Consider the following 230,686-nt stretch of genomic DNA (forward strand, 5'->3'; position numbering starts at 1 on the left):
CCTCGCCGGGCGGGGTCGTCTTGATCATCGTCTCGGCGGAGGCGATGCGCGGGTTCGAGCCGCGCAGGTGGTTCTTGATCAGTGACAGCCGGTCGCCCATCGCGGGCAGCGCGGCGGCCTCCGCCTCGTCCAGGCCGAGCGCGGCCCCCAGATGCTGGTTGATGTCCGCGTCGACCGCGATGACCGGCGCACCGGTGGCCGCGAGATGGCGGATGAACAGGGAGGACACGGTCGTCTTGCCGCTGCCGCCCTTCCCGACGAAAGCAATTTTCATGTTCACCAAGGGTAGTGAGTTGATAGCTGTATGTGACATCAGGAGTGAAGAAGACCACTCAAACGTGGGGCACGCGCCCGAGGTGGCTAGGGTCGTACTCATGAGTACGACAGGCGCGTCCGCTGATCCGCTCGCGGCCCTGGGCTCGCTGCCCGGTGTGACCGAGTCCGTGGAGTCCGTGCGCAAGGCCGTGGACCGGGTCTACGGACACCGGGTCATGCGGCGCCGCAGCAACGAGATCACCTCCGAGGCGGCGCTGCGTGGCGCCCGCGGGTCCGCGGCGCTGTCCGGTGCCGACTGGGCCCTCGAAGAGGTGCGCCGGCGCACCGACTTCAGCGGTGACGACGACGCGCGCGTGGTGGGAGCGGCCCTGAGGCTGACCGCCGAGGCGGGCCAACTACTCTCCATCTGGCGACAGTCGCCGCTGAGGGTGCTGGCGCGACTGCACCTGGTGGCCGCGGCGGGCACCGAGGACGAGGTGGGACGGCCGCGACAGGCGGGCGAGCCGGTCGACGAGCCGCTCATCGAACTGCCGCTGCCGGGCGCCGACGAGGTGCACGGCCGGTTGGAGGGCCTGTCCGAGCTGGTCATCACGGGCAGTTCGGCGCCCGCCCTGGTGACGGCCGCGGTCGTCCACGGCGAACTCCTCGCGCTGCGCCCCTTCACGTCCCGCAACGGCCTCGTCGCGCGCACCGCCGAACGCATCGTCCTGGTGGGCAGCGGCCTCGACCCGAAGTCCGTGTGCGCCGCCGAGGTCGGCCACGCCGAGCTGGGGCGCGCGGCCTATCTGGCGGCGCTGGACGGATACGTCTCCGGTACTCCGGAGGGCATGTCCGCCTGGATCGCCCACTGCGGCAGGGCGGTCGAGCTGGGCGCTCGGGAGTCGACGGCCGTGTGCGAGGCGCTGCAGCGCGGGGCGGCGTAAGAGGCCGGGGAAAAGGGTTGCGGCGGTACGAGGATTCGTACCGCCGCTGGCATGTTCACCGGGTTACCAAGCGTCCTCGATGTATTGCCCATCAGGCCGGGAACGTTGCCCGTCACCTGGTGCGGCTGGCCCGTAATCGACGGGTCGACGTCGCGTGGGTGCTCGATGTCCATGCTCGGTCCGTGGGCCAAATGCGTTATTAAGGTGATCCTTTCGGATGTCCTTGGTCTCGCGGGCCGTTAACCCCTTTGTACTCCAGGACCGAAGCAAGCGGAACCCCTGGCTGTGCTTCTTTACTTTTAGTCTCAAATAGGTTACAAACGGGCGCCGGTATATCGAACGAGGTCGGACAGTCGGTGAACCGGCAGTTCAGGCGACCGCCGACCGGCGTCGACTCGTGTACCAGACCAGACCCGCGGTGGCGGCCGCGGCGCCTATTGCGGCGGCCGCGACGAGTGCCGGACGGGGCGGTACGGAGAATGTCGGGATCCGCTGCTTGAGCCGGACCGGCCGGTGGAAATCGAGAATCGGCCACCCGCGCGCGAGTGCCTCGCGGCGCAGCGTGCGGTCCGGGTTCACGGCGTGCGGATGACCGACCTCCTGCAGCATCGGCAGATCGGTCGCCGAGTCGCTGTAGGCGTAGCAGCGGTCGAGGTCGTATCCCTCGGACCGGGCCAGTTCCTTGACCGCCTCCGCCTTCGTCGGGCCGTACGCGTAGTACGCCACCTCGCCGGTGAAGCAGCCGTCCTCGCCGACGACCATGCGCGTCGCCACCACGCGGTCCGCGCCGAGCAGCTCGCCGATCGGCTCCACGACCTCGGCGCCCGACGTCGACACGATGACGACGTCGCGGCCGGCGGTGTGGTGCTCCTCGATGAGGGAGGCGGCCTCGTCGTAGATGATCGGGTCGATCAGGTCGTGCAGGGTCTCGGCGACGATCTCCTTGACCTGCTGGACGTTCCAGCCACGGACGAGCTGCGAGAGGTACTTGCGCGTCCGCTCCATCTGGTCGTGGTCCATGCCGCCGACGAGGAAGACGAACTGGGCATATGCGGTACGCAAGGCGGCGCGGCGGTTGATCAGCCCGCCTTGGTAGAACGACTTGCTGAACGTGAGCGTGCTCGACTTCGCAATGACCGTCTTGTCCAGGTCAAAGAAGGCAGCTGTGCGGGGCGAGGAGTGGTTTTCCACGACCCCGAGCATAGGCGCAGCCCATTCGGCGTAAGGTGTGGCGCGTGGGTTTGCCTGAGAAGGCTCTCGGGTACACCATGGAAGTCACGGATCGTTCGCGACCGTGCTAACGCGGTCCGGCTCCTCCCCCCCCGAGTCGGCCGTGAAGGCGACCCCCACTCTCCCCCCCGGTGGGGGTCGTCGCATGTCCGGGTGGGTTTTTCTTTTTTTCATGCGGCTGTACGGCCGTTGCGAGGCGGCTGCGGCCGCCTCTTCGGCATGCCCGTGATCCGTCACTGTGCGTAGCCGCCGGGGTGCTCTGGGGAAGCCACGCCGAGGTCCTCGAGGGCGTCACCGGTGTGGGTGACGGCGATATTCACAACCGCCGAGTTGTCCACAGTTATCGACCAAGATCCACACGATTTCCGGGATCGCTGCACCGTGATTCAAACGCGTCCCGCTCGCGCCGAGTTCATGACCGGTTCCGGTTTGTCGGGCGGGTCGGCCGGTTCGTATCGGCCGTTCATATGGAGACCGCTTGCCGGTTCTTCACACGTTTGGGAATCGCGTGGCCGCAGGGGCTGCGCGAGAGATGCAGCGATGGGGGATGGAACCCGTGACCGGAGCCGTCACACACGAACCACCACCCGCCGCCTCGGGGCGGCAGGCCGGACCACTGATCGTCACGGAGGACGTCGAGTTGCTCGACGACCTGTTGCGCCTGTGCGCCGCGGCGGGCGCGACGCCCGAGGTCCACCACTCGGTTCCGCAGCGTGCGGGAGGCTGGGAGGCTGCACCGCTCGTCCTGGTCGGCGACGACGCGGCACGGCGCGTGCGCGGGGCCGCACGCAGACGAGGAGTGGTGCTGGTCGGCCGCGACCAGGATGACTCCGGGGTCTGGCGCCGGGCCGTCGAGATCGGCGCCGACCACGTGCTGATGCTGCCCGACGGCGAACAGTGGCTGGTCGACCGGATCGCGGACGTGGCCGAGGGCGTGGGCCGGCCCGCCCTCACCGTGGGCGTCATCGGGGGCCGCGGCGGGGCCGGAGCGTCCACACTCGCCTGCGCCCTCGCCGTCACCTCCGCGCGCGAGGGACTGCGCACCCTGCTCGTGGACGCCGATCCACTGGGCGGCGGACTGGATGTACTCCTCGGCGGCGAGAGCGCCGAGGGGCTGCGCTGGCCCGCCTTCGCCGCCTCCCGCGGGCGGGTCGGCGGCGGCGCCCTGGAGGAGTCGCTGCCGCAGCTCCACTCACTGCGGGTGCTCAGCTGGGACCGGGGTGACCGCATCGCCGTCCCGGCTCAGGCCGTACGGGCGGTGCTCGCCGCGGCCCGGCGACGCGGCGGCACCGTGGTCGTCGACCTGCCGCGCCGTGTCGACGACGGGGTCGCCGAGGCCCTTGCCCAGCTCGACGTCGGGCTCCTGGTGGTCCCCGGCGAACTGCGCGCCGTGGCCGCGGCCGGGCGGGTGGCGTCCGCCGTCGGCATGGTCCTGCGCGACCTGCGGGTCGCGGTACGGGGTCCGTACGCGCCCGGGCTCGACGACCGCGAGGTGGCCCGGCTGCTCGGACTGCCGCTGGCCGGCGAACTGCCCGTGGAGACGGGGCTGCTGCGCCCGGGGGAGAGCAAGGCACCGCCCGCTGCCGGCGGCCGCGGGCCCCTGGCGCGCTTCTGCAAGGAGTTCTGGGAGCGGGCGCTGGTCGAAACGGGTGGCGCATGAGCGGCGGTTCGGGCGCATCGCCGGCGCCGTGGAGGTCGAGTGGCATCGCGGCCACCGCGACGGCCGGTCCGGGCCCGTCGCAGGGGCTCCTGGACGGCGTACGGCAGTGGCTCGTCGAGAGCGGGGCCGAGCCGACACCCGCGCGCGTGGCGCAGGCGCTGAGGGAGCAGGGGCGGGTCCTGGGGGACGCCGAAGTCCTCGGTGCGGCCGAGCAGTTGCGGTCCGAACTGGTCGGCAGCGGTCCACTGGAACCGCTGCTCGCCGATCCGTCGGTCACCGACGTGCTGGTGACGGCCCCGGACCGGGTCTGGGTGGACCGGGGCGGCGGACTGGAGCTGACCTCGGTCTCCTTCCCGGACGCCGCTGCCGTACGACGTCTCGCGCAGCGCCTGGCCGCGGTGGCCGGACGGCGGCTCGACGACGCGCGGCCGTGGGCCGACGCCCGGCTGCCCGACGGGACGCGACTTCATGCGGTGCTGCCCCCGGTGGCCGTGGCCTGCACATGTCTGTCGCTGCGCGTCGTACGTCCCCGGGCGTTCACCCTCGACGAACTGGTCGCGGCGGGCACGGTGCCGCCGGGCGGGGACCGCGTGCTGCGCGCGCTGCTGGACGCGCGGCTGTCGTTTCTCATCAGCGGCGGGACGGGCAGCGGCAAGACGACGTTGTTGAGCGCGTTGCTGGGACTGGTCGGACGCGGCGAGCGGATCGTGCTCGCCGAGGACTCGGCGGAGCTGCGGCCGGACCATCCGCACGTCGTCCGCCTCGAGACCAGACCCGCCAACCAGGAGGGCGCCGGACTCGTCACGCTGCAGGACCTCGTGCGGCAGGCACTGCGGATGCGGCCCGACCGGCTGGTCGTGGGCGAGGTGCGCGGGCCCGAAGTGGTGCATCTGCTGGCCGCGTTGAACACCGGCCACGAGGGGGGCTGCGGCACCGTGCACGCCAATGCCGCCGCCGACGTACCGGCCCGGCTGGAGGCGCTCGGCACGGCGGCCGGGCTTGACCGGGCCGCGCTGCACAGCCAGTTGGCGGCGGCGCTGTCGGTGGTTCTGCATCTCGTGCGGGACCGGACCGGGCGGCGCCGGATCGCCGAGGTGCACGTCCTGGAGCGGGATCAGTCGGGGCTGGTGCGGACGGTGCCTGCGCTGCGGTGGGGCGCGGAGGCGTTCGCGTACGAGCGGGGGTGGGAGCGGCTGCGGGGGCTGCTTCGGAGCGAGAGCAGTAGCGGGACCAGAAGCGGGGCCGGGAGCGAGAGGGAGCGGTGACGGGGATGGGTGAGACGGCGATGGGGGCGGCCGTGGTGTGTGCCGGTGCGGCGGCCCTGCTGACGGGCGGGTGGCATTCCGGGGCGCGCCGGGCACAGCTGTTGCTCGCGGGCGGCGGGGTGGTCGGCACCGGACCGCCGTCCTGGCGGGATGTGGCCGGGAAGCTGCGGCGCATCCGCGGGCGGCTGCGGTCCGAGTGGTGGGCGCTGTTCGCCGGCGTGGTGCTGGCGATGCTGGGTGCGTCGGTGCTGCCGGTCGTCGCGGGGGCGGCCGGGTTGCCCTTGCTGCGGCGGGTCCGGCTGGCCGGTGAGGCCCGGCGGGCCCGGGAGAGCCGCGGGGAAGCGGTGATCGCGCTGTGCGGGGCGCTCACCGGGGAGGTGCGCGCCGGGCGGCAGCCGGGAGAGGCGCTGCTGCGTGCCGCGCGGGATTCCGGTGGGCTCGGGAGCGGGCAGGCCGTGGTGCTGGCGGCGGCGCGGTTCGGCGGCGATGTGCCGGGCGCGCTGGCGGTGGCGGCGCGCCAACCGGGCGCCGAGGGACTCCTGGGCCTCGCGGCGTGCTGGCGGGTGGCCGTGGACCAGGGCGCGGGCCTCGCGGCCGGACTCGACCGGCTCGAAGAGGCGTTGCGCGCGGAGCGGGATCAACGCGCCGATCTGCGCGCCCAGTTGGCGGGGGCACGGTCCACGGCGGTGATGCTCGCGGGGCTGCCGGCGCTGGGCCTCGGCCTCGGTACGGCCCTCGGGGCCCACCCGCTCCATGTGCTGCTGCACACCGGGGCGGGACTCGGCTGCCTGTTGGCCGGCGGGTTGTTGGAGGGCCTGGGGATGTGGTGGGCGATGCGGATCGTGCGGGGAGCGGAGGCGGTGTGAGCGCGGAAGTTGTCCACAGGCTGGGGGTGACCGTGGGGGCGTTGCTCGTCCTCGGGTGGCTGCTGCGCCGGCTGGAGGCGGTACGGCGTGAGCGGAGGGTGATCAAGCGGCTGGCCGGGCTTGTGGCGGGCGTCGAGGTGACGCGGACCGCGCCACGCTTCGAGGTGAGGGATGCCGCGCGCCGGTGGCTGCCCGCCGCCGGGGTCGTGTGCGCCGGCTGGGTTCTGGTCGGCGGCCTCGCCGGCGTCCTGGTGGGGCTGGTCGTCGCGGGCGGGCTGTGGCGGTGGCGTGCGCGGCAAGCGGCGGCCGGCGGCGCGGAGATCGACGATGCGAGTGAGGCGGCCCGTCAACTCCCGCTCTCCGCCGACCTGGTGGCCGCCTGCATCGCCGCCGGTGCGGGGGCCGTCGTCGCGGCTCGGGCCGTCGGCGAGGCGCTGGGCGGTCCCGTCGGGGACGCGTTGGCGCGCGGCGCGGCAGAGGTGCGGCTGGGCGGCGAACCGGCCGAGGCCTGGCGGAGGCTCGCCGCTCTGCCGGGCGCAGGACCTCTGGCGCGGCTGCTGGAACGGGCCGACGTGTCCGGGCTGCCCGCCGCCACACCGGTCGCGCGCCTCGCGGCGGACGTCCGCGCCGACTGGGCCCGGGCCGCGACGGCACGAGCCCGGCGGGCGGCCGTCATGGTCACCGCACCGGTGGGCCTGTGTTTCCTGCCCGCGTTCATCGCGGTCGGCGTGCTGCCAGTGGTGATCGGGCTCGCGGGCGGAGTGCTGGGAGGAGGTGGTGGATGACGGGAGTGGTGCGGACCGACGGCACCAGGAGGGTGCCCGAGCAGCAGGCAGACGATGTCGAGCGGCAAGGAGCCGACCTCGACGCGAGTGGTCAACGGAACTGAGCCTTACGGGGGTTGAGATGTGCAAGACGGTATGGGCGCGGTTGCGTGCCCTGGTGTGCGGGGCGCGAGCGGCGCAGGGCGACGCGGGGATGGTCACCTCGGAGTACGCGATGGGGATCGTGGCGGCGGTGGCGTTCGCGGTGGTCCTCTACAAGGTGGTGACGAGCGGGCAGGTCAGCGCGGAGCTGCAAGGCATCGTGAAGCAGGCGCTCGATGCGCGGATGTGACAGCGGATGTGAGAGGGGCACGGACCGGGGGTTCGTGACGGCGGAGTCGGCCGTGGTGCTGCCCGTGCTGGCGATGTTCGCGATGGCGCTGGTGTGGGGGCTGCTGGTCGTGGCCGCGCAGATCCAGTGTGTGGACGCGGCACGGACGGGGGCGCGTGCGGCGGCCCGCCAGGACCCGGCCGACTCGGTGGTCGCGGTGACCCGCGAGGCTGCCCCGCGCGGTGCGGAGGTCACGGTCGACCGGGAGGGGGATCAGGTCCGAGTGGTCGTCGCGGCGAAGCCTCCCGTCCTCCACGGTCTGCCCTTCGAGGTGCGGGAGCAGGCCGTGGCTGCCACGGAGGAGACAGTGGGGGCGGGGCCGTGACAGGCCGGTTCACAACCGGGTTCCCGGGGCGCCGGTGGGCCCCCGGCCGGGACGGCGACCGCGGTTCCGCCACCGTCTGGAACGTCGGTGCGATCGCCGTGCTGTGCGTGGTGTTCGGCGTCGTGCTCGCCCTGGGGCAGGCCGTCGTGGTCCGGCACCGTGCGGCCGGCGGTGCGGACCTCGCGGCGCTGGCGGCGGCCGATCACTGGGCGGACGGGGCTGCGGGGGCCTGTGCCCGGGCCGACCGGGTCGCCCGGGCACAGGGCGCGCGGCTGGTGCGGTGCGCGGTCGTCGGCGAGATCTCGGACGTGACGGCGGCGTCGGGACGGGGTCCGTTCGCGGCGGAGGTCAGGGCACGGGCGGGGCCTGCGGGGCCGGAGACGGCACCTCCGCCACAGGCTCCACCCGGGTCTGTTCCTCCGGAGTCCCCGCCACAGGCTCCGTCCCTGCCTTCTCCTGCGGAGCCGCCCGCAACAGCACCGTGAGCAGCCGCACCGCCCCCCTCTTGTGCAGCGGTTCGTTGCCGTTGCCGCACTTGGGGGACTGGATGCAGGACGGGCAGCCGGCGTCGCACTCGCAGGAGGCGATGGCCTGACGGGTGGCGGTGAGCCAGGCGCGGGCGGTGTGGAAGGCGCGCTCGGCGAATCCCGCGCCGCCCGGGTGGCCGTCGTAGACGAAGACCGTCGGCAGGAGGGTGTCGGGGTGCAGCGGGACCGACACCCCGCCGATGTCCCAGCGGTCGCAGGTCGCGAAGAGGGGCAGCATGCCGATCGAGGCGTGCTCGGCGGCGTGCAGGGCACCGCCGAGGATCTCCGGGTTGATCCGGGCCTCGTTCAACTGGTCCTCGGTGACCGTCCACCACACCGCGCGGGTGCGCAGCGTACGAGGAGGGAGGTCGAGTTTTGTCTCGCCGAGCACTTCACCGGTGATGAGCCGACGACGCAGGAAGGAGACCACCTGGTTGGTGACCTCGACGGAGCCGTAGCACAGGCGGCCATCGCCCCAGGGGATCTCGGTGTCGGTCTCCAGGACGGAGATGGACGTCGTGTCGCGGGCGACCGTCGAGTACGAGGGACTCGCCTGTTCGACCAGGGCCACCGAGTCCTCCAGGTCCAGGGAGCGCACGACGTACGTACGGCCCTGGTGGAGGTGGACCGCGCCCTCGTGGACGGTCGTGTGTGCGGCGCCCTCGTCGACCGTGCCGAGCAGGCGGCCCGTGCCGGACTCGACGATCTGCACCGGCCGGCCGCCCCCGCCGCGGATGTCGGTCAGGTCGGCGGCCCGCTCCCGGCGCGTCCAGTGCCAGGCCGTCGTCCGGCGGCGCAGCAGCTTCGCGGCCTCCAGCTGGGGGAGCAGTTCCTCACAGGCGGGGCCGAACAGGTCCAGGTCCTCGTCCGTCAAGGGCAGTTCCGCGGCGGCCGCGCACAGGTGCGGGGCCAGGACGTACGGGTTGTCGGGGTCGAGGACCGTGGACTCCACGGGCTGGTCGAACAGCGCCTCGGGGTGGTGGACCAGGAAGGTGTCCAGGGGGTCGTCACGGGCGACCAGGACGGCCAGCGCGCCCTGCCCGGAGCGTCCGGCGCGGCCCGCCTGCTGCCACAGGGACGCGCGTGTGCCCGGATACCCGGCGATCACCACGGCGTCCAACCCGGAGATGTCGATGCCGAGTTCGAGGGCGGTGGTGGCGGCGAGGCCGAGGAGTTCCCCGGAGTGCAGGGCCTGTTCGAGGGCGCGGCGCTCCTCGGGGAGGTAGCCGCCGCGATAGGCCGCGACGCGCCGGGCGAGGGAGCGGTCGACCTCGGCGAGGCGTTCCTGGGCGATCACCGAGATCAGCTCGGCGCCGCGCCGCGAGCGGACGAAGGCGACCGACCGGACTCCCTGCACGGTGAGGTCGGTCAGCAGGTCGGCCGTCTCGGCGGTGGCGGTACGGCGGACGGGGGCGCCCTTCTCGCCCTGCAGCTCGGTCAGCGGGGGCTCCCAGAGGGCGAAGACCAGTTCACCGCGCGGGGAGGCGTCGTCGGCGACCTCGACCACCGGGAGGCCGGTCAGGCGACGTGCGGCGACAGAGGGCTCGGCGGCCGTGGCGGAGGCGAGGAGGAAGACCGGGGAGGCGCCGTAGCGCGCGCACAGGCGGCGCAGACGGCGCAGCACCTGAGCGACGTGGGAGCCGAAGACGCCGCGGTAGGTGTGGCACTCGTCGATGACGACGTACTTCAGCGACTTCAGGAAGGAGGACCAGCGGGAGTGGGACGGGAGTATGCCGCGGTGCAGCATGTCCGGGTTGGTCAGGACGTAGTTGGCGTACTGGCGGACCCACTCGCGCTCCTCGAACGGAGTGTCCCCGTCGTACACCGCAGGACGGACGGCATTTCCCAGAGATTGTGAAAGTTCCTTCACAGAACGGCACTGATCGGCCGCAAGAGCTTTCGTGGGGGCCAGGTAGAGAGCGGTGGCGCCGCGGCCGTTCGGGGCCTCGGAGCCGTCCAGGAGCTTCGAGAAGACCGGAACCAGGTAGGCCAGGGACTTGCCGGACGCCGTGCCCGTGGCGACGATCACCGATTCGCCGTCCAGGGCGTGCTCCGCGGCGCGCGCCTGGTGGGTCCAGGGATGCTCGACGCCTGCGGCCTGCACCGCGGCGACGACCTCCGAACGAATCCGGTCCGGCCACACGGCATGGCGACCCTCACGCGGGGGCAAGTGCTCCGTATGAGTGATGCGCGAAGCCCGGCTCGGCCCGGAGGCGAGCCGGCCCAGGATCGTGCCTGGTTCGGGCCGGGAAGCGGGGTCCGCCGGGGGTCGATCGGTTCGGTGATTCTTGGCCATCGGCACCGAGTGTGTCACTGGCGTGACGGACAATGGGACCAAGGCGTCGTGCACGCCTGCCGTAAGTGATTGAATGCCATCGCGGCTGGCGAACCGTTCCGGGGGCTCTGCCGAGGTGTCCCGAGGGACGACCGCTCGATTAGCAAGGTGCTGGAGGATCCGTGGACCTGTCCCTGTCGACCCGTACCGTCGGCGATCGTACGGTCGTCGAGGTCGGTGGAGAAATCGACGTATATACCGCGCCCAAGCTGCGCGAGCAGTTGGTCGAGCTGGTGAACGACGGGAGTTTCCACCTCGTCGTCGACATGGAGGGCGTGGACTTCCTCGACTCCACCGGGCTCGGCGTGCTGGTCGGCGGCCTGAAGCGGGTGCGTGCCCATGAGGGCTCGCTGCGCCTGGTCTGCAACCAGGAGCGCATTCTGAAGATCTTCCGTATCACCGGCCTCACCAAGGTGTTCCCGATCCACACCTCGGTCGAGGAAGCGGTGGCGGCCACCGACTGATCACCGTCCCCGGGAGCGGCCTGACCGCTCCCGGGACGGAAGAAGTTCCATGTGGGGGTCCGGGGCTTTCGGCCGCCCGGTCCCCCGACGGCACGCCCGTAGTTCAGAGGGGGATGCATGGCCACCGTTGAACTCCGCTTCAGCGCGCTGCCCGAGCACGTCAGGACCGCCCGGCTGGTGGCGGCAGCGGTGGCGCGCAGGGCCGGAGTGGACGAGGCCGTTCTCGACGAGGTGAGACTCGCCGTCGGCGAGGCCTGTACCCGTGCCGTCGGACTGCACCAGAGCGCCGGCATCACGGCGCCGGTGAAGGTGCAGCTGGTCGAGGAGGAGAAGCAGTTCTCCATCGAGGTCGGTGACGAGGCACCCCGTTCGGCCCCCGGAGACCGGGCGCCGGGCTCGGCGGGCGAGGACATCGAGACCGAGGAGGACGAGATGGGCCTCGCGGTCATCAGCGGGCTCGTCGACGACGTCGAGGTCACCGCCGGGGAGCACGGCGGGCAGATCCGTATGACCTGGCCGACCACGCCACCCACCGCGGTGCTCACCTGACCGCACCCTCGTACGACATCCCGGGGCCCTGCTGAGCAGGGCCCCTTGGTGTTTTTCCGGATGTTCCCGCGAATTCGTGAATGAATTCACGATCAGTGTTTGATAATTTGATCAAGCATCAATGCGGCGTCAATGCCTTTGAGGCGTTACCTCTTTCGGGTTCTGTAGCGTGACGTCGATCATTTGCTGAAGAGCATGTGAAGGCTAATTCCGTTTACCGGGCTCTGTTTTGATCAGGTGCGGGGTACCTAGAATCCGTCCACATCTTGAGCTCAGCCCAAGCGTCAAGGAGGACGAATGGCGGGGCTTTCTACCCCTCATCAGTTGGATCACCCCACAACCCTCGCAGCGGCAGTACTCACGGACGACAACCGGATCATCGTGATGGTCATCGGCGTCGTCGCACTGGCCGCACTCGTGGTCGCAGGCATCCTGGTGCGCCAGGTGCTCGCGGCGGGCGAGGGCACCGACAGCATGAAGGAGATCGCGGCAGCGGTCCAGGAAGGAGCGAACGCCTACCTGGCCCGGCAGCTGCGCACGCTCGGCGTGTTCGCCGTGGTCGTGTTCTTCCTGCTCATGTTGCTGCCAGCGGACGACTGGAATCAGCGCGCCGGACGATCGATCTTCTTTTTGATCGGTGCGGCGTTCTCGGCGGCCACCGGCTATATCGGCATGTGGCTCGCCGTGCGCAGTAATGTCCGTGTCGCCGCGGCGGCCCGGGAAGCGACTCCCGCGGAGGGTGAGCCTGAAAAGGATCTCACCGCCGTTTCGCACAAAGCCATGAAGATCGCTTTCCGTACGGGCGGCGTCGTCGGCATGTTCACAGTGGGGCTCGGTCTGCTGGGCGCCTCCTGTGTGGTGCTGGTGTACGCGGCCGATGCGCCGAAAGTGCTCGAAGGCTTCGGCCTCGGGGCCGCCCTGATCGCGATGTTCATGCGTGTCGGCGGCGGAATCTTCACCAAGGCCGCCGACGTCGGCGCCGACCTGGTCGGCAAGGTCGAGCAGGGCATTCCGGAGGACGATCCGCGCAATGCCGCGACCATCGCCGACAACGTGGGCGACAACGTGGGCGACTGCGCGGGCATGGCGGCCGACCTCTTCGAGTCGTACGCCGTGACGCTGGTCGCCGCGCTGATCCTCGGCAAGGCGGCCTTCGGTGACGCCGGACTCGCCTTCCCGCTGCTCGTGCCCGCGATCGGCGTGCTCACCGCCATGATCGGCATCTTCGCGGTTGCTCCGCGCCGGTCCGACCGCAGTGGCATGTCCGCGATCAACCGTGGCTTCTTCATCTCCGCGGTGATCTCGCTCGTACTGGTCGCGGCGGCCGTCTTCGTCTATCTGCCGGCGAAGTACTCGGACCTCGACGGCGTCACCGATGCCGCCATCAAGGCCAAGGACGGCGACCCGCGGATTCTCGCGGTCGTCGCGGTGGCGATCGGCATCCTGCTGGCCGCCGTCATCCAGCAGCTGACCGGCTACTTCACCGAGACCAACCGGCGTCCCGTCATGGACATCGGCAAGAGCTCGCTGACCGGCCCGGCCACCGTCGTCCTCGCCGGTATCTCGGTCGGTCTGGAGTCCGCGGTCTACACCGCGCTGCTGATCGGCCTCGGTGTCTACGGGGCGTTCCTGCTCGGCGGCACGTCGATCATGCTCGCGCTGTTCGCGGTGGCGCTGGCCGGTACCGGCCTGCTCACCACCGTCGGCGTGATCGTCGCGATGGACACCTTCGGACCGGTCTCCGACAACGCGCAGGGCATCGCCGAGATGTCCGGCGACGTCGAGGGGGCGGGCGCGCAGGTGCTCACCAACCTGGACGCGGTCGGCAACACCACCAAGGCGATCACGAAGGGCATCGCCATCGCCACCGCCGTCCTGGCGGCGTCGGCGCTGTTCGGGTCGTACCGTGACGCGATCACCACCGGCGCGCACGACGTGGGCGAGAAGCTGTCCGGAGCAGGCGCGCCGTTGAACCTGATGATGGACATCTCGCAGCCCAACAACCTCGTCGGCCTCATTGCGGGCGCGGCGGTCGTCTTCCTCTTCTCGGGGCTGGCGATCAACGCGGTGTCGCGGTCGGCGGGTGCCGTGGTCTACGAGGTGCGGCGGCAGTTCCGTGAGCACCCCGGGATCATGAACTACACCGAGAAGCCCGAGTACGGGCGCGTCGTCGACATCTGTACCAAGGACGCGCTGCGGGAGCTCACGACGCCAGGTCTGCTGGCGGTCCTGGCTCCCATCGCCATCGGGTTCACGCTCGGTGTCGGCGCGCTCGGAGCGTTCCTGGCCGGCGCGATCGGCACGGGCACGCTGATGGCGGTGTTCCTCGCCAACTCCGGTGGTGCCTGGGACAACGCCAAGAAGCTGGTCGAGGACGGTCACCACGGAGGCAAGGGCAGTGAGGCCCATGCCGCCACGGTGATCGGCGACACGGTCGGCGATCCCTTCAAGGACACCGCCGGTCCCGCGATCAACCCGCTGCTGAAGGTGATGAACCTGGTGTCGCTGCTCATCGCGCCCGCGATCATCAAGTTCAGCTACGGCGACGACAAGAACCTCGGGGTGCGGATCACGATCGCGGTCCTCGCCCTGCTCGTCATCGCCGGGGCGGTCTACGTCTCCAAGCGGCGAGGGATCGCCGTGGGCGACGAAGGCAACGCCGATCGGGTGGCCAAGTCGACGGATCCCGCGGTGGTTTCGTAGGCGGTCTTACGAGGCTCGGCTCAAGAGACGGGCGGGCGGCGCGTATTGACGCGTCGCCCGCCCGCGTCGTGCGGTCACAGCCGCATCGTGAGGCTTCTCTCGCCTGGTGCAAATGGTTCTAAAAGGTCTCTTAGCGAACCTTCCGAATGCGGTTGTCGCCCGGTTGGCGTGTATGTTCCGGGGCCGAGAGCCATGGAAGGGACCAATCCGGTGAACAAGAAGCTCGCGGCCGCACTGTCCGGCGGTGCGGTACTGGTACTGGCGCTGTCGGGATGCAGCAGCGACAACGGCAACGACAAGCTGGACGCCTGGGCCAAGCAGGTCTGCGACGCGGTGCAGCCGCAGGCCAAGAAGATCGAGGCCGCCAATGCCGCGATCCAGAAGGAGACCTCGGACAACAGCACGCCGGAAGAGGTCCGCAAGACCGATGCGCAGGCCTTCCAGGACATGTCCGACGCCTACAAGGCGATCGGCGGCGCCGTGCAGAAGGCCGGGGCGCCCAATGTCGACAACGGTGAGAAGAAGCAGACGGACGCGGTCAAGGAGCTCAACGACATCGCCGCCTCGTACGCCTCGCTGAAGACGCAGGTCGACAAGCTCGACACCAAGGACCAGGCGAAGTTCGCCGACGGTCTCAAGGACATCGCGACCTCGCTGGACAAGCTGAGCACGAGCGGCAACGACGCCCTGAAGAACCTTGAGGAGGGCGACGTCGGCAAGGCGATGGCCAAGCAGGACAGCTGCAAGTCGGCGTCCGCCCCGGCGTCCTCCGGCGCGACGGCGAGCTGAGCCGGAGCTGCAGCGGACCCCTCGTCCCCGCCACAATGGGGGTGTGAGTACCTCCAGCCTGCCTGCCCTGCCCGCCACTCCCGCTTCCGGCCGTACCGGCGTCACCGCCCGGCTGCGGGACGCCCTGCTCGGGGCGTCCTTCACCGCCGACGGGCTGCTCGACCTGCTCGGCGCCCCCGCGTACGCGGCACTGGCCCGCAGCGAGACCGTGCCCGCACTCAGGGCGACCCGCGGGGACACGCCGCTGGAGGTGCTCGTTCGGCTGTTCCTGTTGCAGCAGCCGGTGCCGCACGCGCGCGTGGCGGGTGTTCTGCCGGTCGACGCGTGCCTGGAGAGCGGCTGGCTGGTGCGGGCCGGCGGGGACGAGGTCGCGGCGACCGTGGATGTACGGCCGTACGGCGGACCCGGCGGCGAGGACTGGTTCATCGTGTCCGACCTGGGCTGTGCGGTCGGCGGGGCCGGCGGGATCGGCAGCAATGAGGAGGGCGTGGTCCTCGGCGTCGGCGGCGCGTCCACGACCCTTGCGGGCATCACCGTCCGGGGGCCCGTCTCCGCCGCCCTCGACCTCGGCACCGGCTCCGGCATCCAGGCACTGCACGCCGCGCAGCACGCCACACGCGTGACGGCGACGGATCTCAACCCGCGCGCGTTGCACATCACCGGGCTGACGCTGGCCCTGTCCGGCGCCCCCGCGGCCGACCTGCGCGAGGGCTCCCTCTTCGAGCCGGTGCGCGAGGACGAGAAGTACGACCTGATCGTGTCCAACCCGCCCTTCGTGATCTCGCCGGGCGCGCGGCTGACGTACCGCGACGGCGGGATGGGCGGGGACGATCTGTGCCGCTCGATCGTTCAGGGGGCGGGGGAGCGGCTGAACGAGGGCGGGTTCGCGCAGTTCCTCGCCAACTGGCAGCACGTCGAGGGGGAGGACTGGCAGGACAGGCTCCGGTCGTGGGTGCCGCGCGGGTGCGACGCCTGGATCGTGCAGCGCGAGGTGCAGGACGTCACGCAGTACGCCGAGCTGTGGCTCAGGGACGCCGGCGACCACCGCGGGGACCCGGCCGAGTACCAGGCACGGTACGACGCGTGGCTGGACGAGTTCGAGGCACGCAAGGTGAGGGCCGTCGGGTTCGGCTGGATCACCCTGCGCAGGACGGGTGCCGCGGTGCCCTCGATCACCGTGGAGGAGTGGCCGCACCCGGTCGAGCAGCCGCTGGGCGACACGGTGCGGGCGCACTTCGGCCGTCTCGACTATCTGCGGGCGCACGACGACGCGGCGCTGCTGGAAGCGCACTTCAGGCTCGCCGACGAGGTCGTGCAGGAGCAGGTCGGGCTGCCAGGCGCCGAGGACCCGGAGCACGTCGTGCTGCGCCAGCACCGCGGCATGCGGCGGGCCACCCAGGTGGACACGGTCGGCGCGGGTTTCGCGGGCGTCTGCGACGGTTCGCTGAGCGCGGGCCGCATCCTGGACGCGATCGCCCAACTGGTGCGCGAAGACCCGGTGTTGCTGCGCGACCGCACACCGGCGCAGATCAGGCTGCTGGTGGAGCAGGGGTTCATCGAGCCGGCCTGAGAGCCCCGACGGGGGCCGCGCTGGCGGCCCGCGCCGGCCTCGGCGTCCTCGACGTGCTCACCGCCGGACACCGCATCGGCATCCTGCACAGGGATGTGAAACCGGCCAACATCCCTCTGGCGTCGGACGCTTCGGGCGACCCCTACGCGCGTGCTGCTCACCGGCTACGGCATCGCGCTCATGCCGGAGTCGCGCGAGCCACGCCCCACCGCCACCGCCGGGATCCTCGGCACGCCCGGCTGTCTCGCCCCCGAGCGCGCGCGTGGCGAACCGCCCACGCCGGCCGCAGGCCTGTTCTCACTGGGCGCCACCCCGTACGCCGAAGTCGAGGGCAGCGGCCCCTTCGACACGCCCACCGACCACGCCGACGCGCGTGCCCAGGGTGCGAAGCGCTGCGGAAGCCGGACCAGGGCGGTCGTCGACGCACTGCCGGACGCGGAGGGCTAGGCCGTGCTGCCGGCCAAGGACGGGTTCGCCGCGGCCGACAGCGGTACGGCATGTCTCGTACTCGGACGGCATACCGCGACAGGCGGCGAGATGGGCCGATTCCGGGACGAGGGCTCGAATTCGTGGGTCGGCCAGATGACCGTCGGTGACTGCTGGGGCCCCTGGGATCCCTGGGAGTGCAAGGTAGTCGACGACCCTTACAAGGCACCGCTCACAAGTGTGCCAACGCCCACACCGAGCAGGTCATAGGGGCCGTTCAGACCCCTCACAAAATGAGCTACAAGAAGGGCAGGCATCGACAACGCGAACAAGCTGTGCGGCAACAAATTCGAGTCGGCCTGGGCGCCGGGGTCCGAACGCGTCGTGTACGGCTGGGCGGTCGACCAGAGCGACTGGGACCACGGCTTCAGCAAGGCGGCGTGCACGGTGAGCCGGACCGACAACAAGAGGACGACCGGAAAGAACCCGTGCCCGGTCCGGTCTGAGCCGGGCGCCGGGGACGGGTGAGTCCGCAGGCCCGTCGGCTCCGCGTTCACCCCGGGTTCGCCTGTGCGCCGTCCGCGCGTGTCAGTCTCCCGGGACTGGACACCCGCGAAGGGGAGAAAAGGGGCACGGCAAGCCATGGAGAGCGGATCGGCGATCTTCGCCGGAGTGGTGTTCGGCCTGTTCGGAGGGGCGCTGCTGATGTGGGTCGTGGCCCGGGTGCGGCAGGGCCGGCCCGTCGCCCATGGTGTGAACCCCGTCGCATCGGCGACCTTCGCGAGCCTTGCCTCGGTGATCGCGCTCGGCATCGGAACCTGGTGCTTCACAAGGGTCTGAAAGCGGCCCCGGAGCTGCGGCTCAGTTAATTGAGAGGTGATCCTCCGGACAGGTTCGAAAAGGCTGGTGGGCACTCCGGGCGGCAGGAATGGCGGTAGTCGGGTTACCGTTCGAGTGGCCGTTGCGGGCTTTTCCCGTTTGACACGGGGGCGGGATGTACCGTCACACTCCGCAGCGTCACCATGACCCGACCCCGGGACGAAGATCCTGGGGAGGCCCCCAGCCTCGACCGGAGAGAAGAGCGAAGTTGTCCCCGACCAGCGAGACCGCACACGGCGGCCGCCGACTCGTCATCGTCGAGTCGCCTGCCAAGGCGAAGACGATCAAGGGCTACCTCGGCCCCGGCTATATCGTCGAGGCGAGCGTCGGGCACATCCGCGACCTTCCCAACGGTGCCGCGGAGGTACCCGAGAAGTACACCGGCGAGGTCCGCCGCCTCGGCGTGGACGTCGAGCACGACTTCCAGCCCATCTACGTGGTCAACGCCGACAAGCGGGCCCAGGTCAAGAAGCTCAAGGACCTGCTGAAGGACTCCGACGAACTCTTCCTCGCCACCGATGAGGACCGCGAGGGCGAGGCCATCGCATGGCACCTCCTGGAGGTGCTCAAGCCCAAGGTCCCGGTCAAGCGCATGGTGTTCCACGAGATCACCAAGGACGCGATCCGGGAGGCCGTCGCCAACCCGCGCGACCTCAACAAGCGCATGGTCGACGCCCAGGAGACCCGCCGCATCCTCGACCGCCTCTACGGGTACGAGGTCTCGCCGGTCCTGTGGAAGAAGGTCATGCCGCGCCTGTCGGCCGGCCGTGTCCAGTCCGTCGCGACCCGGCTCGTGGTCGAGCGGGAACGCGAGCGCATCGCGTTCCGTTCCGCCGAGTACTGGGACCTGACGGGCACCTTCGCGACCGGCCGCGCGGGAGATGCGTCGGACCCGTCGTCGCTGGTCGCCCGCCTGCAGACCGTCGACGGCAGGCGCGTCGCGCAGGGCCGCGACTTCGACTCCGTGGGACAGCTGAAGAGCGCGAACACGCTCCACCTCGACGAGGCGAACGCCCGCGCACTGGCGGCCGCCCTGGAGCAGACGCGGTTCTCCGTCCGCTCCGTCGAGTCGAAGCCGTACCGCCGCTCGCCGTACGCCCCGTTCCGTACGACGACGCTGCAGCAGGAGGCGAGCCGCAAGCTCGGCTTCGGCGCGAAGGCCACCATGCAGGTCGCGCAGAAGCTGTACGAGAACGGCTACATCACCTACATGCGTACGGACTCCACGACGCTGAGCGACACCGCCGTGACCGCCGCCCGCGCCCAGGTGACGCAGCTGTACGGGGCCGACTACCTGCCGCCCCAGCCGCGCACGTACGCCGGCAAGGTCAAGAACGCGCAGGAGGCGCACGAGGCGATCCGTCCCTCGGGTGATCGTTTCCGCACGCCCGCCGAGACCGGACTGACCGGCGACCAGTTCAAGCTCTACGAGCTGATCTGGAAGCGGACCGTCGCCTCCCAGATGAAGGACGCGACCGGCAACTCGGTCACGGTGAAGATCGGTGGCACCGCCGCCGACGGCCGGGACGTCGAGTTCAGCGCCTCCGGCAAGACGATCACCTTCCACGGCTTCCTGAAGGCGTACGTCGAGGGTGCCGACGACCCGAACGCCGAGCTGGACGACCGCGAGCGCCGGCTGCCCCAGGTGGGCGAGGGCGATCCGCTGTCCGCCGAGGAGATCACGGTCGACGGGCACGCCACCAAGCCGCCGGCCCGTTACACCGAGGCCAGCCTGGTCAAGGAGCTCGAAGAGCGCGAGATCGGCCGCCCGTCGACGTACGCGTCGATCATCGGCACCATCCTCGACCGCGGCTATGTCTTCAAGAAGGGCACGGCACTCGTCCCGTCCTTCCTGTCCTTCGCCGTGGTCAACCTCCTGGAGAAGCACTTCGGGCGGCTCGTCGACTACGACTTCACCGCGAAGATGGAGGACGACCTCGACCGCATCGCACGCGGCGAGGCGCAGTCCGTACCGTGGCTGAAGCGGTTCTACTTCGGCGAGGGCACCAACAACGGCAACGCGGCCGAGGCGGGCAACGGCGACGGGGACCACCTCGGTGGTCTCAAGGAGCTGGTGACCGACCTGGGCGCGATCGACGCCCGCGAGGTGTCGTCGTTCCCGGTGGGCAGCGGCATCGTGCTCAGGGTCGGGCGCTACGGCCCGTACATCGAGCGCGGCGAGAAGGACTCCGAGAACCACCAGCGGGCGGACGTGCCCGAGGACCTGGCTCCGGACGAGCTGACGGTCGAACTCGCCGAGGAGCTGCTCGCCAAGCCGAGCGGCGACTTCGAGCTCGGCGCCGACCCGGTGTCGGGGCACCAGATCATCGCCCGGGACGGCCGCTACGGCCCGTACGTCACCGAGGTGCTCCCCGAGGGCACCCCGAAGACCGGCAAGAACGCCGTCAAGCCGCGTACCGCTTCGCTGTTCAAGTCGATGGCCCTCGACACGGTGACGCTTCAGGACGCGCTCAAGCTGATGTCGCTGCCGCGCGTCGTCGGTGCCGACGCCGAAGGCCAGGAGATCACCGCGCAGAACGGCCGCTACGGTCCGTACCTGAAGAAGGGCACGGACTCGCGCTCGCTGCAGACCGAGGACCAGCTCTTCACGATCACCCTCGAAGAGGCCCTGGAGATCTACTCCCAGCCCAAGCAGCGCGGACGCGCGGCCGCCAAGCCGCCGCTGAAGGAGCTGGGCGTGGACCCGGTCAGCGAGAAGCCGGTCGTCGTCAAGGACGGTCGCTTCGGGCCGTACGTCACCGACGGGGAGACCAACGCGACCCTGCGCTCCGGCGACAGCGTCGAGGAGATCACCCCGGAGCGCGGCTTCGAGCTGCTCGCCGAGAAGCGCGCGAAGGCGCCCGCCAAGAAGACGGCGAAGAAGGCCCCCGCGAAGAAGGCTCCGGCCAAGAAGGCGACGGCTGCCAAGAAGACGGCGGCGAAGAAGACGACGACGGCCGCGAAGAAGACGGCCGCCAAGAAGACCGCCGCGAAGACGGCGACGGCTTCGAAGACGGCGACGGACGAGTGAGCCGAGGCGGAAGCGTCAGCCGAGGCGGAAGCGTCAGCCGAGGCGGAAGCGTCAGCCGAGGCGACTGAGCCGAGGCGGCGTCTTCCGTCACGGAGACTTCGCAAAACGAACGCCCCGATATCGCTTTGGTGTCGGGGCGTGCGCACGTTCGGACGCGCGCCGCAGGCTGTCAGTCGGTCCCGATAGGCTGAAAGCATGACGCGAGCCGAGCAACCAACGGCCCACCACCCGGCCCCCGACGACGCCCTTGTCGCGGACTCCCGCGAGCGGGCAGTCCGCGCCCTGCTGCGCCGGCCGCAGCTGAGGCGGTTGTCGAGCGCCCAGCTCGTGGGATCGGTCGGCGACACCCTCGCCCTTCTCGTGCTGGTGCTCCTCGCCCTTCAAGCGGCGATCAGCGAGGGCTCGTTCGGCGGTGGCTATCGCGGCGTGGCGTTCGCAGTGGCGACCGTTTTCGGGGTGCGCATCCTGGCGACGCTGCTCTTCGGAGCCGTCCTGCTCGGCCCGTTGACCTCGCTCACCTCGCAGGAGGGGCCGCTCGACCGCCGCTGGACCATGGTCGGCGCAGACGCCGTAAGGGTCCTCGCGCTGATCGTCGCCCCCCTGTGGATCGACTGGACGCCGGACGACGCGCTGGCCGTCCTCCTGGTGACCGCCTTCGTGACCGGAGTCGCCGAGCGCTTCTGGACGGTGTGCCGTGAGAGCGCGGCGCCCGCGCTGCTGCCCGCACCGCCCCTGGAGGGCGCGACGGTACGGCCGCTGCCGGACCACATGGACGCCCTGCGCCGCCTGTCGCTGCGTACGTCCTTCGTGGCGATCCCCCTCGCGGCGGCCACCCTGGTCGTCGCGGGGCTCCTCAACAACCTGCTGGGCGCCGGAATGGACTGGTTCGACCAGCACCAGGCGGCGCTCGCCTCGTATGTGGCGGCCGGACTGTTCGCCGCGTCCCTGTCCGTGGTGACGTTCCTGGAGTTGCCCGACACGCGCACCCCGCGCGCGCGTTCGCCGCTGGAGGGGCTGCGCCGCCCCAAGACGGGCACGGGAGTGGACAAGGGCCGTACGGGGGCCATTCCGCTGCTGGTGCTCGCGTGCGCCGCCGTCGCGGGTGCCATCTCCGCGGCCGTCGCCGTCTGCGTGCTGCACGCCAAGGACCTGGGCGGCGGCCCCGTGATGTTCGGGCTGCTGGTCCTCGCGCTGACGGGCGGAGTCGTCGTCGGCATCCGTACGGCACCCTCCGTGCTGCCCACCCTCTCGCGCCGCAGGCTGCTCGCGCTGGCGATCGCCTTCACCGGCGTCGCACTGCTCGCGGCCGGCCTCGTCCCGGACGTCACCACGGTCCTGCTGATCGTCGCGCTGGCCGGCATCGGTGCGGGCGTGGCCGCCAACACCGGGCACACGCTGCTGGACCAGGAGGCCGAGGACCACCGCCGGGCGCGCACGACGGAGCACCTGCACGCGGTGGTACGGGTCTGTGTGGCGCTCGGCGCGGTGATCGCGCCCGTGGTGGCGGCGGGGATCGGCCCGCACCGGCTGGAAAACGGCAAGTTCGTGTTCACGCACGGCGGCGCCGCGTTCACGCTGATGCTGGTCGGAGCGCTGCTGCTGCCCGTGGCCGCGCTGGTCCTGGCGAAGGTCGACGACCGCTCGGGAGTGCCCCTGCGGCACGATCTGCGGGACGCGCTGCTGGGCGGCGACGACCCGGTCGAGACGCCCACGATCTCCGGTTTCTTCATCGCCCTGGAGGGCGGCGACGGAGCCGGCAAGTCCACGCAGGCCGAGGCGCTCGCCGAGTGGATCCGGGCCAAGGGCCACGAGGTCGTGCTGACGCGCGAGCCGGGCGCGACGCCGGTGGGCAAGCGGCTGCGGTCGATCCTGCTGGACGTGTCGAGCGCGGGGCTGTCCCACCGCGCGGAGGCGCTGCTGTACGCGGCGGACCGCGCCGAACACGTCGACACGGTGGTCAGGCCCGCACTGGAGCGGGGTGCCGTGGTCGTCTCCGACCGCTACATCGACTCCTCGGTGGCTTACCAGGGGGCGGGCCGCGATCTGTCCCCGACCGAGATCGCCCGCATCAACCGCTGGGCGACCAACGGCCTCGTACCGCATCTGACCGTGCTGCTCGACGTGTCGCCGGAGATCGCGCGCGAGCGGTTCACGGAGGCGCCGGACCGGCTGGAGTCGGAGCCGGCCGAGTTCCACGCGCGCGTGCGGTCCGGTTTCCTCACGCTGGCCGCGGCAGACCCCGGGCGGTACCTCGTCGTGGACGCCGGCCAGGAGGCCGAGGCCGTCACCACCGTCGTACGGCACCGGCTCGACCAGATGCTGCCGCTGTCCGAGGCCGAGGTGAAGGCCCAGGAGGAGGCGCGGAAGAAGGCCGAGGAGGAAGCCCGCCGCAAGGCCGAGGAAGAGGCCGCGCGGAAGGCCGAGGAAGAGCGTCTGGAGCGCGAGCGCCAGGAACAGCTCGACCGGCTGCGCGCCGAGGAGGAGGAGCGCAAGCGGCGCGAGCTGGAGGAGGCGCAACGGCGCGAGGCCGAGCGACAGGCGGAGGAGGCCCGGCTGCGGGCCGAGGAAGCGCGCCGCCGTGCCGAGGAGGAGCAGGCAAGACTCCTCGCGGAGGAGAAGGCACGCGCCGAGGAGGAGGCCCGCCGCAAGGTCGAGGAGGAGCGGCGGCGCAAGCAGGCCGAGGAAGAGGCCCGGCTGCATGCCGAGGCCGAGGCGCTGCGCCTGGAGAAGCAGCGCAAGGCCGAGGAGGCGCTGCTGCGGGCCGAGGAGGCCAGGCGGCTCGCCGAGCAGGCCGCAGCCGCCGCGGAGGCGGGGCCCAGGCGGCCGACGGCACCCGTGGCTCCGCCGGAGGCGTCCACGGTGCCGACGCCTGTGGTGACGCCGACCAACGCGTCGGGCGGGCCGGTGGAGGAGACCGCGGTGCTGCGCCCGGTACGGGACGAGCGGCAGCGCGGAGCGCGCAGCGACCGTCCGGCCGGCGAGTCCGAGTCGGAGGTGACGGCGAAGCTGCCGCAGCCGCCGGCACCTGCGGGGGCCGCGGACGAGACGGCCGTGCTGCCGCCGGTCGTGCCGGGTGCGGCGGACGAGACAGCGGTACTGCCGCCGGTCGTGCCGGGTGCGGCCGACGAGACGGCCGTGTTGCCGCCGGTGCCTTCCGCGGCCGCGGACGAGACCGCCGTGCTGCCTCCCGTGCGCGGCGACGATCCCGCGCATCGGGTTCCGCCCGGGTTCTTCCGGGACGAGCAGCAGGCGGCACCGCCGGACGGGACCGAGGACCGTACGCGCGAGATGCCGCAGATCGGGGCCGGAGGAGAGCCCCGGCGCCGGGCGCGCTCGGACTGGGCCGAGGAGACTCCGCTGGACGATCTGCCGACGCTCGCGGACGAACTGCTCGGCCCGCGCGAGGACGAGGCCGACGACGATGCGGGCCGGGGACGCCGGGGCCGCGGGCGCCGCGGCTGAGGGCACCAGGGTTCAGGGCGTCGCGACTGGGAGCACTACGGTTCTGGGCGTCGCGGCTGGGAGCACTACGGTTCAGGGCGTCGCGTCAGGGAGCACGATGGCTCAGGGTGTCGCGGCTGAGGCCCGGTCGCCCGACCGTCGTTGTCAGTGCCACCCCGCACAATGGATCCCGCAACGTGAGACATGACGAAGGGGCGGGGTGAGCTCATGACCGTCTGGGACGACCTCGTCGGCCAGGAGAAGGTGGCCGGGCAGCTCGACGCCGCTGCCCGGGACGCCGATGCGCTGGTCACCGCGACCGCCACCGGTGCGCCGCCGCCCGAGGCGTCGAAGATGACGCACGCATGGTTGTTCACGGGGCCGCCGGGCGCCGGCCGGGCCCGGGCGGCGCGGGCGTTCGCCGCCGCGCTGCAGTGCGTCAGCCCCGACCGCGCGCTCGGCGGGACCCCCGGCTGCGGGTTCTGCGACGGCTGCCACACCGCCCTCGTCGGCACGCACGCGGACGTCACCACCGTCGCCGCCGTCGGCGCACAGATCCTCGCCGACGACATGCGTGACACCGTCCGCAAGTCGTTCACGTCACCGGCGAACGGCCGCTGGCAGGTCATCCTCGTCGAGGACGCCGAGCGGCTGAACGAGAAATCGGCCAACGCCGTGCTGAAGGCGGTGGAGGAGCCCGCGCCGCGCACGGTCTGGATGCTGTGCGCGCCCTCCGTCGAGGACGTGCTCCCCACCATCCGCTCCCGCTGCCGCCACCTCAGCCTGCTGACGCCCTCGGTGGACGCGGTCGCCGACATGCTCGTCCGGCGGGAGGGCATCGAACCGCCCGTCGCCGCCATCGCGGCCCGCGCCACGCAGGGGCACGTCGACCGGGCCCGCCGCCTGGCCACCGACCCGGCCGCCCGCGAGCGGCGCGCCGCCGTGCTGAAGCTGCCGCTGCGGGTCGCGGAGATCGGCAGCGCGCTCAGGGCCGCCCAGGAACTCGTCGACGCGGCCGCCGAGGACGCCAGACAACTCGCCGAGGAACGGGACGGCAGGGAGACCGAGGAGCTGAAGGCGGCCATGGGCGCGTCCCAGGGCGGCCGGATGCCGCGCGGCACGGCGGGCGTGATGAAGGACCTGGAGGACAAGCAGAAGCGCCGCAGGACGCGTACGCAGCGCGACAGCCTCGACCTCGCCCTGACCGACCTCACCGGCTTCTACCGCGACATCCTCGCCCTCCAGCTCGGCTCCCGCGTGGCGATCGCCAACGTGGACGCCGAGGACGCCCTGGAGCGCCTCGCCCGCGAGACCTCTCCCGAGTCCACCCTCCGCCGCATCGAGGCGATCGCCGCCTGCAGCGACGCCCTCGACCGCAATGTCGCCCCGCTGCTCGCGGTCGAGGCGATGGCGATGGCCCTGAGAGCGGGCTGACGGGCGCACGGGGCCCCGCTCCGTCCAGTGATCAACCGGAAGTTGACGGTGTAATTCGTACGAGCCATGGTGGGCACGGAAGGCATTCAGATGACTGCGGAGAGTTACGCTCGCCAGATGTACATCTGGCGCAGCTCACGTCCCTGCCGGCCCCGAACCGCCGCCACCCTCCTGGCCGCGGCCGCGCTGCTCGTCTCCGCCTGTTCCTCCGGCGGCACGGCGAGCACCAGTGGCAACGCGGCCGACGCGGCCCTGGCCGCACTGCCGCAGTCGACGCCGTCCACCCTCTCGTCGTACTACGGGCAGAAGCTGAGCTGGCGCACCTGCGGAGTCCCCGGTTTCCAGTGCGCCACGATGAGGGCGCCGCTCGACTACGCCAGGCCGGGCGACGGGGACATGCGGCTCGCCGTCGCCCGCAAGAAGGCGACGGGCAAGGGCAAGCCGCTCGGTTCGCTGCTGGTCAACCCGGGCGGGCCGGGAGGCTCGGCGATCGGGTACCTGCAGCAGTACGCCGCTGTCGGCTACCCGGCGAAGGTCCGTGCCCGCTACGACATGGTCGCGATCGATCCGCGCGGCGTCGCCCGCAGCGAGCCCGTGGAATGCCTCAACGGCCGGCAGATGGACACGTACACACAGACGGACGCCACGCCCGACGACCGGAACGAGACGGACCAACTCGTGGGCGCGTACCAGAAGTTCGCGCAGAGCTGCGGGAAGCACTCGGCGAAGCTGCTGCGGCATGTCTCCACCGTCGAGGCGGCTCGAGACATGGACATCCTGCGGGCGGCGCTCGGGGACTCGAAACTGACGTATGTGGGGGCGTCGTACGGGACGTTCCTAGGGGCGACGTACGCCGGACTGTTCCCCGGCCGGGTGGGCCGGCTGGTGCTGGACGGCGCGATGGACCCCTCGCTGACCGCGCGCCGCATGAACCTGGACCAGACGGCGGGATTCGAGACGGCGTTCCAGTCCTTCGCCAAGGACTGCGTGCAGCAGACGGACTGCCCGCTCGGCCGCAAGGGCACCACGCCGGCCCAGGTCGGCGACAACCTCAGCGCCTTCTTCAAGAAGCTGGACGCGCACCCCGTGCCCACCGGAGACGCCGACGGCCGCAAGCTCGGCGAGGCCCTCGCCACCACCGGCGTGATCGCGGCGATGTACGACGAGGGCGCGTGGGCGCAGCTGCGTGAGGCGTTGACGTCGGCGATGAAGGAGAACGACGGCGCCGGCCTGCTCGTCCTCTCCGACAGCTACTACGAGCGGGACGCCGACGGCCGCTACTCGAACCTGATGTCCGCCAACGCCGCCGTCAACTGTCTCGACCTCCCGGGCGCCTTCTCCGGCCCCGACCAGGTGGAGAAGGCGCTCCCGTCCTTCGAGAAGGCCTCCCCGGTCTTCGGCGAGGGCCTCGCGTGGGCCTCCCTGAACTGCGCTTACTGGCCGGTGAGGCCCACGGGCGCACCGCACCACATCAAGGCGAAGGGCGCCGCGCCCATCGTCGTGGTCGGCACCACCCGCGACCCGGCGACCCCGTACCGCTGGGCCCAGTCCCTGTCCCGTCAGCTCTCCTCCGCCCGCCTCCTCACCTACGAGGGCGACGGTCACACCGCCTACGGCCGCGGCAGCACCTGCATCGACTCCACGATCGACGCGTACCTGCTCCGCGGAACCCCTCCGACCAAGGGAAAGCGCTGCTCCTAGCCCGGTGGCCGGCCCCGCGGTTCCCCACCCGGGGCTGGTACGGAGCACCCTTCGAAACTGTGTAGACTTACCGACGTTGCTGATCGCACCATAGTGCCGACAGCGCGCCGCCTTAGCTCAGATGGCCAGAGCAACGCACTCGTAATGCGTAGGTCTCGGGTTCGAATCCCGAAGGCGGCTCCGAGGTGAACCCCAGGTCGTGCCTCTGACCTGGGGTTTCTTGTCTTAGGTGACCTTGGAATGCGGGCTAATCGGGCACCTGTGGTCTACGCATCGCAATGCGTAGGTCGGAGATCGACTGGTAGTGGGCGTTTCGGTTCACATGCCTGTGACCTGGCTTTTTGTTCGGTGCTGCCGGGCAGCTCGCTGTCGGGTTCGGTGTGGTGGCCATGTGGTGGCCAAGCGTGCAGAGATCGTGCAACGGCCTCCCCAGCCACCGTGAGGTTACAGGCGTGCTTGGGGTCGCACGGTTGTGCTATCCGGACAATCCCACGATCGACGCGCTGCACCTGGGGCACGATCGACAACCTGCTCGTAGAGCGACTCCTGCGCCTGCAACAGTTGGCGCTCAATAGCTGTGGTCACAACAGCCTCAGTCAGGTTCGGGTTGTCGATGAGGACGCACCGGAACCTGGTAGAGCCGCAGTTGTGAACTGAAGCCACGCCGTACGCCTTGGGCAGGGACGCGTAGTCGATGACCACCCGCACCCGGACACTGCCGGACTTCGCGCCGGCGCGGGTGAAGGCGAGCATGCCGTCAGCACTTGCCAGCAGCGCCTGATTGTGGACGCGGCCGGCGGCGATGTGACGGCCGCGGTGAAGGGCTGGCTGGTCGTGTCCCGCGTGATGGTGTAGCCGATCAACTGGTGGGCGCGTTTGGTGTGTTGGTCAGCGCCGGGGCGCTTTCGGGGAGTTCTGGGTAGAGGTCATCCATGCTGCTTTCAGGGAGGTAGCGGCGGGGGAAGGCGATCCATTCGTCGTGCATCTCGAAGAGCACGGCGCTGACCAGCCGCAACAGGGCGTCGTCGTTGGGGAAGACCTGGACGACGTCGGTGCGGCGCTTGATCTCCCGGTTGACCCGCTCCAGCGGGTTGGTCGACTGGATCTTCTTCCAGTGCCGCTCCGGGAAGACGGCGAACGCGGTCAGATCGTCCTTGGCCTCCAGCAGCATCTTCTTCACCTTGGGGAACTGCCCGCCGAGCATGTCGGCGACGGTGTCGACCTGGGCCCTGACCGAGCTGTGGCCGGACTGGGCAAAGATCGTACGGATCGTCGCGGCCACCATCTCAGTGGCGTGCTTGTCGATCACGCCGAAGACGTTGCGCAGGAAGTGGACCCGGCATCTTTGGTAGGGCGGCGCCGAGCATCACCTTGCCGATCGCGGCGACCAGGCCGCTGTGATGGTCACCGATGACCAGACGGACCCCGGACCGGCCGCGTTCGCGCAGGTGACGCAGGAACTCGGTCCAAAACGCCTCGGTCTCGCTGTCGCCGACCATCACGCCGAGGACTTCGCGGCCGCCGTCCTCGGTGACGCCGGTGGCGATGACCACGGCCCGCGAGGCGATCTGGTGGTTGACCCTCGCCTTGCAGTAGGTGGCGTCGAGGTAGATGTAGGGGAAGCGGGTGTGGTCCAGCGGCCGGGTGCGAAACGCGGTCAACGGCTCGTCCAGGGCGGCGCAGATCCTGGAGACCTCGCTCTTGGAGATTCCGGTGTCCGCCCCCAGGGCCTTGACCAGGTCGTCGACCGACCGGGTGGAGACGCCCTCGACGTACGCCTCCATGATGACGGCGTAGAGAGCCTGGTCGATGCGGCGCCGACGCTCCAGCAGGCAGGGGAAGAAACTGCCGGACCGCAGTTTGGGGATGGCCAGGTCGAGGTCGCCGGCCTGGGTGGTGAGCGTCTTGTCGCGGTGCCCGTTGCGGTAGTTGGTGCGGGTGTCGGTGTGCTCGTTCCACTCGGCGCCGATCTTCGCCGCGGCCTCGGCCTCGATCAGTTCTTGCAGCATCCGCTCGGCGACACTGCGGACGAGTTCGAGTCCCTCGGTCGAATGTAGTGACTGAAGCAGGCGTGTGAGTTCAGACTGGGACAGGGCCACTGTGCGTCTCCTCCCCTCGGTGAACTGGGCGTTCATCAGGGAGAGTTGCACGGCGGCCCGTCCGCTGCGCAGGGAGCGGACACCACCAGCCGGAGCACACCGGCGCACTACTCAACGTCGATCGGCTACACCGTTACGCGGGACGCCATCGGCTGGCTCATCGACACCGGCCGCATGCACCCCGAAGATGTGATCGTCTACCCGGAGATCCACGCCTGGAAGCCCGCAAGCTCGACGAGGCCACCGCCTGCCTCGGTCTGCTCAACAGCATCGCGCCGACACGCCGCACCCGCCCCGGCCGCGGTAACTGACCTCAGCGGGTGTCATGTTCAGGGCCTACTGCTGGGTGCGCCCGTGGAACCCGGCGCACCCGCGGCGTCACGCGACGGCCTGCCCTTCACCAGCAGAGGTAATTACGGGCGAACCGTCGGATCGATCAACGACCGAGCCCCCTGAAGAATCAAGGTGTACGCCCAGCAGCTCGGACATTCGAGCAGACCGAAGGAGGTTTTTGAGGATGTAACCGGGCGTCAAGCTCAGGGCAGCCAGCCGGTGCGAGTCCGGTCCGGGGAGACGCCGGGGTCCCAAGTAGCTGACTCCCGGCGTCGTTCGAGAGGGCGGCGTCGAAGTGGAGCGACAAGCGTCCTTCGGGGCTGCGCGACCGACCGGTCCGCAACATGAAGTGAAGTCTGCAGCGCCGAAATATTCACCCCGCCCGATGGGCGGGCCAAGGGGGAGCCGAGCCCGTGCTTTGAAGGCGAAGGCCATGGAAGGCGTCCGGGAACCTGGAGCGGGCGCTGAAGCCCCCCCGGCGTAAGGGGCGTGGAACGGTCGGAAGGGATGTCCTGGGAACTGGAGAGGGCCTACTCCGTCCCGGGTATGCGGCCGGGAGCGTGGCCCGCTCATAACCGGTGGACCGGGAAGTGGCGGGTTGACGGACGGCCGGTGGCGTGCCCTGCGGCACCGGGTGCTCGCGCCCAGCGAGATCGCGCCAGATGAGGAACTCGTCTCCCTGGTCTACTTCTTCGAGACCGCCACCGACGCCGAGATCGTGCCGCTGCTCGCGCCGGTGGGCGGAGGCGAGGGGCTGTCACCGGTCATCGCAGGTGAGTGAGGACATGCGGGCCGCACCCGATGAGCCCGCCCCGCTGGGGTGCCTCGCGCCGGCCGCCCGCGACTGACCGGATCCCGGGTCAGGCCGAGCCGCGCACCACAAGGCGGGTCGGCCTGACCACCGGGGAGGCGAGGGCGTCGCCGACGGCCGGTCCGCCGCTCTCGCCGAAGGAGCGGGTGAGCAGCAGGCGTGCCATCAGCCGCCCCATCTCCTCGATGTCCTGGTGCACAGTGGTCAGCGGCGGATCGGTGGTCGGTGCGATGGCGGGGAGGTCGTCGAAACCCACGACGGCCACGTCCTCGGGCACCCGCCGTCCGCGTGTTTGCAGAACGCGCAGTGCTCCGGCCGCCATGAGGTCCGAGGCGACGAACACGGCGTCCAGACTGGGGCACCCGTCCAGCAGCCGGCCCATCGACTCGGCACCTCCCTCCTGGGTGAAGTCGCCCTCGACGACCAGCTGCGGCGCGGCGTTTGGGAGCACGTCGCGATAGCCGTCCAGCCGGTCCACCGCGGCGGCCTGGTTCAGTGGGCCGGTGACCGTCCCGATGCACTCACGGCCCAGTCCGACGAGATGGCGCACCGCTTCACGGGCACCGCCTCGGTTGTCCGCGTCCACGTAGAGATAGCCGCGGGACCGTTCGGCCGGTCCGGCCACCGGTCGGCCCCCGAAGACGGCGGGCAGCCCGAGTCGGTCCGTCATCGCGGGCAGGGGGTCGTCCGCGTGCAGCGAGAACAACAGCGCCCCGTCAACGTGAGCGCCGCCGAGGAAGTCGCCGACGCGCGCGTAGTCGTCGGGCTCCTCGATGAAGAGCAGCACCGGCTGGGAGCCCTGCTCGACGAGCTCCCGCCGTATGCCATTCAGTTGCAGGCCGAAGAACGGATCGACGAAGAGCCGGTTCTGCGGTTCGGTGATCACGACGGCGACTGCGTTGTTGCGCCGGGTGACCAGGCGTCGGGCGATCTGGTTGGGCACGTAGCCGAGCTCGGTCACCACTTCCCGGACCTTCTCGACGACTTCGGCACGCACCTTCGGCTGGCCGTTGATCACCCTGGAGACGGTGGACCGCGACACTCCCGCTCTGCGCGCCACGGCCTCCAGCGTGGGGCGCTGTGCACCGGTCCGGCCGGTCACCTGACCTCTCCCTTGCGCAGTAGTTCATCCAGGACCTGTTGGGCCCGGTGCCCGTCGTCGAAGCCCGCCAGGGCCCCGAGGCGTCCGGCACCGGCAACAGTTGCCGTCCAGTCGTGGAGCTGGGCCACGAACGAGTCGGCCCAGCCGGGGATCTCGCCGGGCGGGTCCTCAAGGCGCAGGGGACCGAGGACCTTCACGGGCTCCCACTCGACACCGGTGCGCACATTCAGGACGGGGCCGTCCTGCGAACGGTAGAGGAGTTCGCCGTGGCTGCCGGTGACAGAGACACGGAAGCCGACGTCGTCGGGCGTGGCCGACTTGGACGCGGTCAGCGTGAAGTGCGGGCCGCTCGCCAGCCGACCGCTCACGAAGGCGTGGTCGTCCACCCGCACCCGGCGCCCCTCCTTGGCGGCCACCTTGGTGCGGAGCCCGACCTTGCAGCCGGCGGTGTCGACCTGACCGTCAAAGAGGTGGTGCAGCAGGTCGATGAGATGCACGCCCAGGTCACCGAGCGCGCCGCTGGTGAACCGTTCCCCGGCGTTGTCCCGCCAGGTGAAGGTCTTGCGGGTCAGCGCGCTTCCACGCCTGAAGGCGAGGTCGACGTGGAGCACACGGCCCAGCACGCCATCGTCGAGCTGTCGGCGGATCTCCTGCACCACCCCAAGATAGCGGTAGTTGAAGCCCACGCAGCAGACCACGGGCGCGCCCGCCGCGCGGTCCCGCATGGCCATGGTCTCCTCGACGGAGACGGCCATCGGCTTCTCGCACAGCACGTGCCGCCCACGGTCGACGGCCTCGAAGGCGTACGTGGCGTGAGTGCGGTTGGGGGAGGCGACGACGACCGCGTCGACCCCTTCGTAGAACTCGTCCAGGGAGGTGAAGGCGGGTACGCCCAGGTCGTCGCCGACGGATGCAGCCCTGGGCCTGTCCACGTCGTACACACCGGCCAGCGTGGTGCCCTCGCCGACCAGCACCGCGTGTGCGTGCGTCCGGCCGATACCCCCGGCACCAATGATTCCCACCCGCATCGGTAAAAGCCCTCCTGTGATCGCTGTGGCAGTAGTTGTCACCGTCTGGCTCGCAGCCCCATGAGCAGCGTGGTGAGGACGGCGTCCGAATGGCACCGGTCGGACACACGCGGATGGCGGCCGCGGGCCTCCTCCGTGCAGTTTCCGACCATCACTCCGTGGCCCACGGCGGCCAGCATCTCCAGATCGTTGCCGCTGTCGCCGAAGGCGAACGTGTCCGCGGGGTCGATGCCGTACTTCTGGCAGACGTACCGAACGACCTGTCTCTTTCCGCAGGTGGGCGGAAGGAGATCGACGTCGTAGCAGTCCGCTGGGTCCCCGGCCGAGGGATTACAGCGGCTCACGCTCACCCCCAGTGCAGCGCGTCCGGCCGCTTCCCTGACCGCGGACAGGTTCCGCGCGTCGATCTCGGGGTGACGAGAGCGGTAGTAGTAACTCTTCACCAGACTGTCCGGGGCACGGCCGGGCTGCGGCTCCAGGTCCACCCCGTTGGCCGACAGTTCTCGCACAACGGTCCCGGCGCTGCGTCCGAGGCTCTCGGCGTCCGGCATCAGCCGCAGCCAGCCTGGGTCCGGGCGGAGTTCTCCTGACTCGGACACCAGCAGTTCGGTACCGAGCGAGCAGGCGACGAAGTGGGGCAGCGTACGCAGCCCGTGCGCGCGGGCCTTGCGCAGCACGGAGAGCAGCGAGCTGCCCGTTACCCAGCCGAACAGCAGGCCGTGCCGTTCGCCCGCCTCCACGAGGTAGTCCTCCAGGGCCTCCCGGCAGGCCCTCTCGTGCTCGGTCGGGGAGTGCGCCAGATAGGTCTCGTCGAAGTCGCAGAAGGCCACGGCCCGTACCGGAAAGGGCAACGGCAGAGCGGAGGCCTCAGAGCGCGGTGGCATGGACGGCCGCATGCAGTGCCTCGATCACTCTGTCCTGCTCGGCGACGGACAGTCCGTTGTGCAGCGGAAGGTGGAACACGGTCGCGTTCAACTCCTCGGTGCAGGGCAGGGACACGCCCGCAAAGAGCTTCTCGCGCAACGGAGTTCGCTGGTGGTGGGTGAGCACGGGGTAGTAGATGTCCGTCTCCACGCCGGCTGCATGCAGGCGGGTCCGGAGCGCGTCCCGGGCAGCTTCTCCGGCCGTCGCCCGCACGGGAAAGAGATGCCAGGCGTGATCCTCCGTGAAGGCGGGCAGGACCAGCTCTCCGGCTGTGTCGAGCTCCGCCAGGGCGTCGATGTAGCGGTGGGCGAGGAAGGCCCGGCGGTAGTTGTTCAGCGTTAGCCCCGGCAGCAGCCCAGTCGCCACGGTGGCCGTCGAGTTGTCGATCTTCGCGTTGAGGCCCCAGACATCGGTCTTGACGTTCTTGTGTCCCGGGGCGAAGCCGTGGTAGGCGAGTCTCTCCATACGTGAATGGAGTTCGCCGTCGCCGGTGAGGACGGCACCCGCCTTCCCGGTCAGCCCGAAGTTCTTGTACGGGTTGAAGCTCAGGACGGTCGCGTCCGAGTACCGGCCGACGCCTGTGACTCCGATCGCTTGGCAGGCGTCCTCCACCACGAGCAGCCCAAGTTCTCGAGCGACCCGGTGCACACCGGCGACATCGGCGAGCCGGCCGTGCAGATGGACGGGCAGAACCGCCCGGGTCCTGGGGGTTACGGCCGCCTCGATCAACGTGGGATCCAGGGTGTGCCGTTCGGGGTCCACGTCGACGAGTACCGGGACGGCTCCGCACGCGAACACGGCGTTCTCGGTCGCCGCGAAACTGTTCGCGGGCATGATCACCTCGTCGTCCGGACCCACTCCGACCGCGTGCAGAGCGATAATCAGGGCATCCGTGCCGCTGCTCGTGGCGATGGCGTGGGGCAGCCCGAGAAACTCGGCGAGAGCCTGCTCGAACTCGGCTACGGCGGGCCCGCTCGTCAGCTCACCTGCCGCCAACGCACGGGCGAAGCACTCAACGACTGTCCGTTGCTCCTCCGACGTCAGCAGACGTGTCCTGGGCAGGAAGGGAACCGTCGGTCGGCCCTGACCGGCCAGCAGTGGTTCCCGGGCGAAGACGGAGTCCGCCGCGGACGGAAACAGACGCGGGCTCCGCGCGTCGAGCAGTCCGGCCAAGGCACGGTGGGCGATGGCCGGGGTCGAGGCGTAGGCCGGGATCTCGCCACGCAACACGTCCAGCACCAGCTGGTGGATGCTGTGGCTGCCTCCGGTGAACGCCTGTGCTGCGGGACTCGCGGGGCGAACCGTCACGGTGGTCACACCTGCCCCGCACGGTCGGCGAGCGCGGGGCACCCGTAGGTCTTCGCCGCCCGCTCCAGGACGTGTCGGCCCGGCTGCTTGAAGTACAGCAGTTCCCGTCCGGTGTGCAGCGTTTGCACGGCGAGTGGCAGATCTCTGTCGGCGGTCAGGTCGACCACGATCAGATCGGCCGCCGCACCGGCCTCGGCGATCCGCCGCTCGGCTCCGGGCAGGTCGCCGTCGTCGACCACCAGCACCTCGTACGGCTCCCCCAGGGGCAGTCGGCCCGCCAATGCGCGGCAGGCGAACTCAAGGCGGAGGTAGGCATCGAACCAGCTGGGACCGTCGCCGCGCGCGGGGTCGAAGTAACCGTCGAGGATCCACTGGAGCCGGACGTCGAGATCCGGGTGCTTCGCCGTGAAGTAGGCGAAGTTCTCCTGCCAGTCGGCATGACGCTCGCGCTGGGACTCCGCGTGGTGCTGGTGGTGGACACGGGCGAACGGGGTGTGGACGAACGTGAGGCCGTACCGGTGGAGGCGGTAGCCCAGCTCGACGTCCTCGAAGCTCCATTTCTTGATGTTCACATCGAACGCGCCGACGGCCAGCAGATCTTCCTTGCGCACCGAGACGTTGCAGCCATAGAGGAAGTGCCAGCAGGTCGCCAGATTGGCCAGGTTCTCCGAGAGCAGGTCCGTGACCTCCGCCCGTTCATCCGGTAAGGCGAATGGGGGGAAGGACTCCGGGTCGAAGGAGGACTGCAGCCGCTCCAGGTCCACCGGACCGGGGGCGAGGTAGTCGCGGAACCCGACGGCCACGAGCCCGGGCCGGTCACGGTGGCACCGGATGTGCTCCCGCAGGAAGAGTGGGTCGATGATCTGGTCACCGTCCGCGAAGACGATCAGTTCGCCTTCCGCCACCCGGATTCCGGCGTTCCGCGCCGCCGAACGGCAGGATTCCTCAGTGCGCGGAAGATGGAGAAAGCGCACCGGATACTTGAGGGGGAGTGCGTTTACCATGTCCGCTGTGCCGTCGGTCGACCCGTCGTCGACCAGGACTACCTCGAATTCGTCGGACGGGTCGAGGCGCTGGTGGTTCAGCGAGATCAGACATGGAGCTAGGAGCTCCCTGGAATTGTAGGTGGGAACGACCAGGCTTGCTTTCACGTTGAGCTCCGGAGAATTTGACGTTCAGTCTTGCTCGCGGTATGACGCCGCATCAGAAATCGGATACAGGAAATTTTTCCGGCTGTCTGACGATGAGGTGGGCCCGCTCCGGCGCGGAGAGATAACGCCAGCGGACGCTGAGCAGCAAGGCTCGGAGATTCTCGTCCACGGCCATGGCGATCATGACCCCGAGAATCGCCAGCCCGAGCGGCAGGGAGAGCAGATAGGCCAAGGGCACGAAGACGCCCCACAAGACGAGAATCCCGACCGCGGCCGGATAAGTGACATGGCCGACGGCACGCAGGGTGCTCGCCGTGGTCATGATCAGAGCAGAGCCGGGAAGGTAGAGCAGACCGCACCACAGCAGCAGCTTCCCGGTGTCGATCACCTGCGGATCGTCGGTGAACCGGCCCATGATCCAGTCACTGCAGAGCGCCGTGACCAGCGCCAGGACGAGTGCGATCGCCGATCCGGCCAGGCGGGATCCGCGGGCGCGGCGCCGGATTCCGTCGAGGTCACCGGCGCCAGCGAGATGCCCGAGGGAGATCTGCAGGCCCTGGGAGAGCGCGGACGAGAACATTCCGATCATGTTGGTGATGCTCAGGGTGTACATCCGGGCGGCGAGTTCGTCGGTACCCACGGCCGCGATGATCCTGGTGGTGGCGATCTGCGCCGCCTGCCACAAGGCCGGCTCCAGGATGGTGGGCAGCGTGAAGGCCACGAGCAGTGCACCGTGGGCGCGCAGATCGCGCGTGCTCGCCGGCCGGCGGAACTTGATCCCGATCCGGAAGAACACGAGCCAGACGCTGTAGAGCAGGCCTGCGGCCGTGGCGAGCACGGTGGAGAGCGCGACGCCCTGAATGCCCCAGCGCGGCCCGGAGTCCGACAGCACCAAGACGTAGATCAGCACGATGTTGACGATGTTTGCGAGGGCCGTGGCGAACATGGCCTGGAGTGTGAACCCGTTGGCCGCCATCACCCCGCCGAGCATCGCCATGATCGAGTGCAGAACTGCCCCCGCGGCGACGACTTCCAGGAAGACCGTTCCGTAGGAGAGCAGTCGCCCATCCAATCCCATCAGTCGAGCCGCGTCCTCCGCGAAAACGTAGAGCGTGACGCCGACGACGGCACCCAGGGCGACGTGCAATAGCAGGGCGACGAAGTAGTACTCCTGAACCTTCGTGGTCTCGCCCTGGCCGAGCGAGCGGGCGTATACGAGACTGCCGCCCTGTCCCATGAAGGAGAACATCATTAGGACGAACGTTACCAACGTACTGACGGAGCCCACCGCTCCCGCAGCATCATCGGAAATGCGGCCCAATGTCCATACGTCGACGAGCCCCATGAAATACGTGCAGGTCAGCTGAAGGAAGATCGGCCAGCTGAGAGAAAATACCCCCAGACTTCTTTTTTGTGGCACGACCACGCCTCCCCGTTCCCTCTCGGCCTGCCGGGCCAAAATAGTCTGTTCGCAGTTTCGAACACTGCCGAAAGCGTGGGGCGTGAGAAAAGCAGAGATGCCGATCCCCCGTTCGAACACCGTGATGCTAGCCGGGGTATCGATCTTGGAAAAGAGATGGCCGAATCAGGAGAGTTAAATTGAGCCACTGGATACGCACGCTGCACGGTCGCCGTCGGAAGCGAGAAACGACGGAGAGTGAGATGCGACGCAGATCGCCATCGTCAATGTCGGGATTGGGGCGCATGTGCCGGGACGTTGGTAGCGGAAGGTGACGCGCGTCGTTGGCGCTGGCGCGATGCCCGCGAGCGCCTTCGCGGCGGGCTGCAGGGCCCTTCTTCCACATGCTGCCGCGCCGGGATTCGGCAGGATCCTTGACGAAGTCATCGTGGATCAGAGCCACCCGCGACAGCGAACGCGTCCACCCCGGTCAGCTCAGCCGACAAGGCCCAGAGCCGAGCGGCCTGTTCACGATCCGCTGGCTGGTCGAACTGACGGGCCACGACACAGTGCTGAAGATAGGAGCCCCCTGCCTCGGCGAACTCCGGCGAGGTCGCCGCCCACACCTGGGTGGCGGCGCCCTGCTCGGGCGACCGGAACTCGGGCAGGAGAGGTTTCCCAGCGTCGTCGATCCAGCCCGCGGCGACCATCTCCTCATTGGTCAGGTGCCGCTGCAGCGGGGTGAGGATGTATCCGGGGTTCACCGAGTACGCGTGCACGCCCACCGAACGGCCCAGCAGATCGAGCTCGGCCGCGAACAGCGCATTAGCGAGTTTCGACTGCGCGTAGGCCGCCCACCTGTCGTAGCCCTGCTCGAAGTGCACATCGTCCCACTGGATGGTTCCGGTCGGGCTGACGCCCGACGAGACGGCGACTACACGTCCGCCCTCGGCGATCGCCGGAAAGAGCCGGTTGACCAGCGCGTAATGGCCGAGGTGATTGACCGCGAAGTGCGCTTCCCAGCCCGGCCCGACACGTGTCTCTGGTACAGCCATGACGCCGGCGCTGTTGATGACGATGTCAATGGTGCGGCCCGAGCTCAGCAGGCGATCCGCGAAGTCGGCCACGCTCTTCAGGTCGGCGAGATCCAGCTCGTCGACTTCGGCGGCCAAGCCGAGGAGCGCCTCCTGCGCAAGGTCCGGGCGACGGGCCGGGACCACGACATGTGCGCCGGCGTTCACCAGTGCCCGGGTCGTGGCCAGGCCCAGACCGGAGTAGCCTCCGGTCACCACTGCCAGCTTCCCGTGCAGGTCGATGCCGGCCAGCACGTCCGCAGCGGAACTGTCGATGGTAAATGTCATGCTTTCCTCAGCGTCGTGGGATGGTCATGCGGGGGTGTTCACGCCATAGAGGCGACGTACCGAGCGGGGAAACAGCACCCCTTGCAGGATTCCGATACCGGCGGCGATCGCAGACGTCAGCGTCACCAACAGGTGGAGCACCGTGAACTGGAGCCCGAACAGGATCCCATGGTGCCGAAACGCGTACGCGTAAGTCCGCCAGTCGAGTGCTATGCCCACAGCGAGAGTGACGGCCGTCGCGAGCAGGGCCAGCGGTCCGAACAGCAGCACGCCGAGGAGGCTGAGTGTCGCAGCCAGTACGAAACCGCTGCCGAGCGCGCGATAGCTTGTGCCGGCACCACCGGGCAGAGACCGCAGGCGTACCCAGTTGGGGGCGCCGATCCGGGTGCGCTGGAACACCTTCGTTAACATGACGCGCAGCGTGCCGTCGTGGTCGTGACGGCCGCGGATGGCCGCGGTCGCCCACACGGCATAGCGCGCATTGAGCCGGAAACCGTAATCCTGCTCCTCGGTCCAGCGCAACTGGTCGTTGAACGGGCCGATTTCGCGGAAGACGGAAGCCCGGATCGCAAAGAGGGCCGAGTGCAGGCCCGGGATCGGACCATCTATCTCGGTGAACCATACGTACTGTTGGATCGCTCGGTACTTCTTGACGAGACTGTCCGGGAACAGCGACTCCGCCTGGTACATGCCACAGACGGCACCGAGGCTTGGATCGGTCTCAAGGAACTCGACCGCCTTGGCCACCGCGTCGGGCGCCAGGGCGACATCGGAGTCGACGAAGAAGAGCACCTCGCCGCCGGCAGCTTCCGCGCCAAGGTTGCGAGCCGTGGAGACACCGCGATTGACGGGGCTCTCCAGCACCGTCACACCCAGGCGACGCGCGATGGCGACGGAGTCGTCGGTGCTGCAGTCGTCCGCCACGATGACTTCGATCGCGGGGTACGTCTGCCCCTGGGCGGCTTCGATGCAGGCCGCGAGGGTCCGGGCATAGTTGTAGTTCGGGATGACTATCGAAACCAGCGGTGCCTCAGCCATTACTCCTCCGAGATCATCTCTTCAGCCGTCAACGACTTGCGATGCAACGGTGGCGACCCTAGCCATCCGACGCTTGGCCGTACCTTGTCCCCACTTCGTGCTGCCTGAAGGAATGCGCCGCCCTGGGGCTCGCCCTTCGCCGCAGCACCTCAGTCACTGCCAAACCCACGCCACCGGTGATGAGTTCGCTCATCGCCACGACCAGTCGACTGATGACCGCCACCACACTCGCCGCCGGTAGCGGAAGGACCGCGCCGAGTGCGCTCAGCAAGATCACCTCGCGCACGCCCAGCCCATCGGGTGTGAAAACCGCGAAGACACCGGCGGCCGCACCCAGGGCGAACGCGCCGACGCACAGTGGCAACGAACGGGCCGGTGCGGCGCCCAGCGCTATGGCCAGGCACCACAGCTGAATTCCGCCGAACAGCCAGGAAAGCGTCTGCACCAGCACGTTGCGGCGAATGACCCCTGCCGGCAAAGTCACCGAAGGCGGGGGGCGCCTACGCAGCCGGGCCACCACGGTGGCGGCCTCGTTGACGAATTGAGGTCGCACCAGGAGCACCGCCAGCGGCACGGCCGAGGCCGCCACCAGCCAGACCTGCGATCCGCCGAGCACCTGGGGCCCGGCCACCAGCCCGGCCGAGGCTGCGGTCAACAGCCCGATCACCAGCGTCAGCAGCCACGCTGTGGCCGTCCGGGCAGGCGGTATTCCCATCGCCTGCCCCATCTTCACGCTCAGTACGAAGCCGAAGACCTTACCGGGCACGTACTTGGCGAATTGGCCTACGAAAAATATCCGGGAGGCACCCACCGCTGTGAGCCCACCGCCTTCAGCCGTGGGCGCGATATCCGAGCTGGCGGCTGACAGCATCGACCACCAGGCGAGCAGAGCCGCCAGCACCGCGACAGCGTTCGCGAGCAGCGCCAGCCCGACCCACATCGCAAAGGACCCTGGCGGCCGACTGCGCATAGTGGTGGCCAGGACGGACCAGTCCTGGCCGCGCACGAACAGCACCACTGCTATTGTCATGCCCACGAGTAACACAGCCGTCAACGCCCGCTGGAGCACTCCGATCGGACGGGAGCCGCCAACCTGGAGATCCTGAGTGTCCGCCACGTTTCATCGAGCCGTACAGTTCGACTGGATCATGGAACTGACTGTAGAGCAGCGGTTCTTGGCGAGTCCTTGTCCCGTCGCGCTCCGAGGCTGAACCGCGAGTCGGAGCTGAACAGTCGACGCACTGATACGGTTTTGACCTTTCGTCGACTAGGACGCAGCCCCTTCAGGGAGCCGCCGCCCGCATGCTTGCTGACAAGTGGCCGTCCGTAGCCCGCTGAACGTCTCCGCCCACAGCAGCTCAGCCTTCAACACCGACAGGAACCTGGCCCCGTGCATACACGTGCCAGTGCGCACGCGGGGTCAGGACGACTCGCGTACTACCAGGTGAAGCTGGAAGATGACGACCGCCTGCGGCACCGGTTCACCGCTGATGCGGGCCATCAACAGACGGGCCATCTCCTGGCCCATCTCTTACGGTGGCTGCTTGACCGAGCTGAGCGGCGGGTCGGTTTGGAGGGCGATGGGACCGGGCCAATGTGGCCGGCGTGGTCTGCTTCCGGCCCGGGACGAGGTCGCGCTTCTTCTACCGGCTGTACGTCTACCACGGCCGCAAGGGCGGGCCCAAGAGCTTCGCCTGGCACGAGCACCGCGACCTGATGATTGCGGCTCACCAGCAACTGGGCGCTCCGCTGGTGTGGCGCTGGGCATCCTGAACGTGCACCTGTGTCCGCAGATGATCGGAGTTCCTCGATGAGCACGACGAGTCGCTGCGGGTGTTCCAAATTCGTATGCACCCGAGTTGAGTCCGGCCGAGGGCGTGTGGTCGCTCCTCAAGCGGTCCATCGTGAACTTCGTCGCCACCGACCTCGGCGGTCTCGTCCGGATGGTGAAGCGCAGGCTGAAGAAGATCCAGTTCCGCCCCCACTTGCTCGACGGCTGCCTCGTGGAGACCGGCCTAATCGACGAACCCCCGTGATCGACCAACCGATGTCTACGAGTTCAACCTGAGTACGAGCGCGGTCTAGGACGTGGTGGGTCAAACCATGGGCCGCGCACACGCCGGGCCTGCTCCGGCGACGTGAGCTGACCGATGCTCAGTGGCAGCTGATCGCTCCGTGGTTGCCCGCCGACGGCCGACTCGCCGCGGCAGTGCAGTGGTCCGAGCACCGGACGATGGCCAACGGGCTGCTGTTCAGCGCGCCCACACCGGGGCACCCTGGACTGATCCGTTGAAGCGGTACGGGCCCTGACAGACCGTCTACGAGCGGCCTGGCGGTACCCGGCAACGGAGCCTGGCCGGGCGGAGGACTGAGGCCGCTGCCACCGATCCCGAGGGTGCCCTGGCCCGCCAGGCGGGGCGCCAAGGCGACGCCATCGCCGAGCCGGACGGCCGGCGGGACAACCACCGGCGCACACCAAGGGCCTCAGGACCGGCGGGCGGAGAGGTCGTCGAGCATGGTGGCGGTGGCGCCGAACCTCACGGAACCGGCTTCGAACATGCTGAACAGTACGTCGAGCGTGCGCACGCCGCTAACGGCCTTGACCCGCACTCGCTCAGAGCCGGTGGCCCGCATGAGACGTACGGCTTCCAGCGTGGCGCCCCGGAGCGAACCCCGTAGACGTCTTCACGTCATGCTCGCTGAGGACGGGGGCAGTGCTTGCCGCCACCGCAGGAGAGCGACTCGCGGGTTGTCTATACAGCTGAGCAAGTTCGCCGCCTGGCAAGGTTGCCTTGTCATATCGCACCTCACATGGCAAGTGGGGCAGGCCACACTGGGCCGAGGGTCGGCCTGGCCCGCTATGAGGCCAAACGCCAAGAACGTTACCAATTGAACTAGTTGACTAGACAGCTAGATGGCTGATTATCTCCAGGAAGGGGTGCAATGGGCGGGAACTTTGCCCCCAAGTACTACCAAATCGAGCAAACCCTTCGTGAGCGTATCGAACACCAGCGAGCGCACGACCCGCTGCCTTCGGAAACCGAATTATGTGCTGAATTCGGGGTCAGTCGGATGACTGCACGCGCTGCTCTGCAGAATCTAGTAACAGAACGCCTGGTCTACCGAGTGTCCGGTCGAGGGACGTTCGTCGCGGAACCGCCCACTCGACGTCGGGCGGATAACTTCGCCCGTTTCAGTGAAGAGATGCGTCGACGAGGACGCGTTCCTTCATCGAGGCTCATCCTCTCCGAGGTGCGGAAGGCGAATTCGAATGAGGTTCATCGGCTACAGCTCCCCAAATCGTCGGACGCGGTAGCCATCACGCGTGTCCGCCTGGCGGACGATGTCCCCGTCGCGCTGGAAAGGGCGGTCTTCCCAGGAGATCTCACTGCGCTCCTGCAGGTGGACGTGACCACTCACTCGCTGCACGAGTCCTTGATCGAACTAGGGAGGTATCCACGGCGTGGCTATTCGTCCATTGAAGCAGACGTCGCCGGAGACCTCGAGTCCCAGCTGCTGGAGGTCTCCGCCGGCACCCCCCTCCTCATCGAAACGCGCCTCATACTGGACCAGGACGATCGCCCTATCGAGCTCACTGAGACCCGCTATGTGGGCCATCGGTACGTTCTGGATGTTGCGTTCCAAGTCGATACTTCACATGGACCGTGACCCGGGCAGGCATTTGAAATTCCATAGACACATCCGCCACATATAATCTGGCGCACAGCCGGCCATCGGCGAGCCCTCAGAAATGTCATCAAGTTGCCCTTACAGTAGAGGCATCTGCCTCATTCCCGTGGAGCGAACGTGACTGGGTCTGAACGCGCACTCGTGTCAGTGATCGTCCCCTGCTACAACAGCACGAAGACCATCGCGCTGTGCTTGGAGTCCGTGTTTACGCAAACATACTCACCTATTGAACTGATCGTCGTGGACGACTCCAGCACCGACGAGACAGCTTCGATGGCCGACGCGTATGAGTGCACCGTTGTCCGGCTGGCCGAGAACTCCGGGGCGGGAATCGCGCGGAACCGCGGCATCGCCGCCAGCCACGGCGATGTCCTGTTCTTCCTCGATTCCGATGTCGCGCTGGCGCCGGACGCCGTGGCAAATGCCGTCCGTGCCTTCGAGGAGAAGCCTGCGTGCGGCGCGGTATGGGGTGTCTACGGCGACCGGCCGCTTGTGAACGACGGCGTCGTCGAGCAAGTGCAGGTCCTACATGGCCACTTTCGTCAGATCCAACCCCGCCCCGTGCTCACGGGGCACTTCGCGGTCGGGGCGATCCGCCGCCGGGTCGTCGACGAGCTCGGCGGCTTCGATGAACGGCTCACGGGACAGTGGGCCAACGAGGACCACGAGTACGGCCTGCGGATCGCCGAGCACTTCCCGGTGGCCCGTGCGCTCGATGTCGTTGGTTACCACGACGACGACGACCGGATGTCCTCGGTGCTCCGCAAGCGCTTCGGACGCGCCGTGTCGCTGATGCCCTTGATCTTCCTGCAGCGCGATCTAAAGCCTGAGCGGGAGGCGCTGCACCGGCCGCCCGAGATCTTCGCGATCACTCTCACCACGGCGACCGTGTTACTGCCGTTTTTCACGCCTGCGTTTGCGGTCTTTCCCGCAGCCGGTCTCGCCTGGTTCCTCTGGGTGAACCTCCCGCTGCTCAGCTACGTCCGACGTGCCGCCGGCTGGCGCGTGGTCCTGGTGACAACAGCTCTGAACTACCTCTACGGCCTCGCCGTCTCGGCAGGCGGCTTGACCGGGGCGCTGCGCTACCTCGTCGACCCGCGTTTCCGGCGGCGTTACCGCACGGGCCTCGCGGCCGCATAATCCTGGCCGCTTCTTCCATTTCCAGCAGGACGCAGCACCGCATTGGGAGCGCCACCAGTTCAGTTGCATTTAGGGGGAGACTGATGAAAATTAGACTGCTTGGATTGATGGATGTTGAAGCAGCTGGTCGTTCGCTGGATGTGGGGCCGCAACAACGGCGTTTAGTGCTTGCGGCGTTGGCGGTCGACGCGGGTAACCCCGTTTCCATCGACGTCCTGACCAACCGGGTCTGGGGTCAGGACACACCCGACGCGCCGCACAGTGCCCTCTACTCCCATATAACCCGGCTGCGGAAGTTCCTGACCGAGGCAGCACGAACCGAAGACCCAGCAGCAAGACCGGTGGCCCTTACCAAGGGTGCGCAAGGTTACATCCTGCAGATCGACCGACAGGACGTGGACTTGCACCGTATCGGCTCCCTCGCGGAAGGCGCGCACGCCGCACACGGAGAGCGCCGCGTGCTCGCCCTGCGTGAGGCGATGGCCCTCTGGCGTGGGCAGCCACTGGCGAATCTGATGGGTTACTGGGCCAGCACGATACGCCGGAACGCCGAATCACAGTTCATAGGCGTCGCGAGTGCATGGGCCGCTGACGAGCTGCGATTAGGCAACGCCCAGGCCGTCGCCGACCGACTGGCCAAGGTCCTGGATTCCTATCCGCTCGCTGAACCGCTGGCGGAGTGGTATATGCGTGCGCTGTGCGCGCTCGGGCGCACCTCGGAGGCGCTGCAATGTTACGCCACCGTGCGTCGGCAGATCGCCGAGCAACTGGGGCATGAGCCCGGCCCGCATCTGCATGATCTGCATATGGCCGTGTTACGTGGCGAGCTCGACACCCATCACCAAGGCATCACCATCAGTTCCGCGCCGCTGCCCCGACAACTGCCCAGCAACGTGGCTCACTTTGTGGGCCGAACTGACGAATTAACCTGGATCCGGGATGCGCTCACCACACCGAGACCGCAGGCAGCGGCGCCGCTGGTGAGTATCCACGGAGCCGCCGGCGTCGGTAAGTCGACTCTAGCGATCCACGCCGCACATCAACTCCTCCACCACTATCCCGAGGGCCAGGTTTATCTGGAGCTCGGCGGGAGCAGCACCGGAGTGCCACCGCTCAGCCCGTCAGAGGCGCTGGCCCGCTTGTTCCGTACACTCGGCGCGGAGTCGCCGCCGCCGACCGTGCAGGCTGATGAGGCGGCCGCCCAACTTCGCTCTGTGGTGGCTGGGCGGAAGATGCTCCTGGTACTCGACAACGCCTCCGACTCGGACCAGATAAAGCCGTTGCTGTTGAACGGGGCCGGCTGCGGTGTGATCGTGACGAGCAGGCAGCCGCTGGCCGCCTTGGGTGGGGTCGGCCAATTGCCCGTCAGGCCACTCGCGGTGGACGAGGCTGTCGCTCTCTTCGGCCAGCTGACGGGCGCGGAGCGGGTCGCCGCGGAACCCACCGCGGCCGTCGCGATCGTAAAGCTGTGCCAATGCCTGCCACTCGCCGTGACCACTGCGGCAGCCCGCCTCGCAGCCCGGCCGAGTTGGCCCCTCGCCGAGCTGCACTCCCGCCTGGCCGACGAGGCTCGGCGACTCGACAACCTCGAGATCGAAGGCATGGGAATGCGAGCCAGCTTATCCGGCTCCTACCAGCGACTCACTGAAAACGCCGACCCGGCCATGCGTGCCGCAGCACAGGCTTTCAAGCTACTCAGTGGGTACGGCCGGCCGGTGGTCACCCTCTCGGACGCCGCGCAACTGCTTTCCGAGTCCAGAACGCGCGCTGAACTGTTCCTGGAGCGGCTTGTCGACGCCCAGCTCCTGGAGAGCATCGCCCCGGGCCTCTACCAGATGAACGATCTCCTGCGGCTGTTCGCCCAGGAGTGCTGAACAGCCGCAGGGGCTTCTCCAGCACCGGGTCTGGTGTCTGGTGGGCTGTCGAGGCGGGCCGAGTTGGGTCCGCCTCGACTGGCGGCGCTGTGGGTGAGGTCCAGCCCCGCAACGGCTCAACTACTCGGCGTTGTTGCTGAAACTCACTGGATACTTCTGCAGTCGCTCAGGATCAAGGGTTCACTCAACTCACCGTCAGGCATTGCTGCTTTCCACCGACACAATCAGGCCCCGGTCCAGCGGCGAGACCGTCCACGGCAAGCGGCTGACGCGTTCCTTACACGCCGGAATGATCGTCCTGCTTGACCGGGCTTCTCCACCGGGACCACGCCGGGGCGGACCCGGACCGGTGCAGTTTCAGCGTCGCGCTCCGATGCGCCCGCGATCAGATCGTCCAAGCCGCGGGCATCATCGCCGACACTGTGATCGGCCCCGTCGGAACGATCGGCCGAGCCGTCCTGGAACAGCTCATGCCAGCCCGCGGCCTCCGCATCAGCCTCCGCGCAGTGAAACGGCGTCCGTCCCGATACACGTATCAAAGCCGACCGACGCACCTACGCAGCCACCCTCAGCATCAACATCTTGACACCACCAATCAGCCCGTAACTTCACGGCCTTGACTTTTGGGGCACGCAGTTCACAGCGGAAGTCATCCGTGTCGCCGTAGGCCGTGGGCCACCGCGGTCCTCCACTCGAAGCCGGACGTCTGAGCCCGCGGGGGCGGGGCGGCGGCGATGCGTCACTTGGTCCCGGAGCGGTTCGCTCTCTTCATGGCATCTCCTGCTGAACATAGCTGCGCAGCCAGGCCCTGAAGTCCGGTCCCAGGTCCTCGCGCTCGGACGCGAGGCGGACGGTGGCACGCAGATAGTCGGCGCGGTCACCGGTGTCGTAGCGGCGGCCGTCGAAGACGACACCGTGTACGGGGCCGCCCAGAGACGGGTCAGCAGCCAAGGCCTGCAAGGCGTCGGTGAGCTGGATCTCGCCGCCGCGGCCGGGTTCGGCCTTGCGCAGCACCTCGAAGATTCCCGGGTCCAGTATGTAGCGGCCGATGATCGCGAGGTTGCTGGGGGCGTCTGCCCGTTCGGGCTTCTCCACCAGGCCACTGACGGTGACGACATGGTCGTCATCGCTCGGGGCGGCCGCAACGCTGCCATAGAGGTGGATCTGGGAGGGGTCGACCTCCATCAGTGCTATGACACTGCCGCCGTGGCGGTGCTGCACCTCGATCATGCTGCTGAGCAACGGGTCGCGCGGGTCGACCATGTCGTCGCCGAGGAGCACCGCGAAGGGCTGGCCACCCACGTGCTCCTCCGCGCACAGCACGGCGTGGCCCAGCCCCTTGGGGTCGCCCTGGCGGACGTAGTGGATGTCGGCCAGCTCACTCGAAGCCCGCACCTCGTCGAGCCTGGCGGCGTCGCCCTTCCGGCGCAGGACCTCCTCCAGCTCGTAATTGCGGTCGAAGTGGTCCTCGAGAGAGCGCTTGTTCCGTCCGGTGATCATGAGGACGTCAGACAGGCCCGCTGTGACGGCCTCCTCGATGACGTACTGGATCGCGGGCTTGTCGACCACCGGCAGCATTTCCTTGGGGGTAGCCTTCGTGGCGGGTAGGAAGCGGGTGCCGAGGCCGGCCGCCGGGATGACCGCCTTGGTGATCCGGGGTCCTCGCCCGGATGCGGTGCTCATGCCTGCACTCCCTTCAGAACGGCAGCGTATCGATCAAGGCAGCTCTCCAGGCCGAACAGGTCTCTGGCGCGTTCGGCCCCGCGCTTTCGCACGGACGCATCCCATCCGAGCGTCTCCAGGAGAGCGTCGCGCAGCGCCACCGGGTCACGAGGCGGGACGACCGCGCCCAGGCCGGTGGCGGTCACGGGGTAACGTCCTCCCGGCAGATCGGTCGTGACCGAGGGGACGCCACACATCATCGCTTCGGCCTGGGCGATCCCGAACGACTCCGCGATCGAAGGCAGCGCGAAGACGTCGATTGACGCGTAGAAGTCAGCGATCTCCTGTCCCCGCAGCAGGCCCAGGATGCTGATGCGCGGGTCACGCTGGGCGGCCTGGCGGATCTCGTCTATGACACTGCCTCCCGCCACGGTCAGGTAGTCGCCACCTATGAGCAGCCGGGCGTTAGGGTCGGTGATCTCGCGGAACGCGGCAAGGAGGTAGGGCAACCCCTTGTCGGGCACGATACGACCGAGGAAACCGATGTGCGGCCCGGACGTCTGCCGGTACCCCGGTGACCCTCCTCGCCGGTCCAGGCATGGAGCCGCTATCGGGAAACGCCTCGCATCGCGCAGCGACGGCCACATCCGGGAGTGCTCGGCCTGGTCGTCGCTGTTGACCACGACGGCCGCGGACCGGCGCAGCGTGATCGCCGAGGAGACACTCACCGCTGCTGTCGCGGCTCGGGCCACCAGGCCGGGCGGAAGCCAGAGGTCGATGTGATAGGTCGATACAACGGGGACCTTCAGCCGCAGCCCCGTGATGAGCCCAGCCTCCAGCATCGGCAGGTGCAGGTGCAGCACACGCGACCGTCTGCTCAGTCGACGTACCGTACTGGCGAACGAGGGGCTGACCAGGCCACGACCGATCGTGGCGACAACCGGGCACCGATAGACGTCCACGCCGTCTAAGCGCTCGCGCAACGGCAGTGCCGGATCGTGACAGGTGGCGACGACGGCGACCTGCCAACCACGGGCGGCGAGTCCCTCGGCGACGATCCGAGCGGCCTCGGTCAGGCCGCTCACGTAAGGCGCGTAGTAGTTGACCGCGATGCAGACGTCATAGGTCACAGGGAGCTCGCCAGGAAGGTCGAGGCCAGGACCGCAGTCCACAGGCCGAGGTTGAGTCGCATCTGCCGGTCGCGCATGAGGTCCTCGACCGGGTCGCCTCCGGACCGTTCCACGATGAGCATCTGCAGGTAGCGGGTGACATGGAACGCCGCGAACGGGAAGCTGAGCGCAGCTCCCACCTTTCCGTACGGCGCATTCAGCTGCCACATCGTGGCCACGTAGCAAATCAGGGCCGCGACGAGATTCAAGACCACCATGTGATCCAGGAATGGCACTGTGTACGCCGACAGCGCCGGTCTGTGCTTCTCCCCGGTCACCTTCAAGCCGGCCAGTTCGTGTCGGCGTTTTCCCAACGACAGCGCCACAGAAGCGCAGTAGACACAAATGAGCAGAAGCGGCTGGATAGTCAGACCGGCAGCAAGCGCTCCGGCCAGCACCCGCAGGACGAAGCCGGCGGCAACCACTGAGACGTCGACGAGCGGTTGGTGTTTGAGGGCCAGGGTGTACCAGATGTTCATGACGACGTAGCCCCCGAGGACCAGTGCCCCCAGGGGAGGGACCGCTATGAGCAGTCCGACCGTGGCGAGCAGTAGCGCGGTGAGCACGGCCAGGGCACCTCGGACACTCACGCGGCCACTCGCGAGCGGCCGCAGCCGCTTGACCGGGTGCAGCCGATCGGCTTCACAGTCACGGAGGTCATTCAGGACGTACACGGCAGAGGAGGCGGAAAGGAAGGCCAGCAGGGTCAGGCCGATCGTGGCGAGGTGCGGGATCGCCGCCCGCGGCCCGGCTGTTATCGGCACCACCAGCACCAGGACGCTCTTGATCCAGTGGCGGGGCCGCAAGAGCGCCACGTAGGCCCGTAATGGTCTCGCCCGTCCGGCAGCGATCGGTCCTTCCACGGCATCGAGCGCGAGCCTGTCTGGATCCACGTAGTGAACCATGAGCGCCTCCCATTTCGTGACGGTTGGTCAGAACAACGCTTTGGCGATGTGCAAGGCCCCCTGGCGCCACGGGTCGCGGTGCGTCCGGCCGCTGGCGCCCCGCCGCGCGTGGCCCGTGCTCTGCCACCACTCGTACGTCCGCAACAGCGACTGTTCGTTGCTGAGTTGGGGAGCGAAGCCCAGCCGTTCACGTGCCTTGTCTATCGACACGTAGGAATCACGGGTCAGCTTGTGCACCAGCCGCCTGTACACCGGGGAGAGACGCAGGGCTGCGAGGGCTCGCAGCATCACGACCGCCGGCCCGACCGGAACGGTGACAACCCGCCGTCCGTGCCCTGCGGCGTCGAGCACCGCCTGGAAGTCATCGCGGAGCGACGTGAACTCGGCGGCGCCGATGTTGAAGGTGTCGTTCACGGCTCCGTCCGTCCCCTCGCATGTCTGCCGGATTGCATCGCAGAGGTCGTCGACGTCCAGCATCTGCGCGGCGGCGTAGCCGCCACCCAGCAGGGGGAAGTTGCGCCCCTCGTCGGCCCATTCGAACAACATCGCAAACAGCCCCAGCCGTTCCGGGCCGAGAAACGTCTTGGGTCGCAGTATCGGGGCGCAGAGGCCCTGCTTCCGCGCGCGCAATACGACCTTTTCCGCGGCGAGCTTGGCGGCGGAATACGTATCCACCGGCTCACACGGATAGTCCTCGGGTGTGGGGCAGTGGCGGGGCAGGCCGTAGACAGCAGTCGACGATATGTGCACGAGTCGCTGAACGCCGACGCGTCGGGCAGCCGCCACGACCGCGGCGGTGCCGTCCACGTCGACCGACCGGATGTCGCTGGCGCGGTGGCTCGGCAGGGCGGCGGCTGAATGGACAATGACGTCGGCGCCGCGAAATGCCTTGATCAGCGCCACGGTGTCTCGGACATCCGCCTGGACATACTCGGCACGATCACGGGCACGGGATACAAGGGGGCGGATATCGACGCCCGTCCACTCGACGCCGGGCCAAGGACGAGTCAGCAGGGCAGTGCCGAGCATTCCGGCCGCGCCGGTGACGACAATGTTCATTTCACGTCCCTTTCGTTAAAAAAGCACCGCACACGGAGGCAACCGTCGAAGAGAACTTGTCATCTACCGTGGCGTCGACCGGGCGTGACAAGTCGCCGACTCCATCGGCTCATTCGCAAGGCCAGGACGGACCTTACCGGCCGGTGATTGCGCCGGTCTTGGCGATGACCCCAAGACCGAGGCAAGGTCTCGGTGCGAAACTCTGCAGTCTGATAGCACCAACCGCCTGGGAGAAGTGTGAATCTGTGAGCGAGACTACGAACGTCGAAACATCCACCGTCGAAGGTGAGAAGTCGGACCAGGCGGCGCCGACCAGTCGACTCCGGCGCTGGCGCATACGCCTCTCTTCCGTTATCCAGGGACAACAGTCGGACCAGGCGGCGCCGGCCGGCTGGCTCGGGCGCTGGCGTGTACGCCTCGCGATCTTCGCCTGCACCTCGTGGCTGATCTTCGTCGCGCTGCACCACCTTCTCAGTAACCGGTTCTACTGGTGGGGCCCCTTCGACCTCGTTCCGCCGCTGGCCTTCGCTCTCGTTCCGCTGGCGCTGATAGCCGTGGCACAGCTGGCACCGCGCGTGCGGTGGCGCCTCACCGCCGCGCCGGTGCTCGCCCTACTGCTCGGCATGAGTTACTCCGGGCTCAATTTCAGCTCCCTTTGGTACACCCCTCCGTCGGCACCGCCCAACGCGATAAAGTTGGTCACCTGGAACACTCAGTATTGGGACCAGGATCTTCAACCCGGCGGTCCTCACACCACCGACGACTTCTACGCGTTTCTTCGTGGTCTTAACGCCGATGTCTACATGCTGCAGGAATACGCGCATGTGGACATGACGCGCGCTCTCTGGGCGCAGGCTCGCTCCATCAACCAGGTGGACCGACTGCGAAAGGAGTTTCCCGGCTATCAGATCGTGATCGAGGGACGCAACATCACATTGTCCCGCCTCCCAGTCGTGGGTCACAGCTGGCTGGACACGAGCAAGTGGCTGCCAGACGACCTCAAAGCCGTCCCGTCGGGGTTGCGGGACCGGCCGCTTTTCTACACGTCGCAGACACAGCGAACCGATATTCAAGTGAATGGCAAGGTCGTATCTTTCTACAACTCTCATCTGTTCCAGCCGCCGCAGCGGATTCTCCGACTCCAGAACAGCCCCGAAGGAAGTATGTTCCAGGTCGACCGGCTAAACTACGAGATGCGGCGTGCCAGTCTCCGGGCTATCCAGACGGACGTCGCGCGGAACCCCAACCGGATCGTTCTGGGCGGCGACCTGAACACATCGCCCTCGATGGGAATCAGGTCGATGATCCCCGATCGGTTTGTCGACCAGTCACGCGCGCTCTCGTCGCTCTATCCGGCCTCCTGGCCGGCCGGGAATCCTATCTGGCGGCTCGATTGGCTCTTCACGACCTCGAACGTCGCCGTGTCACGCTACGACCTGCTCGACCCGCATGGCCTTTCCGATCACCGCGCTCAGAGCATCACTCTGTGGCCCCGCTGACGTGCGGCCCCGGCGTTGTTCCGGTTTGATGTACTTCGGCTGCCTTCACGCCGGTGAGCCGGGCCGGTTTGCCAGAAGTGCGTGAAGAACGGCTTGACGTTTTTACGAAACGTGCCGGGCATGCGACCGTCGACCGGATGCAGTGGCTGCTCAACGGATCGGCGCGGGACGCTGACCGGCTGCGTGGCGCGGTCCGCGACTATGTCATCACGCACCTGGGTGACCCGGACGCCTCACTCGTCACTGATTGCGTCAGCGCCGCACTGCCCACGGCGGGCGCTGGCGGTGCGCGGCGGCTGCCGCGGTTTCGACGAGGTTCCGCTGGCCCGGCGTGGCCTGGCGGGTCCGCGCCTGGTCCGCGAAACGGCCCAGTTCTGCCCGGATGGTGGCGGAGTCCAGATTCCTGCCGATGTGAAATCGGCGGGGCTCTCACGCCCTTTGACGGCAACGTCAGCGGATGACGGCTGCGGCGGGTGGGTCGTCGGGGTCGTTGTCCCTCGGGCTAAAGAGCAAGGCCGTGAAGTTATGGGCTGATGGGCCCTGTCAACAGGATGTCGATGCTGATGGTGGCCTTGTAGGTGCGTCGGTCCACTCGCAGGCTCTTGTACGCGTATCGGGACAGTGGTCGCTTGACGGCGCGGGGGCTGACGCGCAGGCGGCGGGCTGTCATCGGGTGGTTCAGGACGGCTCGTCCGATGGTTCCGACGAGGTCGATGGTGGTGTCGGCGATGATGCCTGCGGCTTGGACGACCTGGTCGCGGGCGGTGTGGAGGGCGATGCTGAAGCTGGCCCGGTCGGGGTCCGCGTGGGGGAGGGTCGCGGTGGCGTCGGCGATGGCAATCCTGATCAGCTGGTAGGCGGTCAGCAGGGCGTAGACCTCCTGGGCGATACCGGACATGGTCCGGGCGCGCAGGACCCGGCGCCCGAGGATGGACTTCTTGATCGCGAAGAAGGCGGACTCCACTTCCCACCGCTCGTGATACTGCTTGACCAGCTCGAATGCCGGGTAGCGGCGGTGGTCGAGCAGGGTGGTGGCCAGCCGGTAGACACCGGTGGTGCGCCCGGCGGTGGTGGCGATGGTGATCTCGCACTCGATGACGCGGACCTCCAGCCGGCCGATCCTGGACAGGAACGAGCCGTCCTCGTAGCGGTGCAGGATGGGTGGTTTGCGGGTGGCGGACAGCCGGGCGAGGAACGCGGCGCCGGTGTCCGCGACCGTGGTCAGGAAGGCATTGGAGGACAAGCCGCGGTCCAGCAGGACGAGCATGCCCTCGTGCAAGGAGCGGGCCAGGCGCTTGCCATGGGTGGTCTCGCCGCTGGTGCGCGGGCCGAAGACCGCGTCGATCACGGCCCGGGTGCCGCAGGCGACCAGGGTGACCAGGCAGATCTGGGGATAGCCTGAAGTGGCGTACTGGTTGGAGCCTTTGCCCAGGTGGGCCCGGGTGGCGGGAGCGTCGGGGACGTCGAGGTAGGTGCCGTCGACGGCGACGACCAGCAGACCCGCCCAGCGGGCCCCGGTGGTGCGGATCGCGCTCGCCGGGCCGCGCAGCAGGTCGAACAGGGCCCGCATGGGGCGGACACCGAGCCGGGCGCGGGCGTGCCACAGTGCCGTTGCGGTGACCTTCGGGACCGGCAGGCAGTGCAGTGCGGAGGTCAGCCTGGCCCACACCGCCGGATAGCCGCACTCCTCGAACAGAGCAGCGGCCAGGAGGAGGTAGACGACCACCCGGGCGGGGAGTTTCCGCAATCGCTGCTGGACGGCCCCGCACTCAGCCAGGGCGGCGTCGACCATCTCGAACGGGACGATCTGCGTCAACTCACCCAAGTGACCCGGAGCGAAAAGACCGTCGGCTACCGCGATCTCGCGGCTGATGACACACTGACCCGACAGCGGAGCCTCCGGTGCTGTGAACGGCTTGTCTTGGCGGACCAGCCAGTTCTACCGGGGCTCCGCTTCTCGCGTCCGGTGTTCCTCCAGATCAGACCCCACTTGCAGCCACGGACCCGCCCCGTAACTTCATGGCCTTGGGCTAAAGAGCGTCGCCGAGGGTGTCGATAGCTTGGCGCTGGAGGCGGAGCCGGACGTGGGCGTAGACGCCGATGTGCGCGTGGCCGAGGAGTTCCTTGATCACGACGAGGTCGCCACCCTGTTCCAGGAGCAGGGTGGCGATGGTGTGCCGGAGGTCGTGGAAGCGGATGGTCCGGAGTCCAGCGCTGTGGAGAAGGCGACGGAAGTGGCGGGTGAGGTTGCCGGGGTCGAGCGGCCTGCCGGTGGGGGTGGTGAAGGCGAGGCCGTTGTCCGTCCAGCCCGTTCGGCGGCCGTATTCTGGGAGGCGACGGGAAGGAGCCGCTGATGAGCGTTGACGCGATCATGCACACCGAGTTCCCCGAGGGACACACGGTCTTCTTCGGTGCCGACGGGAAGGTGATCATGACTCCGCAGAGCGAGGAGCATTCCAGCACCATCAGGTCGATGCAGATCGACTCTCTCGCTCTGGGCCGTCACGCGAAGATCACTTCCGACGTGTACCTCGACTTCCCTGCCGACGAGAACTCCGCCCCGGACCTGGCGATCCTGCGCGAGGATGCACAGAAGCAGGGCAAGCGCTACAGCTTCGAGGACGTCCTGCTGATCGCGGAGGTGGTGTCGGTCTCCTCCGCGCGCAAGGACTACGACGACTGCACCGCCAAGTACGGCCGCTACGGCATCCCGGTCTACCTGGTCGTGGACCCGTACGCCGGAGAGGTTGTCGTGCACACCCAGCCCACCGGGGACGGCTACATCGCGGCACACACGCACAAGTACGGCACGGGCAAGCTCCCCATCGAGCTGGCCGACGGCCGTACTTTCACCCTCGACCTGGACGAGCTGCCCCGTCCCCAACCGGAGACCGGCACCCGCTGAGCGCGCCGGTCCATGGGTGGTCTCGACCAGGACTTGCTGCAAATCACCTTCCAAGCTGGTGGGAAGGTGTCCTGAGCAGGAAATTTCGTACCGTCGGTTCACCGAATGCAAACGTCGACGGGTGCATGCGCGCGCGTGCGCACCGGACCGGGGTCGAGCAGGATCGAGTAGGAGGCAGCCTACCGCTGGGGTGGCTGGTTCAGCTGTTGGAGGACTACGGCTTCGAGCCGCATCTGGTGCAGCCGCTGCGATGCAAGGAAATCGCCCCTGCGCGGCTGAAGACGACAAGGTGGACACGGCCAATCCTGGCCCGGCTGCTGCGCGTGGAGCTGCTGTCGGAGGCACTATGGGAAGCACACAACCCGGGTAGCCTTGCTACTTGTCATCAGCGGTGCCCCTGCCGGTGGCCAGCCGGTGGCCGGACGCCTTTGGACGACGCAATACGAGGTAGTACAGACCAACCAGCCGCACCTGCTCTGATCAGGAAAAAGGTCACCACAGAGCACGACAAGGCACCAGGCAACACGATCGCTCATGGTCTCGTAATGCGTAGGTCTCGGGTTCGAATCCCGAAGGCGGCTCTGTGGAAGCCTCAGGACTCACTCGCCGTGACCTGGGGCTTTTGCTTTTTTCGGGGCGGGTTAGGGCGTGGCGAGAGGCGCGGCTGGGACGCCGTCGAGGGGCTTCCGTGAGCGATGCGTGAGCGGAGCGGCTCGGTGGGCTAGTTCTGGGGCTTCTTCCGCGCGCTCTTCTCCTTCACCTTCGTCTGGGTTCTCGCCTTCCTGGCGGTCTTGCGGGCCTACTCGACCTCGGCCCTGTGCTGGAGTGGGACCAACGCGGTGGCGGATTCCCGAAGAGGATCAGTCACTTTCTCGAGGTGCGGTCAGGAGCCGTCGTACGCTCGGCGGCCTGCTCCGGTGCTGCTGCCCTGGCCTTGAAGGGCTGAGGCTCCCTCCTGCACATATTCGTGGCAGCTCTCCCCGAGGCACCGTTTTCCGCGGTGAGTTGGGCGATGGGTTGCTGTCCAGCAGTGAGCGCAGCGCGAGCACGGGTTGTCGAGCGAAGTCCCGCACGAAGCAAGCGTTTGGTTACCTTGCAGGGTCTCGGCAGACCTGTCCCCACCATGGCCTCACGCCAGCCCCGCTACAGAGTGCAACCGCAGCGTTACTGTGAATAGCTCATTTACGACGAGAAAAACTGAGACGGGTGTGTCGGGCTATCAGTACTGAGATAATTCGTGCATGCCCAGTTCGCGATGGTCCGGAGCCGCGCAGCGTGACAGCAGTGGTCCTGCCGGTGGCAGCGATCCTGCTCTTAATCGGTTGAAGACTGTGCTGGACGACTGGTGCAACTCCCTGCTCGACCTCGGCGGACGCAACCGTCTGCTGAATTTCCGCCATACGAGGACCGCGACTCTGGAGATCACGGCTCCTGGAGTCCCTGCGGTGTTGGCCGGGCTCGCTCGCGGTTGGACTTTTGCTTCCGTCGAGGACACCGAACACGTTGACGGAGATGTGCCAAAGGGTGCTGCTCCGGCCGGCGGGGTGTTCTACGAGTACGACACCACCTCCGCGATTGGCGGCGCCGATCGCGCTTCCGGCCTGGTGACACAGAAGAACACGCAGTCGGGACTGGACGCGTCGCTCTACCAACTGCGCCAAAAGTCGGGCCAGATGTACAACGACTACGGCCTGTGGGTGCTCTGGCTGGGTGTCGGCATGGTGGATTGGCGGGAGGAGGGTGCAGAGGAGACGAGTTCGGCTCCGCTGCTGCTCGTACCCGTGGAGCTTCGTCGCGACGGCCGGCGCCAGACGCGTCTGCATCTCGCGGAGGGCCAGGACCGGATCCATAATCCCGCGCTTGCGGTCAAGCTGGAACGACTGGGTGTCGACTGGAGTTCGGTCGCCGACTGCGATGTCGCCGATCCTGCCGCGGTTCTTGCCGCCGCCAGGCAGGTTGTGCGTGCACAGGACGGCTGGTCGGTGGACGAGCGCCTCGTGCTCGGCCTCTTCGCCTCACACAAAGAGGCCATGTACCAGGACCTCCAACAGAACGAGGAGCGCATCCTCACTCATCCGCTGATCCGGGCCGTCGGTCTCGGACCCGATGCGGGACTGCCCGATGATCTGATCGGCTTCGAACCACCCGAACTCGACCGCATCGACGAAATCCAGATGCCCGAACGGACTCCGCTTGTGCTGGACGCGGACTCCTCGCAACGGCAGTGCATCGCGGCCGCGCTGGACGGCCGTTCCTTCGTGATGAGTGGGCCGCCGGGTACGGGCAAGAGCCAGACGATCACCAACATGATCGCTGCGCTCATGCACGCCGGCCGTTCCGTTCTCTTCGTCAGTGAGAAGGCCGCAGCGCTCGACGTGGTCCGCAACAGGCTGCGAGGCGTCGGCCTCGGGGACTTCGTGATGGCACTGCACAGCGGTGACACCAGCAAGAAGGCTGTGGCGACGGAGCTCGAACGGGTATTGACCACCAAGGTGCCGATCACCGGCGCAGCCGAGCACGAACTCGACCGTGCCCGCCGGCTGCGCGAGGAACTGTCTGCCTACGCGGCGGCGATGAACCAGATCCGCGAACCGCTCGGCCGTTGCCTTCACGATGTCCTGGGCCGCTTGGTCCTCCTGGAGCGGGCAGACACTCCACAACTCACCCTCGGTGCCAGGAGCACTGGCACGGTCCGGCAGCTTGGCGCCGGGGAGCTTCAGGCGCTGCTGGAAGCGGCTGGCACCGTCAGTCGTTCCTGGCGCCCAGCAGCGGAAGGTGACGCGTTTGTCTGGCGTGGGCTGAAGGGAGCCTCTGCTCCAACCGCGGTTCTCACTGAGGCTGCTGACGCGCTGGGAGATCTACGCACGGCAGCCGAACGCCGCCCGTTCGCGCTCACGACCCCCGAACCGCATACCGTGCACGATGTACGGCAGACCGTACGGCTTCTGGAAGCGGGACTGCCCGACCGGAACCTGGCCACGGTCAGTGGCGGGCTGTCGGACGACCTCTCCGGAAGCCTTGCCCAACTGGCCGACCTGTTCGGACTGCCCAAGCCGGAAGCCTCTCAGGCGGCATTCGACCTGCTGGAACTTGCTGATCTGGCCTCTGCGGCGACACGGCCGCCCGCGCGATGGTTCGGCGAGGAAGGGCTGCGCGAGGCACATAAAGCGGCTGAGGAGTTGCGGGACGCGCTAGCTGCGCGCGCGGCGGCTCGCGCAGTAGCGGGAGACATCTTCGGTGAACAGGTGCTGCAGGCCCAAGAGTTGCCAGCCCTGGTCGCGAGATTCACTGGACAGCACCGGGGTGTTTTCGCGCGTCTGTCCGGGCAGTACAAGGCTGACCGCGAGGCAGTGGCCGGGCTCACGCGCAACGGTGCCTGGGACAAGACGCTGCCCCAGCGCCTGAACGACGCCCTGGCCTGGCAGAACACCGCGGCCGAGGTCGCTCGACTGGCGATACATCACGAGGACGCGCTGGGCGGCTATGTTCCCCACGACGAGGACGAACTGCCCGCCTTGGACGCCGTGCTGACCGTGGCAGATCGCATCGCCGAACTCACTCACGTGAGCACTCACCGAGACGTCCTCACAGCCCGACTGGCTGACGGCACCGAGCCCGACTCGCTGCCGGGGCTGTTGGCCCGTGGCATTCGTGGCGTGTTGGTCGGCTGGTGCGTCGAGGCGACGCGTCGTGCCGAGCGCTGGTCAGAGTCCTCGACCGCACTGCACGACCTCTTCGAGGAGTCCCGCCAGGTTCAGTTGGCTTTCGCCCTGTTCGGTACTTTCGATCAAGCCCAGCAGGCCGTTGACGAACTCCGGGCTGACCCGCGCGGTCCGGAGGAATGGCAGGCGTACCGCTCCGGACTGGACGTTCTGGCCCAATACGGAGTCGACGAGCTCGTTTCGCGTGCTGTCGAACGAGGCATCCTGCCCGAGCAGTTGCCTGCGGTAGTGGAGCAGGCGGTGCTGAAGTGCTGGGCCGACGACCTCTTGGTCACGGACACCAGGCTCGCCACCACTCGCTCCGCAGACCTGGACGTCCGGGTGGCGGACTTCCAGAAGGCCGACCGTCGGCTGGTCGCTGCAGCCAGTGGAGCCGTGGTCGAGGCGTGCAACGAGCGCCGACCGCGCCGGCTCAGCGGCGGGCCGGCCGCGGTGATCAAACGCCAGGCGGAACTGAAGCGACGACATATGCCGGTGCGGGAACTACTCGGCCAAACCCGTGAAGTCGTCCGGCTCATCAAGCCGTGCTTCATGATGAGCCCGCTCACGGTGAGTCAGTTCCTGCCCTCTGACTACCACTTTGACGTGGTCATCTTCGACGAGGCGTCACAGGTTCGCCCCGCCGACGCGGTTAACTGCGTATACAGGGCAGACTCTCTGATCGTGGCGGGCGACGAGAAGCAGCTGCCACCCACCTCTTTCTTCGACGCGACGGTCGAGGATGACTCCGACGAGTACGACGAAGACGTACCCGACACCTTCGAGTCGCTGTTGCATGCCTGCAAGGCGGGTGCCCTCAGAGAGCTGTCCTTGCGCTGGCACTACCGCAGCCGTCACGAGGACCTGATCACGTTCAGCAACAAGTCCTTCTACGGCAACTCCATGGTGACGTTCCCGGGAGCCCTGGACCACGGCAACGACATCGGCGTTGAGTTCTTCCCCACGCAGGGCGTGTACGACCGGGGCGGCAGACGAGACAACCGCGCGGAGGCGGAGTTCGTCGCTCGGCGGGTCATCCATCACTTCGACACACGCCCCAGCCGCACCCTGGGCGTCGTCGCCCTCTCGCAGGCCCAGGCGGCGGCCATCGACCAGGCTGTCCAGCAGGCCAGGCTGCTCCGCCCCGACCTGGACCACTGCTTCACCGAGGATCGGCTCGACGGGTTCTTCGTCAAGAACCTCGAATCCGTCCAGGGCGACGAGCGCGACGTCATGATCATGTCGATCGGGTACGGCCCCGACGAGCACGGCAAGTTCGGCACGAACTTCGGGCCGATCAACAAAGGGGGAGGTTGGCGGCGCCTCAACGTCGCTGTCACCCGGGCGCGCTTCCGCATGGAGGTCGTCGCGTCCTTCCGGAGCAGCGGCCTGGCCGACAGCGCGAACGAGAGTGTTCAGCACCTCAAGCGGTATCTCGAATATGCGGAGAACGGCCACGCAGTCCTCGCGCAGGACGTGACGCAGGCCGACGCCGAGCCGGACAGTCCTTTCGAGGAGTCGGTCCTGGAGGTGCTGCGCGACTGGGGCTATCGGGTGCAGCCGCAGGTCGGCGTAGCGGGATATCGCATCGACATCGGCGTGCGCCATCCGCAGTTCCCCGGCACCTACGCGCTCGGCATCGAATGCGACGGCGCGATGTACCACTCGTCCAGGACGGCTCGGGATCGCGACCGACTGCGGGAAGAGGTGCTTGCCGGTTTGGGCTGGCGACTGCACCGCATCTGGGGCACCGACTGGTATCGGGGCAGGGCCGCAGCCGAGCTGAGACTGCGCGAGGCAGTCGAGCTGGCGGTCGAACGGGGACCGATGTCGGGGGCCGCCTCGACGGATCCACGACCAGGTCCGACAGCGGCCTCTGAGCGCGACAACGTGGGGGTCACCTCGGGCACCGGGGAGGTTGCCCCGCTCTCCGCCATTTCGGCCGCGCCCGATACCCAGGAACCGGGGAACTACACCTATCCGACAGACGCCGCAGACCATGAGCGCGTTCCGGTCGCCACCGAGCCCGACCGCCCATGGAGCTCCCTGTACGAGGCATGCGAGATGACGGTGCCCTCACCGTACGAACTGCACATGCCGGAGGCCCGCCCCGCGCTCCGCACGCTTCTGAACAGAATCATCGGCATCGAGGGCCCAATCCACGAGGAGCTGTTGGTGCAGCGAGCTAGGGAAGCGTGGGGTGTGGCCCGGGCGGGCAACAGGATCCGCGACAACGTACGGGAAGTGGTGCGCGGTCTCGTCCGCTCGGGGCAGGTCGCCGTCGACGGCTCCTTCTTGGATGTGGCAGGCCGGGAAGAGCTGGATGCTCGTGTTCCAGGGGAAGGTGACACTCCGCGCAAGGCCGCGCACATTGCTCCGGTTGAACGGCAGCTGGCGCTGTACGAACTTGCTGCGGAGTGCCCAGGCACGTCCCGCGACGAACTGGTCCGGCACGCGGGCGAGTTCTTCGGCTGGCGCCGCATGGGCCGGGATATCCGCAGCTTCCTGGACTCCGACATCGACGAACTGCTTCGGAGAGGCAGACTGAGAGAGACGAACGGTCAGATCACAGCGGTTGGGTGACGGAGACCGAGGCGGCCTGGAAGGGCTGCCACTTCATGGCCGGGACGGCTGCTGGAGGATCCCGGCATACGTAGTCTTCGGGCTCGCAGGGCTCCGAGATCCCAGGCCGGACGCCTATGGAACTGGAATTTTCGGGACATGGTGAGTCACCGGGCCAGGGTGCCGTGGGATGGCTCGCGTGAGCGGAAGGCCCTGGGCACTACAAGGTCGGCTTGCTCCTCTTGGCCTTCTTCTTCGCCTTGGCCCGGGCTTTCGCCTTTTCCTTGGCCTTCTTGGCGGCCTTGCGGGCGGCCTTCTCTTCCTCGGCCCTGCGCTGAAGGGGGACCAGCTTGGCCGTGGCCTCGGCGGCGTTCTTGCCGCCTTGGGGCAGCACGCTCTGGTAGATGTCTCGCGTGATGCGAGTGTCGCTGTGACCGAGGGTGTCCGACACGATCTTGATGTCGATGTCGGCGGCCAGCATTAGGGTGGCCGCGCCGTGGCGGAGGTCGTGTAGCCGGATCGGCGGGAGGCCGGAGGCAGCGACGAGCCGCTCGAAGAGGTCGGTCACCTTGCCGGGGTGGAGCCAGGAGCCATCCTCCTGGGTGAAGACGTGGCCAGTGTCCACCCAGGCTGAGCCCCATTCCTCGCGGGCTGTCTCCTGGCGTTCGCGGTGCCGCTTGAGGACGTTGACGGTGTCGTCGTCGAGCGCAACCACGCGGTAGCCGCTGTCCGTCTTGGGGTCGGATGCCTCGACCTCCCAGCCGTCTTGGACGAGCTGCGAGGAGACCGTGAGGGAGTGGGTATCGAGGTTCGTCTCCGACCACGGTTGCCCGCATGCCTCGCCACGGCGCAGGCCGCGGAACGCGATCAGGTGCCACATCGCGTACAGCCGGTCTTCGGCAACGAAGTCGAGGAAGGCGCCGGTTTGTTGGGGCGTCCAGACCATCACGGGTGACGGCTTCTCGCCGGTCTGCTCCCACTTGGCGACCCGCTCGTCCGTCCACACCAGGGCTTTCGGCTTGCGCACGGGGTCGATCTCGACGTGAGCGGCCGGGTTGAACGTGAGGATCTGCTGCCCGATCGCGTCGTTCAGGGACGCGCGGAGCGTCGCCTTGACGTGCAGACGTGTGGCGGGGCCGGTGATGCGACGGAAGGGAGGCATCTCGTCGATCGCTGCCTTCATGGCCTTGCGGCGGGCGCGGTTCTCCGCGCCTTTCCAGGGCACCGTTGCCAACTCGTCGATCGCAGATCGCCGTTGGGCGTTGTCCTCCAGGGTCTGGGCGTTGGCATCGCGGATGTCCGTGAACATCTCGCTGAGGTGGCTGACGCGGAGGCGGTCGAGGCGCCGGTGTCCGATGTTTGGCTTCAGGTGCACGCGGACATCGGTCTCGTAGCGGTTCAGACCGGACTTGCGTATGCGCTTGCCCGCCAGCCACCGGTCGAGCCACTCGCTCACGGTCAGGCTGCCGATCAGGTCTTGGCCGGCGCTGAGGCGCCGCCTCGTTTCCTCGACATCGGGTAGGGGAGCCTTCTCGCGGCTGACTTCCGCCAGCATGACGGCGATTAGCTCCGTGCCCTCGGGGTCGTCCGCCTCGGCCAGCCCCAGCAGGGCGCGTACGTGGTCGAGGTCAGCCTGGGCGGCCTTGCGGCTGTCGTAGCCGCCACGGGCGAAGGACCTGCGACTGCCGTCCTCACGGGGCGGCAGCTCCTGGCGTACGGAGTAGGTGCAGTGGTTCCTGCTGTTGCGCTTGGGGCAGGACGTGCCGAACTCCTTGCCGGTCTTCGGGTCGCGGCAGGAACAGCGGCGGTAGGTGGAGCCCTTCAAAAATCATTCTCCTCGGTGGTGTCGGTATCCGGTGGATCGATGTCGGCGAGCGGCGAGGGCAGGTGGGGTGGAGTACCGCCGCCTTCGCGGATGGCGTCGCGGTGGCGGCGCAGCTCTTGCTTAGCGTTGGCGGCCTGGTCGGCGTACCGGGCCAAGGCGCGCTCGGCCGCTTCCCGCTGGACGCGGTTGGCGGCGGTCTTCACCTTCCAGCGCTCGTAGTCCTCGCTTTCCACGGCTGCCAGGGCCGAGCGGAGTTCGAGGTCGTGGGCCAGGAAGTGGTCGAGCATGTAGTCGGTGGCGTCATGAGCAGCCGAGCTGCCGGTGAACCACTGCAGGGCGTCCCAGGTCGGTCGCGGGTCCTCGTAGGGGAGTTGGCGGACTTGCGCGGCGTAGCCGACGGGGTAGATCAGGCTGATCGGGGACATACGCAGGGCCTTCGCAAGGACCATGACCTCGACCAGGGGCAGGCTGGCGCGGCGGCCGGACTCCATGTTGGCGATCACGTTGCGGGGGATCGGGTAGCCGTTCTCCTCGCACTTGTCGGCGAGATCCTGTGCGCTCCACCCCAGTTCCTTCCGTCGTCTGCGGACCTCGCTGGCCACCGTGGCCATGACGTGGTCCTCCCATTCGAGGTCGTCGGCCTCGGTGTCTTCCTCGTATCCATGGTCGGAACGGCGTTGTGTCATGAAGACACATTAACTTGCCTAGCGTTGATTCCATGGCCTGGAGACGAGCTCGACCGTCGTGTTCGCCGAGGGCTCAGTCATGGATGGAGCGCGTATGCGCGAGAACGAACTCGCGGGCCGGGTGAAGGGCATGAGCCGCGAGGAGCTGCTGGAGCTTCCCGCTGCCGTTGACCTGGAGACGGGTAATCGGGCGTTGGGGCTGGGGCGGAGCAAGGGGTACGAGCTGGCCAAGCGGGGGCAGTACCCGTGCAAGGTGCTGCGGCTGGGCAACGCCTACCGGGTGGTGACCGCCGACCTGCTGGCCCTGCTTGGCCTGGCCGCGTGAGAGCGGGGAGCCCTAGCAGACCGTTCTGCGCTGAGCTGACACAGAAACGCTGGACTGTGACGGGGCGTGGACGTACTGTCCGTGTTCCCTCGCGGTGCCCGAGCGCCCACGAGAAGGGGGAGAGCCTCCGGCGGTGCAACGCCGGAGGCCCGATGACTCCCCATCAATCCGATGCGAACCAACCCGGCGGACAGGGTATGAAACCCCGCCACCGCCAGAGGAGCCGCCCAGTGCAACCTGAGAACCCCGAGCCCTATTCCACCCCCGCCAAGGCGACCTGGCCCACCACCGCCATACCCGGCCAGCCCGGCGCCCACCTGCGTGCCACGGAGGCTAACGACACCGATCCGGACCTGAGCGATGATGAGCGCACCCGCAGCGCCGACGAGGCGGAGACGCCGAGCGGCCTGGAGGCGATACCCGATGCGGAGCCGACCCACGGCTCGAAGCTGCTGGACGAACTGCGCGGGCAGATCGCTCAGTTCGTGATCCCGCCCTCGCCCGAGGCCCTCGTCGCGATCACCCTGTGGGTGGTGGCGACGCACCTGCAGCCCGCGTGGCAGCACGCCCCGCGCCTGGCGGTAGTGGGCCCGGCTAAGCGGTGCGGCAAGTCGCGTCTCCTCGACGTGCTGACCGAGACGGTCCACGAGCCGATGCTCACCATCAACACCACACCGGCGGCGATCTTCCGGTCGATCACCGAGGAGAACCCGCCCACGCTTCTGGTGGACGAGGCGGACACCATCTTCGGCACCCCGAAGATGGCCGAGAAGAATGAGGAGATGCGTGGCCTGCTCAATGCAGGCCACCAGCGAGGGCGGTACGTGACCCGGGTCGTCGGCAACGACCACACCCCGCACCGCTTCGCGACCTTCGCCATGGCGGCCATCGCGGGAATCGGCGACCTGCCCGACACGGTCATGGACCGTTCGGTCGTGATCCGCATGCGGCGCCGGGCTCAGGGCGAGAAGGTCAAGCCCTTCCGCTCCCGCCGCGACATCCCAGCCCTGCACGATCTACGCGACCGCATCGCTGCCTGGGCCAGGCCGCTACTGGACGAGGCCGCAACCCTGGAGCCGGAGATGCCAGTGGAAGACCGTGCCGCGGACACCTGGGAGCCCCTGGTCATCGTCGCCGACCTGGCCGGCGGGCGCTGGCCCCGGCTGGCGCGGGTCGCGTGTGCGCGGATGGTCGCCGCCGAAGTGGCGGCCGAGGAGGACCACCCGAGCGGGGCGCGGATCCTCGCCGACATCCGGCGGGTCTTCTACGCCCAGCGCGAGGTGGACAGCCTGTCCACCGAGGAACTCCTCCACCACCTGCGTCAGGACCCCGAGGCTCCGTGGGCGGAGTGGGGACGCGGCGGGCTGACCGCCCGTGAACTGGGCAGGATGCTCCGCGAGTTCGAGATCGCGCCTGGCAACGTGCGGATGGCCGACCGGACCCAGCGCAAGGGCTACATGCGTAACAAGTTCCTTGATGCCTGGCGCCGGTACTGCCCCACCGTCCACTCAGTGGACACTCAGGCGGCCCGCCCGGTGACCCACTTGCCGTTCACTGAGTGAACGCTCCGCCCGGCGATCTCGACGCGGGCTGAACCCCGCCCCCTTGTTGCCGTACTTGCCGTCCCTGCCGTGATCTCGCAGGTCAAACGGCATGCAGCCAAGACGGGAACCGGGGCCAAGACGGAAAAGCGATCCGCAATCGCAGCCTGCCGCCGAGACGCGGCCCGCATCCGTCTTGCGCCGTCCCCCGCCGTCCTGCCGTATCAATGCAGGTCACAGCACCGCCCACTGGGACGGAAGGCGCAACGCCTCCGTCCCGCCTCGGGGCACCGCCCACCCGGAACCAGGCCCGCCAGGATGCGCCGACGTCTTGTTCCGACTCGGAACAAGACGTCGGCGGCACCCGCCAGGACGGAGAGCCGAGGCGGTTGCCGTACCTGCTCTGACCTGCGCTTGCAACGGCCAAGACGGCAAAGACGCACCACGCCACTACCCCAGGAGTACCCCGCTTGAGGATCTCTCTCATATCCCGTCGCCGAGACCGCCTGCCGCTGGACGACCAGACCGGTCAGGAGCAACCAGCGAAGACGAAGCTCACTGCGGAGCAGTACGTGCTCCGCACGGCCGGCATCGTCATCGTGGCCCTTACCGCCGGTGCGTTCTGGCTCTCCTACGCCCACCTGGCCGACGTCGCCGCCCAGCACGGACTCCGCGACTCGCCGACCCGCCGATGGGCGTGGCCCGCGACGCTGGACGCGTTCATCGTCGCGGGCGAGCTGCTCATGCTCCGCGCGGGACTGCGCCGCGTCACCGACCCATGGGCCATCGGCGTCACCGCCATCGGATCATTCGGCTCCATCGGGCTCAACGTGGCCGGGGTGACCGGCACTCGCGAAGTCAGCAGTGTCCCGTTGCTCGACTACGTGGTTGCCGCGGTTCCCCCGGCCGCCGCGATGGTGGCCTTCGGCGTGCTGATGCGGCAGATTCACGAGCTCGTCGCGGAGCCTGTCGACTACTCGGGCCCTGATTCAGCGCAGGTGCCGGAACCACCGGCCACCACATCCGTCCAGCCCGCCGAAACATCGGCCCTCGCGGTCGGCCAGTCTGCCGGGGCTCCGGCCGGGCGGGTCCGGTCTGCCGGTCTGCTGGTTGCGCACGGCCAGAGCACTGGGCTGCCGGTCGCCGTATCCGTCCAGTCGCCAGAATCGCCCGCCTCTGCTGCCGCGGGCAAGTTGCGCGGCGGTCGTCCGCCCGGCGCCCCACTCCGGGTACTCGTGGAGATCGGCCGGGCTGCTGCCGCTGAGCAGGGCAAGCTCACCCGGGCCGTCGTCCGAACGGCGATTGAGGACAAGGGACTGACGGTTGGCAGCAAGCGGCTGACCGAAGTGATGGACACCCTCCGGGCCGAGCCCGAAGCCCCCGCCGAGACCGATCGGTCTGGCGGCTGACCGGAACCGCTGCCGGGTGACCGGAACCCTTCCGTTCACCGGGCCCGCCGGTCACCGCCCCGCGTAACGCGCCATCGTCCACACCTGTGGATAAGGCGGTGTCTGCCTGAACTGTGTCTGACCTTGCTGTTGGCACGCACACCTTCCCTGCCCCTCTCTGGAGAACCCCCGATGAGGCACGATCCTCTCCACCCCGAGAACGCTTCCGACGAGCCGCTACTGCTGACGAAGTCCCCTACGCTGATGGATCGTTGGCGCCGCGCGTTCGGACGACCTGCCCCTGGCGGAGCCAGTAGTACCCCGAGTCCGACTGAAGGCCGGTCTTGGGGGAGCTCCGCCCCGGGGGTGGCGGAGGAGGCCGAGCGCCAGGGGGCGCCGGACCGGGAGGTCGGGGCCGAGTGCGGCCCCGACCCGGACACGCTTCACGTCGTACAGCGCGAGATTCTCCGCCCTGTACGTGAAGATGTTGCCGCCGCCGCCGCCGCCGCCGCCGCCGCCGCCGCCGCCGCCGCCGCCGCCGCCGCCGCCGCCGCTGCCGCTGGCGAGCCAGCCGTGAAGAGCGTGCAGCCCACGATCCGCCGCTTCACCGGCGAAAAGCGCGACGCACGCGTCGGCCCTCTACGGTTCCTCGACGAGGAGCGTGCCCGCCTCCAGGGCGTCGCCGCCGAGCATGGCTACAAGGGCGACTCCGGCTTCGCCGCCGACGTCGTCCTCGCCTTCATCACTGGACGGTTCACTGCGAATCTGCCGCTGTCCGAGGACCGCCGCCGCACCCACCACTTCCGCTCACAGGTGCTGCGTCAGCTAAACCGCATCGGCGTCAACGTCAACCAGATTGCCCGCGCTCTCAATAGCGACTACACGCCAACCGACATCCGCCAGCGCCTGACCGAGCTCCAACAGCTCCTGGAGCTGATCGCAGAGGCCCTGCGCCAGCCTGCCGAGCCGGAAGAAGAGGAGGTGTCCGCATGATCGCTGCCATCAAACCGGCCGGATCTAACACCCGTGGCCTGCTCGCCTACCTCTATGGCCCCGGCCGCCAGGACGAGCACCTCGACCCGCACATCGTGGCGGGCTTCGCGATGCTCGGCATGCCCGACCCCGGCCGCGGCGAGAACGCCACCCTCACTGAACTCGCCGGCTACCTCGACGAGCCCGTACGGCTGCGCAACAGCGAGTTCGGACGCGAGGTCACCGACCACGTGTGGCACTGCCCCGTGCGCGCCGCACCCGAAGACCACTACCTCTCCGACGCCGAATGGGGCGAGATAGCCCAGCGCATCGTCGAGGCCGCCGACATCGCTCCGGCTGGTGACGACCTGGGCTGCCGCTGGATTGCCGTACGCCATGCCGACGACCACATCCACATCCTGGCCACCACCGTTCGCGAAGACGGCCGCCGTCCCAAGCTCCACGACAGCGGCCTGCGCGTCGGTGATGCCTGCCGCGAGATCGAAAAGGACTACGGGCTCAGGCAGTTGAAGAAGGGTGACCGCACCGGAACCCGCCGCCCCAGCCAAGCTGAGATGCACAAGGCAGAGCGCCTCGGTTGGGAGCAGACCAGCCCGCAGTGGCTCGAAGATCGCATCCGAGCAGCCATCCCCCACGCTCGCACGGCCGAAGAACTCCTCGCCTACCTCGAAGCCGACGGCGTCGCGATCAAGCCCAGGCGCGGGCCCTCTGGAGATCTCCTCGGCTACGCCGCCGGACGCCCCGGCGACCTCAACGAGATGGGGCAACAGATCTTCCATCCGGGCAAGAGGATCGCTCCGGACCTCACCCTGCCCAAACTGCGGGCCCGTCTGGAAGCCGTCGTACCCGAAGAACACCCCACCGCCCGCCGCAACAAGCCCGCCACCCCCTGGCAGCAGGCCACCGACGCCCTCGACATGCTCCACGCCCAACTCACCGACACCACCGGCGCCGACAGCGGCGACGAACGCTCCCAGGCCCACATCGCGGCCCTCGGTGAACTCATTGAAGCCACCGCCCAGCAGGCGCCGGTCCTCTTGCGCGCCGAACTCGACGCCGCAGCAAGGGAGTTCGCCCGCGCTCAGCGCTCCCAGATCCGGGCCGAAGACCGTGCCGCCGACGCAGTACGCATCGCCGCCCGCGACATCGTCCACACTGCTACAGGCCCGGACGGCAGCGCCCTCGCCGCTTTGGTCGCTGCCCTCGTCTGGTCCGTGGTCCTCTCCCGGCGCTGGCACGAGGCCAAGCAGCATGCCCACCAGGCCGATGCCGCGCGTCAGGCCCTTCACCACCTACAGGCCGCCGCCGACCACGCCATGAGCCCCATGCTCGCCGAACTGGGGCATCGCCACCCCAAGGAACAGCTCCGTCTCACCCTGGCCAGCGACGTGCGCGCCGCTGTCCCCGACCACGCCGCCCGCATCCTCGCCGACCCCAGCTGGCCCGCCCTGGCCACCGTCCTCACCGACGCCGAAGCGCGCGGTCATCAACCCCACCAGCTCCTCAAAGAGGCGGCTGCACAACGCGAACTGGACACCGCTCGCCAGCCCGCCCGCGTACTGATCAGCCGTATCCAGCACACCGGCCGAAATCCGGTACTCAACCGCCGGGCTGAAGCCGCTCGTCGACGCTCCACCGTCGCAGGTTCGGTTTCCACCCAGCAGAGCCGTAACGCCCAGTTCGCAGTGGTGGCGACGGTGCCTGCCGACCAGCACCGCCGCCGGTAGGTGAGAGACGCTTCCTTTGCCCGCCCTAGGCGGCTTCCGCTTCGGATGAGGTGTCGGAGGCAGCAGCCGGCGCGATGGGCACCAGCGCGGCCCACCCCAGAACCTCGACCAGGTGCTCGGCCAGGAGGCCGACATGGGGGTCGGGCTGAATCAGTGCGGTTGCCCGGCCGTGGGCGGTGCGTTCGGCGGCCCATTCGTGGTCGACGTTGGTGAAGTCGTCGTCGATCCAGATGGCGGGTGCGTCGCCGAGCCAGGCGTCGACGTGGTCGCGTTTCCAGAGGCAGCCGTGGGGGTGGCTGGTGGTGATCTGGGGACGCGGTAGGTCGATGTAGGGGAGGGGCGGCAGGCCGAGGAGCGGGCCGATGAGCGTGGTGGCGTCCTGGCGCCAGCTGGTGCACCAGACGGGGATGACCAGGCCAGTTCGGATCACGTGCATGAGCAGGGGGCCATGCGCGGGGTTGAGCCAGACGGTGACCGGGTCGTCGGCGTTGCGGCTGGTGGGAACGACATCGTGGCGGCGGTGGGTGGCCGGGGTGGTCACATCGGCGTTCGGGAAGGGTATGAGGACGCCGTCGACGTCGAGGAGCAGGTAGGGCGGGCGCATCGGTTTCTCCCAGGGGTGCCGGGGCTGAGGGTCAGAGCTTGCGTGCGGTGATCAGCAGGGTGGTGGGCCAGCAGGCGCCGTGGCGGGCGTCGTGGAACTCCTGGGCCGAGGTGAGCCAGAGGCCGGAGTGGTCGAGATGTTTCTCCCAGCGGTCGGCATCGAAGTCCCAGCGGGCGATGGGTAGTCGGGTGAGGTCGGGGAGGGTGACGTAGTCACGGCGTGGACGGTCGTCGGTAGTGGGGCGCAAACCGCCGCGCTGGGGGTGGGGGACGGAGAAGGCGAGGGTCCGCCCGGGTTTGAGGTGCTGGGCGATGGCGGGCAGTAGGAGCTCGGGGGCTACCAGTCCGATGGCTCCGAAGACGGAATAGATGGCGTCGAAGTGCTCGGCGGAGGCTTGCAGGTAGTGCAGGGCGTGGCCGGCGACGACGGCCAGGTTGTTCAGTCGGCCGTAGTGGGAGCGGGCTCGGCGGACCTGGAGGCCGACAAGGTCGACGGCGGTGACCTGGGCGCCGTACCGAGTGGCTAGTGCTCTGACCGCATACCTTCGCCGGGTTGAGCGGGTGTGTGGCCATTGATGCCGGCTACCTGGCCGTGGCATCCGCCTATGCTCGGCTCGTGCAGCCGCTTTCCGACAGCAGCAATCCGTTGGTCACGGCGTTCCCAGCCGAGCTTGCAAGCGATGCCGAGGCAGTCCTGGCGGTGATGCCTGATTCTCGGTTCCCGCCGCATGCCTCGTTCTCGGTCGCTGTAGAGGGCCAGCAGGTTTTGATCCCCGGCCGCCTCTACAACGGCGAGCCGCCAACTGACGCGGTGGCGTCGCTTTCGTCGCGCCAACGGCAGCTTCTGCACTGTCTGTACTCAAGGCACTGCGACGGGGTGGTCAGACAGCGTCATCTGGAGAAGGTCGTTGGTTCCACGGACCCATGGGTCGTCCCCTTCGTCGTGCAGCTGGTTGGCGAGTACGTCTTGGAAATCCTGGTGGTCATCTGCGATGAGCTCCGTGGCCTCGCCACGCCCGGCACCTGCGGCCACCTCGCTTACGGGCAGTTCATCGTGGACAACCCGGCCTTCTTCGCACGCACGCAACGGCGGGTCGTGAGCTACTGGAACTGCTACTACCGGGGCACCTACGCGAGCTTCCGGGGCTACCCAGGGTGCACTCTTCTTGACCTCCTACGGTCCGCTGCCTCCGACAGAGCAGGGCGTCCCTGGCCCAACCTCGCTCCAGTCGGCGCCAGCGTGGACGGCTACTGCTAGGACTCGGCCGGGAAAGATATCCGGCCGGTCAAGCGGCATCGGCGAGGGGACGTCCGCCCCAACGGATGCCCTTCTCGCTGCGGATGCGAGCGCGCTCGCGGCGCTGGGCTGCCAGCACGTCGGGGTGACGGGCATTCGCGTTGCGCCAGCGCAGATAGGCGTGCAGGGCCCGGGTCTGCACGGTGTGGTTGCGGTGGTTGGAGTTCGCGACGGTGAACTGCCGCAACGGTCCGAAGTGCGCCTCGATCGGGTTGGCCCAGGACGCGTATGTCGGCGTGAAGCACAGCTCGACGCGGTTCTTCTTCGCCCAGCGGCGGATCGTCTCGCCCTTGTGGGCGGACAGGTTGTCCAGGATGACGTAGATCGGGGCGCCGTCCGGGCGGGCGGCCCGGATCGACCTGAGCGCGGCCAGGGTGTTCGCGGCCCCCTTCTTCCGGCGGTTGACGCCCCAGAGCGTGTCGTCGCCGACCGAATAGCAGCCGTGGAAGTACCTGACGCCGTGGGTGCGGTGGTAGGTCGCCGGGTGCCGCTCGGGATGACTGGCGGGAGCCCAGCACGCACCGCCGGTGGGGCGGATTCCGAGCGGGCCGAACTCGTCGAACGCGAAGACCCGGTCCGGGAAGCGGTCCAGGACCTCCTCGATCCGGTCCAGCTTTGCCTCGCGGTCGGGGTCCGGGGACTCCTTCCACGTCTTGGTGCGCTGGAAGGTGATGCCGCGGCGGGCGAGCAGACGGCGTAATGCCTCGCGACCGATGCGGATGACCCGCCCATGGACTTTCCGCAGGTAGGCGGCGAGTTTGCGGATGGACCAGCGGGTGAAGGGCTGGCCGAGCTTGGTCGGGCGGGTGGTGGCCGTCTGGACGACGAAGTCCTCGTCGTCAGGACTGAGCAGGCGGGGACGGCCTCCCGCCCACCGAGGGTCCAGACAGGCCAGGCCGATCTCGTTGAACCGGTGGATCACATCCCGGACTGTGTCCTCGTCGGCCTGCACCAGCTGGGCGATCACCGGGACCCGGTTCCCGCCAGCCGACGCCAGTAGCATCATCGCGCGTCGGAAGCGCACCGAACTGGTGCTGCCCCGGCGCACGATCTGCTGCAGCTTCTGCCCCTCCTGGTCGGTCAACCTGCGCACGCGGACAGGCTCAGCCACCGCACCCCCAGCACTCGGATCGGACGTCACCGCACATCCAACCGCCCCGACCACCAACCCGGCGAACCAATGTGGTCAGAGCACTAGGTGGGCGGCGTTGTGGCCGGGGCCGCAACCGAGTTCCAGCAGCCGCTTGTGGCGTAGGTCCGGGCCGAGGATCTCGGCTCCGGGGCCGCTGCCGGGTCGGGTGGTCCATTCCATACACGCAGGCACGGACAGCGGCTCGGCGGGAGCAGCCGTGGTGCGTTGGAGGGCGTGGACGTACCAGGGGGAAGCCTGGGCGAGCACCTAGACCTCCAGGAGGTGCAGTACGTCGGTGAGGTGGCGGCGTACGGTCTTGATGTAGGCGGGGTCGGTGGCCGGGTCGTTGATCCAGCGGATGGACTGCTCCATGAACCACTCGACGGCCCACATGCGGTGCCAGCCCAGCGCCCACTTCTCGGCGGAGAGACCGCCTCGTTCGGCGAGGGCGTCTGGGGTGCCGCCCTCGGTGACGTAGGTGTTCAGGAAGACGCGCAGGCGGACGGGGTCGGGGGTGTCGAGGGTGCCGTGCCAGCTCGCGAGGTCGAGGAGGCCGGGGCCGGTGAAGGCGCGGGCGAAGTCGAGCAGGCGCCAGCCGTGTCGGCCGATGTGGAGGCTGGTGGGGTGGAACTCGGAGTGCACCCAGCCGAACGGGGCCACGGCCGTACCGGCTGAGCGTTCCTCGGCAGCCTGGGCGATCCGGTCGAGCACGTCCTCAACGTCGTCCGCGTCCTGCCACCGTTCCGCCTTGCGGAGCTGGGCGAGGTGGTCCAGGGCCCGGCTCGGCAGGGTGCGCAGCCGCTCCTGGTCGAGGACGGGCAGGGCGGCAGCGGTACGGGTGCGGTGCAGGACCACGGCTGCGGCTGCGCCGTCGAGGTCGTCGGCTTCGCGGACGGGGGCGCCGAGGTCTTCCAGCAGCATCCCGAGCCAGCCGTCCAGGACGGCGGACGAGTGAACGGTGGGTACGGGGACACCAAGGGTGTGGGCCAGCCGGAGTGCCTGATCCTCGCTGTCGAACGGCTTCTTGGCGTACTTGAAGACGGCCGTGGTGCCGTCGGTGAAGGTCAGGCGTTCGACGCCGGACATGGACCACACGCGCACCTCCTCGCGAAGGGCAGTGGTCCGGTCGTTCAGGGTGAGCAGGTGGTCGAGGAGTTCAGTGCTGGGGTTCGCGGTCATGTCGGGGCTCCTGTGGGGTTGGCGGCGTCCGGGGCGGGCAGAGGTGTCGGCCCGCCCCGGAGCCAAGACGGTGGTGCTACGCGACAGGGCTCACGCGGTGGGCGTAGACCTGCTCGATCCACCCGGCCTTGAAGGCGGCGAGGTCGTCGCGGAAGGTGGCCATCGAGGCACCGTAGGGCGCCACGACCCCGCCGGACTGGTCCGGCACGGACTGGCAGCCGTGCACGAGCCGGCCGCCGAGGGCGGCGTGGGCCTTGATGGACTCGATGCGGCGGTGCTCGTTGAACCAGCCGCCGTGGTAGACCTCGTCGAGCATGCCGCCTGTCTCGTCGTCCAGGTCGAAGACGACGGAGGTGGCGGCGGGGAAGAACCAGCACGGGCCGACGTTGGAGATGTGCCCGTCCAGCTCGACCTTGTTGAGCGCCATCAGCGTGGCCGCCTCGCGCAGCATCCGCAGGTGCTCGGCGGTGATCTGCGGCAGACCGAGGCCGGCCAGGTGCTCGTCGCGGAACAGGTAGGCGTACACCTCGTAGGCGGTGGCGAGCACGCGGGCGGCGTCCGAGGTCGACTGGGCGTGGGTCTTGATGAACTCCAGCGTGAGCTGCTCGACCGCGCTCTCGGTGGTCTCCTCCACGTGCAGGAGCCGGGACTTGACCAGCTCCCAGTCGGCGACGAGCCACGTGTTCGACTCGAAGCGGAAGAAGTACTCGGCCGGGTCGATGGCGATGCGCCGGCCGTCGATGTGGATGCCGGGCAGGCGGCTCCAGCGCTCGTCGAACGCCTCGGGCAGTACGACCGTGATGGCCGTGGTGTCGATGGTGGTCACCGTGTCTCCGTCTCTGATCGGCCGGGTCTGGGCACAGGAATGCCCGAACCCGGTGTAGGCGTACGGAACTTCGGGGGCCGCCCGGCCGAAGGGGGGAGCCTGGTCACGGTGTCGGACCGGGGCCGGGCGGCTGATGATTAGTGAACCCTCCGTCACGCACAGTGGGTACGGTGAGAGCTAGTTGAAGCGGTATACGCGGTTTACAGCTCCGGAGCGGAGGCGATGGTGGCAGTGCCGAGAGGGCCCAATTCCCGCCTGCGCGACACCATCGACGCGACCGGCTGCACGTACGAGGCCCTGGCGAAGGACATCCGGCGTATCGCGGCCGAGAACGGGGAGATCCTCCAGACCAACAAGTCGGCCGTCTCCCACTGGGCCAACGGCACGCGCCAGCCGACCGGTCGGACCGGGCAGTACCTCGCCGAGGCCCTGTCACGCCGGGCAGGCCGCAGCGTCACCCAGACTGAGATCGGGCTTCGAGCACCAGACGCTGAGGGGCCGGACGAGGGGGATCCCGTCCTGGCCGCAACCGACCTGGGCCGCGCCGATGTCGAGCGCCGCCGCTTCCTCGCGGTGGCCGCCTTCACCACCGCTGGCGTCGCCATGCCGCTTGCCCACGACCACGAGGCCACTGCCCGCATGCTCCGTGCCCGCACCGGCACGTCCGTGATCGGGACAGAGGACGTGGACGTCGTCCGGCAGATCACCGCGGCCTTCAGCGCGGCCGATGAACGCCTCGGCGGTGGGCACGGACTGACCACGGTCACCGCGTACCTCGCTGACACCGCCGCCCCCATGCTCCGGGGCCGCTTCCCGAGCGAAGCCTTACGGCGGGCAGCCTTCGGTGCGGTGGCCGAACTCGCCTACCTGGCAGGCTGGAAGCACCACGACCTCGGCCAGGAAGGCGCTGCCCAGCGCTACTACCAGGTCGGCTACCAACTAGCCTGCGAAGCCGACCCGCATGGTCACGCCGCCTGGATGATGCGCGCCCTTGCCCACCAGGCACTGAGCCTCAAGCAGCCTCACCACTGCGTCGACCTCGTTGAAGGCTCCCTCACCCGCGCCCTGGGCCACGTCGACGGCCAGACCGAGGCGTTGCTGCACATCACCCACGCCCGCGCCTATGCCGCCGTCGGTGAGAAGCCCGCAGCGGCCCGCGCCCTGCTCGCCGCCGAAGACGCCCTCCTGCGCGATGACGACCTCCAGCCCAGCTACTCCAGGGTCAGCGGCCCCGCCGCCGGCACCGTTGCCAGCCACACCGCCCGCACTCTCACCGACCTCGCCGACCACATCGGCACCGAACAGCAGCACCGCGATGCCCTGGTCCGCTGGGACCCCGAGAAGTACAAGCGTGTTCACGCCCTCACCTACGCCGACCTCGGCGACAGCCTCGCTGCCCAGGCCCGCGCCGACGAAGCCATCGCCGCCTGGGCGCAGGCCCTGATCCTCATGGAAGGCATGACCTCCGACCGCACCCGCAAGGCCATCACCTCGCTCCGCTCCACCCTCTCCATCTACCAGCGCCGCAAAGTGCCCGGAGCCGCGGAACTCGCCCGCCGCGCACGCGAAGCGCTGGCCTAAGCTGACACCAACCGGCCGACGAAGGGACACAAGCCGTGGCTCAGCGGACCACTGACGACCAGCCCAAAGCCCTGCCGCCCGCCCTCGAATCCATGACCCTGCTGGTCGCCGCCGTCATCGTCCACGACCAGGCCACCAACCGCGTCGTCCTCCTCCAACGCAGCCAAAACGCCAAATTCGCCCAGGGCATGTGGGACCTCCCCGTCGGCAAGAGCGAACCCGGCGAGCCCATCACCGAAACCGCCGTACGCGAGCTCTACGAAGAGACCGGCCTGACCGTGAAGCCTGAGTCCCTCACAGTCGCCCACATCATCCACGGCGCCTGGGGCGTCGAGGCCCCCAACGGCTTCCTCACCGTCGTCTTCGCCGTTCACGAATGGACCGGCGAACCCCAGAACCGCGAACCCCGCAAGCACTCTCAGGTCCGCTGGGTCGATGCCGTCGACGTCCCCGAAGACTTTGTGGACACCACCGCCAGTGCCCTTCGGCGGTACCTGGCGGATGGGCCGCAAGTATCCCTGGATGGGTGGGCATGAAACGACCTGCTGTGGGCGGCCTACCGGAATACAGGTCGTCCTCGATCAGTAAACTCCGCACTTTGCATGCGCGGAGAGGCTCTGTACAGAGAGCTCAGACGGTGGCCCATCACGCCGTCTCGCCGTTGCGACTCAGTATTGCCTCGCCTCTCCTGGGCGATGGCCCGCTCGTCGCGGGACAACCGGTCGTCACATCGCAGGAACTGCGCAACCGTCAGTGCAGCCAGCCTTGGTAGTTCACGGCAAGCGCAGTTGATCGTCCACTGGCACAGTCGCTGGAGGGAGCGTGGTGATCAGCAATTCCTCGGCGGATCTTTTTCCGGACCGCCCAGCTGCTGAGTAACGCGTAGCGACCAACCGTTTACTAATCCGCCACCTGCGCACTCCGAGAGTCTCACGATCGATGTCTGACGGCGCCATCCTGGATTGACCGTAAAGCCATTTGCTCTGCACGAGCATGGGGTAATTGTCGTAGCTAAGTAGCCACCGGAACTGCGCTTTTGTTCGAAGGTATCCCGCCAGGTCGAGGTGGAGTGTGTCAATGCCGGGGCGAGTGGCCGGAGCCCGTCCGTCGCCCCCGTAGCCGCCACGGGGATCAAATGACGTTCGATACAGAAGCGAAGACTTTTCAATATATGGGGGGTCGAGGTAGGCAATTACACGGGAAGGTAGTAGCTGTGGATATTGCTCAGGTACGTCTTCCAACGTTTGTCGCCAGTCCTTGCACCACACATCCACTAGGCGTCCGATGCTGTACAGATGGCCGATGTACCTAATTCTCTCCTCAAGCGCGTCTGGGTTCCAGCGGCATCCGATCGGGTAGTTACTGGCTTGAGAGCGCCCGCCAATGGGCCCCGCCTTGCCGTGCAAGATCCCCGAGAAGGTGGTTCGATTAAGGAACAGGCATTGCGTCGCGACGCTTATGCGGCGATCGCGTGGACTCATCTCCGGGCGTGGCGCCCATGCGCGCCAATAATCCCATCGTTCCACGGCTGACACACCACCATTGCGAACGTACCGCTTCCACTCCTCATGCATTCGATCGATGAGCAGCTCGGTATCGTCGGCAGCTGCTTGCCAAAAGGCTGTGACGAGTGGGTCAGCGTCTGCGAGCAAGATGCGGTCTACAATTCCCTCGCCAATCGCGCGCAATGATGCTGACGCGCCGCCGGCGAACGGCTCCACAAGAAGATTTACTTCGGGAACCTCCCGAGATTGCTTCGCTGAAGTTATCAATCGCGCGATCACGGGGGACAGTGACGACTTAGCCCCTGGATAACGCAAGGGTGACTGGTAACGGCCGTGGGAGAGCGCGTGGGAGACGGGCTCAAGCTGCTGAGGCAGGGGGCGGGCCTGAGCATGGATCGCCTCGTCGGCACCGAATGGATTGGCATTCTGAGCAAGAGTGCTTGCGCTGATGGCAGTCGCCGACGAGGTCACTGAGGTCACCGTCCCATCTTGCCGGATGGCTGAGCGATCCGGAACATGATCGAACCTAGCCCTTGAAGTATGTCGGTGGTTGCACCGCTTGGAGGTCAAGTTTCAGCCCTGGGATGTTCTGCTGAGCCATCATCGTCAAGACGGAGCGCCCCACGCCGAGTGGCAGTGCGGCCGCAGAGTGGGCGAGGGCGATGGGTACGACAGCATGTTGGTACATGCGGGTCCTGAGCGAGTCCAGAATCTCGCATATCAGACGAAGCGTCGGGTATGCGTCCCATCCCTCAGCTTCCGGACTGCCGCCATCGTATGGCGATAGTCCCGCCTTAGGCGGGACTGTAATTACCAGAGGATCTCCCGTTCGAGTGCGGTAGATGAAGCGGCGTCCGTAGAACTCATCCACGCCATAGTGATTACTCTCGGGGCGCCCGGAAATCCTATTGATGTAAGCGTTAGTTAGCCGCATGACGTGGCCCAACGGAATCAGATCCTTGATCAGCTCTGCATGCTCGACGAAGGCGCCAGATTTCTCGATTCCGACGATGAGAGGCGCGATGAGGTTCCGCTTGGCACACCAGGCGCCAAGGTCGCCAAGATGTTCCTCAAATCTACGCTTGAGCGGAGCAAGGGGACCGAACATTGCCAGCGGTCCATCAGTAATGAATAGAGTGTGCCGAAGCACTTCGGGTGCGGTGTCGGCAAAGAAGTTCAAGTAACACACAGACATTAGCCGCTCGGCCGCAGTCATGACGCGCCCAAGAGGAGTGAAGTTCGATCCTTCGGCGTTATATTCCTCGTGAGTTCGCAGGACGTCCGCGAGGTATAGGCGCGTGTTACATGAACGGCACGACCCGCCCTCTTTGTTAACTGTCAGTGTGAAGCTGCTGGTCGCCTTCTGCCCGCATCCCGGGCAGACACGTAGGCTGATTTCGGTCGCAGGTTTGCCACGAGTACCGTGCAATGCCAGGAGCGCATCTGTGAGGGTCATCTCGGTGTTGGAGTCGAAACGCGAACTGCGGAGAAAGTCTTCGAGTTCCGCGCGCCAGGTTTCCGCACCGCTCATGCCCGGCCGAGTCAGCTGAGATCCGGGGAGAGCTACGTCGAAAGCGTATTCAGAGTGAGAGTTACGGACCTCACGTGGGTCGATGTGCCTCACTCGGGAAAGGTTGCGAAAGGCTTCGAGCCGTACAACCGATCCGGCAACTCTGAGATAGCCAACCTTCACGGTCGGATGGTCGCGAGTAGCCTCAACCTCGGTGTCCGACCCGTCGACCGTGATCGAGAAGTCCACCTCCTCAAGTTTGCCAGAAAGCGGCAAATCTTCGAGAGGTGAGCACAGCTCAGTGATTCCCTCTTCGCTTTCGGGGCGAGAGCTAGTGATGGTCCAGCGTTGAAGGGCAGCCCGGACCGCCTCATTCCTCACCGTATCTACGTGCCCCAGCCTGGAAGCCTTTTCTCCTTCGTAAGGCACGATTTACTCGCCTTCGTTTGCGATGTCAATGCCTGTCAGTCCGGCGGCGGCTCGGGCCTTATTGACCATAGTGTGATCGAACTTGGAGATCTGCACCGGGACGATGTATTTTCCTGAGTATGTTTTCATCCGCACAAATCCGACGTCTTCTGCTCGGATGATGCTCGGAGTCCAGACCTTGAAATCGTAATAGTGCGCCAACTCGCGTGTTTCGTGGTCGGAGTTAAGATGAGAAATCAACCAATTCGAGGTATTCGAAAGCATGCGCTTGTCGACAGAAGTGACTTCTTGTGTTGCGTAGATCAGGCCCATTCGATACTTTGCCGCTTCCTTCGACAGGCGTACCCAGGGATCGTCAGCTACGTCGCGTCCGCCACGCTCGAAGAGGTTGTGCGCCTCTTCGACGATAATCTGCATGTCTACCGGCTCATGGTCGGCGCGAAACCGCTCGCTTGCCCGATTCAAGAGGTGGGTGACGATGCGTTCTGACATGACCTTTGCGACCTTGTCGTTTCCGCTTGAGAGATCGACGATTGCAAGTCGACCCGCCTGCATGTCGTTCCACAAGTGCTCACCGACGTCACCAGCAGAATTGGGGCCGTGGAATGGGCGGATGGTTCGAATGGATGAAGTCACACCCGTATATTTGTACACATCCCAAATGGCGCCGAAGTGGCAGTCTTTAGTGTCGTGCCACTTGGGAAAGTCGCTTTCCCGTTCTCCAACCCATTCGGCGAGTGCCAGCGCGCCTGCAGGGCTGAGGACGCGGTAACTCCCCGCTCGGCCAGCCTGTACAACAGCATCCGGATGGGCGGCCATGAAATCCGTCATTGGGCCTGACGGAGCAGGGATGACAAGGGATTGTGGCAAATTGGCGGCTTCGAATCCACACTTGGCTAGAAGGCCGTAAAATGCGACTGTAGTCCACCCCCAGCGGCTGTGCCTGCTGCGATCATTTTGATCGGGCTCAGTAAGGACTGCCGACCGGAAGCTTTTGCCGTAGTTGGTATTGACCGGTGCAGTGGCTTCGCTTACCAAGCTCCAAGCTGCTTCGAGTACCTCACGGTCATAGAAGTTGATACGAAGTGGCTGCTCCCGGCTGTCCCCAGCGCTGGGTTCGACCTTATAGATCCGCACAGTGCTTGAGTCGTCCCCGAGGAGGCGAAGGCCCGTGCGGTCTTGCTTATTTACGTTTGCGTACTCGCCTTGTGGATCAAAGATCAGCTGGCCGATGGAACGGCCATGTTCCGACCCATACTGGTGGACCGCTGTAACCAGGGTCTTGATAGTGTTAGATTTACCGGTTCGAGTCATTCCGAAAACGGCAGTTTTCCGACCGATGAAGTCAGAAACGTTGATATGGACCTGTGCCCGATCGGTGCCAGCAATGAGAGCCTTGCGCCGGGTGGCGGCGAATCGGACGTTACCGATCGCGAGGGCGTCTTTCTTGTCAACAGGCTCAGGGTAGGAGGCCAGCCATGACAACACCTCAGTGGACGGCAGGAATACTTGATAGCGAGCAGAGACAACCACGTTGTCGATGTCTGCCCCGTATTCAATATGGGCGTCGCGGGAATCTGCCTCAGTATAGAAGGTGCCCAGAACCTCGCAATCGAAGGCTGACTGCTGAAGTTCGTTGCGTGTCAGCACATCCGTTACGTCATCGAATCCGACCCCGGATGCGCCAGCATCGCGGACAACCGCCAGACGAGTTTGAATGAGCTCCGACTCGTTAGGCAGGGGCGCAGTGCCGCGGACTCGGAGCAGGATGACTTCCTGATCTTCGAGTATGAACCCAGAAGTCGTATTGTCGCCCGCGACAGCGAGGAGGAAGCCACCCCTTGGAACTCCGCCGGCCTTCTCCTTTTTGAAGTCATCGGTCAACACCACGGCCGAGTCGTAGTCGAGACGGTAGACGCCGCCGACCGGTACGCAGCCCCTGTTGACTAGCGCAGTCAGCGGCTTCTTGAGTTCGACCGACTGTGAGAGCCCCTCAGTGATGCTCACGCGCCTTGCCCCCTCTACCGGTCGCACAAGGCAGGGCGCGACCGCAGTGTGGTTGTGATCCAGAGTCACTCGGACGCTACACGGGGCCACTGACAAAAGTGTGCCGTATCAATGAGGTTGACGGCCACTCAGGTAGCGAGCTCGGAGCAGGGGTGCTGGGGGCTCGCACCGGAGGCGTACATGCTCGATCTGTCTCGAGAGTGTGAAGCCAGGGGCTACTGTGCCGCGAGTCCGGCGCGTGAGCGATGCGTGAGCGGACGGGTCAGCACAGGATGGATCGGGTGGGATGTTGGTGATTGCTATGCGTCGCTGACCTGGGGAAATAGGACGTAGCGGAACCGGACGACACCGGGTGGCCTGATCTTGCAGGCCCTCGTAATGCGTAGGTCTCGGGTTCGAATCCCGAAGGCGGCTCCATGGTGAACCCCAGGTCAGACCTTTGACCTGGGGTTTCTTGTATTCGTTGACCTTGGAATCCTGGCCAATCGGGCACTTGTGGTCTGCGCACTGCAATGCGTGGGTCGGAGGTTCATTTTCTGTGACGAGGTCGACGATCAAAGGTTCCGACCTGGTCTTTTACCCGCTCATAGGGGATGGATCACGCTGGCGCAAAGGGCTCCGGTGGACAACCGGTGGACAGCCGTGCGTGATGCTCCATCAGGAGACTCCCACTGCCCTTGTGTCGACGGGTGGGGATCCACAGGTCTCAGATGGAGCGATCGGCGTCGTGGAGACTGTCCCGTCCCGACAGCCCTCACATCCGGTTCGGGCATCCGTCGGTAGTCGGCCCCCTTGGGCCAGTCTCGGCGGCCGGGTATCCGACGGTGGGTCTTTCGCCAGTCGGTGGAAAGGGTTCTCGCATACCTCCGCACCCGGGTTCTCCGTCGCGTCCCGTTGTCGTGAAGTGTGCCGACGTCGCCGTCGGCACACCGATCGGATGAGCGAACCGCAGTCGTGCCGCGACAACACGTGACCGCACTCCTGGCGGGTAACTGGCCGCTCGTCCCTGGCCGCGTTGTGCGTCGCGGTTCGGCGGTAGCGTGGCGCGGCAAGGAAAGCATGGAAGCTGCGAACAGGTTGGGCGAAGTTCATGCGGATGCGGTTCGAAGCCGGGGCCGAGGAGGAGTTCGAGGCGGCGTGCGGGCTGCTGGTCGACCGGTTGGTCCGGTGGGCCGGGCAGCAGGGTCTGCCGGTGGACGGGTTCGTGGCCGAGGCGGCGCTGGATTGCCGGCACCGGGCGACGGCCGGCTGGGGCTGTGGGAGCCGCGGCATGTGGAGGAGTTGCTGCTTGGCTGGCTGCCGGAGACCATCACTGAACTTCCCGGGGAGGAACGCGGCGACGCACCGGGCACACTGCGTACGCTGCTGCGTTATCTGCACGCCGCGCGGTTGGCGGATCCGCGCGGCCCTGCACTTGAGGACTCCCTCGCAGCGGTCGATGCGGTTGCGGAGCTGTATCCGGGGGCGATGGCGGACCGTAGCCGCTGGGGTTTGGCGAAATTCTGGGCGACGGCAGCCGCCGAGCAGGGAGTGGATGTCCTGGACGGGGCGGCGTTGCAGCGGTTCGCGGAGCGTGCTCAGCGCGGGGAGGTCGCCTACGACCAGCAGGCCCTGGACATGGTCATGGAACGGCGGTTGACCGGCCGTGCTCTGTCCGGTGTGGCTCGGGCCGAGCCACAACTGCCCGTGGTGCTGCCCCCGGACGACGCACTCCGGGAGCGCGGCTTCCGGGGCGACGAGGAGTTGGCGGACCGGTTGCGCGCGGCCATGGGAGATGCGGCGATCCCCCTCCTGCGCCCGCTCGCGGTCGATCTCGAGATGCTGGCCATGCTGCTGGAGGCCGACCCGGCTGAGTCGGGTGGGCGGATCGATCTGTCCACCGGGGAGTGCTGGCCGGCGTTCACCGACGAGTTGGAGCCTGGGGCCGGGGGCGAGGAGGCGGATGATCCCGATCGATGGCTGTACGTGCCGGCTCTGGGTTCCCGGGCCGGTTACCGGGACATGGAGCTGTTCATCGACGGGCTCGGCGACGTCGCCCTCGCCGACCGGCTGCGGATCGCCATCACCGGTCGGGGCGCCTTCCGACGCTTCAAGGACGTCCTCGCCCGGGATGAGCGCGCCCGGCGCCGGTACCACCGGCTCAGCGATGAGCGACAGCGCGGCCGGGCCCGCGCCTGGTTGGTGGAGGAGGGCTATTGCCCCGCTGCGTCATGCAGCGCATCCTCGCGCTGACCGTCGCGATCTGGCACGACGACCACACCGGACAGCCGGTTTCGCGCTCACTGGCCGCCTGTGATCGCTGACCCCTTGGATTGGAATCTGTCATCTCAGCGGGGCGTCAGGTCGGCGTCGGTGAGGCGTCGCATCAGTGAGGGCTTGCCGCGGTGCTGCTCGCGCAGGTTGTCAAGGCGCCGGGTGAACTCCTCGGGGGTGCCCGCCCGGTCGTGGACCTCGCGGAGATCCTTCAGGAGGGTGACAGCGGTGTCATAGGGGCCGGCCTGCTTTTTCCCGATCAGGTTGGCGACGTCCTGCCAGGCTTGCTCGGCGTTCTCGGCCAGGCGGTCCAGGTGGCTCTCGCGGGCCAGATGTTCGGCCCGGCGGGCCTGGGCGCGGGCCTGGGCGCGGGCCTGTTCCTGCTGCCGGGTGTGCTCGGTGCGCACCTCGTGGGCGGCGTCGAGGAGCTCTGCGGCTGAGCGGCGCCGGGTGGCGGTGGACGGTTCGGCTGCGCTGTGGGACGCGGCGCGGTGACGGGCCAGGAGGACGGGCCCCGGCTGTGGGGCGGTGCCCAAGACCGCCTCCAGCAGCAGGGCGTCCTTCTCTCGTTGCGGCAGGGCGCGGATCCAGCCGGCGAGTGCGTCCTTGTCGATTGTCTGGGAAGGGGCGGCACTGCTGGCGCGGGCAGCCGCGGTGAGCAGGTGCGGGTCGACGCGCAGGAAGTCCGCCAGGGCCTGCTGCGGACCGGTGAGTTGGGCAAGGCCGGCCGGTACGGGCGGCTCGATCGTGGAGGTGTACTCGTCCTCGTCGACGTCCTCCTCCAACTCCCAGCGGGTGAGCGCGGAAAGCCAGGCAATATAGAGGGGCCGCAGGTCGCCCGCGGCGAGTTCGGTACGCAGTGTGGTGAACGAGGCGAGGGTGAAGGAGTTCTCGAAGTCCCACTCGCCGCCGTCCTCGGCCGAGTAGGCAAAGTCGAGCAGCAGATGCCCGTTCCTGGTCCAGCAGGTCAAGGCGTCTTCCGCGCAGTAGGGTTCGGCGCTGCGGGCGGACAGCAGCGCGGTGGGCAGGCGCAGCATCAGGCGCCGCGAGCCCCAGTTGGCGAAGTACAAGTGAGCGTCGTACAACTGCTCCATCAGTCTGCGCTCATCACCGCGGAAGTTGCCGTAGTGGTACTCGTTGACGAAGTGCGTCGCGCTGATCCGGGCCCGGCTCGACAGCGCCCGCACCTGCTCGAGTTCGTCCTTCGTCAACGATCGGTCGATGGCCTGGAACTCGTAGTACTGGTACTCGCTCACGGCCGTGCAGACTACCGCCGTGCGATGCGGCTCATGTGGCGGAGACCTGGCCCTGATACCCCCTGCGGCACCGTCGGGCCAAGAATCGGGCCGAGGACGGCGGGCCCGCAGGGGTCGGACGGAGGGCGGGGATGTAGTGGTGACACCGGGGGAACGGCTGGCTGGGCTCCTCGGCGAGACGAAGACTGCGGGGCTTTCAGCGACCGACTGTGACCGAGAGGTTGAGGCCGACGATGTCGCCCCTCTCTCTCGCGTCCCGTGAGCGCCCCACCGCCGCGGCGAGCCGGACGCGCAGGGCGCGTTCTGCTTCCAGGCGGGCGGCTCGGTCCTCCAGCGCCGTCGGGTCCATCCGCCGGATACGGAGCGTCAGGCCGGTGGCGACAACCCTCGACGCCGGCCCGGCAGGTCGAAACCGGCCGAGGGAGCGTTCGCGATCAGAAGACGGCGAGGGACAGTTCGACGAGTCTCCCCCCGGGGTCCGGTCCAGGCCCTGCGGGGATCCGTGCGGAGCCAGGCTGTACGGGGCGACCGGCGCGCCGACGCAGGTCGGCTGCCACACCCCAAGCAACCGCCCAGAGTGACACGGAACAACTCTTCGTAGGCGGAGAAGGCCGACATGGTCAGCGGTCGGCGCTGTCAGGCGGAACGACCCATTCGGTGGGTTGGCCGGTGAGGGAGGCGATCATGTCGAAGTCACCGTCGTAGTGGAGGACCGTTCGCCGGTTCAGTTCCGCTGTGGCGGCGATCAGCAGGTCAGGAAGGGACAGAGCGCGATGGAAGCCCGCGTTGAGGGCATGGCGCTGGATCTCGAGAGCGCGTGTGAAGGTGTCGTCGTCGGTGCGGAGGTAGTCGAAGGCGTGGAGCCAGGTGCTGATCCGTGTTGCTTCCGAGCTGTCCCGTGCAGAGTGGATCATCTCGAACTCGGTGGGCTGGCATACGGCGAGGAGGTAGCGCTCGTGCAGAGGCTTGAGCACCTCCTTGACGCTCGGCTTCGTCCAGCGGGCGAGGGCGGACTTGTCGATCAGGTAGCGGTCCTGCATCAGGCGGCCCGGCCTCCGTCGCGGTCGCCGTTGTGCTTGAGGGAGCCGTCTGCGTTGCGGGGCCCGGTGTTCTCGACGATCTCACTGAAGTCGAGCTCGCCGGCCTCCATGGCGTCGAAGCCCTCCTGCCGCAGGTGCCTCTTGACGGCGTCTTCCATGGCGAGGCGGACGGCTTTGGCCTTCGTTTTGGTCCCGAAGATGCGCATGGCCTCGGTGACCATGTTTTCATCGAGGTCGATGACGGTTCTGGCCATGTGGATGATCCTCTCGGCGATACTTTCGTCCGTGAAACGATACCATTCATTGGCGATGATAGATATCGTTTCGGTCGAAGGTCCCGTCGTGGAGGGAGGCCGCGGCGTTCATGGTGACGTGTCGCGCGGTCGCTCCTTGTGAGAAATGGACAGTCGTCCTCATGCCGGCTCCGCCCCCTGTCGGGGTTTCGCTAGAACCGATGGGGCGGCGGGATGCGGCCGACCAAGCGGCCCCGTCGGTGGACAGCCGATGGACAGACGCCTTTGGACGGTGCATCACGGGACGGCACGGGATAACCTGTCGCACGTGCTCTGATCAGGAAAAATGTCACCGGACAGCACGGCGAGACACGAGGCAACACGATCACTCATGGTCTCGTAATGCGTAGGTCTCGGGTTCGAATCCCGAAGGCGGCTCTGTGGTGAACCCCAGGTCAGGCCCCTGACCTGGGGTTTTCTTTGTTTCGTTGACCTTGGAATCCGGGCTAATCGGACACTCATGGTCTACGCATCGTAGTGCGTAGGTCAGTGCGTAGGTCAGAGGTGTGGTTTCCGTGACCGTATTGACGGTCTAGGTCTCTGACCTGCTCTTTTTCGTGCCATTGGGCGATTGGGCAAGCCCGCGCGAGGGGTCTCGGTGGACAGCCGGTGGACAGCCGTGCGTGACACGCCATCAGGGGAATGTCGCTGCTTCGGCCGACGAGTGAATTCACCTGTCTCCCATGGGGCGATCGGCGGTCGATGGGACTGTCGGGTGCTGCCAGATCTGGCGTCCTGCGTGGGTCCTCGCACGTTGGGTTGAAGTGACAGCGCGGGGGCCGACGGCGTTGCCGGGTGGGTGTGGTTGCCGGGCGACTGTCGGACCGTCAGCCCGACTTGGGTGCGAGACCCCGCTCGCGCAGCCACTCCAACTGCACCCGCGCTGAGGAGCCGTAGCCGCCGCCGTGGTCGGCGAAGTGCCAGACGCTGATGGCACGGTCCTCGCCCGCGTAGCGGTTGTAGGCCGCGTACACGGTGGAGGGTGGGCAGATCGGGTCCATCAGGCCCACGCTGAAGAGCGCGGGGACGGTGGCGCGGGTGGCGAAGTGCACCCCGTCGAAGTAGGCCAGCGTGGCGAAGGCCGTCTCCACCTTCTCCCGGCTGTGGTGGCGCAGGTAGCCGGCGATCTCGACGTAGGGCCCCTCACCGGAGATGTCCGCCGCGCGACGGTAGTGGCAGAGGAACGGCACGTCCGGCATGGTCGCCGCGACCAGCTCGGATGCCAGACCCGCGACGGCGAGGGAGAGGCCGCCGCCCTGGCTGCCGCCGGCCACGATGATCCGCTCCGGGTCCACCCGGGGAAGCTGCGTGGCGGCGTCCACGGCACGGACGCAGTCCGTGATCAGGCGGCGGTAGTAGTGGTGGCGCGGGTCCTCGATGCCGCGGGTCATGAAGCCCTGCACCCACTGGGTGCCGGAGCCCTCGCCACGGTCGGGCGTGTCGTGGCCCTGTCCCCGGCTGTCCACGACCAGGTGGGCGTAGCCGGCGCTCGGCGGCAGCAGGTGGTCGGTAGGCAGGCCCCTGCCGCCGCTGTAGCCGATGTACCGCACGATCGTCGGCAGCGGCTCGTCCCCGCCCTTGGGCAGCAGCAGCCATGCGGCTACCGGTTCGCCGTTCCAGCCCGGGAACCGGACGTCGAAGACGTCGATGGTGGTGAGCAGCGAGTCGGGCACCGGCGTGACCGTCGGGGCGCCCGAGTGGGTGCGCGCCTCCGCGAGGGTCTGCTGCCAGAAGGCGTCGAAGTCCTCAGGCGCGGTGAGCTCTGGGCGGTAGTCGACGAGGTCCTCGTAGGGCTGGTCGGTCAGTGGCATGGTCGTCCTCAGGGAAGTGATGGCGATGATCAGTAAGCGGGTGTTTCCAGCACCCCGACCCCGTATCGGGGAAGAACGGCCATGCCGGGCGCCCCGGCCCACCGGGTGAACCCGGCACACGTGGCACCGGCGAGGGCTCAGCCCCGGCCGGGGGCAGCGAGAGGTAGCCACGGTGCCGCCCCACGCCCTGGGCGGCGTACTCGGTGCTCCCGTGACCGGCCGTCCGCCCAAGGGCCGCACCTGGGGCCGGCGCGGCAACTTCCTACACGTGGGGCGCCCTTCGCCCACGAGCCCGGACGAGCCCTTCGTTCCCGATGCCACGGCCGGGTGACAGTTTGGAGCGGAGGGCCGTCACCCGTTCGCGGACGCCTTTTGGGCGCCGCCCTCACGCCCTGCCTGGTTCGCGGCGAGCCGGTGCGGCATCGCAGGGTCAGGCCGTGCCGCCGCCGGGGGGGCGGTGGAGTTGCGCACCACGAGTTCGGTGCCCACCTCCATGTGCTCCATGAGTAGCCTCTGCCCGTCGATGAGGGACAGCAGCGCGCGGGCCGCCTTCTGTCCCATGTCGTGCAGCGGCTGACGCACGGTGGTCAGGCCGGGGAAGCTCTGCGCCGCCTGCGGGAGGTCGTCGAAGCCGACGACCGAGAAGTCGGCGGGCACGCTGAGGCCGCGCGCCCGTGCGGCGTCGACGGCGCCGAGCGCCAGCAGATCGGCGCCGGCGACGATCGCCGTCGGCTGGTGATCGTCGATCAGGCGCATGGCGGCGCGGAAGCCGCTGGCATAGGAGAAGTCGCACGAGGCGACGAGCCGTTCGTCGACGTCCAGCCCGGCGAGCCGCATCGCGTCCTGAAAGCCCTGGAAGCGGATGGACGTGCTCTCGAGTTCGTCCAGGCCGCGGAGGTAGGCGATCCGGGCGTGCCCCAGGTCGATCAGGTGCTGGGTGCCCAGGCGCATGCCGTGGTAGTTGTCGACGCTGAGACGGGGCAGCGGTACGTCCATGCGCCGCGGGTCGATGATGACGCAGGGCACGGTCTGCCGGCGCAGCAGCGCGACCGTCTCGTCCTCCAGGACCGGCGCGATCATGAGCATCCCGTCGACGAGGCCACCTCCCAGGAACTCGACCCGGTCCTTCTCCCGCACCGCGTCGTGGTAGGAGGCGTTGACGAGCAGCTCCTGCTCGGCACTGGCCAGCTCGTCAGCGACGCCGCGCAGGATCTCCAGCCCGTACTGGCTGGTCAGGTCCAGCGCAATCAGTCCGACGAGCCCGCTGCGTCCGGCCTTGAGGTTGCGAGCCGCGACATTCGGCCGGTATCCGAGCCGGCCGGCCACCTCCAGGACGCGGCGCCGGGTGTCCTCGGAGGCCCCCGGCTTGCCGTTCATGACGTTGGACACCGTCATCGCGGAGACGCCGGCCCCCTCAGCCACCTGCGCGATGGTCACCCGCCCTGCCACCCCTTGCCCCCCTCTGTCCGCCGACCACTGTCAGGCTCCAACCCGCCTGCCGGGTCCCGGACACTGTAACGATAAGGCTGGCCGATCGTCAACAAAACCGAGCCTGCATGCCAGGAGGACCGGCGATTTGGACCATCAGGTCGAGCACGGAAAGTTACGTATAGATGTCACCCAAGTTTTGCGTTACAGTCCCGGCCATCGGTGAGCACCGTTCGCCGTATTGCGGGTCGACCGGCCCTTTTTTGCGGACATGTCAGCTGCACCTACCCGGAAGCAGGCTGACCGGTCCCCATCCTTCTGATCATGACGAGTCGGTTCTTCGCCGACGATGAGTGAGGTGTGCAATGAAGCGTTCCGGGAGATCTCTCGCGGTCGCCACCACGGTCGCCGCCCTGGCGATGTCGCTGGCCGCGTGCGGGGGCGGGTCGTCCGGTGCCTCCGGTGACGGCACGGTGACCCTCCATGTTGAGGCGTGGAAGGGCGGCGGCGCGGAGCCGGCGAACGTCGCGGAGATCAACAAGGCGTTCGAGAAGACCCACCCGAAGATCAAGGTCGACTTCGAGTACATCACGGCCGGCGACACCTACACGCAGAAGCTCCAGACCGAACTCCTGGGCGGCAAAGCCGGCGACGTCATCATGGCCGACACGGACAAGATGGGGAAGTGGGGTGCCTCCGGCTACCTCGCCGACCTGTCCAAGGAGGCCTGGGCGAGCCGCATAGCCCCGGACGCCAAGCAGTTCACGCAGGCGGACGGCAAGACGCTCGCCATGCCGATGGAGCTGATCGGCATCGGCATGTACGCCAACATGGACCTGCTGAAGAAGGCCGGCATCACCGAAGTGCCCGCCGACTGGCCGACGTTCCTGAAGGACCTCGCCAAGGTCAAGAAGGCCGGCATCAACCCCATCGCACTGCCCGACAAGTCCGGCTGGACCGGCGAGTCCGTCTTCCAGGCGAGCGGCTCGACCCTCGTCTACCAGAAGAACAAGCAGTGGGACGCCGACTTCCTCGGCGGCAAGACCGGCTTCGACCCGGACTGGAAGGCGCCCCTGCAGCAGTTGAAGACCCTTGAGGACAAGGGGTACGTCAACTGGAAGAACGAACTCGGCGTCGACGACTGGTCCCAGGGCCCGCAGGACTTCAGCGCCGGCAAGAGCGCCTTCTGGTACCAGGGCGCGTGGCAGGTCTCCAACGTCAAGAAGGCCGGCTTCCCGGTCTCCTTCGCACCGTGGCCGGGCGGCGCCGCCGGCACCAAGCCCAACGGCATGGTCTTCTCCGGCACGATGTGGGCGGTCAACTCCCAGTCCCAGCAGGCCGACGCGGCACGCGAGTACGTGAAGTTCTGGTCGCAGAGCGAGAACCTGGCCAAGTATCTCGAGGCCGAGCACGCGGAGTCGCCGTTCACCGGTGGCACGACCCCGGAGAGCCCCGAGACGACGGCCTTCACCACGGCCTTCAAGGAAGGCCGTTACCGGATCATGCCGTCCAACACCTGGTACGGAAGCGCGGCCGAGACCGCGACCGGCTCCAAGATCCAGGCGTACCTGCTGGGCAAGGCGTCCGCCGCGCAGACCCTGAAGGACATCCAGGCCGGGGCGTCCGCCAAGTAACACATCCCGAAGCCGGCCGTGATGAGGGGCGGTAGGCGGCTCCTGACGCCCCCGCCACGGCCCATCCGGGCAAGAGGAGGACTCCCGTGTTTCACCGACGGCGCGCCACCATGGCCGCCTTCCTGCTCCCGGCGATCACCGTGTACGGCGTGTTCATGCTCTACCCGCTGGCCCGCGGGATCTATCTGAGCATGACCGACAGCCTCGGCGGCCCGATCGCGCACTTCGTCGGCACGGACAACTACCGTGCCATGGCCGACGACCCGAAGGTCACCGCGGCCCTATGGCACACCGTGCTGTACGCGGCGGTGGTCGTGGTCGTGCAGAACGGCCTCGGGCTGCTCTTCGCGAGCATGTTGTTCCGCCGTCCCCGGGTCCGCAAGGTGCTCAACGTCGTGCTGCTCACGCCGACGCTGATCTCGCCGGTGATGGCCGCCTTCATCTGGTCGTACCTGCTCGCCCCGAGCGGCGGCATCAACGTGCTCCTCGACCTGGTGGGCCTGCACGGCCTCACCCATGTGTGGCTCGGCGACACCTCCACCGCGCTGTACGCGGTGGCCGCCGTCAACATCTGGATGTTCACCGGCTACTCCTGCGCGATCTTCCTCGCCAGCTATATGAGCATGCCGGCCGAACTGCTGGAGGCGGCCGCCCTGGACGGCGCGCGCGGCTGGCGCCGCTTCGTCAGCATCGAGTGGCCGCTGCTCGCTCCCGCGCTCACCGTCAACGTGACGCTCAGCCTCATCGGCTCGCTGAAGGTCTTCGAGTTCCCGCTCGTGCTGACCAACGGCGGCCCGGCCGACGCCACGGACACGCTGACCCTGCTCGTGTACCGCAACGTCTTCGGCGGCGGGAAGTTCGCCTACGGCGTCGCGCTGTCAGTCGTGCTCCTGGTGACCGTGGTCGTCCTCTCCAGCGCCACCTCCTCCCTGCTCCGCCTCCGCGAGCGACGTATCTGACGGGGTCGCCCCCAGGAACTGACGGATCGCCACCATGACTTCCAACATCTCCGCGCCCCCGACCGGACCCCGGCCCCCCGCGCACGCCCGCAGGAGCTCGGACCGGCCCTCACCCCGCCCCCGTAGGACACCTTCCGGAACGCCGCGCATCACGCTGCGCCGCCTGACCGGCGGCCTCGGCACCGTCCTGCTGTGCCTGGGCACCGTCCTGTTCGTCCTGCCGTTCGTCTTCACGGTCGTCACCTCGCTGCGCACCGCGGCGGACGTGGCCCGCTCCCCGCTCGGCATCCCGCACTCGCTGACCCTGAAGAACTTCACGAACGCCTTCAGCCAGATCCACTACGGCCCCAGCACCCTCAACACCCTGCTCATCACCGGACTGTCATGCGCGGCCATCACCATCATCGGCTCGCTCGCCGCCTATCCGCTGGCCCGGATCACCCAGCACTGGTCCACCACCGTGTACCGGCTGTTCATCCTCGGTACGTCCGTTCCGGTGTTCGTCGTCGTAGCGCCGCTGTACCTGCTGATGCGCGACCTCAACCTGCTGGACACCTACGCGGGCGTGGTGTTCATCTACACGGCCCTGAACCTCCCGGTCGCGGTGTTCTTCTACACCAGCTTCATCCGCTCGATCCCGGGCGACCTGGAGGAGGCGGCCGCGCTCGACGGCTGCGGCGCCCTGCGCACGTTCTTCACGATCATCCTGCCGCTGCTCCGGCCGGTCACCAGCACCCTGCTGACGTTCATCTCCCTGCAGATCTGGAACGACCTGCTCGTTCCGCTGGTGTTCCTGCAGGACCCCGGCAAGCGGACGGTCATGGTGAACGCCTACTCCTTCATCGACCCGCACACCGTGCAGCCGACCACCCTGTTCCCGGCCGCCCTGCTCGGAGTGCTGCCGCTGCTGGTCATCTTCGTCTTCTTGCAGCGCCAGGTGGTCGCCGGCATGTCCGCCGGCGCGGTCAAGTCGTGAACCACCTTCGCTCCGACGTTCCGGAAGGACCCTCCCACCGATGTACGTGGTCTCCTACTTCACCAGCGCCGACGAGGCCCTGCATCTGGCCTACAGCCACGACGGCGAGGAGTTCAGGACGGTGAACGGCGGCCGGCCCGTTCTGCGGGGCACGGTCGGCACCGGCCGGCTGCGGGACCCGTTCATCGGGGTGGGCCCCGACGGCCTGTTCCATCTGCTGGCCACCGACGGCTGGACGAGCCCCTCCATCGTCCACGCCACCTCGACGGACCTCCGCACCTGGTCGGAGCAGCGACTCATCCCGGTCATGGCCGGTGTGCAGGGGGCTCACAACGCCTGGGCTCCGGAGTTCTTCCTGGACCGCGCGACGGGGCTGTACCACCTCATCTGGTCGTCGGTCGTCGAGGCGGGCAGCACGGCCGAGGGCCGCAACTTCGAGTACGTCAGCCAGGACCACCGCATCTGGCACTGCACCACCGAGGACTTCAGGACGTTCTCGGCCCCGGCGGTCTTCTTCGACCCGGGTCACTCGGTCATCGACGCCACCGTGCACGAGCTGGCCGAGGGCGGATTCCTCATGGCCTTCAAGGACGAACGCGGCACCAACGACCCCGCCACCGCCCACAAGGACATCAATGTGACCACGTTCGACACCCCCGGCGGTCCGTACTCCGCCCCCACGGGGCCGGTCACCCCCTCACTCGTGGAAGGACCGTGTCTCTTCCGCCGAGGAGACGAGTGGGTCATGATCTTCGACCATTTCCTGGAGGGGAGGTACGGGGCGGTCCGCAGCAAGGACGGCGTGGACTGGGAGCCCGTCCCCTTCGCGCCACCGCCTGGCATGCGCCACGCCTCCGTCCTCGCCACATCCCTCCCGACATCACTGTCAGCGACCTGAGCGTCGCCACGGGTTGCGGGCGGGCCGCTTCGGCGCCCGCCCGGCGTAGAAAGATCCGCGCCGCAGCCCGCGGCGCGGAGGACACCGTCACCCAGCAAGGAGCGTCGCAATGAAGCGCCGCAGAGCAAACCGCCCGATACACCGGGCATCCCGCGTCCTCACCCTGCTCGCCATCCTGGCGGGCGTCCTCGTGCTGCCCGCCCAGGCCGCCATGGCCGCAGGCACCACGTACTACGTGAACTGCTCGGCCGCCTCCAACGGCAACGGCACCCAGGCCAGCCCCTGGAACTCCGTCACCAGCGTCAACAACACCTCCTTCGGCGCGGGCGACAGCATCCTCTTCGCCGCGGGCACCACCTGCACCGGCCAGCTCACCCCCCACGGCTCGGGCACCTCCGGCAGCCCCGTCACCATGGGCGCCTACGGCACCGGCGCCAAGCCGGTCATCAACGCGAACGGCGCCACCGGCCCCGTCATCCACCTCCTCAACCAGCAGTACTGGGAGATCGGCGGCCTGGAACTCACCAACCCCGCGGCCTCCCCGGACTACCGCTCCGGCGTCCTCGCCGAGAACAGCTCCGGCGGGATCCTGCACCACATCCGGGTGCACGACATGTACATCCACAACATCAGCGGCTGGTCGGCCGGGTGGTACTCCACCAACGCCGGCGTGGGCGTCCAGACCGACCACACCACCCCCGTCTCCACCTTCGACGACGTCGTCGTCGAGAACAACACCTTCGACCACGTCGACCGCATCGCCGTCGCCGTCACCCCGGACGGGAACGGTCAGGGCACCGGCCTGACCACGCGCACGGTCATCCGCGGCAACACGATGACCTACGACGGCGGCGACGACGTCCTCGTGGTCAAGGGCAGTGGCGCCCTCATCGAGAACAACAAGGCCGGCCACGGCGGGCTGAAGAGCACCTGCCCGCCCTCGGGCCAGGTCTGCAACCGAGCGTCCGCGGGCATCTGGGTGGCAGGCAGTCAGGACAGCGTGATCCAGGGCAACGAGGTGTACTGCCAGGCCAACTTCCAGGACGGCCAGGCGTACGACGTCGACTGGGGCAACCACAACACCACGATCCAGTACAACTACAGCCACCAGAACCTCGGTGGCTTCCTGCTGGTGATGCCGGCCTCCTCCTCCAGCCCCAGCGAGCCCACCGCGACCGTGCCCAGCGACGGCACGGTGGTGCGCTACAACGTCAGCGAGAACGACGGCTCCAACTCGGGTTGCCCGGAGTCCGGCACCTCCAACCACGCCGACTCCATCATCGACATGCCCGGCAACATCCCGAACAAGAGCGGCAGCAGCGGCATGGCCCCGCTGTTCTACAACAACACGTTCTACGTCAGGGACGGCCTGGGCACGCAGATCACGGGTGGCCGCGGCAGGACCAGCGTCTCCGGGGCCTGGTCCTTCGAGAACAACGCGGTCTTCAACTACGGCTCGGGCGGCTACCTCGCCACCGGCGCAGGCTCCGTCTACTCGAACAACCTCTTCTACGGCCGGCACCCCTCCTCCGAGCCCGCGGACGCCGCGAAGGTCGTCACCGACCCCGAGTTCCGCAACCCGGGCAACGCGAACACCAACTCCTCGTACGCGGGAATGGACGCCTACCAGGTCCACCCCTCTTCCCCCGTGGTCCGGGCAGGGGCGGTCATCAGCAACAACGGCGGCCAGGACGCCTTCGGCAACCCGGTCTCCGCCACGGCCGCGCCCAACATCGGCGCCTACAACGGCACCGGCGGCAACCTCGTGGCCAACGCCGGCTTCGAGACGGGCTCGCTCAGCCCGTGGACCCTCGGCGGCAGCGGATCCTCCGTGGTCACCTCGAACGCCCACACCGGCACTCACTCCCTGCAGACCGGAGCCTCCGGCAACGGCGCCAACCAGAACCTGACCGGGCTGACCCCCAACACCACCTACCTGCTCACCGGCTGGGCCAAGGTGGCGAACGCCGGGGAGACCCTCGCCATCGGCGTCAAGAACTACGGCGGCACCGAGACCTTCACCAACGTCGCCACAACCTCGTACTCCGAGGCCGCCGTTCTGTTCACCACCGGCTCCACCAACACCACGGCCACGCTGTACTGCTGGAAGAACTCCGGCGGCACCGCTGCAGGAAACTGCGACGACATCGCGGTGGAACGCGTCTCCACCCCTGCAAACCTCCTGACGAACGCCGGCTTCGAATCCGGCTCGCTCAGCCCGTGGACCCTCGGCGGCAGCGGATCCTCCGTGGTCACCTCCAACGCCCGCACCGGCACTCACTCCCTGCAGACCGGAGCCTCCGGCAGCGGCGTGGAGCAGGCCACCGGCGGTCTGTCGTCCAGCGCCACCTACCTGCTGACCGGCTGGGCCAAGGCCGCAGGCGGCAGCGAGCAGGTCGCCCTCGGCGTGAAGAACTTCGGCGGCACCGAAAGCTTCTCGAAGGCCACCGGTACCGCCTACGCCCAGCAGCCGATCTTCCTCACCACGGGAAGCGGCAACACCTCCGCCACCGTCTACTGCTACAAGAACTCCGGCACCTCCGCCGGATACTGCGACGACTACACGCTGATCAAGATCTCCTGACCGTCACCGGCTCACCAGGAAAACCCCTCCCTCGGGCGGGCCGGCTCGCCCGGCCCGCCCGAGGGCTCCCCGGCCACAGGGCCTCCCGGGCGCAGTCGAGGACTGCTTGCTGAAGAGGGAGCTCCGAGAGGTGCGCACACACCGCACTACCTCCGACTGCCGATGTCCCAGGTCGCCGCATCCGGCGCCTCCTCGCCCCCAGTGTTCACGGTTCTTCGTCTAACAAATCCGATGTATCGGGAGTTTCAAGCATGAACGAGTTCCCTCTGAGCGGTCGGCTGGTCCCTGAGTGGTTCACCGACGCCAAATTCGGCATCTTCATCCACTGGGGCGCGTACTCGGTGCCGGCCTGGGCCGAGCCCATCGGCGCACTCGGCGACGTCGACCCCGATGTGTGGTTCAAGCACAACCCGTACGCCGAGTGGTACTGGAGCACCATCCAGATCGAGGGCAGCCCCGCCCAGGAACACCATCGCACCATGCACGGCGGGCGCCCCTACGACGAGTTCCTCGACGCCTGGAAGGCCGAGCTCTTCGACCCCGCGGACTGGGTGGAGCTGTTCGCCCGGGCGGGTGCGCGCTACGTCGTCCCCACGACCAAGCACCACGACGGGATAGCCCTGTGGGACGCCCCGGGCACCGGCACCCGCAACACCGTCCACCGCGGTCCACGCCGCGACCTGATCGCCGACCTCGCCGACGCCGTCCGGGCCCGCGACCTGCGGTTCGGCGTGTACTACTCCGGCGGCATCGACTGGTACGCCGGACGCCGGGACCCCGTTCTCCACGAAGACCGGATGGACGATGGGAGGCCCCATGAGGCCGCCTACGCCGCCTACGCGCACCGGCAGGTCCTCGACCTGATCGAGCGGTATCACCCCGCGGTGCTGTGGAACGACATGGGCTGGCCCCGAGCGGGCCGGGCCGAACTGCCGGCGTTGTTCTCGCACTACTACGCCACCGTGCCGGAAGGCGTGGTGAACGACCGCTGGGACAGCGCCCACGCCGACTACCTCACCAGCGAGTACGAGCTGGACCGGGCCAACGAGGGGGCAGCCTGCTGGGAGAACACCCGGGGAATCGGATTCTCCTTCGGCTACAACCAAGTGGAAGGCCCCGAGCACATGCTGGATCCGGCAGGCGCCGTCCGCCTGCTGGTCGACGTCGTCTCACGCGGCGGGAACCTACTGCTCAACGTCGGTCCGAAGGCCGACGGCACCCTCCCGCAGGAGCAACGCGCCGCTCTGGAGGGCATGGCGTCATGGATGGCCTGCCACTCCGAGGCCGTGCACGCCACCAGGCCACTGGAACCAGGTTCCGCCGACCCGCAGGACGGCGGCCCCTGGGTGCGTTGGACCCGCGACGAGCGCCACGTCTACGCCTTCGTGGCCGACGTTCCTGACGGGACCGACGGGCATATCGTGCTGAAGGCGCGTCCCGGCCTGCTGGATCCGGATACGGCAGAACGCCTGGACGGCCAACCCGTCAAGGCCGAATCGGGACCGGAGGGCGTCCACGTCACGTCCGGCGGTCTCGACACGCCGCTGCCCACCGCGATCCGCTTCGCCGCACGGTGACCGACCGCTGACCCGGTCGACAGGCGGGTCCGGGGAACGGCCCGGCTCTGCGCACAAGAGCGGTGCCATGGCGGCGTGCGGAGGCGGCGATCAGGCCGAACGCCGGCTTCGAATCCGGCTCGCTCAGCCCGTGGACCCTCAGCGGCAGCGGATCCTCCGTGGTCACCTCGAACGCCCGCACCGGCACTCACTCGTTCTACAACCGGACTCTGACCAGCTCTGAGATCCAGACCCTCGCCGCCGGCTGAGCCGACGACGAGCCAGACGGTGCCCGGCCCGGTTCCTGGCGGCTCTCGGATCGGGCACCTTCCACCGTTCCACCGCCGAAAGAGCCGATGATGACAACGTCGCAGCCGAGTAGCACACGGAGAATAAGGACCGCGATGTACGTGAAGGGCTACCGCGTTGAGCCCGACGCGCTGGCCGTCCAGACCAGTCAGGGAATGTGCGGCCCTAGTGAGCGGCGCCACCCCCGACACCGCTCTCCGCTCCCTCGCCGAACGTGATCACCTCGTGGCCATCTACGTCCAACCGGCAGCAAGAACTATCCTGACGCGCTCGGGAATCTACGTAGGCAGCACTCGGGGAGATGTATTCGACACCTACGCCGGGCAAATCACAGTCGTCACCCCTGACTACGGAGGGTGAAGAGCTTGTCTTCGCGCCATCCGCGCCAGAATGTGCAGGAAAAGTGATCAGGTTTGGGATAAGCGATGGTGTCGTTGAAACGTTCATTGCCGGAGAACGTGACTGGGCGACCTTCTCCACCCCGTCTTGTGGGGTTCCCGAATAGAAGGTGGCTATCCCCCGCAGGACTGCGCCACCTGTCTGGGTAACGACGCTCGCCTCTGGCCCCGTGAGCCTGCCCGGCCACGAGAGCGCCGCAACCTGTTCCCCCCGGTACGACGGCTGCCAAGAAGTCATCCCAAAAGCGGTTCGCGACGGGCTGCGGCCCGCGCGAGGCGCTTGATGTCATCGGGCCATGCTCCGGTGCCGCATCGGCCTCGCTGATGCGGGCGAAGCCACGGTCCACGAGCCCGCCGGCGTCGCCCGCGCGGTGCCTGGCCGCAGCTTTGACGGCGCCGACCGCGCTGGCCAGGGCACTGGCCGGCCGCGACCACTCTCCCTCGCGGGCTTGGGCCGCCGGCTTCGCTTCGTCGTAGTCCACGTCGTCGGCGACGGACTGCGCGCGCACCGACAAGTCCAGTCGCCAGAACAGCAGCAGCTGCTCGAAACGGACGAACAGCAGGCGGCGGCGGTCGGAATGAAGGAAGTCCGGATCGCTGCTTACGCCTGCCACGGGGTGTACCGGTGCAGGATGGCTCTTGCCGGCGCCAGACACACCGGTCGGCCGTTTGGTGCCGGGGTGCAGGGCTCCCGACGTGCCGCTCGGCGGCCTTCCGCTCGTCCACGTCCACGACCTCCTCGAAGCGGGCCGGCCGGTGCTGCTCGTACTCGCCTCGGACGGCGCCTCGGCCGGCCGGGAACAGACGGTGGCCGGGCTGCTCGACGCGGCAGACACGTCGGCGCAGCCGCCCGAAGCGGACACCGGGGGGTGGCTGCGGGTGCTCACGGTGCCAGACCAGGAGACGGCGGATTCGGTCCGGGAGGCGGGTCACGACCAGGTGCGGCTGGTCGTTGATCCCACCGGGCTCGCCCACGACTCCGTGCGGATCTCCGGCCCGGTTGCCGTGTTGATCCGGCCCGACGGGGTCGTCGGGCGGGTGGTGCGTCCGGGGCCGGGGAACAGGAGCATCGCCCGCTGGGCTATACGGCGGTTGCTGCCGGGGTCAGCGTCCGGCGGTACCAGCTCCCGTGCTGGGCGAAGCGTTCGCTGAAGGCGCCCGGTGCGCAGTCGAGGTCGTGCCACAGCGGGTCGCCGTCGAACCAGTGGTCGGTGACCAGCATGTCCAGGTCGTGCCGCGAACCTCCCTGTGCCCGCAGCCACTCGTACGCCTCGTCGAGGGTCAGGTCCCGCTCCGGCCAGGGAATGGAAGCGGCCTCGCCGACCGCGCTCAGGACGGTGTGCCAGGGCACGGCTTCGGGGTGACAGGCGTGGTAGACGGGAGCGGTGAGCCGGTCGCCGGGTGCCAGGGCGGCGGCGACGAGGGCCCGGGCCAGGTCCTCGGCGGCGATCAGCGACACCCGTGCGCGCCAGCCCTCCACCGTGCCGGGCAGATTGCGCAGCAGCCGGGCCAGCGCGGGTGCCACCCGGGTGTCGCCCTCGCCGTAGACGAGGTGGGGGCGTACCACCGTGCCGCCGGCGGCCAGTACGGCGTCCTCGCCGGTGGCCCGGGTCCGCGAGGTGGCCGAGACCGGCGCGCGGTCCAGGTCCTGTGGCCGGGCCCGTGCGAAGGTGCCCCGTCCGTATACGGCGGCGGTGCTGAGCTGGACGATGCGGGCGACGCCGGCCCGGCGGGCCTCGGTCACGAGCGCGGCCGTACCGCGGGCGTTGACCGCCTCGCACAGCGCGTCCGGGCCGCCGATCTGCGAGGCGCAGTGCAGCAGGGCGTCGGCGCCGTCGCACAGACCGTGCAGCGAGTCGGGGTCGGTCAGGTCGGCGGGGACGATCGTCGTGCCCGGCGCGCCGCTCGTGCGCACCTGGCTGCGATGGGCCGTCAGCCGCAGGGTGAGGCCCCGGCGTTCGGCCTCGCGAACGACATGGCGGCCGATGAAACCGCCGGCGCCGGTGATCACCACGGTGGGCATGGTTCGACTCCTCACAGGGCCCGGCGCGGGCACAGGGTCACGGTGGCTGTGAAGACCGTCGCGCCACGCTGTGTGCCGCGCACGGTCGTCGGTATCCGGCCGTGGATGTCCGGTCGGCCGGGCTCTGCCTCTATCCAGCAGGGCGCGTCGAGTTCGGCGTAGCGCGCGAAGGAGCTGTCGAGTCCGACGGCTACGGCGTCGCACAGCCCGGTCGAGGCGTGCGCGGCCTGCCGGGCCGACTCCAGAAGCACCATGCCGGGCACATGGTCGACCGGGTGGTCGAAGAAGATCGGGTGCGCGGTGTCCACCCGCAGCTGCCAGCGGCGTGGGGTGCGCGGGTCGACGGCGGCCAGGACGACGTCGCGCGAGGCGGCCCTGCCGACGGTCTCCGGCGCTATGCCGATCGGCACCGGCAGGCTCGAGCGGATCTGCCGGTCGCCGCGCAGCCGCCGGTAGACGGACGGGCTGGTGCAGCTGAAGGCGGCGGCCGCCACCGCGAGCGGCAAGCCGTCGCGTTCCACCGTCACGCGGTACCCCAGGTTCGCCAGTTTCCCGCCCCGGCGGACGATGTCGTGGCACTCGGCTCGCAGCACGACCTCGGTCGGCGTCGGCCCGGCCGCGAGCCCCTCGGGGTCCGCGAAGAACGACATGTTCCACATCAGGAACTGGTGACCGAAGGGGACGCCGTACTCGGCGTGTGCGAGCAGTGCCCCGGTCTGGCGAACAGACTCCACCAGCAGGAGCGGGTCCTGGTAGCCGCCGGCGGGGACGAACAGCGCATGGCCGCGCGGCCACTGAGCCGTGACGGAGAAGCAGTCGGCGCTGTCTGCTTCCCAGCGGGTGAGGAACACCTCGGACACGGCGGCGCGGTGCACGTACTCGCTGGGCACCGTGGTGGTGAGCCGAGTGCTCCCGGTGGTGCGCTGATCAGGAACAACAGTGGTGATAGTGCGCGACATGCAAAGACACCTCTCTGCGGGCAGGGCGGACGACCGCTCCGGTGCAAAGTCCCCCTGCGCTGGCCAGCATCACGTTGCTGACCGCTAAGATACAGACAAGTCGGTTCGGTTCTTCATCGGTGACGCAATATCCAAGAGAACTTGAGGGATGGGATGGCTGTTCAGCGCCGGGGTGAGAGGTCGAAGCGTTCGATCCTGGAGGCGGCCGCAAGCGTCTTCGACGAGCGGGGCTACGACGCGGCGAGCACGACCGAGATCCTGACGCGCAGCGGGCTGACCAGGGGCGCGCTCTACCACCACTTCCCCTCCAAGGAGGCGATCGCCGCGGCCCTGGTGACGGCGCAGAGCGAGGCTCTGGTGGTCCCGGAGCAACCGATGAAGATGCAGGCGGTGGTGGACCTCACGCTGGAGTTCGCCCGCCGGCTGCGGACCGATCCGGTGCTGCGGGCGAGCGTGCGGCTGACCGTCGAGCAGACCTCGTTCCCCCACCCGGGCGTGACGCCGTACCAGCAGTCGGCCAACGCCATCCGCGGCCTACTCGAAGGGGCCGAGCGGCAGGGCGAGATGCTGCCGGGCGTGGACCTGGACGAGGTCACGCAGTTCGTCGTGGCCGCGTTCACCGGCGTTCAGTTGATGTCGCAGGTCTACTGCGGGCGCCAGGACCTGTTGGAGCGGGTGTCGACGATGTGGCGGCTGCTGCTGCCGGGCATCGCCACCCCGGGCATGCTCGCGCGACTGCGGACGACACTGCCGCCGTCGGGGGCGGGCGCGGAGGGCGACGCAGGGGAGTAGGGGCGTCGAGGCAACGGGAGGTGGCCCGGCCTCCTGTCACTCGTCGGGGTCCCGGGACGTGGCGGTGCCGGCGGCGGCCGGGTGGACGAAGAGCGGACGCAGGGTCCGCCAGATGCGGTCGGACGTGGCGGGCGACCACCAGGTCGCGTCCGTGTGCCCCAGCGACTCCAGGCCGGCCGCGACCGCCATGGAGAGGTCGGCCAGGTCCCGCCCCTCGGGCCCCGGGGTGCCCGGGGTGCCCGGGGTGCCCGGGGTGCCCGGGGTGCCGGGGTGCCCGGGGCGACCGGCGGCAGTAGTCCGCCCACCCTGCGGTGGACCGTGTTCAGCACCTCCTGCAGCAGTCGGCGGGCCGGGTCGCCGGAGCCGTCGGGATCCAGCTGCAGACCGGCTCGCACCGTGGGGTCCTCGCTCAGGGCCAGGCCGAGCGCGGAGCCGAAGCGGGACAGCGCCGTGAAGGCGGCCGTTTCGAGCTGGTCGCTCAGGGCGGCGGTGAAGGCCGCGTCGATCAGCGCGGTGGCCTCCCGGCGCGCCTGGTCGTGTACGGCGACCAGCACGGCCTCCTTCGTGGCGAAGTGACGGTAGAGGGCTCCCCTGCTCACCCGCGCGCCACGGCAGATACTGACCAGCCCGGCCTCGCCCGGCCTCGCCCGGCCCGCCGTCTGCGATCAGCTCGGCAGTGGCGCGGAGGATGGCCTGGCGGGTCTGCGCAGCTCGCCTCCGCATCGGTGGATGCGTGTCCTTCCTGGCGAGGGCGGGCGGTCCGATGCGGCGGGCGCCGCTGTCGATAGAGGCTGGAGGAGGGGGGTGCGTGCGGATGGTGGAGCCCGACCCAAGGGCCCGACCCCGGGGTACGAGTGATCGAAGAGGCAATTGACAAACAGACTTGTCTGTTTGTCACCGCCGAACGGTCTGGTATCCGAGGGGGAGGTATCCGATGGACGACCCGACAGCCCCGATACGGCCGTTGTACGGGAGACCGCAGACCGTGGCCGGAGCCGTCTTCGCCGAGGCCCTGCACGAGGGACTGATCCGAGCGACGCGGCGAGCCGCCGACTCACGGCCGTCGATGCCGCGGTCCGCGGCCGGGCCCTGCACCGCACCGCCGGCCACAGCCGCACGCGCCGGTCGCCGGGCCGAGCCGCCCCCCCCGTGCTGCTGGAGGCCGAGCGGGAGGAGGCCCTGCGCCGGTTCCGGCTGGCCCTCCCGGCGGTACTGCCTCCACCCGACCGCGAACGGCCCGCCCTGACCTCGGCGCTCGTCTCCTTCGCTCGGCGCGTGCTGGTGCACGCCGGGCGGTGTGACACGCCGTCCGGGCCGGTACGCCCCTTCCTGCCGCCCGCGGCCGAGGTTGCGCCCCATCACCTCGTGGCTGCGGTGGGCCTGTTGTACGAGTGTGTGCTGATCGAGATGATGGAGTGCGCCACCCGCTCCGGTGACACGGCGCCGCGCCGCACGCTGGCGGCCGTCCAGGAGCTCGCGGACGCGCTGCGAGCCACCGGAGTTGCCTTCTGGCGCGGCGACGACGGCTGGAGCGAGTCCCGCCGACTGGCCCGCCGGCTGCACGACGAGCTCGGCAGCACGCTGGCCGTGGCCCTGCACCGCATCGAGCTAGGCGAGGACGACCCGGCGGGTGCCGCCGCCCATCTCGCGGTGGCCAGGAAGGCGCTCACCGATGCGCTGGCGGAGAACCGCGGCCTGATCGCCGGGCTGCGCCGCAGCACGCGAACACCGCCCCTCCGCCCCGCACTCGAAACCTTCCTGGCCGACCTGGGGCCCGTGCCCGCGGTTGTGCGTCTGCCCGCCGGGAAGGTGTCGACCGTCCGCACGGCGGCCGACGTCTTCCTCGACTCGCTCGGCAACGGCAACACCCTCCGGTCGTACGGCATCGGGCATTCCGGTCTCACCCACCTCGGCGAGGCCGGAGCCAGCCTGCCGATGCTCATGGCGAAGTCACGTCATAAGAGCTCGCCGGGCCGAGGCGTACAACGACTTCCTCGAACTCATCTCCCGCACCCAGGCCACCGGTCGGCTCCGCTCCGACTCGCACGCCCCGGGCCCACCACCTCCTGACCAGCCCGGGAGAAGACCCTGGAGGGCCAGGTCTCGGCCGCGAAGAAGGGCAACCACGGAGGACGGCCCAAGGTCATCGACGACGACATGCTCACCTTCGCCCTCGCCCTGAAGGACAAGGGCGTCTCCGTACCCGAGATCGCGGGCAAGCTCACCATCAAGACAGGCAAGAACGCGGGCAAGGCGCCGTCGGTCGCCTCGCTGTACCGGGCCTTCGCCGAAGCCGAGCAGGACGCGACCGCGTGACCGTGCCCGCAGCCGCTGGATAGCCAGTGAGCCAACCGACCATGATTGTTCTCACCGATACTGGCTGTTCCGTTGGTCCCCAAGGCCGATGACCCGCTCGCCACCACGCCACCAAGGCGTCGGAAAGCCGTAACCGAGCCGTAGCCGCGGGAGGACGGCCCGGGATGAGCAAAACCCTCATCACCTGGGCCGCCATCACCCTGATGACCAGGCGGCTCACCGCTGCAAGGGCCGCCCTGCCGACCGGCGCAACGTCAGCCCTTACTTTGGCGCAGGCGGCCTGATCATCCTGACCGATGTCCCGCTTCTGGAGATTGCGGGTCCTCCCACCCGGCGGCGCAGGCCAGGGCCGGTCATTCCTCGTCGGTGGCGTCCGGGTCGCGCAGCGGGCGCATCCCGCCGGGCAGCTCGGGCAGCTTGAACGAGTACCGGCCCAGCATGTTGATGTGCTGCCGCACGAACGGCGAGAGGCGGGCGACGTCCTCGTCGCGGACGTCGAACCCGTCCGCTCGCAGCTGGCTGACCGTGGCGTCCATGTACCGGGTGTTGAACAGGACGACGGCGTTGAGGACCAGGCCGAGCGCGCCGAGCTGGTCCTCCATGCCGTCCTGGTAGCGCTGGTAGAGCTGCCCCGAGCGGCCGTGGAAGATCTTCCGGGCGAGGGCGTGGCGGCCCTCCTGGAGGTTGGCCTGCGCCTTGATCTGGCGGCGGTAGCCGGGCTCGTCGGCCAGACGCAGGATGTGCAGGGACTTGGCGATCGCGGTCGCCGGCCTGATCCCGGCCCGCTCCATCGGCGCCACCCCGGAGGGCCTGCCGGTCCCCGCGATGCCGAGCTGCTCGGCAAGGTAGTCGACGACCTCCGGCGGAACGCCGGTCGGGTCGTCCAGGAACACCCCGAGATAGCGCGCGGTCGTGAGCTGGGCCGCGAAGCCCAGCCGGTTGTGGGACCGCCGCTTGCCCTCGATCAGCTCCCGGTCCGCGTCGTCCAGGAAGAAGAACCGCTCCAACTCAGTACGGGACGGCGCCCCGTCGTACGCCGCGTACGCGGCGGCTTGTGCATCCGTCAGAAACTCGACCGGCACCCCGGACCTCCACACAGTCAATGATCAACACGACTGCTGAAGGCTCCGCCCTCGAAGAAGTCCAGGTCAAAGCGCTCTCAGGTACGCGGGAGGCTTAGCGCCGGTTTTCGTTCCGATGTTCCTCAACCCCCAACTCTGAAGGCAGGACGAGGGGCCCGGTCGTTCACCTCCGCCGACCGGGACCCTCTCGTGTCCCCCGGATCCGGCCGCGGCAGCGACACTCCCCCGAGTTACGCGTTCTACGCGCGCACCCCCGGGCCAGATCCGATGAGGTGATCACATCAGGCCCTGCCAACGGATCGCTAACATGTGGCCAACGGGTCTGCGGTCAGGCGCCGGCCGATTGGCGGGAAGCCGCCTGCCGCCGGCGCCGAACGCCGCAGCCGCGGCGGATTCGAGCAGAGGCCGCCGGGCAAAGGGTGGCGGGAAACCGTTGTGACGAGGGCGGAAATCCGCCAAGAAGTCGGAAAGGCAGTGGACGGCGTGAGGCGGCACGAGCTGCGCTTCGGACTGCTGGGACCGCCGGTTCTGTACGACGTCCAGAGCGCCCCGGAGGTGTCCGGCACCGACGACGAGGCCGGTGTCAACGCGATCGGCAGCCCCAAGGTCCGTACCCTCCTTGCCGCCCTGCTCCTCGAAGCGGGCCGCGTTGTCTCCGTCGAGACGCTCAAGGACGCGCTGTGGGGCGGAGCGCCGCCCGCCTCCGCACAGGCCTCGCTGCACAACCACGTGGCCCGGCTGCGACGGCTGCTGGACGACCCCGAGCGGCTGCGCGCCGTGCCGCCCGGATATGTGCTGAGGGTCGAACAGGGCGAGCTGGACGTCCATGTGTTCGAACGTCATGTCGTGGCGGCACGCGGTGCGCACGCCGCCCGCAACTGGGAGCGGGCCGTGCGCGAGTGCGGGTCCGCGCTCGCGCTGTGGCGCGGCACCCCGCTGAGCGGGCTCCCCACCGCGCTGGGCGGATACGCCTTCGTCCAGCGTCTGCAGGAGGCGCGGCTGCTGCTTCTGGAGTGGCGCCACGACGCCGCGCTGGCCGCCGGCTGCCCCCGACTGGACGTACTCGTACCGGAGCTGGCCGCGCTGGCCGCCGAGCATCCGCTGCGGGAGGCCTACCACCGCCAGCTGATGCTCGCCCTGCACCGCACCGGCCGGCAGGCCGAGGCCCTCGCCGTCCACCGCGACCTGCGCGCCCGCCTGGTGGAGGAACTGGGCGTAGAACCCGGCGCGGCGGTACGCGAGGCGCATACGGAGGTACTGAAAGGCGCCGGCGACCCGGCAGGCGCAGGCGAAGGGCAACGCCCACCGCGGCCCACCGCACCCCACGACGAAAGCGGTACGGGTGGTGCGGGTGCGCCCCCGCATCTGGTCGAAGGCCGGGTGCCGCCCCCCACACCACCCGCACCGGCCCAACTCCCCCCGCCCCCACCTCACTTCACCGGCCGCGCACCCGAACAGACAGACCTGCACCGGGCCCTGCTCGACCGGCGCAGCCACGCCCTCACCGTCATCAGCGGCATGGCCGGCGTAGGCAAGAGCGCCCTCGCCCTGCACGTCTCCCATCAGCTGCGGGAACGTTTCCCCGACGGTCAGCTGTACGTCAATCTGCACGGCGCCACCCCCGGCATGACCCCGCTCACCTCCGCACAGGCGCTCACCGCCCTGCTCCGCGACCTCGGCACGGAGCCCCGCCGTATCCCCGAACACCCGGACGCGGCCGCCGCGTTGCTGCGCTCGCTGCTCGCGCCGACCCGCACGCTGCTGGTCCTGGACGACGCCGCGAACGCCGCGCAGGTGCGGCCGCTGCTGCCGGCCGGCGCCGGGTGCGCCGTGATCGTCACCAGCCGTTCGCCGCTGACCGCCCTCGACGGCGCCCGCCGCTTCCCGCTCACCCCCCTGAGCGACGAGGAGAGCGCCGCGCTGCTGCGGGCGGTCTCCGGCCGCAGTGCCCTCGACGCGGCCCACCCCCTCGTCGAACTCGCCGGCCGCCTCCCGCTCGCCCTGCGCATCGTCGCGGCCCGCCTCGCCGCCCGCCGCGCCCTCACCCCTGACGTACTCGCCGGTCAACTGGCCGCCACCGAGGGGCGGTTGCATCATCTGGAGTACGACGACCTGAGCGTCCGCCGCTCCCTGGCCGTCGCGCACGACGCGCTCGCTGCCTCGGGGCGGGAGGCCGACCAGGATGCCGCCCTCGTGCTGCGCGGCATCGGCGCCCTGGATCTGCCCGCGTACGGCGCGCCCCTGCTCGCCCACCTCGTCGGCATCGACGCGCGCCGCGCCGAGGCCGCGTTGGACCGGCTCGTCGACGTGGCCCTCCTGGAGGAGACGGCGTACGGCCGCTACGCCCCTCACGACCTGGTGCGCGACTTCGCCCGCGAACTCGCCGCCGACGAGACCGACGCCGTCGACTCCGCCCTGCCCTGGTACGCAGCCGCCGCCGAACTCGCCCTCGCCGCGCTCGTCGAACCGGGCCTCGACCTGGACGACCGCCGCCGCCCGACCGCGGCCCAGCCGCCGGACCATGCGGCGCAGGTGGCCGCCCTGCCCGACTTCGAATCCTCCGGACAGGCCTTCGCCTGGGGCGACATGGAGCTGGGGAACGTCGTCACGCTGGTCGAGCGGCACGCGGATGACGCCGACGACCTGAGGGCCGCCCGCATCTCGGTGCTGATCCGCCTCTTCTTCCCGTACGTGCAGCGCAGTGGCCGTGTCGCCGAGATGGAGGTGCTCGGCCGGGCCGCTCTGAGCGTGGCGCGCCGCCTCGGTGACGAGGCCGCCGAGGCGTACGCGCTGGGGGACCTGGCCGGCCTGCACTTCCTGACCGGGCAGCAGAGCGAGGCCCTCGACCTCAACGACCGGGCACTGGCGATCTGGCGGCGGCTCGACCGCGTCTCCTGGATGCGCCGCTGCCTCAACAACCGGGGCCTGCTGCTCGAAGGACTCGGCCGCTACGAGGAGTCCGGGCGGGCCCTGTGCCAGAGCCTGGAGTACTCACGGCAGTTGAACGACCCCCACGGCGAGGCCGTGACCCACAGCCACCTCGGCAACCTGTACGAGCACAGCGATCCGCGGGCCGCGATCGAGCAGCACCGGCGCTCGCTCGCCATCGGCCACGAGATCGGTGCCGTGATCGTGCAGCACTCCGCGCACTGCAACATCGGGTACGCCCACCTCACCCTCGGCGAACCGGCCGCCGCCGTCCCGCACTTCGAGGAGAGCCTGCGCATCCTGGGCGGACACTGCGACTGGCACGGGGAGTCGCAGACCCGGCTCGGGCTGGTGCGCGCCCTGCGGCTGCTCGGCCGTACGGACCGGGCCGGCGGCGAGTGCGCCGAGCTGCTCCGCCGCGCGGACGCCCGCGCCGACCACTACACGAGCGGTCTCGTGCGCCATCAGTACGGCCTCCTGCTGCGTGAGCGGGGGCACGCGCTGGAGGCGTACGAGGAGTGGCGCGCGGCACTCGACGCCCTGGACGGCACGGACGAGAAGACGGTGGTGACGGAACTGAGGGAACTACTGTCCGAGCCCGACACCGACTGACCCCCAAACTCCGACCCACCACCTGCCCTTTGGCACCTGCCGCTGACCGGGCCTGCGGCCTGCCCTCTGGCACCTGCCGCTCGCCGGGCCTGCGGCCTGCCGTTTTACAGGGCCGGCGCCTGCGGCCTGCGGACTGCGGCGCCTGCCGGGGCGACTCCCTCCGTCTGCCGTCTGCCGTCCGCACGCTCACTGCCCCGCGCCCCCGCCGGCCGCCGCCCGTCGTCCGCCGGTCCGCCGCCCGCAGTCTGCGGGGCCGACTCCTGCTGTCTGCAGCCTGCCAGTCCGCCTCTCACTGGCCCCCGCTGGCCCCCGCCCCGGCCGGCCCCCACCCCTCACCCCTCACCCCTCACCGCTCGCCGCTCACCCCTCACCCCTCACCCCTCACCCCTCACTTCGCGTCGGCATAGCACTCCACCACCGCCGTCGTGAACGGGAAAGGTACCGGCGTCTCCCCGAACGTCAGCCGCCCCGCCAGCTCAGCCGCCTCCCGGATCGCCGTCACCACTGCCTCCGCCTCCTGCTCGGGGCAGTGCACGATCACCTCGTCGTGCTGGAAGAAGACCAGCTCGGCCGCCATGCCCGTGCAGGCCTGGCGCAGTGCGGCGAGCAGCAGCAGGGCCCAGTCGGCAGCGCTGCCCTGGACGACGAAGTTGCGGGCGAAGCGGCCGCGGGCGCGGGCGTTGGTGGAGGCGTAGCCCGGCACCCAGTCGGTCCCGGCGGGGGTCTCGGCCGGTTCGTCCTGAGGGATGCCCGCCTCCTCCGCCGCGTCGTCGCCCGCCCCGGCGGCGGGCGGACAGGTCCGCCCCAGCCAGGTCCGCACGAGCCGTCCCTCCTCGCCCGCGCGCGCCGCGTCGTCGACGTACGCCACCGCCTTCGGGAAGCGGCGTCTGAGCGCGGCGAGGTTCTTCAGGCCGTCGCCGGAGGTCTGGCCGTAGACCGCGCCCAGCACGGCGAGTTTGGCCTGGGCTCGGTCGCCGGAGAAGGCCCGGTCGGAGACGGCCTGGTAGAGGTCGGTCTCGCGGCCGGCCACTTCCATGAGCCCCGGGTCGCGGGAGATGGCCGCGAGCACACGCGGCTCCATCTGATCGGCGTCCGCGACGACGAGCCGCCAGCCGGGGTCGGCGACGGCGGCCCGCCGGATCACCTTGGGGATCTGCAGCGCGCCCCCACCATTGGTGACCCACCTGCCGGTGACGGTCCCGCCCGCGAGGAACTCGGGTCTGAACCGGCCGTCGCGCACCCAGTCCTGCAGCCAGGACCAGCCGTGGGCGACCCAGATCCGGTACAGCTTCTTGTACTCGAGCAGCGGCTTCACGGCCGGGTGGTCGACGGACTCGATCTCCCAGCGCCGGGTCGACCTGACCTTGATCCCGGCCCGCGCGAACGCCTTGATGACGTCGGCGGGCAGATCGGGCCGGACGCGGCGCCCGAAGGCGGCGGACACCTCGTCGGCCAGTTCGGCGAGGCGGCGGGGCTCGCCACCGCCCGCGTACCGCTCGCCGAGGAGCTCGTGCAGCAGCCGGCGGTGCACGTCGGCGCTCCACGGCAGTCCCGCCCGGTTCATCTCGGCGGCGATCAGCATGCCCGCCGACTCGGCCGCGGTCAGCAGCCGCATCCGGTCCGGGTGCGCGGTGGCGTCGTGCCGACGCTGCTGCTCGGCGTACACCTCGGCCAGGTCCGGCAGCGGCACATGGACGGTCTGCGGTTCGAACAGGGGGGACTGCGCGCCGGGCTCGGCGGAGCGCTGCGGCGGGTCGGGCGGTACGGGGCCGCCGCGCAGCCGGGCCAGGGCGGCGGCCGCCGAGTGGGGTTCCCCGTACCGCCCCTCGTGGCCGAGCAGGAGGGTCTCGGCGTCCTCGATGTCGTAGCACCGCTCCACCCGCACCCCCGTGGCGAGCAGGCGCGGATAGACCTCCGCGGTGGACCGCCACACCCAGCGCGCGGCTTCGGGCCGCACCCGCACGGCCGTGGCGAGGTCGGGCTCCCAGCGGACCGGTCCGGCGAGCAGCCCGTCAGGACCGAGGGGGGCGATCTCCACGCCACCGTCCTCGGCCGGAGCGAGAGCCCAGCGATCGGTCATGCTGGCGAGTGTCGCAGGGAGGTCTGACAACGGCCTCCGCAGGCGGCGGCCTCAGCCCAGATTGCTGCACGGACATCGCGCAGGCCACGCGCCGAACGCTGCCCGGATCTCGCGGAGTGAGACCTGTCCGGAAGCCGGAAGAGAGCGACGTCAGACAGGCCGGGCGAACGCCACTGTCGGCCACGCTCACCTGTCAGGCCCGGCGGCCGGACAGAACAGCGGCAAGACAGCCCAGCGGGGCGTCAGTCAGTGCCGGAGCCACGACCACCGGAACCTGAGTATCAGGATCAATGTCAGTGCCGCGTGGCACGATCGACGAGTGAGCAGCACTGCCTCCAGCACCGTCGAAAGCGCCTTCCGGGCCGCCCTGTACGCCGAGACCGACACCGCCCTCGACACGGGCGCCTCCCTGCTGGCCGCGCACCCGGCAGCGGACGAAGAACTCGCCGAGCGCGGCCGGGAGTTCGTGGCGACGGCATGGCGGCGCGGCTGGCAGCCCGCCGACGTCATCCGGATCGTGCGGCGCGAGCTGGAGGACGTACACGTACGCCTGGCGTCGGCGTTGATCCGCGCGCAGAGCCCCGACGACCGCCCGCGTGGTCCCCGCTGGACCGCGCAGCTGGACGAACTCACCGCGGAAGCGGCCGAAGCCGAGACCGGGGGCCCGCCACCGCGCGCCGACCGCTTCACGCACGCGACCACCGTTCTGGAGCTGTACCGCCTGCTGCTGCGCCTGCCGGCCCTCGAACCCCTCGACGAGCCCACGCGGCAGCCTGGTCCCGGGCCCGGTCCCGACGGCGGTCCCGGATCCGAGTCGCGCATGCTCACCCGCATCCGCGCGCTGCTCGCCAAGGCCGAGGCGACCGGCTTCCCCCAGGAGGCGGAGGCACTGTCCGCCAAGGCGCAGGAGCTGATGGCCCGGCACAGCATCGACGAGGCGCTGCTCGCCGCCCGGGCGCCGTCCCCCGACGCCCCCGGAGCGTGCCGGATCGGCGTCGAGGCGCCGTACGAGCAGGCGAAGGCGGTGCTGCTGGACGCGGTGGCCACCGCGAACCACTGCCGGGCCGTGTGGAACGAGCCACTGGGCTTCTCCACCGTCGTCGGCTTCGAGGCGGACCTGGAAGTGGTCGAGCTCTTGTACACCTCGCTCCTCGTACAGGCCACGACGGCCATGACGAAGGCGGAGACGGCCCAGCGGGCGGGCGGCCGCAGACGCACCAAGACCTTCCGGCAGTCCTTCCTCGCCGCCTACGCCCACCGGATAGGCACGCGCCTGGCGGCGGCCGCCGAGACGCAGGTGACCGACGACCTGCTCCCGGTGCTGGCCTCCCGCGAGGTCGCGGTCACCACGCACACCGACCGCATGTTCCCGCAGACGACCACGTCCCGTCTGCGCGGGGTGAGCGACGCCGCGGGCTGGACCGAGGGCGCGCAGGCCGCGGACCGGGCCCGGGTAGGGGCCCGGCCACGGCTTCCGTGAGAGGTGCGGGCGTCAGTCGCCGGCCTGCTGGAAGGCGGTCACCGAGGCGTTCGGCGTGCTCGCGCCGCCCTTGAGAGCGACGTCGCCGTAGGACCACTTGAAGCTGTGGGCGGTGCTGGAGCCGGGCAGGGTGAACGTCGCGGTCTTCACCGCGAGGCTCGTGCTTCCGCCCGCCTCGCCCCGGACGTAGGCGATCGTGAAGGAGGCGGTCGCGTCCTTGGCGAGGGTCAGCTTCTGGGCCTTGGCGGCCTTGTCGGCGGGGACGGTGCTGGAGTCGCCGCCCGCACGGAGGCCGACACCCGGGAAGCCGTTCAGGGTGCACTTGGGGCCGCGGTTGGTGATCGTGACGGTGACGTTGCCGGAGTCCCCGGCGCCCGGGGCCGCGCTCGCCGCGACCTGCACGGCGACGCCGTCGAGCGTGCAGGCGTCACCGGCCTTGCTTTGGCTCGTGCCGTTCTTGCTCGTGCCGTTCTTGCTTGTGCCGCCGTCACCGCCGTTGTCGTCGCAGGCGGTCAGCAGAAGGGCCGCGGCGAGGGCGGCGACGGTGATCGGAGTGGCGCGCATGTGGGTCCTCTGGTGCTCTGCGGCGTGACGCCGGTGATCGCGTGCATGGATCATCACGCACGTACCCGTGCGGCGGTTGCCCGCCCCCGGGCCGACTACTGCCCGAGGTTCGCCGTGGGCAGCCCCGTCGGCAGGCCGCCGCCCTTCGACTTGGTGTACGTCTCCTTGCCGACACTGCCCGACCAGGTGATCTGCAGCGATCCCTTGGACACGGAGTCGACCATGCCCGTCGCCCGGTCCTTGCTGCCGTCCGTGCAGGTGAGGCGGATCATCTCCATACCGGCTTCCTTGCCCGCGGTCCCGCTGCACACGGTCCCGCCGGTCGAGAAGAGCCCGGCCTTCTTGTCGGTGATCACCAGTGCCACGGCCTTGCCGCCGGTCGTGGCGAGCCAGCTGCCCTGCAGGTCGTCGGACGCGCTCGTCGCCCCGCCGGTGCCACCGCCCGTGTCGGCCGTCGCCGTCGGGGCCGCGGAGGAGGAGGGGCTGGACGAGGAGCCGTCCGTGGAATCGCCGCCGCTGCACGCGGTCAGCACGAGCGCGCCCGCCAGCCCGGCGGCCGCCGCCGCGATCCGCACCTGCCGGCGCGACACCGTGCGAGAGGGACGCGTGAAGGTCGCCGAAGTCACTGGAAGCTCCCAAGCTGTAGCGGGCGGTGGCCGGTCGTCCCGGCCGCGTGGCCGAAACGCCCGCAGCAAGCTACCAGCAGCGGCCGCCCGCCCCACGGGGAGCGACTGTGAGATTTACCAGGAGGACTTGCGCACGCCCGGCAGATACCCGGCATGCGCCTGTTCCCGCAGCGACAGCCGCGACAGCCCGAAGACCCGGAAGTACCCGCGCGGCCGTCCGTCCACCTGGTCGCGGTTGCGTACGCGCGTCGGGCTGGCGTCGCGCGGCTGGCCCCGCAACTCCCGCTGTGCGGCGAGCCGTTCGGCCTCCGTCGACGACGGCCGCCGGATGGTCTCCTGCAGCTCGGCGCGGCGCTCGGCGTAGCGGGCGACGATCTCCCGCCGCCGACCGTTCTTCGCGATCTTGCTCTGCTTCGCCATCAGACCCGCACCCCCCGCGCGCGGATCCGCGCCACGGCCGCCTCGACGCCGATCGCGTCGACGGTCCTGATCCCCTTCGTGCTCAACCGCAGCCGCACGTGCCGGCCCTCGCCCGGCAGCCAGTACCCCTTGCTCTGGATGTTGGGGTCGAAGCGGCGGGACGTGCGCCGGTGGGATCGGGAGATGCGGTTGCCGAAGCCGGGCCGGGCGCCGGTCAGCATGCAGTGCGCGGACATGGATGCCGTACCTCTCCTGGAATCACTATCACTAATGGTATTCATTTTCAGTAAAATAGCAGAGCCGCGCCGGGCGGGCCGAAATGCCGGAACATGTGCGGACGGGGGAACAGGAAGGCCGCGGTGTGCGTCTCTTCCTGTGTGCGTACGGGGGCGGCCCGGCATGGGATATGGGCGCCGGGGCAGACGCTGGAGCGGATGCAGAAGCGCGTACGACCATGTCAGGCCTCGTACGTCACATCTGTAACCGGAGCCCCACCCCCCGTGCACGTGCATCTGCTCATGCATCAGCACGTGAACACGGCTATGATCCGGACCAGTTGACCACTGCATCATTGGCCCCAAGGCCACCGCACCATCGGGGAGCGACCTGTGGACCACGACGTGTACAACGGCATGGCGGCCACGGAGCTGAACGGGGTGGCCTGGCAGAAGAGCCTGCACAGCAACTCGCAGGGATCCTGCGTGGAGTTCGCCAGGCTGCCCGGCGGAGACGTGGCCGTGCGCAACTCGCGCTTCCCCGAAGGGCCGGCGCTCGTCTACACGCGCGCCGAGATAGAGGCGATGCTCCTGGGCGTCAAGGACGGCGAGTTCGACCACCTCGTGGTGGGCTGACATCCGGCCGGCCCGAGTTTGAGCCCGAGTTCGAGTCAGGGCCCGGGGCAACTCGGGGCAATTGGTGCCTTACATGCTGTAACGCGCGTAGAACCCCGGCGTCAGCGGACGCCGGGGTTCTATTTCGCGGGCAGCGGCTGGGGTGTGTGCGGCAGCCGGAACAGCGCCCAGACGACCTTGCCGCCGAGCGTGCCGGCCATCGGGTGCCAGCCCCAGCTGTCGGCGAAGGAGTCGACGAGGAACAGGCCGCGGCCCGACTCGGCCGAGAAGTCGTCCGCCTCCCGGGCGACCGGACTCGCGTGGCTCGGGTCGCGCACCGCGCACACCAGCCGCTCGGTCCAGCGCATCAGGTGCAGGCGCACGGGCGGGCCCTGCTCCACCGTGCACAGACTGCCCGCCGGCAGGCCGTGCCGCAGGGAGTTGGTGACCAGCTCGGAGACCACGAGACAGACGTCGTCGAAGCGGTCGCCCATGTCCCACTGGTCGAGGGTTCTGCGGGTGAAGCGTCTCGCCTCGCCCACTGCTTCGTAGCGGGCGGGGAGGGCGCAGGACGCGGCGCTGGACACGGCCGCGGGATCCAGCGGCGGAAGGCCCTGCCGTAACGGCTCGAGCATGGTCGATCCATTCGTCCCCATGCGAGGCACTCCCCGGTGTTCGCGGTCATTGCGATGCAGCGGTTGCGCGAGACCATGGTTTCGGATGCGCGGTGCAGATGCAAGGTGCAGATGCACGTGCACGTGACCGAATTGGACGTTCCCGTACCGCTTCTTGGTCATTTTTTCCGCCGTCTTCTCTCCCTCTCCTTGTCCACTCCTTCCCGCTTCCTGGGCGGAATCTTTGACTTCCTCTCTTCTCTGTAATCGGACGAGTACTGCTCGGAGTGTTTTAGTGGCAGACTTCGGCCCCTGGAGGCGTTGGGGAGGCTGGCGAACGTGAGCGTGGGAGAGCCCGGATCGGTGGTGCGGCGCATGCTGCTCGGCTCGCAACTCAGGCGGCTGCGTGAAGCGCGCGGCATCACTCGCGAGGCGGCGGGCTACTCGATCCGTGCGTCCGAGTCGAAGATCAGCCGGATGGAACTGGGCCGGGTGAGCTTCAAGACGCGTGACGTCGAAGACCTGCTGACGCTGTACGGCATCACGGACGAGCAGGAGCGCACCCAGCTCCTGTCCCTCGCCCGCGAGGCCAACGTCGCGGGCTGGTGGCACAGTTACTCGGACGTGCTGCCGAGCTGGTTCCCCACCTATGTGGGCCTGGAGGGCGCGGCGCATCTGATCCGGGCCTACGAGGTGCAGTTCGTGCACGGCCTGCTGCAGACCGAGGCGTATGCACGCGCGGTGGTGCGGCGGGGGATGAGGGGGGCGAGCCCCGCCGACATCGAGAAGCGTGTGGAGCTGCGCCTGGAGCGGCAGAAGAACCTCGTCTCCGAGCACGCGCCCGACTTCCACGTCATCCTGGACGAGGCCGCCCTGCGCCGCCCGTACGGCGACCGCGAGGTGATGCGCGGTCAGCTCCAGCATCTGATCGAGATCTCGGCACGGCCGAACGTACGGCTGCAGATCATGCCGTTCGGCTTCGGCGGCCACTCGGGCGAGAGCGGCGCGTTCACGATCCTCAGCTTCCCGGAGTCCGACCTGTCGGACGTCGTCTATCTGGAGCAGCTCACCAGTGCGCTCTATCTGGACAAGCACGAGGACGTCGGCCAGTACGAGAAGGCGCTGAAGGAGCTCCAGCAGGACAGCCCCGGGCCGGACGAGAGCCGCGACCTTCTGCGGGGCCTCCTCCAGCTCTCCTAGGGTTCTCCCCACGACTTCGCTCTCAGTCCCCAAGTCGCTTGCGTCGCCCGTACGATGACGTGTGATCAGGCCGTGCCGTTGATCGTGTCTGCTAGCGATTTGGGGATCACATGTCGTCGTCGTACTTCACCGACCTGGCTCAGCAGTACATCGACGGCGAATGGCGCCCGGGCACGGGCTCCTGGGACATCATCGACTTCGATCCGTACGACGGCGAGAAGCTGGCGTCGATCACGATAGCCACGGTCGACGAGGTCGACGACGCGTACCGGGCGGCGGCCCGCGCACAGAAGCAGTGGGCGAAGACCAACCCGTACGCCCGCCGCGCGGTGTTCGAGAAGGCACTGCGGCTGATCGAGGAGCGCGAGCAGGAGATCGCCGAGGTGATCATCGCCGAGGTCGGTGGCACCCGTCTGAAGGCCGGCTTCGAACTCCACCTGGCCAAGGAGTTCCTGCGCGAGTCGATCCAGTGGGCGCTGCGCCCCGAGGGCAAGATCCTCCCGTCGCCGGTGGACGGCAAGGAGAACCGCCTCTACCGCGTCCCGGTGGGCGTGGTGGGTGTCATCAGCCCCTTCAACTTCCCCTTCCTGCTGTCGGTCAAGTCGGTCGCCCCGGCCCTGGCCCTCGGCAACGGCGTGGTGCTCAAGCCCCACCAGAGCACCCCGATCACCGGCGGCTCCCTGGTCGGGAAGATCTTCGAGGACGCGGGGCTCCCGGGCGGTCTGCTCAACGTCGTCATCACGGACATAGCGGAGATAGGCGACGCCTTCATCGAGCACCCGGTCCCGAAGGTCATCTCCTTCACCGGGTCCGACAAGGTCGGCCGCCACGTGGCCACCGTCTGCGCCTCGCACTTCAAGCGCTCGATCCTCGAACTCGGCGGCAACAGCGCGATCGTGGTCCTCGACGACGCCGACATCGACTACGCGGTCGACGCGGCGGTGTTCAGCCGGTACGTCCATCAGGGCCAGGTCTGCATGGCCGCCAACCGCGTCCTGGTCGACCGTACGATCGCCGACGAGTTCACCCGGAAGTTCGTCGCCAAGGTGAAGACCCTCAAGGTCGGCGACCCGCGCGACCCGCAGACCGTCATCGGCCCGGTCATCAACTCCTCGCAGGCGGACGCTCTTTCGGGTGTCGTCGAGCAGGCGGTCTCCGAGGGCGCGACGGCCCTGCTGCGTGGCACGACCACGGACAACCTGGTCGAGCCCTCGGTCCTCACCGGCGTCCCCGCCGACTCGGCTCTGCTGCGGCAGGAGGTCTTCGGCCCGGTCGTCTTCCTCGTCCCCTTCGACGGTGAGGAGGAGGCCGTACGCATCGCCAACGACACGCCGTACGGCCTGAGCGGCGCCGTCCACACGGGCGACGTGGAGCGGGGCGTCTCGTTCGCCAAGCAGATCGACACCGGCATGTTCCATGTGAACGACGGCACCGTCCACGACGAGCCCCTCGTCCCCTTCGGCGGCGAGAAGAGCTCCGGTGTGGGCCGGCTGAACGGCGAGACGACCATCGACTCCTTCACCACCCTGAAGTGGATCTCGGTGCAGCACGGCAGGAGCGGGTTCCCCTTCTAGTTTCAGTTCCAGTTCCCGGTGACCTTCGGTCTTCGCGACCGCAGCGGGCCGTTGAGGACAGAATCTGACCTCGATGGCCCGTAGCTTCGTCGGTGTCGGGCAGGGGGACGGACTCCCTGCCACCGGTGAAAGGCGGCGGTCATGGTCACTCACGTACTGGTCGAGGCGCGGGGCGACGAGCGGGGGGCGCTGCTGTCCTTCCTGGCGGAACAGCGTGGCGGCATCCGCCGGGCGGTGCTCGGGCTGACGGACGAGCAGGCGACGTCCCGCCCCACCGTCAGTGAGCTGTCCCTGGCGGGTCTGGTGAAGCACGTCGCGGAGACCGAGCAGGGCTGGGTGGCCCGCGCGCGCGGCGAGTCGCCGGCCGTGCACCATGACCCGTCGAACTGGCACGAGAGCTTCGCGCTCCTCGACGGCGAGACGGTCGAGTCGCAGCTCGCGTACTGGGAGAAGGTCGCCGCCGAGACCGAGGCATACGTCCGCTCGGTGCCGAGCCTGGACGACACCTTTCCGCTCCCGGACCAGCCCTGGTTCCCGCCGGAGGGGCGCGTCTCCGTGCGCTGGCTGTGCCTTCACCTGATCCGCGAGACCGCCCGGCATGCCGGGCACGCCGACATCATCCGGGAGGCCCTCGACGGGAAGACGGCGTTCGAGCTGGTGGCGCTCGCCGAAAAGTGAGGCCGTAGGAGGCCATAACCTGGACCGTATGTCAACGATCCGTCTCCTCGTGCTCGGCGCGGTCCGCCGGCACGGGCGGGCCCACGGCTACCAGGTGCGGAGCGACCTGGAGTACTGGGGGGCGCACGAGTGGTCCAACGCCAAGCCCGGCTCGATCTACCACGCGTTGAAGCAGCTGGCGAAGCAGGGGCTGCTGCACGCGCACGAGGTCGCGCCGTCCACGGCCGGCGGGCCGCCGCGCACGGAGTACGAGATCACCGACTGGGGCACCGATGAGTTCCTCCGGCTGCTGCGCGAGGCGCTGACCTCCTACGACCAGAAGACGGACGTGAAGTCGGCGGCCATCGGCTTCATGGTCGACCTGCCGCGTGCTGAGGTGGTGGCCCTGCTGAAGGAGCGGGTCAGGCGCATCGAGGAGTGGCGAGGGGCCGTCACCGGGCACTACGTCCCCGAGGGCGGCCCCGAACAGCTCGGCCACATCGGCGAGATCATGAACCTCTGGGTGCATACGGCCGACGTCGAGGCCGAGTGGACCGACGGGCTGATCGGCCGGATCGAGGGTGGGGCGTACACCTTCGCGGGGGAGGGCGAGCCGTTTGTCGGCGTCCTGGCCGAGGGAGACGAGAACCCGTACGCCACGGGGGAGCGTCATCCGGGAGACGATCACTAATCGCTTCGCGCGCCTCGGCCGATAGCGCGTCAGTGGTGGAAGCCGGTGGCCGCGCCCTTGTCCCTGGTGTACGGGTGCGGCTGGCGGCGCAGTTCCGGCAGCAGCCGCGTCAGGTCCTCCACGAACAGGTCCGCGAGGTCCGCCGAGAAGCCGTTGCGGCACACCACCCGCAGCACGGACAGGTCCTCCCGGTTCGGCGGGAAGGTGTACGCGGGCACCAGCCAGCCGCTCTCCCGCATCCGCCGGGACACGTCGAAGACGTCGTACGAATCCACGTCCTCGGCCGTCGTGAAGGCGAAGACGGGCAGTTCGTCGCCCCGGGTCAGCAGCCGGAAGTCGCCGAGCGCCTCGACGCGTCCGGCGATGCCCATGGCCACGTCCCGCGTCGTCTGCTGCACGGCGCGGAAGCCCTCGCGGCCCAGCCGCAGGAACGTGTAGTACTGCGCGACCACCTGGGCGCCGGGGCGCGAGAAGTTGAGGGCGAAGGTCGGCATGTCGCCGCCCAGGTAGTTGACGCGGAAGACCAGGTCCTCGGGCAGCGCCTCCTTGTCGCGCCACAGCGCCCAGCCGACGCCCGGGTAGACCAGTCCGTACTTGTGGCCCGAGGTGTTGATGGACGCCACGCGCGGGAGGCGGAAGTCCCAGACCACCTCCGGGTCGAGGAAGGGGGCGACCATGCCGCCGGACGCGCCGTCCACGTGCACGGGGATGTCCAGACCGGTGCGCTCCTGGAGGGCGTCGAGCGCCGCGCACAGGTCCGCGATGGGCTCGTAGGAGCCGTCGAAGGTCGAGCCGAGGATGCCGACGACCCCGATGGTGTTCTCGTCGCACAGTTCGGCGGCGGCCTGCGGATCGAGGTGGAAGCGGTCACCGTCCATGGGCACCTGGCGGGCTTCCACCTCCCAGAAGTTGCAGAACTTGTCCCAGCACACCTGGACGTTGACGCCCATCACCAGGTTGGGCGGCGCCCCCGGGGTGGGGCTGCGCCTGCTCCAGCGCCGCTTGAGCGCCATCCCGGCGAGCATGCACGCCTCGCTCGACCCGGTTGTCGAACAGCCCACGGCCGCCGACGGATCCGGTGCGTTCCACAGATCGGCGAGCATCGCCACACAACGCCGCTCCAGCTCGGCGGTGCGCGGGTACTCGTCCTTGTCGATCATGTTCTTGTCCCGGCACTCCGCCATCAGGACGCCGGCCTGCGGCTCCATCCAGGTGGTGACGAACGTGGCCAGATTCAGCCGTGAGTTGCCGTCCAGCATCAGCTCGTCGTGCACCAGCTGGTACGCCGTCATCGGGGGCATGGCCGCGTCCGGGAGCCGGTGCCTGGGTGGCGCTTCGGTCATGCCGGCGACCGGATTGGCCTCCCCGAAGAAGGGATTGACCGACACCGGGCGCTCGTCGTGCTTCTGCGGGCCTTCGTGGAGCGCCATGGCCTTGTCTCCTCGTCTCTTTCGGAATCTCTTCCGAAATCTCTTCTGGACAACGGGTTTCAGCGGATCGGGGTGCCGTCGCCGCGCAACTGCATCTGCGGCCGCCCGGTCACCAGCAGCCAGGCGGGCAGCGAGGCGAAGCACAACAGGGCGGTGATCGCCGGTGAGGACACCAGCACCGCTGCCGTGAACAGGCTCACCCATGCCTGGCGGGTGACGGCGAGGAGGGTGCCCAGTACGCCCGTGGCGACACCGAGGGCCGGGTGAACAGCCGGTAAGAGGGCGTGCGCGCCCAGGCCGAAGGCGACGCCGACGAAGACCGCCGGGAAGATCCGCCCGCCCCGGAAGCCGCAGGACGCCGCGACGAGCAGCGCGGCCAGTTTCACCACGGCCAGCAGGGCGAACCCGCCCGCCGACCAGCCGTCCGGATCACGCGCCAGCTCCGCGGCCTCGTCCAGCCCCTTGAAGAGCGTCAGAGGCCCGCCCAGGGCGCCCAGCAGCCCCAGGACGAGCCCGCCGGCCGGAAGCGCCACCATCGGGTGCCTGAGGCGCCGGAAGACGCCATGGACGTACGGGAAGGCGTAGACCGCGCACATGCCGAGCGCCGCCGCCGGCGGGGCGACCACCAGCGCGGCCAGCAGATCGCCCCAGCCGAGCCGGTCGAACGGCGGCAGGTGCAGGTCGAAGCTGGGCTCCGCCACCAGGGTGGTCGTCAGGGCGCCCGCCCCTGCGGCCACCAGCGGACCGAACACGTGGTCCCACAGCAGCCCCTTCAGCTGCCGCCCGGCCAGCGCCTCGGAGATGACCAGCGCCGCCGCCACCGGCGTCCCGAACAGCGCACCGATCGTCGCCGCCTCCGCCAGTGCCGCCCACACTCCGCCCGGCATCCGGCGCACCAGCCTGCTGCCCAGCCAGTAGGCCAGCGCCACGTTCACCGCGATGACCGGGTTCTCGGGGCCGAGGCTCGGCCCGCCCGCGAGCATCAGGGCGGTCGCCAGCAGCAGGCCGGGCAGCACAGCGGGCGGCAGGACGGGCGCGTTCAGCCCCATGGACGCCGGATCGGGCCCCGCGTGGCCGGGCACCTGCCACACCACCAGACCGACCAGCACACCGGTCGCGGTGAGCATGACGAGCATCCAGGGAACGGAGTACCGCCCCACCCCCAGGGCGTCCGGCAGGTTCCGCCACAGCACGTGCTGGAGCTGCTCGGCCGCGGCACTCACCCCGATGAGCAGCAGGCTCGCGCCCACGCCCACCACGAGAGCGGGCAGGATCAAGGGGAACAACGCGCGTGCCGGTGCCGCGGGGGCGGCGGGCGCCTGCTGCGCGTTGTCGTGAGCCACGGGCTCACCATAAGCGGACAAAATAGGCGCAACATCCGGAACGGATGCTCCGGAGACAGGACTTGCACCTCACGTCACGTGAGGCCCCACCGTGGAGTGCGTCACGAGAAGGGAGCGGACGAAGTGAGCTACTCCGTGGGACAGGTCGCGGGCTTCGCCGGCATCACGGTGCGCACGCTGCACCACTACGACGACATCGGCCTGCTCGCTCCGAGCGAGCGCAGCCACGCGGGCCACCGGCGCTACAGCGACGCCGACCTCGACCGGCTGCAGCAGATCCTGTTCTACCGCGAGCTCGGCTTCCCGCTCGACGAGGTCGCCGCCCTGCTCGACGACCCGGCCGCGGACCCGCGCGCGCACCTGCGCCGCCAGCACGAGCTGCTGACCGCCCGGATCGAGAAGCTGCAGAAGATGGCGGCGGCCGTGGAGCACGCCATGGAGGCACGCACGATGGGCATCAACCTGACACCCGAGGAGAGGTTCGAGGTCTTCGGCGACAAGGACCCCGAGCAGTACGCGGAGGAGGCGGAACAGCGCTGGGGCGGCACGGAGGCGTACGCCGAGTCACAGCGCCGCGCGGCCACCTACACCAAGGAGGACTGGAAGCGCCTGCAGGCCGAGGTCGACTCCTGGAGCGAGCGTTACGCCGCCCTGGTGGCCGCCGGTGAGCCGTCGGCCGGCGAGGCCGCGACGGACATGGCCGAGGAACACCGGCAGCACATCGGCAGGTGGTTCTACGAGTGCCCGTACGAGATGCACCGCTGCCTCGGCGGCATGTACGTCTCCGACGAGCGCTTCAAGGCGTTCTACGACGCCATGCACCCCGGACTCGCCGAGCACCTCAGGGACGCGATCGAGGCGAACGCGTCCCGCCGCACCGCGTAGCGTCCTGGCCCGGGCGTCCTACTCCCGGGCCAGGACCACCGCGGTCCCGTAAGCGCACACCTCGGTGCCCAGGTCCGCGGCCTCGGTCACGTCGAAGCGGAACATCAGCACCGCGTTCGCCCCGCGCGCGCGTGCCTGCTCGACGAGCCGCTCCATGGCCTGGTTGCGGGTCTGCACCAGTGTCTTGGTGAGCCCCTTGAGCTCACCGCCGATCATCGACTTCAGTCCCGCGCCGATCTGGCTCCCCAGATGCCGGGAGCGCACCGTCAGCCCGAAGACCTCGCCGAGGACCTCCTGAACCCGGTGTCCGGGTACGTCGTTCGTCGTCACGACCAGCACGTCGGGCTGAGGGCCCTGACCGCCGCCGTATTCATCGATGCCCATAACCCCACAGCTTTGTGCCAGTCGGCGCACAGTGCATCCTGGAGACACCCGTGGAACCTGGGGCGGACACACAGCGTTGATAGCTTTGGGCGCCCGTACAAGGACGCCGTACCTTCCTCCACCCCTTCAGGAGCCCGGAACCGTGACGACGCTTGCCCTCGGCCCGAGCTGGCTGGATCCGAACTACCTCCTGGACACGTTCGGCATCTGGGGTCTGCTCCTCATCGTCTTCGCGGAGTCGGGCCTGCTCATCGGCTTCTTCCTGCCGGGCGACTCGCTGCTGTTCACCACCGGCCTGCTGATCACGACCAATCAGCTGAAATTCCCGCTGTGGGCCGCCATCGCCCTGATCTGCGTCGCCGCGGTCCTCGGCGACCAGGCGGGCTACATGTTCGGCAAGAAGGTCGGCCCCTCGCTCTTCAACCGGCCCGACTCCCGCCTCTTCAAGCAGGAGAACGTGGTCAAGGCCCACGAGTTCTTCGAGAAGTACGGCCCCAAGTCCCTGGTCCTGGCCCGCTTCGTACCCGTCGTACGCACGTTCACGCCGATCATCGCCGGCGTCAGCGGCATGAAGTACCGCTCGTTCCTGACCTTCAACGTCATCGGCGGCGTCCTGTGGGGCGCCGGTGTCACTCTGCTCGGCTCCTGGCTCGGCAAGATCGACTTCGTCAACAAGAACATCGAGGCGATCCTCATCCTGATCGTCCTCATCTCGGTGATCCCGATCATCATCGAGTTTCTGCGCGCCCGCTCCAAGGCCAGGAAGGACCCCGGGGCACCTGCCCCGGCGGAGCACCGGCAGGCCCCCGTCATGGACGACGCGACGACCCAGTTGCGCCGCATTCCGCCGGCCGACGACCAGGGCTACCACCAGCAGTACCAGCAGCAGCCACAGCAGCAGCCGTACGACCCGAACCAGCACTACGCCCAGCAGTACCCGCAGCAGTCGTACCAGCAGGGCCAGTACGGCGAGCAGCAGGGCCAGTACGGCGACCAGCAGGGCCAGTACGGCGACCAGCAGAACCGGCACAACCAGCAGTACCCGTACAACCAGGGTTACTGAAAGCGCACCTCAAGGGGCGCGGGGCCGTGTCGACAGGCGGCTGCGCCGCGTAGTCGCTCAGAAACCCCGGGTCCGTTTCGCAGCCCGCCGCCCCGCCGCTGAAGCCCCGCCGGGAATCCGCAGGAACAGCCGCGAGATCTCCGACCCGAGGTTGACCCCGATGGCGATGGCCATGGCGAGGGACGCGGCCGTGGCCAAGGAGACCAACCCCTTGTCGACCTCGTTCTGAGCGATCGACAACAGGCCGAAGTAGGTGGCGGAACCCGGCAGCAGGGGCCCGATCGCCGCGGTCGTGAACGGCAGCGCGGAGGCGAACCGGTACCGCGACAGCAGCTGCCCGAACAGACCGACCAGCCCCGCCGCCACCGCCGTGGAGGCGACCGGCGAGATCTCGCCGGTGTAGTGCAGCGCGCCGTACACCGACCAGGCGACGCCACCGTTCAACGTCACCCACAGCACGGTGGACCGTTCCTGCTGCAGCAGCACGGCGAACGTCAGCGACAGAAGCATCGACGCGCCGATCTGCCAACCCGGCCGCGGGTCGATGCTCAGGGCCACGTCGGGGTTGAGCTTGGCCCCCAGGTTCACCCCGAAGTACAGGACCACGAGCACACCGACGACGATGCCGACGAAGAGGTACATGACCTCCAGCAGCCGCGCCGACGCGGTGATGTAGAACCCGGTCAGCCCGTCCTGCACACCCGCCACCAGAGCCCGCCCCGGCAGCAGCGCGAACAGCCCACCGGTGATGACGGCGGACGCCTTGACGTCGGCGTGGGCGACGGTCAGCGCGACCCCGATGGCCGCGGGCGGCATCGCGGCGACCGTGAACTGGTAGAACTCCGGCAGCCCGCGCCCGGCGCACAGCCAGGCCAGCCGGTCGCCGAGCATCGCGCCCAGCATGGCCGCGAGGAACACGCTCACGTCGCCGCCGACCAGCACGGAGGCGGCGCCCGCGAGCAGCCCGCCCGCTCCGGTCAGCACCCAGCCGGGATAGGGATGCCGGTTGCGGCGGATCTCCGCGAGCCGCCGGTAGGCCTCCTCCAGCGAGAGGTGGTTGTCCGCGTCACTGAGGTCGTCCACCAGATGGAACACGGCCGCCAGCCGGGTGTAGTCGGTGGCCCGGCGCCGCACCGTCCGGGACGCCGTCACCGGGTCGTCCACCAGGGACGGCTGGTACGAGATCGCCAGCAGCGTGAAGGTGACGTTCGGCTCACAGCGGTCAAGCCCGTAGGACCGGCACACCGCGAACATCGCGGCCTCCACGTCCTCGGCGCCCTCACCGCCGGCCAGCAGCAACTCGCCGATACGCAGGGTCAGGTCGAGCACGCGCGGGACGGCCGGACCGCCCTCCTCCGCCTTCGGCCCCGGCTCCGGCGCCGGCCGGTCGGCCACCGGCATCCGCAGCATCGTGCGCATCCGGTCCTGCCAGGGCACGTCCTTGGTGAGGCTGACCATCGGAATGCCGGACGCCGGCGTGAACGCGGCCGGGGCGAGCGTGGAGCTGTAGGTGTTCGGCGTACTGAACGCCGAGCCCTCGGCATCGGCCGCCGGCGACTGCGGGACGTCCAGCCCGTCGGGGACGGCGAACTCGGACGTGGTCTCCGGTTCGGCGACGACCCTGGGCGCGGCGAAGCCTGCGGGAATGGCGAACTCGGATGTGATCTCGGGGTCGAACGGGCCTCTTGCCTCGTCCGACTGCGGCTTGCGGTCCTCCGCCTCCGTCACTTGAGTAACGCTCCCTGTACGACGCGTGCAGCAAGGCCCAGTATGCGCACAGAAACGCGAACGGGCCGCACGCGTGCGCGTACGGCCCGTTGCACGACTCAGGGCTCAGTGGCCGCCCGACTCCTTGAACCGCTTGTAGGAGCGCTCGATCTCGATCTCGGCGTCCGTACGGCCCACCCAGTTGGCGCCCTCGACGGACTTGCCGGGCTCCAGGTCCTTGTAGACCTCGAAGAAGTGCTGGATCTCCAGGCGGTCGAACTCCGACACGTGGTGGATGTCACGCAGGTGCTCCTGGCGCGGGTCCGTCGCCGGCACGCACAGCAGCTTGTCGTCGCCGCCGGCCTCGTCCGTCATCCGGAACATGCCGATCGCGCGGCACTTGATCAGGCAGCCGGGGAACGTCGGCTCATCCAGGATGACCAGCGCGTCCAGCGGGTCACCGTCCTCGCCGAGGGTGTTCTCGACGAAGCCGTAGTCGGTCGGGTAGGCGGTCGAGGTGAAGAGTCGACGGTCCAGGCGGATCCGACCGGTCTCGTGGTCCACCTCGTACTTGTTCCGCGAACCCTTCGGGATCTCGATCGTGACGTCGAACTCCACCGGTGGCTCCTCCATGATCAACACATAGTTCTGGTGGTTAAGTGTCCCTCACGCAGGTGTGTGATCGCGAAAGGGGCTGGTGGTCGTGCCTGAGCTGAGGCCTTGGCGGGCCGCGAGACCGCATGTGGCGCGGGCGGCTGACGCCGTCCGACCGCATCTGGCACGGGCCGCCGGGACCGTACGCCCGCAGCTCGAACGAGCCGCGAACGCCGTGCGACCGGGCCTCGAACGGGCCGCGGCCGCGGCGAAACCGCAGCTCGCGCGGGTGCGGCCCGCACGGAAGCGGCTCAGCCGGAAGTCCGTGGGGACGTGGCAGTACACCGCGGGCGCCGCCACCGCCGGTGTGGCGCTGGCCGTCACCGTGGCGACCGCCGTCGGCCCCTGGGACTCCACCGGTCAGCGTACGGCCGAGGCGGACCGCGCAGTCGCCCTGGAACGAACGGGTGGCGCAGATCACGGCCGTAATTCCGATACGTCTGATTCATCCGGTACGGCGGCCGGGACGCCCCGGCCCGCACCCAGTGCCGCCTCCGTCCTGACCGGCCTGGGTGGCGCCGCGAACACCGTCAAGTCGGCCCCGACCGGGCGGGCCCTCTCCGCCGTCCTGGGGCCCCTGCTGCGGAACGAGGCGCTCGGCACCCACCACACCGGCGCCGTCGTCGACATCGCCAGCGGCAAGCGCCTCTACGGCACCGGCGCCGACGACGCCCTGACCCCCGCTTCCACCACCAAGATCGCCACTGCGGTCGCCGCCCTCTCGGCGATGGGCGCCGACCACCGCCTGACCACCCGAGCGGACCTGGAGCCCGACACCGGGGAACTCATCCTGGTCGGCGGCGGCGACCCGACGCTGACGGCCCGCAAGACCGGCGGGGACACCTCCCATCCGGGCGCAGCCGGCAGCGGAGAGGGCTGGGCAAGCCTGCGGGACCTGGCCGACAGGACGGCGAAGGCGCTGAAGAAGCGCGATGTGCGGTCGGTGACGCTCTCCTACGACACCACTTTGTTCGCGGGTCCCGCGCTCCACCCCATCGGCGTCGACGGCAATCTCGCGCCCGTCGGGGCCCTGATGGCCGACGAGGGCCGCATCAACGACTCGACGAGCGGCCCCGCCAAGCGCGTGACGGATCCGGCGGCGGACGCTGCCCGGAAGTTCGCCACGTTCCTCGGGGAGCGCGGCATCACGACCACGTCCCCCGGCCCGTCCAAGGCGACGACCCGGGCCGAGAACCTCGCCACCGTCACCTCGCCCCCGCTCTCGGCCGTGGTCGAGCGCATGCTGACCAACAGCGACAACGACATCGCGGAGGCCCTGGCCCGCCAGACGGCCGTCGCGACGGGGAAGCCCGCGAGCTTCGCCGGCGGCGCGTCCGCGATCGCCGGCGCTCTGAAGAGGCTCGAACTCCCCCTCAAGGGCGCCGAGTTCCACGACGGCAGCGGCCTCGACAGGGACGACAGACTGACGGCCGACCTGCTCACGGCCTTGCTGGTGAAGGCCGGCGATCCCTCGCACCCCGAACTCCGGCCGGTCCTGACGGGCCTTCCGGTGGCCGGCTTCACCGGCACCCTGACCACCCGCTACGCCGACGGCGCGGCAGGAGTCGTACGGGCGAAGACGGGCACCCTGACGGGCGTGAACACGCTGGCGGGAACGGTGGTCGACCAGGACGGCCGCCTGCTGGCGTTCGCCTTCCTGGCGACGGACACGACCCGTCCTGTGGAGGCCCAGTCCGCGTTGGACAGAACGGCCACCGCTCTGGCGGCGTGCGGCTGCGGGTGACCGGCGCGGGAAGTCGCCCTGCCGACCGGCGCAGGGTGCAGTCGACCGCCGCGGCCTGCCCCAAGTGGGAACGCTCACGTACCGTTGACGCATGACGAGCATCGGTGGTGCCGAGATGGTCGACTGGAATCTCGCGGTCGCGACCGCGACCCGGCTCGTGCGGCCGGGCCCCGACGTGAGCCGCGACGAGGCCCGGGCCGTCGTCGCGGAACTGCGCAGGCATGCCAAGTCCGCGGAGGGACACGTCCGGGGCTTCACCCGTATGGGCACGGAGGAGACCCACGACACCCCGGTCCTCGTCGTCGACCGCGCCGGCTGGGTCCGGGCGAACGTCGCAGGCTTCCGGGAAATCCTCAAGCCCCTCCTCGACAAGATGCAGGAACGGCGCGGCAACACCCCCGGCGGCGCGGTCCTCGGCGCCGTCGGCGGCAAGGTCACCGGCGTCGAACTGGGCATGCTGCTGTCGTTTCTGGCCTCCCGGGTCCTCGGCCAGTACGAGACCTTCGCTCCCGCCACCCGCGAACTGCCCGCCGGGGAGAGCGGCGGCGGCCGACTGCTCCTCGTCGCCCCGAACATCGTGCACGTGGAGCGCGAACTCGACGTACAGCCCCACGACTTCCGCCTGTGGGTCTGCCTGCACGAGGAGACGCACCGCACGCAGTTCAGCGCGGTGCCCTGGCTGCGCGACCACCTGGAGGGCGAAATCCAGTCTTTCTTGGGGGAGACCGACGTCGACCCCATGACCGTCCTGGAGCGCATCCGCGAGGCCGCCCAGTCCCTCGCAGGCGGACGCCCCGAGGCCGAGGAGGACGACGGCGGGCGCTCCTTCGTGGAGATCGTGCAGACCCCGGCGCAGCGGGAGATCCTCGGACGCCTCACCGCCGTGATGTCACTCCTGGAGGGCCACGCCGACTTCGTGATGGACGGGGTCGGTCCGGACGTCGTGCCGAGCGTCGCCGAGATCCGCGAGAAGTTCCAGCAGCGCCGGGCGAAGGGTGCCTCGCGACTGGACACGGCCCTGCGCAAGCTGCTGGGTCTGGATGCCAAGCTCAGGCAGTACCGCGACGGCGAGCGTTTCGTACGGGCGGTGGTGGACGAGGTGGGCATGGACGGCTTCAACCGCGTGTGGACGTCCCCGAACACCCTCCCGACCAAGTCGGAGATCGCCAAACCGGCGGACTGGGTCGCGCGGGTGCACCGCAAGCCCGAGTCGTGAACGCCGTAGGCGGGTCGTGAACGCGGTAGGAAGGTCGTGAAACGAATCCGGCCGACGGCAGGCGAACGCCCCTCAGATCACCCGTCCGAGGGACCGTGAGCGAAGGGTAGGCGTGCGATGCTCAGGGAACGCCCCGGTTCTGTCACCATCTACACACTCTGAGTGACCGACGCCGGGCTCACCCCCCGACAACTTCATGAAGGGAACCGGACATGGGTCCCCATCCTGCGGTCGCGGCGATACGCCTGGCGGTCCGCCACGTCCTCCACGACCTCCTCAACGACCAACAGACGACCCCCCGGGCCCCCGGGATCGTCGAGCAGACCCCGCACGAGCGCCGGCCGTCGCCGCTCGTGCTCGTGGCGTGCTCCGGCGGCGCCGACTCCATGGCCCTCGCCTCCGCCCTCGCGTTCGAGGCACCCAAGCTCGGCATCCGCGCCGGCGGCGTCACCGTCGACCACGGCCTGCAGCCCGGCTCCGATCTGCGAGCCGAGGAAGTCGGACTGCGGCTGCGTCAACTCGGCCTCGACCCGGTCGACTCCGTCGCCGTGACCGTCGGCCGCGAAGGGGGACCCGAAGCCGCCGCGCGCGACGCCCGGTACGCCGCCCTCGACGCCGCGGCCCTGCGCCACGGCGCCGCCGCCGTCCTGCTCGGCCACACCCGCGACGACCAGGCCGAGACCGTCCTGCTCGGCCTCGCCCGCGGCTCCGGCATCCGCTCACTGTCCGGAATGGCCGCGGTCTCGGGGGCCGACGGCCGTTACCGGCGCCCCTTCCTCCAGCTCGACCGGCAGACCGCCCGCAAGGCCTGCATGGTCCAGTCGCTCCCCGTCTGGGACGACCCCCACAACGCGGATCCCGCGTACACCCGCTCCCGGCTGCGCCACGAAGGTCTGCCCGCCCTGGAGAAGGCCCTCGGCAAGGGCGTCGTGGAGGCTCTCGCCCGCACCGCCCAGCTCTCCCGCGACGACGCCGACGCCCTCGACGCATGGGCCGGCCAGGCCGATGCCGCTGTGCGCGACGCCACAGGACTGCTGGAGTGCGCCAAGCTCTTCGCCCTGCCGCCCGCCGTGCGCCGTCGCATCCTGCGCAGAGCCGCCATCCAGGCCGGGGCGCCCGCCGGTTCGCTGTTCGCGCGTCACATCGAGGAAGTCGACCGGCTGATCACCGGCTGGCGCGGCCAGGGAGCCATCAATCTCCCGGGCAAAGTCGTCGCGCAGCGCCAGGGTGGCAGACTGGTGATTCGGCAAGGCTGAAACCTTGCCCCCCTTTGGGGGGTGCTGGGCGGCCGGTGGGACGACCGAAAGTGATGCGGGTGGACGCGAAAGACATGGGCACCGACCTCAAAGAGGTGCTCATCACCAAGGAAGAGATCGACGCGAAGCTGGTAGAGCTGGCCGCGAAGATCGACGCGGAGTACGCGGGCAAGGATCTGCTCATCGTCGGTGTGCTCAAGGGCGCGGTGATGGTCATGGCCGACCTCGCCCGGGCGCTGTCCACCCCCGTCACCATGGACTGGATGGCCGTGTCCTCGTACGGTGCGGGCACCCAGTCCTCCGGTGTGGTGCGGATCCTCAAGGACCTCGACACCGACATCAAGGGCAAGCACGTCCTGATCGTCGAGGACATCATCGACTCCGGTCTGACGTTGTCCTGGCTGCTGTCGAACCTCGGCTCCCGCGAGCCGGAGTCGCTCAAGGTGTGCACGCTGCTGCGCAAGCCGGACGCCGCCAAGGTCGCGATCGAGGTGGAGTGGGTCGGCTTCGACATCCCGAACGAGTTCGTCGTGGGTTACGGCCTCGACTACGCCGAGAAGTACCGCAACCTCCCGTTCGTCGGTACGCTCGCGCCCCACGTCTACGGCGGCTGAGCCGGCAGAGCTGTCTTTGTAGGACGATCGGGAACCCCAGCGGGTTTCCCGCCGTTGGAGCATGCAGACGGGTTTGGCAGCCGTCCCGTGCGGCTGCGGGCCACAATGCTGGGGTACCGTCAGAAGAACTGTCTTATCAAACTCACTATGGCAGGAGGGACGGGGCGACACCGCTCCGTATGGATGGACGTGAAGCGATACTTCCGTGGGCCGGTCATGTGGATCGTGCTGGCCGTCCTTGCCGTGGTCGTGTTGATGCAGGTCGTCGGCTCGTCCGGCGGCTACAAGACGGTGGACACCGGCCAGGTCGTGGCAGCGATCAATGACAACAAGGTCGAATCAGCCAAGCTGACCACCGGCGACGAGCAGACCGTCAAGGCGCAGCTCAAAGACGGCGTAAAGATCGAGGGCAGCTCGAAGATCCAGGCGAGCTACATCGGCGATCAGGGCGTGACCATCGCCAACACGCTGCAGAACAAATACCAGGACAAGCAGATCCCGGACGGCTACACCGTTTCGCCGTCCAAGCAGAACCCCTTCCTGGGCATCCTGCTCTCCCTGCTCCCCTTCGTCCTCATCGTGGTCGTCTTCCTGTTCCTGATGAATCAGATGCAGGGCGGCGGCTCCCGGGTCATGAACTTCGGCAAGTCGAAGGCCAAGCTCATCACCAAGGACACTCCCAAGACGACGTTCTCGGACGTCGCGGGTTGTGACGAGGCTGTCGAGGAGCTCCACGAGATCAAGGAGTTCCTGCAGGAACCGGCGAAGTTCCAGGCCGTCGGTGCCAAGATCCCCAAGGGCGTGCTCCTCTACGGCCGTCCCGGCACCGGCAAGACGCTGCTCGCGCGTGCCGTGGCCGGCGAGGCCGGGGTGCCCTTCTACTCGATCTCCGGTTCCGACTTCGTCGAGATGTTCGTCGGTGTCGGTGCCTCCCGGGTCCGTGACCTGTTCGAGCAGGCCAAGGCGAACGCTCCGGCGATCGTCTTCGTCGACGAGATCGACGCGGTCGGCCGCCATCGCGGCGCCGGCCTCGGCGGTGGTCACGACGAGCGCGAGCAGACGCTGAACCAGTTGCTCGTCGAGATGGACGGCTTCGACGTCAAGGGCGGTGTGATTCTCATCGCCGCCACGAACCGCCCGGACATCCTCGACCCGGCGCTGCTGCGTCCCGGACGCTTCGACCGCCAGATCGCGGTCGACCCGCCGGACCTGCAGGGGCGCCTGGAGATCCTGAAGGTTCACCAGAAGGGCAAGCCGGTCGCTCCGGACGTCGACCTCGCGGCCGTCGCCCGTCGTACCCCCGGCTTCACCGGCGCGGACCTGAGCAACGTCCTCAACGAGGCAGCGCTGCTGACGGCCCGCAGTGACCTGAAGCTGATCGACAACTCCATGCTGGACGAGGCGATCGACCGCGTGGTGGCGGGCCCGCAGAAGCGGACCCGGATCATGTCGGACAAGGAGAAGAAGATCACCGCGTACCACGAGGGCGGTCACGCCCTGGTCGCGGCGGCTTCCCCCAACTCCGACCCGGTCCACAAGATCACGATCCTGTCGCGCGGGCGGGCCCTCGGTTACACGATGGTCCTGCCGGACGAGGACAAGTACTCCACGACCCGTAACGAGATGCTGGACCAGCTGGCCTACATGCTGGGCGGCCGTGCGGCCGAGGAGCTCGTCTTCCACGACCCGACGACGGGCGCTGCGAACGACATCGAGAAGGCCACGACCACGGCCCGCGCGATGGTCACGCAGTACGGCATGACCGAGCGTCTCGGTGCCATCAAGTTCGGTGGCGACAACAGCGAGCCGTTCCTGGGCCGGGAGATGTCGCACCCGCGTGACTACTCGGAAGAGGTCGCCGCGCTGGTCGATGAAGAGGTCAAGAAGCTCATCGAGACGGCGCACAACGAGGCCTGGGAGATCCTGGTCGAGAACCGCGACGTCCTCGACCAGCTGGTCCTCCAGTTGCTGGAGAAGGAGACGCTGAACAAGGAGCAGATCGCCGAGGTCTTCGCTCCCATCGTCAAGCGTCCCCCGCGGCCCGCCTGGACCGGTTCCTCCCGCCGCACGCCGTCCACCCGTCCGCCGGTGCTCTCCCCGAAGGAGCTCGCACTGACGAACGGCGCCAACGGCGCGACCCCGGCGATCACCACCGCCAAGGCCACCGCTGCGGAGTCCGCTCCGGTGACCGAGTCGGCCCCGGAGGAGCGTCCGGAGAGCTGACCACCGCTCTCCGGGCCCGCCTCGTCAGGCCCGGAATGACTGCCGCGCCCCCCAGGTTCTAGCCTGGGGGGCGCGGCATTTCCGTATGTCCGCAGATGAGGCGCGTGGCCCACACGTGTGACCCGCACAGGAACGAGGCACCACATGACCGACCCCGTGACGCTCGACGGCGAGGGTTCGATCGGCGAGTTCGACGAGAAGCGCGTCGAGAACGCCGTGCGCGAACTGCTGATCGCGGTCGGCGAGGACCCCCACCGGGAGGGACTGAGGGAGACGCCCGCGCGGGTGGCGCGGGCCTATCGGGAGATCTTCGCGGGACTGTGGCAGAAGCCCGAGGACGTGCTGACGACGACGTTCGACCTGGGGCACGACGAGATGGTGCTCGTGAAGGACATCGAGGTCCTGAGTTCCTGTGAGCATCATCTGGTGCCGTTCGTCGGCGTAGCCCACGTCGGTTACATCCCGTCCGTCGACGGCAAGATCACGGGACTGTCGAAGCTGGCCCGGCTCGTGGATGTGTTCGCCCGTCGGCCTCAGGTGCAGGAACGTCTCACCACGCAGATCGCCGATTCCCTGATGGAGATTCTGGAGCCGCGTGGCGTGATCGTCGTCGTCGAGTGCGAGCACATGTGCATGTCGATGCGGGGTGTCCGCAAGCCCGGGGCCAAGACCATAACGTCGGCGGTGCGCGGCCAGCTGCGTGATCCGGCCACCCGCAACGAGGCGATGAGCCTGATCATGGCGCGCTGACGCCGGGCGGACGAGCGGGGCGGCGGGAACCGGTGGGGCAGCGGCCTCAGGCCGTCGTCGTCGCCCCGTTGTTGTTCTCGTCGTCGTCCGGGAGCCGGCACACGCGCTCCAGGAAGATGGCCGCCACTATGACCGCGATGCCCGCCACGACCGAGAAACCGGCGTAGATGGCCTGATCGCGGCGGGCGGGGATGTCGAGGAGTTCCAGGAGGAGGACGCCCGTGCCGCCGTACATACCGGCGACGAGGGCGGCCACCAGGGCGCTTGCCTGGCCGAAGACGACCGCGCGGGCCGCCATCATGGGGTCGACGCCCTTGGCCTCGGGGCGGCGCTCGCGCTGGGCCTTGAGGCGGGCCCGCAGCGAGAACGCGGTGGCCAGCAGGACCACCGCGATCAGGGCGAGGACGATGGGGGCGGCCAGGGGGACGCTGGGCAGGGTCCCGATCGAGTTCCAGAGGCGTGCCCCCGCCCAGGACAGGATTCCGGCCACGATGAACACGCCTGCCAGCACCCTGATGCGCAGCTCTCTCACGGTGTCCCTTCAGCTCCCCCAGGTCCTGCGGACCGTCCCGCAAACAGTGGTCGTCCTGACCTTAACGACTACTCGGGCAGGTGGAGTTCCAGGTCCTTGCGCGGCATCACGCCTTCGCGGGTGACGGCGTCCAGGAGATCGGCCACCGAACCGCGGCCGGGCAGCTGGGCGTCGGGGTCGACGTCGTGCCAGGGGACGAGGACGAACGCGCGCTCGTGGGCGCGGGGGTGAGGGAGCGTGAGATGCGGGTCGTCGTCGACGACGTCGGCGTACGCGACGATGTCGACGTCGAGGGTGCGGGCTCCCCAGCGCTCGTCCCGTACGCGGTGGAAGGCTTCCTCGACCGCGTGGGCCCGCTCCAGGAGCGAGGACGGGGGGAGGGTGGTCTTCAGGACCACGACCGCGTTGAAGTACGCCGGCTGGCTGCCGGGCTCGACTCCCCAGGGCTCCGTCTCGTACACCGGTGATACGCCCTTGATGCGGACGCCGGGCGTGTCCTCCAGCGCGTCGATCGCGCCCTGGAGGGTCTCCAGCCGGTTGCCGAGGTTGGCGCCGAGGGAGATCACGGCCCGTTTCGGATTGTGGAGGGTCGTGTCTGCGGCGTCCACCTGCGCCACGACGGCGGCGGGTACCGGCTGTACGATCGGGTCGCTGTGACCCTCGGTGAAGGACGCGGTCATACTCGGCTCCGGGTGATGGTGACGGTCACGTCGTCGAAGGGGACCGTGATCGGTGCGTCCGGTTTGTGGACGCAGACCTCGATTTCCTGGACCCCGTCGTGCTTCAGACAGGCCTGGGCGATGCGCTCGGCGAGCGTCTCGATGAGATTGACGGGCTCGCCCTCGACGACGGCCACGACCTCCTCAGCCACGATGCCGTAATGCACTGTCTTCGCCAGGTCGTCGTCGGCGGCGGCGGGGTGGGTGTCCAGGCCGAGGACGAGGTCCACGATGAAGGTCTGGCCCTCCTCGCGCTCCCTGGGGAACACGCCGTGGTGCCCGCGGGCCTTGAGGCCGCGCAGCGCGACACGATCCACGCGAATCACTCCTGCAATCGTCGGTAACGGCCGGTGCGTACCGTGTGCGGACGGCACACCGGCCTCGAACGAATCTACCTGCGGGCACCGACAGAGCCGGGCCACGGGGGTGTGAGTCTGCGCCGGCACCAGGAGGTTCATCGGGTGTTTTCCCTGGGGAACCCGGCGGCTCACGGGTTGGTAGCCGCCCCTACCCAGGGGTCCGTGATTCCAACCACTTCTTGGTCCCAGTGGGTGCCGGCCGGTCGCCCGAGCACGTCCGGCCGGCTGCCCTCACCGGCTGCCGCCGGCGGCCGTCAACAGGGCGCCTACCCACTCAGGACGGCGTGTCGCCGTTCTCGGCCTCGTCGTTTTCGGCCATTACCGGGGAGGCGTGGTGGGACCAGAGCTTCCAGCCGGCGGGGGTGCGGCGGAACACGTTGGTGGCGACCACCAGCTGGCCGACCAGCGGGCCGAGTTCGTCGCCGCCCTTGGGGGCGGGGCCGCCGCTGAGGATGTTCTCGGTGCAGTTCACCAGGGCGGTGTCGCCGGTGACGGAGACGTGCACGTCGGTGAGGAAGAACTGGATGTAGTCGGTGTTCGCCATGATCAGCGCGTACGACCTCAGGACCTCGCCGCGGCCGGTGAGCACGGGCCAGCCGGGGTGCACGCACGAGATCACGCCGACGTCCGCCGGGTCGTGGTACTCCTCGTCGACGCCCAGGTCGGACGGTTCGAGCCAGAGCGAGGACAGTTCCTCGAAGTCGCCGCGCTCCATCGTCTCGTAGAAGGCGGTGTTGGCGGCTTCCACCTGCTCGACGTCGGTGTGCGGGGCGCTCACCGGGCTCCTTCTGCACGCGCTCCGCTCACGGGCGCGGCGCCCGGCGCGATGCCCGCGGCGCGCGCACCTTCCACGGCGCGTGCGACCTGTACGGCGTCCGCCGTCGCGCGCACCTCGTGCACGCGTACCGCCCACGCGCCGGCGTGCGCCGCGAGTGCGGAGACGGCGGCCGTGGCGGCGTCGCGCTCGCGCGCGGGCGGCGGCGCCCCCTCCGGTCCGGCCAGCACGCGCCCGAGGAACCGCTTGCGGGAGGCGGCGACGAGCAGGGGGTGACCGAGGCCGAGCAGGCGGTCGAGATGGGCCAGCAGGACGAGATCGTGCTCGGCGTCCTTGGAGAAGCCGAGGCCCGGGTCGACGACGATGCGGTCGGGGGCGATGCCGCCCGCCAGAACGGCCTCCACGCGTGCGTGCAGTTCGTCGACGACCTCGGCGACGACGTCGTCGAACACGCCCTTGACGTTGCCGCCCTCCAGGAAGCCGCGCCAGTGCATGACGACGAAGGGGGCGCCGGCCTCTGCCACCACCGGGATCATCGTGGGGTCCGCTAGGCCGCCGCTGACGTCGTTGACGAGGCCGGCGCCCGCGGCGAGGGCCTGTGCGGCGACGGACGCGCGCATGGTGTCGACGGAGACGGTGACGCCCTCCGAGGCGAGGCCGCGGACGACGGGGATGACGCGCTTGAGTTCCTCGGCCTCGTCGACGCGGGTGGCGCCGGGACGGGTGGACTCGCCGCCGACGTCGACCAGGTCCGCGCCCTCGGCGACCAGTTCGAGGCCGTGTTTGACGGCGGCCGTCGTGTCGAAGAAGCGGCCGCCGTCGGAGAAGGAGTCGGGTGTGACGTTCACGACCCCCATGACCGCGCAGCGGTCCCATTCCGGAAGGCCCGCGACGCTCCCGCGTCCGTTCTGCTTGCTCATACGTTCAGCGTAGGCCCAGGGCCCGCCCGGTAGCCGCCACGGCGGGAGTGGAGGCTCACCGCCCCGGCGGAGCGGAAGCACATGCCACGGCCCGAGCGGAAGCCCCGGGCCCGAGGGGCGAGGTCTCCGCTCCGGCCTGTCACGGCCGGCCCGGCCGCCGGGTGTCCGGTCGTCCGCTCACGCCGCGCGTACGTCCCGCTCCGCGACGGCGTGGGTGCACGCGCGCGGGACGGCCTTGCTGCGGCGCAGGAAGCGCGGCAGCGGGAGGGCGAGGGTGACGAAGCCCTCCGCCTGCATGGCGGCGAAGCCGATGCGCGGCAGGTCGGCCGACGCGCGGTAGACGACGAAGCGCGGTTCCCAGCGGGGCTGGAACTTCGCGTTGAACTTGTACAGGGACTCGATCTGGAACCAGCGGGAGAGGAACACCAGCAGCCCGCGCCAGGCGCGCAGCACCGGGCCCGCGCCGATCTTCTCGCCACGCGCGAGTGCCGCGCGGAACATGGCGAAGTTGAGCGACACGCGCGTGATGGCGAGTTTCGGCGCCGCCTGGAGGGCGGCGACGATGAGGAGTTCGTTCATACCGGGGTCGGCCGAACGGTCGCGGCGCATCAGGTCCAGGGACACGCCGTCCTCGCCCCACGGGACGAAGTGCAGGATCGCCTTCAGGTCGCCGTACGCGCCCGGCTGGTCGTCCGCCTTGTGGGCGGTGGCGATCAGGCAGTCGCCGTCGGCGCCGTCACCGATGCGGCCGAGGGCCATCGAGAAGCCGCGCTCCGTGTCGGTGCCGCGCCAGTCCTCGGCGGCCTGCCGGATCCGCTCCAGCTCGGCCTCGCCGACGTCACGGACACGTCGTACCCGGGTTTCGTAACCGGCGCGCTCGATGCGCTTGACCATTTGCCGCACGTTGCGCATCGCGCGGCCGGCGAGGGAGAAATCCGCGACGTCCACCACCGCCTCGTCGCCCAGTTCCAGGGCGTCGAGGCCGGTCTCACGGGTCCACACCTCGCCGCCCGTCTCCGAGCAGCCCATGACGGCCGGCGTCCAGGAGTGGGCCCTGGCCTCGTCCATGAAGCGCTCGATGGCACCCGGCCAGGCCTCCACGTCGCCGATGGGGTCACCGCTGGCGAGCATCACTCCGGACACCACCCGGTACGTCACCGCGGCCTTGCCGCTGGGCGAGAAGACGACCGCCTTGTCGCGGCGCAGCGCGAAGTGGCCGAGGGAGTCGCGGCGGCCGTGCTTGTCCAGCAGGGTACGCAGGCGCTCCTCGTCGTCCTCGGTCAGACGCGCGGCCGGGTGTTCGGGCCGGAAGGCGAGGTAGATCGTCGTCACAGCGGTGATCAGGCCGAGGGCGCCCAGCGAGAAGGCGACCGTCCACGAGGTGTCGCCCTGGTAGTCGACCGGGCCCTCGAAGCCGAACAGTCCGTACAGGACGTGGGTAATGCGATCGGCCAGGCTCGGGTCGCCGACCATCCGGTTCGGGTGGACGCTGACGATGATCAGTCCGAGCACGAGGGAACCGGCGCCCATGAGGACGAAGTTGGCGAGCGCGCGCCAGCGGCTGCGCGGATCGGGCAGCGCCGCGAACTGGTCGCGGTGGCGCAGCAGCGGCGCGAGCAGCAGCAGCGAGATGACCACTCCGATGATGGAGTGGCGATAGGTGAACTGCCCCACAGCACCCGCCGGCAGCAGCGCCACCGCGGCGCGCCAGGCCCGCCGCTTGCACCGCCTGAGGCCGTGGGCGAGCAGCAGCAGCAGGATCCCCGCGCTGAGCGAGAGCGCGGCCGCGAACGGGCCGAACGAGCCGGGCAGCACCTCCGCGAGGGTGTGCATACGGCTGTGCCTGAAGCGCGGGAAGACGCCCGCGGCGATGTCCAGAACGCCTACGAGTGCGCAGGCTCTGGCGACGAGGACGGGGACCGCCTCGGGGCGCGGACCACGGAATACGCGCCGCGCGCTGTGTGTCCGGGAGGGAACCCCACCCGACATTTCCTCATCTGTCCTGACAGACATCGCATCCCGTAGTTCCGCGAGAGATCTTGGGTCCGGTCCCGATTCGGGCATCCGGCGACATTGCGCCCTCTAGGACGGTGTCTTGAGGGAAGAGGTTCCAGCCTCTCCTCAAAGCCGGTCCAAAGGGCGAGGAAAGTCCCGGACAAGCCCTTGCGAAGGAGCAGGGGAGCCGGATGGAAACCGCAGGCAGGAAGCAGGGCATGGGTCTTACGAGCAACAAAGTGCTGTGGCTGGCAGTCGCGTTCGCCGTGTTGCTGTTCGCGGGCACGGTGTGGCTGTGGCCGCGTCTGGCGCGGCGGAACTGGCGAGCCGTCAGCGGGCGCGTCGGCCTGCTCCTCGGCACCCAGCTGGCCCTTTTCGCGTCCGTGGGCCTCGCCGCCAACCAGGCCTTCGGGTTCTACGCCAGCTGGGCGGACCTGTTCGGCCAGGAGAAGGACCAGGGCGTGGTTGTGAACCACACGGCACTCGGTGGCTCGGGCGGGCCCCTCGAAGTGGTCGACACGGCTCGCGTGAGTGGAGCCGGCGGTTCCCGGCCGCAGATCGGCGGTCAGGTCCAGAAGGTCGACATCGTCGGCCGTACGACGAAAATCGCCACTCCCGCGTACGTGTACCTGCCCCCGGAGTACTTTCAGCCGCAGTACCGCACGCGTACGTTTCCCGCGGCCGTGGTTCTGACGGGATATCCGGGAACCGCTGAGGCGCTCGTGGACAAACTGCACTACCCGCGCACCGCGCAGGAGCTCGCGAAGAGCGGCCGTATGCAGCCGATGATCCTTGTGATGCTGCGGCCGACGGTGGCGCCGCCCCGGGACACGGAATGCGTGGACATCCCGGGCGGTCCGCAGACGGAGACGTTCTTCGCGAAGGATCTGCCCGACGCCGTACGCGCGCACTACCGGGTGGGCAGGAAACCGGGCAGCTGGGGCATCATCGGCGACTCCACGGGCGGCTACTGCGCCCTGAAGCTCGCCATGCACCACCCCGGGTCGTACGCGGCCGGGGCGGGCCTGTCGCCGTACTACAAGGCGCCGATCGACCCCACCACGGGCGATCTCTTCCGCGGCGACGAGGCGCTGCGCAATCGCGCCGACCTGCGGTGGTGCATCAAGCACCTGCCGGCGCCCGACACTTCACTGCTCGTCACCAGCAGCAGGATCGGGGAATCCAACTACAAGTCCACTCTGAAGTTCATAGAGAGTGTGCAGGCCACCAAGCTGACACGGATCTCGTCGATCATCCTCGAAAGCGGCGGGCACAACTTCAACACCTGGCGGCGGGAGATTCCGCCGACGCTGCAGTGGATCAGCGGTCGGCTGAGCGACCGGTGACCGGGGTTACGGCTGATGATGATCTTGCTGAATTCGGGGAACGCCAATTCCTGATGCGTCGTGAACGTTTCGGGATGGCTGCGTTTTTACGGGGCGGGGCACCAAGGCTCGCCTACTCGCGGTAAGTTTCTGGCCATGCCACGTGGACGTCACCGCCATTCCCCGCCCTTGCACAGGCTGCTGCCACCGTCGGCGATCGCAGGTGTCTCCTTCGTCTGCGCCTTCGGCCCCTGGGTGTTCACACAGCAGCCCGTGCTCCGCGTCATCGCCGCGCTCGCCGCGGCGACGGCGGTCGTGGGCGCGGCCGTCATGCGCCGCTGGGACACCCAGGCCGGCAAACAGGTCGCCGACCTTACGCGCGCGCGTGCGAGCGACGAGTGGCGGCACGAGGAGCGGGTCGCCGAACTGGAGACCGACCTCGAGGAGTCGCGCGAGCTGCGCGCCAAGCTCGAGCAGCGACTGCGGGCCAAGCGCGCCGAGCTGGCGGGGCTGCGCAACGAACACGCGGCGCTGCTGCGGCGGTACGCCACCGCGGAGACCGAGCGCGCGAGTGCCCTGGAGGGCCGCCGGCTGCTCGAGATAGAGGCCGGGGTGCCGGAGGCTCGCGCGCTGCCGCCCGTGCCGGTGGACGAGGCCCTCGCGGAGACGGAACTCGCGGAGGAGACCGAGGCTGTGGCTGCCTCGGTCGACACCGACACCGACACCGACACCGACACCGACACCGTGGACGACTCGGACGCCGCGGACGGCGCGAAGCAGGCCGACGAGACGCCGGAGGATCCCGCGGTCTTCTCTCCGGCGGGTTCCCAGCTGTTCCTGCGGGCCAAGGCGGCACTCAAGCGGTTCGACGAGGACGATGAGGGTTCCCCGGAGGACGGCTCCGCGGCGGACACCCCGGCCATGGACGCCTCCCTGGAGGAAGCTTTCCCCGAGGGCGCTGCTCGGGACGACGCTGCTCCGGACGACGTTGCTCTGGAGAGCGAGTCGCCGGCGGACGAGCTGTCGGGGGACGAGCTGTCGCAGGACGGCTCCCCGAAGAGCCAGAGCGCAGCGAAGGACGACTCCTCGCCCGACGACGACGGTTCTCCGAAGGGCGACGGCCCCACCAAGGGCCACGCCTCCCGAAAGCGCGAGCCGGTGCAGGCGAAGGCCGGTTCCGCCGCGACCGAGGCGGCCACGGCGACCGGAACGGCGCCCAGCGCCACCGGTGCCGCCGCCGGCGCAGGCACGGAGGCCGCGACGCAGGAGGACGAGGCGCAGGGGCAGCCCGAGGCGGTCGACGGGCATGAGCACGCGGCCGCCGCCACTTCGGCCGGGTACGCCCCTGCGGGCAGGCCCGTACGCCGGCCCGCCGGTCACTTCGTCGAGCCGACCGCGGTGGCGGTCGTGCCCGCCGCGCCCGTGCGGCGCCCGGCGGTCGAGGGCGGGTTCGACTTCTTCGGTACGAAGGCGGAGCAGACCGGGGACGCCCTGGAGGCGGTGCAGAACGAGGACCTCGCCGATGTGGTCGGCCAGGAGGCGCTCGCCCTGCACAAGGCCGAGGCCGAGTCGGAGTTCAGGCCGGCCGACGAGAAAGCGCGTGCGGTGGGCCAGGTGATCGACCTGACGGCCCATGACGAGACCGAGCAGATCGACCTGCAGGGACTGCGCAGCGCGGCTTCCTGACGTCTACGGCGCCATCCAGCGGTCGGGGCGCGCGTCTCTGCGTCCCGTCCGTGACCTCTCGGCCTGCGCCCGCAGCAACTCCGCCGCCTCCTGGGCGCCCCGCAGCCGGGCTGTCACGGTCTTGCCGGCCCCCGTGTCCACATGCACGTCGGCAAGCCGCCACAGTCGCCGCCAGGGTCCCTGAGTGAGCCGTACGCTCTGCACCTTCGCGTGCGGGACGAGCGCCAGGCTCCGTCGCAGCAGTCCGTGCCGGGCGGCGAACACCGTGCCGGAGACGGCGAGGCCGTACCCCCGCCACCACACCGGTACGCAGCGTCCGGCCCGGCGAGGGGGCCGTGACAGCTCCTCGGCCGACGGCACGGTCACACCGGGCAGCACGCGCGCGACGACCGATTCGGCGACCGCCCGCGGAGCGACCGGCACCAGCACGGAGTTGGACGATCCGGCCACATCCAGTTCCACCCGCACCCATCCGCGACGCCGCCACAGCAGCGGTTCCACGATCCGCACGGTCTGCACCCGGCCGGGCGGCACCGTCTCGTGCGTACGGTCGAGCAGCCCGTGGTCGATGCGCAGCCCGTCCGGGGACTCGCCCACCGTCCAGTCGTACTCGCCGACGAACCGCCCCACGCTGCTCGCGCCCGCCGCGCCCAGCAGCGGCAGGGCCGTCGCGAGGACGGTCCACACGCTGTGGGTGGCCAGCCACAGGAGGGGCGGTACGACGAGGGCGGCGACCAGGGAGCCCCAGGTGGCGCCCGTCAGCACGACGGAGATCGCGAGGTCGAACGGGGGAGTGCGCAGCAGTTCGCGCGCGGGTGCCTCGCCGACCTCGTGCGCCGTCTCGGGTGCGAAACCGGCCGCCCGCGCGAGGAGCTCCGCGCGCAGGGCACGCGCCTCGCGCTCTCCCAGGAAGGCGAGTTCGTCCTTCTTGTCGGCGCCTATGACATCGAGTTTCAGCTTGGCGACGCCCGCCACGCGCGCGAGGAGCGGCTGGGTGACGTCGACCGCCTGGATGCGTTCCAGCCGGATGTGGGCGGTGCGCCGGAACAACAGGCCGGTACGGATGCGCAGTTCGCCGTCGGTCACCGCGAAGTGCGTGAACCACCAGGTGAGGAAACCGTAGAGAGCGGCGGCCGGGACGAGGACGGCGAGCGCGATCAGCAGGGTGGTGGTCGTCAGTCGTGTCAGCTGGTGCTGTGCCTGGTCCGGGTCATGCACCGCCCACCCGATGACGACGGCCACCGGCGCCCACGCCCGCCTCAGGGGCGTCACGGGGTGCAGCCGCCGTTCGGTGACGGGTTCCTTCGCGCGTACGGCGTCGTCGACGCCCGGCGCGGTCACAGGCCCGCCGATCGGGCCTCGCCGAGTTCGCTGAGCCGGTCGCGCAGCCGTTCCGCCTCGGCCGGGTCGAGGCCCGGGATGGTCGCGTCGGTCGCGGCGGCAGCCGTGTGCAGCTGCACGCTGGCCAGCCCGAAGTGCCGCTCGACGGGCCCCGAGGTCACCTCGACGAGCTGCATCCGCCCGTACGGCACGACGGTTTCCTCGCGCCACAGCACGCCCCGGCTGATCAGGAGGTCGTCGGCGCGCTCGGCGTACCGCCACGAGCGCCAGTTGCGGCCGAGCAGCACCCAGCCCCAGGCGATCAGCGCGAGCGGCAGCAGCGCGAAGGCGGCCCAGACGGGTCCCGCGATCAGCCCGAGCAGCAGCCCCAGGGCGAGGGCCAGCAGCCCCAGCCACACCACCAGCAGCAGCCGGCGCATCCGCAGCAGTCCGGGCGGCAGCCCGATCCACTCGGGCTGCGCCGATTCGTCCCCCGTCGTCCCCGTGTTCAGCGGGCTCCCCGTCTCCATGACGCCAGAGTACGTAGGAGAGACTGTGTCCATGACTCCCACGACGGAGACCATGGTCGGTATCGGCGGCGCCGCGGAGAGCACCGACATGGTGCTCAACATCGGACCGCAGCATCCGTCCACACACGGCGTACTGCGGCTGCGACTGGTGCTGGACGGCGAGCGCATCATGCACGCGGAGCCGGTGATCGGGTACATGCACCGCGGCGCCGAGAAGCTCTTCGAGGCGCGCGACTACCGCCAGATCATCATGCTCGCCAACCGCCACGACTGGCTGTCGGCCTTCTCGAACGAGCTGGGCGTGGTCCTCGCCGTGGAGCGCATGCTCGGCATGGAGGTCCCCACGCGCGCGGTGTGGACGCGCACGCTGCTGGCGGAGCTCAACCGGGTGCTCAACCACCTGATGTTCCTGGGCTCGTACCCGCTGGAACTCGGCGGCATCACGCCGGTCTTCTACGCGTTCCGGGAGCGTGAGGTCCTCCAGAACGTGATGGAGGAGGTCTCCGGCGGCCGTATGCACTACATGTTCAACCGTGTCGGCGGCCTGAAGGAGGACCTGCCGGCGGGCTGGGCCGCGCGTGCGCGTGGCGCCGTCGCCGCCGTACGCTCGCGCATGGACGTCTACGACGACCTGGTGCTCGGCAACGAGATCTTCCGGGGGCGCACCCGGGGCGTCGGCGCGCTCGCGCCGGAGGCCGTGCACGCGTACGGCGTGAGCGGCCCGATCGCGCGCGCCTCGGGCGTCGACTTCGACCTGCGGCGCGACGAGCCGTACCTCGCGTACGGCGAGCTGCAGGACACCCTGAAGGTCGTCACCCGGCAGGAGGGCGACTGTCTCGCCCGCTTCGAGGTGCTCCTGGCGCAGACCCACGTCGCCCTCGACCTCGCCGACGCCTGTCTCGACCGGCTCGCCGCGCTGCCGCCCGGGCCGATCAACCAGCGCCTCCCCAAGGTCCTGAAGGCGCCCGAGGGCCACACGTACGCGTGGACCGAGAACCCGCTCGGCATCAACGGCTACTACCTCGTCAGCAAGGGCGAGAAGACCCCGTACCGGCTGAAGCTGCGCTCGGCCTCGTACAACAACATCCAGGCGCTCGTGGAACTGCTGCCGGGGACGCTGGTCGCGGACATGGTGGCGATCCTGGGATCGCTGTTCTTCGTGGTCGGAGACATCGACAAGTAGCCGTCAGGCCCGCTCGCCGAGTCCCGGGCGTTGTGGATGACCGAATGGACGGTCCAGCGGGTCCGGAATTCCAACCGGCTGGAGAAGCCAGCCGAAGTCGCCCAGCCCTTCCGTCGCGATGAGTTCGGCCGCCTCGCCGGCGCTCGCGAGGGCGCGTACGTAGGCCAAGGGGTCGGTGGAGGCGAGCGTGAGTGGGGGGCGTGCGCCGGAGAGGCCCAGGGCGCGCAGCGCGTCACCTTGGGAGAGCAGGCGCGCGCCGGGGAGCGCGCATGCGTCCAGCGCCACGTGCGCCGTGATGTCGCACGAGCCGTCCGGCACGGGCTCCGTCCCGCGCCCCGCGCGGAAACCGGTGAGCGTTCCGAACGGGGGGCGCGCGTCCAGGGTGTGCGCGTAGTCGACGGCGACCGCGAGCCCCCGGTCGAGCGAGGAGACCGCGGCCGCCCAGGCCTCGTCCCTGGGGAGACCGATCTCGGCCCGCAGCCCCTTCTCCGGCGGCAGCGGCCACCACCGGGCGAGCCACTCCGCTTCCGCCTCCGTAACCGTGTCCGTATCCGTGCCGCCGACGCGATCCCCGAGCCGCTCGGTCCCGTCGTCTCGTACGAGCACCCGCCGCGGCGCACCCTCGGAATCCACTTCGACGACGTCCACCGGGACGTTGTCCAGCCACTCGTTGGCGAACAGCAGTCCTGTGACTCCCCGCGGCGGTTCGGAGAGCCACTCGATCCGGTCGTCGAGGCCCTGAGGGCGGTCGGCGATCTCGACGGCGTACGCACGCGTGCGTGCCGCCACCTCCGCGGGCAGCGCGGCCAGCACGCCGGCGGCCAGCTCGCCCCGCCCCGCGGCCATGTCGACGAAGGCGAGCGAGGCGGGACGGTCCAGGGCCGTGTCGACCCGGCACAGCAGCCGGGCCACCGCCTCGGCGAAGAGGGGCGACGCATGCACGGACGTACGGAAGTGCCCGGCCGGGCCCTCGGGCCTGCGATAGAAGCCGCCCGGCCCGTACAGGGCGGCCTCGGCCGCCCTCCGCCAGCCCTGCCACCGGCCCGATGTCTCTCCCGTCACAGGCCCAGGCTAGGCGCTCAGGAGAACGGGGCCTCCACCTTGGGGAGTAGGCGCACCGGGTGCGGATCGGTCCTCCGGTTGACCCATGCACGCATCGCGCATCCCTACGCTGGGTTACGTGCAGCGCCTCTATGACTTCCTCCGCAGGCACCCGACAGGGTTCGACAGCTTCTGGGCCGTCTTCCTGTTCGGGATCTCGGTGGTGGGCGGGGTCGTCCGCAGGGACGCGCGGGGCACGGACTCCCCGGCAGTGATCGTTCCGATCGTGCTCCTGCTCTGCCTCGTGATCGCGCTGCGCCGCCGCATGCCGGAGAAGATGCTGCTGCTGACGATCGGGCTCGGCCTGGCGCAGGTGGCACTGAACGTCGAGACGACGGCCGCGGACTTCGCCATGCTGGTGATCGTCTACACGGTGGCCGCGACGGGAGCCCGCTGGGCCTCGTGGCTCGCGCTCGCCGTGGGCCTGTGCGCGGCACCCATGGCTCAACTGCGCTGGCCGAACGAGCACTCCAGCGGCCTGGGCAACCTTGCGGCCATGGTCTTCATGACCGTGCCCTTCGCGCTCGCCTGGGTGCTCGGCGACTCCATCCGCACCCGGCGCGCCTACTTCGCGCAGCTGGAGGAGCGGGCCGCCCGGCTGGAGAAGGAGCGCGAGGCGCAGGCCAAGGTCGCGGTCGCCGCCGAACGCGCCCGCATCGCGCGCGAGTTGCACGACGTGGTCGCGCACAACGTGTCGGTGATGGTGGTGCAGGCGGACGGCGCCGCCTACGTCCTGGACGCCGCCCCCGACCAGGCGAAGAAGGCCCTGGAGACCATCTCCTCCACCGGCCGCCAGGCCCTCGCCGAGATGCGCCGCCTGCTGGGCGTGCTGCGCACCGGCGAGCACAAGGAGGTCGGCGAGTACGTCCCGCAGCCCGACGTCGAGCAGATCGACGACCTGGTCGAGCAGTGCCGCACCTCCGGTCTGCCCGTCGACTTCAAGGTCGAGGGCACCCCGCGCCCGCTGCCCAGCGGCGTCGAGCTCACCGCGTACCGCATCGTGCAGGAGGCGCTCACCAACACCCGCAAGCACGGCGGGCCCAACACGGGCGCGAGCGTGCGCCTGGTCTACTTCGACGACGGTCTCGGCCTGCTCGTCGAGGACGACGGCAAGGGCGCCCCGCACGAGCTGTACGAGGAGGGCGGCGCCGACGGGCAGGGCCACGGACTGATCGGCATGCGCGAACGGGTCGGTATGGTCGGCGGCACCCTGGACGCCGGCCCGCGCCCCGGCGGTGGATTCCGCATCAGCGCGCTGCTGCCGCTGAAACCCGCACACTGACGTGGTGTACGTCCCGTGCTGACACCTGTAACGACCTGCCCCGCACAGTCGGAAGAGAACGGAAGAGGCCCCGATGGCGATCCGCGTGATGCTCGTCGACGACCAGGTGCTGCTGCGCACCGGGTTCCGGATGGTGCTCGCCGCCCAGCCGGACATGGAGGTCGTCGCGGAGGCGGGGGACGGCGTCGAGGCCCTTCAGGTGCTGCGCTCGACGGCCGTCGACGTCGTCCTGATGGACGTGCGCATGCCGAAGCTCGACGGCGTGGAGACCACCCGGCGCATCTGCTCGGAGCCCGAGCCGCCGAAGGTGCTGATCCTGACCACGTTCGACCTCGACGAGTACGCCTTCTCGGGACTGAAGGCGGGCGCCTCCGGCTTCATGCTCAAGGACGTGCCGCCGGGCGAGCTTCTCGCCGCCATCCGTGCCGTACACAGCGGGGACGCGGTGGTGGCGCCCTCGACCACACGCCGGCTCCTCGACCGGTTCGCGCCGATGCTGCCGAGCGCCGTCCAGGAGCCCCGGCACAAGGAGCTGGAGCGGCTCACCGAGCGCGAGCGCGAGGTCATGATCCTGGTCGCGCAGGGCCTGTCGAACGGCGAGATCGCGGCCCGGCTCGTGCTGTCCGAGGCGACGGTGAAGACCCACGTCGGCCGCATCCTCACCAAGGTGGGACTGCGCGACCGGGTGCAGGTGGTGGTCCTGGCGTACGAGACCGGGCTGGTGCGCGCGGGCGGGCACGGCTGATCCGCCGGGACGTCGTCCCGCGTAACCGCCGCCCACTAGGGTCTGCGCATGCTCCTGTGGATCAACGGCCCCTTCGGTGGTGGCAAGACACAGACCGCGCACGAGATCCAGCGGCGCCTGCCCGGCAGCGTCGTCTGCGATCCCGAGCACGCCGGCTTCGGACTGCGCCGGATGCTGCCGCCCGAACTGCGCGCCGACTTCCAGGACCTGGCCTCCTGGCGGCGGGGCGTCGTCGAGGTGCTCGACCTCGCCCTCACCCGGCATGACGGAGTCGTGATCGCGCCCATGACGGTCACGGACTCGGGCTACTTCGGGGAAACCGTGGGCAGGCTGCACGAACTAGGCCACGACGTCCGCCACTTCACACTCCTCGCGCAGCGCGACACCGTCCTCAAGCGGCTGCGCGAACGCGGCTTCGGGCACCTCCTCCAGTACGTCAGCGGGAAGAACTCCGGCCTGGGCAGGGAGACCTGGGCCGTGCAGCAGCTCGACCACTGCCTGGAACGGCTGCAGGAGCCGGAGTTCGCCGAGCACCTGTGGACGGACCACACGACCGTGCCGAAGACGGCGGACCGCATCGCCGTGCTCGCGGGGCTGCGGCTGCGGCCGAACAACGAAGGCGCACTGCGGACACGGCTGAGGCAGATGCGGGTCGGGATCAGGCACATCCGCTTCGACTGACGGGCGTTTCGAGGGCGGTCTCCAGCGGACCTGCTCCAGCGGACCTGCTCTGGCGGAGGATCCCGTCCAGGAAGTCGCTGCCCAGCCGGGCCACCACCGTGACGTCCAGCTGGTGCGGGACGCACCGTCCGCGGCGGCGGGTGGTGACCAGGAGACCCACAGGTCGTGCGGGAGTGGCGCGACCACCGGGGCTTCCGCGCGGTCGTCGCCGGGCGTTCGGCCCGCGGACGGATACGGCAGGCCCCGGGCCGGTGGCTGCGTCTGCGACGGCGCCTACTGGCTGGCCGCCCCTGCCGGGCCGCCTGTCCCCGCCTTGCCGGCCTCCTCGGTGAGGCGGGACACGAATTCCGCGACCGCCGACTTCACGTCGTCGGGCGTCCACTCCAGGGCCGCGGCGCGGATGTTCACCTCGGTGAGGGCAACTCCCGGGCCTTTCTCCTCCCAGGCGTCGGCGAACAGGAGCGTCTTCGTCTCCTCGCCCTGCCGGATCGCGGCCTCCGAGAGGACGTCGACGTCGTACGGGAGCCAGACCTGGAACTCGTTGGTGTGCGGCACCTCGGGGTGGACGCGCGTCCACGGGAGCCCCGCCGCCGCGAACCCCTCGCGCAGCGCGCCGGCCACCACGCGCGCGTGGGCGACGTACTCGGGCAGCCGGGGCAGCTCCCGCTCCAGGCCGGCGAGGGCCGACAGAACCGTCGGGAACTGCTGGAAGAGCCGGCCCCCGTACCGGTGCTGCCAGACCTTCGCCTCTTCGATCAGCGTCTTCGGGCCGGCGAGCACGGCGCCGCCGTAGCCGCCCAGGGACTTGTAGAACGACACGTACACGCTGTCCGCCAGGCCCGCGATCTCGGCCAGAGGGCGGCCGAAGTGGACGGTGGACTCCCACAGGCGCGCGCCGTCGAAGTGCACCACCGCGTCGCGCTCGTGCGCCGCGTCCACGACTTCGGTGAGTTCCTCCCAGGAGGGCAGCACGAAACCGGCGTCCCTGAGCGGCAGTTCGAGCATCAGCGTCCCGAAGGGCTCCTCGAAGTCACGCACCTCGTCCGCGGTGGGGAGCCGCGGCTCGCTCGTCACGCGGACCGGGCGCAGGCCGCTGACCTGGCTGAGCGCGTTCCGCTCGTGCACCTCGGGGTGGGCCAGTGCGTGCAGGGCGACCGTGGGGCTGCCGGTGCGGCCCGCCCAGCAGCGCAGCGCCACCTGCTGGGCCATCGTGCCCGTCGGGAAGAACGCGGCGGCCTCCATGCCGAGCAGCCCGGCGGTCTTCGTCTCCAAGGCCTCGACCACGCCGTCGCCGTAGATGTCCGACAGCTCGTCGAGGTCGTACACGTCGTCCAGCCCGTCGAGGAGCTCCAGGCGCTCCCGGAGCGTGTTCAGGAAGCCGGGGCGGCCGAACACGCGCTCCGCGCTCCGGTGCGCGCTGATACGCCTCTCCCGGCGCCGCTTGAGCCGCTCTTCCTCGGACATCTGCTCGACCTGCTCCGGCGCATCACTCATGGCCCGGATCATGCCTGGCGGCGGTCCGTGCGGGCACGCGGTTTTCCACAGGGTTTCCCCTCCGCCGCCGACGTGTGGAAACCCACAGCCTGTGGACAACCGGACGCTCGTGGAACCGATCGCGTTAACATGACGAGAAATCGTCCGGTACCCGGAGCGGACTGGAACGGGAAGGCCGCCGTCGCGTGAGTACAAGCCAACAGCCAGACCCCAGGGACCGTCCCGCGCGGCTCACCGTCGGTGTGGTCGGCGCCGGCCGGGTCGGCCCCGCACTCGCCGCGTCCCTGCAACTCGCCGGGCACCGCCCGGTGGCCGTCTCCGGAGTCTCCGACGCCTCCCGGAAGCGTGCCGCGGAGATGCTCCCCGATGTGCCGCTCGTGGCGCCCGCCGAGGTCCTGCAGCGCGCCGAACTGGTCCTGCTGACCGTCCCGGACGACACACTGCCCGGCCTGGTCGAAGGCCTTGCGGAGACCGGGGCCGTCCGACCTGGACAGCTGCTCGTGCACACCTCCGGGCGCTACGGCGCGAAGGTCCTGGACCCCGCACTGCGCGCGGGCGCGCTCCCGCTGGCCCTGCACCCCGCGATGACCTTCACGGGCACGCCCGTGGACGTCCAGCGCCTGGCGGGCTGCTCGTTCGGCGTCACCGCCCGCGAGGAGCTGCGGCTGGCCGCCGAGGCCCTGGTCATCGAGATGGGCGGCGAACCGGAGTGGATCGCCGAGGAGATGCGCCCGCTGTACCACGCGGCGCTCGCGCTGGGCGCGAACCACCTGGTGACACTGGTCGCCCAGTCCATGGAGCTGCTGCGCGAGGCCGGCGTCGCGGCCCCCGACCGGATGCTCGGCCCGCTGCTCGGCGCCGCCCTCGACAACGCCCTGCGCTCCGGCGACGCGGCCCTGACCGGCCCTGTCGCGCGCGGGGACGCCGGCACGGTCGCCGCACACGTCGCCGAGCTGCGCAGGCACGCCCCGCAGACCGTCGCCGGTTACCTGGCGATGGCGCGGGCCACCGCCGACCGGGCGCTCGCCCACGGGCTGCTCAAGCCGGAGCTGGCCGAGGACCTCCTCGGGGTGCTCGCCGAGGGGACCGGCGGGACCGACGGGACCGAGGGAGACGCCCGATGACCACCACCCTGCTGCGCACCGCCGACGAACTGCACGCACGCACGCGTACCGGCCGCCGCGCCGTGGTGATGACCATGGGCGCCCTGCACGAGGGCCACGCCACCCTCGTCCGCACCGCGCGCGAGATCGCCGGGAGTGACGGCGAGGTCGTCGTCACCGTCTTCGTGAACCCTCTCCAGTTCGGCGCGGGCGAGGACCTCGACCGCTACCCGCGCACCCTGGACGCCGACGTCAAGCTGGCCGGACTGTCCGGCGCGGACGTCGTGTTCGCCCCTTCCGTGGACGAGGTCTACCCGGGCGGCGAGCCCCAGGTCCGCATCAGCGCGGGCCCCATGGGGGAGCGGCTGGAGGGCTCCTCGCGCCCCGGCCACTTCGACGGCATGCTCACCGTCGTCGCCAAGCTGCTGCACCTCACCCGCGCCGACGTCGCCCTGTACGGCCAGAAGGACGCGCAGCAGCTCGCCCTGATCCGCCGCATGGTGCGGGACCTGAACTTCGGCATCGAGATCGTCGGCGTACCCACCGTGCGCGAGGACGACGGCCTCGCCCTTTCCAGCCGCAACCGCTACCTCTCGCCGGAGCAGCGGCGCACCGCGCTCAGCCTGTCCCGCGCTCTGTTCGCGGGCAGCGACCGGCATGCCGCCCAGGAGGCGCTGCGTGCGCGAGCCCGCGAAGTGCCCGCCACGCACGCGCGTGCCGAGGCGCTCAGCGCCATAGGCGAGTCCCGCGCGGCCGCCGACGCGCACGCCGTCGCCAAGGCGCTCCCGGGCGCCCCGTCGGCCGTCCGCGCGGCCGCCCGGCTGGTCCTCGACGACGCCGCGCGGCTTTCTCCGCCGCTCGAACTGGACTACCTGGCCCTCGTCGACCCGTCCGACTTCACCGAGATCGAGGACGACTTCGATGGCGAGGCCGTCCTCGCCATCGCCGCCCGGGTCGGGACGACCCGGCTGATCGACAACATCCCACTCGTTTTCGGAACCTTCGGAGCCGCCTCGTGACCAGCACAGGCATACGACTGCACGCGCCCGCGCCCGGGTGGTCCATCGCCGCGGACGTCGTGGTCGTCGGCTCGGGCGTCGCCGGACTCACCGCGGCCCTGCGCTGCGAGGCAGCCGGTCTGCGCACCGTCGTCGTCACCAAGGCCCGCCTCGACGACGGCTCCACCCGCTGGGCGCAGGGCGGCATCGCCGCGGCCCTCGGCGAGGGCGACACCCCGCAACAGCACCAGGACGACACCCTGGTGGCCGGTGTGGGCCTGTGCGACGAGGAGGCCGTACGGATCCTCGTCACGGAGGGCCCGGACGCCGTGCGGCGGCTCATCGCCACCGGCGCGCACTTCGACGAGTCCGAAGAGGGCGACCTGCAGCTCACCCGTGAGGGCGGCCACCACCGCCGGCGCATCGCGCACGCCGGCGGCGACGCGACCGGCGCGGAGATCTCCCGGGCACTGGTCGAGGCGGCACACGCGCGTGGTGTGCGCACGATCGAGAACGCCCTCGTGCTGGACCTCCTGACGGACGCCGACGGCCGCACGGCGGGCGTGAGCCTGCACGTCATGGGCGAGGGCCAGCACGACGGAGTCGGCGCCGTGCACGCCCCCGCGGTGGTCCTCGCGACGGGCGGCATGGGCCAGGTGTACTCGGCGACCACCAACCCGTCGGTGTCCACCGGCGACGGAGTGGCGCTCGCCCTGCGCGCGGGCGCGGAGGTCTCCGACCTCGAGTTCGTGCAGTTCCACCCGACCGTGCTGTTCCTCGGTCCGGACGCGGAGGGCCAGCAGCCCCTGGTCTCCGAGGCCGTACGCGGTGAGGGCGCCCACCTGGTCGACGCCGACGGCGTGCGCTTCATGGTCGGGCAGCACGAGCTGGCCGAGCTGGCTCCCCGGGACATCGTCACCAAGGGCATCATGCGCCGCATGCAGGAGCGGGACGCCGAGCACATGTTCCTCGACGCCCGGCACTTCGGCGCCGAGATGTGGGAGCACCGCTTCCCGACGATCCTCGCCGCGTGCCGCGCCCACGGCATCGACCCGGTCACCGAGCCCATCCCGATCGCCCCGGCCGCCCACTACGCCTCCGGCGGCGTCCGCGCCGACTCCCGGGGCCGTACGACCGTCCCGGGCCTGTACGCCTGCGGAGAGGTCGCCTGCACCGGCGTACACGGCGCGAACCGGCTCGCCTCCAACTCCCTCCTGGAGGGCCTCGTCTACGCCGAGCGCATCGCCGCCGACATCGCGGCGACGTACGCGGGCAACGGCCTCCACGCGCGCGTGCCCGAGCCGGTCGAGCTCCCCGAGGTGCCCGCGCATCCGCTGCTCGCCCCCGAGGACCGGTTCGCGATCCAGCGCATCATGGCCGACGGCGCGGGCGTACTGCGCTCCGCCGACTCCCTCGCCAAGGCCGCCGGACAGCTCCAGCAGCTGCACGCCGAAGCCCGCGACGCCCTGACCGAGAACGGCAAGACGTCCGAGCCCGGCGTCGACACCTGGGAGGCCACCAACCTCCTGTGCGTGGCCCGTGTCCTGGTCGCCGCCGCCCGGATGCGCGAGGAGACGCGCGGCTGCCACTGGCGCGAGGACCGTGCCCACCGCGACGACGCGGCATGGCGCCGCCACATCGTCGTACGGCTGAATCCGGACCGCACGCTCGCCGTACACACCACCGATACCGCAGACTTCCCCCCGACCCGGCAGCCCCAGCCTGCGCACCGTCCCCAGGAGCAGTGACAGAAGTGACCACCCCCGACCTCCCCCTCGCGCCGAACGGCGGCTGCGGCGACGGCTGCGCCTGTGGCGCCGACACCGACGCGGAATATCTGGAGTGCGGGCTCGACCCCGCGCTCGCGCAGCTCCTGGCCGACGCCGGACTCGACCCCGTGGAGGTCGAGGACATCGCCAACGTCGCCATCCAGGAGGACCTCGACCACGGCGTGGACGTGACGACCGTCGCGACCATCCCCGAAGAGGCCGTCGCCACCGCCGACTTCACCGCGCGCGAGGCGGGCGTCGTGGCGGGCCTCAGGGTCGCCGAAGCGGTGATCTCGGTGGTCTGCACGGACGAGTTCGAGGTCGAGCGGCACGTGGAGGACGGCGACCGGGTGGAGGCCGGGCAGAAGCTCCTGTCGGTCACCACGCGCACGCGTGACCTGCTCACCGCCGAGCGCAGCGCGCTCAACCTCCTGTGCCGGCTGTCCGGCATCGCGACCGCCACGCGCGCGTGGGCGGACGCCCTGGAAAGCACCAAGACGAAGGTCCGCGACACCCGCAAGACGACTCCGGGGCTCAGGTCGCTGGAGAAGTTCGCCGTACGGTGCGGCGGCGGCGTCAACCACCGGATGTCGCTCTCGGACGCGGCACTCGTCAAGGACAACCACGTCGTCGCAGCGGGCGGCGTCGCGCAGGCCTTCAAGGCCGTACGGGAGGCCTTCCCGGAGGTGCCGATCGAGGTCGAGGTCGACACCCTGCACCAGCTGCGCGAGGTCGTCGACGCGGGCGCCGACCTGATCCTGCTGGACAACTTCACGCCCGGCGAGTGCGAGGAGGCGGTGGCCCTGGTGCACGGCCGCGCCGCCCTGGAGGCGTCGGGCCGGCTCACCCTGGCCAACGCGGAGACGTACGCCGACACCGGCGTGGACTACCTCGCCGTAGGCGCCCTGACCCACTCCTCGCCGATCCTCGACATCGGTCTCGACCTGCGAGCGGCGGAGTAGGTACCGGCCATGCTGCTGACGATCGACGTAGGGAACACGCACACCGTCCTGGGCCTGTTCGACGGGGACGACATCGTCGAGCACTGGCGCATCTCCACGGACGCGCGCCGCACGGCGGACGAGCTGGCGGTGCTGCTGCAGGGCCTGATGGGCATGCACCCGCTGCTCGGCGACGAGCTGGGTGACGGCATCGACGGGATCGCGATCTGCGCGACCGTGCCGTCCGTGCTGCACGAGCTGCGTGAGGTGACGCGCCGGTACTACGGCGACGTGCCCGCGGTGCTGGTGGAGCCGGGCGTGAAGACGGGCGTGCCGATCCTCACCGACAACCCCAAGGAGGTCGGCGCCGACCGCATCATCAACGCGGTGGCGGCGGTCGAGCTGTACGGGGGGCCGGCGATCGTCGTGGACTTCGGTACGGCGACGACGTTCGACGCGGTCTCCGCGCGCGGGGAGTACGTCGGCGGGGTCATCGCGCCGGGCATCGAGATCTCCGTCGAGGCGCTGGGCGTGCGGGGTGCGCAGCTGCGGAAGATCGAGGTCGCGCGGCCGAGGAGTGTGATCGGGAAGAACACCGTCGAGGCGATGCAGTCCGGCATCATCTACGGGTTCGCCGGGCAGGTCGACGGGGTCGTGGGCCGCATGGCGCGGGAACTGGCCGCCGATCCGGACGAGGTGACGGTGATCGCGACCGGCGGACTGGCGCCGATGGTCCTCGGGGAGTCGTCGGTGATCGACGAGCACGAGCCCTGGCTGACCCTGGTCGGGCTGCGGCTCGTGTACGAGCGGAATGTGTCGCGCATGTGAGAGCGGCCCCGTGGCGCAACCGGGTGGCTCGGTCGCGCCACACCCGCCCCCCTTGTTGAAATATGTCGAATTTGTCCGATTAGCGCGTATCGTCGCCGCATGCCCACGCCATACGGATCCCGCGGCGGCATGGCGTTCGGCGCGGAGGAGCTGCGTGTGCTCCGCCGCGCTCTCGCCCTCGCCCTCCAGCCCGGCCCCACTCCCGCCGGGGACGTCCAGGACTGCCTCCGCCTGGCCGAGTCCCTCGACGAGGCGATGCGTGAGAGTGCCCGGCTGCGCGCCTTCCTGGTGGCCGACCTCGCGCGCTACCGCGACGCTCTGCCCGGCACCACCGCCGGCTATCTCGTACTCCTGGAGGAGGCGCTGGCGGCCGGATACCGCCCGGAACCCGACGACCTCGCCGCCCTCCGCACCCTGCGCGGCAACCCGGCCGCCTCCGTCCTCCTCGGCCGCTGCCGGATGCTCGCGGAGCAGGACCTGCGTGCCCGTCTCGCGCGCGGGACGACCCGCACGGCCGTCCCGACCGTCCCCGCCGCCCGCAGCGGCCTCACGGCCCTTCCCGGCGGCCTGGGCGGCATCGTGGCGGACTCCCCCCGGGGCGCCGAGCGGGATCCCGCCAGGAAGCCGGAGAAGCAGCCCGCCCAGAAGCCTGCCGCCCCCAAGCCGGCCCCCGCCCCTGCCGCCCCGAAACCCGGCCGCCCCATCCCGACCCCGGGCGAGGTCTTCCCCCGCCGCAAACCGGCCCCGCCGTCCGGCTCCAACCCGCCCCGTCACCTCGCCGCGGGCTGAGACGCCCGAACCGCCCGGAACCTCACCAGCCCCGCCCCGTCCGCCCGTGCGGCCCGTGGCTACCCTGGACACATGGACTACGTCTCCGCGCTTGTGCCCCCGATCGTCATGGCCGTGTTCTTCATCGGCGTGATCCGGGTGATCGTGAAGACCCAGGGCGGGGCCAGCAAGGCCAAGGAGGACGCGGCCGTCGACGCCGTCCTCGCGCGCACCGAGGGGGCCCGGGCGGGCTCCCCGAAGGCCGACGGCTGACCCCTCCCTCGGCGCCCCACCGGCGTACGGCTCCCGCGCGCGCTCGCGCTTTCCGGGCCTTACGCCCTTTTTGTTCCTGTTTGTTGGTAAATGCGCACGTCCGGCATGCCAATGGGGAGTTCTCCCACTATTGTGCTGAGCTGTGCCTCGCCCATTGGGAGAACTCGAAGACGCGGTCATGACGCGGGTGTGGAAGTGGAACCGCCCGGTGACCGTTCGAGAAGTCCTGGAAGACCTTCAGCAGGAACGGTCCATCGCGTACACCACGGTGATGACCGTTTTGGACAATCTCCATCAGAAGGGCTGGGTGCGCCGAGAGGCCGAAGGCCGGGCCTATCGATATGAGGCCGTCTCCACCAGGGCCGCCTACGCGGCTGCTCTGATGAACGAAGCCTGGTCGCAGAGCGACAACCCCGCCGCCGCTCTCGTCGCCTTCTTCGGGATGATGAGCGAGGAACAGCGACAGGCCCTCAGCGACGCCGTACGCATGGTCCAAGGCCCGGAAACACCCGAAGCGGCCCCGGATACCGGCGGCGAAACCGCCCGTGAGAACCCCGGGTCGGCGCAGGAGCGCGACGGGCGATAGCGTCCGCACATGTCAGCAGAGAGTCCCGAAGGCCCCGAAGGCCCCGAAGCCAGCGCTAAAGCCATCACTGTCCGGAGGGCCCGCACCAGCGATGTCCCGGCCGTGCGCCGTCTCCTTGACACGTACGTCCGCGGCAGCATCCTGCTCGACAAAGCAACGGTGACGCTTTACGAGGACATCCAGGAGTTCTGGATCGCCGAACGGGACGACAACGCCGAGGTGGTCGGCTGCGGTGCGCTGCACGTGATGTGGGAAGACCTCGCGGAAGTGCGTACTCTCGCCGTGAAGCCCGGCATGAAGGGCGCCGGGGTCGGACACCAGTTGCTGCAGAAGTTGCTGCACACCGCGCGCTGGCTGGGCGTTCGGCGCGTTTTCTGTCTGACCTTCGAAGTGGACTTCTTCGCCAAGCACGGCTTCGTCGAGATCGGAGAGACACCCGTCGACACCGATGTCTACGCGGAGCTACTGCGTTCCTATGACGAGGGCGTAGCGGAGTTCCTGGGTCTCGAACGGGTGAAACCGAACACCTTGGGCAACAGCCGGATGCTTCTGCATCTGTGATCGCCGATCACCGCGGTGTATTCCGCCGGGCCGTGCCCAGGTTCCCTATGTCCGAAACGCGTATGTTTCCGGACGGGATGGGCCGCCCGTCTCCCGCTTGGTTCGCAGCGATCGCACGGCCGCTCTCTCGGCCCGCCTCTCAGTCCGCCTTCGGCCGGTCTCTCAGCCGGTCTCTCCGAGGGGTTTGTGTTTTTCCCCCAAAAGCGGTTTGCTTTCCGACGTACTGCAGTACTGCATATAACAGGGGACGGCGAAACGGCGGACGCCGCAGGCCCCCGGCCCTCAAGTTATCGATGAAAGGAAATCCGGTGGCACAGAAGGTTCAGGTCCTTCTTGTCGATGACCTCGACGGCGGCGAGGCGGACGAGACCGTCACGTTCGCGTTGGACGGCAAGACTTACGAGATCGATCTCACGACCGCCAATGCGGACAAGCTCCGTGGCCTTCTCGACGCCTACGTGAAGGGTGGTCGTCGTACCGGCGGCCGTGCTTCGGGCGGACGCGGAAAGGCGCGCGCCGCTTCCGGTGGCAGCCAGGACACCGCGCAGATCCGCGCGTGGGCGAAGGAGAACGGTTACGAGGTCAACGACCGCGGCCGTGTTCCCGCGTCCATCCGCGAGGCCTACGAGAAGGCCAACGCCTGATCGATGGCCTACGGCAGGGCCAAGGGCTCGGCGCACACGCGCCGCAGCCGCAACCGGTGGCAATGTGTCGCCACCGTGTCCACGAGTCGTACGAGATCGGGGGCGCCACCACCGCCCCCCACGGCCGACAGTGCCGGCAGCGAGGCCTCGACCTCGCGCCCCGGCTCGGGGGGCCGCAGCCACACGGCGGCCCCCTGCAGGGTGCCCGGACGCCCCACCCGGGGCGGCAACGGCGCCTCCATGACGCCGCCCAGGCCGGTCGCGGTCAGATCGAGCGTGAGCGCGCCCCATTCCAGCCAGTCCAGCAGCCCCGGCAACTCGTTGGCGCTCCCCGCGGCCACCAGCAGCCGCATCCGGCCGCCCTGCACGGCCACCGGCGATGCCGGCGCGAGATGGCGCAGGCCCGCGATGCCCGCCTCGGCCGGCATCTCCAGGACGTCGAAGCGGTCGCCCACGCGAAGCCGTACCGGAGCTCCAGGATGTTCCGCCCGCGCGGGCACGGTCGCCCAGCCCAGTTCGTTCTCGTACCAACGCCGGGTGCGATCGACCGGAACCACCGGATCGAGCGGCCGACGGGGGAGCGGGACCGCAGGGAGGCTGCCAACCATGCCAAGCGCAACTGTCGCAAGGGCCTCCGAGTTACGCTGGGTGTTCTAGTGGATGCGCAGAGTGCCGGAAATAAGGGCGCGCGGGGGTATGGGGTGGCGCAAGGTTGTTCGCCCGTAGCGGAGGGAACGGGTGCGCGCGGCATGGAGTGTCAGTCCCAGCGGGTAAGACATCCCTAGTGGGAGGGGGCGACACGCAGGACAGGGCGTCTCACGTTCGCCATCGGCGTACTGATGGTGAGGGTAACCACCTGGCCTGCGGGAACATCGTCTCGCACCATCGGGTTGGAGCAGATGTCGGCGTTCGGGGTCAGGAGGCAGTGTTGGTTCTCGGTCCGGTGTCGGCAGTTGGAATGAGCGGTCCCCGCTTGCGGGACTAAGCTGCGGAAGGACAGAGAGGGGAAGTTCCCCCCACTGCCTGACCGCTCTGAGGAGCGATTAACGATGTTCGAGAGGTTCACCGACCGCGCGCGGCGGGTTGTCGTCCTGGCTCAGGAAGAAGCCCGGATGCTCAACCACAACTACATCGGCACCGAGCACATCCTCCTGGGCCTGATCCACGAGGGTGAGGGTGTCGCCGCCAAGGCCCTTGAGAGCCTCGGGATTTCGCTCGAGGCGGTCCGCCAGCAGGTGGAGGAGATCATCGGCCAGGGCCAGCAGGCCCCGTCCGGGCACATCCCCTTCACCCCCCGTGCCAAGAAGGTCCTGGAGCTGTCGCTCCGGGAGGCCCTTCAGCTGGGCCACAACTACATCGGCACGGAGCACATCCTGCTCGGCCTGATCCGTGAGGGCGAGGGCGTCGCCGCCCAGGTCCTGGTCAAGCTGGGTGCCGATCTCAACCGGGTGCGGCAGCAGGTCATCCAGCTGCTCTCCGGTTACCAGGGCAAGGAGACCGCCGGCGCCAGTGGCGGCCCTGCCGAGGGCACCCCCTCGACGTCCCTGGTCCTCGACCAGTTCGGCCGGAACCTCACCCAGGCCGCTCGTGAGTCCAAGCTCGACCCGGTCATCGGGCGCGAGAAGGAGATCGAGCGGGTCATGCAGGTGCTGTCCCGCCGTACGAAGAACAACCCGGTCCTGATCGGTGAGCCCGGCGTCGGCAAGACCGCCGTCGTCGAAGGCCTCGCCCAGGCCATCGTCAAGGGCGAGGTGCCCGAGACCCTCAAGGACAAGCACCTCTACACCCTGGACCTCGGCGCGCTGGTCGCCGGCTCCCGCTACCGCGGTGATTTCGAGGAGCGCCTGAAGAAGGTCCTCAAGGAGATCCGCACCCGCGGCGACATCATCCTGTTCATCGACGAGCTGCACACGCTGGTCGGTGCGGGTGCCGCCGAGGGCGCCATCGACGCGGCTTCGATCCTGAAGCCGATGCTGGCCCGCGGTGAGCTGCAGACCATCGGCGCCACCACGCTGGACGAGTACCGCAAGCACCTGGAGAAGGACGCCGCCCTCGAGCGCCGCTTCCAGCCCATCCAGGTCGCCGAGCCGTCCCTGCCGCACACGATCGAGATCCTCAAGGGTCTGCGTGACCGGTACGAGGCCCACCACCGTGTCTCCATCACGGACGAGGCGCTGGTCCAGGCCGCCACCCTGGCCGACCGGTACATCTCGGACCGCTTCCTGCCGGACAAGGCGATCGACCTGATCGACGAGGCCGGCTCCCGGATGCGCATCCGCCGGATGACCGCGCCGCCGGACCTGCGCGAGTTCGACGAGAAGATCGCGGGCGTGCGCCGCGACAAGGAGTCCGCGATCGACTCGCAGGACTTCGAGAAGGCCGCCTCCCTCCGCGACAAGGAGAAGCAGCTCCTGGCCGCCAAGGCCAAGCGGGAGAAGGAGTGGAAGGCCGGCGACATGGACGTCGTCGCCGAGGTCGACGGTGAGCTGATCGCCGAGGTCCTCGCGACGGCCACCGGCATCCCGGTCTTCAAGCTGACCGAGGAGGAGTCCTCGCGTCTGCTGCGCATGGAGGACGAGCTCCACAAGCGTGTCATCGGCCAGGTCGACGCCGTCAAGGCGCTGTCGAAGGCGATCCGTCGTACGCGTGCGGGCCTCAAGGACCCGAAGCGCCCCGGCGGTTCGTTCATCTTCGCCGGCCCGTCCGGCGTCGGTAAGACGGAGCTGTCCAAGGCCCTCGCGGAGTTCCTCTTCGGTGACGAGGACGCGCTGATCTCCCTCGACATGTCGGAGTTCAGCGAGAAGCACACGGTGTCGCGTCTCTTCGGTTCGCCCCCCGGATACGTGGGCTACGAAGAGGGCGGCCAGCTGACCGAGAAGGTCCGCCGCAAGCCGTTCTCCGTCGTCCTGTTCGACGAGGTCGAGAAGGCCCACCCGGACATCTTCAACTCGCTGCTGCAGATCCTGGAGGACGGTCGCCTGACCGACTCCCAGGGCCGGGTCGTGGACTTCAAGAACACGGTCATCATCATGACCACCAACCTCGGCACCCGGGACATCTCCAAGGGCTTCAACCTGGGCTTCGCGGCCTCGGGTGACAAGAAGTCCAACTACGAGCGCATGAAGAACAAGGTCTCGGACGAGCTCAAGCAGCACTTCCGTCCCGAGTTCCTCAACCGCGTCGACGACGTGGTGGTCTTCCCGCAGCTGACCCAGGGCGACATCCTCAAGATCGTCGACCTGATGGTGGCCAAGGTGGACGAGCGCCTCAAGGACCGGGACATGGGCATCGAGCTCTCCCAGTCCGCCAAGGAGCTGCTGTCCACCAAGGGCTACGACCAGGTGCTGGGTGCGCGTCCGCTGCGTCGCACCATCCAGCGCGAGATCGAGGACACGCTCTCGGAGAAGATCCTCTTCGGCGAGCTGCGCCCCGGTCACATCGTGGTCGTCGACACGGAGGGCGAGGGCGAGACCAAGACCTTCACCTTCCGCGGCGAGGAGAAGTCGGCACTGCCCGACGCCCCGCCGATCGAGCAGGCCGCGGGTGGGGCAGGACCCAACCTGAGCAAGGAGGCGTGACCCTGCGGGGTTGAGCCGTCGAAGAGGGCCGGTGCCGTTCGGGCACCGGCCCTCTTCGCATGGTCGGAGGAAGGGAGGGTGGGGGAGAGCCGTCGTCGCATGCGTTCCGCGACGGCTGGAGCCCACCCGGTTCTCAGGACAACTGGCCGTCGTAGTCCGGGAGTTTGAACGCCTTCTCGGCGTGGCCGCCCGACAGGTCGGTGGCGCTGTTGCCGACGTTCGCGATGATCGTGTAGCCCTTGTTCTCGATGTCGACGCGCTGGGCGGTCTTGTAGGCGGCGACGTCCTTGAACAGGTCGAACAGACCGCGGGCGTAGAGACCGGAGACGTCGTAGCCGTCGTGCTCGAGGTTCCACTCGGTGGGCGCGTAGATGATGCCGGGGCGGGCGGTGACGAAGAACAGGGAGACGCCGTGCGCCTGGGCGTACTCGGCGACGTCCAGGACGGGCTTGTTGGCCGGCTGCGGGAAGCTGAAGCCGAAGTCGGTCTCCAGCGTGGTGTTGTCGATGTCGAAGACGATCGCCTGCTTCTCGCCGGGTCCGGCCGCGGCGATGCGCTGCTTCAGATAGGGCAGGGCCTGATCCATCACCGTCTGGCAGTCCTTCTGCCAGGTCGCATGGTCGACGTCCTCGGTGCTCGTCGCCGCGTTGGCGGGGACGGCCAGTGCCATGAGGGCGGAAGCGGAGACTGCGGTGACCGCTGCGCGGCGCGCCCAGGGGCGTCGGCTTCTCATGTGTGGGGGTCCTCTCACGTCCGTCTGCCGTTGTCTGGTGCATGTTCGGTGGCGAGGGTGGCGCAAGGGGAACCGTAGGGTTACTGAAGGGTAGGTGACCAGAGACGTGCGTCACATGATGGCATGAACATTACCGACCGGGAGGCGTCAAGTCCCGTAGCAGATCTGGCCGTTCGGGCGGGCGAGTCGGGGGAGTCGGGCGAGTCGGGCGCGGGGGACGGTGACCGTGAACCGGACCTGGCGCTAGCCCGCGGTGTCATGACCCTCGGGTCATCCATGCGGCTTTCCCTGGGGCCTGGTTGAGGGACGGCAAGGTAGTCCCGGTCATATCGCGGAGAGTGTGGATCTTGCGGGCCGGTGACATGCCGCACAGGCGATTTGTCCGTTACTAGGGCGGATAGTGGCAGCCCCGATGTGGGCAAAAAGGATTTTTGGTTAGGAACCTCAGGGGCGGTTTTGCCGTCGTGGGCCGGATCGGATTCCCGTCTGTCCCTGATGGGCGTTGTGTCAAGGAGTGGGAAGTTTTGCGGTGAAGTACTAGCTTCCGTCGTAGATCACAGGTTTTGGGCTCCGTGGGTCTCCGGGTTACCAAGGGATGGTCCACCCGACGGCCGCCTGTGCGCCGGGTGGCTCTTCTGTCCCCGTCTTCCCGAGGTTTCTATGTCTTCGCGTGTCACGTCCCGTTCCTCCCGTACGTCCCAGCTCCGCACCCGCGCAGCCGTCCTGGCCGCCGGCCTGGGAGTGTCGGTCGTGCTGGGTGCCGGGGTCGCGGCAGCCGCCGATGCCACCTCCGCCTCCAGCGCCGCGAGCGCCGCGAGTGCCGTCGAGGCGCAGGCCGCCGCGCAGGCCAAGGCCGCCAAGGCCGCGGCGAGCGCGAAGGTGAAGGCGCAGGCGGCCGCGGAGAAGACCGCTGCCAAGAAGGCCGCCGCTGCCAAGAAGGCGGCCGTTGCCAAGAAGGCGGCCGCGGCCAAGAAGGCCGTCTCCTGGGTGCACCCGGTGAAGAAGTACAAGCTGTCCGCGAAGTTCAACCAGGCCGGCGGTATGTGGCAGTCCACCCACAGCGGGCAGGACTTCGCCGTGTCCAGCGGCACGGACGTCGTCGCCGCCCACGGCGGTACGGTCGTCAAGGCCGGCGGGAACGGCGCCGGCGACGGCCCCGCGTACGGCAACGCCATCGTCATCAGGCATGGCAACGGCACCTACTCGCAGTACGCCCACCTGTCGCGGATCGACGTCAGGGTCGGCCAGGTCGTCGCCACCGGCCAGCACATAGCCCGGTCCGGCAACACGGGCAACTCCAGCGGCCCGCACCTGCACTTCGAGATCCGCAGGACCCCGAACTTCGGCTCGGCCGTCGACCCGGTCGCCTTCCTGCGCGCCAAGGGCCTGTCCCTCTAGGGCGGGCGCGTCCGGGGAGGGAGCGTCTAGGACGGGTGCGAGGCCTGGTGCGCCTGGGTCACCAGGTCCGTGGCGACTTCGAGGACCGCCCTGCGCTTGTCCTCGGGGTCGCCCTCGACGTCGTTGAGGACGAACATCCCGGCGTGCAGCGTGAACATCGCGCTGACGCAGCGGACCTGGTCGATCAGCTCGGCCTGCGGGTCGACGAGGATGTCGCGCATGCCCATCATGCGGCTGCGGAACGTCTCGCCGATGCTCAGTTCCTTCACCGTCCCCTGGTTCTCCTGCATGAAGCGGAAGAGCGGGGTCGCGCCGGCGAGGGCGTCGCTGTAGCGGCGGATGATCTCGTGCTTGGTCTCCAGCGACTGCGGCTGCTTCCCGCCCCACTCGATCAGTTCCACGATCGGCTGTGAGAGGTCCTCGAAGATGCTGACGAGGATCTCTTCCTTTGTCTTGAAGTGGTAGTAGAGCGCCGCCTTGGTGACGTCGAGGCGCTCGGCGATCTCGCGCAACGACGTCTTCTCGTAGCCCTGCTCGGCGAAGAGTTCGAGCGCCACGTCCTGGATGCGCTGGCGGGTGTCTCCGCGGCGCTGATGCTTGGTGCCGTCCATGGTGCCGCCCATCCTTGCACTCCCGAGAAACTTACTTGACGCCCGGCTAGTTGCGGGTCTACCTTCCCAGTGTAGTCAACTAGCCGGGCGGCAAGTAAGTAGCTGGCCGGGGGGAACGCCCAGGGAGTGGGGACGATGGCGGACACACAGACGGTCGAGACGAAGCCCGAGAAACAACCGAAGAGCGTGCGTGTGGTGCTGCTCGCGCTCATGATCACCATGATGCTCGCGATGCTCGACAACATGATCGTGGGCACGGCGATGCCGACGATCGTGGGCGAGCTCGGCGGACTCGAGCACCTGGCCTGGGTGGTGACGGCGTACACGCTGGCCACCGCGGCGTCCACCCCGGTCTGGGGCAAGCTCGGTGACATGTACGGCCGCAAGGCCACCTTCATGACCTCGATCGTGATCTTCCTGATCGGCTCCGCGCTCAGCGGCATGGCCCAGAACATGGGCGAGCTGATCGGCTTCCGGGCCGTGCAGGGTCTCGGCGCCGGCGGCCTGATGGTCGGCGTCATGGCGATTATCGGTGACCTGATTCCGCCGCGGGAGCGCGGCAAGTACCAGGGCATGATGGCCGGCGTCATGGCGCTCGCGATGATCGGCGGTCCGCTGGTCGGCGGCACCATCACCGACAACTGGGGCTGGCGCTGGTCCTTCTACATAAACCTGCCGCTCGGCGTGGTCTCGCTCGCTCTCATCAGCGTCGTGCTGCACCTGCCGAAGAAGCGCTCCCAGGCGGGCATCGACTACCTCGGTGTCGTGCTGCTGACCGTGGGCATCACCTCCATCGTGCTCGTCACCACCTGGGGAGGTTCGCAGTACGCCTGGACCTCCGCGCGGATCATGGAGCTCATCGGCATCGGTGTGGCCGCGCTGATCGGGTTCGTGTTCTGGCAGACCAAGGCGGCGGAGCCGGTCGTGCCGCTGCACATCTTCCGCAGCCGCAACTTCACGCTGATGTCGGTCATCGGCTTCATCACCGGTTTCGTGATGTTCGGCGCGACGCTGTTCCTGCCGCTGTACCAGCAGTCCGTGCAGGGTGCCTCCGCGACCAACTCCGGGCTGCTGCTCCTGCCGATGCTCGGCGCGATGCTGGTCACCTCGATGGTGGCCGGCCGGGTGACCACCAACACCGGCAAGTACAAGGTGTTCCCGATCGTCGGCAGCGCCCTGATGATCGTCGGGCTGTACCTGCTGTCCACGATGGACACCGGGACCTCGCGGTTCATGTCCGGTGTGTTCATGGCGGTCGTCGGGCTCGGCATGGGCTGCCTGATGCAGATCACCATGCTGGTCGCGCAGAACAGCGTCGAGATGAAGGACATGGGCGTCGCGTCCTCGTCGACCACCCTGTTCCGTACGCTCGGCTCCTCCTTCGGAGTCGCGATCATGGGTGCCCTGTTCAACAACCGCGTCCAGGACGTCATGACCGAGCGGGCCGGGGCGCTGGGCGCGAAGATCACCGAGAAGTCGGCGTCGCTGGACGCGAAGAGCCTGGAGAAGCTGCCGACGGCGGTGCGCGAGGCGTACCAGCACGCGGTGTCCGCGGGCACTCACTCGGCCTTCCTGCTCGGCGCGATCGTCGCGGTGGTCGCGCTGGTGGCGGCGGTCTTCGTGAAGGAGGTCGCGCTGCGCGGGACGGGACCGAAGCCGGAGGAGGGTCCGGCGGACGGCGCGGCAGTGCAGCCGTCGGTCGTCGAGGCCGTCTGATCCCACAGTGAGCCGAAGGCCCCCGGCAGGTGTCCGCCCCGGGGGCCTTCCTCATGCCTGACACGGCTCGGGGGGGGGCGTTGTCAGTGCCCCGTGCGACCATCGGGCTCATGGACAAGATGCGGCAGTTGCGGCTGGCCAAGGACGCCATGGACCGCGACTGGGCCGATCCTGAGCTGGACCTTGGCGCGGTGGCCGCGCACGCCGGGTACTCGCGCTACCACTTTCTACGGGCCTTCAAGGCGGCGTACGACGAGACGCCCGGCCACTATCTGACGCACCGCCGCATCGAGCGGGCCGAGGAGATGCTCCGCAGCGCCGATCTGAGCGTCACCGAGATCTGCCATCTGGTCGGCTTCAGCAGCCTCGGCACGTTCTCGGCCCGCTTCAAGGACCGCACAGGGCTGACGCCGAGCGAGTACCGGACCATGCACGTCGGCCGCGGGGCCGCGCTGATACCGGGCTGCTACGCGATGCTGTGGGCCGGCGGCTTCCCGCGCCGGGCGGCGATTCAGGAGCGCAACTCTGAAGAAGCGTCCTGACCCCCGCCCTGCCTACGGTGACGGACAGAACACCGGAACCGAGCCGGAAAGAGCAGAACCATGATCTTGGGCCTGGGCATCAGCACCGTATGGACCTTCGACCAGCAGCGCACCAAGGCCTTCTTCACCGAGAAGCTGGGCTTCGAGCTGCGGGACGACGTCTCCATGGGAGACATGAAGTGGATCACCGTCGGCGCCAAGGACCAGCCGGGGGTCGAGCTGGCCCTGATGAGCCTGGACGGCCCGGGCCTCGACCCGGAGTCCGCCGAGGCGCTGAGGAGGCTGGTCAGCAAGGGGGTGCTGGGCGCTGGGGCGTTCCGCACGGACGACTGCCGCGGGGACTACGAGACCTTCAAGGCGCGCGGCGTGGAGTTCCTGCAGGATCCGCAGGAGCGGCCGTACGGCATCGAGGCGATCTTCCGTGACGACAACGGCAACTGGTACTCACTGACCGAGCGCAGCGAGGGACTCGACTTCACGAAGGACTTCGGGTGACCACCGTCGCCGCCGAGCACACAGCCGTCCGCGTGGCCCTGTGGCGGGCCCTGCATCTGCGGGCCGATCCACCGCCGTACGTCATGGAGGACGAGATCGGGCTGCGGCTCGTGGATTCGGGTGACGGGTGGCGCGACCGGCCCGACATGGACGTGCACGCCACACGCCGCACCAGGGCGTCCATCGTGGCCCGGGCCCGGTTCGTCGAGGATCTGGTCGTGGAGCGGGCGGAGGAGGGCGTGGATCAGTACGTCGTCCTCGGTGCCGGGCTCGATACGTTCGCGCAGCGGCGGCCGGAGGTCGGCACCCGGGGGCTTCGGGTGTTCGAGGTCGACCGGCCCGGGCCGCAGGCCTGGAAGCGGCGGCGTCTTTCGGACCTCGGCTTCGGAGTGCCCGAGTGGCTGCGGCTCGTGCCGGTCGACTTCGAGGGGGACTGGTGGGGGCAGCTGGTCGGGGCCGGGCTCGACACCGGTCGGCCCGCCGTGGTGGCCTCCGCCGGCGTCACGATGTATCTGACCCCGGAGGCGATCGAGGCCACCTTCCGGCTCGTCGCGGGCCTCACCCCCGGCTCGACGCTGGTCACGACCTTCCTCCGGCCGATCGAGGACGTCGAACCGGAGGAGCAGCCACAGCTCAGGATCGCCATGAAGGGCGCCCGCGCCGCCGGGACCCCCTTCCTCAGTTTCTACCGGCCGCCGCAGATCCTCGCCCTGGCCCGCGAGACCGGCTTCCGGGAGGTCCGGCACATCTCGGCGGCGGATCTCGAACAGCGGTACTTCGCGGGCCGGACGGACGGGCTGCGGCCGTCGAGAGGGGAGGAACTGCTGGTCGCCACCACCTGAGAGCCTGTGAAGGGCCCTACGGCAGCATCGGGTAGGTGCCCGTGTTCGTCGGCGCATGCTCCGGCAGCCACAGCGCCGCCACGGCGCCCTCCGCCGGTACGTGATCCGGTGCGCCCGCCGGGCGTACGTTGCGGAAGGTCAGCCGGGCGCCCAGCACGCGGGCCTGGCCGGCAGCGATCGTCAGGCCGAGGCCGTGGCCGTGGCCCGCGCGGTCGGCGCTGCCCGTGCGGAAGCGGCTCGGACCGTCGGCCAGGAGGTCGGAGGGGAAGCCGGGGCCGTGGTCGCGGACCCGGATGACCCGGCCCTCGACGGTGACCTGGATCGGCGGCTTGCCGTGCCGAGCGGCGTTGGCGAGCAGGTTGAACAGCACGCGCTCCAGGCGGCGCGGGTCGGTCGTGAGCATCGACTCGTGCACCACCCGCACTTCGACGGCCGGGTCCTTGGCCGCCACCCGCCGGGTCACGAACTCGCCGAGCACGATGTCCTGCAGCTCGGCCCGCTCGGAGGCGCTGTCGAGGCGGGCCACCTCCAGCACGTCCTCGACGAGGGTGCGCATGGCCCTCGCGCGGTCCAGGACCAGCTCCGTGGGGCGGCCGGGCGGGAGCAGTTCGGCGGCCGTCAGCAGGCCCGTGACCGGAGTGCGCAGCTCGTGCGCGATGTCCGCGGTGACGCGCCGCTCGGCGTCCAGCCGCTGCCGCAGCGCGTCCGCCATGGCGTCCACCGCGCGCGCGAGATCGTCGGTCTCGTCCCGTACGACCCCGCCGATGGCCTCCCGTACCCGGACGTCGGTCTCGCCCTTGGCGACCTGGTTCGCGGCGGCCGCCGCCTTGCGCAGCCGCCGGGACAGCTGCCCGCCGATCATGACGCCGAGCGCGCTGCCGCAGAACACGACCGCCACGGAGCCGATGACGAGCGCCTGGTCGAGGTCCTTCATCACATTCGTGGACCGGTCCGGCACACGGCTGTGCAGGGACAGCACCCGTCCGTCCTTGGTCGGCACGGCCGCCCAGATGTCCGGCACCCCGCCATGGTCGGTGACGTCGCTGGCCTTGCGGCCATCCAGGACCTTGTCGCGCAGCGCGTCCGGCAGGTCGGGGTCGTCGATCTTGATGTTGGGGAAGTTCGGCCGCCGGTTCAGGTCGTAGTTGCGCTGCGCGATCTGGACGCGCTCATTGGCCAGGTCGCGCGCGTTGTCGAGCATCGAGACCCGGGCCGCGTTGTGCACCACGAAGCTCAGAGTGATCGCCACCAGGCCGGCCACCAGCGCGATCGCCGCGCTGAGCTTCCATCTGAGCCCGGTGCGCAGGCCCGCGCGCTCCATGCGCCGGACCGGGGAGCGAAGGATCCGCCGCATGACCGCCCCGCTCAGGCCTTCAGCTTGTAGCCGAAGCCGCGGACCGTCTCGATCCGGTCCTGGCCGATCTTCTGCCGCAGCCGCTGCACATGCACGTCGACGACCCGGGTGTCCCCGCCCCAGCCGTAGTCCCAGACACGCTCCAGCAGCTTGTCGCGGGAGAGCACGGTGCCCGGCGCGGAGGAAAACTCCAGCAGCAGGCGCATCTCGGTCGGGGTGAGCGCGACCGGCTGCCCGGCCCGGCGCACCTCCATGCCCTCGGTGTCGACCTCCAGGTCCCCGAAGGTGAGCACGGCACCGGTCAGCGGGTCCTCCGCGATCTCGGTCCGGTCGCTGCCGCCCGCGTGTCCGAAGCGGCGCAGTACGGCCCGGATCCGCGCGACCAGCACGGCCCCGTCGAACGGCTTGGTCACATAGTCGTCGGCGCCCGCCTCCAGGCCGAGGACGACGTCGATGGAGTCGGCGCGCGCCGACAGCATGATCACCGGAACGGTGGACTCGTCCCGGATCCGACGGCACAGGCTGACGCCGTCCAGACCGGGGACCATCACGTCCAGCAGGGCGATGTCGGGGCGGTCGGCCCGGAACGCCTCCAGACCCGACAGGCCGTCGGGCATGGCGGTGACCGCGAAGCCGTCCCGCTCCAGGGCGAGCTGGGTGGCCTCACGGATGACATCGTCGTCCTCGACGAACAGGACGTGGGTCTGCTCTGCCATCCCGTTGCTCTCTGTCCTCGTGGTGTGCGTGTGTGTGCGTGTGGGGGGTCAGTGGTCCGGCGCGGGCGTGGGCGTGTCGTCGTCGCCGGAGTCGAGCTCGCTGTAGTCGGTTTCGTGGGTGCTGCGCTGGGCGAACCGGCCCGCTTTCCATCTGTACGTGGTCACGGTCTCTCGGGACGGGTTCGAAACCGCGTCGTCCGTGTCGTACACCTGCTTGGCCACGGTCAGGTCGGTGCCGTCGATCTCGGCGTAGACCGGCGACTCCTCCGCCTTGAACACATTCTCGTACGTGCCCTTGACGTCCCGGTACACGTACGTGGCGATGCCCACGAAGTCACCGCAGCTTGAGATGTTGACGAGGACGTCGTTGACGGAGCCGCCGGTCAGATAGCCGTAGGAGACCTCGACCGGGTAGTGGTCGGCGTTGCACGGCTTCAGCTCCCGCTTCACCGTGGCGGAGACCTTCGGGTCCTCCTTGACCAGCGAGACCGCGTCCACCCGCCGGTAGCCGCCGGACGGGCTCGGTGAGGGGGAGGCGACGGCTTCCGCGACCGCGGTCGCGTGCGCCGGGCCCTCGTCCCGGGCCCCGGTGCCCCCCGTGCCGCACGCGGTGGTGACAAGGGCGACGACGGCGAACACGGCCCCCACCGTGATCACCGCCTGTGAACTGCCTCGGGCCCGTTCGGGCCCGGCCCCGGTCAGGCCGCGCAACGCTCCCGCTCCCCACGCTCCAGCGCGCGTGCGTCCAGATCGCGGCTCTCCAGCTCCTCGCGGAGCCGGGCGAGCGCCCGGTGCAGCGTGCTCTTGACCGTTCCGGCCGACATGCCGAGTGCGGCGGCCGTCTCCTCCGTTGACATCTGCTCCCAGTGTCGCAGGACAACCACACTGCGCTGCTTGGGTGCGAGAACTTTCATGATGTCCATGAGCAGCGCCCGGTCCGCGTGCTGCTCGGTGTTGTCGTCGACCGAGGCGTCCGGCAGCTGCTCGGTGGGGACCTCCTCCAGTTTCCGGGCCCGCCACCACTCGGTCCGCGTGTTGATCATCACGCGGCGCAGGTAGGCGTCCGCCAGGCGCTTGTCGGCGATGCCCTCCCAGCGGCCGTAGGTCCGCACGAGCGCCGTCTGGAGCAGGTCCTGGGCGTCCACCGGGTCCGGGACCAGCCGGCGGGCGCTGCGCAGCAGCGCGTCCTGTCGCGTGCGGACATACTCCTCGAACTCGAGCACCTCGCCCTGCGCCATCTCGAACCGCCTCCCGATCCCCGTTCCCGGCCGGCTTGATCGCCGTCGGTCTGTTCCGTAACAGCCCGCTTCTGCCGGGCACACAAATGAAGCTACGGAGGTGTTGTCACGGCGCTGTCCGAAGCAGCGCTCGGCTAGCAATCAGCTGTCCGTCGGTTGTGTAACGGACGTAGGAACGGGGTAAACAGGTGCGCCTAATCATGTGGCTATGGGGTGATTTGGCAGGGTGATGGAGCGTGATGCGGCGTGACGTTACGAGCGGTTACGTCAACGGCAGCCGATACAAACCACCGGACAGCGGCTCCACGAGACCGTCCGCGACGAGTCCGTCGAGCGCCCGCGCGCGCTGCAGCGGTTCGTGCCACACCCGGTCCAGGACCGTGTGCGGCACGGGTGCATGGGACTCGCGCAGTACGGCGAGCAGCTTGCCGCGCACCTGCCGGTCCGTCCCCGCGTACGTCTGCCCGCGCCGCGGCGGCCCCGCGTGTTCGGGCTTGCCCGCCAGCCGCCACGAGCACTGCGCGGCGATGGGACAGCGCCGGCACGTCTCGTTCTTGGCGGTGCAGATCAGTGCGCCGAGTTCCATGGAGGCGGCGGCCCAGCGTGCGGCGGTCCGCTCGTCCTCGGGCAACAGGGCGCGGGCGAGCTTGCGTTCGGCGGCGGTGGTCGCGTTCGGCGGGTACTGGACGCCGGTCACCGCGCGCGCGAAGACCCGGCGGACGTTCGTGTCGAGCACGGCGTGCCGCTGCCCGTACGCGAACGAGGCGACCGCCGCGGCCGTGTACTCGCCGATCCCGGGCAGCGCGAGGAGTTGGGCGTGGTCGGTGGGTACGTCCCCGCCGTGCCGCTCCGTTATGGCCACGGCGGCGCCGTGCAGCCTGAGGGCGCGGCGCGGGTAGCCGAGCCGGCCCCAGGCGCGGACCGCCTCGCCGGGGGCCTCCTGGGCCAGGTCGGCGGGGCGCGGCCAGCGGGCCAGCCACTGCTCGTACACGGGCAGCACGCGGCTCACCGGTGTCTGCTGCAGCATGAACTCGCTGACCATCACGCCCCAGGGGCCGGCTTCCGGGAGCCGCCACGGAAGGTCACGGGCGTGTTCGTCGAACCAGTCGATGACGGGGGAGTGCAGGTCCTCGCCGAGAGGGGAGCCCGCGAGGGCGTCGGCAGCGTCGTCGGCGGGGCTGCTGTGCGGGGGCTTCGTTGGCGCAGTCATGGCCTACCGATCCTGCCATGGCGCCGGGCGGTTGGGCGGTCGTCGCGCGTGCGGTGCGTCGTGCGGGCCTGCACGCCCTGCGAACCGGGATGATGATCCGGAAAAGTTGACGTACTGGCGGCGGGTGGGGCAAGCGAACGCCTGGATCTCTCGTACAGTTTGCGCCGTGGGATCTCTGCGCAATCCTGTCGGGCCGCTTCCCTCCACCATCTACTGGCGCCGGAGGGCCGTACTCGTGTCTGTGTGCGCCTTGTTGGCGCTGCTGGGCACGTGGATCGTCACGTCGGGCGGCGGCGGCAAGAAGGACAACGGCGGCTCCAGCAACAAGAATCCCTCCCCCTCGACGATCACGCCCGGGCCCTCGGGTTCGGGGCCCGCGATCAGCCAGGCGCCGGGCGGGCGGAACGAGTCGAGCGGCGGCTCCAGCGGGTCGGATTCCGGGGGGAGTTCGGGGTCCGGTGGCTCGGGGACGGGTTCCGGTGCCGGGACCGGCGGTTCCGAAGGCGCGGGTGGCGGTGGTGCGGCCGGTGGCGGCCCCAGCATCGGGGTCGGCAGGGACGACACGGTCGCGACGGATTCCACGCTGCCCAACTGCACCGCGAGCGGCGTGGAGTTGACCGTCCGCAGCCTCCGCAACACGTACTCGCCCGGCCAGACGCCCACCCTGCTGCTGACCGCGACGAACTCCTCCGCCGGCGACTGCAAGATCGATCTCGGGCCGAAGAGCGCGGTGTTGACGATCACCGAGGCCGGCAGCGACGACGACTACTGGTCCTCGGCCGACTGCCCCGAGGGCTCCGGCAGCCTGGTGTTTCGGGCGCCGGCGCGCAGCAGCATCACGTACACCCTGAAGTGGGACCGCAAGCCGAGCGCTCCTGAGTGCGCGACGCCCCCGGCGGGATCGGCCGGGCCCGGCACGTACCTGGTGGAGGCGACGGCTGCGGGGTACGCGAAGGCGCAGACGTCTTTCCTGATCAAGGCGGACTGAGGGCCTTCCCCGGGCGCTCCCCGGACAGGGCACCGCTCGGACGTACCTCTTAGGCGTACGGCTCGGCGTACGGGCCGGGCGTACCGCTCAGACGTACCGCCGAGAGGCACTGCTCAGACATACCGCTCGGGCATACGGCTGGGCGTGCCGCTCTGGCGTTTCCGCCGAGACGCACTGCTCAGACGCACTGCTCAGACGCACTGCTCAGACGTACCGCCCGGGCGTACCGCCCAGTACGCACATCTCAGACGTACCGCTCCAGGATCGACGACTCCGCCAGTCTGGACAGTCCCTCGCGCACGCTCCGGGCCCGTGCCTCGCCGACGCCGTCGACGGTCTGCAGGTCGTCGACGCTCGCGGCGAGCAGCTTCTGCAGGCCGCCGAAGTGCTCCACGAGACGGTCGATGATGGCGCCCGGCAGGCGTGGCACCTTGGCCAGCAGGCGGAAGCCGCGCGGCGAGACCGCCGAGTCCAGGGTTTCCGGGGCTCCGGTGTATCCCAACGCCCGTGCCACCGTGGGCAGTTCGAGAAGCTCGGCGTGGGCGAGGGCGTTGAGTTCGTAGAGCGCTTCGTCGACCGTGCGCGAGCGCTTGGCCGTGGGCTCGGGGACGTAGTCCCGGACCACCAGCTCGCGCTCGGGCTCCACGCCCGCGATCAGCTCGTCGAGCTGCAGGGCCAGCAGACGCCCGTCGGTGCCCAGTTCGACCACGTATTCGGCGATTTCGGTGGCGATGCGGCGCACCATCTCCAGACGCTGGGCCACCGCCGACACATCGCGGACCGTCACCAGGTCCTCGATCTCCAGCGCCGACAGCGTGCCCGCGACCTCGTCCAGGCGGAGCTTGTAGCGCTCCAGGGTCGCCAGGGCCTGGTTGGCGCGGGACAGGATCGCCGCGGAGTCCTCCAGGACGCGGCGCTGGCCGTCGACGTACAGGGCGATCAGGCGCATCGACTGGGAGACCGAGACGACCGGGAAGCCCACCTGCTTCGAGACGCGGTCCGCCGTACGGTGCCGGGTGCCGGTCTCCTCGGTCGGGATCGTCGCGTCGGGCAGGAACTGCACGCCCGCCCGCAGGATCTTCGACAGGTCCGAGGACAGCACGATGCCGCCGTCGAGCTTGCACAGCTCGCGCAGGCGCGTGGCCGTGAACTCGACGTCGAGCACGAAACCGCCCGTGCACATCGTCTCGACGGTCTTGTCGAAACCGAGCACGATGAGTCCGCCGGTGTTGCCGCGGAGTACGCGCTCAAGGCCGTCGCGCAGGCCGGTACCGGGAGCCACGGCGCTCAGCGAGGCGCGCATCAGGCCATCGGCACCGGAACTCCCACCGGATTTTCCGGGAGCTGCTGCCCGGTCGTTGGCTGCCACTGCACTCCTCCGGTCGCAGGTTCTGGGACGCCCCCGTTTCGCACACTTGGTTCGTACGGATGGGCGAGACCAGGGCAAAGTCTACCGGCGGTCCTCCTCGTCCCGTGGGGCCTCTCGGCGACGGGAGCGCGGAAGGACCCTCAGAGCGTCCCCTATGTCGGCTACTTCCAGGACCTTCATGCCCGGAGGGATCTTGCCGGGGTCGCCCGGAACGAGCGCATGAGTGAAGCCGAGACGGTGCGCTTCGCTGAGCCGGCGCTGGACGCCCGTGACCCGTCTGACCTCGCCCGCGAGGCCGACTTCACCGATCGCGACCAGGTTCTTGGGCAGCGGGGTGTCGCTCGCGGCCGACGCCAGCGCGAGGGCGACGGCGAGGTCGGCGGCGGGCTCGGAGAGCTTCACTCCGCCTACCGTCGCGGAGTAGATGTCCCGCTTGCCGAGCGCACTGATCTTGCCGCGCTGCTCCAGCACCGCGAGCATCATCGAGACGCGAGAGGTCTCCAGACCGGACGTCGTACGCCGTGGGGAGGGGATCTGCGAGTCGACGGTGAGCGCCTGGACTTCGGCGACAAGGGGGCGGCGGCCCTCCAGGGTGACCGTCAGACAGGTGCCGGGGACCGGTTCGTCACGCCTGGTCAGGAAAAGTCCGCTTGGGTCGGCAAGGCCCGTGATGCCCTCGTCGTGCAGTTCGAAGCAGCCGACCTCGTCCGTGGCGCCGTAGCGGTTCTTGACGCCCCGTACGAGACGCAGGCGCGCGTGCCGGTCGCCCTCGAAGCTCAGGACGACGTCCACGAGGTGCTCCAGAAGGCGCGGGCCCGCGATCGCCCCGTCCTTGGTGACATGGCCCACAAGGAGTGTCGACATGCCGCGCTCCTTGGAGACGCGGATGAGTGCGCCGGCGACCTCGCGGACCTGCGCCATGCCGCCGGGGGCGCCGTCGATCTCCGGGGAGGCGACGGTCTGCACGGAGTCGAGGATGAGAAGCGACGGCTTCACCGCGTCCAAGTGCCCGAGCACTGCGGCCAGATCGGTCTCGGCGGCGAGATACAGATGGTCGTCGATGGCCTTGATGCGGTCGGCGCGCATCCGCACCTGGCTCGCCGACTCCTCACCCGTGACGTACAGCGTGCGGTGCTCGTCGCTCGCCGACTTGGCCGCGACATCCAGCAGCAGCGTCGACTTGCCGACGCCGGGCTCGCCCGCGAGCAGCACCACCGCGCCGGGTACGAGCCCGCCGCCGAGCACCCGGTCCAGCTCGGGCACGCCGGTCGAGCGGGCGGTGGCCTGGCGGCCGTCGACCTGGCCGATGGGCACCGCGGACGTGGTGACGCGGCCCGGAGTCGTCGTACGGACCGCGGGCGCGCCGTACTCCTCGATCGTCCCCCAGGCCTGGCACTCGGGGCAGCGGCCGAGCCACTTGGCCGTCTGCCAGCCGCACTCCTTGCAGCGGTAGGACGGACGGTCCTTGGTGGTCTTGGTACGGGCAGCCATGTCGAGAACCGTAACCGCCGGCACTGACAACGCGGGTCCGAGTGGGGCGCCCGTACCGAGCGCATGAGCCGCGGTGCCTAATGGGAGCTACGGAGCCGGGGAATGCTCGGGTCCGTAGCCGCCAGCAGGTGAGCACTACCGACGCCGGAAGCATTCGACTTCTGAGGTCAGACCGTGCCCCTGCTGGTCGGCCGGGAGGCCAGACCGTTGATGGGGTGGCGTGCCCGCCGGGCAGTGGGGCGTGAGCACTGGATCCATTAGGCCGCGTGCCGTGCCTTCCGCAGGCTGCATGGAGCAAAGCACCTGACCAGGAGGACGAGTTGCTGCTGATCGGCGATGACTGGGCCGAAGACCACCACGACGTCGAGGTCCAGGACGAGGCAGGCCGAAAACTCGCCGCGGCGAGGCTGCCCGAGGGCGTGGAGGGAATCGCGAAGCTGCACGAGCTCCTGGCCAAGCACGGCGGCGAGGGCCTGGATGCCGCCGACGTGGTGGTGGGGATCGAGACCGACCGCGGCTCCTGGGTGCAGGCCCTGATCGCCTCCGGCTACCAGGTCTATGCCATCAACCCGCGGCAGGTCGCCCGGTTCAAGGAACGCTATGCCTCCTCCGGCGCCAAGAGCGACAGGGGCGACGCGCACGCGCTGGCGGACATGGTCCGCATCGACCGGGCCCAGCTGCGGCCGGTGGCCGGGGACAGCGAGCAGGCGCAGGCCGTCAAGGTCGTCGCCCGCGCCCACCAGACCTTGATCTGGGAACGCGTTCGCACGTTCCAGCGGCTGCGCAGCACGCTGCGCGAGTACTTCCCCGCCGCCCTGGCCGCCTACGCGGACCTCACACTGACCAGCACGGACGCCCTGGAACTGCTGATCAAGGCCCCTACCCCGGCGGCCGGGGCGAAGTTGACCCGTGCCCAGATCACCGCCGTTCTGGCCCGTGCCCGCCGGCGCAACCGGGACGCGAAAGCGGCCACGATCCAGGCCGCGCTGCGCGAACGGCAGCTGGGCCTGCCCGAGCCGGTCACGACCGCCTACGCGGCCACCGTCACCGCTCACGCGAAGCTGCTGATCGCCCTGAACGAGCAGATAGCCGACCTGGAAGGGCAGGTGAGGGCCCATTTTCTCAAGCACCCAGACGCTGAGATCTACCTCTCGATGCCCGGCATCGCGGAGATCACCGGCGCCCGGGTGCTCGCCGAGTTCGGGGACGACCCCACCCGCTACGCGTCCGCCAAAGCCCGCAAGAACTACGCCGGCACCAGCCCCATCACCCGGGCCTCCGGCAAGAGCCATACCGTCCAGGCCCGATACGTCCGCAACAACCGGCTCGCCGATGCGTTGCAGACCCAGGCGTTCTCCGCCCTGCGCGCCTCGCCCGGCGCCCGCCACTACTACGACAAACAACGCGCCCGCGAGGCCGGTTACAACCCGGCCCTGCGGCAGCTCGGCAACCGCCTCGTCGGCATCCTCCACGGATGCCTCAAGACCCGAACCCTCTACGACGAAGCGACCGCCTGGTCGCACCACGCCCACACCCCTGCCGCTTGACACCAAACGACATGGGGTGTCTGACCTGAACCAGCCGTCACACCGCGAACCAGCCACGAAACGAAACGTTCCTGTCCCCTATTGAGGGATCGTTTCACCCGTACGGAGTAAATGTGGTCAAGGGGGAGGAAGGCCCAGGTCTCCGCCGCCTACGGTCCACGGATGACGAGCAGCAGTCCGGAGACCTCGACCCGCATCACCGGCGCACATCGGGCGCGCCGGGAGGCGCGCGACCGCGCTGCGGCGCGCACGCTGGCGCAGCGGCCGCCCGCGCGCTACGAGCCGTATCTGGACGGGCTGTTCACCTACTGCCTGTCCGTGCTGTGCGACCACGACGCGGCGACCGCGGCGCTCGGCGAGGCCCTCGCGCTCGCCGAGCGGCGTCGCGGCCCCGAGACGTCGGGGGACCGCCGGGCCTGGTTGTACGCGCTGGCCCGCTGGGCCTGTCTGCGCAAGCTGGCCGAGGCCAAGCAGAAACGTCTGAGCACCCACGCGGCGGGCCGGGGCGGCGCCGAGCGGCAGCGCTCCGCCGAACCTCCCGTGGCCGACGAGGTCCAGGAACAGCGCCGCGGCGAACTCGCCCTGCTCGCCTGGCCCGAGGCCGCCGGCACCACGCCGGAACAGCGCGAGGCGCTCGAACTCGCCGTGCGCCACCACCTCGCCGCCCACGAGGTCGCCGCCGTGCTGGGCATGGACCTCGCCACCGCACGCGAACTGCTCGCGTCCGCCGCCTGCGAGGTGGAGCGCACGCGCGCGGCCCTCGCCGTCGTCGAGACCGGCGCCTGCCCGAGCGTCGCCCGGCTCACCGGGGACAACCAGCTGGTGCTCAGCTCGGCCCTGCGCAAGGAGCTCGTCCGGCATGTCGACGACTGCCCGCGCTGCCGCCGCAGCGCCGAGCGCGCGATCCCCGGCCGCTGGCCCGGTGTGATGGTCACCCCTGCCGAGCTGCCCGTCCTGGAGGCACCCGGCGCGGCCCTGTACGCGGCGCTCGCCCACCCTCCACGCGCGCGTGGCACCGCCGTCCCCCGCTTCGACCGGCGCGGCTTCCCGATGGACCCCAAGGACCGCGCCGCCCGCCGGGACCGCCTACGCGCGCGTGCCGTCACCACGACGGTCGTCGCCACCGTGGTGGCTGCCCCCGTGCTCGCCCTGTGGGCCGCCTACCGGGGATCACCGGCAGACGCGGGCACCGACGGCCGCTCCGCCACCGCCAGCGAGGCACACGGCCCCGACAGCCTCGCCGGAGAGGCGGCGGGCGGCTACGAGAACGCCGGCAACGCCCGCACCACGCCCGGCGGCCGCTTCGCCAAGGGCAACGAACCGGACGTCTCCGTGGAGGTCCTCAGCGTCGCCGGCGCCAGGGGAAAGAGCGCCGGACACCTCGACGTCTCGGCCGGCAACGACGGCGACACCACGCTCGTCACCCTCACCGCGACCGGATCCGCACCGGTGCGCTGGTCCGCGTCCACGGGAGCCTCCTGGCTCTACCTGAGCCGGTCGTCGGGAACGCTCGCATCCGGCGAATCGTTGACGATCAAGGTGTACGTCGACCATCTGCGCGAGCCGTCCGGCCCCTGGCACGCGCAGGTGGCGGTGGCACCGGCCGGCGCCGTCGTGACCATCGAGGGCTACGGCACCGCGCCCAGCCCCCCGGCCCCCGGTCCGAGCGGCCCCGAGGACCCCCCGCCCTCGCCCCACCCGACCCCGACCGCCTCGGCACCCTCGGACCCCACCCCGAGCGCTCCGCCCTCCTCGCCCGGCCCGGACCCCACGCCGACGGCCTCCGCCCCGACGGCCCCGACCGGCTCGACGCCACCCCCCACAGGCGGCGAGGATCCGAGCCCCGCGACGTCGTGAGTGCGGGCCGCGGCGGCCGGCCGCAGGACCGCCCCGGCGCCGCGAGGGGCCGGCCCGCGCTCCCGCGGAGGGGGACCCCGGCAGCGCTGTCCCGGTCGCGGACCCGATCCCGGTCAGGTCGGCCGAGAGGCGCCCTCTTTCGCGGCCGGCCCGGTGCGCCGGGCCCGTCCTAGCCGACCGGGTCCGCCGGATGCGCTGCCAGCAGCGGCAGCTGGGAGGCCAGTCGCTCCTCACACAGCTCGACGAGGCGGTCGTATCCCGCCTTGCCCATCAGCTCGGTCAGCTCCGCCCGATAGGACACGTACACCGGGTCGCCCGCGCCGTGCGCCGAGGTCGCCGACGTGCACCACCAGTGCAGGTCGTGGCCGCCCGGACCCCAGCCCCGGCGGTCGTACTCGCCGATCGACACCTGCAGCACGCGTGTGTCGTCGGGCCGGTCGATCCAGTCGTAGGTCCGCCTCACCGGCAGCTGCCAGCACACGTCCGGCTTGGTCTCCAGCGGCTCACGGCCCTCCTTGAGGGCCAGGATGTGCAGCGAGCAGCCGGCGCCGGCCGCGAACCCGGGCCGGTTCTGGAAGATGCACGAGCCCTGGAAGGGACGGGTCTGCCGGTCGCCGTCCTCGTCCTCCGAGACCCAGCCGTGCTCCATGCCCTCGTCATGGTTCTGCCAGATCTCCGGCGTGAGCCTCGCCACATGCCCGGCCACGCGCTTCTCGTCGTCCTCGTCGGAGAAGTGCGCGCCCAGCGTGCAGCACCCGTCGTCCGCGCGGCCCGCCTGGATGCCCTGGCAGCCGCTGCCGAAGATGCAGTTCCACCGAGAGGTCAGCCATGTCAGATCGCACCGGAAGACCTGTTCGTCGTCTGCCGGATCCGGAAACTCCACCCATGCGCGCGCGAAGTCGAGGCCCTTCTCGTCGGCTTTCCGGGCCTTTTTCGACATCGTCACCTGCTTCGGTGGGTTCACCTGTGACGAGCCCTTGGCGGACTCGGCAGACCCTGCCGACTTGTCGGCCTTCGCCGTTTTCGTCTTTGGCACAGGACCAGCGTACGGCTCCCGAAGCCCCATCGAATACGGAAGAGCGCCCAGCTGGCAGTAGCGTTCCGTACATGAGACTCGGTGTCCTCGACGTGGGATCGAACACGGTGCATCTGCTGGTGGTGGATGCGCACCCGGGCGCGCGCCCCCTGCCCAGGCATTCGCACAAGGCGGAGCTGCGCCTTGCCCAACTCCTCGACGAGTCCGGAGCCATCGGCCCCGAAGGGGTCGACAAACTCATCGCCGTCGTCCACGAGTGCCTGCAGGCCGCCGAGGACAAGGGCGTCGAGGACGTACTGCCGTTCGCGACCTCCGCGGTGCGCGAGGCCAGCAACGCCGACGACGTCCTCGCGCGCGTGCAGGCCGAGACCGGCGTCGAGCTTCAGGTCCTCACCGGCGCCGAGGAGGCGCGGCTCACCTTCCTCGCCGCCCGCCGCTGGTTCGGCTGGTCCGTGGGCAAGCTGCTCGTCCTGGACATCGGAGGCGGTTCCCTGGAGATCGCCTTCGGCATGGACGAGGAGCCCGACGCGGCTGTCTCCCTGCCGCTCGGCGCCGGCCGCCTCACCAACGGCTGGCTCCCCGGCGATCCGCCCGATCCGGAGTCCATAAGGGCACTGCGCCGGCACGTACGCGCCCAGATCGCCCGCACGGTGGGCGAGTTCACCCGCTTCGGCGCCCCGGATCATGTCGTGGCCACGTCGAAGACGTTCAAGCAACTGGCGCGCATCGCCGGGGCGGCACGGTCCACGGAGGGCCTGTACGTCCAGCGCGACCTGAAGCGCGAGTCGCTGGAGGCCTGGGTCCCCCAGCTCGCGGGCATGTCGGCGGCCCAGCGGGCCGAACTCCCCGGGGTCTCGGAGGGCCGAGCGGGCCAGCTCCTCGCCGGCGCCCTGGTGGCCGAGGGCGCCATGGACCTGTTCGGTGTGGAGAGCCTGGAAATCTGCCCGTGGGCCCTGAGGGAGGGCGTGATCCTGCGCCGGCTGGATCACATGGGGTCGGCGTAGGCGCCCCAACGGGGCGTGGGGCTGTGACACTTCGCGGCCGCGCCGCGGGGCGCGAGCGACCACAGTCCACCCCCACTCGCCCGTGGTGAATCCCACAACGGCGAAGAGGCGGGCGGCCCCCAGCCCATCGCACCCCGTAACCTGTCGGCATGGCGGAGCCAGTCGTGCGCATCCCGGATGCGAAGGTCGCGCTGTCCACGGCCTCGGTGTACCCGGAGTCCACGGCGACGGCCTTCGAGATCGCCGCGCGCCTCGGGTATGACGGGGTCGAGGTCATGGTGTGGACCGACCCGGTCAGCCAGGACATCGACGCACTGCGCAGACTCAGTGACTACCACCGGATCCCGGTCCTGGCCGTGCACGCCCCCTGCCTGCTCATCACGCAACGGGTCTGGTCCACCGACCCGTGGGCCAAGCTCCAGCGCGCACGGGCGGCGGCGGAGAAGCTGGGGGCGACCACGGTCGTCGTGCACCCCCCTTTCCGCTGGCAGCGCCAGTACGCCCGCGACTTCGTGAGCGGCATCTGGCGCATGGCGAACGAGACGGACGTACGTTTCGCCGTCGAGAACATGTACCCCTGGCGCTACCGCGACCGCGAGATGCTCGCGTACGCCCCCGACTGGGACGTGACGAAGGAGGACTACCGCCACTTCACGATCGACCTCAGTCACAGCGCGACGGCCCGCTCCGACGCGATGCACATGGTCGACCGCATGGGCGACCGTCTCGGCCATGTCCATCTGGCCGACGGCAGGGGATCGGCCAAGGACGAGCATCTCGTCCCCGGGCGCGGCACCCAGCCCTGCGCCGAACTGCTGGAGCGTCTCGCCCTGACCGGCTTCGACGGCCACGTCGTCATCGAGGTGAACACCCGGCGCGCGATGTCCGGCGCGGAACGCGAGGCCGATCTGGCGGAGGCGCTGGCCTTCACGCGCCTTCATCTGGCGTCCGCGGTCAAGGTGCCCCGGCGGTGACCGAGGCGCCCGACCCGACAGCACGGCGCCGGGGACGTCGTACACGCACGGAGTCCGCCGGCACCCGTGACCGCATCCTGGTGGTCGCCCGCGAGGAGTTCTCCGAACGCGGATACGAGAAGACGTCGGTACGGGGCATCGCGAAGGCGGCCGGTGTGGACTCGGCGCTGGTGCACCACTACTTCGGCACCAAGGAGCAGGTCTTCGAGGCGGCGATCGAGGTCGCCTTCGCGCCCGCCCTGAACGCGCCGGAGGCACTCGCAGACGGCCCGCCGGCCGAGGTCGGAGAGCGGTTCACCCGCTTCATCTTCGGCATCTGGGAGAACCCCACCACCCGTACGCCCCTGCTGGCGATCGTGCGCTCCGCCGTGAACAACGAGGCCGCGGCCGCCGTCTTCCGCCGGCTGATCGCCTCCCAGCTGCTGCGCCGCATCGCCCCCCAGCTGGATCTGCCGGACGCGGAGCTGCGGGCCGAGCTGGCGGCCGCGCAACTCGTGGGATGCGCGATGCTGCGCTATGTGATCAAGGTTGAACCGCTGGCGTCGGCAGATGTCGAACAGATCATCGCGCGGGTGGCACCGGTGGTGCACGGGCATCTGACCGGGCCCTGACCGCCTCAGGTCCGTCAGGTCCGTCTCCGTCCGGGTCCGTCTCCGGCCCGTATCGGGCCGGTCCGTGACCTCTGAACGAGACGTGCATCCCGCATTCCGGACGCGGTGTCCATCCCTTGGAGCAACGGGCGTACGCTCGACTCAGTCACAACTCTCCGAAGGAGCGAGCGACGATGCCCGAGCTGAGGTCCCGCACAGTCACCCACGGCCGCAACATGGCGGGCGCCCGCGCCCTTATGCGCGCCTCCGGTGTACCCGGCGCGGACATCGGCCGCAAGCCGATCATCGCGGTGGCCAACTCCTTCACGGAGTTCGTGCCGGGCCACACCCACCTGCAGCCGGTCGGCCGGATCGTCAGTGAGGCGATCGTCGAGGCCGGCGGCATCCCGCGCGAGTTCAACACGATCGCCGTCGACGACGGCATCGCGATGGGACACGGGGGGATGCTCTACTCGCTCCCCTCCCGCGACCTGATCGCCGACAGCGTGGAGTACATGGTCGAGGCGCACTGCGCCGACGCCCTGATCTGCATCTCCAACTGCGACAAGATCACCCCGGGCATGCTGAACGCGGCCCTGCGTCTGAACATCCCCACGGTCTTCGTCTCCGGCGGCCCGATGGAGTCCGGCCGCGCGACGCTCGTCGACGGCACGGTCCGTACGCTCGACCTGGTCGACGCGATCTCCGACGCCGTGAACGACAAGATCTCGGACGAGGACATCCTCCGTATCGAGGAGAACGCCTGTCCGACCTGCGGCTCCTGCTCCGGCATGTTCACCGCCAACTCGATGAACTGCCTCACGGAGGCCATCGGCCTCTCGCTCCCCGGCAACGGCTCGGTCCTGGCCACCCACACGGCCCGTAAGCAGCTGTACGTCGACGCGGCCCGCACGGTCATGGACGTCACCCGCCGCTACTACGAGCAGGACGACGAGACGGTCCTGCCGCGCAACGTCGCCACCATCGCGGCCTTCGAGAACGCGATGGCCCTGGACATCGCGATGGGCGGCTCCACCAACACGATCCTGCACCTGCTGGCGGCGGCCCAGGAGGCGGGCGTCCCCTTCGGCCTGGAGGAGATCAACGCGGTCTCGCGCCGCGTGCCGTGCCTCGCGAAGGTCGCCCCGAACGTCGCCAAGAACCGCACGTACTACATGGAGGACGTGCACCGCGCGGGCGGCATCCCGGCCCTGCTGGGGGAACTGCACCGGGCCGGCCTCCTGAACGAGGACGTGCACTCGGTCCACAGCCCCTCCCTCGCGGACTGGCTGAAGACATGGGACGTGCGCGGCGGCTCCCCGTCGCCGAAGGCGCTGGAACTGTGGCACGCGGCCCCGGGCTGCGTCCGCTCCGCCGAGGCCTTCTCGCAGTCCGAGCGCTGGGAGGCGCTGGACGAGGACGCGGCCGAGGGCTGCATCCGCTCCGCGGAGCACGCCTACTCGAAGGACGGCGGCCTGGCGGTCCTCAGGGGCAACCTGGCGGTCGACGGCTGCGTCGTGAAGACCGCCGGCGTCGACGAGTCGATCTGGACCTTCGAGGGCCCGGCGGTCGTCTGCGAGTCGCAGGAGGAGGCCGTCGAGAAGATCCTCAACAAGCAGGTGACCGACGGCGACGTGGTGGTCATCCGCTACGAGGGCCCCAAGGGCGGCCCCGGCATGCAGGAGATGCTCTACCCGACGTCCTTCCTCAAGGGCCGCGGCCTCGGCAAGACCTGCGCACTGATCACGGACGGCCGTTTCTCCGGCGGCACGTCGGGCCTGTCCATCGGCCACGCCTCCCCGGAGGCGGCGTCCGGCGGCACCATCGCGCTGGTCCAGGACGGCGACCGCATCCGCATCGACATCCCGAACCGCACGATCGAGCTTCTGGTCGACGACGCCGAACTCGCCCGTCGCGAGCAGGCGTTGGGCGGCGTGTACGCCCCGAAGAACCGCGAGCGCAAGGTGTCGGCGGCGCTGCGGGCCTACGCGGCGATGGCCACCAGCGCGGACAAGGGCGCGGTGCGGGACGTGTCGAAGCTGGGCTGAGCGTTCAGCTGGGCTGAGCGTCAGGCTGAGGATTTCCGGGCGGGCCGTCTCTTCGGGGGCGGCCCGCCCTTGTGTCACCAGGCGGAGGGCTTGCGGGCGTCCACGCCGAAGACGGTGCCGTCGGGGGCGGTGGCGTAGACGTGGGTGCCGATGATCACGGGCTGGGGCAGGGAGGCCACGACCTGGCCCGAGTTCACGCCGAGGCGCGGCGGGGTCTGTCCGGCGAAAGTCCCCTTGCGCGCGTCCACGGCCAGCAGGCGCCCGTCGGCGGTCGTGACGTACACGTGGCGGGAGTCGGCGACCGGCTCGGAACCCCGGTTCACGGAGATCTCGACGTGCCACAACAGCTTTCGGGTGTTCATGTCGACGGCCTCCAGCGAACCGCCGGCGGCGAGGAGATGGACGACGCCTCCGCGCACGGAGGCCCGGGCATCCACGAGCGGTACCGGGAGCGCCATCCGGCGTGAGGTCCGTGAGGCCGGCGAGTAGCGGACGACCGCTGTCGTCGTGCCCGCGGCGCGGTCCATGGCCAGGAAGTAGACCGATCCGTCGTCGGCGCCGACGGGCGTGAGGTCGCCCTTCAGCCGTGCCTCCCACCGCACGTCGCCCGTGGCCGGATCCACGGCGGTGACCCAGGTGTCCGACGCGTCGGAGGTGTACGTCGTGTAGGCGAGGGGATCCCCGGCGAACGAGGCGAAGTAGGGATCACGCTGACCGGCGAAGTTCCGTTTCCATTTCGTGTGGCCCGAGGCACTGTCCACGCCCGTGACCGACGCGTCGGAGCCGGTGACCAGGAGCATGCCGCCGGCACTCTGCAGCCCGCTGTACGCGGACAGGGTCCGCTGCCAATTCTCCCTGCCCGAGGCGGGATCGAGCGCCGCCAGGCGCTCGCGCCGGTCCGTCAGCGGCTGGACGAGACCGCCCGACACGACCGGTGGTCCGTTCCTCGCCGTCTCGGCGACGGAGTGCCGCCACAGAAGGCTGCCGTCGGCCGGATCGAGAGCGAAGACGACCCCGCGCTGGGCACACACCAGCCGTCCCGCTCCGGACGAACACTGCGGCATACCCGCGTCGGCGGAAACAGGCTTCGCCTCCCAGCCGCTGAACGCGGCCTCGGGCGACCCGCTCCGTGTGGTGCTGCCCTCCGCCGCGGAGCCCGCGCCCTTCAGCAGCGGAACCGAGGCGAGCGCCGCGACCCCGACGACGCCGAGCGTGACGGCGGCCAGGATCCACTTTCTGCGCGAGTTCGGGCGGGCGGGCCGCCGCTCCGGCTCACCGACGGGATCGGGCCTCGGCACCTGTCCCGCGCGCTGTGCCGGTATGAACGCCTGCGTGTCGTACGAGGCCGCGACAGACCGCAACTCGTGCATCAACTCGTCCGGTGTGGGCCGGTCCTCGGGCTCCTTGGCGAGGCAACGCAGCACGAGCGGCGCGAGATTCTCCGGTACGCCGGCCAGGTCCGGCTCGTCGTGCACGACCTGGTAGGCGACGACGTACGGGCTGTCGGAGTCGAACGGCCCGCGCCCGGTCGCCGCATGGACCATCACGGACCCGAGCGCGAACACATCGGCGGCGGGGCCGACTTCGCGGGGTCTTCTGAACTGCTCGGGCGCCATGAAGGGCGGAGTGCCGATCAACTTGCCCGTCTCGGTCCGCAGTTCACTGTCCTTTGGCCGAGAAATGCCGAAGTCGATGACCTTCGGACCGTCCTCGGCCAGCAGCACATTGCTCGGCTTCAGATCCCGGTGCACGACGCCGACGCGGTGAATGTCGCGCAGTGCCTCGGCGAGTCCCGCCATCAGACGGCGCAGCTGCGCCGGAGGCATCGCCCCATTCCGCTTCACGTGATCGGAAAGGGTCGGACCGGGGATGAACAAGGTGGCCATCCAGGGCCGTTCGGCTTCCGGGTCGGCGTCCACGACGGAAGCCGTAAAGGCACCGCTGACCCTGCGCGCCGCGGCCACTTCCTGCCGAAAACGCCCCCTGAACTCGGGATCCCTGGCGAACTGGCCGTGTACGACCTTTACCGCGAGCTTCATCCCCGAGGTGCTCCGGGCCAGGTGTACGACACCCATGCCGCCCGAGCCGAGACATGACTCCAGACGGTAGTGCCCGGCGTATGCGGGATGTTCCGCTTCCGCGCCCGCTCCGGTGTTCTGCTGTGGCGCCATGGAACCACCCCCGTGCTGTTCTTCCGCGCGCGCGACGCACGGAGCCTAGTCGATGACTCGTACGAGACAGAGGCGGCTTGCTAGCCTTCACGTGCGAGTTACGTACATGTGTTTCATGGCGTGTTTTATGGGAATCATCGGGACCCCATGGCGTTCATGGGGTCCAACGGGGGAGGTTTTTCATGTCTGTTGACCGCGCAGAAGAGGCGGCAGGGGCCGGCGAGGCGATCGCCGCGGCGACCGTGAAGACGTATCAGGTCGCACCGGGTTTCCGCGTCAATGTCCGCAGCGGCCCCGGCACCAACTACACCGTCGTCCGCGTGCTGCCCGAGGGCTCTCGTGTGCCGATCTACTGCCAGACGCCGGGGACGAACGTGGCCGGCCCGTACGGCACCTCGAACATCTGGGACAACGTCAGCAACGGCGAATACATCTCGGACGCGTACGTACTCACCGGCAGCGACGGCTACGTAGCCTCCCGCTGCGCCTGATCCCACGGGAGCCCGCGCCCGCGCCGGAGCCATAATCGTCTCGTGAGCGACGAAACCGGCACCCAGGAGACCGCGGGCTCCCCAGGCCCCCGCCCAGAACCACTGCGCTTCTTCGGCACCACCTGGGTGGAGCACGACCACGGCTACACCACCCGCCGCATCGCAGTCGCCGTCGGCTCCCTGGTGACCGCCGCCGCCTCCTGCCTGGTCCTGCGCTTCGCCTACGAAGGACTCCAACTCGCGGACATCGGCGCCTTCGTGAGCATCCTCGTCGTCGCGATGTTCGCGATCTGCAGTGCCCTCGCCTTCCGTCACACCTGGGACGCCTTCGCCAAGCGCCCCGACCCCGAGCGCCAGTCCTCCCTTCGCGGCCTGCTCGCCATCGGCTTCGTCGGCTCCCTCCTCGCCTACTTCTTCCGCTCCCTCACCGAGGCCCCCGGCGAGAAACTCCGTCGCGAGGAGTACGAGGCAGCCCTCGACCAGCACGAGAAGCGCAGCTCCCGCCGCACGGGCAACCCGTCGAAGAAGCGCCGCCGCTAGTGCCCCGGTAGGCAACGTTCACCCCGTCGCGACGCCCGGCACGCGCCTCTACGGCGTTGCCGTCGGATGCCGACACTCCGCGTCGACGCCCCTCCTCCGCCGTGCGGCTGCACGCTCCGGGCCTCGCTCGGTCGGCCGGAATGAGCTGTTCCTCGCGGCCGGCCTGATCTTTTCGACTGGCCTTGGCCCTGCCGCCACGCTCCTGTCTGCGAGGCGACGCGGTGCACGCGCCCTCATTGCCTGATTGGCGTGGGAGGCGCCACCTCATCGCTCCGCGTCGACGCCCCTCCTCCGCCGTGCGGCTGCACGCTCCGGGCCTCGCTCGGGTCCGCCGGACGCACCGCTCCTCACGGCGGACCTGATCCGAACCACACCGCCTGGGCCGCCCCCGCTCGCCGGAGGCGGTCGTGTTCTCACCAATAACTCGATGCCCACCGCACCCAACCCGCGCCACCATGGCCTCATGACCGCCTCGTCGCAGCCCACCCGCGCCCATTCCTTCAACGCCGCCGCAGCCCAGTACGCCGCCAACCGCCCCTCCTACCCGCCGGCCCTCTTCGATGCCATCGAGGACCTGGCCGGCCGTCCGCTCAAGGGCGCGCGCGTGGCGGACATCGGCGCCGGCACCGGTATCGCCACCGCGCTCCTGGCCGCTCGCGGCGCGGACGTGGTCGCCGTGGAGCCCGGCGACGGCATGGCGGCCGAGTTCCGCCGCACCCATCCCGGTATCCCGATCGTCAGGGGCGACGCCAACGACCTCCCCCTCGCCTCCGCCTCCGCCGACCTCCTGACCTACGCCCAGGCCTGGCACTGGACCGAGCCCGCCCGCTCGGTGCCGGAGGCCCTGCGGGTACTGCGGCCGGGCGGAGCGCTAGCCCTGTGGTGGAACAGGAGCGCCCCGGACGTCCCGTGGATCGACGAGCAGGCCGCCCGGATCGGGCGTCACTTCGGCATCGACAGGGCCGTGGACAGAAACGGCAGCGGAGACCGCTACGCGCTCGCCGACCCCACCGGCCGCCTCCGGTTCTCCCACCGCCTCGTGCGCTGGAGCCGCCGCGTCCCCGTCGACACCCACCTCGCCAACATCGGCAGCCACTCGATCTTCCTGGTCCACGGCGAGGAGAACAGCAACGCCTTCCTCACCGTGGAGCGGGGCCACCTGCTCGCGGCCTTCCCGGACGGGGTCGTCGAGGAGACCTACGACGTCGAACTGCTCGTAGCCACCAACTCGTGACACCTCGTACACGAGCACCGTCAGCCCCGCCGCCGGCCCGCTCACCTGCAGGCTGCTGCCGGGCAGCGCCCCGGCGACCAGCCCGCCGACGATGCCGGTGACCAGCCCCAGTTCGACGGGGACTCCGGAGGCCACGGCCACGGCCACGCCCACACCGAGCGGCAAGGCGACGAGGAAGACGACGAGAGAAGAGAACAGATCGGCCTTGCGTAGGCGACAGCGCATGAAAGCAGCACCTCCGTCGATGAACGGCGGATGCTTGGGCGCCGAGCCGGGGGAGAGCACGACGAAGTGAAATCCACTGCCGGGAAGGGGAGTTGATTCCGCATCCGGTTCCTGTTTCCGGTCGGTCAACGCCGACGCACACCAACCGGACCCTCCTCCTCCGGTCACGCCTCCACGCGCCGGCCCCGCCGAACACGCCCCCTGGCGATGCCGCTTGACGACACCACTGCCCGAGAGCATTATTCATCGAATGATGAATTATTCGCCGGGGCCGCCCGCGGATCCCTCCACGCCCGCCGTCCGAGCCGAAGGTCTCACCGCTGTCCGAGCCGAAGGCCTCACCGTCGTCCGCAGCCCCCGAACAGTCCTGCGCGGCCTCGACTTCACCGTCCCGCGCGGCCAGATCACCGGCCTCCTCGGCCCCTCGGGCTGCGGAAAATCGACCCTCATTCGCTCGATCGTCGGCACCCAGGCCAAGGTCACAGGCACCCTGGAAGTCCTGGGCAACCCGGCCGGCCACCCCGCCCTGCGCACCCGCATCGGCTACGTCACCCAGGCCCCCTCCGTCTACGACGACCTGACGGTCCGCCAGAACCTCGACTACTTCACGGCGATCCTGGCCCCCGGCCGCAGCGCCGCCGACCGCCGCCAGGACATCGGCCGCGTCCTCGCCGATGTCGACCTCACCAGCCACGCCGACTCCCTCGCCGGCAACCTCTCCGGCGGCCAGCGCAGCCGCGTCTCCCTGGCCGTGGCGCTCCTGGGCACCCCGGAACTCCTCGTCCTCGACGAACCCACCGTCGGCCTGGACCCGGTCCTGCGCCGCGACCTGTGGAACCTCTTCCACTCCCTCGCCGCCGACCGCGGCGCGACCCTCCTCATCTCCTCCCACGTCATGGACGAGGCCGAACGCTGCCACCGCCTCCTCCTGATGCGCGACGGCGAGATCCTCGCCGACGACACCCCCGACGCCCTGCGCACCCGCACCGGCTCCGAAACAGTCGAGGCGGCCTTCCTGCACCTGGTCGACGAGGCGACCGCCGCCGCCCGTGAGAAGGAGACCACCCGATGAGTACGACGACGACCACGACCGGCACGACGACGGCACCCTCCCCCACCGGCGCCCTCAGCGCCTCCCGCACCACCGCCACCGCGGCCCGGGTCCTGCGCCAGCTCGGCCACGACCCACGCACCATCGCGATGCTGATCCTCATCCCCTGCGTGATGCTGTTCCTGCTGCGCTACGTCTTCGACGGCAGCCCGCGCACCTTCGACAACATCGGCGCCTCACTCCTCGGCATCTTCCCCCTCATCACGATGTTCCTGGTCACGTCCATCGCCACTCTGCGCGAACGCACCTCCGGCACCCTCGAACGCCTCCTCGCCATGCCACTGGGCAAGGGCGACCTGATCGCGGGCTACGCCCTCGCCTTCGGCACCCTCGCGATCATCCAGTCGGCCCTGGCCACCGGCCTCGCGGTCTGGTTCCTCGGCCTGGACGTCACCGGCAGCCCCTGGCTGCTGCTCCTGGTCGCCCTGCTGGACGCCCTCCTCGGCACCGCCCTCGGCCTCTTCGTCTCGGCCTTCGCGGCCTCCGAATTCCAGGCCGTCCAGTTCATGCCGGCCGTGATCTTCCCCCAGCTCCTCCTCTGCGGCCTGTTCACCCCCCGCTCCTCCATGCACCCCGCCCTCGAAGCCATCTCCGACGTCCTCCCCATGTCCTACGCCGTCGACGGCATGAACGAGGTCCTCAAACACGCGGACATGACAGCCACCTTTGTCCGCGACGTCGTGATCGTGGCGGGCTGCGCGCTGCTGGTGCTGGGGCTGGGCGCGGCAACCCTGAGGCGCAGGACGGCGTGACGTCTCGAACTCCGATCCGTACGACTCAGCCCGCCCGGCGTTTGAGGACGAGGCCGTTCAGGCCGATCGGGGGTCCAGAGGGCGGAGCCCCTTGGGGGGTCGAAGGGACAGAGCCCCTGGGGACGGGACGGGTAGGGGCGGCGGGCGAGAAAGACCCGACGGCCACCCGCAGGGCAACGTTCCGCCCACCGGACACCGGAGCCGCCCTCCCGCCCCCGGTGCGAGGATGGACCCCGGACGACGCACCCCCGGAGGACACCCCAGCCATGACCCAGAAAGTCGCAGTCCTCGGCACCGGCAAGATCGGCGAAGCCCTGCTCAGCGGAATGATCCGCGGCGGCTGGGCCCCCGCCGACCTCCTGGTCACCGCCCGCCGCCCGGAGCGAGCCGAGGAACTCCGCGCCCGCTACGGAGTCACCCCGGTCACCAACCCGGAAGCCGCCAAGTCCGCCGACACACTGATCCTCACGGTCAAGCCGCAGGACATGGGCACCCTCCTGGACGACCTCGCCGCGCATGTCCCCGCCGACCGCCTGATCATCAGCGGAGCCGCCGGTATCCCCACCTCCTTCTTCGAGGAGCGCCTGGCCGCCGGCACCCCCGTCGTCCGCGTCATGACGAACACCCCCGCCCTCGTGGACGAGGCCATGTCCGTCATCTCCGCCGGCACCCACGCCACCCCCGACCACCTCGCCCACGCCGAGGAGATCTTCGGCGCCGTAGGCAAGACCCTCCGCGTCCCCGAGTCCCAGCAGGACGCCTGCACCGCACTCTCAGGCTCCGGCCCGGCGTACTTCTTCTACCTCGTCGAAGCCATGACGGACGCAGGCATCCTGCTCGGCCTGCCCCGCGACAAGGCCCACGACCTGATCGTCCAGTCCGCGATCGGCGCGGCGATCATGCTCCGGGACAGCGGCGAACACCCGGTCAAGCTCCGCGAGAACGTCACTTCTCCCGCGGGCACGACCATCAACGCCATCCGCGAACTCGAGAACCACGGCGTACGAGCCGCCCTCATCGCCGCCCTCGAAGCCGCTCGCGACCGCAGCCGCGAACTGGCCTCCGGCAAGAAGGACTGACGCCCTCCGGGGGCGGTCACCTCGCCGCGTCCACCACCTCGTCCACCACCTCCTTCCTGGTCACCACACGCGCGAATCCGCCCCCGCGCACCGACGCCGCCGAGGCCTGCCCGACCTCGTCCGCACTCCGCCACCAGCGGAACGGGCCCTCCAGATCGAACATGTCGCCGACCTGGCCGCCCACGCAGGCATGTCCCCGCACAGCTTCGCCCGCCACTTCACCGAGGAGCAGGCATCACCCCGCTCCGCCGGCTCCTCGACCAGCGCATCGCCACCGCCCAGGACTCCTTGAGCGCACTGACCTGCCGATGCGCGAGGTCGCCCGCCACGCCGGCTTCGGCAGCGAAGTCACGATGCGCCAGCACCTCTCATCGCGCCTCGCCACCAGCCCGCGCGCCTACCGTGCAGCGTTCAGCGCGACGCCCGTATCGACCGCAGCGGCACCGGCCGCATCCGCACCCGCACCTGTATCCGCGGCAGGCGGCAGCAGCCCGATCGCGCGATAAGCGGCATCGACGGTCGGTCGGGCCATCGCCCGCGCCCTCTCCGCACCATCCCGCAGCACCCCCTCCACGTAATCCGGATCGGCGCACAGCGCCCTGTGCCTCTCCTGTACGGGCCTGAGGAACTCGACCACGGCCTCCGCGGTGTCCTTCTTCAAGGACCCGTACGTCTCATATACACCGCTCAGCTCCTCCGGGTTCCCACCCGTACAGGCAGCCAGGATCTCCAGCAGATTCGCGACCCCCGGCCGCCCCTCCCGGTCGTAGACGACGTCCTGCCCACTGTCGGTCACGGCCCGCATGAACTTCTTCCGCACCACGTCAGGCTCGTCGAGCAGATAGACGATCCCCGGCCCGGAGTCGTCGGACTTGCCCATCTTCGAAGCCGGCTCCTGCAGGTTCATGACCCGTGCCGCCACCGACGGAAGCGTGGCCCGAGGCACCACGAACGTATGCCCGTACCGCTGGTTGAACCGGACCGCCAGATCCCGAGCCAGCTCCACGTGCTGCGCCTGGTCGTCCCCCACCGGTACCTCGTGAGCCCCGAACGCCAGAATGTCCGCCGCCATCAGCACCGGGTAGGTCAGCAGGGAAAGCCGCACACTCCCGCCCCGCTCCCGCTCGCGCGCGGCCTTCTCCTTGTACTGGATCATCCGCCGCATCTCGCCGTCAGTCGCCACACACTCGAGCAGATACGACAGCCGTGCGTGCTCGTCGACGTGACTCTGCAGGTACACGGTGCACAGCGCCGGATCGAGTCCCGCCGCAAGCAACAGCGTCGCCGCCTGCCGACTGAGCCTGCGCACCCGCGCCGGATCGTGGTCCACGGTCAGGGCATGCAGATCCACGACGCAGAACAGCGCGTCCGATCGGTGCTGGTCCACCGCGGCCCACTGCCGCATGGCTCCCAGGTAGTTCCCCAGCGTCAGATGCCCGGTCGGCTTGACTCCACTGAAAACCCGTCCCATCCCTGCTCCACCTCCTGGTCGAGGCCGCCGTCCCCGGCCGGCCGACCCTCAGGAGCTCTGGAGGGAGAAACGAGAACGGCCGCCGAGTCGGCGGCCGTTGAACGCATACGTGAGCGCGGCCGCCGTCAGGCGGCCCACCACAGCTGGGTGCACGTACACGTGGTCATGCCGCAGAGAGTACGCCTCCCGGGTGCCGTCCGGAGTCAAGTTGACACGCCCTTCCCCGCTACGTAGTGTTCTCCGAGTTGTTCGACGTGAGCGCCGACTCCGGTCGGTCCCCGGACAACCATTCCGCAAGTACCAACCACAACTCGGCGACCAGTCGAAATCTGTCTGGGCGTCGCGTCATTGGCGTGCGTATTCGCGAAATGAGGAATCCACGTTCGAAAGGACGCGGACCCCGATTAGCTCGGGGGCGGGGAATCCGCTAAAGTCTCACTCGTCGGAACGGCCCAACGGCCGCGAGGACAAGCCCGCTGACTGGGAGTCAGGCCCGAAAGGATCTGATAGAGTCGGGACCGCCGGAAAGGGAAACGCGAAAGCGGGATCCTGGAAAGCACCGAGGAAATCGGACCGGGAAGCGGTCTGATAGAGTCGGAAACGCAAGACCGAAGGGAAGCGCCCGGAGGAAAGCCCGAGAGGGTGAGTACAAAGGAAGCGTCCGTTCCTTGAGAACTCAACAGCGTGCCAAAAATCAACGCCAGATATGTTGATACCCCGTCCGCCGGACTTGTTCCGGTGGTCGAGGTTCCTTTGAAGTAAAACACAGCGAGGACGCTGTGAACGGCTGGGCTTATTCCGCCCGGCTGTTCCGCTCTCGTGGTGTCATCCCGATGACGGGAGAACATTCACGGAGAGTTTGATCCTGGCTCAGGACGAACGCTGGCGGCGTGCTTAACACATGCAAGTCGAACGATGAAGCCCTTCGGGGTGGATTAGTGGCGAACGGGTGAGTAACACGTGGGCAATCTGCCCTTCACTCTGGGACAAGCCCTGGAAACGGGGTCTAATACCGGATATCACTGTCACTCGCATGGGTGGTGGTTGAAAGCTCCGGCGGTGAAGGATGAGCCCGCGGCCTATCAGCTTGTTGGTGAGGTAATGGCTCACCAAGGCGACGACGGGTAGCCGGCCTGAGAGGGCGACCGGCCACACTGGGACTGAGACACGGCCCAGACTCCTACGGGAGGCAGCAGTGGGGAATATTGCACAATGGGCGAAAGCCTGATGCAGCGACGCCGCGTGAGGGATGACGGCCTTCGGGTTGTAAACCTCTTTCAGCAGGGAAGAAGCGAAAGTGACGGTACCTGCAGAAGAAGCGCCGGCTAACTACGTGCCAGCAGCCGCGGTAATACGTAGGGCGCAAGCGTTGTCCGGAATTATTGGGCGTAAAGAGCTCGTAGGCGGCTTGTCACGTCGGGTGTGAAAGCCCGGGGCTTAACCCCGGGTCTGCATTCGATACGGGCTAGCTAGAGTGTGGTAGGGGAGATCGGAATTCCTGGTGTAGCGGTGAAATGCGCAGATATCAGGAGGAACACCGGTGGCGAAGGCGGATCTCTGGGCCATTACTGACGCTGAGGAGCGAAAGCGTGGGGAGCGAACAGGATTAGATACCCTGGTAGTCCACGCCGTAAACGGTGGGAACTAGGTGTTGGCGACATTCCACGTCGTCGGTGCCGCAGCTAACGCATTAAGTTCCCCGCCTGGGGAGTACGGCCGCAAGGCTAAAACTCAAAGGAATTGACGGGGGCCCGCACAAGCAGCGGAGCATGTGGCTTAATTCGACGCAACGCGAAGAACCTTACCAAGGCTTGACATACGCCGGAAAGCATCAGAGATGGTGCCCCCCTTGTGGTCGGTGTACAGGTGGTGCATGGCTGTCGTCAGCTCGTGTCGTGAGATGTTGGGTTAAGTCCCGCAACGAGCGCAACCCTTGTCCTGTGTTGCCAGCATGCCCTTCGGGGTGATGGGGACTCACAGGAGACCGCCGGGGTCAACTCGGAGGAAGGTGGGGACGACGTCAAGTCATCATGCCCCTTATGTCTTGGGCTGCACACGTGCTACAATGGCCGGTACAATGAGCTGCGATACCGTGAGGTGGAGCGAATCTCAAAAAGCCGGTCTCAGTTCGGATTGGGGTCTGCAACTCGACCCCATGAAGTCGGAGTTGCTAGTAATCGCAGATCAGCATTGCTGCGGTGAATACGTTCCCGGGCCTTGTACACACCGCCCGTCACGTCACGAAAGTCGGTAACACCCGAAGCCGGTGGCCCAACCCCTTGTGGGAGGGAGCTGTCGAAGGTGGGACTGGCGATTGGGACGAAGTCGTAACAAGGTAGCCGTACCGGAAGGTGCGGCTGGATCACCTCCTTTCTAAGGAGCACTTCTTACCGATCCCTCCGGGGTGAGGTCAGAGGCCAGTTCATCGGCGAACGTCCGGTGCTGGTTGCTCATGGGTGGAACGTTGATTATTCGGTCCGGTTCTCGGGTCGGAGGCTGTGAGTACTGCTCTTCGGAGTGTGGAAAGCATGATCTCCGGGCGGGGTCGGGTCGGGCACGCTGTTGGGTGTCTGAGGGCATGGCCGTGATGGTCTGTCTTCGGTGCCGGCCCCAGTGCACTCGGACTTAGGTTCGGGGTGGTGGGTGGCTGGTCGTTGTTTGAGAACTGCACAGTGGACGCGAGCATCTGTGGCCAAGTTTTTAAGGGCGCACGGTGGATGCCTTGGCACCAGGAACCGATGAAGGACGTGGGAGGCCACGATAGGCCCCGGGGAGTCGTCAACCAGGCTTTGATCCGGGGGTGTCCGAATGGGGAAACCCGGCAGTCGTCATGGGCTGTCACCCTTGCCTGAACACATAGGGCAAGTGGAGGGAACGCGGGGAAGTGAAACATCTCAGTACCCGCAGGAAGAGAAAACAACCGTGATTCCGGGAGTAGTGGCGAGCGAAACCGGATGAGGCCAAACCGTATGCGTGTGAGACCCGGCAGGGGTTGCGTATACGGGGTTGTGGGATCTCTCTTTTGCGGTCTGCCGGCCGTGAGACGAGTCAGAAACCGTTGATGTAGGCGAAGGACATGCGAAAGGTCCGGCGTAGAGGGTAAGACCCCCGTAGTCGAAACGTCAACGGCTCGTTTGAGAGACACCCAAGTAGCACGGGGCCGAGAAATCCCGTGTGAATCTGGCGGGACCACCCGTTAAGCCTAAATATTCCCTGGTGACCGATAGCGGATAGTACCGTGAGGGAATGGTGAAAAGTACCGCGGGAGCGGAGTGAAATAGTACCTGAAACCGTGTGCCTACAAGCCGTGGGAGCGTCGGAATGTGCTTGCACATTCTCGTGACTGCGTGCCTTTTGAAGAATGAGCCTGCGAGTTTGCGGTGTGTTGCGAGGTTAACCCGGGTGGGGAAGCCGTAGCGAAAGCGAGTCCGAATAGGGCGGTATAGTAGCGCGCTCAAGACCCGAAGCGGAGTGATCTAGCCATGGGCAGGTTGAAGCGGAGGTAAGACTTCGTGGAGGACCGAACCCACCAGGGTTGAAAACCTGGGGGATGACCTGTGGTTAGGGGTGAAAGGCCAATCAAACTCCGTGATAGCTGGTTCTCCCCGAAATGCATTTAGGTGCAGCGTCGTGTGTTTCTTGCCGGAGGTAGAGCACTGGATAGGCGATGGGCCCTACCGGGTTACTGACCTTAGCCAAACTCCGAATGCCGGTAAGTGAGAGCGCGGCAGTGAGACTGTGGGGGATAAGCTCCATGGTCGAGAGGGAAACAGCCCAGAGCATCGACTAAGGCCCCTAAGCGTACGCTAAGTGGGAAAGGATGTGGAGTCGCACAGACAACCAGGAGGTTGGCTTAGAAGCAGCCACCCTTGAAAGAGTGCGTAATAGCTCACTGGTCTAGTGATTCCGCGCCGACAATGTAGCGGGGCTCAAGCGTACCGCCGAAGTCGTGTCATTGCAGCAATACTCCCAACGGAGGCTGTGATGGGTAGGGGAGCGTCGTGTGCCGGGTGAAGCCGCGCCGGAAGGCAGTGGTGGACGGTTCACGAGTGAGAATGCAGGCATGAGTAGCGATTCACACGTGAGAAACGTGTGCGCCGATTGACTAAGGGTTCCTGGGTCAAGCTGATCTGCCCAGGGTAAGTCGGGACCTAAGGCGAGGCCGACAGGCGTAGTCGATGGATAACCGGTTGATATTCCGGTACCCGCTGTGAAGCGTCAAACATTGAATCAGGCGATGCTAAGTCCGTGAAGCCGTTCCGGACCCTTCGGGGAATGGAAAGTGGTGGAGCCGATAGACCAGACTTGTAGTAGGTGAGTGATGGGGTGACGCAGGAAGGTAGTCCAGCCCGGGCGGTGGTTGTCCCGGGGTAAGGGTGTAGGCCGTGCGGTAGGTAAATCCGTCGCACATGGGGCTGAGACCTGATGCCGAGCCGATTGTGGTGAAGTGGATGATCCTATGCTGTCGAGAAAAGCCTCTAGCGAGTTTCATGGCGGCCCGTACCCTAAACCGACTCAGGTGGTCAGGTAGAGAATACCGAGGCGTTCGGGTGAACTATGGTTAAGGAACTCGGCAAAATGCCCCCGTAACTTCGGGAGAAGGGGGCCATCACTGGTGATTGGATTTACTCCATGAGCTGGGGGTGGCCGCAGAGACCAGCGAGAAGCGACTGTTTACTAAAAACACAGGTCCGTGCGAAGCCGTAAGGCGATGTATACGGACTGACGCCTGCCCGGTGCTGGAACGTTAAGGGGACCGGTTAGTGCGCTTTCGGGCGTGCGAAGCTGAGAACTTAAGCGCCAGTAAACGGCGGTGGTAACTATAACCATCCTAAGGTAGCGAAATTCCTTGTCGGGTAAGTTCCGACCTGCACGAATGGCGTAACGACTTCTCGACTGTCTCAACCATAGGCCCGGTGAAATTGCACTACGAGTAAAGATGCTCGTTTCGCGCAGCAGGACGGAAAGACCCCGGGACCTTTACTACAGTTTGATATTGGTGTTCGGTTCGGCTTGTGTAGGATAGCTGGGAGACTGTGAACTCTGGACGCCAGTTCAGGGGGAGTCGTCGTTGAAATACCAGTCTGGTCGTGCTGGATGTCTAACCTGGGTCCGTGATCCGGATCAGGGACAGTGTCTGATGGGTAGTTTAACTGGGGCGGTTGCCTCCTAAAGAGTAACGGAGGCGCCCAAAGGTTCCCTCAGCCTGGTTGGCAATCAGGTGTTGAGTGTAAGTGCACAAGGGAGCTTGACTGTGAGACCGACGGGTCGAGCAGGGACGAAAGTCGGGACTAGTGATCCGGCGGTGGCTTGTGGAAGCGCCGTCGCTCAACGGATAAAAGGTACCCCGGGGATAACAGGCTGATCTTCCCCAAGAGTCCATATCGACGGGATGGTTTGGCACCTCGATGTCGGCTCGTCGCATCCTGGGGCTGGAGTCGGTCCCAAGGGTTGGGCTGTTCGCCCATTAAAGCGGTACGCGAGCTGGGTTTAGAACGTCGTGAGACAGTTCGGTCCCTATCCGCTGCGCGCGCAGGAATATTGAGAAGGGCTGTCCCTAGTACGAGAGGACCGGGACGGACGAACCTCTGGTGTGCCAGTTGTTCTGCCAAGGGCATGGCTGGTTGGCTACGTTCGGGAGGGATAACCGCTGAAAGCATCTAAGCGGGAAGCCTGCTTCGAGATGAGTATTCCCACCCACTTGATGGGGTAAGGCTCCCAGTAGACGACTGGGTTGATAGGCCGGATCTGGAAGCCCAGTAATGGGTGGAGGTGACCGGTACTAATAGGCCGAGGGCTTGTCCTCAGTTGCTCGCGTCCACTGTGTTGGTTCTGAAACCACGAACAGCCCCGTTACCGGTGATGGTGATGGTGTGGCAGGTTCGACAGTTTCATAGTGTTTCGGTGGTTATAGCGTGAGGGAAACGCCCGGTTACATTCCGAACCCGGAAGCTAAGCCTTACAGCGCCGATGGTACTGCAGGGGGGACCCTGTGGGAGAGTAGGACGCCGCCGAACAATCATTCAGAAAACCCCCGTGCCATCGGCACGGGGGTTTCCTGCGTTTAGGCTCATGGTATGCGCTATGACCTCGTGATCTTCGACAACGACGGAGTGCTCGTCGACAGCGAGCCGATTTCCAACCGGCTCCTCGCCGCCTATCTCACCGAACTCGGGCACCCGACCTCCTACGAGGACTCGCTGCGCGACTACATGGGCTCTGCCATGCACCGGATCCACGACCTCGTACGGGAGCGGACCGGGCAGAGGCTTCCGGACGACTTCGACGACGTCTTTCACGCGCGTGTGTTCGCCGCGTTCGAGAGGGAGTTGGAGCCGGTCGACGGGGCCGTCGGGTTTGTGGAGAAGCTGGCCGCTGACGGAGTGCCGTACTGTGTCGCGTCCTCCGGGAGTCATGCGCGGATCCGGGTGGGGCATCGGACGACCGGGCTGGACCGGTGGTTCGAGGACGGGCGGATCTTCAGTTCGCAGGATGTCGGGCGCGGGAAGCCGGCGCCGGACCTGTTCCTCTACGCCGCCGAGCGGATGGGAGTCGCGCCGGAGCGGTGCGTGGTGGTCGAGGACAGTCCGCTCGGGGTGCAGGCGGCTGTCGAGGCCGGGATGGACGTCTTCGGCTTCACTGCCATGACGCCTGCCGAGAGGCTCGTAGGAGCGACTCAACTCTTCTCGAACATGGGTGAGTTGGCTGACCTGCTGGTCTGACATTTGTCATGCTGAGCTCCGGACGATCGTTTCTACTGGCGCCTGTGTCCCGCGCGGCAAGCTGAGGGCATGACGACGAAGACGGACAAGAAGAACCCCTTCGCCCCGCTGATCGTGGACGTGGCGGTACCCCTCGGTTCGTACTACCTGTTCAAGGACGGCTTCGGGATGAGCACGTTCGCGGCGCTCGCCTGGAGCAGCGTGGTGCCGGCCGCGCGGACGGTGTGGAGCGTGGTCAAGGAGCGGGCGACCAACGGGCTGGCCCTTCTCATCCTCGTCGTTAACGTCGTCGGACTGCTGCTCAGCTTCGTCACGGGCGACCCCCGGCTGATGCTCGCCAAGGACGGCGGGGTAAGCAGCACGGTCGCGATCGGCGTCCTGGTCTCCGTGGCGCTCGGCAAGCCGATGATGACCGCGGGTCTCAAGCCCTTCCTGGTGAAGGGGGATGCGGCGAAGGAAGCCGCCTGGCAGCGGCTGGTGGGCGGAGGCGCGGCCGGGTCGGCGGACTTCCGGCGCAAGGAGCGGCTCTTCTCCGTGATCTGGGGTGTGGCGCTGCTCGGTGAGTGCATCGCGCGGGTCGTGGGCGCGTACACGATTCCCGTCGACACCATGGTCTGGCTCGGTGGGGTCTTCCTGGTCGTCGCGATCGTGCTCGGGATGGTGGTCGGCGGTGCGTTCGGTGCCGGGCCCATGGAGCGGATGCTCGCCGATGAGACGAAGACCGCGGACACGCCTGAGCCGGAAGCCGCCGTCGCCGTCTGAGCGCAGAGACGAAGCTGAGGGAAATTCATCTTTGGCTGATCTACCCACAGGTAGCCCGGGGCCCTACGCTCGCCGCCATGACAGATGTGCTGCGGCGCGGTAGGGCCTCTTTGGCGTTCAGCTTCTTCGCTCAGGGCGCCACCTTTGCCCTGCTGGTGACCCGCATCCCGGCCATCCAGGACCGGTACGGCGTCTCCGACGCGCTGCTGCCCGCCTTCCTTGCCGCCGTGCCCGTCCTGGCCGGCGTCGGGAGCGTGACGGCCGAGCAGTTGGTGAAGCGAATACCGCCGAGTCTGCTGCTGCGGTGCCTGCAGCCTCTCGTGCTGCTGGCGCTCCTCGGTGTCGGGTCGGGGGAGAACCTGGCCGAGCTGGGGGTCGCGCTGGGCATGTTCGGGCTTGCCGTGGGCGGGCTCGACGCCTCGATGAACATGCTCGGGGTGAGCCTGCAGCGCGCGTACGGGCGCAGCATCATGCTCAGCTTCCACGCCGTTTTCAGCCTCGGCGGGATCATGGGGGCCTCGCTGGCCTGGGCGGGGGCGCACTGGCATCTGGCGCTGTGGGTGTCGTATCTGCCGGTCGTCGCGGTGCTGTTGCCGGCCACGCTGGTCGGGAGTCGGTGGTACGTCGGCGGGGAGGCCCGCCCCGGCGAGCAGGCGACGGGGGCGGGCGCGGGTCAGCCCGTCGTCTTCAAGCTGCTGCTGCCCCTGTGTCTGGTGATGACCTTCGCCTATATCGGGGACTCGACCGTCTCCAACTGGAGCGCCAAGTATCTGAAGGACGTGCTCGGGAGTTCGGAGCAGTTGTCGACGGTGCCGTACAACGTCTACATGGTGACCACGCTGGTGGGGCGGTCGCTGGGGGACTTGGGGGTACGGCGGTTCGGGGCCGTTGCGGTGGTGCGGCTGGGGGCGGTGGTGGCGGCGCTCGGGTTCGCCGTGGTGGCGGTGGCGCCCGGCGCGTGGGTCGGGATGCTCGGGTTCACGCTGCTCGGGCTGGGACTGTGCGTGCTGGTGCCGCAGACCTTCGCGGCCGCCGGGCGGCTCTTCCCCCATGCGTCCGACGCCGCTGTCGCGCGGCTGAACATCTTCAACTACGTAGGCTTCCTGGTCGGCTCGCCGCTGGTGGGGGCGCTGGGCGACACATGGAGCTATCGGGGGGCGATGGTCGTGCCGATGGTGTTGGTGCTGGTGACCCTGTACTACGCCCGTTCGTTCGCTCCTCAACCGGACCGATACGGTGGCGGGCATGAGCGGCCGCGCACAGCTGATGTGGGACGAGGCAGTAACGGGCTATGACTTCGGCTCGGACCATCCGATGGATCCGGTCCGGCTCGCCCTGACCAGGCACCTCGTCGATGCCTTCGGGCTCGACAAGGACGTCGACGTGGTGGCGGCGAAATCCGCCGGGGAGTCGACCCTGCGGCTCGTCCACCGGGAGGACTACGTCGAGGCCGTGAAGGCGGCTTCGGCGCATCCGGAGGCGGCGGACGGGTCGTACGGGCTCGGGACGATCGACGATCCCGCCTTCGCGGGGATGCACGACGTGTCCGCGCTGATCGCGGGGCAGTCGGTGGGGGCGGCCGAGGCGGTGTGGCGCGGAGAGGCGCTGCACGCGGTGAACTTCGCGGGCGGCCTGCATCATGCGATGCCCGGGGGCGCGTCCGGGTTCTGCATCTACAACGACGCCTCGCTCGCCATCGCGCGGCTGCTGGAGCTGGGGGCCGTGCGGGTCGCCTACGTCGATGTGGACGTGCATCACGGGGACGGGGTGCAGGCGGCCTTCTGGGATGATCCGCGCGTTCTGACGATCTCGCTGCACGAGCATCCGCGGACGCTGTTCCCGCAGACCGGCTGGCCGGAGGAGACGGGCGCCGACTCGGCGGAGGGCTCGGCCGTGAACCTCGCGCTGCCCGCCGGGACCGGCGATGCCGGATGGCTACGGGCGTTCCATTCCGTCGTACCGGAACTGATCGCCGATTTCCGGCCGCAGGTGCTGGTCACGCAGCACGGGGCCGACACGCACTTCGAGGATCCGCTCGCGCATCTGGCCGTGTCGCTGGACGCGCAGCGGGCCGTGCAGGTGGCCTGTCACGAGCTGGCGCACGAGTACGCGGACGGGAAGTGGGTCGCGCTCGGCGGCGGCGGATATGCCGTGGTCGAGGTCGTGCCACGGTCGTGGACGCATCTCGTGGGTATCGCGGCGGGGCGGGAGATCGCGCCGGAGACGATGATCCCCGAGGGTTGGCGGCAGGAAGTGTTCGCGCGGACGCGGCAGTTGGCGCCGGCGCGGATGACGGATGGGCGGTGGCCGGTGTCCTGGTCCGGGTGGGAGGCGGGGTACGACCCCGCGGACCGGCTGGACCAGGCGGTCCTGGCCACTCGGCGGGCGGTGTTCCCGCTGCGGGGGCTGCTGGCGTAGCCGACCCGGAGGTCGACCACGCCGGCAGCCGTTCCGATCAGGTGCAGAGGCCGTTGTCCGAGTTGTAGGAGATGTCGATCGAGCCGCTCCAGGTCAGGCACTGACCGTCGTCGGGGGCGTCCTTGTAGACCGGGCCCGCGTAGCTGGTGAAGGAGCCCGAGTCCCGTGCCTCGCCGCTGCTGTAGGGCCAGGTGTCCAGGGTGACCTCCATGAAGATGCGGGCGCCCGGACTGGTTCGCACGGTGACCGCGCAGACCTTGCCGGCGTCCTCGTTGAAGGTCACGAACGTGGTGGCCGGAATGGCGGACTGGGACGAGTGGATCGGCGTGGCCCGGATGACGTCGTAACCCTTGCCGCAGGCGCCGTTGTAGGCGGTGGGCGTGGCGGCCGAGGCCGGTGTGGTCGCGGCGAGCGTGCCGCCCAGGGCGAGGACGGCGAGGGCGGTGGCGGTGGCTGCCTTGCGGCGGATCGGCTTCATGGTGTTCCCCCTGTTGGTGTCTTGCTGTTGATGTGTCGGCCAATGGGCTCGGGACGGCTGGTCGTTGCCGCCACGCAAGATGAGACCCGGGAGACCCCCGGACAGTTGTGGGCTGTTGTGTCCCTGTTCAGTCACCCGTGTAACAAGGGCTGTTACGCCAACTGTGCGGTGTTTGCCTGTTCGTGTGGCCGCCCCTGCCCCGGTCCGCCACTCTCGAAGACGTGTTGAGCACCGGAGCCCTGCGGGCCCATCTCCTGGCCGCCCGTCTCGCCGGGCCCGTGGCCACCTCCCGTGAGGAGAGCCTCCGTAGCTATCGGCTCTTCGCCGCGCGCGATCCGCGCGTACTGCTCGGACTCGATCCCGAATGGACGTGGGGACAGCGGGATCTGATCGAGCTGATGGCGGACAAGTGCGGAGTCTCGGCCGATCCCCGACATGTCTCAGGCCATGATGTGATCGATCCGGAGCGCACTCTGATCGCCCTGGACGCCTTCGCGGACCGTCTGGCGGTAGCGGCCCAGCGCAGCGCCCCCGTGCTCCTCGGCACCGGCCACCCGCACCGCCTGCTCGGTTTCTACGCCGCCTTGGCGGACGCTCTGTCGGCGGCGGGATGTACCGTCCTCACACCGGCGCATGGCCACTGTGTCGACATAACGACCCGGTTCGGTCTACGCACGTACAACCTTGACTACGCACAAGGAGTCGCGCTCGTGCGGGAACCCGGCGCTGCTCGCCCCGGTTGTGCGACCGGCGTACACACGCACTCTCCGCTCCCGGTTCGTACCGCTCTGGCGGCCGCGGCCGAGACCGGGGGACCGCTTCCCGAGCTGGTCGTCGGGGACCACGGTTGGGTCTGCGGGGCAGGTCAGCTGGGGTTCGAGGCCATTGGGCTGGCCGATACGGACGACCCCGCGCTCTTCGTGGGGGAGGCCGAGGGGTCCGTGTCCGTCGTCGTTCCACTTGATGACGCTGTGCGGTCCGATTACTACCGGCCGCTTACCCGCTACGTACTCAATCGAGCGTGTCTGTCACAGTAGGCCGCCGATGGGTGCACCTCTTCCCCACTCGCATCACCCGCCCCTACATTGGGGAGTGAGCACGCAGCGACGAAGAGTCACCGGAAGGGGAAGCCGGTGGCCGTCGAGTGCGGAAGGTTCAGGTGTGTCATGGCTGCTGAGCAGAGGCCTCTGAGCGAGGTTCAGTTCCTTACCGTGGCGGAGGTCGCCTCGGTGATGCGAGTGTCGAAGATGACCGTGTACCGGTTGGTGCACAGCGGTCATCTGCCCGCGATCAGGGTGGGGCGGTCATTCCGCGTCCCCGAGAACGCGGTTCACGAGTACCTCCGCGAGAGTTACGTGGGGGTGGAAACCGCCTGATCGACTGCCCCGGGGGGATCCTCAGGGCACTTCTGGATCTCCCCGGCGCCCTCGATTACGACCTCAGCGCTCGGACGGGTAGGCTGGCCCCTTGTAGGTCGTATGGGCCCATGGCGCCCAACGCCGAGTGATGAGAAGTGAGCGAGGGTAGTCGTGGGCTCTGTTATCAAGAAGCGGCGCAAGCGGATGGCGAAGAAGAAGCACCGCAAGCTGCTGAAGCGCACGCGCGTTCAGCGTCGCAACAAGAAGTAGGCGACGCTCCAGAAGCGTGTTCTGTGGCCCCCCACCGCAACCGGTGGGGGGCCACAGGCGTTTGGGCTTCACACAAGCCCCCAGAAGTGCGCGGGACCGCGCACAAGCCCTGTGCGTACGCACAGGTTTCACATGGCCTGGTCTGTTCGTACGTCTGTGGATGTCGTCACTTCGTGCATTGGGCGGTCATCACAGCGCAACATCGACCCGCTAGGTTGGCCGCACACGGGGAACACGGCAGGCTACGAGTACCGGATGGGCTGGAAGGAAGGCGCAGATCTTGGGCAAGGTCGTGCTCGTGACCGGAGTGGCCCGCAGGCTGGGGGGCCGGTTCGTACGACGGATCCAGCGTGACCCGGACGTCGACCGGGTCATCGCCGTGGACGCGGTGCCACCCGAGCACCATCTGGGCGGAGCCGACTTCATCCTGGCCGACATCCGGCAGCCCACCATTGCGCGCGTGCTCGCGGAGACCGGCGCCGACACGGTCGTCCACATGGACGTGAGCGCGACGGGGCTCGGCAGCGGCAGCCGGACCGTGGTCAAGGAGACCAACGTCATCGGCACGATGCAGCTGCTCGGCGCCTGCCAGAAGTCGCCGAACGTCAAGCGGCTCGTCGTGAAGTCCAGTACCAACGTGTACGGGTCCGCGCCCCGCGATCCCGCGGTGTTCACCGAGACGACCCCGCCCAAGTCCCTGCCCAGCGGCGGCTTCGCCAAGGACACGGTCGAGGTCGAGGGGTACGTACGGGGCTTCGCGCGGCGCCGGCCCGATGTGGCCGTGTGCGTCCTGCGGTTCGCCAACATCCTGGGGCCCGCGGTGGACACACCGCTCGCCTCGTACTTCTCGCTGCCGGTCCTGCCGACCGTCTTCGGCTACGACCCGCGGCTGCAGTTCGTGCACGAGGACGACGCCATGGAGGTGCTGCGCATCGCCTCGCTGGAGCCGGCGCGGGGCACGCTCAACAGCGGCACCTTCAACATCGCCGGCGACGGGGTCCTGTTGCTCTCCCAGTGCTCCAGGCGGCTCGGCCGTCCCACGGTGCCGCTGCTGCTGCCGGCGGTCACCTGGGCGGGGTCCCTGGTGCGCACGCTGGGCATGACGGACTTCTCGCCCGAGCAGATCCGGCTGCTCACCCACGGCCGGGTCGTGGCGACGGACCAGATGCGTGACACGCTCGGGTTCAAGCCGAAGTACACGACGGCGGAGACCTTCGCGGACTTCGCGCGCAGTCACGGACCCGGGCTCCTGCCGCCGGAGGCCCTCGCGGGGGCCGTCAACCGGATCGCCGCGCTGCCCGTCCCGGGCAGCGGTCACCCCCCGACGCAGAGCGCCAACTGAGGAGCGCATCAACGATGGCGGATGCCAAGGTCATTCCGTTCGACGACGACCGGTCCCGCGGGAGTGCCGTGCAGCGGCCGCCGCGGCGCCGGGGCGCGGGGAGCCGGCGCAGGACCGCGGAACCCGCGCTGGTCGGAGAGGTCCAGCCCCTGCCCGGCAGGGCGTCTGCGCAGCATGATGTTCCCGTGACGCATGAGGAACAGCCGCCGCAGCAGCAGGCGCAGGACGACGGTGGTGTGGAGCGGCGCATCGCCGGCGGCCTCTCCTTCCTGCGCCGCCGCCTCACCGGCGACTACGAGGTCGACGACTTCGGTTACGACGAGGAGCTGACCGACCAGGTCCTGATGTCGATGCTGCGCCCGGTGTACGAGAAGTACTTCCGGGTCGAGGTGAAGGGCATCGAGAACATCCCGTCGGACGGCGGCGCGCTGATCGTCGCCAACCACTCCGGGACGCTCCCGCTGGACGGCCTGATGATGCAGGTCGCCGTCCACGACAACCACCCCGCAGGCCGCCATCTGCGGCTGCTGGCGGCGGACCTGGTGTTCATGCTCCCCGTGGTCAACGAACTGGCCCGCAAGCTCGGTCACACCCTGGCCTGCGCGGAGGACGCCGATCGGCTGCTGGGGCAGGGCGAGCTGGTCGGAGTCATGCCGGAGGGCTTCAAGGGCATCGGCAAGCCCTTCAGCGAGCGCTACAAGCTCCAGCGCTTCGGCCGGGGCGGCTTCGTCTCCACGGCGCTGCGGCACGGCACGCCGATCATCCCGTGCTCGATCGTCGGGGCCGAGGAGATCTACCCGATGATCGGCAACGCGAAGACGTTGGCGCGGCTGCTCGGCTTCCCGTACTTCCCGCTGACGCCGACGTTCCCGTGGCTGGGCCCGCTGGGTGCGATCCCGTTGCCGACGAAGTGGACGATCCAGTTCGGCGAGCCGATCAGGACGGACGGCTATCCGCCGGAGGCCGGCGAGGACCCGATGCTGATGTTCAACCTGACCGACCAGGTGAGGGAACAGATCCAGCACACCCTGTACAAGCTGCTGGTGCAGCGCAGGTCGGTGTTCTTCTGAGGGAGGCGTTCCTCCGGGGCGGGCGCGTCCTGGGGCAGCCCTCGGAGCCCGGCGCAGCCGGCCGAAGCCTGCGCAGCAGTGCGAGGGCGGCAGACAGATGGGGGGCCAAGCTGCTGGTGCAGCGGAGGTCGGTGTTCTTCTGGGGGGCTCGGAGGGCTTGGAAGGGCTTCGGGGGGCTTGGGTACGACGGTGGGGGCGTCTCTCCTGAGAGACGCCCCCACCGCCGTACCCGCCTGCTGGCCGGATACCTGACTACTGGCCGGTGTCCTCGCTGTCGATGCCGAGGCCCGGGAGCAGGCCCGGGAGGAGCGGTGGGATGGTCACGTCCGGTTCGCTGGTGGGTGGCTTGCTTGCGGACGGGGAGGCGCTGCCGCTGTCCTTGGGCGGGTCGAGCAGGCCTCCGGTGCTGCCTCCGAGCAGGCCCTCGCCCGTGGATCCGGCCGACTGGCTGGGGCTGCTGGAGCGGCCGCCTTCGGAGGAGCCGCCGGCGCTGGGCGTCGTCGACCGCCGGCCGGAGCCGGACGTGCCCTTGGATGCCGTCCCCGAGGCGTGTCGCTTGCCGTCGCCGCCGCCCTGGGCCGGGGACTGCGGCAGCAGGGACTGCAGGGGGGCGACCTCTTCGTCTATGGCGTCGAACACCGACGACAGCTGGTTGCTGACGTCCCCGAGCTGGACCGGAAGCCTTTCGCGCAGGGCGCCCCAGGCGCCGCGGTGCGAGCGTGAGAAGGCGGAGAGTGCCTGGATGGGGCCCAGGGACTCGGGGTCGCGCTCATACGCCTCGTGCAGTAGCCGGTGCCCCTCGGACGCGTCGTGTGTCATGCCCGCCAGGGTGCGGCGGATCTCGCCGAGGGACTCGTGGTCGAGCTGGGCGCCGCCGCGGCCGCGCTCCATCAGACGGCGGGCTTCGCTCAGCCGGGTGGATGCCTGGTCGAGGTAGGCCACGCCGCGCTGGTCGTCCCCCTCGGACATGTAGTTGAGCTTGAAGTCCTCGATGCCTCGCTTGAGCCCGTAGAGCGAGTCACCGGGCAGCGCGTCCGAGCTGGCCGCGGCGACTCCGCCGAAGGCGCCCGCCGCGACGCCGACGCTCAGCCCGCCCGCGGCCAGGCCCTTGGTCAGCCGCGACCGGGGCCGTAGTTTGCCCAGTGTGCTCGCGCGGTGGGCGCCGCGGGAGCGCTGTTGGGGTACCGAAGCATCCGCCGCCTCGCCACCGGCGCCCTCCTGCAGCATGGCCTCGAACGCGGCCACCAGCTGAGCCCGCTGGACGACCTTGACCTCAGGGTCCAGCTCCGGTCTTGGCAGTTCGCCGAGACCCTCCGTGAGGACCAACAGACGGCCGTGCCCGGACTGTTCCGCAGCAGCCGGGGCCCGTTCGGGCCCCTCGGGCTGCTCGGCCGCCGTGCCCCGGTCCGACTGCTCCTCCAGGGCCTGGGCGAAGGCGTTCGCCCGCCGGTGTGCCGATACGTTCGCGATCACTGGCGGCACCTCCTCTCATCATGACGGTCGACTCCCCAGGGGGTCCTGAGGGTTGCACGCTCTGACCACATCCACTCGATCCAGCGATCGAAGACGGCCAGGGAGTGACCACAGGGAGCCTGCATCCCGCACAACGAGCGTGTCGGCACTTGGGTTACGGACGACGGATGATCGGAACGGAAAGTCAACGGACTTTCACTGATTGCCAGTTGGCCATCACTGAGCGTCAGCGGGCGTCGTCCGGGAGGAGACGGGCCAGGGTACGTACGGCTCGGTACTGAAGGGTTTTGATGGCGCCCTCGTTCTTGCCCATCACCCGAGCGGTCTCGGCGACGGAGAGGCCCTGGAGAAAGCGGAGGGTCACGCACTCCTGCTGCTGGGGGTTGAGCCGTTTCACGGCGTCGAGGAGCGCGGCGTTGGAGAGGGACTCCAGGACGGAGTCCTCGGGGGACCGCTCGACCTCGTTGGCGTCGAGCATCTCGCCGGTCGTCACCTCCAGACGGAACCGACTGGACTTGAAGTGGTCGGCCACGAGGTTGCGGGCGATGGTGACCAGCCAGGCGCCGAAGTCACGACCCTGCCAGGTGAAGGTGCCGATACGGCGCAGGGCGCGCAGGAACGTCTCACTGGTGAGGTCTTCGGCGGTGGCCTTGCCGCCGACGCGGTAGTAGATGTACCGGTACACGGTGTCGCTGTACTGGTCGTAGAGGCGGCCGAAGGCGTCGGCCTCGCCGGCCTGGGCACGTTCGACCAGGTCCATCATGCGGGCGCTGTCGCTGTCCGCGGCCGGACGGCGGGTGGTGGCGGTGCCGGCCGTGCGGCTGCGCCTGCCGACGGCGGCGCTGCCGTCGGCGAGCGCGTAGCACGGGCCGACGGGGGTGTTGGCAACGGCAAGGGCGGGGACGGCGTACGCGGTGGGGACGAAGCCGCGCAACAGGTCTAGGACCGTTGCGCGCAGCGTAGCCAGGCCCGAGGCGTCAACCCCGACGTGTGGGTACACGGGACTCCCAGAGGCAGAGCTTCCATCACGTGCAGTGCGGGACCTTTCACCCGTCGTAGCGACGGAGGGGTACCGGTTTGCGTCTGAGGAGAATAACGCTTCGTGCAGGCGCTGCTACACCCAGTTGCTCAAATCATCGATTACGTCGCTTCTGTAACCCATTCACGCCCGATCAAGTGCCGTTGCGTGACCGTTTGTTGATCGACATGGACCGGATTGGGACTGAGAACAGGGCGTGTTGTGGCCGTGTGCAGCCAATGGGACTGGATAAACGCAGGGCGGGCCGGGAATCCTGCCCCGGCCCGTCGTGTCGCGCTGCGTCGTGCTGCCGGGATGTCAGCGGCGGCGTTTGTGCAGCGCGATCGCCGCTGCCGTTCCCCCTGCCACCGCGCCCACGCCGGCTGCTGCCGGGATGCCCACCTTCGCCGCCTTGCGGCCCGTGCGGTAGTCGCGCAGGCGCCAGTCCAGGTTGCGGGCGTGCTTGCGGAGCTTGGTGTCCGGGTTGATGGCGTAGGGGTGGCCCACCAGGGACAGCATCGGGATGTCGTTGTGGCTGTCGCTGTAGGCGGCGCAGCGGGTCAGGTCCAGGCCCTCCGCCGCGGCCAGCGCGCGAACCGCCTCCGCCTTGGCCGGGCCGTGCAGGGGCTCGCCCACCAGCTTGCCCGTGTAGACGCCGTCGACGGACTCGGCCACCGTGCCCAGGGCGCCGGTGAGGCCGAGGCGGCGGGAGATCACCGTGGCGATCTCCACGGGCGCCGCCGTGACCAGCCACACCTTCTGGCCCGCGTCCAGGTGTGCCTGGGCGAGTGCGCGGGTGCCCGGCCAGATCCGCTCCGCCATGTACTCGTCGTAGATCTCCTCGCCGATCGACTGCAGTTCGGCGACGCGGTGGCCCTTCACGATGGACAGGGCCGAGTCGCGGGCCTCCTGCATGTGCTCGGGGTCCTCGACGCCGGCCAGCCGGAACCACGCCTGCTGCCAGGCGAACTTGGCGAGGTCGCGGGTCTCGAAGAACTTCCGCTTGTACAGGCCCCGGCCGAAGTGGAAGAGGGCGGCGCCCTGCATGACGGTGTTGTCGAGATCGAAGAAGGCGGCAGCCTTGTCGTCGCCGAGGACCGGGAAGACCGGTTCCTCCGGGGGGATGTCCTGCGAGGACTTGCGCGCTGCCTCCGCAGAGGCCTCGCCTGCCAACACGCTCCGCGCCGTGGCGGAGCGCCTACGGGGAGTGAGCCATCCGAGAGCGGCCATGACCGTGAGCATAGCCAGTTTGTTCGGTGCCTCCGGACGCGAGAGGTTTGGAAGCTGTGAACTCTCCGCGACCGTGTCGTTAAAGAACTGATGCGATCGGCCCGTTCGTTGCCCTCCCCACGGCGGTTTCGCGCGGTGTCCCGCCGCCGGGCCCTCGCGCGCGAGAATGGCTGACATGAGTCCCCTCTTCCGACGCAAGCCCGCTCCGCACGAGCGGACGGTCACTCTCATCGGCAAACCCGACTGCCATCTGTGCGACGACGCGCGGCTGGTGGTCGAGAAGGTCTGCGGCGAACTCGGCGTCCCCTGGGAGGAGAAGGACATCACCCGGGACGAGGGGCTCCATGACGAGTACTGGGAACAGATTCCCGTCGTACTCGTCGACGGCCTGCAGCACACCTTCTGGCGGGTGGACGAGGGCCGCCTGCGCAAAGAACTGACCGACTAGTACAAGACTGTACGGAACGTCGCTTAGGATCGATGGCGATCTGGTCTCGGGGGCGGGATTCACGAGGAGTGTGGCGGTTTTGCCCCCTGGGATGCGCCTGGGACGCGTGTGCGTGACCCCGGTCACGTTGGCCGGGCAAATCGGACGCCGTCTTTGTGCACGCGTTCACAAAGACATAGCCTGCTGTCGACGGGGCGGTCTGGTTACGCGTGACCGCCTACAGCCCCGCTCTACCCGCAGGAGCACCGTGGCAACTGGCCGATCTCACCGACCGGCGACCCGTAGCCGAGGGATTCCCGAGGCCACCGTCGCCAGGCTTCCGCTGTACCTCCGCGCGCTGACCGCACTGTCGGAGCGCTCGGTACCCACGGTTTCGTCCGAGGAACTCGCCGCCGCCGCGGGCGTCAACTCCGCGAAGCTGCGCAAGGACTTCTCGTACCTGGGGTCGTACGGCACCCGTGGTGTCGGTTACGACGTCGAGTATCTCGTCTACCAGATCTCGCGTGAGCTGGGGCTCACCCAGGACTGGCCGGTTGTGATCGTCGGTATCGGCAATCTCGGCGCCGCCCTGGCCAACTACGGAGGGTTCGCCTCCCGCGGGTTCCGTGTCGCGGCCCTCATAGACGCGGACCCGGCGATGGCCGGCAAGCCCGTCGCGGGGATCCGCGTGCAGCACTCCGATGAGCTGGAAAAGATCATCGAGGACAACGGCGTGAGCATCGGCGTCATCGCCACTCCCGCCGGTGCCGCCCAGCCGGTCTGCGACCGGCTCGTGGCCGCCGGCGTCACCTCCATCCTGAACTTCGCGCCGACCGTGCTGACCGTCCCGGACGGCGTCGACGTACGCAAGGTCGATCTCTCGATCGAGCTGCAGATCCTCGCCTTCCACGAGCAGCGCAAGGCCGGCGAGGAGGCCGCGGCGAGCGATGGCGCGGGACCGGCCGCCGCCCGCAAGGAGTCCACCGAGCAGGGCCCGGACGGGGACGTACCCGCCGTGATGCCGGCATGAGTCTCCTCGTCGTCGGGCTGAGCCACCGCAGCGCCCCGGTCAGCGTCCTGGAACGGGCCGCGCTGAGCGCGGACGCCCAGATCAAGCTGCTGCAGGACACGGTCGCCGCCGAGCCCGCCACCGAGGCCGCGGTCCTGGCCACCTGCAACCGCATCGAGCTGTACGCCGACGTCGACAAGTTCCACGCCGGTGTCGCCGAGCTGTCCACGCTGCTCGCCCAGCACAGCGGGGTGGGCCTGGAAGAGCTCACGCCCTATCTCTACGTCCACTACGAGGACCGGGCCGTCCATCATCTGTTCTCGGTGGCGTGCGGGCTGGACTCCATGGTCGTGGGCGAGGGGCAGATCCTCGGGCAGATAAAGGACTCGCTGGCCAAGGCGCAGGACCTGCACACCGCGGGACGGCTGCTCAACGACCTGTTCCAGCAGGCGCTGCGGGTCGGCAAGCGCGCCCACTCCGAGACCGGCATCGACCGGGCCGGGCAGTCCCTGGTCACCTTCGGCCTGGAGCAGCTGTCCGCCGGAGCCGACGTCCAGGCCTGGGCTCGCGGCAAGAAGGCGCTGGTCATCGGCGCCGGCTCGATGTCCTCGCTGGCCGCCGCCACCCTCGCGCGGGCCGGGATCACGGAGATCGTGATCGCCAACCGCACCGCCGACCGGGCGGAGCGGCTCGCACAGATACTGACCGAGGGTGACGACACGGACGTGGCGGCCCGCGCGGTACCCATGGGTGCGGTGCCGGCCGAGCTGACACGTGCCGACGTCGTGGTGTCCTGTACCGGGGCGACCGGGCTGGTGCTGTCGGCCGAGACGATCGCGGGGGCGGTCGAGGGCCGCACGCCGGGCGTGTCCGGCGGGAGCGCGGGACAGACGGACGGCGGCTTCGGCCGTACGACAGCGGTGGCGACGGCGACAGCCGCCTCCGGCCCGTCGGCCCCGGCCGCCGAGTCCGCCGCATCCGACGAGCACGCGTCCGCCGGCCTCGGTGCCGAGGAAGGGTGTCCGCTCGATCTGACCGCCGTGCCGGCCACCACCGGTTTCTCCGTGCTCGGCGAGGCCGCCGTGGCCGGAATGGCAGCCTCCGAGCTGGAGCAGCACGCGGCCTGGGTGGACAACGCCCCGCGGCCGCAGAGCTCCACCCCTGCGCCCGCCCCGGTCGTCGTGCTGGACCCCGCCGAGGACGCCGAGGCCATCGCGGCGCTCGCCGCCCTCGCCTCCTCCGTCGGCCGCATCCCCGAGCGCCGTAAGCCCGAGCCGGTCGTCGAGGCCCCGCGCCCCACGCCCGTCCTCTTCCTCCTCGACCTCGCGATGCCCCGCGACATCGACGCGGCCGCGCACCGGCTGGCCGGGGTGCGGCTGGTGGACATCGAGTCGCTGGCCGAGGCCTCCGCCGACGCCCCGATGGCCGCCGACGTCGACCAGGTCCGCCGTATCGTCTCCGACGAGGTCGCGGCCTTCGGGGCGGCGCTCAGGGCCGCGCACATCACGCCCACCGTGGTCGCCCTGCGCACGATGGCCGCCGACGTCGTCGCCAGCGAGATCGCCCGCCTTGAGGGGCGGCTGCCCGAGCTCGACGACAAGCACCGGGGCGAGATCACACAGACCGTCAAGCGCGTCGTCGACAAGCTGCTGCACGCGCCGACCGTACGGGTCAAGCAGCTCGCGGCCGAGCCCGGCGGCGCCGGGTACGCGGACGCGCTGCGCACCCTGTTCGACCTCGACCAGGAGGCGGTGGCCGCCGTCTCCCGGGCCGAAAACGACTCAGAGATCAGCAAGAACCGAGGGCCAGCATGAACAGCAAGGCACTGAGACTCGGGACCAGGCGAAGCAGACTCGCCATGGCCCAGTCCGGGCAAGTGGCGGACGCCGTGAGCCAGGTGACCGGACGGCCCGTCGAGCTCGTCGAGATCACCACCTACGGCGACACCTCCCGCGAGCACCTCGCGCAGATCGGCGGCACGGGTGTGTTCGTCACGGCGCTTCGTGACGCGCTGCTGCGGGGTGAGGTCGACTTCGCGGTTCATTCGCTCAAGGACCTGCCCACCGCGCAGCCCGCGGAACTGGCGCTGGCCGCCGTCCCGCTGCGTGAGGACCCGCGCGACGTGATCGTCGCCCGGGACGCGCTGAAGTTCACCGACCTGCCGCGCGGTGCGCGCATCGGTACGGGTTCGCCGCGCCGCATGGCGCAGCTGAACGCGTACGCGCGCAGCCACGCGCTGGACATACAGACGGTCCCGATCCGGGGCAACGTCGACACCCGGATCCGGTATGTGCAGGACGGTGAGCTGGACGCCGTCGTCCTCGCCGCCGCCGGCCTCAGCCGGATAGGCAGGATCGACGAGGTGACCGACTTCCTGTCGGTCGACACGGTTCTGCCCGCCCCCGGCCAAGGGGCGCTGGCGATCGAGTGCAGGGCGGGGAACACCGCCCAGGACACTGACCTGATCGCGGCAATCGGCGAACTCGACGACCCGTTCACGCGGGCCGCCGTGACCGCCGAAAGGTCACTGCTCGCCGCCCTGGAGGCCGGTTGCAGCGCCCCTGTGGGCGCGCTGGCCGACCTTCTGGCCGACGGGCAGATTGTCAACGAAATGCGCCTGCGCGGCATAGTCGGCACGACCGACGGCACGCGTACGGTGCAGCTGTCCACCACCGGTCCCGTGCCCGAGACGTACGACCAAGCAATGGCGCTCGGCCGTGAACTCGCGGCCGAGATGCTTGCCCAGGGCGCGGCCGGTCTGATGGGGGAGCGAGCACAGTGAGCCCCACCACCCTTCCCACCGGCCTCGATCACGGGCACGTCACCTTCCTCGGTGCCGGACCCGGGGATCCGGGACTGCTGACTCTGCGCGCCGTGGAGGCGCTGGCGAACGCGGACGTACTGGTCGCCGAGCACGACGTGCTCGACGTGGTGCGTCAGCACGCCAGACAGGGCGCCGCCGAGGTGCACACGGACGGGGGCCCTTCGTCGGACCCGCTTCCGGGCACAGGCACACCTCAGCTGGCAGTTGTTGACGGCTCGTCAACAACCGCTGGTGTCCCCGTGGTACGGGATGCCGCACATCTTGTCATGGAGGCCGCGCGGGGCGGCAGGCGGGTCGTGCGTGCGGTGTCCGGGGATCCCGGACTCGACGCGTACGCCGCCGAGGAGATGCTCGCCTGCGCCCGCGCCGGCGTGCCCTTCGAGGTGGTGCCCGGTGTCGCCACCGCCGTCGGCGTACCCGCGTACGCCGGTGTTCCGCTGCGGGACGCCGAGGGCGCGGACGTGCGGTTCGTCGATGCGCGCACGGCCTCGGACCGGTGCTGGACGGAGGTGGGGGCGTCGGACGGGACCGTGGTCGTGTCGACGACGCTGGACTCCGTCGGTGCCGCAGCCGGTGAACTGGTGTCGGCCGGCCGTAAGCCCGATACGCCGATGACCGTGACGGTGGCTGGTACGACCACTCGTCAGCGGACCTGGGCGGCGACGCTCGGCACCATCGCGCAGACCCTGAAGCAGGCCAAGGTGCTGCCGTCGCCCGAGGGCGGCCGGCCGGTGATAGCCGTGGTCGGTGAGCGTTCCGCCGCCGCCCAGCGCGACCAGTTGTCGTGGTTCGAGTCCAAGCCGCTGTTCGGCTGGAAGGTTCTCGTGCCGCGTACGAAGGAGCAGGCGGCGTCGCTCTCCGACCAGCTGCGGTCCTACGGGGCCGTGCCGCACGAGGTGCCGACCATCGCCGTGGAGCCGCCGCGCACGCCCCAGCAGATGGAGCGGGCTGTGAAGGGTCTCGTCACCGGGCGCTACGAGTGGATCGCCTTCACCTCGGTGAACGCGGTCAAGGCCGTGCGGGAGAAGTTCGAGGAGTACGGGCTCGACGCGCGGGCCTTCGCGGGGATCAAGGTCGCTGCGGTGGGCGAGCAGACGGCGAAGGCGCTGGTCGCCTTTGGCGTGAAGCCGGACCTGGTGCCCAGCGGCGAGCAGTCGGCTGCGGGGCTGCTGGAGGACTGGCCGCCGTACGACCCCGTTTTCGATCCGATCGACCGGGTGTTCCTGCCGCGGGCGGACATCGCCACGGAGACTCTTGTCGCCGGGCTCATCGAGCTGGGCTGGGAGGTCGACGACGTCACCGCGTACCGGACCGTGCGGGCGTCGCCGCCGCCGGCTGACACCCGGGAGGCGATCAAGGGGGGTGGCTTCGACGCCGTTCTCTTCACGTCGTCCTCCACCGTGCGCAACCTGGTGGGTATCGCCGGGAAGCCGCACAACGTGACGGTGATCGCCTGCATCGGGCCGGCCACCGCGAAGACCGCCGAAGAGCATGGGCTGCGGGTGGATGTGATGGCTCCGGAGCCGTCCGTGCACAGGCTGGCCGAAGCGCTGGCTGACTTCGGGTTGCGGCGGCGGGCTGCCGCGCGGGAGGCCGGGGACGCGGTTACTCGGCCGAGTGAGCGGCGGCCGGGGGCTCGGCGGCGGCGTACGACCTGAGGTGGGTGGGGGTGCGCGTCCCTGGGGCGCTGCGCCCCCAGACCCCCGCTTCGGCCCTGACGGGCCTCGTCCTCAAACGCCGGACGGGCTGGATGTGCGCCCGACGGGCTGGATGTGCTCACGCGCGCTGTGGGGTCACCGTGTGCCCGTAGCGCAGCAGGTTGCCTGGGTCGTATGTCGCCTTCGTGTGGCTCAGGCGGGTGTAGACCTCGTCCGTCCAGGCGCGCGCCCGGTCCTTCTCGTTCCCCGGTGTGCCGTGGAGGTTGACCATCGTGTGGCCCGTGCTGTGCGGGGCCATCGCGGTGTGCAGGGCCGTCGTCGCTGATTCCACGGCTGCCGCGAACTCGGCGTCGGGCAGGACGCCGACCGTTTCCAGGATGTAGCTGGCGTCGCGGGCGCAGATGGCGTCCTCGATGCCGGCGGGGCGGGAGAGTTCGCCGCCCATGTGGCGCAGCTCGACCAGGAGGAGCGGGAGGCCGGGGACGGCCGGGCCCGCCTGGTTGAGGAACGTCGTGAGGGCGCCCGGGGGCAGCGCCCTGAGAAGGGTGCAGGCTTCGCGGGCGGGGAGCGGGTCCCGCGGGTCCAGGTAGATGCGGTCCATGGCCGCGTACGGCATCACCTCCACGGTGTCGAGGATGACCGGGGCGGCCTCGCGCAGGGGTGCCAGCAGGTGCTCGCCCTCCTGCGGGTCGCCGGTCCAGGCCAGCGCGACGCGGGCCCAGAAGCCGCCGCGCAGGGGCTCGGGGATCTCCGGGAGCGGCGGGAGGCGCAGGAGGGTGTACGCGCTGCACATCTCGGTGGGGAGGGTGGTCGTCCAGTCGGCCCAGGTGCGGAGCACCGCCTCCGCGTGTTCGCCGGAGAAGTAGAGGCCGCCGCCCAGCACCGTGGTGAGCGGGAGCAGGTCGAAGGTCAGCTCGGTGACCACGCCCACGTTGCCCTTGCCGCCGCGCAGGGCCCAGAAGAGGTCGGGTTCGGTGTCGGCGGTCGCCGTGCGCAGGGTGGCGTCGGGGGTGACCACCTGGAAGGAGCGGACCCGGTCGGCCGCGTAGCCGTAGGCCCGGCCGAGGATGGGGAGACCGCCGCCCAGGGTGTAGCCGACGACGCCCGCGTCCGAGGAGGAGCCGTTGAGCGGGGCGAGGCCGTGCGGGGCGGCCGCCTCCAGGACGTGGCGCCACCTCGCGCCGGCGGCGACCGTCGCCGTGCGTTCGGCCGGGTCGATCGTCACGTCCGTCAGGCGGGTGGTGCTGATGAGCAGTCCGCCGTCGATCGGGAAGTTCGCGCCGTGGCCGGTGGCCTGGACGGCGACGGGGGTGTCGGTGGCCGCGGCCCAGCGCATCGCGGTGACGATGTCGTCGGTGCCCCTCGCTCCGACGACGATGTCGGGACGGTGGATGGCGGCCAGGTTGAAGCCGGTGACCTCGGAGACGTAGGCGTCGTCGCCCGGGCGCAGGACGGGCCCGCGGATCTCGGACAGGGCGAACAGGTCCGGAGTGTGGTGGGTGGTGGTCATCTCGTCCTCCGCGGTGCGTGACGGAGGGACGGCGGCGGCGGGTGGCGTCAGGGGCCGTCGGGGTCCTTGTTCGGTCGGTTCTCCCAGGATGAACCCGGGGGGCGAGGGGCGCATGGCGGGTGTCCGGGCGCCGACGGCCCGTCGGCAAAGGTGTCCCTGAGCCGGGCGTAGCGTAGGCGGCATGACGACGTACGGATCCTTTCCCGGCACCCGGCCGCGGCGGCTGCGCACCACTCCCGTCATGCGGCGCATGGTCGCCGAGACTCGGCTGCACCCCGCGGACTTCATCCTCCCGGCGTTCGTGCGCGAGGGCGTGAGCGAGCCCGTGCCGATCGCCGCCATGCCCGGCGTCGTACAGCACACGCGCGACACCCTGAAGAAGGCGGCTGCCGAGGCGGTGGCGGCCGGGATCTCCGGGATCATGCTGTTCGGCGTGCCGGAGGAGGAGAAGAAGGACGCCCTCGGGACGCCGGGGACGGACCCTGACGGGATTCTGCAGGTCGCGATCCGCGACGTGCGGGCCGAGGTGGGCGACGACCTGCTCGTCATGTCCGATCTGTGTCTCGACGAGACGACCGATCACGGGCATTGCGGGGTGCTCGACGCGGAAGGCCGCGTCGACAACGACGCCACCCTTGAGCGGTACGCCGAGATGGCGCAGGTCCAGGCCGACGCGGGCGCCCATGTGGTGGGGCCGAGCGGGATGATGGACGGGCAGATCGGGGTCGTCCGTGACGCGCTCGACCAGATCGGGCGGGAGGATGTCGCGGTCCTCGCCTACACCGCGAAGTACGCGTCCGCCTTCTACGGGCCGTTCCGCGAGGCCGTCGGCTCGTCGCTGAAGGGCGACCGCAAGACGTACCAGCAGGATCCGGCGAACGTCCGCGAGTCCCTGCGGGAGCTGGCGCTCGATCTCGAAGAGGGCGCCGACATGGTGATGGTCAAGCCGGCCGGGCCCTACCTCGACGTCCTGGCGCGTGTCGCCGATGCCGTGGACGTGCCGGTGGCCGCCTACCAGATCTCCGGCGAGTACTCGATGGTCGAGGCCGCCGCCGAGAAGGGCTGGATCGACCGCGACCGGGCGATCCTGGAGACGCTGACCGGCATCAGGCGGGCGGGCGCGCAGAACATCCTGACGTACTGGGCCGTGGAGGCCGCGCAGAAGCTGCAGCGCTGAGTTTTGGCGGGAGCGGCGCTCACGGAGCCGACGGCGAGGGCGTCCGCCCGTGGGCCGAGGGCGAGGTGGGGCTGCTCACGGACGACGGACCCTCGTCGCGCAGGCCCTCGCCGTCCTTGCACGCCGTCAGCACGAGCGCGGCGAGCGCGGCCGTCGCGGCGAGGAGCAGCCGGGCTCGGGTGCGGGTGGGGGATGCGGACATGGCGCGGCCCTCTCGATCGCGAACTGGGGGTCGGGGCACCAGCCTGCGTCGTGAACGGACCGGCTCGCCACACTCCCCGCGCGATTCGGGACGCCGGACCGATGGGATGCCCTCTGACCTGCGGGGACGTCATGTCCCGGAGGTGCGGTCCGGGACGCTTCGCCGGCCCATGGCCTGCTCCGGAGCTGTGAGACCACGGCACGGGCACCATCAAGTTCCGCCGGGAATCGGGTCGTTGACGACCGGGCGCCGACTCCTGGACGACCTCGTCGTTGGCTCGTGAAGACCACTCCGCGGCTCGTGAAGACCACTCCGCGGCTCGTGAAGACCACTCCGCGGCTCGTGAAGACCACCCCGCCCCGCCGCGGGGACGCCGATGTCCGGTGACGCCCTCAGCCAGGATCCCGCCGAGCCGAGAAGGTGGATCGACACCACCAAGGCCCACCCTGTCCGCGTCTACGACGTCTTCCCCGGCGGCAAGGACGTGGCGGTGGGCGGCAAGGACGCGGCGGTCGGCGGCAAGGACTGAGGGAGCGGACGTCCGTATCCAGGCCGGTGTCCGTATCCGCGTCCGCATCGCGGAAACCTGCTTGTAGGCAGCACCTACATCCCTAGGCTGCGGTGCTGAGCCGCCGTCACCGCAGCCGAAGGAGCCGTGCCATGACCGTCGCGCCCGCCCCAGCCCCCGTGCCGTCCCTGGCCGCGCGTGCTTCTTCGATCGGCGGTTCGCCGGTACGGGACATCCTGGCCGTCACGGCCCGCCCCGAGGTGATCAACTTCGCTGGCGGGCTGCCGGCGCCCGAGCTGTTCGACGCGGAGGGAATCGCCCGGGCGTACCGGGCGGTGCTCGCGGAGTCGTCCGCACAGGCTCTGCAGTACTCCACGACGGAGGGCGAGCCGGCGCTGCGGGCCGCGCTCGCCGCGCGCACCTCGGCACGCGGGCTGCCCACGAACCCCGACGACCTCCTCGTCACCACCGGCTCCCAGCAGGCGCTGTCCCTGCTGGCGACGGCCCTGCTGGAGCCCGGGGACGTCGTCCTCGTCGAAAGTCCCTGTTACCTGGCGGCGCTACAGGTCTTCGCGTTCGCGGGCGCGCGGGTGGTGGCCGTGCCCGGAGACGGGGACGGTGTCGATCCCGGCGCGCTGGAGGAACTGGTGGTGCGGGAGCGGCCCAAGCTGCTGTACACCGTGCCGACGTTCCAGAACCCGACCGGCCGCACCATGCCGGCCGGACGGCGGGCGGCCGTGGCGTCGGTGGCCGCGCGCCGGGGACTGTGGATCATCGAGGACGACCCCTACGGCGAGCTCCGCTTCGAGGGCGAGCGGGTGCCGTGGATCGCCTCGTACGAGGAGGCGGCGGACCGGACCGTGCTGCTCGGTTCCTTCTCCAAGGTCATGGCCCCGGGCCTGCGGCTCGGCTGGCTGCGGGCGCCGGGGGAGCTGCGGCGCGCGTGTGTCGTCGCCAAGCAGGCCGCCGACCTGCACACTCCGACCGTCAACCAGCTGGCGGCGACTCGGTACTTGGCGGACAGCGACCTGGACGCGCACGTGGCGCGGGTCGCGGGCGTGTACGGCGAGCGCCGGGACGCCATGCTCGCCGGACTGGCCACGGCGCTTCCCGAGGGCTCGGCCTGGGACCGGCCCGAGGGCGGCATGTTCCTCTGGGCGCGTCTGCCCGAGTCGTACGACACCACCGCGCTGCTGCCCCGGGTGGTGCGGCACGACGTGGCGTACGTCCCGGGCGCGCCCTTCTACGCCGGCGACCCCGACCGCTCGACCCTGCGGCTGTGCTTCGTGACGCAGACACCGGAGGAGATCCGGGAGGGGCTGAGGAGGCTGGGGGAGGGGTTGAGGGAGAGGTTGAGGTAGGAGTTGAGGGAGAGGATGGGCGGCCAGGGCCCGTCGGCCTGGAAGCCGAACCAGAACCCGGCCCGGATCCCGACGAGGATCCCGACCCGTAACGCGGACGATCATGAGGCGTTATCGAGAGCGGAAGAAACGTCACATTCCACACATGGAGGTCTCTCATGCTCGGTACTCTCGTCGGTGGCCTGCTCGCTGCTGTGGTTGCCCTCCTGCACGGGGTTCTCGGCGTCCTCTGAAGGACGTCGGCGCCCTCTGGAAGGACGCAGGAACGTCTCCCGCCCGGAAGAAGCGGCCCGGCACCGCCCAGGACCAAAGGCGGGGGGCGGCTCCTACTGTGGGCGGGGGACGGGATGCGAGGGGTGTGCCTACGGTGGCGGCATGTCCGACACGGCGGAGTTCGACCTTGACGCGTATCTCGGGCGGATCGGCTGGGGAGGAGAGCGGCGGGCCGGTGCGGCGACCCTGCGCGGTGTGCATCTCGCCCACATGAGGGGCATCCCGTTCGAGAACCTGGACGCCCTGCGCCGTACCGCCCCCTCCCTCGACCCCGCGGACCTGACGGCGAAGCTGGTGCACAGCCGGCGCGGGGGCTACTGCTACGAGCAGAACACGCTCTTCGCCGGCGCGCTGGAGGCGCTGGGCTTCGGTGTGACCCGGCTGGCCGCGCGGGTCGTGGTGGGCGCCGACCGCATCGAGAGCCGACCGCGCACCCATATGACGCTGCTGGTCGAAGCACCCGGCGACCCTCAGCCGTATCTGGCCGATGTCGGCTTCGGGGCGATCGGCGCGCTGCTGGAGCCGGTGCCGCTGACGGCCGGACCAGAGTTCCGGGACGCGGAGCGACGGCACCGGCTCGTCCATGTGCCGCACCGGGGGCCGTCGGAGATGTGGGTGCTCGAGGCCTACGACCGGGTCAAGGGCGACTGGGCTCGGCAGTACGCCTTCACCCTGGAGCCCTTTGAGAAGCCCGACTTCGACGTCATCAACTGGCACATCGCCACCAACCCCCGCTCGCCGTTCACCCAGCGGCTCTACGTCGAGAGCGTCACCGCCGAACGCCATCTCCTGCTCCACGGACCTCTGTTGACCGAGACGCGGGCGGACGGAACCGTGCGGGAGCGGGAGTTGGCGGACGAGACAGAGGTGCGGCGGCTGCTGGACGTGGAGTTCGGGATCGAGGCGCCGACCGGGATGACGCTGCTGGTCTGAGGTCCGGGCGGACCGTCAGTCCCACCAGAAGTGCCAGGCCGGCTGGTTGAGGAGCTGGTGCTCGGCGTACGCGGTCAGGGTCGGGTCGCCGCCCTGCCAGATGTTGTCCGGGCAGAACGCGAAGTGCTCGGCGGCCAGGGCCTGGGCCTCGGCGAGGGTGGTGGGCGGGGTGGCGACGGACACCAGCAGCTGGTCGAAGCCGAGGGCCACCACCCGTATGCCGAACCGGGCCTCCCAGGAGCGCAGCACCGCGGACATCCGGGCCGTGTCACCCTCGTGGTTCGCCGGGCCCGTCCAGCCGATCACCGTGGGGATGTCGGCGCTGCGGCGGGCCGGGACGAGGGCGAGGCGGGGGTCCTTGAGCGGGTCGCCGGCGTCGAGGAGGGAGTCCACGACGCCGGCGGCGACGGATTCGGGGTCCGTGCCGGTGCCGGTGTTGGCGTCGGTGCGGGGGGTGTTGGCCAGGCCCGGCCAGTCCGCGTCATCCTCCGCGCACTCGTCCCAGAAGTCCTCCAGGACCTCCTCTGCCTCGTGATCACCCGGATACGACATCTCCGCGGGCATCAACTGCCAAAGCTCCGGCGAGCCGTGACCCGCGCCGACATCGAGCACGACGGGGAGCAGTCCGGCCGCCGGTGCCGTACCACTGAGCGCGGCCCAGTCGCCGGGAGCCGCCGGGCCGTCCGCCAGCCACAGCAGCGGCTCGTGCCACGAGCAGTCGTCGGTCGCGTCGACCAGCCCGCCGGGCGGGAGGTGCAGGCCGAGGGACGCGAGCCTCGGCAGCGGGTTCGGAAGTGTCGCCATGTCCGTGACTGTAGAGGCAGCCACTGACAACGGCCGGACCCGGAACGGACCCGCTCACCTGGTCTCGGTGAACGCCTGCCAGGCAGTGGGGGAGACAGTGAGGGTGGGGGCGGTTTCGGCGGTTTTGGAGTCACGGATGTGGATGGCGTGGGGGGAGGCGGCGACCTCGACGCACTGGCCGCCCTCGCTGCCGCTGTAGCTCGACTTGAACCACTTGAGTGCGCTGCTCATTTGACTCCTAGCAGACGGTCGAGCAGGCACTTCGACTCCTGTGGAGTCATGGCCTGTGACCGCAGCATCGCATACTTGCGCGCAAGGATGGACACCTCGTCGGGGTGAGCGACCCACTGGCTGCCGCGCGGGCCTTCGGTGTAGGCGAGGAGGTGGTGATCGGGCGTCTCCAAGAGTGTGAAGGGGCCGTCCAGGGTCACCGTCCCCGCCACGAGCGCGACACGCAGCGCCCGGGTGGGAACCCGCACCTGCTCACCGGGATCCGTCGGCAGCAACTCCCGTTCCACCAGGGCCACTTCCGCCACGGCGGCCGTATTCCGGCCCCTGCCCCAGACCTCGGCGGCGACCTCCTGCAGCGCCAGCAGCCGGGTCGGATCCTCGCCTCCGATCCGGGCCAGCGCCTCCACGGCCTCCCGCGGCGGCAGCGAACGGGCGCCCAGATACCGCTCCCACGACTTGGGGCTGTACCCCGTCCTGGCCGCCAGCTGCCTGAGGCTCAGTCCGCTGTGGTCCTTCAGCCGGCGTAAGCGCACCACCAACTGCCGCACGGGCGGGTCCAGTTCAGCGGGCAGCGCTCTCCAACGCGACATGTTTCCCCCACACGCGTTCATGGCCGGTGGCCGTGGTCAGTGGCCGCCGCACCCCCGCCGCATTGTGCATCAGGCGTTCACGGTTCGCACACAAACGTGGTTCGCGCACCGATAGGAAACCAGCCACCGCCCGCCACGGCCGTCCCGTCGCACCGTCCCACCGGACGGCATCCCCGCAGGCCGGCGCCGGGGCGTCCCACCGCACCGTCACTTTCGGGGCAACTCTGGCCGCCCGGCGCGCCCGCCCCGCACTCTCTTCTCGCCACCACCAACGACCCGAGAGGGACACGTATGCGATCGAACGCCTTGGCCAGGACCCTGGTCAGCGCCGCCGCAGTGATCGGACTCGCCGCCGGCGGCCTGGCCACCACGGGCACCAGCTTCGCCGCGTCCGCGCCGGGCGCCGGCGCCCGGTCCGCGTCCATCCTCGCGACGCAGAACTTCGGCCTGAGCAGCCGGCAGGCCAAGAACATGCAGTGCTTCCTGAGGACCGCTCCGGCGAGCTACACCGGCGCCATCGACGGACAGCTGGGCACCAACAGCTGGAAGGCGTTCCAGCGCTGGCTGAGGGAGT

197 protein-coding genes, 1 tRNA gene, 3 rRNA genes and 9 pseudogenes (2 of these 210 running past the window's edge) are annotated in these 230,686 nt (G+C 69.2%); 124 read left to right on the top strand and 86 right to left on the bottom strand.

The features are described 5' to 3' along the window. Positions 1-274, bottom strand: the 5' portion of a protein-coding gene (locus tag OOK07_RS23795) for an ATP-binding protein (RefSeq protein WP_266798341.1). Its footprint begins 707 nt before the window's first position; 274 of the gene's 981 nt are visible here — the first part of the coding sequence; the start codon lies at positions 272-274; its stop codon lies off the left edge, out of view. Between the two features lie 100 nt (positions 275-374). On the opposite strand from OOK07_RS23795, the gene OOK07_RS23800 reads away from it, so the two are divergent. Continuing rightward, positions 375-1,199 carry a Fic family protein gene (locus OOK07_RS23800; RefSeq protein WP_266798343.1) on the top strand — a complete coding sequence of 275 codons (825 nt, stop codon included), beginning with the start codon at positions 375-377 and terminating at the stop codon, positions 1,197-1,199. A gap of 369 nt (positions 1,200-1,568) precedes the next feature. Here the strand turns inward: OOK07_RS23800 and OOK07_RS23805 are convergent, their stop codons facing one another. Then, positions 1,569-2,402 carry an HAD family hydrolase gene (locus OOK07_RS23805; RefSeq protein ID WP_266682800.1) on the bottom strand — a complete coding sequence of 278 codons (834 nt, stop codon included), beginning with the start codon at positions 2,400-2,402 and terminating at the stop codon, positions 1,569-1,571. Between the two features lie 574 nt (positions 2,403-2,976). Here OOK07_RS23805 and ssd point away from each other — a divergent pair. The 7 genes and pseudogenes from ssd to OOK07_RS43310 all read left to right on the top strand — a co-directional run. Next, entirely contained in the window at positions 2,977-4,089 is a 1,113-nt protein-coding gene (gene ssd / locus OOK07_RS23810; protein WP_266798345.1) for a septum site-determining protein Ssd, read from the top strand. Next, positions 4,086-5,354, top strand: a complete 1,269-nt coding sequence (locus tag OOK07_RS23815) for a TadA family conjugal transfer-associated ATPase (RefSeq protein WP_266798346.1) — start codon at positions 4,086-4,088, stop codon at positions 5,352-5,354. Before ssd ends, OOK07_RS23815 begins: the two co-directional genes overlap by 4 nt. 5 nt (positions 5,355-5,359) lie before the next feature. Beyond that, a complete protein-coding gene (locus tag OOK07_RS23820) occupies positions 5,360-6,220 on the top strand; it encodes a type II secretion system F family protein (RefSeq protein WP_266798348.1) in 861 nt (286 codons plus the stop codon). After that, positions 6,217-7,005 carry a type II secretion system F family protein gene (locus OOK07_RS23825; protein ID WP_266682804.1) on the top strand — a complete coding sequence of 263 codons (789 nt, stop codon included), beginning with the start codon at positions 6,217-6,219 and terminating at the stop codon, positions 7,003-7,005. The genes OOK07_RS23820 and OOK07_RS23825 overlap by 4 nt, the downstream gene beginning before the upstream one ends. A gap of 121 nt (positions 7,006-7,126) precedes the next feature. Beyond that, positions 7,127-7,336 carry a DUF4244 domain-containing protein gene (locus OOK07_RS23830; protein WP_266682805.1) on the top strand — a complete coding sequence of 70 codons (210 nt, stop codon included), beginning with the start codon at positions 7,127-7,129 and terminating at the stop codon, positions 7,334-7,336. After that, on the top strand, positions 7,323-7,700 hold the full coding sequence (locus OOK07_RS23835) for a TadE family type IV pilus minor pilin (protein ID WP_266798350.1): 378 nt from the start codon (positions 7,323-7,325) through the stop codon (positions 7,698-7,700). Before OOK07_RS23830 ends, OOK07_RS23835 begins: the two co-directional genes overlap by 14 nt. Beyond that, positions 7,697-8,008, top strand: a pseudogene (locus tag OOK07_RS43310) (Rv3654c family TadE-like protein); the annotation flags it as partial. The gene OOK07_RS23835 and the pseudogene OOK07_RS43310, both read left to right, overlap by 4 nt. A gap of 40 nt (positions 8,009-8,048) precedes the next feature. Here OOK07_RS43310 and sftH read toward each other — a convergent pair. After that, complete coding sequence (gene sftH, locus OOK07_RS23845) at positions 8,049-10,523, bottom strand: DNA 3'-5' helicase SftH (protein ID WP_266682807.1); 2,475 nt, start codon at positions 10,521-10,523, stop codon at positions 8,049-8,051. A gap of 161 nt (positions 10,524-10,684) precedes the next feature. Between sftH and bldG the strand changes: the two genes are divergently transcribed. From bldG to OOK07_RS23905, 12 genes are all read left to right on the top strand, one after another. Beyond that, entirely contained in the window at positions 10,685-11,026 is a 342-nt protein-coding gene (gene bldG, locus OOK07_RS23850) for an anti-sigma factor antagonist BldG (protein ID WP_003975386.1), read from the top strand. Positions 11,027-11,143: 117 nt separating this feature from the next. Next, the gene (locus tag OOK07_RS23855; protein WP_266682808.1) at positions 11,144-11,575 is read left to right on the top strand and encodes an ATP-binding protein; all 432 of its coding nucleotides are present in this window, start codon (positions 11,144-11,146) and stop codon (positions 11,573-11,575) included. A gap of 297 nt (positions 11,576-11,872) precedes the next feature. Further along, positions 11,873-14,278 (top strand): sodium-translocating pyrophosphatase, encoded by a 2,406-nt coding sequence (locus tag OOK07_RS23860; protein WP_266798352.1) that lies wholly within the window; start codon positions 11,873-11,875, stop codon positions 14,276-14,278. Between the two features lie 192 nt (positions 14,279-14,470). Beyond that, entirely contained in the window at positions 14,471-15,067 is a 597-nt protein-coding gene (locus OOK07_RS23865) for a small secreted protein (RefSeq protein WP_266682810.1), read from the top strand. Between the two features lie 43 nt (positions 15,068-15,110). Further along, positions 15,111-16,637, top strand: a complete 1,527-nt coding sequence (locus OOK07_RS23870) for a DUF7059 domain-containing protein (protein ID WP_266682811.1) — start codon at positions 15,111-15,113, stop codon at positions 16,635-16,637. Between the two features lie 150 nt (positions 16,638-16,787). Continuing rightward, entirely contained in the window at positions 16,788-17,084 is a 297-nt protein-coding gene (locus OOK07_RS23875) for a protein kinase family protein (RefSeq protein ID WP_266682812.1), read from the top strand. 621 nt (positions 17,085-17,705) lie between these two features. Next, positions 17,706-17,903, top strand: a complete 198-nt coding sequence (locus tag OOK07_RS23880; RefSeq protein ID WP_266682813.1) for a hypothetical protein — start codon at positions 17,706-17,708, stop codon at positions 17,901-17,903. A 247-nt stretch (positions 17,904-18,150) separates the two neighbouring features. After that, complete coding sequence (topA, locus tag OOK07_RS23885; protein ID WP_266682814.1) at positions 18,151-20,973, top strand: type I DNA topoisomerase; 2,823 nt, start codon at positions 18,151-18,153, stop codon at positions 20,971-20,973. 195 nt (positions 20,974-21,168) lie between these two features. Then, a complete protein-coding gene (gene tmk / locus OOK07_RS23890; protein ID WP_266798355.1) occupies positions 21,169-24,435 on the top strand; it encodes a dTMP kinase in 3,267 nt (1,088 codons plus the stop codon). A gap of 207 nt (positions 24,436-24,642) precedes the next feature. Beyond that, complete coding sequence (locus OOK07_RS23895) at positions 24,643-25,848, top strand: DNA polymerase III subunit delta' (protein ID WP_266682816.1); 1,206 nt, start codon at positions 24,643-24,645, stop codon at positions 25,846-25,848. A gap of 117 nt (positions 25,849-25,965) precedes the next feature. Further along, on the top strand, positions 25,966-27,549 hold the full coding sequence (locus OOK07_RS23900; protein ID WP_266682817.1) for an alpha/beta hydrolase: 1,584 nt from the start codon (positions 25,966-25,968) through the stop codon (positions 27,547-27,549). Between the two features lie 106 nt (positions 27,550-27,655). Continuing rightward, positions 27,656-27,729 (top strand) — tRNA-Thr (locus OOK07_RS23905). 679 nt (positions 27,730-28,408) lie between these two features. On the opposite strand, the pseudogene OOK07_RS23910 reads toward OOK07_RS23905, so the two are convergent. Beyond that, positions 28,409-29,648: pseudogene (locus OOK07_RS23910) on the bottom strand (IS256 family transposase). Between the two features lie 931 nt (positions 29,649-30,579). Here OOK07_RS23910 and OOK07_RS23915 point away from each other — a divergent pair. Next, a complete protein-coding gene (locus OOK07_RS23915; RefSeq protein ID WP_406312255.1) occupies positions 30,580-30,762 on the top strand; it encodes a hypothetical protein in 183 nt (60 codons plus the stop codon). Between the two features lie 79 nt (positions 30,763-30,841). Here OOK07_RS23915 and OOK07_RS23920 read toward each other — a convergent pair whose 3' ends face one another. The 9 genes from OOK07_RS23920 to OOK07_RS23960 all read right to left on the bottom strand — a co-directional run bounded on the left by OOK07_RS23920 (position 30,842) and on the right by OOK07_RS23960 (position 41,118). Next, positions 30,842-31,894: a LacI family DNA-binding transcriptional regulator gene (locus OOK07_RS23920; protein ID WP_266798357.1), complete on the bottom strand. Its 1,053-nt coding sequence runs from the start codon at positions 31,892-31,894 to the stop codon at positions 30,842-30,844. Next, positions 31,891-32,922 (bottom strand): Gfo/Idh/MocA family protein, encoded by a 1,032-nt coding sequence (locus OOK07_RS23925; RefSeq protein ID WP_266798359.1) that lies wholly within the window; start codon positions 32,920-32,922, stop codon positions 31,891-31,893. Before OOK07_RS23925 ends, OOK07_RS23920 begins: the two co-directional genes overlap by 4 nt. Before the next feature lie 38 nt (positions 32,923-32,960). Beyond that, entirely contained in the window at positions 32,961-33,806 is an 846-nt protein-coding gene (locus OOK07_RS23930; RefSeq protein ID WP_266798361.1) for an HAD-IIB family hydrolase, read from the bottom strand. Continuing rightward, complete coding sequence (locus OOK07_RS23935) at positions 33,790-35,154, bottom strand: DegT/DnrJ/EryC1/StrS family aminotransferase (RefSeq protein ID WP_266798363.1); 1,365 nt, start codon at positions 35,152-35,154, stop codon at positions 33,790-33,792. The genes OOK07_RS23930 and OOK07_RS23935 overlap by 17 nt, the downstream gene beginning before the upstream one ends. Before the next feature lie 5 nt (positions 35,155-35,159). After that, positions 35,160-36,305: a glycosyltransferase family 2 protein gene (locus OOK07_RS23940; RefSeq protein ID WP_266798365.1), complete on the bottom strand. Its 1,146-nt coding sequence runs from the start codon at positions 36,303-36,305 to the stop codon at positions 35,160-35,162. Positions 36,306-36,357: 52 nt separating this feature from the next. Then, positions 36,358-37,731, bottom strand: coding sequence for an MATE family efflux transporter (locus tag OOK07_RS23945; RefSeq protein ID WP_266798366.1), 1,374 nt, complete (start codon positions 37,729-37,731; stop codon positions 36,358-36,360). Positions 37,732-38,147: 416 nt separating this feature from the next. Further along, positions 38,148-39,065 carry an oxidoreductase gene (locus OOK07_RS23950; RefSeq protein ID WP_266798367.1) on the bottom strand — a complete coding sequence of 306 codons (918 nt, stop codon included), beginning with the start codon at positions 39,063-39,065 and terminating at the stop codon, positions 38,148-38,150. A gap of 24 nt (positions 39,066-39,089) precedes the next feature. Continuing rightward, positions 39,090-40,103 carry a glycosyltransferase family 2 protein gene (locus OOK07_RS23955; protein WP_266798369.1) on the bottom strand — a complete coding sequence of 338 codons (1,014 nt, stop codon included), beginning with the start codon at positions 40,101-40,103 and terminating at the stop codon, positions 39,090-39,092. A gap of 58 nt (positions 40,104-40,161) precedes the next feature. After that, positions 40,162-41,118, bottom strand: coding sequence for a hypothetical protein (locus tag OOK07_RS23960; RefSeq protein ID WP_323182983.1), 957 nt, complete (start codon positions 41,116-41,118; stop codon positions 40,162-40,164). A gap of 590 nt (positions 41,119-41,708) precedes the next feature. On the opposite strand from OOK07_RS23960, the gene OOK07_RS23965 reads away from it, so the two are divergent. The 5 genes from OOK07_RS23965 to OOK07_RS23980 all read left to right on the top strand — a co-directional run bounded on the left by OOK07_RS23965 (position 41,709) and on the right by OOK07_RS23980 (position 46,807). Next, a complete protein-coding gene (locus OOK07_RS23965; protein ID WP_266798371.1) occupies positions 41,709-41,876 on the top strand; it encodes a hypothetical protein in 168 nt (55 codons plus the stop codon). Positions 41,877-41,962: 86 nt separating this feature from the next. Beyond that, entirely contained in the window at positions 41,963-42,139 is a 177-nt protein-coding gene (locus OOK07_RS23970; RefSeq protein WP_266798372.1) for a hypothetical protein, read from the top strand. A gap of 907 nt (positions 42,140-43,046) precedes the next feature. Then, on the top strand, positions 43,047-43,772 hold the full coding sequence (locus OOK07_RS43485) for a GntR family transcriptional regulator (protein ID WP_353963542.1): 726 nt from the start codon (positions 43,047-43,049) through the stop codon (positions 43,770-43,772). Between the two features lie 162 nt (positions 43,773-43,934). Then, positions 43,935-44,933 (top strand): glycosyltransferase family 2 protein, encoded by a 999-nt coding sequence (locus OOK07_RS23975; protein WP_266798374.1) that lies wholly within the window; start codon positions 43,935-43,937, stop codon positions 44,931-44,933. An 83-nt stretch (positions 44,934-45,016) separates the two neighbouring features. After that, a complete protein-coding gene (locus tag OOK07_RS23980) occupies positions 45,017-46,807 on the top strand; it encodes an AfsR/SARP family transcriptional regulator (RefSeq protein ID WP_266798376.1) in 1,791 nt (596 codons plus the stop codon). Positions 46,808-47,575: 768 nt separating this feature from the next. On the opposite strand, the gene galU is transcribed toward OOK07_RS23980, so the two are convergent. The 4 genes from galU to OOK07_RS24000 are packed head-to-tail and all read right to left on the bottom strand — an operon-like array spanning position 47,576 to position 51,602. Continuing rightward, positions 47,576-48,490 carry a UTP--glucose-1-phosphate uridylyltransferase GalU gene (gene galU, locus OOK07_RS23985; protein WP_266798377.1) on the bottom strand — a complete coding sequence of 305 codons (915 nt, stop codon included), beginning with the start codon at positions 48,488-48,490 and terminating at the stop codon, positions 47,576-47,578. After that, on the bottom strand, positions 48,487-49,599 hold the full coding sequence (locus OOK07_RS23990; RefSeq protein WP_266798378.1) for a glycosyltransferase family 4 protein: 1,113 nt from the start codon (positions 49,597-49,599) through the stop codon (positions 48,487-48,489). Before OOK07_RS23990 ends, galU begins: the two co-directional genes overlap by 4 nt. Next, positions 49,596-50,543, bottom strand: a complete 948-nt coding sequence (locus OOK07_RS23995; RefSeq protein WP_266798380.1) for a UbiA prenyltransferase family protein — start codon at positions 50,541-50,543, stop codon at positions 49,596-49,598. Before OOK07_RS23995 ends, OOK07_RS23990 begins: the two co-directional genes overlap by 4 nt. Positions 50,544-50,570: 27 nt before the next feature. Then, a complete protein-coding gene (locus OOK07_RS24000) occupies positions 50,571-51,602 on the bottom strand; it encodes an NAD-dependent epimerase/dehydratase family protein (protein ID WP_266798381.1) in 1,032 nt (343 codons plus the stop codon). 245 nt (positions 51,603-51,847) lie between these two features. Here OOK07_RS24000 and OOK07_RS24005 point away from each other — a divergent pair, with 245 nt between their 5' ends. After that, on the top strand, positions 51,848-53,101 hold the full coding sequence (locus tag OOK07_RS24005; RefSeq protein WP_266798383.1) for an endonuclease/exonuclease/phosphatase family protein: 1,254 nt from the start codon (positions 51,848-51,850) through the stop codon (positions 53,099-53,101). A 523-nt stretch (positions 53,102-53,624) separates the two neighbouring features. Here OOK07_RS24005 and OOK07_RS24010 read toward each other — a convergent pair. Next, complete coding sequence (locus tag OOK07_RS24010; protein ID WP_323183042.1) at positions 53,625-54,992, bottom strand: IS4 family transposase; 1,368 nt, start codon at positions 54,990-54,992, stop codon at positions 53,625-53,627. 139 nt (positions 54,993-55,131) lie between these two features. Next, positions 55,132-55,413: pseudogene (locus tag OOK07_RS24015) on the bottom strand (site-specific integrase); the annotation flags it as partial. 41 nt (positions 55,414-55,454) lie between these two features. Between OOK07_RS24015 and OOK07_RS24020 the strand changes: the two are divergent. Together OOK07_RS24020 and OOK07_RS24025 are read left to right on the top strand one after the other, a co-directional pair. After that, on the top strand, positions 55,455-56,006 hold the full coding sequence (locus OOK07_RS24020) for a Uma2 family endonuclease (RefSeq protein ID WP_266798384.1): 552 nt from the start codon (positions 55,455-55,457) through the stop codon (positions 56,004-56,006). A gap of 1,331 nt (positions 56,007-57,337) precedes the next feature. Further along, entirely contained in the window at positions 57,338-62,290 is a 4,953-nt protein-coding gene (locus tag OOK07_RS24025) for a DUF3320 domain-containing protein (protein WP_266802012.1), read from the top strand. Positions 62,291-62,489: 199 nt separating this feature from the next. On the opposite strand, the gene OOK07_RS24030 is transcribed toward OOK07_RS24025, so the two are convergent. Beyond that, positions 62,490-64,094, bottom strand: a complete 1,605-nt coding sequence (locus tag OOK07_RS24030) for a tyrosine-type recombinase/integrase (RefSeq protein ID WP_266798386.1) — start codon at positions 64,092-64,094, stop codon at positions 62,490-62,492. Then, positions 64,091-64,780: a helix-turn-helix domain-containing protein gene (locus tag OOK07_RS24035; protein WP_266798388.1), complete on the bottom strand. Its 690-nt coding sequence runs from the start codon at positions 64,778-64,780 to the stop codon at positions 64,091-64,093. Before OOK07_RS24035 ends, OOK07_RS24030 begins: the two co-directional genes overlap by 4 nt. Before the next feature lie 94 nt (positions 64,781-64,874). Here OOK07_RS24035 and OOK07_RS24040 point away from each other — a divergent pair, with 94 nt between their 5' ends. The 5 genes from OOK07_RS24040 to OOK07_RS24060 all read left to right on the top strand — a co-directional run bounded on the left by OOK07_RS24040 (position 64,875) and on the right by OOK07_RS24060 (position 70,754). Beyond that, complete coding sequence (locus OOK07_RS24040) at positions 64,875-65,105, top strand: hypothetical protein (RefSeq protein WP_003999991.1); 231 nt, start codon at positions 64,875-64,877, stop codon at positions 65,103-65,105. A gap of 230 nt (positions 65,106-65,335) precedes the next feature. Beyond that, on the top strand, positions 65,336-66,667 hold the full coding sequence (locus OOK07_RS24045) for a DUF3631 domain-containing protein (RefSeq protein ID WP_266798390.1): 1,332 nt from the start codon (positions 65,336-65,338) through the stop codon (positions 66,665-66,667). 455 nt (positions 66,668-67,122) lie between these two features. Next, on the top strand, positions 67,123-68,055 hold the full coding sequence (locus OOK07_RS24050; RefSeq protein ID WP_406313350.1) for a DUF2637 domain-containing protein: 933 nt from the start codon (positions 67,123-67,125) through the stop codon (positions 68,053-68,055). Between the two features lie 345 nt (positions 68,056-68,400). Next, complete coding sequence (mobC, locus tag OOK07_RS24055) at positions 68,401-69,027, top strand: MobC family plasmid mobilization relaxosome protein (protein ID WP_266798391.1); 627 nt, start codon at positions 68,401-68,403, stop codon at positions 69,025-69,027. Next, the gene (locus tag OOK07_RS24060) at positions 69,024-70,754 is read left to right on the top strand and encodes a relaxase/mobilization nuclease domain-containing protein (RefSeq protein WP_266798393.1); all 1,731 of its coding nucleotides are present in this window, start codon (positions 69,024-69,026) and stop codon (positions 70,752-70,754) included. Before mobC ends, OOK07_RS24060 begins: the two co-directional genes overlap by 4 nt. Positions 70,755-70,779: 25 nt before the next feature. Here the strand turns inward: OOK07_RS24060 and OOK07_RS24065 are convergent, their stop codons facing one another. Further along, a complete protein-coding gene (locus OOK07_RS24065) occupies positions 70,780-71,358 on the bottom strand; it encodes an HAD domain-containing protein (RefSeq protein ID WP_266798394.1) in 579 nt (192 codons plus the stop codon). A gap of 31 nt (positions 71,359-71,389) precedes the next feature. Then, a pseudogene (locus tag OOK07_RS24070) lies at positions 71,390-71,884 on the bottom strand (class I SAM-dependent methyltransferase); the annotation flags it as partial. Between the two features lie 89 nt (positions 71,885-71,973). Here OOK07_RS24070 and OOK07_RS24075 point away from each other — a divergent pair. Further along, a complete protein-coding gene (locus tag OOK07_RS24075) occupies positions 71,974-72,615 on the top strand; it encodes a hypothetical protein (RefSeq protein ID WP_266795180.1) in 642 nt (213 codons plus the stop codon). A 28-nt stretch (positions 72,616-72,643) separates the two neighbouring features. Here the strand turns inward: OOK07_RS24075 and OOK07_RS24080 are convergent, their stop codons facing one another. From OOK07_RS24080 to OOK07_RS24095, 4 genes and pseudogenes are all read right to left on the bottom strand, one after another. Continuing rightward, positions 72,644-73,765: an IS630 family transposase gene (locus tag OOK07_RS24080; protein WP_323182926.1), complete on the bottom strand. Its 1,122-nt coding sequence runs from the start codon at positions 73,763-73,765 to the stop codon at positions 72,644-72,646. An 84-nt stretch (positions 73,766-73,849) separates the two neighbouring features. Continuing rightward, a pseudogene (locus OOK07_RS24085) lies at positions 73,850-74,053 on the bottom strand (SAM-dependent methyltransferase); the annotation flags it as partial. Then, complete coding sequence (locus tag OOK07_RS24090; RefSeq protein ID WP_266798395.1) at positions 74,054-74,965, bottom strand: phosphotransferase family protein; 912 nt, start codon at positions 74,963-74,965, stop codon at positions 74,054-74,056. It abuts the pseudogene before it with no gap. 76 nt (positions 74,966-75,041) lie between these two features. Beyond that, the gene (locus OOK07_RS24095) at positions 75,042-75,791 is read right to left on the bottom strand and encodes a hypothetical protein (protein ID WP_266798397.1); all 750 of its coding nucleotides are present in this window, start codon (positions 75,789-75,791) and stop codon (positions 75,042-75,044) included. A 225-nt stretch (positions 75,792-76,016) separates the two neighbouring features. Here OOK07_RS24095 and OOK07_RS24100 point away from each other — a divergent pair, with 225 nt between their 5' ends. Both OOK07_RS24100 and OOK07_RS24105 read left to right on the top strand, forming a co-directional pair. After that, positions 76,017-77,372 carry an NsdA family TPR-like regulatory protein gene (locus OOK07_RS24100; RefSeq protein WP_266802014.1) on the top strand — a complete coding sequence of 452 codons (1,356 nt, stop codon included), beginning with the start codon at positions 76,017-76,019 and terminating at the stop codon, positions 77,370-77,372. A 35-nt stretch (positions 77,373-77,407) separates the two neighbouring features. Then, positions 77,408-77,908 (top strand): NUDIX domain-containing protein, encoded by a 501-nt coding sequence (locus OOK07_RS24105; protein WP_266798399.1) that lies wholly within the window; start codon positions 77,408-77,410, stop codon positions 77,906-77,908. Between the two features lie 237 nt (positions 77,909-78,145). Here OOK07_RS24105 and OOK07_RS43490 read toward each other — a convergent pair whose 3' ends face one another. Genes OOK07_RS43490 through OOK07_RS24115 form a run of 3 tightly spaced genes read right to left on the bottom strand, consistent with a single transcriptional unit; the run spans position 78,146 to position 82,823 of the window. Further along, the gene (locus tag OOK07_RS43490) at positions 78,146-79,357 is read right to left on the bottom strand and encodes a DNA adenine methylase (protein WP_353963543.1); all 1,212 of its coding nucleotides are present in this window, start codon (positions 79,355-79,357) and stop codon (positions 78,146-78,148) included. 46 nt (positions 79,358-79,403) lie between these two features. Continuing rightward, the gene (locus OOK07_RS24110; protein ID WP_266798400.1) at positions 79,404-80,816 is read right to left on the bottom strand and encodes a hypothetical protein; all 1,413 of its coding nucleotides are present in this window, start codon (positions 80,814-80,816) and stop codon (positions 79,404-79,406) included. A 3-nt stretch (positions 80,817-80,819) separates the two neighbouring features. Further along, positions 80,820-82,823 carry an ATP-binding protein gene (locus OOK07_RS24115; protein WP_266798402.1) on the bottom strand — a complete coding sequence of 668 codons (2,004 nt, stop codon included), beginning with the start codon at positions 82,821-82,823 and terminating at the stop codon, positions 80,820-80,822. Between the two features lie 1,224 nt (positions 82,824-84,047). On the opposite strand from OOK07_RS24115, the gene OOK07_RS24120 reads away from it, so the two are divergent. Both OOK07_RS24120 and OOK07_RS24125 read left to right on the top strand, forming a co-directional pair. After that, complete coding sequence (locus tag OOK07_RS24120) at positions 84,048-85,055, top strand: UPF0158 family protein (protein ID WP_266798404.1); 1,008 nt, start codon at positions 84,048-84,050, stop codon at positions 85,053-85,055. After that, positions 85,031-85,126, top strand: a pseudogene (locus tag OOK07_RS24125) (IS982 family transposase); the annotation flags it as partial. The gene OOK07_RS24120 and the pseudogene OOK07_RS24125, both read left to right, overlap by 25 nt. A 24-nt stretch (positions 85,127-85,150) precedes the next feature. On the opposite strand, the gene OOK07_RS24130 reads toward OOK07_RS24125, so the two are convergent. The 6 genes from OOK07_RS24130 to OOK07_RS24155 form a co-directional block, all read right to left on the bottom strand. Then, positions 85,151-86,332: a hypothetical protein gene (locus OOK07_RS24130; protein ID WP_266682849.1), complete on the bottom strand. Its 1,182-nt coding sequence runs from the start codon at positions 86,330-86,332 to the stop codon at positions 85,151-85,153. A 196-nt stretch (positions 86,333-86,528) separates the two neighbouring features. Next, complete coding sequence (locus OOK07_RS24135) at positions 86,529-86,681, bottom strand: hypothetical protein (RefSeq protein ID WP_266798406.1); 153 nt, start codon at positions 86,679-86,681, stop codon at positions 86,529-86,531. A 271-nt stretch (positions 86,682-86,952) separates the two neighbouring features. Next, positions 86,953-87,372, bottom strand: a complete 420-nt coding sequence (locus tag OOK07_RS24140; RefSeq protein ID WP_266682851.1) for a PIN domain nuclease — start codon at positions 87,370-87,372, stop codon at positions 86,953-86,955. Further along, on the bottom strand, positions 87,372-87,626 hold the full coding sequence (locus OOK07_RS24145) for a type II toxin-antitoxin system VapB family antitoxin (RefSeq protein ID WP_062049103.1): 255 nt from the start codon (positions 87,624-87,626) through the stop codon (positions 87,372-87,374). The genes OOK07_RS24140 and OOK07_RS24145 overlap by 1 nt, the downstream gene beginning before the upstream one ends. An 866-nt stretch (positions 87,627-88,492) precedes the next feature. Further along, positions 88,493-89,476 (bottom strand): acetylxylan esterase, encoded by a 984-nt coding sequence (locus OOK07_RS24150; protein WP_266682852.1) that lies wholly within the window; start codon positions 89,474-89,476, stop codon positions 88,493-88,495. 351 nt (positions 89,477-89,827) lie between these two features. Further along, positions 89,828-90,898, bottom strand: a complete 1,071-nt coding sequence (locus OOK07_RS24155) for a LacI family DNA-binding transcriptional regulator (protein WP_266798412.1) — start codon at positions 90,896-90,898, stop codon at positions 89,828-89,830. Positions 90,899-91,269: 371 nt separating this feature from the next. Between OOK07_RS24155 and OOK07_RS24160 the strand changes: the two genes are divergently transcribed. The 7 genes from OOK07_RS24160 to OOK07_RS24190 all read left to right on the top strand — a co-directional run bounded on the left by OOK07_RS24160 (position 91,270) and on the right by OOK07_RS24190 (position 99,780). After that, positions 91,270-92,538 (top strand): ABC transporter substrate-binding protein, encoded by a 1,269-nt coding sequence (locus tag OOK07_RS24160; protein ID WP_266798415.1) that lies wholly within the window; start codon positions 91,270-91,272, stop codon positions 92,536-92,538. An 86-nt stretch (positions 92,539-92,624) separates the two neighbouring features. Next, a complete protein-coding gene (locus OOK07_RS24165; RefSeq protein ID WP_266682855.1) occupies positions 92,625-93,497 on the top strand; it encodes a carbohydrate ABC transporter permease in 873 nt (290 codons plus the stop codon). Positions 93,498-93,531: 34 nt separating this feature from the next. Next, positions 93,532-94,473 (top strand): carbohydrate ABC transporter permease, encoded by a 942-nt coding sequence (locus OOK07_RS24170; protein WP_266798418.1) that lies wholly within the window; start codon positions 93,532-93,534, stop codon positions 94,471-94,473. A 40-nt stretch (positions 94,474-94,513) separates the two neighbouring features. Next, positions 94,514-95,371 carry a glycoside hydrolase family 43 protein gene (locus OOK07_RS24175; protein WP_266798421.1) on the top strand — a complete coding sequence of 286 codons (858 nt, stop codon included), beginning with the start codon at positions 94,514-94,516 and terminating at the stop codon, positions 95,369-95,371. Positions 95,372-95,480: 109 nt separating this feature from the next. Beyond that, positions 95,481-97,955, top strand: coding sequence for a carbohydrate binding domain-containing protein (locus tag OOK07_RS24180; protein WP_266798424.1), 2,475 nt, complete (start codon positions 95,481-95,483; stop codon positions 97,953-97,955). Positions 97,956-98,206: 251 nt separating this feature from the next. Continuing rightward, on the top strand, positions 98,207-99,532 hold the full coding sequence (locus tag OOK07_RS24185) for an alpha-L-fucosidase (RefSeq protein WP_266682859.1): 1,326 nt from the start codon (positions 98,207-98,209) through the stop codon (positions 99,530-99,532). 62 nt (positions 99,533-99,594) lie between these two features. Continuing rightward, a complete protein-coding gene (locus tag OOK07_RS24190) occupies positions 99,595-99,780 on the top strand; it encodes a hypothetical protein (RefSeq protein ID WP_266798427.1) in 186 nt (61 codons plus the stop codon). 377 nt (positions 99,781-100,157) lie between these two features. Here the strand turns inward: OOK07_RS24190 and OOK07_RS24195 are convergent, their stop codons facing one another. Next, positions 100,158-100,832 (bottom strand): hypothetical protein, encoded by a 675-nt coding sequence (locus OOK07_RS24195; RefSeq protein ID WP_266798429.1) that lies wholly within the window; start codon positions 100,830-100,832, stop codon positions 100,158-100,160. A 25-nt stretch (positions 100,833-100,857) separates the two neighbouring features. Here OOK07_RS24195 and OOK07_RS24200 point away from each other — a divergent pair, with 25 nt between their 5' ends. After that, positions 100,858-101,370 carry a hypothetical protein gene (locus OOK07_RS24200; RefSeq protein WP_266798431.1) on the top strand — a complete coding sequence of 171 codons (513 nt, stop codon included), beginning with the start codon at positions 100,858-100,860 and terminating at the stop codon, positions 101,368-101,370. Here OOK07_RS24200 and OOK07_RS24205 read toward each other — a convergent pair. Together OOK07_RS24205 and OOK07_RS24210 are read right to left on the bottom strand one after the other, a co-directional pair. After that, positions 101,300-102,241 carry an NAD-dependent epimerase/dehydratase family protein gene (locus OOK07_RS24205; protein ID WP_266798433.1) on the bottom strand — a complete coding sequence of 314 codons (942 nt, stop codon included), beginning with the start codon at positions 102,239-102,241 and terminating at the stop codon, positions 101,300-101,302. The genes OOK07_RS24200 and OOK07_RS24205 overlap by 71 nt on opposite strands. A gap of 11 nt (positions 102,242-102,252) precedes the next feature. Further along, positions 102,253-103,200 (bottom strand): ScbA/BarX family gamma-butyrolactone biosynthesis protein, encoded by a 948-nt coding sequence (locus tag OOK07_RS24210; protein WP_266798435.1) that lies wholly within the window; start codon positions 103,198-103,200, stop codon positions 102,253-102,255. Positions 103,201-103,353: 153 nt separating this feature from the next. Here OOK07_RS24210 and OOK07_RS24215 point away from each other — a divergent pair, with 153 nt between their 5' ends. Beyond that, the gene (locus OOK07_RS24215) at positions 103,354-103,992 is read left to right on the top strand and encodes a ScbR family autoregulator-binding transcription factor (RefSeq protein ID WP_266798437.1); all 639 of its coding nucleotides are present in this window, start codon (positions 103,354-103,356) and stop codon (positions 103,990-103,992) included. A 36-nt stretch (positions 103,993-104,028) separates the two neighbouring features. Here the strand turns inward: OOK07_RS24215 and OOK07_RS24220 are convergent, their stop codons facing one another. Beyond that, the gene (locus OOK07_RS24220; RefSeq protein WP_266798439.1) at positions 104,029-104,181 is read right to left on the bottom strand and encodes a hypothetical protein; all 153 of its coding nucleotides are present in this window, start codon (positions 104,179-104,181) and stop codon (positions 104,029-104,031) included. Positions 104,182-104,388: 207 nt separating this feature from the next. Between OOK07_RS24220 and OOK07_RS24225 the strand changes: the two genes are divergently transcribed. The 3 genes from OOK07_RS24225 to OOK07_RS24235 all read left to right on the top strand — a co-directional run bounded on the left by OOK07_RS24225 (position 104,389) and on the right by OOK07_RS24235 (position 106,308). Further along, positions 104,389-104,568: a hypothetical protein gene (locus OOK07_RS24225; protein ID WP_266798441.1), complete on the top strand. Its 180-nt coding sequence runs from the start codon at positions 104,389-104,391 to the stop codon at positions 104,566-104,568. 573 nt (positions 104,569-105,141) lie between these two features. After that, positions 105,142-106,062, top strand: coding sequence for a histidine kinase (locus OOK07_RS24230; protein ID WP_266798443.1), 921 nt, complete (start codon positions 105,142-105,144; stop codon positions 106,060-106,062). 87 nt (positions 106,063-106,149) lie between these two features. Then, positions 106,150-106,308, top strand: coding sequence for a hypothetical protein (locus tag OOK07_RS24235; protein WP_266798445.1), 159 nt, complete (start codon positions 106,150-106,152; stop codon positions 106,306-106,308). Between the two features lie 353 nt (positions 106,309-106,661). On the opposite strand, the gene OOK07_RS24240 is transcribed toward OOK07_RS24235, so the two are convergent. After that, positions 106,662-107,390 (bottom strand): Tn3 family transposase, encoded by a 729-nt coding sequence (locus tag OOK07_RS24240; RefSeq protein ID WP_266798447.1) that lies wholly within the window; start codon positions 107,388-107,390, stop codon positions 106,662-106,664. 483 nt (positions 107,391-107,873) lie between these two features. On the opposite strand from OOK07_RS24240, the gene OOK07_RS24245 reads away from it, so the two are divergent. Beyond that, positions 107,874-110,930, top strand: coding sequence for an AfsR/SARP family transcriptional regulator (locus OOK07_RS24245; protein ID WP_266802015.1), 3,057 nt, complete (start codon positions 107,874-107,876; stop codon positions 110,928-110,930). A gap of 388 nt (positions 110,931-111,318) precedes the next feature. Here the strand turns inward: OOK07_RS24245 and OOK07_RS24250 are convergent, their stop codons facing one another. Next, complete coding sequence (locus tag OOK07_RS24250) at positions 111,319-113,010, bottom strand: bifunctional 3'-5' exonuclease/DNA polymerase (RefSeq protein WP_266798449.1); 1,692 nt, start codon at positions 113,008-113,010, stop codon at positions 111,319-111,321. Positions 113,011-113,329: 319 nt separating this feature from the next. On the opposite strand from OOK07_RS24250, the gene OOK07_RS24255 reads away from it, so the two are divergent. After that, positions 113,330-114,490, top strand: coding sequence for a DUF2786 domain-containing protein (locus OOK07_RS24255; protein ID WP_266798451.1), 1,161 nt, complete (start codon positions 113,330-113,332; stop codon positions 114,488-114,490). Between the two features lie 12 nt (positions 114,491-114,502). On the opposite strand, the gene OOK07_RS24260 is transcribed toward OOK07_RS24255, so the two are convergent. The 4 genes from OOK07_RS24260 to rpmB form a co-directional block, all read right to left on the bottom strand. After that, positions 114,503-115,054 carry a DUF4232 domain-containing protein gene (locus tag OOK07_RS24260; protein ID WP_266798453.1) on the bottom strand — a complete coding sequence of 184 codons (552 nt, stop codon included), beginning with the start codon at positions 115,052-115,054 and terminating at the stop codon, positions 114,503-114,505. 95 nt (positions 115,055-115,149) lie between these two features. Continuing rightward, a complete protein-coding gene (locus OOK07_RS24265) occupies positions 115,150-115,680 on the bottom strand; it encodes a hypothetical protein (RefSeq protein ID WP_266682869.1) in 531 nt (176 codons plus the stop codon). A 114-nt stretch (positions 115,681-115,794) separates the two neighbouring features. Then, positions 115,795-116,100, bottom strand: a complete 306-nt coding sequence (gene rpsN / locus OOK07_RS24270; protein WP_266682870.1) for a 30S ribosomal protein S14 — start codon at positions 116,098-116,100, stop codon at positions 115,795-115,797. Beyond that, a complete protein-coding gene (gene rpmB, locus OOK07_RS24275; protein ID WP_266798456.1) occupies positions 116,100-116,336 on the bottom strand; it encodes a 50S ribosomal protein L28 in 237 nt (78 codons plus the stop codon). The genes rpsN and rpmB overlap by 1 nt, the downstream gene beginning before the upstream one ends. A gap of 396 nt (positions 116,337-116,732) precedes the next feature. On the opposite strand from rpmB, the gene OOK07_RS24280 reads away from it, so the two are divergent. After that, positions 116,733-116,951 carry a DUF397 domain-containing protein gene (locus OOK07_RS24280; RefSeq protein WP_266520520.1) on the top strand — a complete coding sequence of 73 codons (219 nt, stop codon included), beginning with the start codon at positions 116,733-116,735 and terminating at the stop codon, positions 116,949-116,951. 119 nt (positions 116,952-117,070) lie between these two features. On the opposite strand, the gene OOK07_RS24285 is transcribed toward OOK07_RS24280, so the two are convergent. Then, on the bottom strand, positions 117,071-117,586 hold the full coding sequence (locus OOK07_RS24285) for an ATP-binding protein (protein WP_406312278.1): 516 nt from the start codon (positions 117,584-117,586) through the stop codon (positions 117,071-117,073). Positions 117,587-117,907: 321 nt separating this feature from the next. On the opposite strand from OOK07_RS24285, the gene OOK07_RS24290 reads away from it, so the two are divergent. The 4 genes from OOK07_RS24290 to OOK07_RS24305 all read left to right on the top strand — a co-directional run bounded on the left by OOK07_RS24290 (position 117,908) and on the right by OOK07_RS24305 (position 121,666). Then, complete coding sequence (locus tag OOK07_RS24290) at positions 117,908-118,744, top strand: Sco1979 family transcriptional regulator (protein ID WP_524540339.1); 837 nt, start codon at positions 117,908-117,910, stop codon at positions 118,742-118,744. A 110-nt stretch (positions 118,745-118,854) separates the two neighbouring features. Then, on the top strand, positions 118,855-120,318 hold the full coding sequence (locus tag OOK07_RS24295) for an aldehyde dehydrogenase family protein (protein WP_266682873.1): 1,464 nt from the start codon (positions 118,855-118,857) through the stop codon (positions 120,316-120,318). Between the two features lie 141 nt (positions 120,319-120,459). Continuing rightward, positions 120,460-120,996 (top strand): DinB family protein, encoded by a 537-nt coding sequence (locus OOK07_RS24300; protein WP_266682874.1) that lies wholly within the window; start codon positions 120,460-120,462, stop codon positions 120,994-120,996. Between the two features lie 28 nt (positions 120,997-121,024). Continuing rightward, positions 121,025-121,666, top strand: a complete 642-nt coding sequence (locus OOK07_RS24305; RefSeq protein WP_266798461.1) for a PadR family transcriptional regulator — start codon at positions 121,025-121,027, stop codon at positions 121,664-121,666. 29 nt (positions 121,667-121,695) lie between these two features. Here OOK07_RS24305 and gad read toward each other — a convergent pair whose 3' ends face one another. After that, complete coding sequence (gene gad / locus OOK07_RS24310; RefSeq protein ID WP_266798463.1) at positions 121,696-123,096, bottom strand: glutamate decarboxylase; 1,401 nt, start codon at positions 123,094-123,096, stop codon at positions 121,696-121,698. Between the two features lie 59 nt (positions 123,097-123,155). Then, positions 123,156-124,439 (bottom strand): ion channel protein, encoded by a 1,284-nt coding sequence (locus tag OOK07_RS24315; RefSeq protein ID WP_266798465.1) that lies wholly within the window; start codon positions 124,437-124,439, stop codon positions 123,156-123,158. Between the two features lie 123 nt (positions 124,440-124,562). Between OOK07_RS24315 and OOK07_RS24320 the strand changes: the two genes are divergently transcribed. Continuing rightward, a complete protein-coding gene (locus tag OOK07_RS24320; protein ID WP_266798467.1) occupies positions 124,563-125,324 on the top strand; it encodes a MerR family transcriptional regulator in 762 nt (253 codons plus the stop codon). 18 nt (positions 125,325-125,342) lie between these two features. Here the strand turns inward: OOK07_RS24320 and OOK07_RS24325 are convergent, their stop codons facing one another. Beyond that, the gene (locus tag OOK07_RS24325) at positions 125,343-125,708 is read right to left on the bottom strand and encodes a YbjQ family protein (protein WP_266518943.1); all 366 of its coding nucleotides are present in this window, start codon (positions 125,706-125,708) and stop codon (positions 125,343-125,345) included. A 142-nt stretch (positions 125,709-125,850) separates the two neighbouring features. Between OOK07_RS24325 and OOK07_RS24330 the strand changes: the two genes are divergently transcribed. After that, a complete protein-coding gene (locus OOK07_RS24330) occupies positions 125,851-126,771 on the top strand; it encodes a DedA family protein (protein ID WP_266798469.1) in 921 nt (306 codons plus the stop codon). 57 nt (positions 126,772-126,828) lie between these two features. Here the strand turns inward: OOK07_RS24330 and OOK07_RS24335 are convergent, their stop codons facing one another. Further along, positions 126,829-128,499, bottom strand: coding sequence for a threonine/serine exporter family protein (locus tag OOK07_RS24335; protein WP_266798471.1), 1,671 nt, complete (start codon positions 128,497-128,499; stop codon positions 126,829-126,831). Between the two features lie 105 nt (positions 128,500-128,604). Further along, the gene (locus OOK07_RS24340; RefSeq protein WP_266682881.1) at positions 128,605-129,096 is read right to left on the bottom strand and encodes an inorganic diphosphatase; all 492 of its coding nucleotides are present in this window, start codon (positions 129,094-129,096) and stop codon (positions 128,605-128,607) included. A 124-nt stretch (positions 129,097-129,220) separates the two neighbouring features. On the opposite strand from OOK07_RS24340, the gene dacB reads away from it, so the two are divergent. From dacB to folE, 6 genes are all read left to right on the top strand, one after another. Then, a complete protein-coding gene (gene dacB / locus OOK07_RS24345) occupies positions 129,221-130,876 on the top strand; it encodes a D-alanyl-D-alanine carboxypeptidase/D-alanyl-D-alanine endopeptidase (protein WP_406313353.1) in 1,656 nt (551 codons plus the stop codon). Between the two features lie 91 nt (positions 130,877-130,967). Continuing rightward, positions 130,968-132,092 (top strand): Rv3626c family coenzyme F420 biosynthesis-associated protein, encoded by a 1,125-nt coding sequence (locus OOK07_RS24350; protein ID WP_266682883.1) that lies wholly within the window; start codon positions 130,968-130,970, stop codon positions 132,090-132,092. A gap of 212 nt (positions 132,093-132,304) precedes the next feature. Further along, positions 132,305-133,348, top strand: a complete 1,044-nt coding sequence (gene tilS / locus OOK07_RS24355; protein WP_266682884.1) for a tRNA lysidine(34) synthetase TilS — start codon at positions 132,305-132,307, stop codon at positions 133,346-133,348. 53 nt (positions 133,349-133,401) lie between these two features. Continuing rightward, positions 133,402-133,962, top strand: a complete 561-nt coding sequence (gene hpt, locus OOK07_RS24360; RefSeq protein WP_266802016.1) for a hypoxanthine phosphoribosyltransferase — start codon at positions 133,402-133,404, stop codon at positions 133,960-133,962. A gap of 183 nt (positions 133,963-134,145) precedes the next feature. Then, complete coding sequence (ftsH, locus tag OOK07_RS24365; RefSeq protein WP_266682885.1) at positions 134,146-136,185, top strand: ATP-dependent zinc metalloprotease FtsH; 2,040 nt, start codon at positions 134,146-134,148, stop codon at positions 136,183-136,185. Between the two features lie 144 nt (positions 136,186-136,329). Beyond that, a complete protein-coding gene (gene folE, locus OOK07_RS24370) occupies positions 136,330-136,935 on the top strand; it encodes a GTP cyclohydrolase I FolE (RefSeq protein WP_266682886.1) in 606 nt (201 codons plus the stop codon). Positions 136,936-136,981: 46 nt separating this feature from the next. Here the strand turns inward: folE and OOK07_RS24375 are convergent, their stop codons facing one another. The 6 genes from OOK07_RS24375 to OOK07_RS24400 form a co-directional block, all read right to left on the bottom strand. Further along, entirely contained in the window at positions 136,982-137,467 is a 486-nt protein-coding gene (locus OOK07_RS24375) for a DUF3180 domain-containing protein (RefSeq protein WP_266682887.1), read from the bottom strand. A gap of 68 nt (positions 137,468-137,535) precedes the next feature. After that, positions 137,536-138,147: a 2-amino-4-hydroxy-6-hydroxymethyldihydropteridine diphosphokinase gene (gene folK / locus OOK07_RS24380; protein ID WP_266798475.1), complete on the bottom strand. Its 612-nt coding sequence runs from the start codon at positions 138,145-138,147 to the stop codon at positions 137,536-137,538. Further along, positions 138,144-138,503 carry a dihydroneopterin aldolase gene (folB, locus tag OOK07_RS24385; RefSeq protein ID WP_266682889.1) on the bottom strand — a complete coding sequence of 120 codons (360 nt, stop codon included), beginning with the start codon at positions 138,501-138,503 and terminating at the stop codon, positions 138,144-138,146. The genes folK and folB overlap by 4 nt, the downstream gene beginning before the upstream one ends. A 316-nt stretch (positions 138,504-138,819) precedes the next feature. After that, positions 138,820-139,323, bottom strand: a complete 504-nt coding sequence (locus tag OOK07_RS24390) for a nuclear transport factor 2 family protein (protein ID WP_266798478.1) — start codon at positions 139,321-139,323, stop codon at positions 138,820-138,822. Continuing rightward, entirely contained in the window at positions 139,320-140,240 is a 921-nt protein-coding gene (folP, locus tag OOK07_RS24395) for a dihydropteroate synthase (RefSeq protein ID WP_266682891.1), read from the bottom strand. The genes OOK07_RS24390 and folP overlap by 4 nt, the downstream gene beginning before the upstream one ends. A 177-nt stretch (positions 140,241-140,417) precedes the next feature. Then, positions 140,418-142,229, bottom strand: coding sequence for a phosphatidylglycerol lysyltransferase domain-containing protein (locus tag OOK07_RS24400; RefSeq protein ID WP_266798480.1), 1,812 nt, complete (start codon positions 142,227-142,229; stop codon positions 140,418-140,420). A 224-nt stretch (positions 142,230-142,453) separates the two neighbouring features. Between OOK07_RS24400 and OOK07_RS24405 the strand changes: the two genes are divergently transcribed. Together OOK07_RS24405 and OOK07_RS24410 are read left to right on the top strand one after the other, a co-directional pair. Further along, a complete protein-coding gene (locus OOK07_RS24405) occupies positions 142,454-143,581 on the top strand; it encodes an alpha/beta hydrolase (RefSeq protein WP_266798482.1) in 1,128 nt (375 codons plus the stop codon). Between the two features lie 135 nt (positions 143,582-143,716). Beyond that, positions 143,717-145,246 carry a hypothetical protein gene (locus tag OOK07_RS24410; protein ID WP_266798484.1) on the top strand — a complete coding sequence of 510 codons (1,530 nt, stop codon included), beginning with the start codon at positions 143,717-143,719 and terminating at the stop codon, positions 145,244-145,246. Between the two features lie 3 nt (positions 145,247-145,249). Here OOK07_RS24410 and OOK07_RS24415 read toward each other — a convergent pair whose 3' ends face one another. Both OOK07_RS24415 and OOK07_RS24420 read right to left on the bottom strand, forming a co-directional pair. Next, the gene (locus tag OOK07_RS24415; protein ID WP_266798486.1) at positions 145,250-146,587 is read right to left on the bottom strand and encodes a PH domain-containing protein; all 1,338 of its coding nucleotides are present in this window, start codon (positions 146,585-146,587) and stop codon (positions 145,250-145,252) included. After that, positions 146,584-147,096 carry a PH domain-containing protein gene (locus tag OOK07_RS24420; RefSeq protein ID WP_266798488.1) on the bottom strand — a complete coding sequence of 171 codons (513 nt, stop codon included), beginning with the start codon at positions 147,094-147,096 and terminating at the stop codon, positions 146,584-146,586. Before OOK07_RS24420 ends, OOK07_RS24415 begins: the two co-directional genes overlap by 4 nt. Before the next feature lie 31 nt (positions 147,097-147,127). On the opposite strand from OOK07_RS24420, the gene OOK07_RS24425 reads away from it, so the two are divergent. Continuing rightward, a complete protein-coding gene (locus OOK07_RS24425) occupies positions 147,128-148,279 on the top strand; it encodes an NADH-quinone oxidoreductase subunit D (protein WP_266798490.1) in 1,152 nt (383 codons plus the stop codon). A gap of 3 nt (positions 148,280-148,282) precedes the next feature. Here the strand turns inward: OOK07_RS24425 and OOK07_RS24430 are convergent, their stop codons facing one another. After that, positions 148,283-149,341, bottom strand: coding sequence for an SAM-dependent methyltransferase (locus OOK07_RS24430; protein WP_266798492.1), 1,059 nt, complete (start codon positions 149,339-149,341; stop codon positions 148,283-148,285). A 118-nt stretch (positions 149,342-149,459) separates the two neighbouring features. Here OOK07_RS24430 and OOK07_RS24435 point away from each other — a divergent pair, with 118 nt between their 5' ends. The 3 genes from OOK07_RS24435 to OOK07_RS24445 all read left to right on the top strand — a co-directional run bounded on the left by OOK07_RS24435 (position 149,460) and on the right by OOK07_RS24445 (position 152,088). Next, positions 149,460-150,662, top strand: coding sequence for a sensor histidine kinase (locus OOK07_RS24435; protein ID WP_266798494.1), 1,203 nt, complete (start codon positions 149,460-149,462; stop codon positions 150,660-150,662). Positions 150,663-150,735: 73 nt separating this feature from the next. Further along, entirely contained in the window at positions 150,736-151,407 is a 672-nt protein-coding gene (locus tag OOK07_RS24440) for a response regulator (protein ID WP_266798496.1), read from the top strand. 48 nt (positions 151,408-151,455) lie between these two features. Next, the gene (locus OOK07_RS24445) at positions 151,456-152,088 is read left to right on the top strand and encodes an AAA family ATPase (protein WP_266798498.1); all 633 of its coding nucleotides are present in this window, start codon (positions 151,456-151,458) and stop codon (positions 152,086-152,088) included. 273 nt (positions 152,089-152,361) lie between these two features. On the opposite strand, the gene OOK07_RS24450 is transcribed toward OOK07_RS24445, so the two are convergent. Then, positions 152,362-153,582 (bottom strand): threonine aldolase family protein, encoded by a 1,221-nt coding sequence (locus OOK07_RS24450; RefSeq protein WP_266798500.1) that lies wholly within the window; start codon positions 153,580-153,582, stop codon positions 152,362-152,364. A 185-nt stretch (positions 153,583-153,767) separates the two neighbouring features. Between OOK07_RS24450 and OOK07_RS24455 the strand changes: the two genes are divergently transcribed. The 10 genes from OOK07_RS24455 to OOK07_RS24500 all read left to right on the top strand — a co-directional run bounded on the left by OOK07_RS24455 (position 153,768) and on the right by OOK07_RS24500 (position 162,053). Then, positions 153,768-154,706, top strand: a complete 939-nt coding sequence (locus tag OOK07_RS24455) for a Rossmann-like and DUF2520 domain-containing protein (protein WP_266682895.1) — start codon at positions 153,768-153,770, stop codon at positions 154,704-154,706. Beyond that, positions 154,703-155,704 (top strand): pantoate--beta-alanine ligase, encoded by a 1,002-nt coding sequence (panC, locus tag OOK07_RS24460; RefSeq protein WP_266798502.1) that lies wholly within the window; start codon positions 154,703-154,705, stop codon positions 155,702-155,704. The genes OOK07_RS24455 and panC overlap by 4 nt, the downstream gene beginning before the upstream one ends. After that, on the top strand, positions 155,701-157,431 hold the full coding sequence (locus OOK07_RS24465; protein WP_266798504.1) for an L-aspartate oxidase: 1,731 nt from the start codon (positions 155,701-155,703) through the stop codon (positions 157,429-157,431). Before panC ends, OOK07_RS24465 begins: the two co-directional genes overlap by 4 nt. 5 nt (positions 157,432-157,436) lie before the next feature. Beyond that, complete coding sequence (gene nadC, locus OOK07_RS24470) at positions 157,437-158,414, top strand: carboxylating nicotinate-nucleotide diphosphorylase (protein ID WP_266798506.1); 978 nt, start codon at positions 157,437-157,439, stop codon at positions 158,412-158,414. A gap of 9 nt (positions 158,415-158,423) precedes the next feature. Then, positions 158,424-159,221, top strand: a complete 798-nt coding sequence (locus tag OOK07_RS24475; RefSeq protein WP_266519009.1) for a type III pantothenate kinase — start codon at positions 158,424-158,426, stop codon at positions 159,219-159,221. A gap of 129 nt (positions 159,222-159,350) precedes the next feature. Continuing rightward, the gene (locus tag OOK07_RS24480) at positions 159,351-160,010 is read left to right on the top strand and encodes a hypothetical protein (protein ID WP_266802017.1); all 660 of its coding nucleotides are present in this window, start codon (positions 159,351-159,353) and stop codon (positions 160,008-160,010) included. A 72-nt stretch (positions 160,011-160,082) separates the two neighbouring features. Further along, complete coding sequence (locus OOK07_RS24485; RefSeq protein WP_266798508.1) at positions 160,083-160,262, top strand: hypothetical protein; 180 nt, start codon at positions 160,083-160,085, stop codon at positions 160,260-160,262. Between the two features lie 142 nt (positions 160,263-160,404). Beyond that, entirely contained in the window at positions 160,405-160,848 is a 444-nt protein-coding gene (locus tag OOK07_RS24490; RefSeq protein WP_266682900.1) for a BlaI/MecI/CopY family transcriptional regulator, read from the top strand. Positions 160,849-160,857: 9 nt separating this feature from the next. After that, positions 160,858-161,409 carry an amino-acid N-acetyltransferase gene (locus tag OOK07_RS24495; protein WP_266798510.1) on the top strand — a complete coding sequence of 184 codons (552 nt, stop codon included), beginning with the start codon at positions 160,858-160,860 and terminating at the stop codon, positions 161,407-161,409. A gap of 308 nt (positions 161,410-161,717) precedes the next feature. Beyond that, positions 161,718-162,053, top strand: a complete 336-nt coding sequence (locus tag OOK07_RS24500) for a histone-like nucleoid-structuring protein Lsr2 (RefSeq protein ID WP_266682901.1) — start codon at positions 161,718-161,720, stop codon at positions 162,051-162,053. Between the two features lie 8 nt (positions 162,054-162,061). Here the strand turns inward: OOK07_RS24500 and OOK07_RS24505 are convergent, their stop codons facing one another. Continuing rightward, positions 162,062-162,661 carry an SCO3374 family protein gene (locus OOK07_RS24505; protein WP_266798512.1) on the bottom strand — a complete coding sequence of 200 codons (600 nt, stop codon included), beginning with the start codon at positions 162,659-162,661 and terminating at the stop codon, positions 162,062-162,064. Positions 162,662-163,102: 441 nt separating this feature from the next. Between OOK07_RS24505 and OOK07_RS24510 the strand changes: the two genes are divergently transcribed. Next, positions 163,103-165,631: an ATP-dependent Clp protease ATP-binding subunit gene (locus tag OOK07_RS24510; RefSeq protein ID WP_266682903.1), complete on the top strand. Its 2,529-nt coding sequence runs from the start codon at positions 163,103-163,105 to the stop codon at positions 165,629-165,631. 133 nt (positions 165,632-165,764) lie between these two features. Here the strand turns inward: OOK07_RS24510 and OOK07_RS24515 are convergent, their stop codons facing one another. Next, the gene (locus tag OOK07_RS24515) at positions 165,765-166,364 is read right to left on the bottom strand and encodes an HAD family acid phosphatase (protein ID WP_266682904.1); all 600 of its coding nucleotides are present in this window, start codon (positions 166,362-166,364) and stop codon (positions 165,765-165,767) included. Positions 166,365-167,024: 660 nt separating this feature from the next. On the opposite strand from OOK07_RS24515, the gene OOK07_RS24520 reads away from it, so the two are divergent. After that, positions 167,025-167,762 carry a M23 family metallopeptidase gene (locus OOK07_RS24520; protein ID WP_266682905.1) on the top strand — a complete coding sequence of 246 codons (738 nt, stop codon included), beginning with the start codon at positions 167,025-167,027 and terminating at the stop codon, positions 167,760-167,762. Between the two features lie 26 nt (positions 167,763-167,788). Here the strand turns inward: OOK07_RS24520 and OOK07_RS24525 are convergent, their stop codons facing one another. Then, positions 167,789-168,385 (bottom strand): TetR/AcrR family transcriptional regulator, encoded by a 597-nt coding sequence (locus tag OOK07_RS24525; protein WP_266682906.1) that lies wholly within the window; start codon positions 168,383-168,385, stop codon positions 167,789-167,791. Between the two features lie 123 nt (positions 168,386-168,508). Here OOK07_RS24525 and OOK07_RS24530 point away from each other — a divergent pair, with 123 nt between their 5' ends. The 4 genes from OOK07_RS24530 (at position 168,509) to OOK07_RS24545 (ending at position 171,968) form a co-directional block, all read left to right on the top strand. Further along, positions 168,509-170,089: an MDR family MFS transporter gene (locus OOK07_RS24530; protein ID WP_266798515.1), complete on the top strand. Its 1,581-nt coding sequence runs from the start codon at positions 168,509-168,511 to the stop codon at positions 170,087-170,089. A 110-nt stretch (positions 170,090-170,199) separates the two neighbouring features. Further along, a complete protein-coding gene (locus OOK07_RS24535; RefSeq protein ID WP_266682908.1) occupies positions 170,200-170,631 on the top strand; it encodes a helix-turn-helix transcriptional regulator in 432 nt (143 codons plus the stop codon). Positions 170,632-170,691: 60 nt separating this feature from the next. Beyond that, positions 170,692-171,126, top strand: coding sequence for a VOC family protein (locus tag OOK07_RS24540; protein ID WP_266682909.1), 435 nt, complete (start codon positions 170,692-170,694; stop codon positions 171,124-171,126). Then, entirely contained in the window at positions 171,123-171,968 is an 846-nt protein-coding gene (locus tag OOK07_RS24545) for a class I SAM-dependent methyltransferase (RefSeq protein ID WP_266798517.1), read from the top strand. The genes OOK07_RS24540 and OOK07_RS24545 overlap by 4 nt, the downstream gene beginning before the upstream one ends. A 16-nt stretch (positions 171,969-171,984) precedes the next feature. Here OOK07_RS24545 and cseC read toward each other — a convergent pair whose 3' ends face one another. The 5 genes from cseC to OOK07_RS24570 all read right to left on the bottom strand — a co-directional run bounded on the left by cseC (position 171,985) and on the right by OOK07_RS24570 (position 176,486). Continuing rightward, a complete protein-coding gene (cseC, locus tag OOK07_RS24550) occupies positions 171,985-173,322 on the bottom strand; it encodes a two-component system sensor histidine kinase CseC (RefSeq protein ID WP_266682911.1) in 1,338 nt (445 codons plus the stop codon). 11 nt (positions 173,323-173,333) lie between these two features. Continuing rightward, positions 173,334-174,038 carry a two-component system response regulator CseB gene (cseB, locus tag OOK07_RS24555; RefSeq protein ID WP_266519037.1) on the bottom strand — a complete coding sequence of 235 codons (705 nt, stop codon included), beginning with the start codon at positions 174,036-174,038 and terminating at the stop codon, positions 173,334-173,336. 48 nt (positions 174,039-174,086) lie between these two features. Then, positions 174,087-174,749: a hypothetical protein gene (locus tag OOK07_RS24560; RefSeq protein WP_266798520.1), complete on the bottom strand. Its 663-nt coding sequence runs from the start codon at positions 174,747-174,749 to the stop codon at positions 174,087-174,089. Continuing rightward, positions 174,737-175,276: a SigE family RNA polymerase sigma factor gene (locus OOK07_RS24565; protein ID WP_266519041.1), complete on the bottom strand. Its 540-nt coding sequence runs from the start codon at positions 175,274-175,276 to the stop codon at positions 174,737-174,739. The genes OOK07_RS24560 and OOK07_RS24565 overlap by 13 nt, the downstream gene beginning before the upstream one ends. A 262-nt stretch (positions 175,277-175,538) precedes the next feature. Next, positions 175,539-176,486, bottom strand: a complete 948-nt coding sequence (locus OOK07_RS24570; protein WP_266682913.1) for an HhH-GPD family protein — start codon at positions 176,484-176,486, stop codon at positions 175,539-175,541. A 166-nt stretch (positions 176,487-176,652) separates the two neighbouring features. Here OOK07_RS24570 and OOK07_RS24575 point away from each other — a divergent pair, with 166 nt between their 5' ends. Beyond that, on the top strand, positions 176,653-177,474 hold the full coding sequence (locus OOK07_RS24575) for a hypothetical protein (protein ID WP_266682914.1): 822 nt from the start codon (positions 176,653-176,655) through the stop codon (positions 177,472-177,474). Positions 177,475-177,718: 244 nt separating this feature from the next. On the opposite strand, the gene disA is transcribed toward OOK07_RS24575, so the two are convergent. Together disA and radA are read right to left on the bottom strand one after the other, a co-directional pair. Beyond that, the gene (disA, locus tag OOK07_RS24580) at positions 177,719-178,843 is read right to left on the bottom strand and encodes a DNA integrity scanning diadenylate cyclase DisA (protein ID WP_266519052.1); all 1,125 of its coding nucleotides are present in this window, start codon (positions 178,841-178,843) and stop codon (positions 177,719-177,721) included. A gap of 81 nt (positions 178,844-178,924) precedes the next feature. Continuing rightward, the gene (gene radA, locus OOK07_RS24585; RefSeq protein WP_266682915.1) at positions 178,925-180,334 is read right to left on the bottom strand and encodes a DNA repair protein RadA; all 1,410 of its coding nucleotides are present in this window, start codon (positions 180,332-180,334) and stop codon (positions 178,925-178,927) included. 320 nt (positions 180,335-180,654) lie between these two features. On the opposite strand from radA, the gene OOK07_RS24590 reads away from it, so the two are divergent. Together OOK07_RS24590 and OOK07_RS24595 are read left to right on the top strand one after the other, a co-directional pair. Further along, complete coding sequence (locus OOK07_RS24590) at positions 180,655-181,881, top strand: IS110 family RNA-guided transposase (RefSeq protein WP_266801861.1); 1,227 nt, start codon at positions 180,655-180,657, stop codon at positions 181,879-181,881. Positions 181,882-182,043: 162 nt separating this feature from the next. After that, complete coding sequence (locus tag OOK07_RS24595) at positions 182,044-183,738, top strand: BACON domain-containing protein (protein ID WP_266798523.1); 1,695 nt, start codon at positions 182,044-182,046, stop codon at positions 183,736-183,738. Positions 183,739-183,907: 169 nt separating this feature from the next. On the opposite strand, the gene OOK07_RS24600 is transcribed toward OOK07_RS24595, so the two are convergent. Then, positions 183,908-184,774, bottom strand: coding sequence for a DUF3109 family protein (locus OOK07_RS24600; RefSeq protein ID WP_266682917.1), 867 nt, complete (start codon positions 184,772-184,774; stop codon positions 183,908-183,910). 71 nt (positions 184,775-184,845) lie between these two features. On the opposite strand from OOK07_RS24600, the gene OOK07_RS24605 reads away from it, so the two are divergent. The 4 genes from OOK07_RS24605 to ilvD all read left to right on the top strand — a co-directional run bounded on the left by OOK07_RS24605 (position 184,846) and on the right by ilvD (position 189,390). Next, a complete protein-coding gene (locus OOK07_RS24605) occupies positions 184,846-185,778 on the top strand; it encodes a Ppx/GppA family phosphatase (protein ID WP_266682918.1) in 933 nt (310 codons plus the stop codon). A 149-nt stretch (positions 185,779-185,927) separates the two neighbouring features. Next, positions 185,928-186,752 (top strand): sugar phosphate isomerase/epimerase family protein, encoded by an 825-nt coding sequence (locus OOK07_RS24610; protein WP_266682919.1) that lies wholly within the window; start codon positions 185,928-185,930, stop codon positions 186,750-186,752. Beyond that, positions 186,749-187,363, top strand: a complete 615-nt coding sequence (locus tag OOK07_RS24615; RefSeq protein ID WP_266798526.1) for a TetR/AcrR family transcriptional regulator — start codon at positions 186,749-186,751, stop codon at positions 187,361-187,363. The genes OOK07_RS24610 and OOK07_RS24615 overlap by 4 nt, the downstream gene beginning before the upstream one ends. A 173-nt stretch (positions 187,364-187,536) precedes the next feature. After that, entirely contained in the window at positions 187,537-189,390 is a 1,854-nt protein-coding gene (ilvD, locus tag OOK07_RS24620) for a dihydroxy-acid dehydratase (RefSeq protein ID WP_266682921.1), read from the top strand. 74 nt (positions 189,391-189,464) lie between these two features. On the opposite strand, the gene OOK07_RS24625 is transcribed toward ilvD, so the two are convergent. Beyond that, positions 189,465-191,561 (bottom strand): serine/threonine-protein kinase, encoded by a 2,097-nt coding sequence (locus OOK07_RS24625; RefSeq protein WP_266798528.1) that lies wholly within the window; start codon positions 191,559-191,561, stop codon positions 189,465-189,467. 182 nt (positions 191,562-191,743) lie between these two features. Here OOK07_RS24625 and OOK07_RS24630 point away from each other — a divergent pair, with 182 nt between their 5' ends. The 3 genes from OOK07_RS24630 (at position 191,744) to OOK07_RS24640 (ending at position 193,826) form a co-directional block, all read left to right on the top strand. After that, positions 191,744-192,052 (top strand): SH3 domain-containing protein, encoded by a 309-nt coding sequence (locus OOK07_RS24630; protein ID WP_266682923.1) that lies wholly within the window; start codon positions 191,744-191,746, stop codon positions 192,050-192,052. Between the two features lie 42 nt (positions 192,053-192,094). Further along, on the top strand, positions 192,095-192,592 hold the full coding sequence (locus tag OOK07_RS24635; RefSeq protein ID WP_266798531.1) for an EamA/RhaT family transporter: 498 nt from the start codon (positions 192,095-192,097) through the stop codon (positions 192,590-192,592). Positions 192,593-193,055: 463 nt separating this feature from the next. Then, positions 193,056-193,826, top strand: coding sequence for a class I SAM-dependent methyltransferase (locus OOK07_RS24640; protein WP_266682925.1), 771 nt, complete (start codon positions 193,056-193,058; stop codon positions 193,824-193,826). Here the strand turns inward: OOK07_RS24640 and OOK07_RS24645 are convergent. Further along, positions 193,785-194,051 (bottom strand): annotated as a pseudogene (locus OOK07_RS24645) (SulP family inorganic anion transporter); the annotation flags it as partial. The gene OOK07_RS24640 and the pseudogene OOK07_RS24645 overlap by 42 nt on opposite strands. A gap of 250 nt (positions 194,052-194,301) precedes the next feature. Between OOK07_RS24645 and OOK07_RS24650 the strand changes: the two are divergent. The 3 genes from OOK07_RS24650 to proC all read left to right on the top strand — a co-directional run bounded on the left by OOK07_RS24650 (position 194,302) and on the right by proC (position 196,993). After that, positions 194,302-195,123 (top strand): ABC transporter ATP-binding protein, encoded by an 822-nt coding sequence (locus OOK07_RS24650; RefSeq protein ID WP_266682926.1) that lies wholly within the window; start codon positions 194,302-194,304, stop codon positions 195,121-195,123. Further along, positions 195,120-195,914, top strand: a complete 795-nt coding sequence (locus OOK07_RS24655) for an ABC transporter permease (protein ID WP_266798533.1) — start codon at positions 195,120-195,122, stop codon at positions 195,912-195,914. The genes OOK07_RS24650 and OOK07_RS24655 overlap by 4 nt, the downstream gene beginning before the upstream one ends. 266 nt (positions 195,915-196,180) lie before the next feature. Beyond that, entirely contained in the window at positions 196,181-196,993 is an 813-nt protein-coding gene (proC, locus tag OOK07_RS24660; RefSeq protein ID WP_266798535.1) for a pyrroline-5-carboxylate reductase, read from the top strand. Between the two features lie 16 nt (positions 196,994-197,009). Here the strand turns inward: proC and OOK07_RS24665 are convergent, their stop codons facing one another. Continuing rightward, positions 197,010-197,210, bottom strand: coding sequence for a hypothetical protein (locus OOK07_RS24665; RefSeq protein WP_406313442.1), 201 nt, complete (start codon positions 197,208-197,210; stop codon positions 197,010-197,012). Here OOK07_RS24665 and OOK07_RS24670 point away from each other — a divergent pair. Beyond that, a pseudogene (locus tag OOK07_RS24670) lies at positions 197,157-197,499 on the top strand (helix-turn-helix domain-containing protein); the annotation flags it as partial. The gene OOK07_RS24665 and the pseudogene OOK07_RS24670 sit on opposite strands and share 54 nt — an antisense overlap. Here OOK07_RS24670 and trpS read toward each other — a convergent pair. Continuing rightward, entirely contained in the window at positions 197,391-198,464 is a 1,074-nt protein-coding gene (gene trpS, locus OOK07_RS24675) for a tryptophan--tRNA ligase (RefSeq protein WP_266798537.1), read from the bottom strand. The pseudogene OOK07_RS24670 and the gene trpS overlap by 109 nt on opposite strands. 847 nt (positions 198,465-199,311) lie before the next feature. On the opposite strand from trpS, the gene OOK07_RS24680 reads away from it, so the two are divergent. From OOK07_RS24680 to OOK07_RS24710, 7 genes are all read left to right on the top strand, one after another. Further along, positions 199,312-200,837 (top strand): 16S ribosomal RNA (locus tag OOK07_RS24680). A gap of 317 nt (positions 200,838-201,154) precedes the next feature. Then, positions 201,155-204,270, top strand: a 23S ribosomal RNA gene (locus tag OOK07_RS24685). A 94-nt stretch (positions 204,271-204,364) separates the two neighbouring features. Next, positions 204,365-204,481 (top strand): 5S ribosomal RNA (rrf, locus tag OOK07_RS24690). Together the 16S, 23S and 5S rRNA genes form the textbook arrangement of a ribosomal RNA operon. A gap of 60 nt (positions 204,482-204,541) precedes the next feature. Further along, entirely contained in the window at positions 204,542-205,186 is a 645-nt protein-coding gene (locus tag OOK07_RS24695) for an HAD family hydrolase (RefSeq protein ID WP_266798539.1), read from the top strand. 69 nt (positions 205,187-205,255) lie between these two features. Then, positions 205,256-205,948, top strand: coding sequence for a VC0807 family protein (locus OOK07_RS24700; protein ID WP_266798541.1), 693 nt, complete (start codon positions 205,256-205,258; stop codon positions 205,946-205,948). 77 nt (positions 205,949-206,025) lie between these two features. After that, the gene (locus tag OOK07_RS24705) at positions 206,026-207,243 is read left to right on the top strand and encodes an MFS transporter (RefSeq protein ID WP_266798543.1); all 1,218 of its coding nucleotides are present in this window, start codon (positions 206,026-206,028) and stop codon (positions 207,241-207,243) included. Beyond that, entirely contained in the window at positions 207,194-208,366 is a 1,173-nt protein-coding gene (locus OOK07_RS24710; RefSeq protein WP_266798545.1) for an acetoin utilization protein AcuC, read from the top strand. The genes OOK07_RS24705 and OOK07_RS24710 overlap by 50 nt, the downstream gene beginning before the upstream one ends. A gap of 37 nt (positions 208,367-208,403) precedes the next feature. On the opposite strand, the gene OOK07_RS24715 is transcribed toward OOK07_RS24710, so the two are convergent. Then, entirely contained in the window at positions 208,404-208,844 is a 441-nt protein-coding gene (locus tag OOK07_RS24715; RefSeq protein ID WP_266798547.1) for a hypothetical protein, read from the bottom strand. Positions 208,845-209,065: 221 nt separating this feature from the next. On the opposite strand from OOK07_RS24715, the gene OOK07_RS24720 reads away from it, so the two are divergent. The 5 genes from OOK07_RS24720 to OOK07_RS24740 all read left to right on the top strand — a co-directional run bounded on the left by OOK07_RS24720 (position 209,066) and on the right by OOK07_RS24740 (position 212,884). Then, positions 209,066-209,881, top strand: a complete 816-nt coding sequence (locus OOK07_RS24720; RefSeq protein WP_266798549.1) for a phosphatase — start codon at positions 209,066-209,068, stop codon at positions 209,879-209,881. Between the two features lie 129 nt (positions 209,882-210,010). Then, positions 210,011-210,220, top strand: a complete 210-nt coding sequence (locus tag OOK07_RS24725) for a helix-turn-helix domain-containing protein (RefSeq protein WP_016437488.1) — start codon at positions 210,011-210,013, stop codon at positions 210,218-210,220. Positions 210,221-210,373: 153 nt separating this feature from the next. Further along, on the top strand, positions 210,374-210,472 hold the full coding sequence (locus tag OOK07_RS24730; protein WP_003948845.1) for a 30S ribosomal protein bS22: 99 nt from the start codon (positions 210,374-210,376) through the stop codon (positions 210,470-210,472). A 280-nt stretch (positions 210,473-210,752) separates the two neighbouring features. Further along, on the top strand, positions 210,753-211,814 hold the full coding sequence (locus tag OOK07_RS24735; RefSeq protein ID WP_266798551.1) for an NAD-dependent epimerase/dehydratase family protein: 1,062 nt from the start codon (positions 210,753-210,755) through the stop codon (positions 211,812-211,814). A 14-nt stretch (positions 211,815-211,828) separates the two neighbouring features. Beyond that, positions 211,829-212,884, top strand: coding sequence for a lysophospholipid acyltransferase family protein (locus OOK07_RS24740; RefSeq protein WP_266798553.1), 1,056 nt, complete (start codon positions 211,829-211,831; stop codon positions 212,882-212,884). A 252-nt stretch (positions 212,885-213,136) separates the two neighbouring features. Here OOK07_RS24740 and OOK07_RS24745 read toward each other — a convergent pair whose 3' ends face one another. The 3 genes from OOK07_RS24745 to OOK07_RS24755 form a co-directional block, all read right to left on the bottom strand. Then, entirely contained in the window at positions 213,137-214,357 is a 1,221-nt protein-coding gene (locus OOK07_RS24745) for a DUF5667 domain-containing protein (RefSeq protein ID WP_266682932.1), read from the bottom strand. A gap of 226 nt (positions 214,358-214,583) precedes the next feature. Continuing rightward, positions 214,584-215,357, bottom strand: a complete 774-nt coding sequence (locus OOK07_RS24750) for an ECF subfamily RNA polymerase sigma factor, BldN family (protein WP_266682933.1) — start codon at positions 215,355-215,357, stop codon at positions 214,584-214,586. A gap of 336 nt (positions 215,358-215,693) precedes the next feature. Then, on the bottom strand, positions 215,694-216,605 hold the full coding sequence (locus OOK07_RS24755) for an HAD family hydrolase (protein ID WP_266682934.1): 912 nt from the start codon (positions 216,603-216,605) through the stop codon (positions 215,694-215,696). Positions 216,606-216,771: 166 nt separating this feature from the next. Here OOK07_RS24755 and OOK07_RS24760 point away from each other — a divergent pair, with 166 nt between their 5' ends. From OOK07_RS24760 to OOK07_RS24780, 5 genes are all read left to right on the top strand, one after another. Then, positions 216,772-217,053, top strand: a complete 282-nt coding sequence (locus OOK07_RS24760) for a glutaredoxin family protein (RefSeq protein ID WP_266682935.1) — start codon at positions 216,772-216,774, stop codon at positions 217,051-217,053. Between the two features lie 247 nt (positions 217,054-217,300). Next, positions 217,301-218,062 (top strand): redox-sensing transcriptional repressor Rex, encoded by a 762-nt coding sequence (locus tag OOK07_RS24765; protein WP_266682936.1) that lies wholly within the window; start codon positions 217,301-217,303, stop codon positions 218,060-218,062. Then, positions 218,059-219,855: a glutamyl-tRNA reductase gene (locus OOK07_RS24770; RefSeq protein WP_266682937.1), complete on the top strand. Its 1,797-nt coding sequence runs from the start codon at positions 218,059-218,061 to the stop codon at positions 219,853-219,855. Before OOK07_RS24765 ends, OOK07_RS24770 begins: the two co-directional genes overlap by 4 nt. After that, entirely contained in the window at positions 219,852-220,823 is a 972-nt protein-coding gene (gene hemC / locus OOK07_RS24775; RefSeq protein ID WP_266682938.1) for a hydroxymethylbilane synthase, read from the top strand. The genes OOK07_RS24770 and hemC overlap by 4 nt, the downstream gene beginning before the upstream one ends. Further along, positions 220,820-222,523 (top strand): bifunctional uroporphyrinogen-III C-methyltransferase/uroporphyrinogen-III synthase, encoded by a 1,704-nt coding sequence (locus OOK07_RS24780; RefSeq protein ID WP_266682939.1) that lies wholly within the window; start codon positions 220,820-220,822, stop codon positions 222,521-222,523. Before hemC ends, OOK07_RS24780 begins: the two co-directional genes overlap by 4 nt. 118 nt (positions 222,524-222,641) lie before the next feature. On the opposite strand, the gene OOK07_RS24785 is transcribed toward OOK07_RS24780, so the two are convergent. Then, a complete protein-coding gene (locus tag OOK07_RS24785; protein WP_266798557.1) occupies positions 222,642-224,033 on the bottom strand; it encodes an FAD-binding oxidoreductase in 1,392 nt (463 codons plus the stop codon). Positions 224,034-224,214: 181 nt separating this feature from the next. Between OOK07_RS24785 and hemB the strand changes: the two genes are divergently transcribed. Beyond that, a complete protein-coding gene (gene hemB, locus OOK07_RS24790; RefSeq protein ID WP_266682941.1) occupies positions 224,215-225,210 on the top strand; it encodes a porphobilinogen synthase in 996 nt (331 codons plus the stop codon). Positions 225,211-225,229: 19 nt separating this feature from the next. Here hemB and OOK07_RS24795 read toward each other — a convergent pair whose 3' ends face one another. Next, complete coding sequence (locus OOK07_RS24795; RefSeq protein WP_266682942.1) at positions 225,230-225,412, bottom strand: hypothetical protein; 183 nt, start codon at positions 225,410-225,412, stop codon at positions 225,230-225,232. 376 nt (positions 225,413-225,788) lie between these two features. Between OOK07_RS24795 and OOK07_RS24800 the strand changes: the two are divergent. The 3 genes and pseudogenes from OOK07_RS24800 to OOK07_RS24810 all read left to right on the top strand — a co-directional run. After that, positions 225,789-225,923: pseudogene (locus OOK07_RS24800) on the top strand (SAM-dependent methyltransferase); the annotation flags it as partial. A 149-nt stretch (positions 225,924-226,072) separates the two neighbouring features. Continuing rightward, complete coding sequence (locus tag OOK07_RS24805) at positions 226,073-227,281, top strand: aminotransferase-like domain-containing protein (RefSeq protein ID WP_266798560.1); 1,209 nt, start codon at positions 226,073-226,075, stop codon at positions 227,279-227,281. A gap of 375 nt (positions 227,282-227,656) precedes the next feature. After that, positions 227,657-228,487 (top strand): arylamine N-acetyltransferase family protein, encoded by an 831-nt coding sequence (locus tag OOK07_RS24810; protein WP_266798562.1) that lies wholly within the window; start codon positions 227,657-227,659, stop codon positions 228,485-228,487. A 15-nt stretch (positions 228,488-228,502) separates the two neighbouring features. Here OOK07_RS24810 and OOK07_RS24815 read toward each other — a convergent pair whose 3' ends face one another. From OOK07_RS24815 to OOK07_RS24825, 3 genes are read right to left on the bottom strand one after another with little or no spacing between them, the layout of a single operon-like run. Then, positions 228,503-229,291, bottom strand: a complete 789-nt coding sequence (locus tag OOK07_RS24815; protein ID WP_266682944.1) for a DUF4253 domain-containing protein — start codon at positions 229,289-229,291, stop codon at positions 228,503-228,505. A 54-nt stretch (positions 229,292-229,345) separates the two neighbouring features. Next, positions 229,346-229,522 carry a DUF397 domain-containing protein gene (locus OOK07_RS24820; RefSeq protein ID WP_266798564.1) on the bottom strand — a complete coding sequence of 59 codons (177 nt, stop codon included), beginning with the start codon at positions 229,520-229,522 and terminating at the stop codon, positions 229,346-229,348. Further along, entirely contained in the window at positions 229,519-230,112 is a 594-nt protein-coding gene (locus OOK07_RS24825) for a Scr1 family TA system antitoxin-like transcriptional regulator (protein WP_266798566.1), read from the bottom strand. The genes OOK07_RS24820 and OOK07_RS24825 overlap by 4 nt, the downstream gene beginning before the upstream one ends. 291 nt (positions 230,113-230,403) lie before the next feature. Here OOK07_RS24825 and OOK07_RS24830 point away from each other — a divergent pair, with 291 nt between their 5' ends. Then, positions 230,404-230,686: the 5' portion of a peptidoglycan-binding domain-containing protein gene (locus tag OOK07_RS24830; RefSeq protein ID WP_266798568.1), read on the top strand. It continues 179 nt past the right edge of the window; 283 of the gene's 462 nt are visible here — the first part of the coding sequence; its start codon is at positions 230,404-230,406; the stop codon falls past the right edge of the window.

Source organism: Streptomyces sp. NBC_00078 (assembly GCF_026343335.1).
GTDB lineage: Bacteria > Actinomycetota > Actinomycetes > Streptomycetales > Streptomycetaceae > Streptomyces.

What these genes read in the sequence shown, in the direction of transcription:
- OOK07_RS24220 (WP_266798439.1), bottom strand. Translation starts at nt 104,181, where the DNA reads ATGGCGGTCGCGGCCGGCCTGGAGTCGCTGGGGCACACGGACGCGACC.
- OOK07_RS24515 (WP_266682904.1), bottom strand. Translation starts at nt 166,364, where the DNA reads ATGAGAAGCCGACGCCCCTGGGCGCGCCGCGCAGCGGTCACCGCAGTC.
- OOK07_RS24655 (WP_266798533.1), top strand. Translation starts at nt 195,120, where the DNA reads ATGAGTACGACGACGACCACGACCGGCACGACGACGGCACCCTCCCCC.
- OOK07_RS24595 (WP_266798523.1), top strand. Translation starts at nt 182,044, where the DNA reads ATGACGAGCAGCAGTCCGGAGACCTCGACCCGCATCACCGGCGCACAT.
- panC (WP_266798502.1), top strand. Translation starts at nt 154,703, where the DNA reads ATGACCACCACCCTGCTGCGCACCGCCGACGAACTGCACGCACGCACG.
- OOK07_RS23995 (WP_266798380.1), bottom strand. Translation starts at nt 50,543, where the DNA reads ATGGTTCACTACGTGGATCCAGACAGGCTCGCGCTCGATGCCGTGGAA.
- OOK07_RS24065 (WP_266798394.1), bottom strand. Translation starts at nt 71,358, where the DNA reads ATGCGCCCGCCCTACCTGCTCCTCGACGTCGACGGCGTCCTCATACCC.
- OOK07_RS24300 (WP_266682874.1), top strand. Translation starts at nt 120,460, where the DNA reads ATGGTCACTCACGTACTGGTCGAGGCGCGGGGCGACGAGCGGGGGGCG.
- OOK07_RS24725 (WP_016437488.1), top strand. Translation starts at nt 210,011, where the DNA reads ATGGCTGCTGAGCAGAGGCCTCTGAGCGAGGTTCAGTTCCTTACCGTG.
- OOK07_RS24705 (WP_266798543.1), top strand. Translation starts at nt 206,026, where the DNA reads ATGACAGATGTGCTGCGGCGCGGTAGGGCCTCTTTGGCGTTCAGCTTC.
- OOK07_RS24090 (WP_266798395.1), bottom strand. Translation starts at nt 74,965, where the DNA reads ATGACCGCGAACCCCAGCACTGAACTCCTCGACCACCTGCTCACCCTG.
- OOK07_RS23895 (WP_266682816.1), top strand. Translation starts at nt 24,643, where the DNA reads ATGACCGTCTGGGACGACCTCGTCGGCCAGGAGAAGGTGGCCGGGCAG.
- OOK07_RS24425 (WP_266798490.1), top strand. Translation starts at nt 147,128, where the DNA reads ATGACTCCCACGACGGAGACCATGGTCGGTATCGGCGGCGCCGCGGAG.
- OOK07_RS24475 (WP_266519009.1), top strand. Translation starts at nt 158,424, where the DNA reads ATGCTGCTGACGATCGACGTAGGGAACACGCACACCGTCCTGGGCCTG.
- OOK07_RS24210 (WP_266798435.1), bottom strand. Translation starts at nt 103,200, where the DNA reads ATGTCGCGCACTATCACCACTGTTGTTCCTGATCAGCGCACCACCGGG.
- OOK07_RS24700 (WP_266798541.1), top strand. Translation starts at nt 205,256, where the DNA reads ATGACGACGAAGACGGACAAGAAGAACCCCTTCGCCCCGCTGATCGTG.
- hemC (WP_266682938.1), top strand. Translation starts at nt 219,852, where the DNA reads ATGAACAGCAAGGCACTGAGACTCGGGACCAGGCGAAGCAGACTCGCC.
- OOK07_RS24650 (WP_266682926.1), top strand. Translation starts at nt 194,302, where the DNA reads ATGATGAATTATTCGCCGGGGCCGCCCGCGGATCCCTCCACGCCCGCC.
- OOK07_RS24640 (WP_266682925.1), top strand. Translation starts at nt 193,056, where the DNA reads ATGACCGCCTCGTCGCAGCCCACCCGCGCCCATTCCTTCAACGCCGCC.
- OOK07_RS24175 (WP_266798421.1), top strand. Translation starts at nt 94,514, where the DNA reads ATGTACGTGGTCTCCTACTTCACCAGCGCCGACGAGGCCCTGCATCTG.
- OOK07_RS24785 (WP_266798557.1), bottom strand. Translation starts at nt 224,033, where the DNA reads ATGACCACCACCCACCACACTCCGGACCTGTTCGCCCTGTCCGAGATC.
- OOK07_RS24140 (WP_266682851.1), bottom strand. Translation starts at nt 87,372, where the DNA reads ATGCAGGACCGCTACCTGATCGACAAGTCCGCCCTCGCCCGCTGGACG.
- OOK07_RS24445 (WP_266798498.1), top strand. Translation starts at nt 151,456, where the DNA reads ATGCTCCTGTGGATCAACGGCCCCTTCGGTGGTGGCAAGACACAGACC.
- OOK07_RS24040 (WP_003999991.1), top strand. Translation starts at nt 64,875, where the DNA reads ATGCGCGAGAACGAACTCGCGGGCCGGGTGAAGGGCATGAGCCGCGAG.
- OOK07_RS24495 (WP_266798510.1), top strand. Translation starts at nt 160,858, where the DNA reads ATGTCAGCAGAGAGTCCCGAAGGCCCCGAAGGCCCCGAAGCCAGCGCT.
- OOK07_RS24760 (WP_266682935.1), top strand. Translation starts at nt 216,772, where the DNA reads ATGGCTGACATGAGTCCCCTCTTCCGACGCAAGCCCGCTCCGCACGAG.
- OOK07_RS23855 (WP_266682808.1), top strand. Translation starts at nt 11,144, where the DNA reads ATGGCCACCGTTGAACTCCGCTTCAGCGCGCTGCCCGAGCACGTCAGG.
- rpsN (WP_266682870.1), bottom strand. Translation starts at nt 116,100, where the DNA reads ATGGCGAAGCAGAGCAAGATCGCGAAGAACGGTCGGCGGCGGGAGATC.
- cseC (WP_266682911.1), bottom strand. Translation starts at nt 173,322, where the DNA reads ATGCGGCGGATCCTTCGCTCCCCGGTCCGGCGCATGGAGCGCGCGGGC.
- OOK07_RS24810 (WP_266798562.1), top strand. Translation starts at nt 227,657, where the DNA reads ATGTCCGACACGGCGGAGTTCGACCTTGACGCGTATCTCGGGCGGATC.
- OOK07_RS24350 (WP_266682883.1), top strand. Translation starts at nt 130,968, where the DNA reads ATGACGAGCATCGGTGGTGCCGAGATGGTCGACTGGAATCTCGCGGTC.
- OOK07_RS24185 (WP_266682859.1), top strand. Translation starts at nt 98,207, where the DNA reads ATGAACGAGTTCCCTCTGAGCGGTCGGCTGGTCCCTGAGTGGTTCACC.
- OOK07_RS24825 (WP_266798566.1), bottom strand. Translation starts at nt 230,112, where the DNA reads ATGTCGCGTTGGAGAGCGCTGCCCGCTGAACTGGACCCGCCCGTGCGG.
- OOK07_RS23860 (WP_266798352.1), top strand. Translation starts at nt 11,873, where the DNA reads ATGGCGGGGCTTTCTACCCCTCATCAGTTGGATCACCCCACAACCCTC.
- OOK07_RS24815 (WP_266682944.1), bottom strand. Translation starts at nt 229,291, where the DNA reads ATGGCGACACTTCCGAACCCGCTGCCGAGGCTCGCGTCCCTCGGCCTG.
- OOK07_RS24285 (WP_406312278.1), bottom strand. Translation starts at nt 117,586, where the DNA reads ATGGGGACGAATGGATCGACCATGCTCGAGCCGTTACGGCAGGGCCTT.
- OOK07_RS24540 (WP_266682909.1), top strand. Translation starts at nt 170,692, where the DNA reads ATGATCTTGGGCCTGGGCATCAGCACCGTATGGACCTTCGACCAGCAG.
- ssd (WP_266798345.1), top strand. Translation starts at nt 2,977, where the DNA reads ATGGAACCCGTGACCGGAGCCGTCACACACGAACCACCACCCGCCGCC.
- OOK07_RS24510 (WP_266682903.1), top strand. Translation starts at nt 163,103, where the DNA reads ATGTTCGAGAGGTTCACCGACCGCGCGCGGCGGGTTGTCGTCCTGGCT.
- OOK07_RS24820 (WP_266798564.1), bottom strand. Translation starts at nt 229,522, where the DNA reads ATGAGCAGCGCACTCAAGTGGTTCAAGTCGAGCTACAGCGGCAGCGAG.
- OOK07_RS24400 (WP_266798480.1), bottom strand. Translation starts at nt 142,229, where the DNA reads ATGTCGGGTGGGGTTCCCTCCCGGACACACAGCGCGCGGCGCGTATTC.
- OOK07_RS24135 (WP_266798406.1), bottom strand. Translation starts at nt 86,681, where the DNA reads ATGGACCCGACGGCGCTGGAGGACCGAGCCGCCCGCCTGGAAGCAGAA.
- OOK07_RS23930 (WP_266798361.1), bottom strand. Translation starts at nt 33,806, where the DNA reads ATGCCACCGCGCTCTGAGGCCTCCGCTCTGCCGTTGCCCTTTCCGGTA.
- OOK07_RS24570 (WP_266682913.1), bottom strand. Translation starts at nt 176,486, where the DNA reads ATGACTGCGCCAACGAAGCCCCCGCACAGCAGCCCCGCCGACGACGCT.
- OOK07_RS23800 (WP_266798343.1), top strand. Translation starts at nt 375, where the DNA reads ATGAGTACGACAGGCGCGTCCGCTGATCCGCTCGCGGCCCTGGGCTCG.
- OOK07_RS24625 (WP_266798528.1), bottom strand. Translation starts at nt 191,561, where the DNA reads ATGGCGCCACAGCAGAACACCGGAGCGGGCGCGGAAGCGGAACATCCC.
- OOK07_RS24450 (WP_266798500.1), bottom strand. Translation starts at nt 153,582, where the DNA reads ATGAGTGATGCGCCGGAGCAGGTCGAGCAGATGTCCGAGGAAGAGCGG.
- OOK07_RS24565 (WP_266519041.1), bottom strand. Translation starts at nt 175,276, where the DNA reads ATGGCGCAGGGCGAGGTGCTCGAGTTCGAGGAGTATGTCCGCACGCGA.
- galU (WP_266798377.1), bottom strand. Translation starts at nt 48,490, where the DNA reads ATGAGCACCGCATCCGGGCGAGGACCCCGGATCACCAAGGCGGTCATC.
- OOK07_RS23980 (WP_266798376.1), top strand. Translation starts at nt 45,017, where the DNA reads ATGAAAATTAGACTGCTTGGATTGATGGATGTTGAAGCAGCTGGTCGT.
- OOK07_RS24770 (WP_266682937.1), top strand. Translation starts at nt 218,059, where the DNA reads ATGAGTCTCCTCGTCGTCGGGCTGAGCCACCGCAGCGCCCCGGTCAGC.
- OOK07_RS24805 (WP_266798560.1), top strand. Translation starts at nt 226,073, where the DNA reads ATGACCGTCGCGCCCGCCCCAGCCCCCGTGCCGTCCCTGGCCGCGCGT.
- OOK07_RS24235 (WP_266798445.1), top strand. Translation starts at nt 106,150, where the DNA reads ATGCTCACCTTCGCCCTCGCCCTGAAGGACAAGGGCGTCTCCGTACCC.
- hpt (WP_266802016.1), top strand. Translation starts at nt 133,402, where the DNA reads ATGCGGGTGGACGCGAAAGACATGGGCACCGACCTCAAAGAGGTGCTC.
- OOK07_RS24410 (WP_266798484.1), top strand. Translation starts at nt 143,717, where the DNA reads ATGCCACGTGGACGTCACCGCCATTCCCCGCCCTTGCACAGGCTGCTG.
- OOK07_RS24440 (WP_266798496.1), top strand. Translation starts at nt 150,736, where the DNA reads ATGGCGATCCGCGTGATGCTCGTCGACGACCAGGTGCTGCTGCGCACC.
- cseB (WP_266519037.1), bottom strand. Translation starts at nt 174,038, where the DNA reads ATGGCAGAGCAGACCCACGTCCTGTTCGTCGAGGACGACGATGTCATC.
- OOK07_RS24710 (WP_266798545.1), top strand. Translation starts at nt 207,194, where the DNA reads ATGAGCGGCCGCGCACAGCTGATGTGGGACGAGGCAGTAACGGGCTAT.
- OOK07_RS23955 (WP_266798369.1), bottom strand. Translation starts at nt 40,103, where the DNA reads ATGGCTGAGGCACCGCTGGTTTCGATAGTCATCCCGAACTACAACTAT.
- OOK07_RS24205 (WP_266798433.1), bottom strand. Translation starts at nt 102,241, where the DNA reads ATGCCCACCGTGGTGATCACCGGCGCCGGCGGTTTCATCGGCCGCCAT.
- OOK07_RS23950 (WP_266798367.1), bottom strand. Translation starts at nt 39,065, where the DNA reads ATGACATTTACCATCGACAGTTCCGCTGCGGACGTGCTGGCCGGCATC.
- OOK07_RS23820 (WP_266798348.1), top strand. Translation starts at nt 5,360, where the DNA reads ATGGGTGAGACGGCGATGGGGGCGGCCGTGGTGTGTGCCGGTGCGGCG.
- folE (WP_266682886.1), top strand. Translation starts at nt 136,330, where the DNA reads ATGACCGACCCCGTGACGCTCGACGGCGAGGGTTCGATCGGCGAGTTC.
- OOK07_RS24715 (WP_266798547.1), bottom strand. Translation starts at nt 208,844, where the DNA reads ATGAAGCCGATCCGCCGCAAGGCAGCCACCGCCACCGCCCTCGCCGTC.
- OOK07_RS23865 (WP_266682810.1), top strand. Translation starts at nt 14,471, where the DNA reads ATGGAAGGGACCAATCCGGTGAACAAGAAGCTCGCGGCCGCACTGTCC.
- OOK07_RS24020 (WP_266798384.1), top strand. Translation starts at nt 55,455, where the DNA reads ATGAGCGTTGACGCGATCATGCACACCGAGTTCCCCGAGGGACACACG.
- OOK07_RS24535 (WP_266682908.1), top strand. Translation starts at nt 170,200, where the DNA reads ATGGACAAGATGCGGCAGTTGCGGCTGGCCAAGGACGCCATGGACCGC.
- OOK07_RS24605 (WP_266682918.1), top strand. Translation starts at nt 184,846, where the DNA reads ATGAGACTCGGTGTCCTCGACGTGGGATCGAACACGGTGCATCTGCTG.
- OOK07_RS24795 (WP_266682942.1), bottom strand. Translation starts at nt 225,412, where the DNA reads ATGTCCGCATCCCCCACCCGCACCCGAGCCCGGCTGCTCCTCGCCGCG.
- rpmB (WP_266798456.1), bottom strand. Translation starts at nt 116,336, where the DNA reads ATGTCCGCGCACTGCATGCTGACCGGCGCCCGGCCCGGCTTCGGCAAC.
- folK (WP_266798475.1), bottom strand. Translation starts at nt 138,147, where the DNA reads ATGACCGCGTCCTTCACCGAGGGTCACAGCGACCCGATCGTACAGCCG.
- OOK07_RS24000 (WP_266798381.1), bottom strand. Translation starts at nt 51,602, where the DNA reads ATGAACATTGTCGTCACCGGCGCGGCCGGAATGCTCGGCACTGCCCTG.
- OOK07_RS24280 (WP_266520520.1), top strand. Translation starts at nt 116,733, where the DNA reads ATGGCGGCCACGGAGCTGAACGGGGTGGCCTGGCAGAAGAGCCTGCAC.
- ilvD (WP_266682921.1), top strand. Translation starts at nt 187,537, where the DNA reads ATGCCCGAGCTGAGGTCCCGCACAGTCACCCACGGCCGCAACATGGCG.
- OOK07_RS23900 (WP_266682817.1), top strand. Translation starts at nt 25,966, where the DNA reads ATGTACATCTGGCGCAGCTCACGTCCCTGCCGGCCCCGAACCGCCGCC.
- OOK07_RS24695 (WP_266798539.1), top strand. Translation starts at nt 204,542, where the DNA reads ATGCGCTATGACCTCGTGATCTTCGACAACGACGGAGTGCTCGTCGAC.
- OOK07_RS23815 (WP_266798346.1), top strand. Translation starts at nt 4,086, where the DNA reads ATGAGCGGCGGTTCGGGCGCATCGCCGGCGCCGTGGAGGTCGAGTGGC.
- OOK07_RS23880 (WP_266682813.1), top strand. Translation starts at nt 17,706, where the DNA reads ATGGAGAGCGGATCGGCGATCTTCGCCGGAGTGGTGTTCGGCCTGTTC.
- OOK07_RS24405 (WP_266798482.1), top strand. Translation starts at nt 142,454, where the DNA reads ATGGGTCTTACGAGCAACAAAGTGCTGTGGCTGGCAGTCGCGTTCGCC.
- gad (WP_266798463.1), bottom strand. Translation starts at nt 123,096, where the DNA reads ATGGCGCTCCACGAAGGCCCGCAGAAGCACGACGAGCGCCCGGTGTCG.
- OOK07_RS24740 (WP_266798553.1), top strand. Translation starts at nt 211,829, where the DNA reads ATGGCGGATGCCAAGGTCATTCCGTTCGACGACGACCGGTCCCGCGGG.
- OOK07_RS24035 (WP_266798388.1), bottom strand. Translation starts at nt 64,780, where the DNA reads ATGACACAACGCCGTTCCGACCATGGATACGAGGAAGACACCGAGGCC.
- OOK07_RS24260 (WP_266798453.1), bottom strand. Translation starts at nt 115,054, where the DNA reads ATGCGCGCCACTCCGATCACCGTCGCCGCCCTCGCCGCGGCCCTTCTG.
- OOK07_RS24215 (WP_266798437.1), top strand. Translation starts at nt 103,354, where the DNA reads ATGGCTGTTCAGCGCCGGGGTGAGAGGTCGAAGCGTTCGATCCTGGAG.
- sftH (WP_266682807.1), bottom strand. Translation starts at nt 10,523, where the DNA reads ATGGCCAAGAATCACCGAACCGATCGACCCCCGGCGGACCCCGCTTCC.
- OOK07_RS24180 (WP_266798424.1), top strand. Translation starts at nt 95,481, where the DNA reads ATGAAGCGCCGCAGAGCAAACCGCCCGATACACCGGGCATCCCGCGTC.
- OOK07_RS24480 (WP_266802017.1), top strand. Translation starts at nt 159,351, where the DNA reads ATGGCGTTCGGCGCGGAGGAGCTGCGTGTGCTCCGCCGCGCTCTCGCC.
- OOK07_RS24610 (WP_266682919.1), top strand. Translation starts at nt 185,928, where the DNA reads ATGGCGGAGCCAGTCGTGCGCATCCCGGATGCGAAGGTCGCGCTGTCC.
- OOK07_RS24325 (WP_266518943.1), bottom strand. Translation starts at nt 125,708, where the DNA reads ATGGGCATCGATGAATACGGCGGCGGTCAGGGCCCTCAGCCCGACGTG.
- OOK07_RS24630 (WP_266682923.1), top strand. Translation starts at nt 191,744, where the DNA reads ATGTCTGTTGACCGCGCAGAAGAGGCGGCAGGGGCCGGCGAGGCGATC.
- radA (WP_266682915.1), bottom strand. Translation starts at nt 180,334, where the DNA reads ATGGCTGCCCGTACCAAGACCACCAAGGACCGTCCGTCCTACCGCTGC.
- OOK07_RS23830 (WP_266682805.1), top strand. Translation starts at nt 7,127, where the DNA reads ATGTGCAAGACGGTATGGGCGCGGTTGCGTGCCCTGGTGTGCGGGGCG.
- OOK07_RS24530 (WP_266798515.1), top strand. Translation starts at nt 168,509, where the DNA reads ATGGCGGACACACAGACGGTCGAGACGAAGCCCGAGAAACAACCGAAG.
- OOK07_RS24060 (WP_266798393.1), top strand. Translation starts at nt 69,024, where the DNA reads ATGATCGCTGCCATCAAACCGGCCGGATCTAACACCCGTGGCCTGCTC.
- OOK07_RS24755 (WP_266682934.1), bottom strand. Translation starts at nt 216,605, where the DNA reads ATGGCCGCTCTCGGATGGCTCACTCCCCGTAGGCGCTCCGCCACGGCG.
- OOK07_RS24160 (WP_266798415.1), top strand. Translation starts at nt 91,270, where the DNA reads ATGAAGCGTTCCGGGAGATCTCTCGCGGTCGCCACCACGGTCGCCGCC.
- OOK07_RS24505 (WP_266798512.1), bottom strand. Translation starts at nt 162,661, where the DNA reads ATGGTTGGCAGCCTCCCTGCGGTCCCGCTCCCCCGTCGGCCGCTCGAT.
- OOK07_RS23835 (WP_266798350.1), top strand. Translation starts at nt 7,323, where the DNA reads ATGCGCGGATGTGACAGCGGATGTGAGAGGGGCACGGACCGGGGGTTC.
- OOK07_RS24150 (WP_266682852.1), bottom strand. Translation starts at nt 89,476, where the DNA reads ATGCCACTGACCGACCAGCCCTACGAGGACCTCGTCGACTACCGCCCA.
- OOK07_RS24485 (WP_266798508.1), top strand. Translation starts at nt 160,083, where the DNA reads ATGGACTACGTCTCCGCGCTTGTGCCCCCGATCGTCATGGCCGTGTTC.
- proC (WP_266798535.1), top strand. Translation starts at nt 196,181, where the DNA reads ATGACCCAGAAAGTCGCAGTCCTCGGCACCGGCAAGATCGGCGAAGCC.
- OOK07_RS24250 (WP_266798449.1), bottom strand. Translation starts at nt 113,010, where the DNA reads ATGACCGATCGCTGGGCTCTCGCTCCGGCCGAGGACGGTGGCGTGGAG.
- OOK07_RS24525 (WP_266682906.1), bottom strand. Translation starts at nt 168,385, where the DNA reads ATGGGCGGCACCATGGACGGCACCAAGCATCAGCGCCGCGGAGACACC.
- tilS (WP_266682884.1), top strand. Translation starts at nt 132,305, where the DNA reads ATGGGTCCCCATCCTGCGGTCGCGGCGATACGCCTGGCGGTCCGCCAC.
- hemB (WP_266682941.1), top strand. Translation starts at nt 224,215, where the DNA reads ATGACGACGTACGGATCCTTTCCCGGCACCCGGCCGCGGCGGCTGCGC.
- OOK07_RS24305 (WP_266798461.1), top strand. Translation starts at nt 121,025, where the DNA reads ATGTCAACGATCCGTCTCCTCGTGCTCGGCGCGGTCCGCCGGCACGGG.
- folP (WP_266682891.1), bottom strand. Translation starts at nt 140,240, where the DNA reads ATGAGCAAGCAGAACGGACGCGGGAGCGTCGCGGGCCTTCCGGAATGG.
- OOK07_RS23925 (WP_266798359.1), bottom strand. Translation starts at nt 32,922, where the DNA reads ATGCGGGTGGGAATCATTGGTGCCGGGGGTATCGGCCGGACGCACGCA.
- OOK07_RS24520 (WP_266682905.1), top strand. Translation starts at nt 167,025, where the DNA reads ATGTCTTCGCGTGTCACGTCCCGTTCCTCCCGTACGTCCCAGCTCCGC.
- OOK07_RS24170 (WP_266798418.1), top strand. Translation starts at nt 93,532, where the DNA reads ATGACTTCCAACATCTCCGCGCCCCCGACCGGACCCCGGCCCCCCGCG.
- trpS (WP_266798537.1), bottom strand. Translation starts at nt 198,464, where the DNA reads ATGGGACGGGTTTTCAGTGGAGTCAAGCCGACCGGGCATCTGACGCTG.
- tmk (WP_266798355.1), top strand. Translation starts at nt 21,169, where the DNA reads ATGACGCGAGCCGAGCAACCAACGGCCCACCACCCGGCCCCCGACGAC.
- OOK07_RS24420 (WP_266798488.1), bottom strand. Translation starts at nt 147,096, where the DNA reads ATGGAGACGGGGAGCCCGCTGAACACGGGGACGACGGGGGACGAATCG.
- OOK07_RS23805 (WP_266682800.1), bottom strand. Translation starts at nt 2,402, where the DNA reads ATGCTCGGGGTCGTGGAAAACCACTCCTCGCCCCGCACAGCTGCCTTC.
- OOK07_RS43485 (WP_353963542.1), top strand. Translation starts at nt 43,047, where the DNA reads ATGGGCGGGAACTTTGCCCCCAAGTACTACCAAATCGAGCAAACCCTT.
- OOK07_RS24295 (WP_266682873.1), top strand. Translation starts at nt 118,855, where the DNA reads ATGTCGTCGTCGTACTTCACCGACCTGGCTCAGCAGTACATCGACGGC.
- ftsH (WP_266682885.1), top strand. Translation starts at nt 134,146, where the DNA reads ATGGACGTGAAGCGATACTTCCGTGGGCCGGTCATGTGGATCGTGCTG.
- OOK07_RS24145 (WP_062049103.1), bottom strand. Translation starts at nt 87,626, where the DNA reads ATGGCCAGAACCGTCATCGACCTCGATGAAAACATGGTCACCGAGGCC.